The organism is Pontibacter chinhatensis (assembly GCF_900113285.1).
Classification (GTDB): domain Bacteria; phylum Bacteroidota; class Bacteroidia; order Cytophagales; family Hymenobacteraceae; genus Pontibacter; species Pontibacter chinhatensis.
The window spans coordinates 172,886-403,571 of the sequence record NZ_FOOT01000003.1; the positions used below are offsets into that span (position 1 = coordinate 172,886).

At 52.7% G+C, this 230,686-nt stretch carries 209 protein-coding genes, 2 tRNA genes and 1 riboswitch (2 of these 212 cut by a window edge); of the genes, 89 read left to right on the forward strand and 122 right to left on the reverse strand.

The features are described 5' to 3' along the window. Window positions 1–167 carry the 5' end (the start) of a Glu/Leu/Phe/Val family dehydrogenase gene (locus tag BM040_RS09900; protein ID WP_092100673.1) on the reverse strand. 934 nt of this gene lie to the left of the window's left edge, so the window shows 167 of its 1,101 coding nt (coding positions 1–167); it begins with the start codon at window positions 165–167; its stop codon lies off the left edge, out of view. Window positions 168–320: 153 nt separating this feature from the next. Here BM040_RS09900 and BM040_RS09905 point away from each other — a divergent pair, with 153 nt between their 5' ends. Further along, window positions 321–2,102 carry an ABC transporter ATP-binding protein gene (locus tag BM040_RS09905; protein ID WP_092100675.1) on the forward strand — a complete coding sequence of 594 codons (1,782 nt, stop codon included), beginning with the start codon at window positions 321–323 and terminating at the stop codon, window positions 2,100–2,102. Between the two features lie 153 nt (window positions 2,103–2,255). Beyond that, on the forward strand, window positions 2,256–2,672 hold the full coding sequence (locus BM040_RS09910; RefSeq protein WP_092100677.1) for a hypothetical protein: 417 nt from the start codon (window positions 2,256–2,258) through the stop codon (window positions 2,670–2,672). A gap of 18 nt (window positions 2,673–2,690) precedes the next feature. Here the strand turns inward: BM040_RS09910 and BM040_RS09915 are convergent, their stop codons facing one another. The 6 genes from BM040_RS09915 to BM040_RS09945 form a co-directional block, all read right to left on the reverse strand. Further along, window positions 2,691–3,299, reverse strand: coding sequence for a TetR/AcrR family transcriptional regulator (locus tag BM040_RS09915; protein WP_092100679.1), 609 nt, complete (start codon window positions 3,297–3,299; stop codon window positions 2,691–2,693). Window positions 3,300–3,389: 90 nt separating this feature from the next. Beyond that, window positions 3,390–3,911, reverse strand: coding sequence for a GyrI-like domain-containing protein (locus tag BM040_RS09920; protein ID WP_092100681.1), 522 nt, complete (start codon window positions 3,909–3,911; stop codon window positions 3,390–3,392). Next, the gene (locus BM040_RS09925; protein WP_092100683.1) at window positions 3,911–5,680 is read right to left on the reverse strand and encodes an ABC transporter ATP-binding protein; all 1,770 of its coding nucleotides are present in this window, start codon (window positions 5,678–5,680) and stop codon (window positions 3,911–3,913) included. The genes BM040_RS09920 and BM040_RS09925 overlap by 1 nt, the downstream gene beginning before the upstream one ends. A 691-nt stretch (window positions 5,681–6,371) precedes the next feature. Next, window positions 6,372–7,679, reverse strand: coding sequence for a cystathionine gamma-synthase family protein (locus BM040_RS09935; protein WP_092100687.1), 1,308 nt, complete (start codon window positions 7,677–7,679; stop codon window positions 6,372–6,374). A 34-nt stretch (window positions 7,680–7,713) separates the two neighbouring features. Beyond that, entirely contained in the window at window positions 7,714–8,460 is a 747-nt protein-coding gene (gene truA / locus BM040_RS09940) for a tRNA pseudouridine(38-40) synthase TruA (RefSeq protein WP_092100689.1), read from the reverse strand. 139 nt (window positions 8,461–8,599) lie between these two features. After that, window positions 8,600–9,799 carry a thiolase family protein gene (locus BM040_RS09945; protein ID WP_092100691.1) on the reverse strand — a complete coding sequence of 400 codons (1,200 nt, stop codon included), beginning with the start codon at window positions 9,797–9,799 and terminating at the stop codon, window positions 8,600–8,602. Between the two features lie 66 nt (window positions 9,800–9,865). Between BM040_RS09945 and BM040_RS09950 the strand changes: the two genes are divergently transcribed. Beyond that, window positions 9,866–10,366, forward strand: a complete 501-nt coding sequence (locus tag BM040_RS09950; RefSeq protein WP_092100693.1) for a DUF4293 domain-containing protein — start codon at window positions 9,866–9,868, stop codon at window positions 10,364–10,366. Window positions 10,367–10,465: 99 nt separating this feature from the next. After that, a complete protein-coding gene (locus BM040_RS09955; protein ID WP_139217790.1) occupies window positions 10,466–10,705 on the forward strand; it encodes a hypothetical protein in 240 nt (79 codons plus the stop codon). Window positions 10,706–11,391: 686 nt separating this feature from the next. On the opposite strand, the gene BM040_RS09965 is transcribed toward BM040_RS09955, so the two are convergent. From BM040_RS09965 to BM040_RS10000, 8 genes are all read right to left on the reverse strand, one after another. Continuing rightward, complete coding sequence (locus BM040_RS09965; RefSeq protein WP_092100698.1) at window positions 11,392–12,171, reverse strand: proline and serine-rich protein 1 family protein; 780 nt, start codon at window positions 12,169–12,171, stop codon at window positions 11,392–11,394. 73 nt (window positions 12,172–12,244) lie between these two features. Further along, entirely contained in the window at window positions 12,245–12,922 is a 678-nt protein-coding gene (locus tag BM040_RS09970) for an outer membrane beta-barrel protein (RefSeq protein WP_092100700.1), read from the reverse strand. A gap of 7 nt (window positions 12,923–12,929) precedes the next feature. After that, on the reverse strand, window positions 12,930–13,625 hold the full coding sequence (locus BM040_RS09975; protein ID WP_092100702.1) for an outer membrane beta-barrel protein: 696 nt from the start codon (window positions 13,623–13,625) through the stop codon (window positions 12,930–12,932). A 263-nt stretch (window positions 13,626–13,888) separates the two neighbouring features. Further along, on the reverse strand, window positions 13,889–15,058 hold the full coding sequence (locus BM040_RS09980; protein ID WP_092101455.1) for an AIR synthase related protein: 1,170 nt from the start codon (window positions 15,056–15,058) through the stop codon (window positions 13,889–13,891). Window positions 15,059–15,258: 200 nt separating this feature from the next. Then, complete coding sequence (locus BM040_RS09985) at window positions 15,259–17,199, reverse strand: CHU_0125 family OmpA-like outer membrane integrity protein (RefSeq protein ID WP_245756178.1); 1,941 nt, start codon at window positions 17,197–17,199, stop codon at window positions 15,259–15,261. A gap of 36 nt (window positions 17,200–17,235) precedes the next feature. Further along, window positions 17,236–17,718 (reverse strand): hypothetical protein, encoded by a 483-nt coding sequence (locus tag BM040_RS09990; RefSeq protein ID WP_092100706.1) that lies wholly within the window; start codon window positions 17,716–17,718, stop codon window positions 17,236–17,238. A 162-nt stretch (window positions 17,719–17,880) separates the two neighbouring features. Continuing rightward, window positions 17,881–18,699, reverse strand: coding sequence for a (Fe-S)-binding protein (locus tag BM040_RS09995; protein ID WP_245756179.1), 819 nt, complete (start codon window positions 18,697–18,699; stop codon window positions 17,881–17,883). A gap of 106 nt (window positions 18,700–18,805) precedes the next feature. Then, window positions 18,806–20,179 (reverse strand): (Fe-S)-binding protein, encoded by a 1,374-nt coding sequence (locus BM040_RS10000; protein ID WP_092100707.1) that lies wholly within the window; start codon window positions 20,177–20,179, stop codon window positions 18,806–18,808. A gap of 170 nt (window positions 20,180–20,349) precedes the next feature. Here BM040_RS10000 and BM040_RS10005 point away from each other — a divergent pair. Beyond that, window positions 20,350–20,422 (forward strand) — tRNA-Phe (locus tag BM040_RS10005). A 360-nt stretch (window positions 20,423–20,782) separates the two neighbouring features. Here the strand turns inward: BM040_RS10005 and BM040_RS10010 are convergent. Beyond that, on the reverse strand, window positions 20,783–21,886 hold the full coding sequence (locus BM040_RS10010) for a tetratricopeptide repeat protein (protein WP_092100708.1): 1,104 nt from the start codon (window positions 21,884–21,886) through the stop codon (window positions 20,783–20,785). A 161-nt stretch (window positions 21,887–22,047) separates the two neighbouring features. Between BM040_RS10010 and BM040_RS10015 the strand changes: the two genes are divergently transcribed. From BM040_RS10015 to BM040_RS10025, 3 genes are read left to right on the forward strand one after another with little or no spacing between them, the layout of a single operon-like run. Continuing rightward, complete coding sequence (locus tag BM040_RS10015) at window positions 22,048–22,428, forward strand: phage holin family protein (RefSeq protein WP_092100709.1); 381 nt, start codon at window positions 22,048–22,050, stop codon at window positions 22,426–22,428. Further along, window positions 22,425–23,066 (forward strand): hypothetical protein, encoded by a 642-nt coding sequence (locus BM040_RS10020; protein ID WP_092100711.1) that lies wholly within the window; start codon window positions 22,425–22,427, stop codon window positions 23,064–23,066. Before BM040_RS10015 ends, BM040_RS10020 begins: the two co-directional genes overlap by 4 nt. Further along, the gene (locus BM040_RS10025; protein WP_092100713.1) at window positions 23,056–23,820 is read left to right on the forward strand and encodes a phosphoglycerol geranylgeranyltransferase; all 765 of its coding nucleotides are present in this window, start codon (window positions 23,056–23,058) and stop codon (window positions 23,818–23,820) included. The genes BM040_RS10020 and BM040_RS10025 overlap by 11 nt, the downstream gene beginning before the upstream one ends. Here the strand turns inward: BM040_RS10025 and BM040_RS10030 are convergent. The 7 genes from BM040_RS10030 to panC form a co-directional block, all read right to left on the reverse strand. After that, the gene (locus BM040_RS10030; RefSeq protein ID WP_092100715.1) at window positions 23,803–24,729 is read right to left on the reverse strand and encodes an AraC family transcriptional regulator; all 927 of its coding nucleotides are present in this window, start codon (window positions 24,727–24,729) and stop codon (window positions 23,803–23,805) included. The two genes, BM040_RS10025 and BM040_RS10030, sit on opposite strands and share 18 nt — an antisense overlap. Window positions 24,730–24,888: 159 nt before the next feature. Further along, window positions 24,889–26,028 (reverse strand): acyl-CoA dehydrogenase, encoded by a 1,140-nt coding sequence (locus BM040_RS10035; RefSeq protein ID WP_092100716.1) that lies wholly within the window; start codon window positions 26,026–26,028, stop codon window positions 24,889–24,891. Between the two features lie 223 nt (window positions 26,029–26,251). Then, window positions 26,252–26,926 carry a zinc metallopeptidase gene (locus BM040_RS10040; protein ID WP_245756180.1) on the reverse strand — a complete coding sequence of 225 codons (675 nt, stop codon included), beginning with the start codon at window positions 26,924–26,926 and terminating at the stop codon, window positions 26,252–26,254. A 6-nt stretch (window positions 26,927–26,932) separates the two neighbouring features. Continuing rightward, window positions 26,933–27,427: a D-glycero-beta-D-manno-heptose 1-phosphate adenylyltransferase gene (gene rfaE2, locus BM040_RS10045; RefSeq protein WP_092100718.1), complete on the reverse strand. Its 495-nt coding sequence runs from the start codon at window positions 27,425–27,427 to the stop codon at window positions 26,933–26,935. A 4-nt stretch (window positions 27,428–27,431) separates the two neighbouring features. Continuing rightward, window positions 27,432–28,454, reverse strand: coding sequence for a lysylphosphatidylglycerol synthase transmembrane domain-containing protein (locus BM040_RS10050; RefSeq protein ID WP_092100719.1), 1,023 nt, complete (start codon window positions 28,452–28,454; stop codon window positions 27,432–27,434). A gap of 9 nt (window positions 28,455–28,463) precedes the next feature. Beyond that, window positions 28,464–28,811, reverse strand: coding sequence for an aspartate 1-decarboxylase (gene panD, locus BM040_RS10055; protein ID WP_092100720.1), 348 nt, complete (start codon window positions 28,809–28,811; stop codon window positions 28,464–28,466). A gap of 96 nt (window positions 28,812–28,907) precedes the next feature. Beyond that, on the reverse strand, window positions 28,908–29,762 hold the full coding sequence (gene panC / locus BM040_RS10060) for a pantoate--beta-alanine ligase (protein ID WP_092100722.1): 855 nt from the start codon (window positions 29,760–29,762) through the stop codon (window positions 28,908–28,910). 138 nt (window positions 29,763–29,900) lie between these two features. On the opposite strand from panC, the gene BM040_RS10065 reads away from it, so the two are divergent. Then, window positions 29,901–30,713 carry a glycogen/starch synthase gene (locus tag BM040_RS10065; protein ID WP_092100734.1) on the forward strand — a complete coding sequence of 271 codons (813 nt, stop codon included), beginning with the start codon at window positions 29,901–29,903 and terminating at the stop codon, window positions 30,711–30,713. 293 nt (window positions 30,714–31,006) lie between these two features. Then, window positions 31,007–32,842 carry a glutamine--fructose-6-phosphate transaminase (isomerizing) gene (glmS, locus tag BM040_RS10070; RefSeq protein WP_092100735.1) on the forward strand — a complete coding sequence of 612 codons (1,836 nt, stop codon included), beginning with the start codon at window positions 31,007–31,009 and terminating at the stop codon, window positions 32,840–32,842. Between the two features lie 63 nt (window positions 32,843–32,905). Here the strand turns inward: glmS and BM040_RS10075 are convergent, their stop codons facing one another. Continuing rightward, window positions 32,906–33,529 (reverse strand): hypothetical protein, encoded by a 624-nt coding sequence (locus BM040_RS10075; RefSeq protein ID WP_139217791.1) that lies wholly within the window; start codon window positions 33,527–33,529, stop codon window positions 32,906–32,908. Between the two features lie 172 nt (window positions 33,530–33,701). Here BM040_RS10075 and BM040_RS22070 point away from each other — a divergent pair, with 172 nt between their 5' ends. Next, the gene (locus BM040_RS22070) at window positions 33,702–33,824 is read left to right on the forward strand and encodes a hypothetical protein (protein WP_262502451.1); all 123 of its coding nucleotides are present in this window, start codon (window positions 33,702–33,704) and stop codon (window positions 33,822–33,824) included. A gap of 453 nt (window positions 33,825–34,277) precedes the next feature. Here the strand turns inward: BM040_RS22070 and BM040_RS10080 are convergent, their stop codons facing one another. Beyond that, window positions 34,278–34,955, reverse strand: coding sequence for a 3-hydroxyacyl-CoA dehydrogenase family protein (locus BM040_RS10080; protein WP_092100737.1), 678 nt, complete (start codon window positions 34,953–34,955; stop codon window positions 34,278–34,280). 48 nt (window positions 34,956–35,003) lie between these two features. Here BM040_RS10080 and BM040_RS10085 point away from each other — a divergent pair, with 48 nt between their 5' ends. Continuing rightward, window positions 35,004–35,384, forward strand: a complete 381-nt coding sequence (locus BM040_RS10085; protein ID WP_092100738.1) for a RidA family protein — start codon at window positions 35,004–35,006, stop codon at window positions 35,382–35,384. Between the two features lie 625 nt (window positions 35,385–36,009). On the opposite strand, the gene BM040_RS10090 is transcribed toward BM040_RS10085, so the two are convergent. Beyond that, the gene (locus BM040_RS10090) at window positions 36,010–37,029 is read right to left on the reverse strand and encodes a YihY/virulence factor BrkB family protein (RefSeq protein WP_092100739.1); all 1,020 of its coding nucleotides are present in this window, start codon (window positions 37,027–37,029) and stop codon (window positions 36,010–36,012) included. A 180-nt stretch (window positions 37,030–37,209) separates the two neighbouring features. Here BM040_RS10090 and gltX point away from each other — a divergent pair, with 180 nt between their 5' ends. The 4 genes from gltX (at window position 37,210) to BM040_RS10110 (ending at window position 40,503) form a co-directional block, all read left to right on the forward strand. After that, window positions 37,210–38,751 carry a glutamate--tRNA ligase gene (gltX, locus tag BM040_RS10095; RefSeq protein WP_092100749.1) on the forward strand — a complete coding sequence of 514 codons (1,542 nt, stop codon included), beginning with the start codon at window positions 37,210–37,212 and terminating at the stop codon, window positions 38,749–38,751. Window positions 38,752–38,882: 131 nt separating this feature from the next. Continuing rightward, entirely contained in the window at window positions 38,883–39,254 is a 372-nt protein-coding gene (locus BM040_RS10100) for a hypothetical protein (protein WP_092100750.1), read from the forward strand. Between the two features lie 132 nt (window positions 39,255–39,386). Continuing rightward, entirely contained in the window at window positions 39,387–40,154 is a 768-nt protein-coding gene (locus BM040_RS10105) for a TIGR00266 family protein (RefSeq protein WP_092100752.1), read from the forward strand. Between the two features lie 58 nt (window positions 40,155–40,212). Beyond that, window positions 40,213–40,503, forward strand: coding sequence for a hypothetical protein (locus BM040_RS10110; protein WP_092100754.1), 291 nt, complete (start codon window positions 40,213–40,215; stop codon window positions 40,501–40,503). Window positions 40,504–40,553: 50 nt separating this feature from the next. Here the strand turns inward: BM040_RS10110 and BM040_RS10115 are convergent, their stop codons facing one another. The 4 genes from BM040_RS10115 to lptB all read right to left on the reverse strand — a co-directional run bounded on the left by BM040_RS10115 (window position 40,554) and on the right by lptB (window position 44,677). After that, window positions 40,554–41,540, reverse strand: a complete 987-nt coding sequence (locus tag BM040_RS10115) for an IS481 family transposase (RefSeq protein WP_092100757.1) — start codon at window positions 41,538–41,540, stop codon at window positions 40,554–40,556. Window positions 41,541–41,959: 419 nt separating this feature from the next. Beyond that, window positions 41,960–43,444, reverse strand: a complete 1,485-nt coding sequence (locus tag BM040_RS10120) for a GH3 auxin-responsive promoter family protein (protein WP_092100760.1) — start codon at window positions 43,442–43,444, stop codon at window positions 41,960–41,962. 75 nt (window positions 43,445–43,519) lie between these two features. Further along, complete coding sequence (locus BM040_RS10125; RefSeq protein WP_092100761.1) at window positions 43,520–43,900, reverse strand: four helix bundle protein; 381 nt, start codon at window positions 43,898–43,900, stop codon at window positions 43,520–43,522. A gap of 45 nt (window positions 43,901–43,945) precedes the next feature. Next, window positions 43,946–44,677 carry an LPS export ABC transporter ATP-binding protein gene (lptB, locus tag BM040_RS10130; RefSeq protein WP_092100762.1) on the reverse strand — a complete coding sequence of 244 codons (732 nt, stop codon included), beginning with the start codon at window positions 44,675–44,677 and terminating at the stop codon, window positions 43,946–43,948. A gap of 199 nt (window positions 44,678–44,876) precedes the next feature. On the opposite strand from lptB, the gene BM040_RS10135 reads away from it, so the two are divergent. Further along, on the forward strand, window positions 44,877–45,698 hold the full coding sequence (locus BM040_RS10135; RefSeq protein WP_092100763.1) for a glycoside hydrolase family 25 protein: 822 nt from the start codon (window positions 44,877–44,879) through the stop codon (window positions 45,696–45,698). A gap of 61 nt (window positions 45,699–45,759) precedes the next feature. On the opposite strand, the gene recJ is transcribed toward BM040_RS10135, so the two are convergent. The 11 genes from recJ to BM040_RS10185 form a co-directional block, all read right to left on the reverse strand. Then, entirely contained in the window at window positions 45,760–47,466 is a 1,707-nt protein-coding gene (recJ, locus tag BM040_RS10140; RefSeq protein ID WP_092101459.1) for a single-stranded-DNA-specific exonuclease RecJ, read from the reverse strand. Window positions 47,467–47,703: 237 nt separating this feature from the next. Next, complete coding sequence (locus BM040_RS10145) at window positions 47,704–49,524, reverse strand: tetratricopeptide repeat protein (RefSeq protein WP_092100764.1); 1,821 nt, start codon at window positions 49,522–49,524, stop codon at window positions 47,704–47,706. A 175-nt stretch (window positions 49,525–49,699) separates the two neighbouring features. Continuing rightward, window positions 49,700–51,805 (reverse strand): peptidylprolyl isomerase, encoded by a 2,106-nt coding sequence (locus BM040_RS10150; RefSeq protein WP_092100765.1) that lies wholly within the window; start codon window positions 51,803–51,805, stop codon window positions 49,700–49,702. 75 nt (window positions 51,806–51,880) lie between these two features. Further along, window positions 51,881–53,182 carry a hemolysin family protein gene (locus tag BM040_RS10155; RefSeq protein ID WP_092100767.1) on the reverse strand — a complete coding sequence of 434 codons (1,302 nt, stop codon included), beginning with the start codon at window positions 53,180–53,182 and terminating at the stop codon, window positions 51,881–51,883. Between the two features lie 22 nt (window positions 53,183–53,204). Continuing rightward, window positions 53,205–53,381 (reverse strand): hypothetical protein, encoded by a 177-nt coding sequence (locus BM040_RS21710; protein ID WP_175491033.1) that lies wholly within the window; start codon window positions 53,379–53,381, stop codon window positions 53,205–53,207. Continuing rightward, complete coding sequence (lptC, locus tag BM040_RS10160; RefSeq protein ID WP_092100769.1) at window positions 53,378–53,917, reverse strand: LPS export ABC transporter periplasmic protein LptC; 540 nt, start codon at window positions 53,915–53,917, stop codon at window positions 53,378–53,380. The genes BM040_RS21710 and lptC overlap by 4 nt, the downstream gene beginning before the upstream one ends. Before the next feature lie 126 nt (window positions 53,918–54,043). Continuing rightward, window positions 54,044–55,357: a BamG family beta-barrel-assembly machinery protein gene (locus tag BM040_RS10165; RefSeq protein ID WP_092100770.1), complete on the reverse strand. Its 1,314-nt coding sequence runs from the start codon at window positions 55,355–55,357 to the stop codon at window positions 54,044–54,046. Continuing rightward, on the reverse strand, window positions 55,350–56,069 hold the full coding sequence (locus tag BM040_RS10170; RefSeq protein WP_092100771.1) for a type III pantothenate kinase: 720 nt from the start codon (window positions 56,067–56,069) through the stop codon (window positions 55,350–55,352). The genes BM040_RS10165 and BM040_RS10170 overlap by 8 nt, the downstream gene beginning before the upstream one ends. 5 nt (window positions 56,070–56,074) lie before the next feature. Next, entirely contained in the window at window positions 56,075–57,694 is a 1,620-nt protein-coding gene (locus tag BM040_RS10175) for a pseudouridine synthase (RefSeq protein ID WP_092100772.1), read from the reverse strand. 104 nt (window positions 57,695–57,798) lie between these two features. Next, window positions 57,799–58,362, reverse strand: a complete 564-nt coding sequence (scpB, locus tag BM040_RS10180) for an SMC-Scp complex subunit ScpB (RefSeq protein WP_092100773.1) — start codon at window positions 58,360–58,362, stop codon at window positions 57,799–57,801. 13 nt (window positions 58,363–58,375) lie between these two features. After that, a complete protein-coding gene (locus BM040_RS10185) occupies window positions 58,376–58,765 on the reverse strand; it encodes a TraR/DksA family transcriptional regulator (protein WP_092100775.1) in 390 nt (129 codons plus the stop codon). A gap of 332 nt (window positions 58,766–59,097) precedes the next feature. Between BM040_RS10185 and BM040_RS10190 the strand changes: the two genes are divergently transcribed. After that, complete coding sequence (locus BM040_RS10190; RefSeq protein WP_092100776.1) at window positions 59,098–59,694, forward strand: DUF3575 domain-containing protein; 597 nt, start codon at window positions 59,098–59,100, stop codon at window positions 59,692–59,694. 666 nt (window positions 59,695–60,360) lie between these two features. Here the strand turns inward: BM040_RS10190 and ribH are convergent. From ribH to pdhA, 3 genes are all read right to left on the reverse strand, one after another. Continuing rightward, window positions 60,361–60,837 carry a 6,7-dimethyl-8-ribityllumazine synthase gene (gene ribH, locus BM040_RS10195; RefSeq protein WP_092100777.1) on the reverse strand — a complete coding sequence of 159 codons (477 nt, stop codon included), beginning with the start codon at window positions 60,835–60,837 and terminating at the stop codon, window positions 60,361–60,363. Window positions 60,838–61,034: 197 nt separating this feature from the next. Continuing rightward, entirely contained in the window at window positions 61,035–61,754 is a 720-nt protein-coding gene (locus BM040_RS10200; RefSeq protein WP_092100778.1) for a tetratricopeptide repeat protein, read from the reverse strand. A 119-nt stretch (window positions 61,755–61,873) separates the two neighbouring features. Next, window positions 61,874–62,920 (reverse strand): pyruvate dehydrogenase (acetyl-transferring) E1 component subunit alpha, encoded by a 1,047-nt coding sequence (gene pdhA / locus BM040_RS10205; RefSeq protein ID WP_092100780.1) that lies wholly within the window; start codon window positions 62,918–62,920, stop codon window positions 61,874–61,876. Window positions 62,921–63,050: 130 nt separating this feature from the next. On the opposite strand from pdhA, the gene recF reads away from it, so the two are divergent. The 8 genes from recF (at window position 63,051) to bla (ending at window position 70,867) form a co-directional block, all read left to right on the forward strand. Beyond that, window positions 63,051–64,157: a DNA replication/repair protein RecF gene (recF, locus tag BM040_RS10210; protein ID WP_092100782.1), complete on the forward strand. Its 1,107-nt coding sequence runs from the start codon at window positions 63,051–63,053 to the stop codon at window positions 64,155–64,157. A gap of 23 nt (window positions 64,158–64,180) precedes the next feature. Continuing rightward, a complete protein-coding gene (locus BM040_RS10215) occupies window positions 64,181–64,546 on the forward strand; it encodes a hypothetical protein (protein WP_092100784.1) in 366 nt (121 codons plus the stop codon). A gap of 63 nt (window positions 64,547–64,609) precedes the next feature. Continuing rightward, a complete protein-coding gene (locus BM040_RS10220; RefSeq protein WP_092100787.1) occupies window positions 64,610–64,933 on the forward strand; it encodes a DciA family protein in 324 nt (107 codons plus the stop codon). Window positions 64,934–65,217: 284 nt separating this feature from the next. Beyond that, a complete protein-coding gene (locus BM040_RS10225) occupies window positions 65,218–66,681 on the forward strand; it encodes a formylglycine-generating enzyme family protein (protein ID WP_092100790.1) in 1,464 nt (487 codons plus the stop codon). 53 nt (window positions 66,682–66,734) lie between these two features. Continuing rightward, entirely contained in the window at window positions 66,735–68,036 is a 1,302-nt protein-coding gene (locus BM040_RS10230) for a T9SS type A sorting domain-containing protein (protein WP_092100793.1), read from the forward strand. 62 nt (window positions 68,037–68,098) lie between these two features. Continuing rightward, window positions 68,099–68,656 (forward strand): acyl-CoA thioesterase, encoded by a 558-nt coding sequence (locus tag BM040_RS10235; protein WP_092100795.1) that lies wholly within the window; start codon window positions 68,099–68,101, stop codon window positions 68,654–68,656. A 93-nt stretch (window positions 68,657–68,749) separates the two neighbouring features. Continuing rightward, on the forward strand, window positions 68,750–70,132 hold the full coding sequence (locus tag BM040_RS10240; protein ID WP_092100797.1) for a M28 family metallopeptidase: 1,383 nt from the start codon (window positions 68,750–68,752) through the stop codon (window positions 70,130–70,132). A gap of 12 nt (window positions 70,133–70,144) precedes the next feature. Continuing rightward, the gene (bla, locus tag BM040_RS10245) at window positions 70,145–70,867 is read left to right on the forward strand and encodes a subclass B1 metallo-beta-lactamase (protein WP_092100799.1); all 723 of its coding nucleotides are present in this window, start codon (window positions 70,145–70,147) and stop codon (window positions 70,865–70,867) included. A 79-nt stretch (window positions 70,868–70,946) separates the two neighbouring features. Here the strand turns inward: bla and BM040_RS10250 are convergent, their stop codons facing one another. The 3 genes from BM040_RS10250 to BM040_RS21715 all read right to left on the reverse strand — a co-directional run bounded on the left by BM040_RS10250 (window position 70,947) and on the right by BM040_RS21715 (window position 72,585). Further along, the gene (locus BM040_RS10250; RefSeq protein WP_092100801.1) at window positions 70,947–71,213 is read right to left on the reverse strand and encodes a hypothetical protein; all 267 of its coding nucleotides are present in this window, start codon (window positions 71,211–71,213) and stop codon (window positions 70,947–70,949) included. A gap of 116 nt (window positions 71,214–71,329) precedes the next feature. Then, a complete protein-coding gene (locus BM040_RS10255) occupies window positions 71,330–72,052 on the reverse strand; it encodes a head GIN domain-containing protein (RefSeq protein WP_092100802.1) in 723 nt (240 codons plus the stop codon). 356 nt (window positions 72,053–72,408) lie between these two features. Then, a complete protein-coding gene (locus tag BM040_RS21715) occupies window positions 72,409–72,585 on the reverse strand; it encodes a hypothetical protein (protein WP_175491034.1) in 177 nt (58 codons plus the stop codon). Between the two features lie 239 nt (window positions 72,586–72,824). Here BM040_RS21715 and BM040_RS10265 point away from each other — a divergent pair, with 239 nt between their 5' ends. From BM040_RS10265 to BM040_RS10275, 3 genes are all read left to right on the forward strand, one after another. Further along, window positions 72,825–73,631 (forward strand): N-formylglutamate amidohydrolase, encoded by an 807-nt coding sequence (locus tag BM040_RS10265; protein WP_092100807.1) that lies wholly within the window; start codon window positions 72,825–72,827, stop codon window positions 73,629–73,631. A 94-nt stretch (window positions 73,632–73,725) separates the two neighbouring features. Then, window positions 73,726–75,564, forward strand: coding sequence for a peptidase MATCAP family protein (locus BM040_RS10270; protein ID WP_092100808.1), 1,839 nt, complete (start codon window positions 73,726–73,728; stop codon window positions 75,562–75,564). 38 nt (window positions 75,565–75,602) lie between these two features. Next, window positions 75,603–76,652, forward strand: coding sequence for a glutathione synthetase (locus BM040_RS10275; protein WP_092100810.1), 1,050 nt, complete (start codon window positions 75,603–75,605; stop codon window positions 76,650–76,652). A 544-nt stretch (window positions 76,653–77,196) separates the two neighbouring features. Here the strand turns inward: BM040_RS10275 and BM040_RS10280 are convergent. After that, window positions 77,197–77,655 (reverse strand): hypothetical protein, encoded by a 459-nt coding sequence (locus BM040_RS10280; protein ID WP_092100813.1) that lies wholly within the window; start codon window positions 77,653–77,655, stop codon window positions 77,197–77,199. 64 nt (window positions 77,656–77,719) lie between these two features. Further along, window positions 77,720–80,353, reverse strand: a complete 2,634-nt coding sequence (locus BM040_RS10285) for a DUF3857 domain-containing protein (protein WP_092100815.1) — start codon at window positions 80,351–80,353, stop codon at window positions 77,720–77,722. A 156-nt stretch (window positions 80,354–80,509) separates the two neighbouring features. On the opposite strand from BM040_RS10285, the gene BM040_RS10290 reads away from it, so the two are divergent. Beyond that, entirely contained in the window at window positions 80,510–82,360 is a 1,851-nt protein-coding gene (locus tag BM040_RS10290; RefSeq protein ID WP_092100817.1) for an ABC transporter ATP-binding protein, read from the forward strand. A 60-nt stretch (window positions 82,361–82,420) separates the two neighbouring features. Here BM040_RS10290 and BM040_RS10295 read toward each other — a convergent pair whose 3' ends face one another. Next, a complete protein-coding gene (locus BM040_RS10295) occupies window positions 82,421–83,260 on the reverse strand; it encodes a 3-keto-disaccharide hydrolase (protein WP_245756181.1) in 840 nt (279 codons plus the stop codon). A 209-nt stretch (window positions 83,261–83,469) separates the two neighbouring features. Between BM040_RS10295 and BM040_RS22075 the strand changes: the two genes are divergently transcribed. Further along, on the forward strand, window positions 83,470–83,595 hold the full coding sequence (locus BM040_RS22075; protein ID WP_262502452.1) for a hypothetical protein: 126 nt from the start codon (window positions 83,470–83,472) through the stop codon (window positions 83,593–83,595). A 4-nt stretch (window positions 83,596–83,599) separates the two neighbouring features. Here the strand turns inward: BM040_RS22075 and BM040_RS10305 are convergent, their stop codons facing one another. From BM040_RS10305 to BM040_RS10325, 5 genes are all read right to left on the reverse strand, one after another. Continuing rightward, entirely contained in the window at window positions 83,600–84,286 is a 687-nt protein-coding gene (locus BM040_RS10305) for a DUF2490 domain-containing protein (protein ID WP_175491035.1), read from the reverse strand. A gap of 137 nt (window positions 84,287–84,423) precedes the next feature. Beyond that, window positions 84,424–85,842 (reverse strand): FAD/NAD(P)-binding protein, encoded by a 1,419-nt coding sequence (locus tag BM040_RS10310; RefSeq protein WP_092100819.1) that lies wholly within the window; start codon window positions 85,840–85,842, stop codon window positions 84,424–84,426. A gap of 305 nt (window positions 85,843–86,147) precedes the next feature. Further along, window positions 86,148–86,579 carry a hypothetical protein gene (locus tag BM040_RS10315; RefSeq protein WP_092100821.1) on the reverse strand — a complete coding sequence of 144 codons (432 nt, stop codon included), beginning with the start codon at window positions 86,577–86,579 and terminating at the stop codon, window positions 86,148–86,150. 142 nt (window positions 86,580–86,721) lie between these two features. Then, window positions 86,722–87,186, reverse strand: a complete 465-nt coding sequence (locus BM040_RS10320; RefSeq protein WP_092100823.1) for a fasciclin domain-containing protein — start codon at window positions 87,184–87,186, stop codon at window positions 86,722–86,724. A 93-nt stretch (window positions 87,187–87,279) separates the two neighbouring features. Further along, the gene (locus BM040_RS10325; RefSeq protein WP_092100825.1) at window positions 87,280–87,909 is read right to left on the reverse strand and encodes a rhomboid family intramembrane serine protease; all 630 of its coding nucleotides are present in this window, start codon (window positions 87,907–87,909) and stop codon (window positions 87,280–87,282) included. Window positions 87,910–88,120: 211 nt separating this feature from the next. Here BM040_RS10325 and BM040_RS10330 point away from each other — a divergent pair, with 211 nt between their 5' ends. Further along, the gene (locus tag BM040_RS10330; protein WP_092100827.1) at window positions 88,121–88,792 is read left to right on the forward strand and encodes an HAD family hydrolase; all 672 of its coding nucleotides are present in this window, start codon (window positions 88,121–88,123) and stop codon (window positions 88,790–88,792) included. Between the two features lie 684 nt (window positions 88,793–89,476). Here the strand turns inward: BM040_RS10330 and BM040_RS10340 are convergent. From BM040_RS10340 to BM040_RS10355, 4 genes are all read right to left on the reverse strand, one after another. Then, window positions 89,477–90,451 carry a polyprenyl synthetase family protein gene (locus BM040_RS10340; RefSeq protein WP_092100831.1) on the reverse strand — a complete coding sequence of 325 codons (975 nt, stop codon included), beginning with the start codon at window positions 90,449–90,451 and terminating at the stop codon, window positions 89,477–89,479. A 7-nt stretch (window positions 90,452–90,458) separates the two neighbouring features. After that, the gene (gene rnr / locus BM040_RS10345) at window positions 90,459–92,708 is read right to left on the reverse strand and encodes a ribonuclease R (RefSeq protein WP_092100833.1); all 2,250 of its coding nucleotides are present in this window, start codon (window positions 92,706–92,708) and stop codon (window positions 90,459–90,461) included. Window positions 92,709–92,901: 193 nt separating this feature from the next. Beyond that, the gene (locus BM040_RS10350) at window positions 92,902–93,666 is read right to left on the reverse strand and encodes a DUF695 domain-containing protein (protein ID WP_092100835.1); all 765 of its coding nucleotides are present in this window, start codon (window positions 93,664–93,666) and stop codon (window positions 92,902–92,904) included. A 57-nt stretch (window positions 93,667–93,723) separates the two neighbouring features. Further along, window positions 93,724–95,523 (reverse strand): ABC transporter ATP-binding protein, encoded by a 1,800-nt coding sequence (locus BM040_RS10355; RefSeq protein ID WP_092100837.1) that lies wholly within the window; start codon window positions 95,521–95,523, stop codon window positions 93,724–93,726. Between the two features lie 135 nt (window positions 95,524–95,658). On the opposite strand from BM040_RS10355, the gene BM040_RS10360 reads away from it, so the two are divergent. Next, window positions 95,659–96,264 (forward strand): HAD family hydrolase, encoded by a 606-nt coding sequence (locus tag BM040_RS10360; protein ID WP_092100839.1) that lies wholly within the window; start codon window positions 95,659–95,661, stop codon window positions 96,262–96,264. Between the two features lie 39 nt (window positions 96,265–96,303). On the opposite strand, the gene BM040_RS10365 is transcribed toward BM040_RS10360, so the two are convergent. The 5 genes from BM040_RS10365 to BM040_RS10385 all read right to left on the reverse strand — a co-directional run bounded on the left by BM040_RS10365 (window position 96,304) and on the right by BM040_RS10385 (window position 103,493). After that, window positions 96,304–96,699: a hypothetical protein gene (locus tag BM040_RS10365; protein ID WP_092100841.1), complete on the reverse strand. Its 396-nt coding sequence runs from the start codon at window positions 96,697–96,699 to the stop codon at window positions 96,304–96,306. 85 nt (window positions 96,700–96,784) lie between these two features. Beyond that, window positions 96,785–97,405: a lipoprotein signal peptidase gene (locus BM040_RS10370; RefSeq protein WP_092100843.1), complete on the reverse strand. Its 621-nt coding sequence runs from the start codon at window positions 97,403–97,405 to the stop codon at window positions 96,785–96,787. Window positions 97,406–97,528: 123 nt separating this feature from the next. After that, on the reverse strand, window positions 97,529–100,882 hold the full coding sequence (gene ileS, locus BM040_RS10375) for an isoleucine--tRNA ligase (RefSeq protein ID WP_092100845.1): 3,354 nt from the start codon (window positions 100,880–100,882) through the stop codon (window positions 97,529–97,531). Window positions 100,883–101,645: 763 nt separating this feature from the next. Beyond that, complete coding sequence (locus BM040_RS10380) at window positions 101,646–101,837, reverse strand: CsbD family protein (protein ID WP_092100847.1); 192 nt, start codon at window positions 101,835–101,837, stop codon at window positions 101,646–101,648. Window positions 101,838–101,990: 153 nt separating this feature from the next. Continuing rightward, window positions 101,991–103,493: a glycine--tRNA ligase gene (locus BM040_RS10385; protein WP_092100849.1), complete on the reverse strand. Its 1,503-nt coding sequence runs from the start codon at window positions 103,491–103,493 to the stop codon at window positions 101,991–101,993. Window positions 103,494–103,723: 230 nt separating this feature from the next. On the opposite strand from BM040_RS10385, the gene BM040_RS10390 reads away from it, so the two are divergent. Next, window positions 103,724–104,860 carry a hypothetical protein gene (locus BM040_RS10390; protein ID WP_175491036.1) on the forward strand — a complete coding sequence of 379 codons (1,137 nt, stop codon included), beginning with the start codon at window positions 103,724–103,726 and terminating at the stop codon, window positions 104,858–104,860. A 223-nt stretch (window positions 104,861–105,083) separates the two neighbouring features. Here BM040_RS10390 and BM040_RS10395 read toward each other — a convergent pair whose 3' ends face one another. From BM040_RS10395 to BM040_RS10460, 13 genes are all read right to left on the reverse strand, one after another. Further along, entirely contained in the window at window positions 105,084–105,542 is a 459-nt protein-coding gene (locus BM040_RS10395) for a hypothetical protein (protein ID WP_092100851.1), read from the reverse strand. Window positions 105,543–105,604: 62 nt separating this feature from the next. Further along, on the reverse strand, window positions 105,605–105,979 hold the full coding sequence (locus BM040_RS10400) for a hypothetical protein (protein WP_092100853.1): 375 nt from the start codon (window positions 105,977–105,979) through the stop codon (window positions 105,605–105,607). Continuing rightward, on the reverse strand, window positions 105,976–106,485 hold the full coding sequence (locus BM040_RS10405) for a DUF4385 domain-containing protein (protein WP_092100855.1): 510 nt from the start codon (window positions 106,483–106,485) through the stop codon (window positions 105,976–105,978). The genes BM040_RS10400 and BM040_RS10405 overlap by 4 nt, the downstream gene beginning before the upstream one ends. After that, on the reverse strand, window positions 106,454–108,532 hold the full coding sequence (locus tag BM040_RS10410) for a cation:proton antiporter (protein ID WP_092100857.1): 2,079 nt from the start codon (window positions 108,530–108,532) through the stop codon (window positions 106,454–106,456). Before BM040_RS10410 ends, BM040_RS10405 begins: the two co-directional genes overlap by 32 nt. 916 nt (window positions 108,533–109,448) lie before the next feature. Beyond that, on the reverse strand, window positions 109,449–111,122 hold the full coding sequence (locus BM040_RS10420; protein ID WP_245756182.1) for an Ig-like domain-containing domain: 1,674 nt from the start codon (window positions 111,120–111,122) through the stop codon (window positions 109,449–109,451). Window positions 111,123–111,137: 15 nt separating this feature from the next. Further along, window positions 111,138–112,025, reverse strand: coding sequence for a class I SAM-dependent methyltransferase (locus BM040_RS10425; protein WP_092100861.1), 888 nt, complete (start codon window positions 112,023–112,025; stop codon window positions 111,138–111,140). After that, window positions 112,026–113,888 carry a tRNA uridine-5-carboxymethylaminomethyl(34) synthesis enzyme MnmG gene (mnmG, locus tag BM040_RS10430; protein ID WP_092100863.1) on the reverse strand — a complete coding sequence of 621 codons (1,863 nt, stop codon included), beginning with the start codon at window positions 113,886–113,888 and terminating at the stop codon, window positions 112,026–112,028. Window positions 113,889–113,952: 64 nt separating this feature from the next. Further along, window positions 113,953–114,381: an rRNA maturation RNase YbeY gene (gene ybeY, locus BM040_RS10435; protein WP_092100865.1), complete on the reverse strand. Its 429-nt coding sequence runs from the start codon at window positions 114,379–114,381 to the stop codon at window positions 113,953–113,955. Next, window positions 114,365–114,790, reverse strand: a complete 426-nt coding sequence (locus tag BM040_RS10440; protein ID WP_092100867.1) for an ATP-binding protein — start codon at window positions 114,788–114,790, stop codon at window positions 114,365–114,367. The genes ybeY and BM040_RS10440 overlap by 17 nt, the downstream gene beginning before the upstream one ends. 30 nt (window positions 114,791–114,820) lie before the next feature. Then, entirely contained in the window at window positions 114,821–118,135 is a 3,315-nt protein-coding gene (locus tag BM040_RS10445) for a DUF4175 family protein (protein WP_092100869.1), read from the reverse strand. Window positions 118,136–118,277: 142 nt separating this feature from the next. Then, window positions 118,278–119,039 (reverse strand): exodeoxyribonuclease III, encoded by a 762-nt coding sequence (locus BM040_RS10450; RefSeq protein WP_092100871.1) that lies wholly within the window; start codon window positions 119,037–119,039, stop codon window positions 118,278–118,280. Window positions 119,040–119,218: 179 nt separating this feature from the next. Then, on the reverse strand, window positions 119,219–119,584 hold the full coding sequence (locus tag BM040_RS10455) for a hypothetical protein (protein ID WP_092100873.1): 366 nt from the start codon (window positions 119,582–119,584) through the stop codon (window positions 119,219–119,221). A gap of 69 nt (window positions 119,585–119,653) precedes the next feature. After that, a complete protein-coding gene (locus BM040_RS10460) occupies window positions 119,654–120,007 on the reverse strand; it encodes a carboxymuconolactone decarboxylase family protein (protein ID WP_092100875.1) in 354 nt (117 codons plus the stop codon). 96 nt (window positions 120,008–120,103) lie between these two features. On the opposite strand from BM040_RS10460, the gene BM040_RS10465 reads away from it, so the two are divergent. Then, window positions 120,104–120,790, forward strand: a complete 687-nt coding sequence (locus BM040_RS10465) for a ComF family protein (protein WP_245756183.1) — start codon at window positions 120,104–120,106, stop codon at window positions 120,788–120,790. 133 nt (window positions 120,791–120,923) lie between these two features. Next, on the forward strand, window positions 120,924–122,438 hold the full coding sequence (locus BM040_RS10470) for a malate:quinone oxidoreductase (protein ID WP_217646770.1): 1,515 nt from the start codon (window positions 120,924–120,926) through the stop codon (window positions 122,436–122,438). 222 nt (window positions 122,439–122,660) lie between these two features. On the opposite strand, the gene BM040_RS10475 is transcribed toward BM040_RS10470, so the two are convergent. The 3 genes from BM040_RS10475 to BM040_RS10485 form a co-directional block, all read right to left on the reverse strand. Further along, window positions 122,661–123,137, reverse strand: a complete 477-nt coding sequence (locus BM040_RS10475) for a DUF4265 domain-containing protein (RefSeq protein ID WP_092100878.1) — start codon at window positions 123,135–123,137, stop codon at window positions 122,661–122,663. Between the two features lie 80 nt (window positions 123,138–123,217). Beyond that, window positions 123,218–124,444 carry a gliding motility lipoprotein GldJ gene (gene gldJ / locus BM040_RS10480; RefSeq protein ID WP_092100880.1) on the reverse strand — a complete coding sequence of 409 codons (1,227 nt, stop codon included), beginning with the start codon at window positions 124,442–124,444 and terminating at the stop codon, window positions 123,218–123,220. A gap of 63 nt (window positions 124,445–124,507) precedes the next feature. Beyond that, the gene (locus tag BM040_RS10485; RefSeq protein WP_092100882.1) at window positions 124,508–125,527 is read right to left on the reverse strand and encodes a PorP/SprF family type IX secretion system membrane protein; all 1,020 of its coding nucleotides are present in this window, start codon (window positions 125,525–125,527) and stop codon (window positions 124,508–124,510) included. Between the two features lie 143 nt (window positions 125,528–125,670). Between BM040_RS10485 and BM040_RS10490 the strand changes: the two genes are divergently transcribed. Then, window positions 125,671–128,679 (forward strand): AsmA family protein, encoded by a 3,009-nt coding sequence (locus tag BM040_RS10490; RefSeq protein ID WP_092100884.1) that lies wholly within the window; start codon window positions 125,671–125,673, stop codon window positions 128,677–128,679. 175 nt (window positions 128,680–128,854) lie between these two features. Then, entirely contained in the window at window positions 128,855–129,652 is a 798-nt protein-coding gene (locus tag BM040_RS10495; RefSeq protein ID WP_245756184.1) for a DUF4382 domain-containing protein, read from the forward strand. Between the two features lie 187 nt (window positions 129,653–129,839). On the opposite strand, the gene BM040_RS10500 is transcribed toward BM040_RS10495, so the two are convergent. The 7 genes from BM040_RS10500 to BM040_RS10530 all read right to left on the reverse strand — a co-directional run bounded on the left by BM040_RS10500 (window position 129,840) and on the right by BM040_RS10530 (window position 133,912). After that, window positions 129,840–130,316 (reverse strand): DinB family protein, encoded by a 477-nt coding sequence (locus BM040_RS10500; protein ID WP_092100886.1) that lies wholly within the window; start codon window positions 130,314–130,316, stop codon window positions 129,840–129,842. A gap of 242 nt (window positions 130,317–130,558) precedes the next feature. Further along, complete coding sequence (locus BM040_RS10505) at window positions 130,559–130,939, reverse strand: diacylglycerol kinase (protein WP_092100888.1); 381 nt, start codon at window positions 130,937–130,939, stop codon at window positions 130,559–130,561. 192 nt (window positions 130,940–131,131) lie between these two features. Further along, window positions 131,132–131,449, reverse strand: a complete 318-nt coding sequence (locus BM040_RS10510) for a peptide-methionine (R)-S-oxide reductase (protein ID WP_092100890.1) — start codon at window positions 131,447–131,449, stop codon at window positions 131,132–131,134. Window positions 131,450–131,456: 7 nt separating this feature from the next. Beyond that, window positions 131,457–131,858 carry a methionine-R-sulfoxide reductase gene (locus BM040_RS10515; RefSeq protein WP_092100892.1) on the reverse strand — a complete coding sequence of 134 codons (402 nt, stop codon included), beginning with the start codon at window positions 131,856–131,858 and terminating at the stop codon, window positions 131,457–131,459. Between the two features lie 95 nt (window positions 131,859–131,953). Next, on the reverse strand, window positions 131,954–132,730 hold the full coding sequence (locus tag BM040_RS10520; RefSeq protein ID WP_092100894.1) for an SDR family NAD(P)-dependent oxidoreductase: 777 nt from the start codon (window positions 132,728–132,730) through the stop codon (window positions 131,954–131,956). Between the two features lie 111 nt (window positions 132,731–132,841). Further along, window positions 132,842–133,387 (reverse strand): GNAT family N-acetyltransferase, encoded by a 546-nt coding sequence (locus tag BM040_RS10525; RefSeq protein ID WP_092100896.1) that lies wholly within the window; start codon window positions 133,385–133,387, stop codon window positions 132,842–132,844. A 51-nt stretch (window positions 133,388–133,438) separates the two neighbouring features. After that, window positions 133,439–133,912 carry a YdeI/OmpD-associated family protein gene (locus tag BM040_RS10530; RefSeq protein ID WP_092100898.1) on the reverse strand — a complete coding sequence of 158 codons (474 nt, stop codon included), beginning with the start codon at window positions 133,910–133,912 and terminating at the stop codon, window positions 133,439–133,441. 415 nt (window positions 133,913–134,327) lie between these two features. On the opposite strand from BM040_RS10530, the gene BM040_RS10535 reads away from it, so the two are divergent. After that, entirely contained in the window at window positions 134,328–134,768 is a 441-nt protein-coding gene (locus tag BM040_RS10535; protein WP_092100900.1) for a hypothetical protein, read from the forward strand. 136 nt (window positions 134,769–134,904) lie between these two features. Here BM040_RS10535 and BM040_RS10540 read toward each other — a convergent pair whose 3' ends face one another. Continuing rightward, window positions 134,905–135,927 (reverse strand): hypothetical protein, encoded by a 1,023-nt coding sequence (locus tag BM040_RS10540; protein ID WP_092100902.1) that lies wholly within the window; start codon window positions 135,925–135,927, stop codon window positions 134,905–134,907. 425 nt (window positions 135,928–136,352) lie between these two features. Continuing rightward, window positions 136,353–137,144, reverse strand: a complete 792-nt coding sequence (locus BM040_RS10545; RefSeq protein ID WP_092100904.1) for a glucose 1-dehydrogenase — start codon at window positions 137,142–137,144, stop codon at window positions 136,353–136,355. A 316-nt stretch (window positions 137,145–137,460) separates the two neighbouring features. Here BM040_RS10545 and BM040_RS10550 point away from each other — a divergent pair, with 316 nt between their 5' ends. Next, window positions 137,461–138,324 (forward strand): SDR family oxidoreductase, encoded by an 864-nt coding sequence (locus BM040_RS10550; protein WP_092100906.1) that lies wholly within the window; start codon window positions 137,461–137,463, stop codon window positions 138,322–138,324. 336 nt (window positions 138,325–138,660) lie between these two features. Here BM040_RS10550 and BM040_RS10555 read toward each other — a convergent pair whose 3' ends face one another. The 3 genes from BM040_RS10555 to BM040_RS10565 form a co-directional block, all read right to left on the reverse strand. Continuing rightward, window positions 138,661–139,263 (reverse strand): hypothetical protein, encoded by a 603-nt coding sequence (locus BM040_RS10555; protein WP_092100908.1) that lies wholly within the window; start codon window positions 139,261–139,263, stop codon window positions 138,661–138,663. 182 nt (window positions 139,264–139,445) lie between these two features. Further along, the gene (fumC, locus tag BM040_RS10560) at window positions 139,446–140,843 is read right to left on the reverse strand and encodes a class II fumarate hydratase (protein ID WP_092100910.1); all 1,398 of its coding nucleotides are present in this window, start codon (window positions 140,841–140,843) and stop codon (window positions 139,446–139,448) included. A 1,025-nt stretch (window positions 140,844–141,868) separates the two neighbouring features. Continuing rightward, a complete protein-coding gene (locus BM040_RS10565; RefSeq protein ID WP_092100912.1) occupies window positions 141,869–142,585 on the reverse strand; it encodes a hypothetical protein in 717 nt (238 codons plus the stop codon). Window positions 142,586–143,005: 420 nt separating this feature from the next. Here BM040_RS10565 and BM040_RS10570 point away from each other — a divergent pair, with 420 nt between their 5' ends. The 6 genes from BM040_RS10570 (at window position 143,006) to BM040_RS10595 (ending at window position 153,479) form a co-directional block, all read left to right on the forward strand. Further along, complete coding sequence (locus BM040_RS10570; RefSeq protein WP_092100914.1) at window positions 143,006–145,924, forward strand: CHASE domain-containing protein; 2,919 nt, start codon at window positions 143,006–143,008, stop codon at window positions 145,922–145,924. A 91-nt stretch (window positions 145,925–146,015) separates the two neighbouring features. Then, on the forward strand, window positions 146,016–147,395 hold the full coding sequence (radA, locus tag BM040_RS10575) for a DNA repair protein RadA (protein ID WP_092100916.1): 1,380 nt from the start codon (window positions 146,016–146,018) through the stop codon (window positions 147,393–147,395). Between the two features lie 416 nt (window positions 147,396–147,811). Continuing rightward, entirely contained in the window at window positions 147,812–149,227 is a 1,416-nt protein-coding gene (locus BM040_RS10580) for a TlpA family protein disulfide reductase (protein WP_092100919.1), read from the forward strand. A gap of 958 nt (window positions 149,228–150,185) precedes the next feature. Next, window positions 150,186–151,376, forward strand: coding sequence for a baeRF3 domain-containing protein (locus BM040_RS10585; protein WP_092100921.1), 1,191 nt, complete (start codon window positions 150,186–150,188; stop codon window positions 151,374–151,376). 120 nt (window positions 151,377–151,496) lie between these two features. Then, the gene (locus tag BM040_RS10590) at window positions 151,497–152,519 is read left to right on the forward strand and encodes an SPASM domain-containing protein (RefSeq protein ID WP_092100923.1); all 1,023 of its coding nucleotides are present in this window, start codon (window positions 151,497–151,499) and stop codon (window positions 152,517–152,519) included. 33 nt (window positions 152,520–152,552) lie between these two features. Next, entirely contained in the window at window positions 152,553–153,479 is a 927-nt protein-coding gene (locus tag BM040_RS10595) for a mechanosensitive ion channel family protein (protein WP_092100925.1), read from the forward strand. Window positions 153,480–153,530: 51 nt separating this feature from the next. Here the strand turns inward: BM040_RS10595 and BM040_RS10600 are convergent, their stop codons facing one another. The 6 genes from BM040_RS10600 to BM040_RS10620 all read right to left on the reverse strand — a co-directional run bounded on the left by BM040_RS10600 (window position 153,531) and on the right by BM040_RS10620 (window position 157,341). Beyond that, entirely contained in the window at window positions 153,531–153,872 is a 342-nt protein-coding gene (locus BM040_RS10600; RefSeq protein ID WP_092100927.1) for a hypothetical protein, read from the reverse strand. 124 nt (window positions 153,873–153,996) lie between these two features. After that, a complete protein-coding gene (locus BM040_RS21720; protein WP_175491037.1) occupies window positions 153,997–154,173 on the reverse strand; it encodes a FeoB-associated Cys-rich membrane protein in 177 nt (58 codons plus the stop codon). Between the two features lie 31 nt (window positions 154,174–154,204). Then, window positions 154,205–155,008, reverse strand: coding sequence for an inositol monophosphatase family protein (locus BM040_RS10605; protein ID WP_092100929.1), 804 nt, complete (start codon window positions 155,006–155,008; stop codon window positions 154,205–154,207). Continuing rightward, complete coding sequence (locus BM040_RS10610) at window positions 155,005–156,240, reverse strand: Lnb N-terminal periplasmic domain-containing protein (RefSeq protein WP_092100931.1); 1,236 nt, start codon at window positions 156,238–156,240, stop codon at window positions 155,005–155,007. The genes BM040_RS10605 and BM040_RS10610 overlap by 4 nt, the downstream gene beginning before the upstream one ends. Window position 156,241: 1 nt before the next feature. Further along, window positions 156,242–156,952: a 16S rRNA (cytidine(1402)-2'-O)-methyltransferase gene (gene rsmI / locus BM040_RS10615; protein WP_092100933.1), complete on the reverse strand. Its 711-nt coding sequence runs from the start codon at window positions 156,950–156,952 to the stop codon at window positions 156,242–156,244. A 137-nt stretch (window positions 156,953–157,089) separates the two neighbouring features. After that, window positions 157,090–157,341 carry a 4a-hydroxytetrahydrobiopterin dehydratase gene (locus BM040_RS10620; RefSeq protein ID WP_092100935.1) on the reverse strand — a complete coding sequence of 84 codons (252 nt, stop codon included), beginning with the start codon at window positions 157,339–157,341 and terminating at the stop codon, window positions 157,090–157,092. A 120-nt stretch (window positions 157,342–157,461) separates the two neighbouring features. On the opposite strand from BM040_RS10620, the gene BM040_RS10625 reads away from it, so the two are divergent. The 8 genes from BM040_RS10625 to rpiB all read left to right on the forward strand — a co-directional run bounded on the left by BM040_RS10625 (window position 157,462) and on the right by rpiB (window position 169,156). Beyond that, entirely contained in the window at window positions 157,462–158,331 is an 870-nt protein-coding gene (locus BM040_RS10625; protein WP_092100937.1) for an SDR family oxidoreductase, read from the forward strand. Between the two features lie 80 nt (window positions 158,332–158,411). After that, a complete protein-coding gene (locus tag BM040_RS10630) occupies window positions 158,412–158,714 on the forward strand; it encodes a hypothetical protein (protein WP_092100939.1) in 303 nt (100 codons plus the stop codon). 83 nt (window positions 158,715–158,797) lie between these two features. Further along, window positions 158,798–159,034, forward strand: a complete 237-nt coding sequence (locus BM040_RS10635; protein ID WP_092100941.1) for a hypothetical protein — start codon at window positions 158,798–158,800, stop codon at window positions 159,032–159,034. A gap of 99 nt (window positions 159,035–159,133) precedes the next feature. Beyond that, window positions 159,134–159,829, forward strand: a complete 696-nt coding sequence (locus BM040_RS10640; protein WP_092100943.1) for a metallophosphoesterase family protein — start codon at window positions 159,134–159,136, stop codon at window positions 159,827–159,829. Window positions 159,830–160,274: 445 nt separating this feature from the next. Further along, window positions 160,275–166,385, forward strand: coding sequence for an IPT/TIG domain-containing protein (locus BM040_RS10645; RefSeq protein WP_092100944.1), 6,111 nt, complete (start codon window positions 160,275–160,277; stop codon window positions 166,383–166,385). Between the two features lie 180 nt (window positions 166,386–166,565). Beyond that, window positions 166,566–167,840, forward strand: a complete 1,275-nt coding sequence (gene glyA, locus BM040_RS10650; protein WP_092100947.1) for a serine hydroxymethyltransferase — start codon at window positions 166,566–166,568, stop codon at window positions 167,838–167,840. 70 nt (window positions 167,841–167,910) lie between these two features. Further along, on the forward strand, window positions 167,911–168,714 hold the full coding sequence (tatC, locus tag BM040_RS10655; RefSeq protein ID WP_092101472.1) for a twin-arginine translocase subunit TatC: 804 nt from the start codon (window positions 167,911–167,913) through the stop codon (window positions 168,712–168,714). A gap of 4 nt (window positions 168,715–168,718) precedes the next feature. Continuing rightward, window positions 168,719–169,156 carry a ribose 5-phosphate isomerase B gene (gene rpiB, locus BM040_RS10660; RefSeq protein ID WP_092100949.1) on the forward strand — a complete coding sequence of 146 codons (438 nt, stop codon included), beginning with the start codon at window positions 168,719–168,721 and terminating at the stop codon, window positions 169,154–169,156. 57 nt (window positions 169,157–169,213) lie between these two features. On the opposite strand, the gene BM040_RS10665 is transcribed toward rpiB, so the two are convergent. Beyond that, window positions 169,214–170,614 carry a hypothetical protein gene (locus BM040_RS10665; protein WP_139217792.1) on the reverse strand — a complete coding sequence of 467 codons (1,401 nt, stop codon included), beginning with the start codon at window positions 170,612–170,614 and terminating at the stop codon, window positions 169,214–169,216. A gap of 194 nt (window positions 170,615–170,808) precedes the next feature. On the opposite strand from BM040_RS10665, the gene rbfA reads away from it, so the two are divergent. The 5 genes from rbfA (at window position 170,809) to BM040_RS10690 (ending at window position 177,104) form a co-directional block, all read left to right on the forward strand. Then, window positions 170,809–171,204 (forward strand): 30S ribosome-binding factor RbfA, encoded by a 396-nt coding sequence (rbfA, locus tag BM040_RS10670; protein WP_092100953.1) that lies wholly within the window; start codon window positions 170,809–170,811, stop codon window positions 171,202–171,204. A gap of 22 nt (window positions 171,205–171,226) precedes the next feature. Continuing rightward, on the forward strand, window positions 171,227–172,036 hold the full coding sequence (locus BM040_RS10675) for a class I SAM-dependent methyltransferase (protein ID WP_092100955.1): 810 nt from the start codon (window positions 171,227–171,229) through the stop codon (window positions 172,034–172,036). Between the two features lie 75 nt (window positions 172,037–172,111). Beyond that, on the forward strand, window positions 172,112–173,335 hold the full coding sequence (locus tag BM040_RS10680; protein ID WP_092100957.1) for an ABC transporter permease: 1,224 nt from the start codon (window positions 172,112–172,114) through the stop codon (window positions 173,333–173,335). Window positions 173,336–173,506: 171 nt separating this feature from the next. Continuing rightward, the gene (locus BM040_RS10685; protein WP_092100959.1) at window positions 173,507–176,431 is read left to right on the forward strand and encodes a DEAD/DEAH box helicase; all 2,925 of its coding nucleotides are present in this window, start codon (window positions 173,507–173,509) and stop codon (window positions 176,429–176,431) included. Between the two features lie 232 nt (window positions 176,432–176,663). After that, window positions 176,664–177,104 (forward strand): SRPBCC family protein, encoded by a 441-nt coding sequence (locus BM040_RS10690; protein ID WP_092100961.1) that lies wholly within the window; start codon window positions 176,664–176,666, stop codon window positions 177,102–177,104. Window positions 177,105–177,107: 3 nt separating this feature from the next. Here BM040_RS10690 and BM040_RS10695 read toward each other — a convergent pair whose 3' ends face one another. After that, window positions 177,108–178,202 (reverse strand): tetratricopeptide repeat protein, encoded by a 1,095-nt coding sequence (locus BM040_RS10695; protein ID WP_092100963.1) that lies wholly within the window; start codon window positions 178,200–178,202, stop codon window positions 177,108–177,110. Between the two features lie 145 nt (window positions 178,203–178,347). Between BM040_RS10695 and crtD the strand changes: the two genes are divergently transcribed. The 3 genes from crtD (at window position 178,348) to BM040_RS10710 (ending at window position 181,253) form a co-directional block, all read left to right on the forward strand. Further along, window positions 178,348–179,841, forward strand: coding sequence for a 1-hydroxycarotenoid 3,4-desaturase CrtD (crtD, locus tag BM040_RS10700; RefSeq protein ID WP_092100964.1), 1,494 nt, complete (start codon window positions 178,348–178,350; stop codon window positions 179,839–179,841). Further along, window positions 179,834–180,511: a carotenoid biosynthesis protein gene (locus tag BM040_RS10705; RefSeq protein ID WP_092100966.1), complete on the forward strand. Its 678-nt coding sequence runs from the start codon at window positions 179,834–179,836 to the stop codon at window positions 180,509–180,511. Before crtD ends, BM040_RS10705 begins: the two co-directional genes overlap by 8 nt. A gap of 130 nt (window positions 180,512–180,641) precedes the next feature. After that, window positions 180,642–181,253: a hypothetical protein gene (locus BM040_RS10710; RefSeq protein ID WP_092100968.1), complete on the forward strand. Its 612-nt coding sequence runs from the start codon at window positions 180,642–180,644 to the stop codon at window positions 181,251–181,253. 80 nt (window positions 181,254–181,333) lie between these two features. Here the strand turns inward: BM040_RS10710 and BM040_RS10715 are convergent, their stop codons facing one another. Next, window positions 181,334–181,576, reverse strand: a complete 243-nt coding sequence (locus BM040_RS10715; protein ID WP_092100970.1) for a DUF6952 family protein — start codon at window positions 181,574–181,576, stop codon at window positions 181,334–181,336. 9 nt (window positions 181,577–181,585) lie between these two features. After that, window positions 181,586–181,906: a thioredoxin family protein gene (locus BM040_RS10720; RefSeq protein ID WP_092100972.1), complete on the reverse strand. Its 321-nt coding sequence runs from the start codon at window positions 181,904–181,906 to the stop codon at window positions 181,586–181,588. A gap of 300 nt (window positions 181,907–182,206) precedes the next feature. On the opposite strand from BM040_RS10720, the gene prfA reads away from it, so the two are divergent. Both prfA and BM040_RS10730 read left to right on the forward strand, forming a co-directional pair. Beyond that, window positions 182,207–183,283 carry a peptide chain release factor 1 gene (prfA, locus tag BM040_RS10725; RefSeq protein WP_092100974.1) on the forward strand — a complete coding sequence of 359 codons (1,077 nt, stop codon included), beginning with the start codon at window positions 182,207–182,209 and terminating at the stop codon, window positions 183,281–183,283. A gap of 138 nt (window positions 183,284–183,421) precedes the next feature. Beyond that, the gene (locus BM040_RS10730; RefSeq protein WP_092100976.1) at window positions 183,422–184,051 is read left to right on the forward strand and encodes a hypothetical protein; all 630 of its coding nucleotides are present in this window, start codon (window positions 183,422–183,424) and stop codon (window positions 184,049–184,051) included. On the opposite strand, the gene BM040_RS22185 is transcribed toward BM040_RS10730, so the two are convergent. Further along, complete coding sequence (locus tag BM040_RS22185) at window positions 184,048–184,257, reverse strand: hypothetical protein (protein WP_449421140.1); 210 nt, start codon at window positions 184,255–184,257, stop codon at window positions 184,048–184,050. The genes BM040_RS10730 and BM040_RS22185 overlap by 4 nt on opposite strands. A 202-nt stretch (window positions 184,258–184,459) precedes the next feature. Here BM040_RS22185 and BM040_RS10735 point away from each other — a divergent pair, with 202 nt between their 5' ends. After that, window positions 184,460–185,467: a hypothetical protein gene (locus BM040_RS10735; protein ID WP_449421141.1), complete on the forward strand. Its 1,008-nt coding sequence runs from the start codon at window positions 184,460–184,462 to the stop codon at window positions 185,465–185,467. 171 nt (window positions 185,468–185,638) lie between these two features. Next, window positions 185,639–186,070, forward strand: a complete 432-nt coding sequence (locus BM040_RS10740; protein ID WP_092100979.1) for a secondary thiamine-phosphate synthase enzyme YjbQ — start codon at window positions 185,639–185,641, stop codon at window positions 186,068–186,070. A gap of 143 nt (window positions 186,071–186,213) precedes the next feature. On the opposite strand, the gene BM040_RS10745 is transcribed toward BM040_RS10740, so the two are convergent. The 3 genes from BM040_RS10745 to gpmI form a co-directional block, all read right to left on the reverse strand. Then, window positions 186,214–187,722 carry a M43 family zinc metalloprotease gene (locus BM040_RS10745; protein WP_092100981.1) on the reverse strand — a complete coding sequence of 503 codons (1,509 nt, stop codon included), beginning with the start codon at window positions 187,720–187,722 and terminating at the stop codon, window positions 186,214–186,216. Between the two features lie 101 nt (window positions 187,723–187,823). Continuing rightward, window positions 187,824–188,408 (reverse strand): hypothetical protein, encoded by a 585-nt coding sequence (locus BM040_RS10750; RefSeq protein WP_092100984.1) that lies wholly within the window; start codon window positions 188,406–188,408, stop codon window positions 187,824–187,826. A gap of 6 nt (window positions 188,409–188,414) precedes the next feature. Further along, a complete protein-coding gene (gene gpmI / locus BM040_RS10755) occupies window positions 188,415–189,941 on the reverse strand; it encodes a 2,3-bisphosphoglycerate-independent phosphoglycerate mutase (RefSeq protein ID WP_092100986.1) in 1,527 nt (508 codons plus the stop codon). Window positions 189,942–190,154: 213 nt separating this feature from the next. Between gpmI and BM040_RS10760 the strand changes: the two genes are divergently transcribed. The 6 genes from BM040_RS10760 to BM040_RS10785 all read left to right on the forward strand — a co-directional run bounded on the left by BM040_RS10760 (window position 190,155) and on the right by BM040_RS10785 (window position 194,230). Continuing rightward, complete coding sequence (locus BM040_RS10760) at window positions 190,155–190,568, forward strand: DUF4783 domain-containing protein (RefSeq protein ID WP_092100988.1); 414 nt, start codon at window positions 190,155–190,157, stop codon at window positions 190,566–190,568. Window positions 190,569–190,633: 65 nt separating this feature from the next. Beyond that, complete coding sequence (gene nadC / locus BM040_RS10765; protein WP_092100990.1) at window positions 190,634–191,491, forward strand: carboxylating nicotinate-nucleotide diphosphorylase; 858 nt, start codon at window positions 190,634–190,636, stop codon at window positions 191,489–191,491. Window positions 191,492–191,570: 79 nt separating this feature from the next. Beyond that, window positions 191,571–192,158 (forward strand): hypothetical protein, encoded by a 588-nt coding sequence (locus BM040_RS10770; protein WP_245756185.1) that lies wholly within the window; start codon window positions 191,571–191,573, stop codon window positions 192,156–192,158. 110 nt (window positions 192,159–192,268) lie between these two features. Further along, entirely contained in the window at window positions 192,269–192,568 is a 300-nt protein-coding gene (locus BM040_RS10775) for a hypothetical protein (RefSeq protein ID WP_092100994.1), read from the forward strand. 152 nt (window positions 192,569–192,720) lie between these two features. Next, entirely contained in the window at window positions 192,721–193,464 is a 744-nt protein-coding gene (locus tag BM040_RS10780; protein WP_092100996.1) for an SAM-dependent methyltransferase, read from the forward strand. A 10-nt stretch (window positions 193,465–193,474) separates the two neighbouring features. Then, window positions 193,475–194,230 carry a ZIP family metal transporter gene (locus tag BM040_RS10785; protein ID WP_092100998.1) on the forward strand — a complete coding sequence of 252 codons (756 nt, stop codon included), beginning with the start codon at window positions 193,475–193,477 and terminating at the stop codon, window positions 194,228–194,230. 310 nt (window positions 194,231–194,540) lie between these two features. On the opposite strand, the gene BM040_RS10790 is transcribed toward BM040_RS10785, so the two are convergent. The 3 genes from BM040_RS10790 to BM040_RS10800 all read right to left on the reverse strand — a co-directional run bounded on the left by BM040_RS10790 (window position 194,541) and on the right by BM040_RS10800 (window position 196,221). Beyond that, window positions 194,541–194,930 (reverse strand): hypothetical protein, encoded by a 390-nt coding sequence (locus BM040_RS10790; protein WP_092101000.1) that lies wholly within the window; start codon window positions 194,928–194,930, stop codon window positions 194,541–194,543. 130 nt (window positions 194,931–195,060) lie between these two features. Continuing rightward, on the reverse strand, window positions 195,061–195,498 hold the full coding sequence (locus tag BM040_RS10795) for a septal ring lytic transglycosylase RlpA family protein (RefSeq protein WP_092101001.1): 438 nt from the start codon (window positions 195,496–195,498) through the stop codon (window positions 195,061–195,063). A 24-nt stretch (window positions 195,499–195,522) separates the two neighbouring features. After that, entirely contained in the window at window positions 195,523–196,221 is a 699-nt protein-coding gene (locus tag BM040_RS10800) for an alpha/beta fold hydrolase (RefSeq protein ID WP_092101003.1), read from the reverse strand. A gap of 111 nt (window positions 196,222–196,332) precedes the next feature. On the opposite strand from BM040_RS10800, the gene BM040_RS10805 reads away from it, so the two are divergent. Continuing rightward, window positions 196,333–196,686 (forward strand): MmcQ/YjbR family DNA-binding protein, encoded by a 354-nt coding sequence (locus tag BM040_RS10805; RefSeq protein WP_092101005.1) that lies wholly within the window; start codon window positions 196,333–196,335, stop codon window positions 196,684–196,686. A gap of 40 nt (window positions 196,687–196,726) precedes the next feature. Here BM040_RS10805 and BM040_RS10810 read toward each other — a convergent pair whose 3' ends face one another. Continuing rightward, window positions 196,727–197,491: a hypothetical protein gene (locus tag BM040_RS10810; RefSeq protein WP_092101007.1), complete on the reverse strand. Its 765-nt coding sequence runs from the start codon at window positions 197,489–197,491 to the stop codon at window positions 196,727–196,729. Between the two features lie 20 nt (window positions 197,492–197,511). Then, window positions 197,512–197,817 carry a hypothetical protein gene (locus BM040_RS10815; protein ID WP_092101009.1) on the reverse strand — a complete coding sequence of 102 codons (306 nt, stop codon included), beginning with the start codon at window positions 197,815–197,817 and terminating at the stop codon, window positions 197,512–197,514. Between the two features lie 770 nt (window positions 197,818–198,587). Between BM040_RS10815 and BM040_RS10825 the strand changes: the two genes are divergently transcribed. Then, the gene (locus BM040_RS10825; RefSeq protein ID WP_092101013.1) at window positions 198,588–198,767 is read left to right on the forward strand and encodes a hypothetical protein; all 180 of its coding nucleotides are present in this window, start codon (window positions 198,588–198,590) and stop codon (window positions 198,765–198,767) included. A 140-nt stretch (window positions 198,768–198,907) separates the two neighbouring features. Continuing rightward, window positions 198,908–199,174 (forward strand): hypothetical protein, encoded by a 267-nt coding sequence (locus BM040_RS10830; RefSeq protein WP_092101015.1) that lies wholly within the window; start codon window positions 198,908–198,910, stop codon window positions 199,172–199,174. Between the two features lie 55 nt (window positions 199,175–199,229). Here BM040_RS10830 and BM040_RS10835 read toward each other — a convergent pair whose 3' ends face one another. Next, on the reverse strand, window positions 199,230–199,631 hold the full coding sequence (locus BM040_RS10835; protein WP_245756186.1) for an Hsp20/alpha crystallin family protein: 402 nt from the start codon (window positions 199,629–199,631) through the stop codon (window positions 199,230–199,232). 484 nt (window positions 199,632–200,115) lie between these two features. Between BM040_RS10835 and BM040_RS10840 the strand changes: the two genes are divergently transcribed. The 5 genes from BM040_RS10840 to BM040_RS10860 all read left to right on the forward strand — a co-directional run bounded on the left by BM040_RS10840 (window position 200,116) and on the right by BM040_RS10860 (window position 204,267). Further along, window positions 200,116–201,756: a T9SS type A sorting domain-containing protein gene (locus BM040_RS10840; protein ID WP_092101018.1), complete on the forward strand. Its 1,641-nt coding sequence runs from the start codon at window positions 200,116–200,118 to the stop codon at window positions 201,754–201,756. A 316-nt stretch (window positions 201,757–202,072) separates the two neighbouring features. Beyond that, window positions 202,073–202,477, forward strand: coding sequence for a hypothetical protein (locus BM040_RS10845; RefSeq protein ID WP_092101020.1), 405 nt, complete (start codon window positions 202,073–202,075; stop codon window positions 202,475–202,477). Between the two features lie 85 nt (window positions 202,478–202,562). Beyond that, the gene (locus BM040_RS10850; protein ID WP_092101022.1) at window positions 202,563–202,985 is read left to right on the forward strand and encodes a SpoIIAA family protein; all 423 of its coding nucleotides are present in this window, start codon (window positions 202,563–202,565) and stop codon (window positions 202,983–202,985) included. A 112-nt stretch (window positions 202,986–203,097) separates the two neighbouring features. Then, complete coding sequence (locus BM040_RS10855; RefSeq protein ID WP_092101024.1) at window positions 203,098–203,508, forward strand: hypothetical protein; 411 nt, start codon at window positions 203,098–203,100, stop codon at window positions 203,506–203,508. 180 nt (window positions 203,509–203,688) lie between these two features. Then, entirely contained in the window at window positions 203,689–204,267 is a 579-nt protein-coding gene (locus BM040_RS10860; protein ID WP_092101026.1) for an OmpA family protein, read from the forward strand. Window positions 204,268–204,586: 319 nt separating this feature from the next. Here the strand turns inward: BM040_RS10860 and BM040_RS10865 are convergent, their stop codons facing one another. The 3 genes from BM040_RS10865 to BM040_RS10875 form a co-directional block, all read right to left on the reverse strand. After that, window positions 204,587–205,345 (reverse strand): abortive infection family protein, encoded by a 759-nt coding sequence (locus BM040_RS10865; RefSeq protein ID WP_217646771.1) that lies wholly within the window; start codon window positions 205,343–205,345, stop codon window positions 204,587–204,589. A 137-nt stretch (window positions 205,346–205,482) separates the two neighbouring features. After that, window positions 205,483–207,867, reverse strand: coding sequence for a ribonucleoside-diphosphate reductase subunit alpha (locus tag BM040_RS10870; protein ID WP_092101028.1), 2,385 nt, complete (start codon window positions 207,865–207,867; stop codon window positions 205,483–205,485). A gap of 367 nt (window positions 207,868–208,234) precedes the next feature. Then, window positions 208,235–209,194, reverse strand: coding sequence for a ribonucleoside-diphosphate reductase small subunit (locus BM040_RS10875; protein ID WP_092101030.1), 960 nt, complete (start codon window positions 209,192–209,194; stop codon window positions 208,235–208,237). 648 nt (window positions 209,195–209,842) lie between these two features. On the opposite strand from BM040_RS10875, the gene rplU reads away from it, so the two are divergent. The 4 genes from rplU to metF all read left to right on the forward strand — a co-directional run bounded on the left by rplU (window position 209,843) and on the right by metF (window position 215,636). Then, window positions 209,843–210,151: a 50S ribosomal protein L21 gene (rplU, locus tag BM040_RS10880; RefSeq protein WP_092101475.1), complete on the forward strand. Its 309-nt coding sequence runs from the start codon at window positions 209,843–209,845 to the stop codon at window positions 210,149–210,151. A 69-nt stretch (window positions 210,152–210,220) separates the two neighbouring features. Beyond that, on the forward strand, window positions 210,221–210,490 hold the full coding sequence (gene rpmA / locus BM040_RS10885) for a 50S ribosomal protein L27 (RefSeq protein WP_092101032.1): 270 nt from the start codon (window positions 210,221–210,223) through the stop codon (window positions 210,488–210,490). A gap of 256 nt (window positions 210,491–210,746) precedes the next feature. Further along, window positions 210,747–210,851, forward strand: a riboswitch (SAM riboswitch). Between the two features lie 70 nt (window positions 210,852–210,921). After that, on the forward strand, window positions 210,922–214,635 hold the full coding sequence (gene metH, locus BM040_RS10890) for a methionine synthase (RefSeq protein WP_092101034.1): 3,714 nt from the start codon (window positions 210,922–210,924) through the stop codon (window positions 214,633–214,635). Window positions 214,636–214,679: 44 nt separating this feature from the next. Further along, window positions 214,680–215,636: a methylenetetrahydrofolate reductase [NAD(P)H] gene (gene metF / locus BM040_RS10895; RefSeq protein ID WP_092101036.1), complete on the forward strand. Its 957-nt coding sequence runs from the start codon at window positions 214,680–214,682 to the stop codon at window positions 215,634–215,636. Between the two features lie 28 nt (window positions 215,637–215,664). On the opposite strand, the gene BM040_RS10900 is transcribed toward metF, so the two are convergent. From BM040_RS10900 to hemW, 4 genes are all read right to left on the reverse strand, one after another. After that, window positions 215,665–216,126: a GNAT family N-acetyltransferase gene (locus BM040_RS10900; RefSeq protein ID WP_092101038.1), complete on the reverse strand. Its 462-nt coding sequence runs from the start codon at window positions 216,124–216,126 to the stop codon at window positions 215,665–215,667. Window positions 216,127–216,154: 28 nt separating this feature from the next. Then, window positions 216,155–216,925: a cyclase family protein gene (locus BM040_RS10905; RefSeq protein WP_092101040.1), complete on the reverse strand. Its 771-nt coding sequence runs from the start codon at window positions 216,923–216,925 to the stop codon at window positions 216,155–216,157. Window positions 216,926–217,000: 75 nt separating this feature from the next. Continuing rightward, window positions 217,001–217,414, reverse strand: coding sequence for a hypothetical protein (locus BM040_RS10910; protein WP_092101042.1), 414 nt, complete (start codon window positions 217,412–217,414; stop codon window positions 217,001–217,003). Window positions 217,415–217,491: 77 nt separating this feature from the next. Then, entirely contained in the window at window positions 217,492–218,619 is a 1,128-nt protein-coding gene (gene hemW, locus BM040_RS10915; RefSeq protein WP_092101044.1) for a radical SAM family heme chaperone HemW, read from the reverse strand. A 172-nt stretch (window positions 218,620–218,791) separates the two neighbouring features. Here hemW and BM040_RS10920 point away from each other — a divergent pair, with 172 nt between their 5' ends. Together BM040_RS10920 and BM040_RS10925 are read left to right on the forward strand one after the other, a co-directional pair. Beyond that, on the forward strand, window positions 218,792–220,609 hold the full coding sequence (locus tag BM040_RS10920) for a BamA/OMP85 family outer membrane protein (RefSeq protein ID WP_217646772.1): 1,818 nt from the start codon (window positions 218,792–218,794) through the stop codon (window positions 220,607–220,609). An 84-nt stretch (window positions 220,610–220,693) separates the two neighbouring features. After that, a tRNA-Met gene (locus tag BM040_RS10925) sits at window positions 220,694–220,766 on the forward strand. Between the two features lie 119 nt (window positions 220,767–220,885). Here BM040_RS10925 and BM040_RS10930 read toward each other — a convergent pair. The 3 genes from BM040_RS10930 to BM040_RS21730 are packed head-to-tail and all read right to left on the reverse strand — an operon-like array spanning window position 220,886 to window position 224,849. Next, entirely contained in the window at window positions 220,886–222,409 is a 1,524-nt protein-coding gene (locus tag BM040_RS10930) for a glycoside hydrolase 5 family protein (protein WP_245756187.1), read from the reverse strand. After that, on the reverse strand, window positions 222,396–223,586 hold the full coding sequence (glf, locus tag BM040_RS21725; protein WP_175491038.1) for a UDP-galactopyranose mutase: 1,191 nt from the start codon (window positions 223,584–223,586) through the stop codon (window positions 222,396–222,398). Before glf ends, BM040_RS10930 begins: the two co-directional genes overlap by 14 nt. A gap of 15 nt (window positions 223,587–223,601) precedes the next feature. After that, the gene (locus BM040_RS21730) at window positions 223,602–224,849 is read right to left on the reverse strand and encodes a glycosyltransferase family 1 protein (protein WP_175491039.1); all 1,248 of its coding nucleotides are present in this window, start codon (window positions 224,847–224,849) and stop codon (window positions 223,602–223,604) included. 229 nt (window positions 224,850–225,078) lie between these two features. On the opposite strand from BM040_RS21730, the gene BM040_RS10940 reads away from it, so the two are divergent. The 3 genes from BM040_RS10940 to BM040_RS10950 form a co-directional block, all read left to right on the forward strand. Beyond that, window positions 225,079–225,819 carry a DUF8091 domain-containing protein gene (locus tag BM040_RS10940; RefSeq protein ID WP_092101046.1) on the forward strand — a complete coding sequence of 247 codons (741 nt, stop codon included), beginning with the start codon at window positions 225,079–225,081 and terminating at the stop codon, window positions 225,817–225,819. Between the two features lie 512 nt (window positions 225,820–226,331). Beyond that, the gene (locus BM040_RS10945) at window positions 226,332–229,874 is read left to right on the forward strand and encodes an Ig-like domain-containing protein (RefSeq protein WP_245756188.1); all 3,543 of its coding nucleotides are present in this window, start codon (window positions 226,332–226,334) and stop codon (window positions 229,872–229,874) included. A 3-nt stretch (window positions 229,875–229,877) separates the two neighbouring features. After that, window positions 229,878–230,686, forward strand: the 5' portion of a protein-coding gene (locus tag BM040_RS10950; protein WP_092101051.1) for a PorP/SprF family type IX secretion system membrane protein. Its footprint extends 151 nt past the window's final position; only the first 809 of its 960 coding nucleotides appear in the window; it begins with the start codon at window positions 229,878–229,880; its stop codon lies off the right edge, out of view.

The following is a 230,686-nucleotide window of genomic DNA, read 5'->3' on the forward strand; positions in this document are numbered from 1 at the left end:
CGGGTACCGCCCAGCGCCGGGCCAAGCACGGTGTTGTGGATGCCGATGATGGCTTTTAAGCCAGTTTCCTTGTCGTGGCAGAAAACAACTTTCTCGTGGTCGTGTTCTGATATTTGATCAAAGACAGATTTGTCTTTTTTCACTTCAACTTCTTTTAATTCCACCATTGATAGTTTTGATTAGGGGTTTTCTATCTTTGTGAATGGGGGAGGCAAACATCAGCCCTCTCCGTTCGCGCAGCAAAATTAAATCTTTTTTTGGTTATTTCAATTTGCGCCGGCTAACTCTGCGTAAAAGCGCTAGGGCATCAAGTTCTGACTGTGAAATCGTTACGATATCTAAATAAATACCTTCTCAAGTATAAATACAGGCTCCTGCTAGGGCTTGTGTTTACCATTATCTCCAACTTTTTCCAGATTTTGCCGGCGCAGGTGGTGCGCCACGCATTTAACCTGATAAAGGAGGGAATAAGCCTTTACGGCCTGTTTAGCGGCATGGAGCAGCAGGAGGTGGTCTACAGCATTTTCTCTAAAAGCATACTGGTGTATGGCGTTATCATACTTTTGATGGCCCTGCTGCGCGGCGTGTTTCTGTTCTTTGTGCGGCAAACCATCATTGTGATGAGCCGCCTGGTGGAGAACGACCTGAAGAACGAGATCTACGCCCATTACCAGACGCTGCCGCTTAGTTTCTACCGCAAAAACAACACCGGCGACCTGATGGCCCGCATTTCGGAGGACGTGAGCCGCGTGCGCATGTACCTGGGGCCGGCCATCATGTATGGCATTAACCTGGTCATTCTCTTCCTGATGGTGATCCCCTACATGCTGTCGGTAAACGTGAAACTGACGCTGTATACTTTGATCCCGCTGCCCATACTTGCCATCAGCATCTACTACGTCAATAACATCATCGAGCGCAAATCCGACGAGATACAGCGCAGCCTGTCGGGCATCACCACCTTTGTGCAAGAGGCGTTCTCGGGCATCCGGGTTCTGAAATCCTTTGTGCGGGAGGACGACTCGCACAACAACTTCACCACCGCCAGCAACACCTACAAGGATAAGTCGCTGGAGCTGAACTTTGTAAACTCGCTCTTCTTTCCACTGGTGCTGTTTCTGGTGGGCCTGAGCACGATAATCACCGTCTACATTGGTGGCCAGGAGGTCATCAACGGCAGCATCACCACGGGTAACATCGCCGAGTTCATCATCTACGTGAACATGCTCACCTGGCCGGTGACCTCACTGGGCTGGACAGCCAGCCTGGTGCAGCGCGCGGCCGCCTCGCAGGCCCGCATCAACGAGTTCCTGCACACCGAAAACGACATCGTTTCCCGCCAAAACATCAGCCGGGAGATTGTCGGCGACATCCGGTTCGAGAACGTGGACTTTGTGTACCCCGACACCGGCATCCATGCGCTAAAGGGCGTTTCGTTCGACATCAGGCACGGCGAAACGCTGGCTGTGATCGGCAACACCGGCTCGGGCAAGAGCACCATCGCCAACCTCTTACCGCGCATGTACGACGTGACGAGGGGCCGCATCCTGATAGACGGCATTGACGTGCGCGACTATAACATCGAAAACCTGCGCAAGCAGATAGGCTACGTGCCGCAGGACGTGTTCCTTTTCTCCGACTCCATCCGCAACAACATCGGGTTTGGCCTGCCAAGTATAACCGAGGAGCAGATGGTGCAGGCAGCCAAGGATGCCGACGTGTATGAGAACATCATCCGCTTCCCGGAGCAGTTTGACACCAAGCTCGGCGAGCGGGGCATCACGCTGTCGGGTGGGCAAAAGCAGCGCGTGTCCATTGCACGGGCGCTGGTGCGGGAGCCCAGCATCCTCATCCTCGACGATTCGCTCTCGGCCGTGGACACCAAGACGGAGAACGCCATCCTCAACAGCCTGCGCCGCATCATGCAGAACCGCACGAGCATCATCATCTCGCACCGGGTATCGTCGGTGAAACTGGCCGACCGCATCCTGGTGCTGGACGACGGGGAGATTGTGCAACACGGCACGCACGAAGAACTCATCAACCAGCGCGGGCTGTACAAGCAGCTGTATGAGCGCCAGCTGCAGCAGGAGGACGCTTAGTCAAATTCGCTGACTCTTATACTTCGTTAGCCATTTCTGAGAGGGCTTAAGCTCGCCAAAATTAAGGCTCGGGATTTTTTTTGCGCGAAATCTGTTATGCTTACGTATAGCAAATTTACTATCGCATTTACACCCTCTAAACGAACTCTTTATATGGCAATCGACTTACAGCAAATCGGCAAAAGATTCAGATTCTACACCAACCTGAAGGAACTGGAAATGGAGGACCTCAAAGCCATCACCGGCAGCACCGAGGAAACCCTCAACAACATTATCAACGGCTGCAATATTTTGCTGGATGAGCTGGTGGCGATTGTAAAGCACTTCGACGACCTGAACCCGCAGTGGCTCATTTACGGAGAGGGAAGTATGTTTAAGCCGATGGACGCAGATGGAAACTGCCACGAGCCCAGCAAGAAAGGTTGCCTGAAGAAAGATAAGGCCGCTTACCTGCGGCAGATGAAAAACATGCTGATAGAGCTGGAAGCGGCCGAGATAGCCAAGGGCCACAAGCCTGATGTGGATGCCCTGCGGGCGAAATTAGACGAACTTCGGGCGGCACAGCAATAGTGCCGCTTTTTTTATGCGTTATACTTTAGCCACCCCGTTAAGTATAAGGTTTACCGTGTAGAGCACATCCCGCTCAATTTTCTCAAAGTCGATGGAGGGGAGCTGGTGGAAATCGGCGCGCTGGAACTCCTCGAATTGAATCAAGTCTTTTACCGTCATGATGGAGTAGCCGACGCGCTCAGCCTCGCAGGGGATGAAAACCTCCTTGGCGATTCCTTCTTTTATCACAGTGGCGTAGTAGTTGGCCTCCTTGCCCCTCGACTCCCGGAACAACTCCTGGAACATGGCGCGCGTCTCAATTAAAACCTTGATGGAGATGGTATGCTCCGACACGATTTCCTGGTAGTAGCGCAGCGAGGACTGGATGTAGAGCAGCAGGCGCTTATGCGGGTTGGGCTCGTGTTCGGCCAGTTGCTTGATGTGCGAGAGGCGGGCCTTCCACTCCTGCGAGAAGGCCTCCATGTAGAGCAGCTCCTTGCTTTTGTAGTAGTAGTAGAGCGAGGGCTTTTTCATGCCGATGGCCGCGGCAATGTCGTCGAGGGTGGCTTTGCTGTAGCCCAACCTGCCGAACACGCTTTTGGCTGCCTCTAAGATCAGCTCTTTTTTAGCCTCTGCTTTCTTGCCCAAAGTATAATTGCTGTGGTGATGGGGAGTGCGTGAAATATAAACCCGCTGCTCCCAAAGTTAAAGTATAAATCTATACTTGCAAGTATAGCGCTATTCCTTTACAGGCACCTCCAGCACACCTTTGTCATCTTCCGGGAACCACTCCACGTAAAACTCCTCCAGCTTCAGTTTCTCCTCCTTGGCATAGTCGAACACGGCGCCGTAGAGCTTCTTGGGAAGCAGGGCAATGTTGGCTGTTGCCTCTGCACGCACCACTTTGCGGCCACCCGGCACAGTGCGCAACGTATAGCCTTCGGGTAGTTTAACTGTAGAGTCTGGGATGATGATGCCGATGAAGGCGCGGAGGCTGTCGCCGCTCCTGTCGGGGTCGTTGTAGTAGATGTTGCCTGGGTGACCCTCCAGCTTTTTCTCCTGCAGCACCTGCGACACCCGCTGAAAGGCTTGCCCGAGCGCCTTGTCCTCTACTGCCCCTTCAAACGACTGGCCGGCCACGTACATGGTTTGGGAGGTTGCAAGGGAGGTGTCCGCCGCCGTAAACCCGCCCAGGTAAGTATAAAAAACCAACACGACAGTGGCAATGCCCGCCACTATGTAGAAAACCTTTTTGTTCATTATTGATCGATCATGTTCTTGTACTGCATCTGGTACAGCTGCGCATAGTAGCCGTTGTGCTCCAGCAGTTCTTCGTGGTTGCCCATCTCCTTCAGCTCGCCGCGGTCCAGCACAATAATTTTGTCGGCTTTCTGGATGGTGCTGAGGCGGTGCGCGATCACAATGGAGGTGCGGCCATGCATGAGCTGGTCGATGGCGTACTGTATCAGTTCTTCGGTTTCGGAGTCTACGCTGGAGGTGGCCTCGTCGAGGATGATGATCTCGGGGTTGTAGACCATGGCGCGCACAAAGGAGATAAGCTGGCGCTGGCCTACGGATAAGGTGGCCCCGCGCTCCATCACCTGGTAGTGCAGTCCGCCCGGCAACCTTTCAATGAATTTGCGGGCTCCCACCAAGTCGGCTGCGTGCCACATCTGCTCCTCGGTTATACTTTTGTTGCCCAGGCTGATGTTGTCGGCAATGGTGCCGGAGAAAAGGAACACATCCTGCAGCACCACGCCGATGTGGTGGCGCAGCACGCTCAGGTCATACTCCTGCAGGTCGTGGCCATCCACAATGATGTGGCCTTTGTTTATCTCGTAGAAGCGGTTGAGCAGGTTGATCACCGAGGTTTTACCAGCCCCCGTCGCGCCCACAAAAGCCACGGTCTCGCCTGCCTTCACGTTAAACGAAAGGTCGCGCAGCACCCAGTCCTCATCTTTGTAGGCAAACCACACGTTCTCGAAACGCACGTTGCCTTTTATCTTCTTGGGGGCGTAGGTGCCGCTGTCCGGGATCATCTCTTTGTTGTCGAGCAGGCGCATGAGGCGCTCGGTGCTCACCACGCCCAACTGCAGCGTGTTAAAGCGGTCGGCAATCATACGGATCGGGCGGAAGAACATCTGGATGTACATGATGAAGGCCATCAGGGTGCCCAGCGTGATCTCATCCTCAATTACGCCGTAGGCACCGTACCACACCAGCAGGCCCAGGCCCGCCGCGCCGATAATCTCAGCGATAGGGAAGTAAACCGAGTAGTAGAGCACCGAGCGGATGTTGGCACGAGTATGCTCCTTGTTGATCTCCTGGAACTTCTCCATCTCGCGCTTCTCGTTGTTGAAGATCTGCACGATGCTCATGCCCGTGATATGCTCCTGCACAAACGAGTTAAGCCGCGCCACCGCCGTGCGCACCTCCTGGAAGGTGGTTTTTATCTTCTCTTTGAAGATGTAGGTACTGATGAGCATGAGCGGGAACGTGGACAAGCTCACCAGGGCCAGCTCCCAATCGATGTAGAACATGAAGCCGAGGATAAACACCAGCTGCAGGATGTCGCCAATCATGGCGGCCAGCCCTTCGCTGAACACATCCGACAGCGTTTCCACGTCCGACACGTTGCGGGTAACCAAGGTACCGATAGGCGTACGGTCGAAGAACTTGAGGCGCAGGTTAAGGATGTGGCGGTAGAGTTTCACGCGGATGTCGCGCACCACGTGCTGGCCCAGCCAGCCGGCAAAGTAAGTATGGAGGTACTGCACAATGGCATGCACCACCAGCAGCACGCCCAGTATCACGAACATGCGGTTGAGGCCCTCCCAATCGTTGTTCAGGATCTCGTTGTCCACCGTCCACTGAATCAGGAAGGGGCGCACCGCAGCCAGGATGGCCGAGGCAAAGGTCAGGAAAACGATAAAGAAGAAGGTCCGGATATAAGGCTTCACAAAGGCAAAAAGCCGCTTCAGCACGTCCGAATCGAATACTTTACCGGTTGGCTTCGATGTATCTTCCAAAAGTATGCTCCTGCTTAAGTATGGTTACTGTTGCTGCACTGTCTCCTCTGTACGAGCGCTTCTGTTTAACCGATTGTAAAGTTAATGGTTTTGGCTCAGGATTTTCAGGATTTGTAGAGGAAGGGTTTTAGACTTTCATAGCCGCTGCTTCCCGCATCTTGACACAAGCTATCCTCTTTAGCTACCGTTCATCCTCCAGTCTTACCTACCTATTGTTTCATTTCTAGCTTTGGCTCCCTCAAGGCCGGGAGGCCTCGCCTTCGGGCATCGCGCGGTGTACATTTCCTTTGCTACCCTTCGGTCGCAATGCCGCCACAGCGGCACCGGAAATCTACAAGGCGCTCAACCCAAAGGATGGGAAAGAATCGATAGCCGCTGCCCTTGCTGTCATCTCGACCATCGGGAGAGAACTAACTAGAATTCTGGATAGTTCTCTCGCGTTGCTCGAGATGACAACAGAAGCAAGTATAAATTCCCCTCTTGGGAGGGGCTGGGGTGGGTTTATACTTTGCGAAAGGACTGAAACTATAGAACTTATACTTCAGCTAAAGCAGTTACAGACTCCCCGCCTTAGACAAGGAGGGGCCAGGGGTGGTTGGACCCGGAAATGCTTTAGACGCCCGCGCCAGTAAATAAAAAAGGCCAAAGCTATACTTAAGCCCCGGCCTTTCTATACTTCAGAGCTTATACTTTATACTTCCGCCTCTACAGCCACTTCTACTTTAGCAAAAGCCTGTTCCATGTCGGAGATAATATCCTCCGGGTGCTCCACGCCTACCGAGATGCGGACCATACCCTCGCCGATGCCCATTTTGGCGCGGTCGGCCGGCGAGATATCGGAGTGGGTCATGGAGGCGGGGTGCTCGGCCAGCGACTCGGTGCCACCCAGGCTCACGGCCAGCTTAATCAGACGCAGGCTGTTGAGGAACCTGAAGGCTTCTTTCTCGCCGCCCCTGATATCGAAGGAAATCATGGAGCCGGCGGCGGTGCATTGCTTCTGGTAAATGGCCTGCTGGCGCGGGTTGTCCTGCAGGTCACCGAGGTAGTAGATTTTCTCCACTTTCGGGTGCTGCTTCAGGTAATGGGCCACCACCTCTGCGCCGCGGGCCTGCGCCTCCATGCGTATTTTCAGGGTCTCCAGGCTACGCATCAGCATCCAGCCGGTCCAGGGACTGGCCATAGAGCCAGCAAAAGTGCGCATGCCTTTCACCTGCTTCATCAGGGCTGCAGAACCGGCACAGGCACCGGCAATCAGGTCGGAGTGGCCGCCAATATACTTGGTGGCAGAGTAAAGCACCAGGTCAGCGCCGTGCTTAAGCGGATGCGAGAACACCGGCCCCAGGAAGGTATTGTCCACGGCCACGACTACTTTTTTATCGGCAGTAGAGTGTTTCCGGGCCAGCGCCACGCATTCCTCAATGTCCACGAGGTGGTTGGTGGGGTTGGCAGGCGTTTCCAGATAAATCATCGCCAATTTATCGGCTACGCCGGACGCCTCCAACTGCTGCGCGATTTCCTCTCCGGTGGCACAAGCCTGAAAGCCTATACTTTGGATGCCGAACTTGGGAAGGATGTTTTTGATGTAATAATCGGAGCCGCCGTAAATGGGCTCGCTGTGCAGAATCACGTCGCCGGGCTTGAGCAGGGCCAGCAGCGTGGTGCTGATGGCGGCCATCCCACTGGCGAACACGGCCGCTTCCTCGGCACCGTCCCAGAAGCGAAGGCGGTTTTCGAGTATCTCCAGGTCGGGGTTGTTGAGGCGGCTGTAGATGAGGCCCAGCTGCTCTTCGGAATTCTTCTCGCGCAGGCCATAGGCCAGCTCAAAAAAGGCCTTGCCCTCCTCGGCACTTTTAAAAACAAAGGTAGATGTTTGGTAAATCGGGGCTTTCACAGCCATTTCCGACCACTCGGGATTGTACCCGTAGCTCATCATTAAGCTTTCCGGCCGCACGTGTTTTCCGTTTAGGTGCGGGCCCAGATGGTCCTCTTCCAGTTGCATAGTAGGTTAGTTATGGGTTAAGGGTTGATTAGTTTTAAGGTATAAATAGTTCGGATGGATACTCTACTTTGGCCAGGTACAAGCCCTCCGACGGCGCGGCCCCGCTGGACCGGCTTCTGTCCTGGCTGGCTACAATCTGCTCAAACTCCTCTACCGTTAGCTTGCCGCGGCCCACGTCTACCAAAGTGCCTACTACCAGGCGCACCATACCGCGCAGAAAACGGTTGGCTCGGATGGTAAAGCCCAACTCCTCTCCTGCCTGCTCCCACACGGCCTCATACATATTGCAACGGTAATGCTTGGTATCGCCCTTCACTTTGCTGAAGGTAGTAAAATCCTCGTAATTAAGCAGTATGGCGGCGGCCTCGTTCATCTTTTCCACATCCAGCGGGCGGCTGTGATACCAGGCATGCAACCGTTTGAAGGGATTTTTACGGAGGGTGATGTGATAGTGATAAGTGCGCGCAAAGGCATCGTAACGGGCGTGCGCATCGGGCTGCACCAGGTATAAATTGAGGGCCGAGATATCGTCTGGCAGGATGCGGTTGAGGCGGTAAACGACCTGCTGCGGGTCCAGAGGCAGCTGGGCGTTAAAGTGCACAAACTGCTGAATGGCGTGCACGCCCGTATCGGTGCGGCCGCTGCCGGTGGTGCTGATGGGCTCGCGCAGCACCTTCGAAAGGCAATCCTCTAATATTTCCTGTACCGAGAGGGCGTTTGGCTGCACCTGCCACCCATGAAACCGTGTTCCGTCGTAAGCTATCTCTAAAAAATACCGCATAAAGCAAAGGTATGGTTTTGAGACAAAAGACATAAGACAAAAGACGCAAGGCTGCCTGTTTTACTACTAGAAGGGGCAGCCCCCTTTTTATACTTTGTACCAAACTCCCGCAGGACCTCCGAGCACTGCAAGCGTTTGGTTATACTTTCTCGTAGATAACGGCCACGCCCTGGCCTACGCCTACGCACATCGTAGCCAAGCCATACCTGGCATTGTCGCGACGCTTCATCTCGTGCAGCAGGGTGGCGGAGATGCGGGTACCGCTGGCGCCAAGCGGGTGACCAATGGCGATGGAACCACCGTTCACGTTTACCTTCGCCGGGTCCAGACCGAGCTCGTTCAGGCAGGCAATGGCCTGTGCGGCAAAGGCCTCGTTCAGCTCTACCAGGTCTATGTCCTTTATACTTAAGCCGGCGCGCTTAAGGGCTTTTTGCGTGGCCGGTACCGGACCGATGCCCATGTGCGCCGGGTCAACGCCCGCCACAGCGACCGATACCACGCGTGCCATTGGCTTGAGGTCATAACGCTTGAGCACCTCCTCGCTCACGATAATCGACACGGCCGCCCCATCGTTAATGCCCGAAGAATTACCGGCCGTTACCGAGCCGCCTTTTTTGAAAGCAGGCGCTAAAGTGGCCAGTTTCTCCACGGAAGACAGCCGCGGGTGCTCATCGGTGTCGAACACAATCTCCTCGCCTTTGCGCTGCGCGATGTGCACCGGCACGATTTCATCATTGAACTTACCGGCCTCAGCCGCCGCTTTATACTTTACCTGCGAGCTGTGGGCAAACTCGTCCTGGGTTTCACGTGAAATGCCGTAGCGCTCCGCCACGTTCTCGGCTGTCTCGCCCATGGCAAACGGATAGTGCAGCTTAGACAAGGCCGGATTGGTAAAGCGCCACCCTATGGTCGTATCGTAAATTTCCGGGGTGCGGGAGAAGGCTGTTTCGGCTTTAGCCATCACGAACGGGGCGCGCGTCATATTTTCCACGCCGCCGGCCAGGTATACGTCACCGTCGCCACTGGCAATGGCACGGCTGGCATCTATCATCGCCTGCAAACCGGAGGCGCAGAGGCGGTTTACGGTAACGCCGCCAATTTCCTGCGGCAGCCCTGCCAGCAGCAGCGCCATGCGGGCCACGTTGCGGTTGTCCTCGCCGGCCTGGTTAGCTGCTCCCATCACCACGTCCTCTATCAAAGCGGGGTCCAGCCCAGGGTTCCGGGCCGCGATTTCCTTCATCACCAGCGCTGCCATGTCATCGGGGCGTACCGTGCTGAGGGTGCCGCCAAACTTGCCGACAGGGGTCCTAAGTATATCAACTATGTAGGCAGTGCGCATCTTAATTTTAGTTTTACAGGTCTTTGTCTAATTTTGCATCTCTTTGCAAGATAATTTAACCATCACATGATACAAAGAATTCAAACCGTATTTCTGGCCCTGCTGGCTATCGCAATGATTTGTGTGCTTTTCCTGCCGCTGTGGTCTAAAACTGACCCAACCACGGGCGAGGAAGTAGTGCTGACCGCCTGGAACATGAAGTCCTACTTCCTGACGGAGCAAGGCGAGCCGGGTGAGGCAGGCAGTGTGCCGCAGCGAGGGACTATCGCCATTGGTATGCTGGCGATTGCCGCTATTGTTATTGCCGTGTATGAAATTTTCCAGTATAAAAGCCGCCTGAACCAGATGAAGCTGGGCTTACTGAACACGCTGATTCTGATGGCCACGCTTATTACCATGCTCTACTATGCCTACTTTGTGGGCGGCGACCTGGTGCTGCCTGGCGAGAAGGGCACGTTTGAAGCGGGCTTCTTTATGCCGCTGCTGGCACTGGTGCTCAACTCCCTGGCCAACCGCTTCATCAAGCGCGATGAGGATTTGGTAAGGTCAGTGGATAGGCTGAGGTAGTTTTTAAGGAAAGTATAAATGAAAGGCGGGTGTTGTTTCGGCAGCACCCGCCTTTTTTGTTTTCAAGGGCTTTAGTGTTGGTGAAGATGATTTTTATACTTGCTTCGGCTGTTCTTTTATACTTGTCCTAACCAGGATTTGCAGGAGGAGTGGATGAACAGGGTTTTATACTTGTGCAATACTTCCATTCTCCGCTGCTGGCGCGAGTTTGTAACTCGTGTCTACTATGGTGTTGAGTTTGTGACTCAACTGGCTCACGGAGCCATACTTATACTTGAGCTGTACTTTATACTCTGGCTATACTTCCTGCTTTATACTTTCGCTGGCGGGAGCTTGTAGCTTGTGCCTTTTTATACTCGGTGATTTATACTTCTGGTGATTTATACTTCTCTAGGTACTGCTTCCCGCAACCTGAACCAGGCTATCCTTGCTAGCTGCCGTTCCCCCTCTAGTTCCCATGAACGTCTCGTTTCATCTCTAGCTTTGGTGCCCTCCCAGGCCGGGAGGCCTCGTTTTCCCGCTCGGCGCTGGGAGCTTTTCCTTTGCTCCTGACGTCGCAATGCCCTCCGGGCACCGGAAAAACTCGCATAGGCGCCTCCCAGAAAAACTGGGAATCAACCTCAATAGCCATGGTATCTGATGCAACAAGTATAAACTGTCCCCTTGAGGACAATCGAGCACGCGAGTTCGAAGCTTGCGAGCGCAGCTTAATAGGGGTGTAATCGTGTGCAGACAATTCCCCTCATGGGAGGGGCTGGGGTGGGTTTATACTTTGTAGGGACAGGTCGCGACCTGTCCGCGCGAGGACTGAGGCTATAGAACTTTTACCTTAGCCCAGGTAACTACAGAACTCCCCTCCTTGGCCAAGGAGGGGCAGGGATGGTTGGGCCCGGTATTACAGAACTTTCTCAAAGGAAAAGGAAATAAAAAAAGAGCGGCGCAAGTATAACCTGCGCCGCGCCAACTTATCTCACGCTAAACTTTAAACTCATTAACTCCCAAACTCCTCAACTCTCTAACTCCCCTCACCTTCTCCTTCTGGCGTACTCCTCCAGCTCGCGTACGCTGCTGTCGTGGCGGAAAGCGTCAAAGACGTAGTAGAAGCGGTCGCGGTCGCAGAGGTAGTCGTAGGCATATTTGGCGAACTCTATGCGGGTGCTCTCATGGTCAAACTGCAGCAGCAGGCGCTTAAGGTCGTCGGCCATGATGCTGTTGCCGCGCAGCCCGTCACGCGCTATACTTAGCTTGGTACTCTCGTAGTCGCGGTGGCGGATGGCGTCTACCAGGCGGTCCAGCTCGCGACCGGAAAGCAGGTTGCGGCAGTTGCCATCACGGTAGTCATCTCGGTAGCGGTCGTCTTTATACCTATCGTCGTACCGATCATCGTAGCGGTCGTGGCCGCAGTACGCGTCGTGGCGGTGGTGGTCCGGGTAGCGGGGCAAAGGCGGGGCGGGCACCACGACCACCGGCCTCAGCGGCACCTCGCTCAGGAGCTTGAGGTGCGCCTTCCCGCTCCGGCCCAGGGTACGCACGCCGTAGGTAGCCTCTACCCCATGCGGCACCAACACCTTTTGCCCCATTTTATACATGCCATGCCGGGTACGCACGCGCAGTTCCACATAATGCTCGCCCGGGCGCACGGCATTCATGCGCACATAGTTGGTGGCGGTATGGTTGAGGGTACGCCCGTTCACTTTCACCTGAAAAGACTCGCCGCGCTCGGCAGTAAAAACAAGTATGGAGGCCTGCGCCCATACCGGCAGCGCCAGCAGCACAAGCAGGATCGGTAGTAGAAGCTTTCTCATGGCAAGTATAGGTTTTTACTTATACTTGCGCTATCCCAATTTCTGTGCCAGTTTAGCTTAAAGAAGCTAAGCTTTAATTCTCCCGCTTCAGCTTAAGGTTGTAGTTCAGGCCAATGCCCGCTGATTTCCCTCTAAAGTAGTTGCCTGAAGCCGGCAAATAGTATAAGTTCCTGTAAAGCAGGATACCATCAGCATAAATATATAGTCGCTTGTTGAGCCTGTAGTTGAGCGTTAAGCCTGCCGTGGCAACCAAATCAAACGTGTAAAATTTATCATCATACAGTGTAATCACCTCCTCATCATAAGTTTCTGTTGCTCTTGCCTTCATGTGGCCAAAAACAGGAGCAAGCGATGCATTCACATATAGCTGCAGCCTTTTATATGGGTTAAAAGGCGTCCATTTTACGGTCAAGGGAGTAACGATTCCTCGAATACGTTCATATCTATGGAAGTCCCCGTAGTTGCCTCCTGATACAGCTATTCTGTACCCGTTTATCTCATTGGCACCATAACCGACTCCTAATTGTACCATTGTTCTTTTGTTTAGTTTATACCCCAAATGAACATTTGCAATCGGAACTATTGTATTAATGACTTCATGTTTGGCCTCCCCCATTATCGGGTAGTTTGTGTTACTTACCCCCATCCCTACAAAGAATTTGGTTTCTGCAGAATCTTTGGCCGGAGTTTGTTGCGCCACAGCAGCGAAGGCGGAAAGCAGCAGCAGAAGAGATAGCTGGAATGTTTTCATATCGAGGTTAATCTAAAAAGCCGCCTTGCTTCTCCCGCTTCAGGTTGAGATTGTAATTGAGGCCAATGGACACCGACCTGGCTTGCTTGGCATACTCAGTAAATTGGTTGACGTTCTTATAATACAGATTGGCTTTCCCGTAGCCTTCAAAACGATTATTGATTTTATAATTGAGCTGTAGGCCTGCCGTTACAATGGCATATAATCCAGCGTCATCACTTTCAAACGTCACGACTCTATTTCCTTCATACTCCTCAGAATTTTGGTGCCAAGTAGAACCGAGTATGGGAATAAAGGAAGCAGTAGCATAAAGTTGAACCTTACGGGCGGGGTTAAATGGGGTGAAGTGCACCGTAAGCGGCATAGCCACGCCATAACTGTCCTTACTCCTGTAGTGGTTAATAATCGTATCGTTATAACCGTAGTATATTCCGGAAAGAACATCTTCTTTATCCCTTCCGTAGGTTAGCCCCACCTGTACGTTCATCCTTTTGGTTAGCCTATAACCTATATGCGCGTGCGCAATAGGCGTAAACCCTCCTCCTACTTTCTTGGTGTTATCCCACATACTGTAGGAAATGCTGCTCAGCTCAATGCCCACGTAAAACCGTTTGGGTGGCACCGAGGCTGAATCAGGGTGAGTTTGCGCCACTGCAGCCAACGAGAAAAGCAGAAGCAGAAGGGATAATTGTAGTGTTTTCATATCTGGTTATGAGGCAGCAAACAGCACAAATCATATAAACATACCTATATTAAGCTATATCAACAAGGCAATTTGAGGTGCTTTTGTTACATCGGCTTTTAGGGGTATTTCACCTAGCCTATACTTTAAAATCATCGCTGCTGCGTTTGCGGCTGTTTTTACCATCCCACTTTTCTATTCCTTTGTCACATCAGCCCCGGAAAAAAAGCAAGCGCCACAGGTGCTGTACCTGTGGCGCTTGTAAAGTATAGGTAAAGTATAACTTAGCCTTCGTAGTAAAACTCGCCATAAGGGCTGCGAATCGTGAGCTCGTTCCGTTTGCTCTTCTCCACGCGGCCAATGATCTGGGCCTCCACGTTAAAGCTTTTCGAGATGGCAATCAGGTCCTGGGCATACTCCTCGGGCAGGTAAATCTCCAGGCGGTGGCCCATGTTGAAGACCTTGTACATCTCCATCCAGTCGGTGTGGCTCTGCTCCTGAATGATGCGGAACAGCGGCGGCACCGGCAGCAGGTTGTCCTTGATGATGTGCACCTTCTCGGTGAAGTGCAGCACCTTGGTCTGGGCGCCGCCCGAGCAGTGCACCATGCCGTGGATATTTTTGCGGTGCTGCTTCAGAATCTCCATCACAATAGGCGCATAGGTGCGCGTAGGCGAGAGCACCAGTTTGCCTACCTCCATGCCTGTTTCAGGGTCGATGTCGGTCACGCGCATATTGCCCGAGTATACCAGGTCGGCTGGCAGCTCTGGGTCGTAGCTTTCGGGGTAAGAGGCGGCCAGGTACTTGTGGAACACATCGTGGCGGGCCGAGGTAAGGCCGTTGCTGCCCATGCCGCCGTTATACTCTGTTTCGTAGGTGGCCTGGCCGTAAGAGGCAAAGCCCACGATTACGTCGCCGGGTTGGATGGTGTGGTTCGAGATCACCTCGTCGCGGCGCATGCGGGCGGTGACGGTACTGTCCACGATGATGGTGCGCACCAAATCGCCCACATCGGCTGTCTCGCCGCCGGTGCTGTAAATGCCCACACCGTTGTCGCGCAGCATCTGCAGCACCTCCTCGGTACCGTTGATGATGGCAGCAATTACCTCGCCCGGCACCAGGTTCTTGTTGCGGCCAATAGTAGACGAGAGCAATATTCTATCGGTAGCGCCCACGCACAGCAGGTCGTCGGTGTTCATTACCACGGCATCCTGAGCAATGCCTTTCCATACGCTCAGGTCACCGGTTTCTTTCCAGTACATGTAGGCCAGCGAGGACTTGGTGCCGGCTCCGTCGGCATGCATGATGGCGCAGTACTCCTCGTCGCCGGTAAGTATATCAGGGATGATCTTACAGAAAGCTCTCGGGAAAAGCCCTTTGTCGATGTTCTTGATGGCGTTGTGCACATCCTCCTTAGAGGCGGATACGCCGCGACGCAAATATCTATTTTCCATAGTTTCAGATGACTTGCCTACAAATTTAGCAAAGGGAATGGCATTCCCGAAAGTATAGGCCATTTATTATACTTCAAGGGAGCAGCCCCTGATACTATACTTTATACTTCAGCAAAGTATAGACCGCCCAAAGTATACTACGGAAAGAGCCGCACAAGTATAAAACCCATGCGGCTCCATCTATAGTAGCGCTACACTGATTACTCCTGTATACGTACCACTTTAAATTCGGTGCGGCGGTTGCGCTGGTGTTGCTCCTCGGTTTTGGCGTTTTTCACCACCGGGCGGCTCTCGCCGTAGCCCTTGGCCGTGATGCGCGCTCGGTCGATGCCTTTCGAGATGATGTACTCCACGGCAGACTCGGCACGGCGCTGCGACAGGTCCACGTTGTAGATATCGGAGCCACGGGAGTCGGTGTGGGAGCTCAGTTCGATGGAGATGGCCGGGTTGTCGATGAGTATCTGCACCAGCTTGTCCAGCTCCACGGCTGCGTCCGGACGAATGTTGGCCTTGTCGAAGTCGTAGAAGATGTTCTCCAGCACAATTGGTTTCTCTTTCACAATCTCGTTCAGCACCAGCGTCGTCGTCAGGCGCACCTCGTTCATCGGGTCTTTCAGCTCGCTCTGGGCCGGCATCTTGCCCTCGGTGGTTACGCGCTGGCGGGCGGTAAAGTAGTTCGGTTTCTCGGCCACCACAGAGTAGGTAGAGGCAGAATCGAGCGGAAAGGAGAACTTGCCCTCAGCATCGGTGCTGGCCATGGCGATTTGCTTGCCGGTCGCATCCTGAAGTATAACGGTGTTGTTCGGCACCAACGTGCGTTGGCGGGCTCCCTCGCGCAGCTGGTACAGCGTGCCGTCCACGAAGAACTTCACCAGCTTGCGGTCGCTGCGCACGAAGCGGTACAGGTCGTCGCCGCCTTTGCCGCCCTCGCGGTTAGACGAGAAAAAGCCGAACTGCTCGTTCACAAAGTACATTCCGAAATCATCGCCCGGCGAGTTTACCGGCTTGCCTAGGTTCACGGGCCTGCCATTCTCGATGCGGAACAGGTCGAGGTTACCCAAACCAGGCAATCCGTCGGAGGCAATGTATACCGTCCCGTCCGGCCCCACCGACACAAAGCTCTCGTTACCGGACGTGTTGATTTCCGGCCCCAGGTTTTCGGGCTTGGAGAAACGACCGTTATCGTCTAAGGTTGATTTGTAGATATCCGTACCGCCCAAGCCGCCCTTGCGGCTGGAGGAGAAGTATAAGGTTTTGCCATCAGGCGTGAAAGCGGGGGAAGAGTCCCAAGCCTCCGGGTCGTTTATACTTAGCTCTTTGGGCTCGGTCCAGCCATTGGCGCGGCGGTAGGTCACAAACAGGTCCACATTCTCGCGGCCCTTCTTGGTGCCCTCGTTGCCACGGGCAAATACCATCACCGAGCCGTCGTTGGTGAAGGTAGCGAACGCCTCGTGCAGGTCCTCGCTATTTATACTTTCATACTTGTGCACGGCCCCGCCCATCTCAGCAGCGGAGTCGGTCAGGGTGGTGGTGTAGATGTCCAGGAAGCCCTCGCCGTTGCCCAAGTACTCCTTGCCCGGGCCGCGTGTGGAGGCAAAAATCAGCTCGTTGCCTTGCACGTAAGGGCCAAACTCAGAGGCATCGGTATTGAGCGCCTCCAGGCTCTGTACTTTAAAGCGCTCGCCCTGCCCCAGGATCTCGTTCAGCTGTTGCATGTTCTCCAGCTCGCGCAGGGCCATGGAGCGTAGTTGCGGGCTGTTGGCCACCTTCACATACTCGCCCATGCGGCGCAGCGCCTCCTCATACTTGCCGTTCGCCTTCAGGGCCAGCGGGTAGTAGAAGTAAGCGTCCTCTTTGCGGTAGCTGGCATCTATGGCGGCTTTGTAGTAGGGCTCGGCGGCAGCCAGGCGGTTGGAGCGGCGGTAGGCCTCTGCAATCTTATAGTTCACCTCTCCGGCGTTGTTTGCCTTGCCCAATGCCTGCATGTAGAATTGAATGGCCCGCTCATACTCCTCCTGCCCAAAACGCTTGTCGCCTTTGCTCAGGTACTGGCTGGCGCCGCAGCTGCTGAGCAGCAGCACGAGCAGCGCGATAAAACCGGTTTGTTGCAGTTGCCTTGCCAGTGGCTTTTGTCGAAGCATGTTGTGCATGAACAAGTAGTATTAAGTTTAGCCGGATCAGAAATAGCGGGAAAGCCAGCTGTTGCCGGCCGGCCGTGGCCATGCCTGCTGCAGCTCCCCGTAATTGGTTATAAGCGTATCAAAGTATAACGTATTCTCTTTAATTTCGCCGGCGGCCACTTTGCTTTTCAGCTCTGGCATAGGCACCAACTCCACTTTCTCCCCGTCCAGGAAGGCCAACTGCGTGCGGTCCATAAACGAGAGGCTGTAGCGCTGCTCCAGCTCCCGCACAAACCTTACCGAGGCATCGATAGAGCAACCGCTGGCGGCGGTGGCATCCTCGTTGTTAGCCAGCACCAGGAAACGCCCGTGCAGCAGCGTCGCCGATGCCTGAAGCCCTTTGCCGTGGCTGCTCCACTCAGTAGCAAAACGCTCCAGAAGCGGCTTTATTTCAACCTGTTCTGCCTCCGTCAAAGGCCTGCTGGCTTGGTAAATCCAGATACGTGCCTGCGGGGGCAATTGGTCAAACGGAATATACATAGTTAATGGTTGTATTGTTGATGGTTAAATTGTTAACCCGGCTACGATTTAAATGTTAGCCAGGCGAGCATGCTGTACCTTATACTTGTCAAACGGAAAGTATACTTCTATACTTCTCGTTTCTTCGGATACAACGATGAATCTATTTAACAAAGTCATCAATTATTTAGAAAGCCCTTCGGCCTGGGCAATGAGCTCGGCGATATCGAACACTTTTACGCTTTCCTCCTGCTCCTTGTTCTTCACCCCGTCGTTCATCATCACCATGCAGAACGGGCAGGCGGTGGCTATCACGCCATTACCGGCTCCCAAGGTGGCCAGGGCCTCCTCAGTTCTTTCAATGTTGATGTCTTTCTTGCCTGGTTCCGGCTCCTTGAACATCTGGGCACCACCGGCGCCGCAGCACAAACCGTTGGCGCGGCTGCGCTTCATCTCCACCAGGTCGGCATCCAGGGCAGCCAGCACGTCGCGCGGCGCCTCGTAAATATCGTTCGCTCGGCCCAGGTAGCAGGAGTCGTGGAAGGTGATGCGCTTGCCTTTGAAAGCCTCGCCTCCCTGTACTTTTACCTTGCCCTCGTTGATGAGCTGCTGCAGGAACGTGGAGTGGTGGATCACCTCGTAGTTGCCGCCCAGGTCCGGGTACTCGTTTTTGATGGTGTTAAAGCAGTGCGGGCATGCCGTCACAATCTTCTTCACGTTGTAAGCGTTCAGCACCTCAATGTTGGTCAGCGCCTGCATCTGGAACAGGAACTCGTTGCCGGCACGCTTGGCCGGGTCGCCGGTGCAGCTCTCCTCGGTGCCCAATACGGCATACTTTACGCCCACATGCTCCAGGATCTGCACAAAGGCACGGGTTACGCGTTTATAGCGGTCGTCGAAAGCGCCGGCACAACCTACCCAGAACAACACTTCCGGCTCCTCGCCGTTGGCAGCCATCTCGGCCATGGTCGGCACTTTTACTAATCTTCTATTCTCTTCCATCTGATTTTATACTTAGGACAAAGGACTATTTGACAAAAGACAAAGGATTCAATCTGAAGGCCCTATGTCACGAAGTCTTTTATCCTTTGTCTCAAAATTCTTTTGTCTAGTTTTTACTCGGTACATACAGATCCTCGGCCCAGTTAAAGCGGTCGGAGGCCGGGAAGGCCCATGGGGCGCCGTTGTTCTCGATGTTGGTGAACATGGCGTTCAGGGAGGCCGGCGCAGCCGACTCTTCCAGCACCAGGAAACGGCGCAGGTCCATGATGGTGGAGAGCTGGTCAATGTTTACCGGGCAGGACTCCACGCAGGCGTTACAGGTGGTGCAGGCCCAAAGCTCCTCCGGGGTAATGTAGCCACGCAGCAGCTCCTTCTGCTCGGTGGTCTGCACACGCTCCACGCCCATCTCCTTGTAGTGGTTAGGGGCGAAAATGGCCGGATGCTCGCCCTTCTCCTCCATCCTATCGCGGGTATCCATGATGATTTTGCGCGGCGAGAGCAGCTTGCCCGTGATGTTGGCCGGGCACACAGAAGTACAGCGGCCGCACTCGGTACAAGTATAGGCATCCATCAGCTGCTTCCAGGTCAGGTCTTCCACGTCTTTAGCACCGAAGCGCTGCACCACGGGGTTGCCTTCCGCATCCACTTCCGGAGCAGGCGGCTGGTAACTGGGGTCCAGCATGGCTTTGATCTCATGCGTAATGGCCGGGTTGGTCGTGAACTTGCCCTTTGGCAGCAGCTTGGAGTAGTACACGTTCGGGAAAGCCATGATGATGTGGAAGTGCTTGGAGCTCGGCAGGTAGTTCATGAAGGCCAAAATGCCCAGGATGTGGAACCACCAGCCTACCTTGGCAATCACATACAGTTGGTCCGGGTCGTTGCCAAAAGCATCCACAAAGAACTGGCTGATGGGGTATGCGCCCACTACTTCCTCTCCGGCCAGCAGCACGCGCTTCAGGTCGGCGATGTTGAACACGAACAGCGCCAGCATCAGCACAATCTCTGTAATTAGGATGACGTTGGCGTCCATCTTAGGCCAGGCGCGCATCTCTACACCCGTAGCCAGGCGCGGCACTTTGGTTACGTTGCGGCGCCACAGGAACATAACGCAGGCAATGATCACCAGCGCGGCCAGTATTTCGTTTATCGCCATCAGGCCACTGTAGAGCGGACCCACAAAGCCCAGCACGCGGTGCGTGCCGAAGATGCCGTCGATCAGAATCTCGAGCACCTCGATGTTTATCACGATAAAGCCCACGTACACGAACAGGTGCAGCACGGCTGGCAGCATGCGCTTAAACATCTTCTGCTGGCCAAAGGCCACCAGCAAGGTTTTATTGATGCGCTCCGAAGGGTTGTCAGCCAGATCGGTGTCGCGGCCCAACAGGATGTTTTTGCGGATCTTGCGGATTTGCCACACAAAAAGCCCGATGCCAACGGCAGCCACAATTAAAAAGATGATGTTCTCTATTCCTATCACGGCAAATTATTCGTTATACATACTATTTGGTAGATAAAGATAGCGGAATATTAAGAAAGGTGTACGCTGGCATACTTTTTTTAAAATATTTTTCCGCCGAATGTTTGCTACTTCAAAATTGGTTACTACTTTTGCATACCCTTTCGGAACAAAGGGGCACAACAAGAGCTGGTGATGTAGCTCAGTTGGTAGAGCAAAGGACTGAAAATCCTTGTGTCGGTGGTTCGATTCCACTCATCACCACGAAACCCTCACTCTAACCGGTGAGGGTTTTTTGTTTTTGCACCCTTTGCAAAAGGCCTTCAACAGCGTCAGAGACGGGTTTTGATAATCACTTCCGCCCTCCATCTGAAAGCGGCGAACAGACCTTCTGCCAATTCCATAACGCAGCCGGTAACCGTTCAGTTACCCTTCCTCAGTTAGTTAAGTGGCCCTATTTATCACTAAAACGAGGATTTCCGGCCCCTGTTTATACTTTAGCATCAACACTAATCTGGGTTCTGCCATGAAGGGCGACTCTGCCTACCTGCGGTGCGGCAACGGCAGTATAGCGGCCATTTAAATTGAAGCCTGGGAACGGGAAGTAACATCTGGAGAACTGCATTAGGGCTGGCACCTGGCCCGCAGCTCCAGCAGGGCGGCACTATAGCCCAGCTCATAGGCTTTGGAAAAGCGCACGCAGGCCGAATCCGGCAGCTGCTGCTCCATTTGGGTGCGCCCCAGCAGGTAGTGCAGGCGGCCGTTTGCCTTGTCCACCACAAGGCCGGCCTGGTAGTCCTGCGCCGACTGCTCCCACTGCCCCTGTTTGTAGTAAGCAAAGCCCCTGAAGGTTAGCGCCTCTACCTGCTCCGGGCCAGTGCTGCTGTTCCTAAGAAAGGTGTTTAGGTCGGCAATAGCGTCGTCATACTTGTGCAGGTAGAAAAGGCGTATCTCTCCCCGTTTCAGGTGGGCATGCCAGAGCCTGTCGTTCAACTCCAGCGCCTTTGTAAGGTCCTCCTCTGCCTGCCGGTATTGCTCCAGCTGCTGCAGGCTGCGGCCGCGCATGTAGTATACTTGCGCCGAGGGCTGTTCCTGCAGCGATATAGTTTTGTTCAGGTCCTGTAGCGCCGAGTTATAGTTTTCATACACATCCAACTCAATCATAGCGCGGGCTTCGTAAGCGGCGGCCTTATCGGGTATAAAGTGGATGGCATCCGTGAGCAGGCGGTGCGCGCTCGTATACTTTCCGTCTGCTATGTAGGTAAGCGCTGTTTTATACTTATCTTCCCCGGCGATGTGATCCATAACGGTTTTGAGCAGCAGGCTGAAAAGTATAAGTCCGCTGACAAAAGCCACCGTAATGTACCAGTCTTTGCGCGAGAAGCCACTGCTCTTGGGCTGGCGTTTCTTGTAATGCCGCTCGTGCACCCCGGCGGGCTCGCGGGTGGTGTAGTGACGAGGCTCGTAGCGGCGGGGCTGGTGCTGCATAACGGCACGGTGCTGCTGCTCGCGCTGGTATTGCAGCCGAAGGTCGTAGAGCGCACGCTTGCGAGGGTCTGACAGCACTTGGTAGGCGGCGTTCACCTGCTTAAACATCTCCTCGGAAAACTGGTTGCCGGGGTTTTTGTCGGGGTGGTATTTTATTGCGAGCCGCTTATATGCCGTCTTTATCTCCTGCGCCGAGGCCGTCTGGCCTACTCCTAATACTTGGTAGTGGTTATGGCTCAAGCAGGTATCAGAATTTTATCTTGGATCAGCCTTAAATTTAACTAAACCTATACACTTAACCTCATTATCCGTACTACAGTTTTAACGAGTTATACTTTACGTAAATTTTTTAATCCACCCTCGTATACAAAAAACAAGTATTTGAAAAGCAGATAGGAAACATGGCGCTACAAGATAACGGAACCCGCGAACGAAACCCCAACCTCCTGGAAAACCTGATGGGGTACATTGATACCCGCATAGACATTATACGGCTTGAAATACAGGAAAAGCTGAAGGCTTCCTTCGTAAGCACCATACATGCTGTCCTGCTTGGGGTTGTAGCGTTCCTGGTGCTTATCTTCCTGAGCCTTTTTCTGGGCCTGCTGCTCAACCACCTCCTCGACAGCTCCTTCTGGGGCTTTGGCATCGTTGCCCTCTTCTATATCATACTTTTAGTTATACTTGCGGTGGGACTGGATAAAAAGGTATTTCAAGGCATGGCCGATAAGGCTTTCGACAACACCATCTACAAATCAGACAAACGAGAAAAACAACTATGAGCGAACTGAACAACCCATTGTTTGATAACGAGCGCGAGTTTCTGGAGAGGCAGAAGGAGGAGTACAGAAGGGCGCTGGCAGGCGACATGGACCAGATAAAGGCGCAGGGCCAGGAGATTGGCAAAAAGGTGGCCATAGCCGGTGGCGTGCTGTTGGCCGGCTTGCTGTTAAAGCGCATGCTCTTTGGCAGCAGCAAGAAAAAGGAGAAGAAACTCTCGAAAGGGAAAGCCGGCAAAAAAGGCAAAGGCGAGCCACACGGCACTTTTGTAGCAGCCGCCTACCCTACCTACCCCATTCATACGTCCACACCCATGATTGATTACGAGGCGCACACGCATGCCCCGAGCAGCGACTATACATTGCCCTCGGAGCAGCAGCACTATACTTACCCTGAAGCGCAGCCCGTAAAAAAAAAGCCTGATTCGTTCCTGAATTCCAGGATGAGCAAGGCTTTGCAACAGCAGGCCATGGCGCTGCTGGTGATGTATGCCACCAAAAAGCTGGAGGAATACTTAAATAGTGTCTCTGAAAATAAAAATAACGATATTGCAGCTAAGCCTGCCGTAGTCGAACCTACAGTGATGGCTTCTGTAACAGAGACACCAGCGTATACCGTTCCAGAGAAGGATGCCATTTAAAAACGACCAATCCAGAATACCATTTACTCCAGGCAGGAAGCACTTTGCCTTGCTGCTCGACCCGGACAACCTGACAGAGGTTTCCTGCCTGAGCCTTCTTACCCTGAGCGATGCGCACCCCGTGGATTTCTTCTTCGTCGGTGGCAGCCTGATTACCTCCCAGAACCAAGCCGGCATTATTCGCCTCCTGAAGCAGCACAGCAACGTGCCGGTTATACTTTTCCCGAGCAGCCACCAACACATCGACCCGCAAGCTGATGGCATTCTCCTGCTCTCGCTCATCTCGGGCCGCAACCCAGAGTTTCTTATCGGCCAGCACGTTCTGGCTGCTCCTATACTTAAGGCAAGCGCCCTGAAAGTATACCCTACCGGCTACATGCTCATAGACACAGGCCGCCAGACCACGGCCTCCTACATGAGCGGCACCATGCCCATACCCCACGACAAGCCTGCTATTGCCGCCTGCACCGCCATGGCCGGCGAGCTGCTGGGGCTGCAGTACATTTACCTGGATGGTGGCAGCGGAGCCATGCGGCCGGTCTCTGCAGAGATGATACGAGCTGTGCGTGAGGCAGTGGACCTTCCCATGATTGTGGGAGGAGGGATTGACACGGTTGAAAAGGCAAGCGCAGCACTGGAGGCCGGCGCCGACGTGATTGTGATTGGCAACCACATAGAAAAAAACCCCGGCTTTTTGGCCGAGGTTTCTTCTCTTGTTGCTTCGTATAACGTTGCCTTAGATGTTCATCGCTGATTCGCGGCGGCGCATCTTACCGGCAGGTATACCAAACATCATCTTAAAGCGGCGGCAGAAGTAAGCCGTGTCTTTGTAACCCACTTCTTTTCCGATTTCGCGGATGCTCTTCTTAGTTGTGCGCAGCAGGAACACAGCACGCTCCATACGCTGGTACTCAATGTAGTCCTGCGGGTTAATGCCAGTCAGCATCTTGAAGTACTGACCTACATAGTCCTCCGACACGTTGGCTACGTTAGAAAGCACCTTGTTCGACAGGTCGCCGCCCAGGTTCTCCTTGATGTAGTTGAACAGGTCGATGAGGCGCGGATCTTTAAAGTAGGTGCTGTTTGTTGCCAGCTGCTCCACAAACATTCTGTTTCTCAGGATATGGCGAACAATTTCCACCACAATCTGCTCGGTGTACAGGTTGATCAGGCGCTCTTTGCCTGGCAGTTCCTGCATGTTCTCCTCCACTACTTTGATCACCAGGTTGGCGAGCTTCGTGTTGTTGGAGATAAGGAATGCAGGCAGATCCAGCGATGCAAAGAAGTTCACTGAGTCAAACACCTTAGCTTCGAAGCTCACATAGCTGTGGCTTTCCTCCGCGTCACCGATCAGGTCCAGGTCGTTGTTGCTTCTGAAGAACTTCTCTCTGTTCGTGATCAGGTCGTCATTTGTGATGGACTTTCCTTCACCAGACGGGCCATAGGTAACCTTGGTGCTGCGGCCGCCAGGAATGAATAGAAGTTCCCCTTCTTCTACCACCTGCTCCTCTTCACCAAAAAAGATACTGCCCTTGTGCAGCAGGATCAAATTGTTGCCTACATCGTAGTAGTTGCGCACCGTAAATGGCTGCTGCAACACCAGATTCTTAGCCTTAATGAACCGCACCCCAAGCGATTCAATAATCTTATTGTAATCTTCCATGTGTGTTACCAACTAACTTTTATACTATAAACCCTTTAATTTTGGCCTAAAGCTAAGAGTAATCTTTATAAAATTCAAATCTAATTTTAAAATTTATTTTAATTCAATAAAGACTATCTATAGCTCAAATCACATGGAAACAGACTTTTAAGCGCTTTATTACTTCAGTAGTTCTCTCGAAATTACTATTTTCTGAATCTCAGAGGTTCCTTCATAAATTTGTGTGATCTTGGCGTCACGCATCAAACGCTCCACATGGTACTCTTTCACGAAACCGTAACCACCGTGAATTTGTACTGCTTCTACGGTCGTTTCCATTGCTACTTTAGAGGCAAACAGCTTAGCCATTGCACCAGACTGACCATAGTCGCGGTGAGAATCTTTGTCGTAAGCTGCCTGGAGACATAACAAGCGCGCAGCTTCAATGTTCGTTGCCATATCAGCCAATTTAAACTGTATTGCCTGGTGTTTAGCTATCTCCACACCGAATGCTTTGCGCTCCTTAGAATACTTGAGGGCCAGTTCCAAAGCCCCGGAGGCGATGCCCAGTGCCTGGGAAGCAATACCAATGCGTCCTCCAGCCAGTGTTTGCATCGCAAACTTAAATCCGAACCCATCTTCTCCTATCCTATTCTCTTTTGGTACTTTTACGTCAGAAAACATTAAAGAGTGGGTATCAGAGCCACGAATTCCTAATTTATTTTCCTTAGGTCCAACTACGAATCCTTCCATTCCACGCTCCACAATCAGGGCGTTTATGCCGCGGTGCCCTTTTTCAGGGTAAGTTTGTGCAATTACAAGGTAGACGGAAGCTGTGCTGCCATTAGTAATCCAATTTTTAGTACCATTCAGCAAGTAGTAATCCCCCTTGTCTTCGGCGGTGGTGCGCTGCGAGGTGGCGTCAGAGCCGGCCTCTGGCTCCGAAAGACAGAAAGCGCCTATGATCTCACCGGTAGCCAGCCTTGGCAGGTACTTCTGCTTCTGCTCCTCCGTACCGAATTTCTCTATGCCCCAGCACACAAGCGAGTTGTTTACAGACATCACCACCGACGCAGAGGCGTCTACCTTGGAAATTTCCTCCATGGCCAGCACGTAGGAAATAGTGTCCATGCCGCCGCCGCCATACTTAGGGTCTACCATCATGCCCAGGAAGCCAAGCTCGCCCATCTTCTTGATTTGCTCCGTCGGGAACTTCTGCTGCTCATCGCGCTCGATTACCCCGGGTAGCAACTCCGTCTGTGCAAATTCGCGGGCAGCCGCCTGAACTGCCAAGTGTTCCTCTGTTAGTTCAAAATTCATATCAGTTATCTAAAGGATGATATTTGATTATTTTTTTAATTCCGGTACAAAACTAGAAAATTCAGTTGCATTAATTCAACCTGTTATTCTAATAATTGTTGCGGTGCAAGTATGGCTTTCTAGTGAAAAATCAGAAATAGGTGCAAATTCCGGGAAAAGCAGAGCGCCGCCAATGCAATAAGCAAAGGCGGCGCTCTTATTATAAGGGCAGATTAAACGTTTCCTAGTCGCGGCGACCCATCAGCAGCGAAGCGTAATACAGCAGGGTGGCCAGTGAGCCAAGTGCAGCAACCACATAGGTCATGGCAGCCCATTTAAGCGCATCTTTCGCCATGCCGTGCTCCTGTGTGGTTACAATGCCTCTGCGGTCTATCCAAGCCAAGGCGCGTCGGCTGGCATCAAACTCCACAGGCAGCGTTACAAAGCTGAACAGGGTAGTAAGGGCAAACAGGGCCACCCCAATGGCCAGCGGTATTGGCGTGCTTTGCAGCATCAGGATACCGATCAGCAGGATCCACTGCATGTAGCGGGAGGCTATACTTAGCGCAGGCACCATGGCAGAGCGGAACTTAAGGAAGTTGTAGGCTGTGGCGTGCTGTACGGCGTGACCGCATTCGTGGGCGGCTACAGCGGCGGCAGCGGCACTACGCGCCTCGTACACATACTCACTCAGGTTCACGGTTTTGTCAGCCGGGTTATAGTGGTCTGTCAGTTTACCGGCTACGGAAATCACACGCACATCGGTAATGCCGTTGTCGCGCAGCATCATTTCAGCCACCTCGCGGCCGGTAAGGCCAGAGCTAAGCGGAATTTGGGAATATTGTTGAAACTTACTTTTTAATCGCCAACTCACAAGCCAGCTTGCAAGCATCATGGCAATCATTATTATCCAGATCATGATTCGTTAGTTATGTTTGTTTAATTGGTTTTCTATTTTCCTTACGATGTTTGTGGTCGAATAGCCTTTCACCAGAGGCACCGTCATCACGGAACCGCCCCGGGCCTGCACCACCTCGTGCCCCACAATCTGCTCTACGGCGTAGTCATCTCCCTTTACCAGGATGTCTGGCTGCACCGCCTCAATCAGTTTAAGGGGCGTGTCCTCATCGAAGTGCACTACTGCATCTATAAACAAAAGCGATGCCATAACGCGCGCACGTGACATTTCGTCCTGCAACGGGCGGCTAGGGCCTTTGATACGACTGATGGAGGCATCGGTATTCAGCCCCAAAACAAGCTTATCGCCGAGTTGTTTGGCTTTTTCCAGATAATCTACGTGCCCCAAGTGCAGCAAATCGAAGCAGCCGTTGGTGAAAACGATTTTCTGGCCCTGTTCGCGCCAGGCCTGCACCTGCTTTAGCAGTTGCGGCAAAGTATAAATCTTGTCTTGCGAGCTCATGTAATCAGGCTGAAGTATGGCTTTGCTGTGTTACCGGCCTTGTGCGGCGCAGCATGCTTGCCATAAAACTAATCACTCCCATTACAACTACCAAAAGTGTTTGCGAAGTATGCGCCAGCAGTGCGTAGGCCATACCGGCCTCCTTGGGCACCCCGTACAGCAGCAGCGTGGCCTGCACCATCAGGTGGTACACCCCGATGCCGCCCTGCACCGGCGCCGCCATGCCCAGCGTGCCCGCCAGCAGCACCGAGAGCGCCGCACCCCAGCCCAGGTGGGCAGTGGCAGGCAGGGCATAGAAAACGGTAAGGCTCATGCCGTAGTACATCAGCCACACAAAGATGGTATGGCCCCAGAAAGTATACTGGTTCTCGAGTTTGGTGATGCTGAAAATACCTCGGAGCAGCCCCTTGGCAAAGTGCACCGCCTTGTGGAAGTATACGTTCTTGCGCAGCAGGCTCAGGTAGCGCAGCATGACAAAAAGTATAGCCACGGCCAGGATAAGCAGCACCCAGAATGCCCAGTAGAACGAGCTCATACTTTGCTCCAGGCTATTATACTTGTCGGTGAGAAGGCTCAGGAAGAAATCGCGGATGCGGCCGAACTCCACCAGGAAGGTCAGCGCCACCACCAGTATCAGCATCAGCATGTCAATGATGCGCTCCGCTATCACGGTGCCGAAGCCGGTGTTGATGGGCAGGTTATCGGAGCGACGCAGCATGGTGCAGCGCACCACCTCCCCCATGCGGGGCAGCACCAGGTTGGCAATGTAGCCCACCATCATGGCATTATAGGTATGGCGGAGCGGCGGATTGTAGCCTGTCGGCTTTATCTGCATCTGCCAGCGCAGGGCCCGGCTTACGTAGGCCAGCGCCCCCATCACCAGGGAGACCAGCACCCAGCCATAATCTGCGCTCTGCAGTTCTGCCCACATTTTCTGAAAATCGAGCTCCTTAAGCGCATACCACATTAGAAATGCGGAAACGCCCAGCAGCAGCACATATTTCAGAAACGAGAGCAGTTTATTCATGCAGTGGGGTTATACCAGGCGGTTGTGCTGGTCCGGGAAAACCAGCGTGGGTGTATGGGTCTTGGCATCCTCAAACTTGATGCTGCAATAAGAGATAATGATCACCACATCGCCCACCTGCACCTTTCGGGCTGCCGGACCATTAAGGCAAATGGTGCCGGTGCCGCGCTCGCCTTTGATCACGTAGGTCTCAAAGCGCTCCCCGTTGTTGATGTTGACGATCTGTACTTTCTCATTCTCCACGATGTTAGCGGCGTCCATCAGGTCTTCATCAACTGTGATGCTGCCTACATAGTGCAGCTCGGCCTGCGTTACCTTACAACGGTGGATTTTGGATTTTAAAACCTCAATATACATGGTGTAATTTGTATTGGAGCGCAAAGTTAGAGAATTGACTGCATAATAACTACCAACTCTAACAGCCGCCTGCCCTATCTGTCTCTTCTAAACAATCTATACTTCGTTTAGATTCACGAGCATGTTATCTATCAGGCGCACAGGGCCCACGAAGGCGGCAATGCACAGCGCTACCTCCTGCCCGGGCTGCACATTTGTTAACGGCCGCAGCGTGTCCGGGTCAGTTATCTCGAAATACTCTAGTTGCACCTCATCCATACTTGACAGGTAGGCCTCCACAGCCGCCTTTATACTATAGACAGGCTTGTTGCCCAGTTGCTGCTTTGCCAGCTGCAGGGCACCGTAGAGCGAGGGGGCTGTCTGGCGCTGCTTCGCATCCAAACGCTTGTTGCGCGACGACATGGCCAGGCCGTCTTCCTCCCGGACGATGGGGTAACGCACCACCTCCACATCGAAGCTCAGGCCCTGCACCAGCTGCTTTACAATGGCCACCTGCTGCAGGTCCTTCTGCCCGAAATAGGCGCGGTGCGGCTGCACAAAGTGGAAGAGCTTGCTCACCACTGTAGCCACGCCGTTAAAGTGACCCGGGCGGTGCTCGCCCTCCATCACGGCCTCCAGCGGCCCGAAACTAAACTGCAGCAGTGATTGTTGTACATATACATCCTCAGCTTTAGGGGCAAACAGAATATCGCAGCCAACTGTCTTCAGCAGCTCGGTGTCCTGTGCTATGGTGCGAGGATATAATTTATAATCATCGGGGTTGTTAAACTGCGTGGGGTTAACGAAGATGCTGCAAACAGTAATGTCGTTTTCCTGCACAGACGCGCGCAGCAATTGCAGGTGCCCCTCGTGCAGGGCGCCCATGGTTGGCACAAAACCTATGCGTTTGCCGCTGCAGCGCAGGGTTTGCATACGCTCCCGGATGGTATCAACCCGCTCTATAACTTCCATTGTCGGTAGTATGTGTTGTAATGCTCTCGTAAAGCCGGCAAAAGTAAGTCACAGCGTTTTAAATTGAAAATCAGAATAAAAAATACTAATTTTGCACGACCCTATACTGTTGCTTATTAAAATCTTAAATACATACCCATGTCTAAATTGCGAATCCTTTACGCCGCCACCGAGATCAATCCCTTCTTACAAACCACGAAAGTAGCAGAGTTCTTACAGACGCTGCCACAGGGTATGCAGGAAAGAGGGATGGAGATCCGGATCTTTGTTCCGCGGTTCGGCCTCATTAACGAGCGCAAGAACCGTCTGCACGAAGTGGTGCGTCTGTCGGGCATCAACATCGCCGTGGGTGACGATGAAAAGCCGCTGGTTATTAAAGTGGCCTCCATTCCGAACGCGAAGCTACAGGTTTATTTTATTGATAACGAAGACTATTTCCACAGGAAGTCAGTTTTCGTTGATAAAAACAACAAATTCCACCAGGATAACGATGAGCGCGCCATTTTCTTCTGCAAGGGCGTGCTGGAAACCGTGAAAAAACTGGGCTGGGCCCCGGATATTGTACATTGCAACGACTGGATGACAGGCCTGATCCCGATGTACCTGAAAACCACCTACAAAAAAGACCCTATCTTTAAGGATTCTAAGTCGGTGTTTACGGTGTACAACAACAGTTATACGCAAAAATTCAGCGATGACCTGGCCGAGAAGGTTAAAATGCTGGATATTGACGACAGCATGCTTTCTTTCCTGGAGTCTGCGGACACGAACGCGTTTGTGCGCTGCGGCATGGAGTACGCCGATGCCATTAACAAAACAAACGAGGACTTCAGCGATAACCTGAATGCCCTGTTTGCTGACTTCGTGAAGAAGAAAGAGATCAGCACGGTGTACGCCGACGATACCCTGCTGGATAATTGCTATAATTTATACAACGAGTTAAGCAAATAATTCACGACCCGCTCCTTACTCCTTTATTGTACTTTACGTAAAACCTGAACAGGTGTAAGGGCATCCGGGAAAAGGAATATTACCACAAACTACAAAAGGCTGCCGCTTATATTACATTTTCGTAATAAAGCAGCAGCCTTTTTGTTTTACCACATCCCTCTGTAAATTAATAATTTACATTTATGCAGTACATAAAAGCACAAAGCAAAAAAGCAGAAGTTATACAGATATGCCGGAAATGGGTACATTTGCAGTTCCTATGTGTTTATTTGAGAGAATAATTAAAAAATCCTATGTGTGGAATTGTAGCTTACGTTGGGCACCGCGAAGCGAGCCCAATTATTATCAAAGGCCTGAAAAGGCTTGAGTACCGCGGGTACGACAGTGCAGGCATCGCCCTGATGAACGGCGACCTGAACGTTTATAAGAAAAAAGGGAAGGTGGCGGACCTAGAGGCCTACCTGGCCGACTTCGACACGCACGGCAACATTGGCATGGGCCACACCCGCTGGGCCACCCACGGCGAGCCGAACGATGTGAATGCCCACCCCCACTACTCTACCTCCCGCAACATTGCCATCATCCACAACGGCATTATTGAGAACTACGCTTCGCTGAAGACGCTGCTGCTGGAGAAAGGCCATACCTTCCAGTCAGAGACGGACTCGGAGGTGTTCATCAACCTGATTGAGGACATCCGCACCAACAACAACTGCACGCTGCCGGAGGCTGTGAGGCTTGCCATGCACGAGGTGGTGGGCGCCTATGCCATTGTGGTACTATCCAAAGACAGCCCAAACCAACTCATCGCGGCCCGCAAGGGAAGCCCGTTGGTGGTGGGCATCGGCGAGGGCGAGTATTTCCTGGCCTCCGACGCCACGCCTATCATTGAGTACACCAACGAAGTGGTGTACCTGAACGACTACGAGCTGGCTATCATCAACAACGGGGAGCTGGACATCCGCACCAAGGAGGACGTGAAGCAGACACCATACGTGCAGCGCCTGGAGATGGAACTGGAGTCGATTGAGAAGGGTGGCTACGAGCACTTTATGCTCAAGGAGATTTTTGAGCAGCCCCGCTCTATCCTGGACAGCATGCGCGGCCGCATGATTGCCGAGAGCAACCACCTGATGATGTCGGGTATCCGCGAGTTTGAGAACAAGTTCGTGAATGCGGAGCGTATCATCATCGTGGCCTGCGGCACCTCGTGGCACGCTGGCCTGGTGGCCGAGTACCTGATCGAGGACCTGGCGCGCATACCGGTGGAGGTGGAGTATGCCTCTGAGTTCCGTTACCGCAACCCGATCATCACCGAGAAAGACATTGTGATTGCTATTTCGCAGTCAGGCGAGACGGCTGACACGCTGGCGGCCATTGAGCTGGCTAAGTCCAAGGGTGCTACCATATTTGGTATCTGTAACGTGGTGGGCTCCTCTATTGCCCGTGCCACCGATGCAGGCGCCTATACCCACGCCGGCCCGGAGATTGGCGTGGCCAGTACCAAGGCCTTCACGGCCCAGGTAACAGTGCTGACGCTGATTGCCATGATCATCGGCAGCAAGCGCGGCACCCTGGAAACCACTAAGCTGCACGAGCTGATGGTGGAGCTGGAGACCATTCCATCGAAAGTAGAAAGGGCGCTGCAGCTGAACGACCAGATTGTGGAGATTTCAGAAAAGTATAAGGACGCTCCTAACTGCATTTACCTGGGCCGCGGCTACAACTTCCCGGTGGCACTGGAGGGTGCTCTGAAGCTGAAAGAGATTTCTTACATCCACGCGGAAGGCTACCCGGCTGCGGAGATGAAACACGGCCCGATTGCGCTGATTGATGAGCATATGCCGGTGATAGTAATTGCCACCAAGGACAGCTCTTATGAGAAAATCGTGTCGAATGTGCAGGAGGTGAAGGCCCGCAAGGGCAAGGTGATCGCTATCGTAACCGAAGGCGACACAACCATACCAGCCATGGCCGACCACGTGATCGAGATTCCGGAGACAAGCGAGCACCTGACGCCGCTGCTGTCCGTTATTCCGCTGCAGTTGCTGTCTTACCACATCGCCGTGATGCGAGGCTGCAACGTAGACCAGCCGCGCAACCTGGCTAAGTCTGTTACGGTGGAGTAACCGACCGCAAGTATAAAAACAGAAAAGGGAGCTATAATAGCTCCCTTTTTTATTACGACTCGTTTAGTCCCGGTGGTAGGTTAACGACTCCAGGAACAGCTGTATCACCTTGTTGTCTTCGTTGCCGTTCTCTGTGTTGAGCATGGTGATGAACATGATCCCCTCACTTTCGTCACCCAGCGCTGCCACCGTGTAATGTTGCACATCGTTGCCATACTTCAGCTCCACCGACTTGCCCTTCGCCTGCTGCCCCGATTTCAGCTTTTGCTCAAATGGCCGTTCCGTCATACTATAGCCGAAGCTCGCCTCCTCGTTCGTCACCTCCTTCAGCATCAGGTCTATCAAGCTGGCGGGATTGATGGTTTTATACTTCTGCACCAACACGCCGTTGCCACTGGCTGTCACCAGCGTAATTTGCTCCAGGTCCGGATCGGGCGAGGCAATGGCAGGTTGCAGTCCCTTGGGGTACTGCAGCGAAATCCAGTCGTCCTGATAGGTTAGGATATCCTTCTGCTGCACGGCAACTGTTACCTCTTTGCCGTTAATCTTGATTTTATACTCTTTGCCCAGGGCTACATCCTGGGTTTTGCCGTTGATGGTGATTTGGTAGTTAGCCGCCTCATTGGCCTGGGCCATGGCGCCAACACCTGCCATACTTAGGAGGAGTGTGAGTAAAGTTGTTTTCATAAGCTAAAGTACAAGTAGTGGCTTAAGATAGGGAAAAGCAGCTTAAGTATAGAAGCATAGGGATTTTAAAGTATGGGGAGAGAGGTATTGAGTTTTTATACTTTGGTTATACTTTAGTCGCTGCTTTGCTGGCGCGGGTTTGTAACTCGTGCCTAACTATGATGTTGGATTTGTGACCCAACTGTCATTGAAAGCCATACTTCTAAACTTTACTATACTTTGCTTATACTTTATACTTTGGCTCTACTTGCTTAGCCGCCGCTTTCTGCAACTGGACACAGGCTATCCTTACTAGCTGCCGTTCATCCTCCAGCCTTGCATACCTACCGTTGCATCTCCAACTTGGCTCCCTCCTAGGCCGGGAGGCCTCGCCTTCGGGCATCGCGCTGCTTTCGCTTCCTGCCCTCGTGCCTCGGGCTGCCTCACTTCGTTCGTCACCGGAACCTCTCGAGGCGCTCAACCCAAAGGCTGGGAAAGAATTCGATAGCCACGGCTTTTGTCATCTCGACCTTTGGGAGAGATCTGATTAGAATTCCCCGATAGATCTCTCGCGCTGCTCGAGATGACAGGGAAAGTAGTAAGTACAAACTGTCCCCTTGAGGGGACTACAGGGGTGTTTGTACTTTGACTATAGAACTTATACTTCAGCATCAGTTACTACAGGCTCCCCTCCTTAGCCAAGGAGGGGTAGGGGTGGTTGGACCCGGTACTGTAAGTATGAAACAGCAAAAGACAGAGGAGCTATACTTTAAAACCGCTCGCTCCGCAGGTACTTTGTCTTCAGGAGGGGGCAGATTTTGTAGCGCTCTTCTTTGGTGTCTTCATATACCGCCTGCAGCACCTCGTACACATTTTTCACACCTATCTGGTTTGCCCACTCAAAAGGTCCTTTGGGGTAGTTGGTGCCAAGCTTCATGCCCAAGTCTATGTCGTGGATGCCAGCTGTTTTCTCCTGCAACGTATAACAAGCCTCATTGATGATCATGCAGATGATGCGGGATGTCACCATGCCTACCCGGTCGTCCACCAGCAGGTAGTCCGTGCCCAGCGCCTGGCATACTTCGTGTAGTTTTGCTGTACAGCCGTCATGCAGCACGCTCACCTCGAGCACCGGGCGGTTAAACAGCGTCGGGAGGCCGTTGAAGCCAATCAAAGTACAGGGTCGCTCCAGGGCTGCCTCTTTTACCAAAGCGGCCAGTTGTACCGTGGCGGCGTTGCAGAACACCACCTGCTCCGGCGCATACAGGCTCAGACGCTCCGGCTGTTCATGCAGCAGAAAGTCAAATACCACATCGGCCGGCTTCAGTTGCTCATCCAGCAGGTTATGACTTTGCAGAAAAGTATAACTTACACCTTCCCGCTCCTCCTGAAACTTTTGCTTGAACTCGGCGGCCATTTCCGGGCCAGACAAAACAACGATGTGCATATTTTCTGTACTTTTGATGGTAAAGATACAAACTAAAAGCAAACGTCTATGGCACATATTATTATCAACTCGCCCAAGGCTCCGGCCCCTATTGGCCCTTACAGCCAGGCCACACTGGCCAACGGCACTTTATATGTTTCAGGCCAGATCCCGTTGAACCAGGAAACCGGCGAACTGGTTAACAGCAGCATCGAAGAAGAAACACACATGGTGATGAAAAACCTGCAGTTTATACTTGCCGAGGCCGGCATGGACTTCAGCAACGTGGTAAAGTGCTCCATCTTCGTAAAAGACCTGAACAACTTTGGCCGCATCAACGAGACTTACGGCAGCTACTTCACCAGCAACCCGCCCGCCCGCGAAACCGTGGAGGTAAGCCGCCTGCCCAAAGACGTAAACGTAGAGATTTCCTGCATCGCCACGAAGTAGATTTATCGACGAAAGATTTTTTGGCAAAAGCTAGAGGCGGCAAGTATAGCTTCTCTGGCTTTTGCTGTTTTATACTTGCAGTAGCCGGGCCCAACCACCCCTGGCCCCTCCTTGGCTAAGGCGGGGAGTCTGTAACTACTTTGGCTGAAGTATAAATTTCATAGCCTCAGCTCTCGCGGACAGGTCGCTACATTTCCTACAAGTATAAACCCACCCCTTGCCCCTCCTAGGAGGGGAATCATACTTGCTCCTGTCGTTCCGACAGAAAGAGATATCTGGAATTCTATAGAGATCTCTCGCGCTACTCGAGATGACAGCAAAAGCTGTGGCTATCGAATGATCCCCAGCCTTTGGGTTGAGCGCCTTGTGAATGTTGCGGTGCCGCAGATGCGGCAGCCCGCAGCGGAGCGAGGAGCAGCTTCAGGCACACCGCGCGATGCCCGAAGGCGAGGCCTCCCGGCCTAGGAGGGAGCCAAGCTGGCTATGGAAAAGTGGGTTTGTGGGAACTAGAGGAACAGTGGTATTTGGAAGGATAGCTTCTTTCCAGTTGCAGGAAGCAGCAGCTAGGATAGTATAGCCGGCACTTTTTAACCCTCTAACTCCTAAACTCTCTAACTCCTCAACTCTAAATATTTGCTCCTTTATCCGCCTCTCCTTCCTCTGTCGGTTCCTGGCTTTCCTCCGGCTCGCCGTATGCTTCACGCTCGTGCTTTCCGGGTTCTGCGTTCACTGCTGAGTTGCCTACCTCCACCTCCTGCCGGATCACCCGCACGGCGTAGGTTGCCGGATAAATGTTGTGGCCATACTTGCGCGAGTACACAAACGTGAACACGGCCCCGAAGAAAATGATCTGGGAGGTAAAGAACACCCAGGTAAGTATCACCACCACCGAGCCGGCTGCCCCGTATACCGACGCTACGTCGCTGGTGCCCAGGTAGAATCCGATCAAGCCGCGGAACACCACGAATAGCAGCGACGTAACCAACGCCCCCACTCCCACATCGCGCCACTTTATCTTGGCATCTGGCAAAAACTTGTAAATGCAGGCAAACAGAAACGACATCAGCAGAAAAGCCGACACAAAATTGACCCCATGCAGCACATACACAATCCAGCCCGAGAAGCGCGCCGTCAGGAAATCGCCAATGGCCACCAGAATGGCATTTGCCATTAAGGAGAGTAGCAGCACTACGGCCAGCGTCAGAATCATCCCGAAGGAAAGCAAACGGTCCAGCAGCAGCTTTACGTAGCCGCGCTTGGGCACCGGCTTTACGTGCCATATCTCGTTCAGGGAGTCCTGAAGGGAGATGAAAACACCCGTGGCGGCTATAAAAAGGGTGATAACGCCAATAACCGCCGCCAGGTTAAAAGCGCCGAACTCATTCACGCTCTCCACCATTTTCTGCACGGCAGAGGCCCCCTCCGCCCCTATCAACTCATTGATGCGGAAGTATACTTCGCCCGACACGGCCTTCTCCCCAAAAAAGTACCCAGCGGCACTGATGATGATAATGAGCATGGGCGGCAGCGCAAAGATGGTATAGTACGCCAGGGCCGCTCCCTTCTGGAAGGAGTTGTTGTCGATAAACTCCAGGCCTGTTTCCTTTAGCAGGCCCCAAATCAACCATGCGCGCTTCTTTACCATGTTGCAGTGTATTGTTTAAGCAGATACGCAAGGCATTAGTAGCGAGTATATTGCAACTTATTATTAGTATTGGAGCAGAGACCGGCCTTATACAACTCCAGCGGCATTTTACCGTTACGAAACCATACTTTATTCGTACCTTTGCAGCGAATTTTACAGTGCTGAATAAGACAACCATACATGGAAAGAGAAGTTAGAGTACGCTTTGCCCCAAGTCCGACAGGGCCTCTCCATATCGGTGGTGTGCGCACCGCCCTTTACAATTACCTGCTGGCCCGCAAAACGGGCGGCAAGATGATCCTGCGCATCGAGGATACAGACCAGAACCGCTTTGTGCCGGGTGCCGAGGATTACATCCGCGAGTCGCTGGAGTGGTGCGGCATTGAGCTGGACGAGAGCCCCTGGAAAGGCGGCCCACACGCCCCTTACCGCCAGTCGGAGCGCAAGCCGATGTACATGCAGTATGCCCTGCAACTGGTGGAGGCAGGCCATGCCTACTACGCCTTCGACACAGCCGAAGAGCTGGAGGCGATGCGCGAGCGCCTGAAGGCCGCCAAAGTGGCCACGCCGCAGTACAACGCCATCACCCGCATGACGATGAAGAACTCCCTCACCCTGCCTGAGGATGAGGTGAAGCAGAAGCTGGAGAGCGGGGAGCCCTACGTAATCCGCCTGAAAGTGCCGCGCAAGGAGGAAATTCGCCTGAAAGACATGATCCGCGGTTGGGTAATGGTGCACTCTTCTTCCATAGACGATAAAGTATTGATGAAGTCGGATGGCATGCCGACCTACCACCTGGCCAACATCGTGGACGACCACCTGATGGAGATCACCCATGTGATCCGTGGCGAGGAGTGGTTGCCATCAGCGCCGCTGCACGTGCTGCTGTACCGCTACCTGGGCTGGGAAGACACCATGCCGGAGTTTGCCCACCTACCGCTGCTGCTCAAACCCGACGGCAACGGCAAGCTGAGCAAGCGCGACGGCGACAAGTTGGGTTTCCCCGTGTTCCCGCTGCGCTGGCAGGATCCGTTTACCAGCGAAATCTCTTCTGGTTACCGCGAGTCAGGCTATCTGCCGGAGGCCTTTATAAACTTCCTGGCCTTCTTGGGCTGGAACCCGGGCACCAGCCAGGAGATCTTCTCGATGGAGGAGCTGGCAAACGAGTTCTCCGTGGAGCGCATCGGCAAGTCCGGCACCCGTTTCGATATACAGAAGGCCCGTTGGTTTAACGAGCAGTACCTGCGCGCCAAGCCAGACAGCGAACTAGCCGGTTACCTGATCAAGGCCCTGGAGGAGCACAACCTGACCACCACGCCCGAGAAAGCTGAGAAAATCGCTGGCCTGATGAAGGAGCGCGTGTCGTTCCCGCAGGATTTCTGGCAGGAGGCCAAGTATTTCTTTGTGGCACCGGAAGAGTATAGCGAGAAAGTGGCCTCTAAGAAATGGAACAGCCAGTCGGTTGCCGTTTTCGAGGACTTCAAGAATGAGCTGCCCTCGCTGCAGGACTTGAATGCCGACACTGTGAAGGACCTGCTGATAAGCATCCTGGAGCGCCACGGCATGAAGATCGGGCAGGTAATGCAGGCCCTGCGCCTGGCTGTAACCGGTGCCGAGGCTGGTCCGGACCTGATGCAGATTATTGAGGTAATCGGCCGCGAGGAGACTGTTCAGCGCATTGAGACAGCTATTGCCAAGCTGAGCAGCTACGTATCCGCATAAAGTATAAAATCATACTTACAAGTATAAAAGGCTGGCCCTGTGGCTGGCCTTTTTTAATGCCCTTTGCTCCCCACTGCAACAAATTCCTCCTCCCTAGCTTATATACCTAAGTATAAAACAGGAGAAACACCATGGCTAAAAATAAAAAAGAGAGTAAAAGCGAGAAGAAGAAGTCGCGGGTGCACAAGGATTTAGAGGGATTCGAGATCAAGGTGAATGAGCACGGCGAAATCATCTCCAACTACAGCATCGACAGGATAAACGAGTTCCTGAACCAAAACGTGGATGATAAAAAGCTGATGAAGCGCGACGCCGCCGAAAAGGCGAAGCGGGAGGAGGAAGAGGCATTTCATGTGGAGGAAAGCGAGGAGGTAGAGGAAACCGACGAGGACTTTGTGCGCAACACCAACGCCGTGTCTGACGAGGAGGACGACAAAAACCTGCCCAAAGCCCGCCGCAGGAAAGGAAAGAATGATGACGAAGAGGAAGACGAAGAAGATTAAACCACTTCCTCAGTAGAGACGATTAAACTGCATAAATAAAGCCGGTGCCTATACGTTACGCACCGGCTTTATTCGTTCTTTTTCTAAAAATTCAACTAACTTTCTACCCATTCAAAACCTCAAACTATAACTATGAGAAACTCACACGAGATTGACTACAAAATTTTCGGTAACGATATCCAGGTGCTGGAGATTGAGCTGGACCCGAACGAGACGGTGATAGCCGAGGCCGGCGCCATGGTGTACATGGAGCAGGGCATCGACTTTGAGACGAAGATGGGCGACGGATCTAATCCCAGCCAAGGCTTCCTCGGCAAACTGGTTTCTGCCGGTAGCCGCCTGATTACGGGCGAGTCGCTGTTTATGACGCACTTTACGCACCGTGGCTACGGCAAGAGCCGCGTGGCTTTCTCGGCCCCCTACCCTGGCACCATCCTGCCTATAGACCTTAGTGCGACGCGTAACAACACACTCATCGCACAGAAGGACGCGTTTCTGGCAGCGGCTTTGGGCACCAAGCTCAGCATTCACTTCAACCAGAAGCTTGGCTCTGGCTTCTTTGGCGGCGAGGGATTTATACTTCAGAAGATGCAGGGCGATGGCTTGGCTTTCGTGCACGCTGGCGGCACGATTGTAGAAAAGCAGCTAAACAACGAAACCCTGCGCGTGGACACTGGCTGCGTGGTAGCCTTTGAGGAAGGCATCGATTTCAGTGTGCAGCGTGCCGGTGGCCTTAAGTCGATGATCTTTGGCGGAGAGGGCTTGTTCCTGGCTACCCTGCGCGGTACGGGCCGCGTATGGCTGCAGTCGATGCCGGTGAAGAAACTGATTGAAGCGCTGATGCCCCGCGGTGAGAACGCCAACAAGGAGGGCGGCTTTATGAGCAGTTTCCTGGAGTAGGAAAGTATAGAGTTATACTTTGTTAACTTTGCTTTAACTTCCGAGCTATAACGCTACAATGAGCAGATTAACAAAGATTATAATTAGTGCTTTTGCCATACTTTTCGTCATCGCCTTACTTATTAATGTTATGATCTCCATAAAGATCAAAGAAACAGATGCGTTTATCGCCGCCCAAGAATACATAAAGGAAAATCCAGCGGTAATAGATGCGATAGGTGAGGTTGAAGGTTACTCTGAAGGAGGCAAAGCCTTCTTTAGCTATACAGTGAAGGGAAGCAGAGAGAATGCTCCTGTTCACGTTGTTTTAGAAAAAGACTCTTCTAAAGTATGGAGAGTTAAAGTGTAGTGGTTCTATAGATCCGCTACACTAGAAGGCTTGCCAAAAGTTAGATATTTCTAATTTTCTGCAGGCCTTCGTTTTGTTTTGTACTTGCTAAGTTTTCTCTCCCAGCCGTAGTTCTGTTCACGTACCGGTTCTCTGGCCGCATCATACTTTGCCTCGATGTCTTCCCACAGCGGGGTGAGGGCTGACTTCTCAGTTACCACATCCATGGGCGTTTTTCCTTTCAGCGAGCTGTGGGCGCGGTGCCAGTTGTAGTGAAACTGCCACTCCTCCAGCCGGTCGTTTAGCTGGGGATCTTTTAGATTAGCCGCCACGTAGAACTCCTGCAAGTCAGTCTGCTGGCTTCGCTCCACTTTGCCGTTCAGATGGGGAGAGCGTGGTTTGACAGGCCGAAACTTAATGCCGTATTCACGGAGCTTCTCCTGGAAGGCAAGACCGAAAAACTCCCGCCCCCTGTCCGTTTGGACCCGCTGTACCGGGAAAGGCATCTGCTCGACCACCCGCTCCAGAAAGAGGGCAGAGTTTTTAGCAGTCCTCTTGGAGTAGGTGTATAGCACCCTAAAACGGCTACAGTCATCGATGGCTGTGTACTGGTAGATGCCGGTATCTATCTTGCAGACATCCATCTGAACCCTCTCCCCAGGAATATCTTTGGCGTAGCGCTTAAAATCCTTCTTCTTTCGATAGCGCTTGATCAGCTTCATGTTGTACTTCTCCAGCACCCGGGCTACGGTTGAAGGGGAGATCTTAATCTGATGGTGCAGAAGCAGGTGAGAGCAGATCCTGATCTTGCCGTAGCGATGGGTGTCTCGGGTGTCCAGGATTAGGTTGATCACCTCGTCGTCCCACTTCTGCCTGGCCATCCGGTGAGGCCTTCTGGAGCGGTCCCCCAATCCCTCCTCAGCCTGGCGTCTGATCCACCGCTGCAGGGTGGAGCGGGCGATGCCGCAGCGGCGGGCAGCCTTGCTGATGGACCCCAGTTGTTGATAGACCTTGATCCAGTCTTCTCTGGCTTTCTTCTTCTGTTCCTGCTTATTCATAGCGATACAGATAAAAAATAGCTGTGGATTTATGGATAACTCTCTCGAGTTACCCACAAGTCCACAGCTTCAATAGTAGTAATATTACAAGATTAAATCAACACCCGTAACTGTAGCGCATCTTTTGAACCTTCACAGTTAAAGGTTTCAGGATAAACTAGATGCCTCTGCAGCCCCGGCAGGTTTATACTTGCCGGGGCTGCTATTTTATACTTTTATACTATGTAGTGCCGGGTCCAACCACCCCTTACCCCTCCTTAGTCAAGGAGGGGAGCCTGTGCTATCAATACAGCAGCCTGTTTGCCTTGTAGCTGTTGCTTAACCTCCCTTCTACCAAGATCCTTACAGGATGACAGGAGAAGATGAGCAGGAATGGTTAAAGCTCCTTTAACTCTCTAACTCCTAAACTCTCTAACTCCTTATAGTCCGTTCACTTCCATTATTTCCTCCAAGTACTCGCGGGTGTTGCTGAGGCGGGGAACTTTGTTTTGGCCACCCAGCTTGCCTTTGTGGCTGAGCCAGTTGAGGAAAGTGCCTACTGGGGCGGCATGCACCAACGGTTCCTGCAGGGCGATGTCGTTCTGGCGTTTGGCGTCGTAGTCGGAGTTTACCTCGCGCAGCTTCTCATCCAGCACCTGCGTAAACCGCTTCAGGTCACTTGGCTCCTTCTCAAATTCTATTAGCCACTCGTGGCCGCCACGCTTGTCGTTCTCCAGGTAAATCGGCGCAGCTGTGAAGTTAGAAATCACGGCCCCGGTGGCATCACAGGCAGCGGTGATGGCTACCTCTGCATTCTCTACAATCACCTCCTCGCCAAAGGCATTGATAAAGTGCTTGGTACGGCCCGATATCTTGATGCGGTATGGGCTCAGGCTGGTAAAACGGATCGTGTCGCCGATTTTATAGCGCCACAATCCGGCGTTGGTCGAAATCACAAGGGCGTAATTTTTCCCAAGTTCCACCTGGTCCAGCGTCAGCGTTTTAGGATGCTCTTCTTCGAATTGGTCCATCGGAATGAACTCATAGTAAACGCCGTAGTCCAGCATCAGCAGCATTTCGTCTTCTGTGCCGGCCTGGTCCTGTATCCCGAAGAAGCCCTCGGAGGCGTTGTATACTTCCAGGTAATTCATTTGGCTGGATGGGATCAGCTCTCTAAAAAGCTGGCGGTACGGGCCAAAGGCCACAGCCCCGTGCGTGAACAGCTCCAGGTTGGGCCATACTTCCAGGATGTTACTTTTGCCGGTTACCTCCAGGATGCGCTTCAGCAACACAAAAGTCCAGGTGGGCACGCCACTGAGGCTAGTCACGTTCTCTTTTACGGTTACCTCCACCATCTTCTCTATCTTCTCCTCCCACTTGTCCATCAGAGCCACTTTAAGTGGAGGCGTGCGCATGGCCTCGGCCCAGATGGGCAGGTTCTGCATGATCACTGCCGACACGTCGCCGCAATTTACTTTGGCGTTAAACTCGCTGGGGCGGTGACTGCCGCCAATAGAGAGGCCCTTGCCGGTAAAGAGCTTGGTATCGGGGTAGAGGTTAACGTAGATGGAGAGCATGTCCTTGCCGCCCTTGTAGTGGCAGTCTTCCAAGGACTCCGGGCTAACGGGAATATACTTGCTGCGGGCGTTGGTCGTGCCCGAGGATTTGGCGAACCACTCAATTTTGGAAGGCCACAGCACGTTCTGTTCACCCTTCATCATGCGCTCAATGTAAGGATACATGTCCTCGTAAGCACTGATGGGCACCCGCTCCTGAAACTCCTGCACGCTCAGGCTATCGCCGTAGCCATACTTTTTGCCCCACTCTGTACTTTTAGCCGTGCTGATCAGGTCCTGAAACAGCTCCAACTGTACCTCATGCGGGTATTTCCGAAACAGATCAATGTCATGGATCCGCTTCTTCATCACCCACGTCAGTATCGAATTTAGTATTTCCAAAGGTTAGTAATTGCTAGTTGTTGATTGCTGATTGTTCATAGGTTAATCTTTCAGATTCTCGTTCGTCAGCTTTATCAAACCATTTATTAATTTGGGCAATTTTTGTAGTTCCGCAAACACTTGTTCATACTCTTCCTGGCTCAACAGTTTTCTGATCCGGCTCTTTTCATTCCAGTCGTAGCATTCAAACACAGAACCTCTCGCGTACCTATAAAACTTAATTTTATCCTTCTTGTTATATCTCCCAAACCCTTCTGCAATGTTAGCAGAAATACTGTCAACGGCGCTAGTAAACTGTATGCCAACTGTGTTCTTAGGAAAGTAATCCCAAACATCTACTCTTGCCCAGACATAGTTGCTCAGATTGAAAGCTACCTTGTATGACTCTAAGTCATTTAGTTGATGATGTTTTTTCCCGTTCATGGTTTCACTCTACGAGAAAAGCAATCAACAATTCACAATCAGCAATTAAATCTTCCGCTTCAGCTCGAAGTGCTTGCCCAGGTATACGCGGCGCACCTGCTCGTCGGCTGCCAACTCTTCGGCGGTGCCGGCTTTCAGGATCTTTCCCTCAAACAGCAGGTAAGCCCTGTCGGTAATGGACAGGGTCTCGTTTACGTTGTGGTCGGTGATGAGGATGCCGATGTTTTTGTTCTTCAGCTTGGCCACGATGCTCTGGATTTCCTCCACGGCAATAGGGTCTACGCCGGCAAAAGGCTCATCGAGTAATACGAACTTAGGGTCTACGGCCAGGGCGCGGGCAATCTCGGTGCGGCGGCGCTCGCCACCGCTCAGCACAATACCTTTGTTCTTGCGCACGTGCGTCAGTGAAAACTCCTCCAGCAGCTCCTCCACCTTTTCATACTGCGCCTTTTTGGGCAGGTCGGTCATTTCTAATACCGATAAGATGTTTTCCTCCACCGTCAGTTGCCTGAACACGGATGCCTCCTGCGCCAGGTACCCTACCCCGCGCTTGGCCCGCTTATACATGGGTAGATCCGTTATGTCTTCCTTATCCAGATAAATCCGACCGGAGTTTGGCTTCACCAAGCCCACAATCATGTAGAAAGATGTGGTTTTTCCGGCACCGTTAGGCCCCAGCAACCCCACAATTTCGCCCTGGTTTACCTCCACACTTACGTCGTTTACAACGGTGCGGGATTTATATTTCTTTATCAGGTGTTCAGCTCTCAATATCATCGTGGCTAAATTACGCATAATGCCGACTTCCTGCAATGAGAATGCCAGGTAGTGACCGCTTTACATTACCTATTATATATTAAAAGAATACTATTAAAACAAATCCAACAATCTATATAATCCTATTAACCAACTATTGCCTCATCTTAATTTAATATTTAATTTGATACACGCTTACAATCTTCAACCTTACTTACTTATGACCTTACGTTTATTGTTCCCGGCCTGCCGGAGGCTTATCCTCTCGGCTTTGCTGGTCTGCAGCGCTACAGCTGTAGCCACAGCTTCTGGTGGTACCTCTGCCAACGAGCCTAAAGCCGCTTCTTCAGAGAGTAACAGCACCACTACAGTGGTAAGGGGCATAGACGTATCGAGGTGGCAGAAAGAGATTGACTGGACGCTGGTGAGCCAGTCGGACATGGCCTTTTCTTTTATAAAGGCAACTGAAGGCAGCTACTGGCAAGACCCGTTCTTTAACCGCAACTGGGAAGAAACCAAACGCCATGGCATTAAGCGCGGTGCCTATCACTTCTACAGGCCAACTGCGCCGGTTGAGGAGCAAATACAGGTTTTTACAAGCACCGTGAACCTGGAGCCCGGCGACCTTCCGCCTGTGCTGGACCTGGAGGTGATGGATAAAAACGTATCTCCGGAGCAGCTGCGCAAGGATGTGCGGACATGGCTGGAGGCCGTTACGGCACACTACGGCGTGCGGCCCATCATTTACACAGGCCAGAACTATTACCGGCGCTATCTGAAGGGCCATTTCCCGGAGTATAAATTCTGGATTGCGCGCTACAGCGATGTAAAACCCGAAACATACCACACCGACAACTGGATGTTCTGGCAGTTTACCGACCGCGGCTCCGTGGCGGGTATAGATGCTGCCGTGGATATCAACTTTTTTGCCGGCGACTTTGAGCAGCTGCGCCAGCTATGCGTGCCCGAGTTTATCGTCTACAGCCGCTACGACCAGGAAAGCCCGCTCTCGCAGCTAAAGCACCTGCAGCCGCTGCCGTAGGTTTATACTTTAGTATACTTTATACTTCAAACAAAAAGGCTCCCTTACCGGGAGCCTTTACTTATTTTATGCGGATGTCTTTGATGCGGAGCTGCAGCGTGATGACGCCCCGGAACTCATTTTCCTCAATCGTATAACACACATCAAACGGAATACCCTTGCTGATTCTCTCGTAGTAATCACTCAGCCCAAAGCCGATGGCATCGATGTTAAAGTAGCCGTCCTGGGTTAGGCGCAGCTTCAGGTGCGAATCGCCGACTACGCGTACGCTGCCGGTATCATAGACGCACTCTGACACGAACACCGGGCGCATGTTGCCGGGGCCAAAGGGCTCCATCTGCCGCACGATGTTGTAGAAGTTGCGGGTAATCTGGTTTAGCTTGAGCGGCGCATCAATCTCAATTTGTGGTATTTTCTGCTCTTCGGTAATGGTATTGGCTACTACCTCTTCAAAGCGCTTCCTGAAGGCAGGGATATTCTCTACTGGCAGCGTAAGCCCTGCCGCGTACATATGGCCGCCAAACTGGTCCAGCAGGTCAGAGCAGCTCTCGATGGCATCGTGCACGTTAAATCCATGCACCGACCTGGCCGAGCCAGAGGCCTTGCCGTTGGACTGGGTAAGTATAATGGTGGGGCGGTAGTAATGCTCAATGCAGCGCGAGGCCACAATCCCGATTACGCCTTTGTGCCAGGAGTCTTTGTACAGCACAGTGGAGCTTGCGTTACGCAGGAAATCATCCTGCTCTATCATCTGCAAGGCCTCTTTGGTGATATTACTGTCCTTGTCGCGGCGCTCCTTGTTCGACTCATTGATGATATCGGCCATTTTAAAGGCCTCTTCCTTTGTCTGGGCCAGCAGCATGCGTACCGAGTTCTTGGCATCGCCCATGCGCCCGGCGGCGTTAATGCGCGGTGCAAACCCAAACACAATGCTGGTAATGTCCATCTCGCTGCGTATGTCGGCCAGCTCTTTCAGGGCGGCTAAGCCTGGCCGCATGGGTTGCGGGCCGTTCAGATACTTCAGACCAAAGTATGCAAGGATGCGGTTTTCCCCGGTAATGGGTACGATATCGGCGGCTATACTTACCACCAACAGATCCAGCAGCCGGTAAGCCTCCCGTTGGTCTATATCATTCTGCATACAGAACGCCTGCAGCAGCTTAAAGCCTACCCCGCAGCCGGAGAGCTCTTTGTAGGGATAAGGGCAATCCACCTGCTTGGGGTCCAGCACGGCCACTGCCTGTGGGATGTCCTCGTCGGGCAGGTGGTGGTCGCAGATGATGAAGTCGATGCCTTTGGTAGAGGCATAAGCCACCTTGTCTGCGGACTTTATACCACAGTCGAGGCTGATGATGAGCGTGAAGCCATGCTCGGCCGCCCAGTCAATGCCCTGGCTCGATACGCCGTAGCCTTCTTTATACCTGTCGGGAATGTAAAAATCGATGCTGGAAGTATAGTTGCGCAGGAAGCCATACATGAGGGCTACGGAGGTGGTGCCATCCACGTCGTAATCGCCATAGACCAGGATGCGCTCGTTGCGGTGCAGGGCTTCGTTCAGGCGGTTCACGGCGCGGTCCATGTCCTTCATCAGGAAAGGGTCGTGGAGGTCCTGCAGGGAGGGGCGGAAAAAGTGCCTGGCCTCGTCGAAGGTGCAGATGCCGCGCTGGCAAAGTACAGAAGCCAATGTGGCACTTATTTTTAGCTCCTCTGCAAGCCGCTGCACTACCTCTGCCGGTGCCTCCGGGCTAATTACCCACCTTTTCTCCATAAACTCTTGCTGCACTATACTTGTTCTGTCGCAAAGGTAGTTAATTTAACCTGCACCTGCCTGGTCTGATTTCCCTTCACGCTTTATTTTGCTACTTTTGCAACCTTAACAGGAATAGTGGTGAAACGATTCAGAGAAACTTACGAAAAGTATAAAAACTACTCTTTGGACCTGATTATGTATGGGTTCTTCCTGGTCTTTATACTTATCCTCTTTATTTTCTTCTCTTAACGGAGATCAGTTCAGCTTATCGCCGCGCAGGTTGCGGAAGCGCTTGCGGGCCTCTGCCGCGTACACGCTGCCCTGGTGCTTCACCAGCAGTTCGTTGTAGAGCTGCTGCGCCTTCTCCTTGTCGTTCAGGTTCTCCTCGTAGATATAGGCCATGCGGTACAGGGCGTCGTCGCTCAGGATATCGTACTGAGGGTTGCCTACGATCTTCTGCAGGCTCTCCACCGCTTGGTTAAACTGGCCCATCCGCTCAAATATAGTCGCTTTCTGAAAGTATATTTCATCAGTCAGGCTATGGCCGGGGTACTTCTGCAGCATGCCATCCAAGGCGGTTAAGGCCTCCTGCAGCTTGTTCTGGAAGATGAGCAGGTCAATAGCGGCATACTCCTTCATTGCCACCGTAGAAGTGTCCAGGCCGGTGTTGTCGGTGATGAGCAGGCTCAGGTCCATGGCGTCGTTGGCAATCTCGCGGCTGGTGGCCATTTTCAGGATGTCGAGGTGCGCCTGCGCCAGCTCAAAATCGCCCCTATAGTAGCTCAGGCGGGCATTCCGAAGTTTGGCCTCATGGCCTACAGGTGTCTCCTTGTGCGATTTCTCCACCTGCGAGTACAGCAGCGTGCTTTCCCAAGGCTCTCCCTTCAGCAGGTAAATATCCCCCAGCGTCAGCTTGCTGTCTGCTACCAGAGCCGGGTTGGCGCGGGGCATACTAATGGCTTCCTGCAGCAGCGCGATGGCTTTCTCTTTCTCATCCAGGTGGAAGGCATAGAGGCCGGCCATGTGCTGCAGCACTTCCACTGTCTCGGGGCGGCGGCCCACCTCGTTCAGCAGCGCATCGTAATCGGTAATCAAAGCCAGTATCTTTTCCTTGTCTACCGGAAAGGTGTTCTCCACCTGCTCCTCGCGGGCATTTATCAGCCGCTGCCGCGCCATCAGGTAGTATGGCCCATCGGGATACTCCTCTACCATGTACTGGAATGCCTCAATCGCCCCCTCGTAGTCCTGGTTTCTTAAGCTGATGGTGCCCAGCTCCATGACGCGGGTACCGCCGCTTCGTGTGCGCTTGTCCACGGCGCGGGCCTGCATCAGCGCGCTATAAAAATCTTTTCGCTGGATGTAGAGCCAGATCAGCATCTCGCTGTAGGCAAGTTTGTCTGGGTTCTGCTGCACCCGCATGATGAGCTCTTTCTCCAGCACGTCGAAGTTCTTTTCCTCCTGCAGGCTACCCTGAAGCCGGCTCTGCACATATCCCAGCTCGCTCTCGTTCTCCTGCAGCAGGTTCAGCACCTCAGGTATCAGCTTTTCTGTTTGCTGGCGATAGGCGTACAGCGCGATGAGCGGACGTGTAAAAGCAGTCTGGTCGTTGCTGATCTGGCGCCCGCGCAGATAGGCTTTTTCGGCGTAGTCGAACATCTCGTGCTGCATAAAGGCATTGGCCACCACCACCGCTGCCTCGGGTTTCATGCTTGCCAGCAGCTTGTCGAACTGCTTTTCTGCCGCGGACTTGTCTCCTGCCGCCTGGTACACCCGCCCCAGGTCCACCTCATAGCCCGGGTTATCAGGAAAGCGCTTCGCGGTTCGCTTCACCAGTTTCTCGGCCTCCTTATAGTTGCGCTGAGCCAGCAAGGTCTTCAGGTAGTCGGGGTACACGGCATGGAACAGCCGATCGTTGTCGAGCAGCTTGCCATACAGTTCCTCCGCCTTGGCGTAGTCGCCCTGGCTGAAGTACTGCCGCGCTAGCTCCAGGTCCTGTTGCTGCTGGGCTACCGCCAACGGAGCCGCTAGCACTACCGCCAATGCGAGCAGCAAAGTATAAAGTATGTTCTTGTGCATAGTTATCTTAAAACGAAAAGCCTGCCCCTACCTATACGTCTCTTTTCTCTTAACTATGAAGATACACAATCGGTTTGGTTTTGGCCTGCCTAAAGTATAGCCATACTTTAAAGTATAAAAAAAGAGCCACTCCTTTAGGGGGAGTGGCTCTCTGTATGAAGTATAACCGGTTGGCTTAGAAGAAGCGTACGCGGTTGTCTTTTATGTCGGCTTTCTCTCTCAGGGCCTCAAACGCACGCGTCTCGGCACGGCCTGCGCGGGTTGTCAGGATTTGCTGCTTCACGTTAGAGAAATCGTCAATCTCCGGAGCAGGGTTCAGGCTTGTCAGCTCTACCACCAGCACGCCGGCCTCGCCCTCAAACGGCGTCGTGCGGCTACCTGGCTTCAGGCCGAAGGCCTTGCCTACCGCTACTGGCTCCACGCCAATGCCTGGGATAGAGTTAGAAGCAAGCGTTACGTTGTCGGCAGTACGCACGATGGCATCCGGACCATAGGCAGCGGCCATCTGATCCACAGAGCCTTGCTGGCCCTTCAGCTTGTCCAGTATTTGCTTCGCCTTCAACTCCTCACGAACGGCTGCGGTCAGCTCCTCGCGCACATCCGCAACAGAGGCGTACCCTTTGTCGCGCTTGCCTGTTAAGGTAGCCACTACGAACTGATCATTGATTTCATAAACAGGGGATACGTCACCGATGTCGGTATCTTTGGCATAAGCCCAACGAACAAGCTCGCGTGCACTGGTGAGGTTATTCACCAGTACCTGGTTCTTGCCGATGTTGGCGGCCTCTTCTTTTACCAGCGACTTGTTAGCTTCTACATTTTTTCTGAACTCCTCGGTATTACCGCTTGTGCCGGCCAGCTCGTCAGCAACAGCGTAGGCTGCGTCGCGGGTTGTCTCGCTTGGCTCAAGGCTGCGTGTAATGGCAGCTATCTTATAAGATTGCTTTGTCTTAGGCTCTGTCACCTTCACGATGTGGTAGCCATATTCTGTCTCCACCAGGTTTGGCAGCAGCCCTGTGCCGCTAAAGCCAAATACGGCCTTCTCGAACGCCGGCACCATTTGCCCCTCCGGGAACCAGCCCAGGTCACCACCGCGGGAGGCAGTACCGTCTGAGCCATGCTGCGCGGCCATCTGTGCAAAGTCAGCGCCGTTCTTAAGTTGTGTCAGTACGTCCTGCGCTTTCACCTTGGCAGCAGCCTTGTCCTCCGGTGTATCGCTTTCCGGACGGATCAGGATATGGCTGGCTCTTACAGCGTCCTTATCTGCCGTTTTGATGTCGCTCACTTTGTAGAGCGTTACGTTGCTGCTGGTAGTATAAGGGCCGTATACTTTGCCCTTCTCCAGCGGCAGTTGCTTCAGCAGCTCCTCCGGCAGCTCGCCTGGGTTCACGTAAGCTCCGCTGAAAGGCACGTCAGAGTTAGCGTTAACGAAGGCAGAGTCGTTGGTGGTGCTCGCAAATTGCTTGGAGATTTCGGCAATCTCCTGGTTGTAGTACGTGCTATCCTCTGCAGAAACGGCAACAGGTATCGTTACAAACTCAATCGTGCGGCCTTCTTCTACCTTATAAAGCTCTTTGTTGCGCTCGTAGTAATCCTTTAGTTGGGCATCTGTAACCGAAACGGCAGAGTCAGAGATTGAGCCGTAAGGCACAAACAACACTTTTAGGGTAGCGGCGGAGTTTTGCGCCTGGTAGAAGCTTTTTGCCTCTGCGCCCGTTACATAGGCTGTTTTGCTGAACAGGTTGGCATACTTGCTCTGCAGGCGGTCTTCGGCGATGCTATGCTCAAAGTTAACCCACATGGAGCGTGTACCGGTCTGGTCCAGGTTCTGCAGGTACTGTAGCACCTGGTTACGGTCAAACTCGCCTGTCTGCGGGTTGGCGAAAGCCTGCATTACGGCAGGGTGTATGTTGTTGCCCTGTACCATGTCGGCCAGTTCTTCGTCTGTCACCTCCAGGCCCAGTCGGTCATATTCCTTTTCCAGCACAATCTTAAAGATTAGCTGATTCCAGGCTTGCTCGCGCAGCATGGCCATTTCGCCTTCTGTGGCAGTACGGCCCACGCGGCCTTCGTAGTCAGCCTTTACCTGCTGTAGTACGTTGTCAAACTCCTGGTAGTCAATCTCCTCACCGGCTATCTCACCTACTATGTTTGCGTTGCCGCCCAGCAGTCTCGAGTTTGGCCCCAGCAGGTCGCCGCCTACCACGAACACACCAAGCCCGATGGCAATGGCGCCTACAGCCCAACCAGACTTCTCTCTAATCTTGTTAATTAATGCCATTCTTTATGTTACTTATAAAAGGATTGTGCAAAATAAGGTTAATCAGCCTAAAATTCAAAATTTTTATCCTGCTGTTTAACTTCTGGCATCTGCCTGAAAATCTGTGTTTTTTACCAGCTTCACGGCATCGATGCGGTTCTCGTCCATCGTCAGCACGGTGATGGAGAAAGGCGGCACTGTAACTTTGTCGCCCGGCATGGGTATCTCCCCGAAAGCGGAGAAAAACAGCCCGCCAAGCGTCTCGTAATCTCCCTCCGGCAGGTCCAGCTCATACTTCTCGTTCAGGTAGTCTATCTCATGGCGCGCGCTCAGGATGTACATGCCCTTATCCGGTATAACCTGTTCCAGCAGCCCTTCGTTCCTGTCAAACTCATCTTCAATCTCGCCGAAGATCTCCTCTATCACGTCCTCCACGGTTACAATGCCCGAGGTGCCGCCAAACTCATCCACCACCACGGCCACGCTCCGGTGCTCGGCCACAAACTTCACAAACAGCTCACTGGCCAGCATGCTTTCCGGCACCATACTTACCGGCGCCAGCACCTCCCGTATACTTTGCGGCTGGCGGAACATGTCCAGTTGGTGGCAGTACCCGACGATGTTGTCGATGCTGTCTTCATAAACCAGAATCTTGGAGTGACCGGTCTCAATAAAAGTCTCGCGCAGTGCCTGCAGCGAGTCGGTTACCTCCACGGCCTCAATCTCGGTGCGGGGCACCATGCATTCGCGCACCTTCACGGTCTTAAACTCCAGAGCGTTATGGAAAATCTCCTGGTCTATATCCGGGGCGTGCTCCTGCTCGGGGTGGTAGAGGCGATTCTTGATAAAGGCATTGAGGTCGGTAAAGCCAAACACCGGCTTCTCCTCCGAGAGCTCGATCTTAAACACTTTCTCGGCCACCCACTTGCTCAGCCCCACAATCAGCACCACCACCGGCGACAGCAGGTAGTACAACAACACAAAGGGTATGGCCAGCACCTGCAGCAGCTTGTTGGGGTTGACGGCCGCCAGGCTACGGGGTAAAAACTCCGCAGTGAGCAGCACCACAACCGAGGCAATAAATATCTGAAGTATAAGTATGAGCAGGCTGTTTTGCAGCGGATCAGGCAGGTAGGCGTAGAGCAGCTGGTACAGCACGCTGGCAATGCTGAAGCCATAGAGCACCAGAGCCAAAGTATTGCCGATCAGGGTGGTGCCCATCAGGCGGGTGGGGCGCTGCAACAGGTGCCACAGGATGCGGCCTGAGAATACGCCGTTTTTTTCGCTCAGCTCTATCTGTATCCTGTTGGCCGCCATAAATGCCATCTCCATGCCGGAGAAAAAGGCCGAAAACAGCAACGCCACGCATAGCAGTATGATCTGATTGGGGTCTATCATGGGGTATCGAAGTCAAACATACTTAGGCGCCGCTGTCCTTCTTCTTCGTGTAGTTGTAGAGGATAAACAGCACCAGGCCGATCATGAAGATCCAGTAGTTGCCTGCAAAGTCGTCTTCGACGATGCTGCGGTGCGCGCCAATCACCATCACCACAAAAGACAGCGATAGCAAAATCACGTAAAGGAGCCTTCGGTTCATTGTTCACTAAAATTAAATTTACCTGTCACCTGCTTGATGGAGTAGCGCGACATGTCCTGCTTTGCCGTCAGGCCTTTGCCGGTCAGGATCTCTTCTGGCGTGGTGATTTTCACGAACTTGTCGGTGTAGATCTGCGCCTTGTTGCGGTCCCAGTACAGTTCCTCTGTCTCCAGCTTCTCCTGTTTCTTCAGGTTGTCCACCACCACGTTTCCCCGGGCGTAGTACAGGCTTTTGCGGGGATCCTGCTTGCCGTAGTTGCCCCGCAGCGTCGACTCCAGGGTGCCGTCTTCGTCGTAGAACTCCACATAGAAGCCGTCCGGAAAAACGCCGTCGCCGTTCTCAAACTCCTGCTGCACGGGCGCCTGCAGCTTGATGAGCAGCTTGGCCGAGTCGCTGTAGAGCGTGGTCACATCATGGTTCTCGATGGTCGGGCCGGTGTAGCGCTCTTCCTCGTCGGGGTTTTTAGTCTCCCTCTTGCAGCCAAAGCCTGCCACGGTGAGCACAACAGCCAGCATCACTAAAAATGCTTTTCGCATTGAATGTTTTATACTTCGGTTTCTGTGAAGGTAGTAATTTTTATACTTTATCTGATGGGGTAACGGCCTGCCATAAAAAAAGCCGCTCCAAGAACGGCCTTTATACTTTATAGCTATGCTTGATGCCTACTCGATGCGGCGCTTCAGGAACCAGCGGCTGTTTACAGTAAAGCCGAGGCCGAACTGCAGGTAATCCTCTTTAATAAGGCCGCTGTCGGTGGTGCCGCGCTGGCCGTACCCCAACGATAGGTTTAACAGATACAGGTCGTAAATAGTGCCACGGCCCAGCGGGAATGTGAAGCCAGCCGTTACGCCCATGTCCTTGATGTCCTCTCCGTTCAGGCGGTACTGCGTGTCGTTAAAGTATAAGCCTCCGCGGTAGGTGATGCGCTTAAAGTAGCTGTCGATGGCGTTGGCGTTAGGCGTATACTCTGCTCCCAGAGCCATTCTGTAGCTATCCTTCAGGTTATCGTTGCCGCCCTCAAAGGATTTATACTTTGACCACTCGTAGGTGCTGAAGTCTGCCGCCACCGTCAGGTTGCTGCCGTTGTCGATGCTGATGCCGGCGCGCCAGTTGGCCGGCAGGTGAATAGAGCTGCTAAGCGTATCCTCATACGTAATAAGGCCTGCCCCCGATTGGTCGGGCAACAGGTTGCCGTCCGGTCCGCGGCGCTCCAGCGACACATCGCGCTCTGCCTCCAGGTCTGCTGCAAAAGTATAGACACCGCCCACACTCATGTTCAGTTTGTCTTTAAGCTTCTGCCTGTAGTTGATGCCTGCCCGGAAGATGAAGTCGCTGTAGGTGGTGCGGTCCACGCGCGTGATGTTCACGATGCTCGCGCTTGCCTGCTCCGGGTCCTGCACGTTGGTTCCGGTTTCGGCGATGGTATTGCCGAACAGGTAAGAGGCACTACCGCCAATGGTCAGGCCTCCGAAAAGCCTGATGCCGTGGGCAAAGTATGCCTCCGAAAGACCTCCCTCGCCAGAGTACTTGCGCAGGATGCTGGCTTGCGGGTTGCCCTCCACCTCAGAGGAAGAGTTTATCTCGTAATTAATTGTTGTAAAAGGACGCAGCCCGACAGCCGTGCTCCAGCGCCTGGAGATAGGGATGGCAAGCGAAAGGTTATACAGGTTGGCGTTACCGTCGCGCTGCGAGGCGTACTGGCTCTTTACAGTTTTAAACTGCCCTGCCCCACTGAAATCGAAGTTGGTGATGCTGTTATAGTATAGCAAAGCCGGGTTCGCCGTATTCGGCTGAAAGCTGTTTCCCGCACTAATGCCTGCCCCGGCCATACCAGCCCCGCGAATGCTGCCGTAAATCTCGTTGACCTCGCCCATGCCGTAGCGGGAGTAGGGCGTATTGCCGATAAGCTGCGCCTGGGCCACCTGCGTCAGGCATAGTGCCGCGAAGCCTATCAGTACTCGGAGTGTCTTATGCATTATATGTCAATATTCTGTGAAGCCCGATCAAGACCAGTTCAGGAATTACAAAGATGCGTCCTTTTAACTTTTTTTCAAAAAATCCTGCATCGCCCCCGCAAAGTATAACCACTAAATCGGCAGCTCTTTCGGTGTAGGCCTGGATAAAACCATTGAGCTCGGCCACGCTGCCGGCCAAAACACCGCTCAGAATGGACTCCTGGGTACTTTGCCCCGTCAGCGGAAATTTTTCGTCGATTTGCTGTACTAACGGCAGCCGCTCTGTAAAAGTATGCAGGGCCCTGAATTTCATCCGCAGCCCGGGCGCTATGCCCCCACCCTGGTACTGCCCCTGCGCGTCCACAAAATCATGCGTGATGCAGGTGCCTGCATCAAATACAAGGCAGTTGCGCCCCGGGAACAGGTAATTGGCCCCCACAGCTGCGGCAATCCTGTCGGCGCCCAGCGTTTGCGGGGTTTTGTAGCGGTTTATAACAGGCAAGGCTGCCTGTGGGGTTAGCTCTAATAGCTTACCCGTAACAGACAGCCCTGCTTTTATACTTTCTGCGCCTGCGCCCACCGAGGCAACAATGGCCCTGTCAAAGGTTTGGCCTTGCAGCGCGGGCGGCAGTGGGTCCTGTCCTTCAAAATAGCCCTGCTCCACCAGAGCACCCTCCTCGAAGATGCCATACTTGGTGCCGGTGTTCCCTATATCAATGGCCAGGTCGCGCATGCAGCTTACATGAAATACTTTAGCTGGATCACTTCTTTCTCGGTAAGGTAGCGCCAGTCGCCGCGCGGCAGGTCTTTTTTGGTCAGGCCAGCATACTGCACGCGGTCCAGCGACACTACTTCGTAGCCCAGGTGCTCGAAAATACGGCGCACAATGCGGTTACGGCCGATGTGTATCTCCAGCCCCAGGAACTTGTTAGACTCTCCCAGCAGCGCCACGTCATCCACTTCGGCTTTGCCGTCCTCCAACTCCACGCCTTCGGCTACTTTCACAAAGTCAGCCTTGGTGATGGGCTTGTCCAGCTCTACCTGGTAGATCTTCTTGATGTTGTTGGATGGGTGCGTCAGTTTCTGCGCCACCTCTCCGTCGTTGGTGAACAGCAGGAGGCCGGTGGTGTTGCGGTCCAGGCGGCCAACCGGGAAGATGCGCTCCTTGGAGGCATTGCCCACCAGGCTCATCACCGTCTTGCGGCCTTCCGGATCGTCTGTAGTTGTCAGGAAATCCTTTGGCTTGTTAAGCAGCACGTACACCATCTTCTCGCGGCTCAGCAGCTTTTTGCCATAGTATACATTATCGGTGGGCTGTACTTTGTAGCCCATCTCAGTAATCACCTCACCGTTCACCCGGATTTCCCCTGACTCGATAAGCACATCCGCTTCGCGGCGGGAACAAACCCCTGCATTGGCGATGTAGCGGTTCAGGCGGATAGTACCGTCGTTCTCCTCTTCCTCACGGTTGCTTTTCTTAATGCGCGGGTTGTTCTTGTAGCGGCTCAGGTTATAGTCTGGCGCCTGCTGCGGCTCCTCGTTCCTGTTGAAACGGTCGCTAGAACGGCCTCTGGAAGAGCTAAAGCTGCGTACCTCGCGCCCGCCCCTGTCTTCGCGGAAGCTGCGTTTCTCGCCAAAGGAAAGCTTGCCATCGCGGTTAAAGCGACGCTCACCACGCTCTTCTCCGCCTCTGCGATCATCGCGGCGATCGGAGTTGAAGCTGCGGCGTTCGCCATCCTCGCGTCTTGGACGATCAGAGTTGAAAGAACGGTGTTCACCACCCTCTCTTCTGTCAGAATTAAAGGAACGGCGCTCACCGCCACGGCGGTCATCGCGTCTGTCCGAGTTAAAGCTTCTTCTGTCGTTGTCGCGTCTTTCCGGCCTGTCTGAGTTGAACGAGCGGCGTTCTCCGCGCTCTCCTCCCTCTCTTCTGTCGCCGTACGGTCTGCGCTCGCCGCCTTCCCGGTTTGGCCGGTCGCTGCCGAAACTGCGTCTCTCACCGCCCTCACGCCTGTCGGAGTTGTAACTGCGGCGCTCGCCTCCTTCTCTTCTGTCAGCGTTAAAGGAACGGCGTTCCCCGCCTTCTCTCCTGTCGCCGTAAGAGCGTCTTTCGCCCCCTTCGCGTCGCTCAGCGTTGAACGGCTTGCGGTCGTTATCTCTTCTTTCTTGTCTGTCTCCGAACGAGCGGCGCTCTCCGCGTCCTTCTCCTTCGTCGCCAGATCTTTCGTATTTGTCTCTTCTGTTAAAGATTTTCTTGCCTTCGCGGTCGTTATTTGGTCTGTCAGAACGGTTTCTGTCAGTTCCTCTTCTGCCTTCGCCGGCGTTGTCGCGGCCAGGTCTTTCGTTGAATTTTGCCATTGCTATTTATTTAGTGATGCAGTATCGCTACTGTACCTTTGGTTGTGCAGTAATAATGGAATTGGGTAAGCTATAGTTCAATACAGATGCTTGTACTTTCAGGACTAATCGGCTGACTCGCCAATGGAGTTTTCTTCGGTGGCGAAATCTTTTAGCTGCGGAAGGTCTTTGATGTGGTTGATTCCGAAATAGTCCATGAACTTCTGCGAGGTGCCGTAAAGCACGGGGCGCCCGATGGTGTCGGCTTTGCCCTTTATCTCGATCAGTTCTTTCTCCAGCAGCCTTTGCACAGCATAGTCGCAGCCTACGCCGCGTATCTGCTCCATCTGGCTTCTGGTGATGGGTTGTTTATAGGCAATAATAGCCAGCGTCTCCAATGCAGACGCTGACAATTTTTTCTTCGACTTGTGTTTTAGATAAGTGCTGACCGTATCCTGGTACTCGGGCTTGGTCAGGAACTGGTAGCCGCCCCCGATCGCATAGATCTGAAAGGCAAAGCCCTGCTCCTTTAGCCGCTCGTTTATGGCTTCCACGGCTTCCAGCACGTCGCTTACCAGCACCTCTTCCATCCCCAGCGCCTCCTGCAGGCAGCGTTGAATTTCCTCAATGCTGATGGGCGACTGGGCACAGAAAACAAGTGCCTGAATATGGTGTTGCAGTATATCCAAAGGAATTTAGCTACTAATCGTTACGCTGAAGCTTGGCCTCGATAGAATGCTGGGTATGCGGTACCGCACGCAGCCTTTCCTTAGGGATCAGCTTGCCCGTTACGATGCAAACGCCGTACGTGCCGTTCTTAATCCTGATCAGCGCGTTCTCCAGCTGCTGGATAAACTTCATCTGGCGGGAAGCCAACTGGTTCAGGCTTTCCTTCTCCGCTGTATCCGCACCATCCTCGAGCATCTTAGACGGAGAGGCTGTGTTATCAGTTCCTGAGTCATTACGGCGGCTCAGGGTCTCCTTGATAAAGGCTACCTCTTTGCGAGCGTTGGCTAGCTTCTCCAGGATGATCTCTTCAAACTCAGCAAGCTCTTCTCTTGAATAGCGCTGTCTTTCTTCGTTTGTATTCATTGCGTTAACTGTGAAATAGTTTTACCCCCTTAGACTACTAACCCCTGTTAGTAATTATAAACTAAATTTGGCGTATGCGTCCATAACACCAGACGCACAGTTATAGTTTAACTTGCTAAACTCTTACAAAATCTTAGCCAAGATCCATTTTTGAGACCTAGGGTGTGCTAAAATTGCTGCAAAAATAAGAGTATTCTTAATACTTTACTATCGACGTCAACTATTTAACCTTTTTTTATTATTGATAATCACTTTAATTTCAGCCGCTCACCTCTGGAACGATAGTTGCAGAGGCGCTGCTACGGCCCTCGGGCTGCTAAAATGACTACTGTATGAAGAAATTTACTTTCCTGCTCGCTGCCATTCTTTTTGTGTCAGCTTTGTCTTCTGCCTCTGCACAGGTGCGCCGCACACAGGCAGAGCCCTCCCGCACGGTTGTGCTGAAGGCTAACGTGCTCAGCCCCTTCGTGCTGACGGCCTCTGGTTTTGTGGAAGTGGCCTTTGCCCCGCACATGAGTGCCCAACTAGGCGCGTTCACTACCGGAGCTTCTTACAAGGATGTGAAGTTTAGCGGACACGGCTTTACCCCGGAGGTACGCTACTACCTCTCCGAAACAAAAGAGGCCCCGAAAGGTGCCTATGTAGCCGGCTACGGCCGCATCCTGGACTATAAGCTAACGGTAGATGATGAGGAAGAAGGCAAAACCTACGAGGCTTCTTATAAACCCATAGGAGCTGGTGTAGCTATCGGTAACCAGTGGATCTTTAACAGCGGCATTGCGGTTGATCTGTTTATGGGCTTAGGCGTGAACGGCGGTAGCCTGAAGGTGAAGTCCGGAACGAAGGATGACTTTGACCTTGGCTTCCTGAACCTGGTGGGCAGCGGTGTCCGCTTCAGGCCGGGGCTAACGGTCGGTTATAGTTTCTAGCCCATACTATTTATATGAAAGGCCCGCTTTAGTTGCTAAAGCGGGCCTTTTGCTCTACGCTCTTTCTGATGGCGCAAGTTATACTTGAGCCTTGGGATAGCGTTGAGTTTGTACCTCGACTGGCTCGCAGAGCCATACTTATACTTTGGCTATACTTTTATGCTTGTCGGTTTATACTTCAGTTTATACTTTTATAGCCACCGCTTCCTTCTATTTGAAACAAGCTATCCTTATTAGCTACCGTTTATCCTCTAGTTCCCACAAGCGGCTCGTTTCATCTCCTGCTTTGGAGCTCTCAAGCCCGAGAGAGCTCGTCCTCGGGCATCGCGCGGTGTACATTTCTTTTGCTACCCTTCGGTCGCAATGCCCTTTCAGGGCACCAGAAATCTACAAGGCGCTCAACCCAAGGACTGGGAACAGATTCGATAGCTCCTGCTAATGCAACTAGAACCCAAGTCCCCCTTTGAAGGGGGCAGGGGGATGGTTCTACAACACCACCGGCTATGCAACTTATACTTCAGCAACAGTAATAACAGACTCCCCGCCTTAGCCAAGGAGGGGCCAGGGGTGGTTGGAGCTGACACTGCAAAAACTCCCTCTCCTGTTCTTAGGGGAGGGCTGGGGTGGGGTTTGCCTTCCGCCTAGCAAAAAGCCCCGGATACATACCTAAAAGCTCAGCATGCCAATGGCAGCCGCTGCGGCTTCTACTCCTTTGTTGCCGTGCTTGCCTCCGGCTCTTTCCAGGGCCTGCTCCAGGGTATTGGTGGTGACAAGGCCAAACGAAACTGGCTTGTTGAACTTCAGGGCGACGTTGGTGAGCCCGTTTGCTACGGCATTGTTGATGTAATCGTCGTGCTTGGTATCTCCCTTTATAACCACACCGATACAAATCACGGCGTCTATCTCCTCCTGCAAGGCCAGAAACTGTGCCCCCAAGGTCAGCTCAAAGCTGCCTGGCACCGTGTTGATGTAGATATTCTCTTTTTTCGCCCCGTGCTTCAGCAGGGTATCCACGGCGCCTTGGCATAACACGCTTGTGATATCGTCGTGCCACTCTGCCACTACAATGCCAAAGGTTTTCTGGGAGATGTCGGTAAATTTATTCTGGTTGTAATCGCTCAGGTTCTTTAATGCTGTAGCCATACTTCTTTTGGTTATTCGTTGCTCGATGTTAGTTATTCGTGATTCGCAGTCTAAAGGTCATCACCAGCGCATCCGCGATTTTATACTTTTTATGCTTGCTGCCGGCGCACTTTATACTTTGCAGCTGCCAAAATACCAATAAAAAAGCGCTTCTGCCTAAACAGAAGCGCTTCTTGTGTTATTCAAGTATAAGTTTACTACTCTGCTTGCTTACCACCTGCCAGTTCCTCGGCACGTGCCTTAAACTTTTTAGCATCCGTAACTTCCGCAGAAGCTACATAGTCTTTGATGATTTGATCATACACCCCTACAGCAGCGCTGTAGTTGTTGCCAGCCTCATACGCAAAGCCTGCTTTTAGCAGATACTGCGGCGAGAAGAACTCGTTAGCGTTGTGGCTCGCAGCTTTCTTGTACATGTCAGCCGCTTCGCCGTGCTTGCCTTGCTCCAGCAGCGCATCGCCGGTCAGGTTATAAGCGCGGGACTGCAGCAGGTAATCATCAGACTTGAACTTTTTAAGACGCGCCTCTGCTTCTGCAAACTGGCCTTCCTTCAGAAGTGCCACACCAGCATAGAAATTCGCCAGGTTACCGGCGTCTGTGCTGCTATACTCGTCTGCAATCTCCAGCAGGCCCGGGTTCTGGCCATCTCCGTTCAGCGCCTTGCTCAACGAGTCAGCTTCGAAGTAGTAAACGGCCTGGAACATGGAGTTTTGCGCCTCCACATTCTGGGTGCTACGGTAGTTAAAGTACAGGAAACCGCCTACAATAACAGCAGCGATAGCGATGAATACTCCCAGCAGCTTCGATTTGTTTTTCTTCACAAAGTCCTCTGAGCCGTATAGGCGTTGCGCCAGTGCATCAGGGTTCTCAACCAGCTCCTCAAATTCGCTGTGGTTCTTAACTGTTTCTTTTGCCATCCGTGTGTTAATGTATTATAACTTCAAAAGTATGAATTAAAAGTAATTAGAATCAATACTTTCAGTTTCTAAACACCAAATTTATACTTTTTAATTCCTGCTTTGGTCTATAATATGCCTTAGTCCATGATGAATGGATAGTTCGGCTCGATGTAGATGTCGGTGTACAGTTCTTCCGGCTCTGGATAAGGAGACTCCTCGGCAAACTTCACAGACTCTGCTACCTGCTGCTTCACCTTGTCGTCAATGGCTTCCAGTTCCTCTTCTGTTGCCCAGCCGTTTTTCAGGATAGTAGCCTTCACAGACTCTATCGAGTCGCGGCCTTTGTAGTCTTCCAGCTCCTCTTTGGTTCTATACTTGGCAGGGTCAGACATGGAGTGGCCTTTGTAGCGGTAAGTTCTGAACTCGAGCAGGGTTGGTCCTTCGCCAGCGCGGGCGCGCTCAGCAGCTCTGGCCACTGCTTCGTGCACAGCCTCTACCGACATCGCGTCTACTGGCTCAGAAGGCATGTCGTAGCTCTCGCCCAAAGTATAAAGCTCCGTTACGTTAGACGTACGCTGCACGGAAGTACCCATGGCGTAACCGTTGTTCTCGATAACAAAGATCACTGGCAACTTCCAGGTCATGGCCATGTTCAGGGCCTCGTGGAAGGCACCCTGGCGTACGGCGCCATCGCCCATGTACGTGATACACACGTTGCCAGTATTATTATACTTCTCGGCGAAGGCAATACCAGCGCCAAGTGGCACCTGGCCACCCACAATACCGTGGCCGCCCATAAAGTTCACCTCTTTGTCGAAGATGTGCATCGAACCGCCTTTGCCCTTAGAGCAACCAGTAATCTTGGCAAACATCTCGGCCATGATCACGTTCGGGCTAGTGCCCAACGCCAGTGGGTGTGCGTGGTCGCGGTAGGCTGTAATCCACTTGTCATCTTTACGCAGGGCACTGGCGGCACCGGCCGCACAAGCCTCCTGACCGATGTAGAGGTGGCAGAAGCCTTTGATTTTCTGCTGGCCATACAGCTGGCCGGATTTCTCCTCAAAGCGGCGCATGAGCTTCATCTTCTCAAACCACCACATGTATGTTTCCTTTGAAAACTTTGGCTCAGCCTGTACCTTTGCTTTTGCCGACTTCGCTTTTGCCTTTTCTTTCGTATCAGCCATGAGTAATAGTCTATAGTACGTTAAAGATGTCCGTTTATACTTTGCTTAAAAGCCTAAAACTGGGGCAAATATAAGCCTTAAACGGTTTGTCACGCGAAATTAAGGATAAAAGATATCAATTGGAAATTTAATGCTCCTCGAAAACCTCAGTTTGCTGTTTTTCAAAAACTACGACGAAGCTGCCCTCAGTTTTTCGGAGCATATTAACTGCTTTATCGGCGACAACGGCAGCGGCAAAACCAACCTGCTCGACGCCATCCACTACCTCTCCATGACCAAGAGCGCCTTCCCCGGCACCGACGTGCAAAGTATAAAGCAGGGCGAGGACTTCTTTATGGTGAAGGGCCGCTTCGATATTGCAGGCGAGAAGCAAACGGTGCAGGTGAGCCTGAAGCAGGGGCAGAAGAAGACCGTGACGCGCAACAAGGCCATCTACGAGAAGATCAGCGACCACATCGGGCGTTTTCCGGTGGTGCTTATCTCGCCTTACGACACCGACCTGATCCGGGAGGGCAGCGAGGAGCGCCGCAAGTACTTCGACAGCCTCATGTCGCAGTTCGACCACGTGTACCTGGAGCAGCTCATTCAGTATAACTACATCCTCAAGCAGCGCAACTCGCTTTTAAAGCAGTTTGCCGAGCGCAACTACTACGACCGCGACTACCTGCAGATCCTGAACGAGCAACTGGTGCCCCTGGGCGAGGAGCTGGCGCAGGCGCGGCAGCGCTTTGTGCAGGACTTCGTGCCGACTTTCCAGAAGCACTACCGCCACATTTCCGACAGCCACGAGGAGGTAACGCTCACCTACAAAAGCCAGCTGGAGGGCAGTGATTTTGCCTACCGGCTGCAGCAGGCCGAGCGCAAGGACCTGGCCCTGCAGCGCACCACCGTCGGCCCGCACAAGGACGACTTCGTGTTTCTGATGGACGGCAACCCGGTGAAGAGCTTCGGTTCGCAGGGGCAGCAGAAAAGCTACGTGATTGCCCTGAAGCTGGCGCACTTCGAGGTGATGGACCAGCGGCAGCACCACAAGCCCCTGCTCCTGCTCGACGACATTTTCGACCGCCTCGATGAGAAGCGCATCACCAAGCTCATGCAAATGGTGGCCGCCCATACTTTCGGCCAGATCTTCCTGACCGACACCCACCTGGAGCGCACCGACAGAATTCTCGAAGGCCTCTCGGAAAGTATCCGTAGATTTGAGGTAAGGGAGGGGAAAGTAAGTTTAATTGCTTAATTGTTGGTTGTTAAATTGTTGAAATGATGATTCAGCACAAGTCAAAGCTTTTCGAGTACGACAAACAACTTACTGAAAAAGGATATGCAAGCTATAGTACAACAGGAATCAATCCCTCAGGCCGAAGCAAGTATATCAAACTAATCAAAACCGCTTTTAAACAGGAAGATTTTGATTTAGGAATAGATGTAGATAAACCGTGGGAAGAAATTGAGATGCAAGACTATTTTCAAATTGAGTATCTTTTTGTGGGAAAACTTTTGGAGAACCCTCCAAATCCAATATCTAATGACAAAGTTGGTTTTAACATCTATCAAGAAGATAAGTTTGGCAAACAAGAATTTCAGTCACAGAATATCCTTAACCTAACAGTTATCATAGATAAATAGAAACTCTTACTCCCCTTTCAGTTATTCACTCATTCACTCACCCACTCATTCAAAATTAAAAACATGCGCTACTACAAGAAGAAAGAGGCGATTGACAAACGCAAGGCTGACATCCAACCGATTGGAGAGAGCCTGAAGGCACTGATGCAGGCGTACCGGCTGGACGGCAAACTGAGCGAGGTGCAGTTGGTGCAGAACTGGGAAAAGATCATGGGCAAGCCCATCGCCCTGAAAACGCAGCAGTTATACTTTAAAGACGGCAAACTGTTCGTAAAGCTTACCTCCGCCCCGCTCAAGCACGAGCTCAACATGTCGAAGAGCAAGGTGGTGGAAATTCTGAACACGGAGGCAGGCAGCAACGTGGTGAAGGACATTGTGTTCCTGTAAAAATTGTACTCCTTTACTTACTTTATGCATAGGCGATGTTATCGCTTTCAGGTTAGCGCAATTATACTCTCCTCCAGACATTTCAAAATCATCTTTCACTAAACAGCTGACGGCTAAACACATATACAAAGGCACTAATCTTTCAAGGCTTGCACTATTAGTATTTATAATATATAGTGAAAACAATATAGTATAATTATTTAATTGTACTACAATATTTTACCTGTGTTATGTGAGCTGATTGCTATACTTTTGCACCGATTTCAGCAATAAGCTTTTAGCTCATGTACCGGTTTTTACTTTTATTTTTCAGCTTTTCTGTTTGTTTTTCAGCTTCTGCAAACAACATCCGGGTAAGCAATGTTGCACTGAGCAACCAGAACCCCACCGAAAAAACCACCACCATTAACTTCAACATCAGCTGGGACAACTCCTGGCGCCTGTCTGTAGGGCAGCAGAACTGGGATGCGGCCTGGGTATTTGTAAAGTATCAGCCCAGCGGCAGCCAGCAGTGGTACCACGCCAAACTAAAGCCGAGCGGCCACACCGCCCCCACCGGCTCCACGGTAGACGCACCTGCCGATGGCATGGGCGCCTTCATCTATCGCGCCGGCCCTGGCTCGGGTACCTTCTCGCTTACGGATGTAGGCCTGAAATGGGACTACGCCGCCAGCGGCCTCACAGACGGCGCCCTGGTAACCGTGAAAGTGTTTGCCATCGAAATGGTGTACGTGCCGCAGGGGGCTTTTTATGCCGGGGATTTCGGAACTTCCCGCGGTGCTTTCAAGAAGGGCTCGGGGGACACCCGCCCGTGGGATATAACTAGCGAGGCAGCTATCTCAGTCACGAACACCGCCTCTAACGGATATTACTACACGGCTACCTCTTATACTACCCTGGCTAATGGCGCCACTTTTTCTGTTCCGGCTTCATTTCCAAAGGGCTTCCAGGCCTTTTACTGTATGAAGTATGAAATCTCAGAGGAGCAGTGGGTGGATTTCTTTAACACCCTGACCACCCCGCAGAAAATTACCCGCAGTATCAAAACTACTGGCGCAGTGGCAAACCGCAATACTGTTAGCTGGACAGCTGGCGGCGGGGATGCCACTACACAGGCCCCAAACCGCGCCTGTAGTTTTTTGAGCTGGATGGATGGTGCCGCCTATGCCGACTGGGCCGGCCTACGCCCCATGACGGAACTGGAGTTTGAAAAGGCCGCCCGCGGCAACATGGATGCCGTTGGCGGAGAGTATGCCTGGGGCAATGGCGACTACATCACAAACGTGACAGCCGTAGCAAACGATGGCACTCCCGCTGAAGGCAGCAACACAGAAGGCGCTAACGCCAACTACGGCAATACCGGACTTTTAGGCCCAGTGCGCGTGGGTATGTTTGCCACCGCCACCTCCGACCGCGAGAAAGCCGGAGCCTCCTACTGGGGCATCATGGACCTGAGCGGCAACGTGTGGGAGCGCGTTGTAAGTGTAGGTTTTACAGCAGTGCACCCCTTTGACGGCAGGCACGGCGACGGAGAGTTGAGCGGCGATGGCAATGCCACGGTAGCCAACTGGCCGGGCGCCTTAGGCGCTATCAACGAAGTGACAGCCGCAACAGGCGCCGGATTCCGGGGAGGATCCTGGTTTACGCCAGCCGCCGAGCTTCGTACCTCCGACCGGTTCTGGGCGACATACAACTACAATATCCGCCGCCACGATTTCGGCTTCCGGGCCGTGCGTACGGCTCCCTAAGTAAAAAAGGCTGCGTTTATACTTGCCTGTCATCCTTAAACCTCCTGCCAAAGGTGCGTTTCCTGTCTTTATTTATAGTGACCCTACTTTCCTGTTCTATACTTTGTGTTGCAACATCGGCACAAAGTATAGCGCAGGGTGGGCCGGTATTTACAGGCGGCGAAGGCGGAGGTTCCGCGTCTGCACAAACAACTGCTCCGCTTACCTTAGCCGGATCTCCCTTTTCGCTGCCTATTTACCAGGGGGGCAACGGCCACGGGAGCAGCGCCGCACAACAACAAACGCCTGCCACCCTTTCCGGCCAAGCAGTACCCCAAACGCTTTACCATGGAGGGTTATCTGATGGTTATACTTCTGCGGCCAAAGACAAGGCCGTAACCTTATCCGGCGAGACAAGCAGCATCCCGATCTTCCAGGGAGGAATAGCCGACGGCGCAGCCGCTGACGAGGCCAGGGTTTTAACGCTAGACGGAAGCACCCTGGACCTGACGCTGTACAAAGGCGGAACTGGTGATGGGTGGGGGCAGGCTACATTGGCCGCGGAAAAAGCACTGGATGGCAACGCCTATACCCCCACCCTGTTTTTAGGGGGAGCTTCCGATGGCTGGGCAATGGCATCCTCCAAGGACCAGACCTTGCAGGGCGAAGTGCTACCACTATCGTTGTACCAGGGCGGGCAGGGCGATGGATGGGCGATTTATACTTCCAGGAGCCAGTCGCTGGACGGGGTGCAGGAAGACCTGGTGCTGTTTAAGGGAGGCATGGGGGGTGGCCATTATGCGAGCGTATTTATCCCTGAAGCTACTCCCCTACCCGTGGAACTTGCCTTCTTCAGCGCTCACCGCCTCAACAACGAGCAGGTGGAGCTGCGCTGGACGACCGCCTCGGAACAGGAAAACGCCGGCTTCGAAGTGTGGCGCAGCGACAACACAATCAAGGCATGGCAGCGGCTAGCGTTTGTGGAAGGGGCCGGCAACTCGGTGGTTACCCGCCGCTATACTTTTCTCGATAACAACACCCACACCGGCACCTCCTACTACAGGCTCAGGCAGGTGGATACTGACAGCACAGCCACTTTCTCCAAAACAGTGGCTACAGCTGGTGCGGACTTTAGCCGGAGAACTGCCGCGGCATGGCCCATCCCGGCTGATGACTACCTGACCGTGCAGGCACCCGACGTAGCACAACCGGCTTCGTTGCAGCTCTACAGCGCCGATGCCCGCCTGCTGCTGCAAAAGCAGTTCACCAACAGAACTGAGCTGGACCTGCGCCATCTTCCCTCTGGTTTATACTTCCTGCACGTTTTTCAGGCAGGTCAGCCTCCGTCTATTATCAAGGTAATGAAGGCGCCTTAAGGATTTTTGTATCTCAGGGCGGTAGCCTCTCCGTATATTCTTGTTAGACTATACTTTGTTCTATGACCGATACCCTGCACTTCCGCCCTGTTTCCTACTCCCGCACCACCCTTACCGAGCTCATGATCCCGAGCTACGCCAATTTTGGCGGCAAAATACACGGTGGTATACTTCTCTCCCTGATGGACAAGGCGGCTTACGCCTGCGCTGCCAAGCATGCAGGCAACTACTGCGTAACTGTTACAGTGGAGGGGGTACATTTTCTGCAGCCCGTGGAAGTAGGTGAGTTGGTATCGCTGAAGGCCTCGGTAAACTATGTGGGCAACACTTCGCTGATGGTGGGCATACGGGTGATAGCGGAGAACGTGAAAACAGGCAAAATAAAACATACAAACACCTCATACTTCACCATGGTAGCCAAAGGCGAGGACGACAAACCCACTCCGGTCCCCGGCCTGATCCTGGAGACTCGCGAAGACGGCCGCCGTTTTCTGGAAGCTATCAAGCGGCGTGAACTCTCACAACGTTACCAGGCAGAACTTGCCACCTCCAAGACTATACTCCAGGTAGAGAAAGAGCTGCACCTGCTGCAGAAAGAACGCTGCAAAGTGGCGTTTTAGCCCGGTGTGTCCGGTGACGAGCAGTAGCCATGCTTCCCATTATTCCCATATCCTTTGTACCTTGTATCTTTGATTATACTTTACAACAGATACATGCTTACAAAATCTACCCTTAAATCCCTGCTGGCCGTGGTGCTGATGGTTGGCTTATACTTCGCCAACTTACCAACCGGCAAAGCCCAGACCATTGTTCGCCAGGATGCGGAAATCAAAAAAATGGTGGAGGAAATCTCTGCCGCTAACCTGGAGGCACTGGTACGCAAACTGGCCTCGTTTGACACCCGCCACTCGCTGAGCACCCTGAAAGACAAGAAAAAAGGCGTTGGCGCTGCCCGTGAATGGGTGAAAGCTGAATTCGAGAAGTATGCCCAAGCCTCGGGCGGGCGCATGACCGTGGAGTTGGATAAGTATAACGTGAAGGCAAACGGACAGCGCATTCCGCAGGATGTGGAGCTGGCCAACGTAATGGCGACCCTGAAAGGCACTGACCCCAACGACGACCGCGTGCTCATCATCAGCGGGCACCTCGACTCGCGCAATACCGACATCATGGATGCCAAAGGCAAAGCCCCTGGCGCAAACGACGATGGCTCCGGGGTAGCCGCCGTGATGGAGCTGGCCCGCATCATGGCCTCGCGCCAATTTCCGGCTACGATCATTTTTGTGGCCGTCACCGGCGAGGAACAAGGGTTACTGGGTGCCCGCCACCTAGCTGAGAAGGCCAAGGCTCAGAACTGGAACCTGATTGCCATGCTCAACAACGACATGATCGGCAACTCCTCTTCCGACGAGACAGAACTGCGCAACAACATGCAGGTACGTATTTTCAGCGAAGGTATCCCGGCTGTCGAGACCGAAGAGCAGGCCCGCATGCGCCGCGCCACCAACCGTGAAAACGACAGCGAGAGCCGCCAGCTGGCCCGCTACATGAAGGAGATCGGTGAACGCTACGTAGACCAACTCGAAGTGAAACTGGTATACCGCAACGACCGCTTCCTGCGTGGCGGCGACCACACCCCGTTCAGCCAGAATGGTTTTCCGGCCATACGTGTGTGCGAGATGAACGAGAACTACCGCCACCAGCACCAGGATGTGCGCGTGGAGAACGGCATCCAGTACGGCGATTTGCCCGAGTTTATCGACTATGAGTACATGCGCAAGAATACCGCCCTCAACCTGGCCTCGTTGGCCAACCTGGCCTGGGCACCGTATGCGCCAGCTAACGTGGGCGTCAACATCAAAAACCTGACAAACAAAACCGACCTGCAGTGGGAAGCACCAGCCAAAGGAGAGCGCCCAGCGGGCTACTATGTGCTGATGCGCGAAACCAGCAGCCCGGTGTGGGAGAAGAAATTTTTTGTGAAGGATACGAACGTAACGCTGCCCTACTCCAAGGACAACTACTTTTTTGCCGTGCAAGCCGTAGACGCCGAAGGCCACGAAAGCCTGCCTGTGTTTCCGGTGCCGGTACGCTAAGTATACCTCAACATGAAGCGATTACTGCACTTTATACTTTGCCTGCTCTTCCTGGTTCCTGTTTATACTTTACAGGCGCAACAGCAGGAGATAAAGGTCACCAAGCTAGCACCTAACGTATGGGTGCATACTTCCTACAGCACGTATCAGGGCGCGCTGGTCCCCTCGCATGGGCTGGTGGTTGCTACCAAAGAGGGTGCGGTGCTGGTGGATACCGGCTGGGGCAACGAGCCCACCGAGCAGCTGCTGGCCTGGGTAAAAACCAACCTGAAGCAGCCGGTAAAAGTATGCCTGCCCACCCACTGGCACGACGATAAGATAGGCGGCATGAAAGCGGTGCAGCAGCAGGGCATCCCGGTGGTTACTTCTGCGCTTACAGCCATACTTGCCACTGAGAATGGCAAAGGCACTCCGGACGTTACTTTCGCCACAGACACGACGTTTACCATCGGTGGACAGCAGTTTGAAGTATACTTCCCCGGCGGCGGACACACAGCAGATAACGTGGTGGTATACTTGCCGCAGCAGAAAATCCTGTTCGGCGGCTGCCTGGTAAAAGACCTGCAGACAACTACGCTGGGCAACATCGCCGACGCAGACCTGAAAAGCTGGCCCTTTGCCATCCGAAACCTGCAGCAGCGCTACCCCAAAGCAAAAACGGTAGTACCCAGCCACGGTCCCTGGGGCGACAAGGCCTTGCTGAGCCATACACTGGAGCTACTGCAAAAACAGTAGCCATGTAAAGTATAAAAGCGAGAGGCCGGGGCAAATAGCTCCGGCCTCTCGCTTTTATACTTTATCTGTTCGGTTATACTTAATCCCTGTTCACCAGCTTGTTAAAGTTGCCGTTAGGATCGTGGAGCAGGGCAAGTTTGTTATCGTCAAACTCCTTAAAGAAGTCCTCCCAGCTGATCTCCTCAAAGCTTGAGTTGTCGTCGCTTTTCTTCGGGAAGTGAATGCGCAGCACGCCTTCGCCGCTGCCATCGTTCTCGGTGCCCTTGATGATGCTGGGCACACCGCCGTGTTTCTCAGCCCACTTCTTTATCTCTTCGTGATTCGTTGTTTTCTTAGCTTCACTCATGGCTTGTCAGGTTTATGGTTGTGGTTAAACTATACGGCACCGGCAAGTATGGGTATAAAAAAATCAACCCCGAGGCAGGGCTGATTTTTTTATATAAGCAGTTGTATTCTCTGCGCTTATAGTTTGCCTACCCGGGCTGCGGATGTTACGTCAGAAGTTATAGACGGCGAGCCTTTATAGTACACCGACGATGCCCCCGAGGCATTGATGTCCAGCCCTTCTTTGGCAAACACCTTTACGTTGCTGGCGCCGCTGGCATTTACCTGCACCTGCTGCGCCTCCAACTCCGAGGCCTCCAGCTTAGAGGCTCCCGACAGCTGCATGTTCACATCGCCGGCTTTGCCCAGCAACTCCACCTTGCTGGCGCCGCTTAGGTTGCCCTTAATCTGGTCGGTGGCAATGGTTAGCTTCAGGTTAGAGCCGCCGCTCATTTCCAGCTTCAGCCCCGGCGATTTAAAGCTGGAATTGCCCACCACTTTCACCCCGCCGCTAATACTTATACTTTCCAGGCTCTTCAGCGTAACATAGGCCTTCATACTCTTGCTCGTGCTGACGCCTTTGTCGTTGTAGATGTGCAGGACGCCGTTACGCACCTCGGTTTTGATGTTGTCGAGCAGGTTTTTCTGTGCCTCCAGGCGTACGCCCTCGTTGTTGCCCTGCGTGAGTTCCACCACAAAGCCGCCACTCACCTGTATGCCTTTTATGTTAGAAACATTTCTGTTCTGAGACTTTATCTCTCCGCTGCCCCGCAGGCTTTGCGCGTTTACGTTGGCGCCCAGCAGCAGTAGCGAGAAGCACATCAGCCCCAAAACCACTTTTTTCAGATTAAAATTTTCCATAGTACCGACTTTAAGCGTTAGTAGATTAAGATGATGAAGTATGTTACGTTTACCTAAAGATGTGATTTTTCGAAGAAGGTTGCTTGCAGGAAAAACTTTTTTCAAACATACGCTCTACCAACGTCTTTTCCAGCTCCTTACTTACCCAAAGCAGAAAGTTGGTTGCCAAATGTATGGGTTGGAAGTACAAGGCTTGGGCAGCAAAGGCAGCTCTTGAAACGATAGTAGCTGCCAAGGCGGGAGTGACAGCAAGTATGGGGTCACTACCAGGTAGTAGCACTGCAGGGTTTAGCAATGGGGCGCTCTGAGAGACACATGCCCAAAATAAGGGACAGCCGCCCGCAAAGGTACGGTGCTTATTCTATAGCAGGTTTCAGCAGCAGGCCGGCAAGCAGTCCGATAAGGTACAGGAGCACCAGGGGCAGCAGGCGCCCTGCTTCTATAGCTGCCGTATCGTGCCGCAGACAGTACATCAACAGGCCCAGCAAGAAAGTGCCGCAAGCAAACAGGATGGATTTGTAAAGCTTCGTCATAGGCAAAAGATAGAATATTATACAATACCTATACTTTATTATCTTTCAATAAGTTACCAAAAATTTAACCCGAAAAGCAAATAATGTTTGCACATACTTGCAGTGCTTTTAAAAAGATACAAAACAGCTAAAAGCAGGTGTTAATGTGCCTTACATGGACACAAAAAAATGCTATCAAGTTAAATCGTGCTACCGGCTCACCGCATAACCTTCAACCAACGGAAAGGGTAAAATACGCCATGACACAGACCAAAGTAGACACGGTATATTATAGCATTACCCGCGGCGACAGCCCCCTGGTAGCCACCGCCATCCACAACGGGCACGAGGTGCGCCACAACCTGCGGCCCCTGTTCAACCTTACCCCTGCAGAACGGCTGCGCGAGGAGGACCCTTTTACAGGCGAGTGGGTGGATATTACGGATAACCAGATTGTGGGCCATTACTCCCGCTTTGAGCTGGACCTGAACCGCTCGCCCGAGAAGGCCATTTACCGCAAGCCCGAAGATGCCTGGGGCCTGCAGGTCTGGAAGGAGGCGCTGCCCGAGGAGTTGGCGCAGGAGTCGATGATGCGCTACGATAAATTTTATGAGGATGTAAAGCAGATGCTGGGCGAACTGCTGAGCGAGCACGGCTGCCTCGTCATCTACGATCTCCATACGTACAACCACCGCCGCGAAGGCCCCTCCGGCCCCGCCGCCGACCCTGAAAGCAACCCGGAGGTGAACATCGGCACCGGCAACATGAACCGGGAGAAGTGGGCACCGGTGGTGGAGGCGCTCATGCACAGCCTGGGCAACTACAATTACCGCGGCCGCATGCTGGATGTGCGCGAAAACGTCAAGTTTGAGGGGGGCCACTTTATGCGCTGGATACATGACACCTTCGGCGACAGGGTGTGCGTGATGAGCATCGAGTTCAAGAAGTTCTTTATGGACGAGTGGACTGGCGAGCCCGACCAGGCGCAGGTGCAGGAGATACGGCAGGCGCTGCAGCAAAGCACCCGCCCCGTGCTGGAGGCACTGGCGCAGGTATGCCAGGTGTAGTTTTTTGACAAAGGACCAGTTGACAAAAGACATGTAAGGCATCAGGATAGGCTGTAAAAGTCTTTTGTCGAACTGTCTATCCACCTAGAAAAGAATGATTGAAAGTATAACTGGAGATTTCATTAAGAAAACAACCCGTAGCCTGAAGCGGGGCAAGCAGGTGCACCGCCGCCTGCCCGAGGGTGGGCTGCTGTACATCGACCGGCCCCTGCCCTTCCTTATACTTTTCCGCCACCCTGCCGGCCAGCCCGACCACGCCACGGCCAACTTTCTCAAAGCCTTTGCCTCCTACATTATCTCCCACGAGGAACGCACCGAGGAGCTACGGCCGCTGGTGCAAAGTATAGCGCAGGCCATGGCTGGCAAGTTCGGTGCTTTTATGGTCATAGAGTTGATGGCTGCTCCTACCCCGGATGCGCCGCTCTTTAAGGTACTGGGGCCGGAGGAGCAGCTGCCTACCACCACCCAAACCCTGGAGCAAGAGCTGCAAAGTATAAAGCTGACCGGCATACCCACTTCTGTGGAGGTTGCCAGTAACGCGCCGCTACTGCAGGAGCCGCACTGCCTGCTGCCCGAGGAACAGCTGAAGAAATACAGTATCCTGATGTTGGGGCTGCAGCTGAAGCCCATCTACAAAAACGCCGACGGAACCGTATACCCACTGCTGCTGCGCGCGCTGCGCCAGAAACTGACCAACGCCCTCATGAAAACCGTGTTCAACTTCGTGAGCGTGCAAACTACCCACAAGCCGGTGCATTTTCAGGCGCTGGGGCGGCAGGCAGTTAACCGGGTAGCGTGGCGCATCGACCGGCAGCTGGCAAGTATAAGCGACCAGTTCCGGTTCCTGCTGCTGGTGACGCCGGTTAACAACAACGAGGCCTGGGAAGAGTTCAGGAAAGCAAAGTATAGCAAGGCGCCCACCTTCCATTACCGCCTCATGCCCATCGATGCCGACCAGCTCAAGCGCAAGCTCTACAACATCCCCATCGAGAAGGTGGATGACCCTACCCTGGGCTACCTCTTCCGCGACAAGCGCCACGAGCTCGACAAGATGATCACCATGCTCTCGGACCGCAATACGCCTGACTTCCTCTACAGCAGCATGCAGCTCTACGGCACCGTGGACGACCAACTACTGAAAGTAGCCGAAGGGATTCTGGCCGCCGTGCCCGCGCCCGAACAAAGTATAAAAACTGAGTTTATGCCTGTACCGGAGTTTGTGGCGCAGGCCGAGCAGGAGATCGCTTTTCTGCGGGAGCAGTACCCGGCACTGGACTCCGGCGTGGATGTGCGGGACGACGTGGTGGGGCTTATTGTATCCAAGGGCAGGCTTAACGTGGGCACCGACGCCAAAATTCCGCGCCACCGCGCCCAGGCCCTGATCCAGCACGAAATAGGTACTCACGTCCTGACCTACTTTAACGGCAAAGCGCAGCCGCTGCAGCAGCTCTACGTGGGTAGTCCCGGCTATGAGGAGCTGCAGGAGGGGCTGGCCGTGCTAAGCGAGTGGCTGGTAGGTGGCCTGGACCAAGCCCGGATGCGCACCCTTGCAGCGCGCGTGGTGGCTGTGTACCACCTGACCAAAGGCTGCAGCTTTACCGACAACTTCCGGCGGCTGAAGGAGGAGTACCATTTTGACGACGAAGCGGCCTGGAACGTGGCCATGCGCGTGCACCGCGGCGGCGGCCTCACCAAGGATGCAGTCTACCTGCGCGGCCTGGTGCACCTGCTCGCGTACCTGAAGGCTGGAAACGAGCTGGAGCCACTGCTTATCGGCAAAATCCGGCAGGACTACATCCCCATCGTGCAGGAGCTCATCTACCGCCGGGTGCTGCGCCCCATGCCCCTGCGGCCGCGCTACCTCCTCGACCCGCAGCTCCAACCCAAGCTCGAACAACTAAAAGCCGGCATTTCAGTATTTAACCTACTGTAATCTTCCGACCAGTTCAATCAACATTCATTATCACCCACATGACAATAGGATTTGTAGTAAACAACATAGAGACGGAGAAGCCGCAGTACTCCACCATTTTCCTGGCGCAGCGCATGCACAACAAAGGACACCAGGTATACCTGATGGGCGTAGGCGACCTGGCCTACTACCCCGACGGCTACATGGGCGCCGAGGCCGTGCACGCCGACCCAAACCACAAGTATAAATCGCCGGCCACGTACCTGGAGGCCATCCAGGGCGAGAAAGCCCGGAAAGTACGCGTCACGGCTCCGGAGCTGGATGTGCTCATGCTCCGCAACGACCCCTCTTCGGAAGGAGAAGGGCGCGCCTGGGCCCAGAGCGCCGGCATCATTTTCGGGCAGCTGGCCCTGCGCCACGGCGTCATCGTGCTCAACGACCCGACCAAACTCTCCGACGCGGTGAACAAGATGTACTTTCAGCACTTTCCGGAGGAGGTGCGGCCGCACACGCTCATCACCCGCGACAAGAACGAGATACGGGAGTTTTTTGAGGCGCAGAAGAACAACATCATCCTCAAGCCGCTGCAGGGCTCCGGCGGCTCGGGCGTGTTCCTCGTGAAGAAGAACGACACCACCAACCTGAACCAGATTGTGGAAGCCATCAGCCGCGACGGCTACGTGATTGCCCAGGAGTACCTGCCCCAGGCCGTGGAAGGCGATGTGCGCCTGATTGTAGTGAACGGGGAGGCGCTGCAGTACAAAGGAAAGTACTGCGCCATTCACCGCGTTACGGGCAAGGACGATATCCGCAGCAACATACACGCCGGTGGTTCCTCGCGGGCAGCCAAGATCACCCAACCCATGCTGGACCTGGTGGAGCTCGTAAGGCCCAAGCTGATACAGGACGGGATGTTTCTGGTGGGGCTCGACATAGTGGGCGACAAGCTGATGGAGATAAACGTGTTTAGCCCCGGCGGCCTGGTGAATGCCAGCGAACTGGAAGGGGTGGACTTCTCAGAGCCGATTATAGCGGCCCTGGAGCGAAAGGTGCACTACAAGAAAACCTACGATACCCAGATAAGCAACAAGACCGTGGCGATGATCTAGCGCACCTACAGGTGCTATACTTTAAAAGCAGGAGGCAACTCCTGCTTTTTTATTTTCCGGACACAGGCATGCATACTTCAGCCCATGTTATAACGTTATTTAACCAGAGCATCCTTTAGCTTGTGCCGCTTCTTATTTTATTGGAAGCGCCTCCAAACTATAAATAACTGTGCTTTAGACACTTATTGGGATTAAGAGGAGAGAATAGCGAATTTGGAAAAATCTTTTCTGATTTTCCTTTTGAAAGAAGAAATTAAGGGGTAATTTTGCACCCGAATTGAGAGGGGTACTTTACCGGAGGGCTAATATAGTATAACATATACTTACCATACAAGCCTTGTTGCGATTTTTTTTCTAAAAATTTTTGATGCCGCAACATCAATTCAAGAGGCAGCAAACATTAATAGCAGAGCCTCCACTTAAAGAGACGTTTGTACACAAAAGATAAGGTTAGATAAAGTTTAGATTAGTTTAGTTTGTTTTAAGGTGAGAGAAAGCCCCGTCATTAAATGGCGGGGCTTTTCTCATTTTATACTTTATACTGCTATACTTCGCCCTGCACCAGCAGCCAGCCTGCCAGCACAGCCAGCGGCAGAACGGCCAGCACCAGCTTCAGCACCACGCCCGGCGCCGCCGTGCCCGAGCGCCAGGAGCCCTTGCTGAAAGTATAGCGGCTGCTCACCACTAGCGAGAAGAGCACCAGCACCGCCAACAGGATATGCAGGATCTGCAGCACCTGGGGCACCTCAGCGCCGGCGGCCCACACCCGCATACCCACGCGCACCAGCCACGGCACCATGGCCAGCGAGCACAGCAGGGCCAACAGCGTGCCCACCTTAATCCGGAACAACGTAATCCAGGAGGCCACCCCAAATAGCGTCACCCCCGCCAGCAGAGCCGTATCGGAGTAAACATTGTGCTGAGCCGATACATAGCCCCTGAAAAAAAGTATAACCGTTGCCATGGCAACGCCCGTGAGAAAGTATAGCAGATACCGCGTCATATTAGGGTATCATACTTTAAAAAGGCCTTTTCGGATACCGGAAGTTCTGCTACGCTATACTTTCTTATATCTGTACTTCCTCTTCTGCCGCGGGCTGCTCCTCTGCCAGATCGTGTTCAGGCGCATGGAGGCGCTCCACAAACGTGCATTTCACCCGAGAAGACATCAGGAAGTATGGAATCCAGATACAAGCGCCCACCAGGGACCGGAACAAAGCAGAGCCGATGTTGCCGCCCGGCAGGCTGATAGAAAACGCATAGACAACCAATAGCTCGAACAGCACAAAACCCAAGGCACTTCCATAGAACACAACCATCAGCCTTGGCACGCTGGTGCGGCGTTTGAGGTAGAGCGTTAGCAGGAGCACGTTAAACACCAGGAAGGCGATGTTCATCACAAACTCCAGGAAAAGCAGGCCTGCCAGCGCAGGCGAGTAGGCCCCGGATCCGGTATCCAACAGGCCCTGCCACAGGTTGCCGTTCAGGAATCCGCTCGTCAGGAAAGTGGATAAGATGCCTAGCGGGGAGAGAATCAACCCGATCAATGGTGCGATAACCCAGCCCCCTATCCTCTCGGCATCGTAGTCCGACACATCGGCCAGCGGCTCCGGATCCCAGAAGTATAGCTTGTAGGCGGCAAATCCAAAAATACCCAGCAGCAGCACCATGGCCAAAACCATCCCCCAGCTCACTTTAAAGTTGCTCACGCTCTCCACGAAGCCTTTGTTATAGGTAAGGCCGTAGGTGATGTTGTCGAGCATGGCCTTTTGGTTGCGCAGGTAAGTGGGCGTAGCCTCGGCGGTGACATGGTCTACCTTGGTCTGGTACATCATGTCGATATCCAGCTCGGTGCCGTTGGGGCTATAGGTAATCTTCTTCGTGAACAGGAAAGCGTCATCGTCTATCCGCTGCGTGGCGTTATCCACCGGCCAGGCCTGTGGCAGCAGCACCCGTATACTTAGCTCCACGTGCACGGGGTGCCCCAGCGCCATCGGCATGGTGCGCTTGCTGCTCTGCAGCTGGTTGATGTAACCCGTGATGGCCAGGGGCGAGAACCAGCCTTCCAGCACCTGGTCGTTTTTATGCTGCGGCTGCCAGAAACCCGGAATTTTATATTTCTCTACTACGATAAACTTGTTGGCGTACTCGTAGTCTTCTACAACCGGGTCTGCGGCTGTCTCAATTTCGGGGTAGATGTTGGCGTAGAAGTCGAGGTAATTCTTCTTGATGTCCTGGATGCTGGTAGTGGCAAAGCTGCTTCGCTGGCGGTCGGCATCGGCTCCGGTGTACTCGGTGCGCACCTCCAGCACCACATCCTCCTCTATACTTTGGATATAGTAAATCTCACGCACTTTTACAGTAGGCGCCTTCGCTACAGGCTGCTCCACAGGAGTAAGCGCCTTTGCCCCCGGCTCCAGCACCAGCGCCTGGCCGTAGGGCGGCAGGTAGGTGCTGGCAAAATCGCCGCGCTGCTTGCTTAGGGTGGCATCGTACCAGAAGTGCGCCCCGCCCAGCATCTCTACCCGCACAATGCAGTGGTTGAAGGCAAACGGAGAGGCAGGCAAATCCTGAATGTGGCCCTGCAGCGTGGTGTTCACCAGCGCCGGATTTGCCTTAATGTTCATCTGGCCCAGCATGTACACCAGCAGCAGCGCCTTGTCTTTGCAGTCGCCGAAGCGGCTTTGGAACACCTCGTTTGGTTGGCGTGGCTTAAAGCCTCCTATGCCCGCTTCAAAGCCCAAGTAACGCACCTCGTCCTGCACCACCCGCAGCGCAGCTATTACGCGCCCCTCGTCGCTGCCAGCCACTGCCTTGATGCTGTCTATCTTCGCCTGAAGCCCCTTGCCTGGCTTTTCCTTCACCTCATAGAGCGGGAGCGCCCACGTGGCCACCTCCTGCCAGTTTTCGTACTCCGACACATACACGCCAGGATAAGGGTCGTACCAAGCAGGGATGTTGTTGTCTACGTGGGTGGCGGGCAGGTCTTTCAGGTGCCAGGTATAGGTTTTGGCTCCGTTAGCAGAGGTAACGGAGGGCTTGGGCGCGTCGCGGTGGTACTTAAAGTGCAGCTTTCGGGCCTGGGGTACGATGATGTTCACCAGCATTTCATCCACCGGGTCGTACTGCTGCAGGTTAAAAGAGGTAAAAAACTTGCCGTCGAACACGGGATTGCGCCCTTTCAACGTATAGGCATAGTCTACCACGTCCCCCACCCTAATGTCGTCCAGCACCAGGATAGCTGTCAGGCTCTCATCGTAGATGCCCGCATCCATACCTGCCTCGCGCTGGATAACCTTTACTTTGCTCAGGTCGAGCTTGTCAATCGCCTTGCCGTTGCGCCAGACCTGCACCCGATGCAGCTGCAGCTGCTCGAAACTCGGGTCAAAGCTCAGCCTGATTTCGGAGGAGTACTGCACACCCTCTTCAGTCAGGAGTTTATAGGTGTTCTGGCGGTATACTTCCTCCCGCTCCACCTCGTGCTGCAGGCTCAGAAGCAGGTAGTGAAAGCCACCGTTCACATCGTTAGAAGTGATGCTGGTAGCGTTGCGCAAGGGTAGTTTCATCACCCAGCCTGGCTCGGGAGTAACAGACACGCCTTTGGGAGCGGCCACGGCAGCGCTTTGCCACAGGCAGCATACAAGCAGCAGCAGCAGTGTAAGGGCTCTGTTAAGTTTGTTTTCTTTGTAGAAGTGCGTCATATAGTGCTAAGGTTTAATAATTTGCGCGTTAAATATAGTACAATTTATGTTATAGGATAAAGCTGCTAAGTGAAAAACGATGTCCCAAGGTGAGGCCCGCTTAAACAATTCCCGCTGCTGCCTGTATAGTTATATGGCCCAGCCCAAAGTATGCCTATGGATAAAGAGCGAAAAGGAACGAGAGACACGACAAACCAACAAGATAAAAAAAGCCTGCGCGAGCAGGTGGGTGCGCTGAAGAACCTGCCCAAGTTCTTCCGGCTAATCTGGGAGACGAGCCCTGGCCTGACGATTGCCAACCTGCTGCTACGCCTGGTGAAGTCCGCCCTGCCGCTGGCCATGCTGTACGTGGGCAAGCTTATTATTGACGAGGTCATCCACCTGATTGACGTGACAGGAGAGCGGAACCTGACCTACCTCTGGACGCTGGTGGCGCTGGAACTGGGCCTGGCCGTGGTTTCAGATTTGATTAACCGGGGCATTACGCTGGTGGATAGCCTGCTGGGCGACTTGTTCTCGAACCGCACCTCAGTGGTGTTGATTGAACACGCCGCCAAGCTGGACCTGGCACAGTTTGAGGACGCCACCTTTTACGACAAGTTGGAGCGGGCGCGGCGGCAGACGGTCACGCGGGTGGTGCTCATGTCGCAGGTGCTCTCGCAGCTGCAGGATATCGTGACGATTGGCTTTCTGGCGGTGGGTTTGATTGCGTTTAACCCCTGGCTCATCCTTATACTTCTGATAGCGGTAATCCCTTCGTTCCTGGGCGAGACGCACTTTAACGAGCGCAGCTACTCCCTTTCCCGCTCCTGGACACCCGAGCGCCGCGAGCTGGACTACCTGCGCTACATCGGCGCTTCCGACGAAACGGCCAAGGAGATAAAGACCTTCAACCTCTCGGGCTTTCTGGCAAAGCGCTTCAAGGAGTTGTCAGACAAGTATTACCTGCTCAACAAGAACCTCACTATCCGGCGGGCGGTTTGGGGCAGTGCCCTCTCCGCGCTGGGTACTCTGGCATACTACGGAGCCTACATTTTTATACTTTCCGCCACCGTAGCGGGTACCATTACGGTGGGTAGCCTCACCTTTCTGGCCGGCTCGTTCAGCAACATGCGGGGCCTGCTGCAGGGCATCATGACCCGTTTCTCCCAGATAGCTGAGAGCGCTTTATACTTGCAGGATTTGTTCGATTTCCTGGAGCTGCAGCCGCAGATAATGCCGCCTGCCAACCCGCTGCCCGTACCCCGGCCCATCCAGCAGGGTTTTACGTTTGAGGGCGTCGGCTTCAAGTACCACAACTCCGAGAAATGGGCGGTACGGCACCTGTCGTTCCATTTAAGGGCTGGCGAGAAACTGGCTTTGGTGGGCGAGAACGGGGCCGGTAAAACGACGCTGGTCAAGTTGCTGGCCCGCCTGTACGAGCCCACCGAGGGGCGTATACTTTTAGATGGAATAGACCTGCGCGAGTATGACCTGAACGACTTGCGCCACCAGGTGGGCATCATTTTCCAGGATTACGTGCGCTTCCAGATGACGGCCTCCGACAACATCGCTATTGGCCAGATCAGCAACATAGGAGACAAGGAGCGTATCCAGGGATCTGCCCAAAAGAGCCTGGCCGATTTGGTGATCCAGCGCCTGCCGGACAAGTATGACCAAGTGTTGGGCAAGCGCTTTAACAAAGGCGTGGAGCTGTCGGGAGGCGAGTGGCAGAAGGTGGCCCTGGCCCGCGCCTACATGCGCGACGCGCAGCTGCTTATCCTCGACGAACCCACTTCCGCCCTGGATGCCCGCGCCGAGCACGAGGTGTTCCTGCGCTTCTCGGAGCTCATAGAGGGACGCACTGCCGTGCTCATCTCCCACCGCTTCTCCACCGTGCGCATGGCCGACCGGATTCTGTTTCTGGAGCAGGGGCAGCTAAAAGAACTGGGCTCGCATGAGGAACTGCTGGCGCAGAACGGCAAGTATGCCGAGCTGTTCCACCTGCAGGCGAAGGGGTATTTGTAAGCTGGCTATACTTTGAGCTAAACGTAATTTGCTGTCTGGTTAGAACTTTGCCCCACCCGGCTAATCCAGCTCCCTGATTTCCACCTTGCGGAAGTCGATGGCCTGGCCTTCGCTCTGCAAGGCAATAAACCCTTCGCTAAGTAACTTACCGTCCTGCTTTATGGCCGGGTCGAAGTTATTGACCACACCGCCGCCAATCTGGGGCTGGGTGTACTGCAGCACCGTATCGCCGTTGATGATGTGTTTTACCAGCGAATCCCCCAGTACGATAAGCTCTGCCCGCACCCACTCGTTTATGCCATAGGTTTTGGAACTGGAGTTGATGCAATGCACGGGGGCTATCTCTCCTTCAAACACCACTTCGGTGCCTGGCGAGCACATATTGCCCGTGGGGCGCGGCTTGCCATCTTCGAGTGCCGCTAGAAACTGCATCTCCACCGAAATGGGCCAGTCCTGCTCTCGCGGCATGGTTCTCGGGTCCTGGGAGTGGAACATGACGCCGCTGTTTCTTTTCGTGTACCCAGGAGCATCTTCCTGCCATTCATCCACAAAGCGGTACTCTACCACCAGGTGGTAACGGGAAAACGGTTGCTTGTAATACAGGTGCCCGAACTGGTCGTTAAAGTCCCCATACTGGTCGTAGCGCACTTTCAGTATCCCATCCTCTACCCTGAAGGTATTGCCGAAGTTCTCTCCCACCTCGTGGTGATGGATCTTCACAATCCAGTCGTCCATGTCCTTCCCGTTGAAAAGAGACACCCATTCCGCTTTCTTTTCTCTCTCTATGGTGTCAGTATTTGCCTGTTCTGGTGCTGAAGGTGTACAGGCCAGCAGCATGAAAGGGAAAACCCACATAATCCGGATTGCCGTGCGTTTCCAAAGGGTGATTTCTTTTGACATGGTAATAAGGGTGGAAGAAAGTATGACGTAAACAATGGCTTGCTGATTACTCGCAGCAAAGGCCCTGAATCTGCTAATATAGGTAGCTTCTGTTAAATCAGCCCTATTACCTACCTAACACCTTCTCTAAGTGGAATCTTCTCTTCCAGGAAGATAAGAAGTATGGAAAGGCCGCGATGCCGTGCTCATCTCCCACCACTCTTCTGTGCATGGCCTACCGGATTCTGTCTCTGGAGCAGGAACAGCTAAAGGAACTAGGCTCGCATGAGGAGTTGCTGGGGCAAAACGGCAAGTATAACGGGTTGTGCCAACTGCAGGCGAAGGGGCAGCTGTAAGATGTTACTCTACCGCGTCCGTCTCCTTTCTTCTCAGGTTGATTTTGTGGTTGACGATCAGGCGAATGATGTCCCGGCTATAGAACTGGCTTCCGGAAGCCCGCTGCTGAAACCACTTTAGATACCCTGCTTCCAGGTTTATACTTTTATGAATGGGGTAGCTCAGGCCTAGGTAAATACGGTTCTGGTCAAACCTGTTATTGGCCACTCGCTTTCCGGCGTTAATCATAATCTCATCGTTTACCCGAACCCTTAAAGCCTGCTGCCGGATGAGGAAGAGCGGGTACTCCAGCGATAAACGGTACCGGAAGCGGTAATTGGCCTGGTAGCCCTCGGCCAGATCCTCATTGGCAGTGTTTCTAAAGTAGCGCCTTTCTGCGCGGTACCGGTGGGCAATGGTCAGTTTGTTTAGCGCCTGCCTGTAATCGAGCTGGAGGTGTGGCCGGAGCTCCGGCACAACCAGGTTTTCAGTAGATTTGGGTTCTTGCGGACTCTGCAGAGAGTACATAAAGCCAACGGAGGCATCCCAGTTATTTCCCAGTTGACGCCGCAACTGGCTCCGGACAAGAAAATGGTGCTGCGCATCGGGATTCATGAACCGCCGTTCCTCCACTTCGGTATTTACCAGCCACTTGGGATGCAGTTCCAGCGTGTTGTGATATCCATACCATATCAATTGCTGATGCGTCACCTGCTTGGCAGTACCCTGAGAAAAAGCACAGGAAACAGCCAGCAAATACGCCAAAACGAAGCAAAGGCCATATGCTAAGTATGAACACACCATCCTCTTTTCCGCTGTCCTAAAATTTACTTGCTACATGGCAGGCATCAGATTGCCTGCTGCGCCTTCACCCAGGCGCTATTACGGCGTGTGAGCTCTTGCGCCAGATCGTGTGCCTGCTGCCGTATCTCGCGCAGCGCGGTGGACTCGTACAGCATTCCTTTCCGGGAGGGGCCCAAAGTATACAAGCCGGCAATAGGGTGTCCCGCTTTGCCCTGCAGCGCGCCGCCAGGGGTCGTTACCAGGCCCAACTTCAGCTCGTCGGGCATCATCATACCATCGGCCAGCAATTGCCGGACCAGCGGTGCTTTTATTTTGGCAAAGTCGGATTGGGGGCCGGTGCAGTTAATGACCCGGGTTACTGTTAGCTGTTCCTGGTGCGCACGCTTTCTTGGCTTCAGCGTAACGCAGGCCCTTTCCCCTATTTGTTGTATATCCACTATACTTGCTGCGATTACTTCCAGCTGCCCCTCTATCCGGAGCTGCTGCAGGAGCGCCGCTGAACTGGCGGGCATGCGGTGGCGGTGTGTTTCCCAATAAGGGCGGAGGTGGCGCAGAAAGGCCTTTTTTTCTGACGCAGAGAAAGCCTGCCAGACAGCGGGTATGTCATCGCGAAGGGCATCCAGCACGTCCCTCCAGGTATAGCCGTTTGCCTCAGCCCGGTTTATCTCCCTTCTGATGAAGCGGAAGGCTTCCAGGGCCGACAGCCCATCGCGCAGCGGCAAGTTGATTTTAAGAGGGTATGGCGTATCTGGGTCGCACGGCTGGGGCAGCAAGCCATGCCGCGACACGACGTATACCTTCCCCTTATGCCCCTGCGCCTGCAGGCTTCCCACCAGGTCTACCATCGTCAGGCTGGAGCCAATGAGCAGCACCGGGGCCTCTGCAGGCAGGTTCGCCAGCGCCTTCGCTGACCAGGGCGAGGCAACGTATAAATCGCTTTGGTAAAACTCCTGGTGCGGGATGGGCAGGTTAGCCGGCGGGAAGTTGCCGAATGCCAGCACCACCTTATCAGCCTGTATTGCCTCGCCGTTTCCGAGCTCAATTCGAAAAGCAGCTTCTTCTCTTTTTACCGCCACAGCCTCGTCGTACACCCGGCTAAACGTTACCCCTTGGCCCTTACGCGCCTCTGCCTCCAGCAAGCGCGCCTTCAGGTAATCGCCAAAAATATGCCGGGGTATAAAGTCTGTCTCCCGGACAGGCAAGCGGAGGTGCCGGCCATACTTGTGCTGGTGTTCTGCCAGCCAAGTATAGAAGTCATCAGGTTTATCAGGAAAGAGGCTCATGGAGGCTGCAGGAACGTTTAAGGGCTGAAAGGGCAACTGGCTGCCGTAGGCTACGCCCCGGTGCATCCTGTACCTGTCCTGCTCTACAAGACAGATTGTGGTGCCGCTGGGGGCATTTTGTAGCAAATGGATGGCTGTCAGCGTACCGCTCAGCCCCCCTCCTATAATCCCAATCACCATGGTTGCTGTTGTTAGTTGCCTGAAAATATTCTGAGTTCCAGATGACCTGTTACTGGCTGGCCTTCTGCTCCGGGGAGTCTGATGGGTAGCGCGGGCTTGCACCACCCGCCCTAGCTAAAAAGTACCTTCGTTTTACGGGAGCCGTCTTTCAGGGTTAGTGCGCAGCCTTGTTCAGGAGCAGGCTATGCTGCTATACTTGCGCTGCATAAGCGCCAGCGTTCTTTGCCTTATCCACGTGGAACATCCTTAGGTACAGGGGAGAAGCAATTATAAGGAAGATGAGAGTAAGCCGAACAGCTATACTTTTACTCCTGATCTAACCAGGCTACGGCCTCCTCGTAAGTATCGAACCGTTTCGACAGCAGGTGGCTCTGCGACAGCGTTTCCTCTACCTGCAGCCTGGCGATGCGGTCGGTGGGGCACACAAAGGCGCTTTTGCTTAGCCCTGCTCCTTGCAGCAACTCAAAAGCCTCTATGTGCAGGCTCATAATCGCCTGCGGATGTGTGATCAGGGTGCTTAGATCGAGCAGTAGCTTAAAGCCTGGTTTCACGGCAGCCTTTGCCTTTTTGAGGTCTGGGAGGTAATCGGGCACCAGCGCCAGGTTCTTCCAATAGCCTTTGATGATAAAGTGCAGGCTGTTTTTATGCGGAATGTACAGCAGCGTGTAGCACTGGTTTTCAGCAATCAGTGTGTGGGAGTTATCCTGTACGGTGTTTTTATCGTCGGTGCTATACATGCTTTGATAACATACGCATAACACGCAGGCGATACTTTGTACTTTCTAAGGTAAAGTATAAACTTTGGTGCTTTCTGATTGCACGGGTAGCACAGCACGAAATTCTGTATCAGGTTGATAGGGAAAGGATACTTACAAGTAGCTAGCTGCGCATCAGGCCGCCCAGCCCATGCACCACACCGTTTTTGAGCCGGAGGTTAGGCTGCTCTACGCGAATGCCGTTAGCAAGTATGCCATCTCTTTGGCGGAAAAACCTGATGCTTGCCGTACCACACACCGATTTAAAGGGCTTGCCATCTTTCAGGTCCTGCTCTAGGTAAGCACCCCGCACAATGTGGCTGGAGAGTATGGCGCGCAGGCGCTCCGGCGACTCGTTGCTTATACTTTGCAGGGCGCTTTCCGGGGGCGCGAAAAAGGTAATCTGCTCCTCGCCTGACAGCAGCGGCGAAAAACCGGCCTTGGTCACCAGACCGGCCAGCACCGGCCGCTCCCGCACCAGGTACTCCATTATCGTCTGGCTTTCCTGCGCCTGTGCAGCCGGAAACCAGGCCATATACAGTACAATTAGCAGGACGCCAATATATCGGTTCTTCAGTTTCAGCCTCATGGCGAATAGGGTTTTATCTGCTATGTTATACGTAGCACGTTCCCTAAACGCCGGCTTTAACTTATACTTGGCTGCGGTTTATAGTGCAATTTCCTAGAAGATGCTCCACTGCCAGCCCGCTATCTGCCTGAAAAAGTTTGGCAAGGCAGCCGGCACCAGCGCCAGGCTCAGCACAAAGCCGTATACCGCTCCATAGAAGTGGGCGTCGTGGTTGATGTTGTCGCCCATGCGCTTGCCGGAGTAGTACGAGTAAATCATGTACAGAATACCGAAGATAAAGCCTGGCAGGCACAGAAAAGCGAAAAGGCAGATATCCAGCGTCGGGAAGAAAAGGATGCTGGAGAACACGATACTGGCCACACCGCCCGAGGCACCCAGCGCGCGGTAAGACGGGTCGTTGCGGTGCTTTAAGTAAGTCGGGATATCCGATATGATGATGCCGCCCAGGTACACGAGCAAGTATAACAGCAGGCCAGTCGTAGAGCCGTAGGCTGACTTAAACACATACTCCACCACATCGCCGAAGAAAAACAGCGTGAACATGTTGAACAGCAGGTGCATGAAATCGGCATGCAGGAAGCCGGAAGTAATGAAGCGGTACCAGGAGTTGTCGCGCTGTATGGCATAGGGATGAAAGATCCATTTGTGCGTCAGGCCCTGGTTTTGCCAGGCGTACAGCGAAATGCCAACAGTGATGATGATCAGGATAATGGTAACGCTCATGCTTTTCTTCTGAAGAGGTGGAGGAATGAATCAGAACAAAGATAAAAGACAAAGCCGAATGCCGCCTACTAAATATTGCCGCTTTCGCTGCGTTTATACTTTACTGGCTGGTAAAACCGGCTCCGGAAGTATAAAACCCGGTTGACGAAAATATTGCTTATCTTACCACAAACCCCTATTCATGCCTGTTGAAAGGCACTAAAATCACTCTATGGAAAAATTTGTAATCTTTGACATGGATGGCGTACTCGTAGACAGCGAACCCATCCACATGGAACTAGAGAAACTGCTTTTTAAGCAACTGAACATAGATGTATCTACCACCTTGCACCACAGTTTCGTGGGCATGGCGCCCAAAAGAGTATGGGAAAAGCTGATCCAGGAGTTCAACCTGACTCATACCGTTGAGGAGCTTTTCCAGCTCGAAAAGGAGGTGAAGCACGCCGAGCTGCAGGCCCGGCAAATACAGTGCATCCCGGCCGTAGACACTTTGCTTGCCACCTTAAAAGAGAACGGCTACCGCCTCTCCGTGGCGTCTTCCTCCCCCCACCTCATCATCGACCTGGTTCTCGAGAAGCTGGACTTCAGGCATTACTTCGACTATGTGGTGAGCAGCGAGGACGTGCGCGACGGGAAGCCTTCGCCGGATATCTTTCTGGAAGTGGCGCAGCGTTACCAGGTAGCACCGAGCCAGTTTATTGTGATAGAGGACAGCAGCAACGGCGTGAAAGCCGCCAAGGCCGCCGGCATGAAGTGCATCGGCTATAAATCCGCCAACTCCGGCAATCAGGACCTTTCCCTGGCCGATTTGGTAACCGAGGATTTTAGCCAGCTGCACCTGGAGGACTTCGAAAAGCTGCGCAAGGACGCTTCCAACGTATAAGCCGCTTAAACTAGCTGGTCCTTTTCATTCTCTTTATTTTGTCATCCTGAAAGGATCTTGGTAGCGTATAGTAGATGCTTAACCTCCCTTCTACCAAGTTTCTAAACAGAATGACAGATGGTTTGAAGGCAAGTATAAATTCCACAGCCTGTAAGCGGTGAAGTTTATACTTTCGTTGCTTGTGCTTTTATACTTGCGTTACCTGCATTTTTAAGTGTGAAATCCAAATTCTTACTAAACTTTGGAATTTGCTTGTTCTATTTCTGGGTAACTATATACCTAACTTGGAACAAGCCAGGTGGTAATATAGCTGCCATTTTCTTATTTACAGGTTTGTTTCTTCTACACCTTATTGTAGTGTTGATTTTTGTAGTAAGGAATAGAGGACCCGTGAAGTACAGTTATCTCTATGGGTTGCTATGTGGCTTAGCTCTGAATGTCGTTTCATTTTATCTTCTTTCAGAGTACAGAATTTATAGACACGATATGGAAGGCGGAAACAGAGTAGAAGTTATCAGTATAGACAAAAAGGAAGGGTAACTTTTGGTTACCTTGCACATAACCCAAGCTGCGGCTATGCCTTGTAGTTTTTGTATCAACCGATGTAACACAGCAAAACAACATACGCCCAAGTATAGCAGCCACAAAGAAAAAGCCCTCTTCAGCAGAGGGCTTTTTTGATAATTAGCTGTCGCGTTCCATCAGCTGCAGGGCCAGGTTGCGCACCATACTTTTGCGCTCATCTGGCAGTTGCACCGCATCCAGGTGGTGCAGGGCCTTCTGGAAGTATAAATCTATCTGCTGCTCGGTCTGCTGACGGATGTGGAGCTGGTCGTACACCTGGGTCACGGCCTGCACTTTTTCCTCGGCTATACTTTCGTCGGTTTTGTCGCGCCAGCCGATGATGGTTTGCCGCTGCTGCGCGTTTGCCTGCTCCAGTGCCGTCAGCATCAGAAACGTTTTCTTGTCCGAGAGGATATCGCCGCCCACCTGCTTGCCAAACTTGGCCTTGTCGCCGTACACGTCCAGCAGGTCGTCGCGCAGCTGGAAGGCAATGCCCACGTTGTCGCCAAAGGCTTTCAGGTGCTCAGCATCTGCCTGGGGCGCCCCTTGCAGGATAGCACCCAGCTCCAGGCTAAAGCCTACCAACACAGCCGTCTTCAGTGTGATCATGTGGATGTACTCAGGGATGCTCACCTGCTCACGGCGTTCAAAGGTCATGTCTAGCTGCTGGCCCTCGCATACTTCCGAGGCGGTGCGGCTGAACAGGCGCAGCACCAGCGGCAGCTTCTCGGGCTCCACGTTCAGCAGCAGCTCGTAGGCGCGCACCAGCATCACATCACCGCTAAGTATAGCCGTGTTGGCATCCCATTTCTCGTGCACGGTTTGCTGGCCACGGCGCAGTGGGGCCTTGTCCATAATGTCGTCGTGCATGAGCGTGAAGTTGTGGAAAACCTCCACTGCCGCAGCCGGCAAAAGTGCCTTCTCCACATCGTCATCGAACATTTTGGCGCCCAGCAGCACCAGCAACGGGCGAATGCGCTTGCCGCCCAGCGCCATGATGTAGCGGATCGGCTCGTAAAGCTCCTTCGGATTTTCGCCGTATCGGAGCGTGGACAACGTATGGTTTAACTTCTCGGAAAGGATGCTGATATCCACAGGATATTTAATGTTGTTTTAGTGTCTCGACTAGTTCCAGATCGATGGTACGGTCGGCCAGGTTGGCGCTTTTCACCTCTACCAGCACTTCATCCCCGAACGAGATAATACGCTTGGTCTGCCGGCCGATGATGCGGTAGTTGTCGGCGTCCAGCTCGTAATAATCGTCGTTGATGTCGGCCAGGCGCACCATGCCTTCGCACTTGTTCTCCTCGATCTCTACAAAGATACCCCATTCTGTGACACCGGACACAATTCCCTTGTATTGATTTCCGATGGTATCCTTCATAAACTCCACCTGCTTATACTTAATGGAGGCACGCTCGGCGTCGGCGGCGCGCTTCTCCATTTCGGAGGAGTGGCGGCAACGCTCCTCAAAGGCCTCCTTGTCTTCCGACTTGCCCCCATCGAGGTAGTGCTGCAGCAGGCGGTGCGCCATCATGTCGGGGTAGCGGCGGATAGGCGAGGTAAAGTGCGAGTAGTGCGCAAAGGCCAGGCCGAAGTGTCCCTCCGGCTCGGTGCTATACTTGGCCTTGGCCATGGTACGGATGGCCAGGTTCTGCAGCACGCTCTGCTCCGGCTTGCCCTCTATCTCAGCGGTCAGGTGGTTCAGCTCTTCGGAGATATCGCCTTCCACATCCACCTTGTAACCAAACTTGCGGGCAAATATGGAGAAGGTGCTGAGCTTGTCGGGATCAGGGGAGCCGTGGGTGCGGTAAACCATGGTCGGGCGCTTTTTGCCTTTGCCCAAGCCATGCACGAACTCGGCCACGCGCTTGTTGGCTAGCAGCATAAACTCTTCGATCAGCTTGTGGGCATCCTTGCGCTCCTTCACGTAAACCGACAGCGGCTTGCCGTTCTCGTCGAGCTTAAACTTCACCTCGACCGTCTCAAAGGAGATAGCGCCGTTCTTAAAGCGTTTGGCCTGCAGTTTTTTGGCGATGTTGTTGAGGGTATTGATCTCCTCGGCAAAGTCGCCCTCACCGGTTTCGATGCGCTCCTGGGCCTCCTCGTAGCTGAAGCGGCGGTCGGAGTAAATGATGGTGCGGCCGTACCAGGTATCGTATAGCTTACCGTTGTCGTCGATCTCAAATACTACCGAGAAGGTTAGCTTTTCCTCCTGCGGGCGCAGCGAGCAAAGCCCATTGGAAAGGCGCTCAGGCAGCATCGGGATGGTTCTATCCACAAGATACACCGAAGTGGCCCTGTGGAAAGCCTCCTTCTCCAGCATGCTTCGCGGGTGCACGTAATGCGTTACGTCAGCAATATGCACACCGATTTCCCAGTTGCCATTCTCCAGTTTTTGGATAGAAAGGGCGTCGTCGAAGTCTTTGGCGTCGGCGGGGTCAATGGTAAAAGTGGTAACGTCGCGGAAGTCGCGGCGCTTGGCAATCTCACCGGCCGGAATATTTTCGGACATACTTTCCGCCTCTTCCTCCACCGCCTCCGGAAACTCGAAGGGCAGGCCAAACTCCGCCATGATGGAGTGGATCTCAGCCTCGTGCTCGCCGGCTGGGCCAAACACGCGGACTACCTCCCCGGTCGGGTTCTTGCCCGGTCTGTCGGGCCACTCCAGGATGCGCACCAGCACCTTATCGCCCGTTTCGGCGCCATTCAGGTGGCGCTCGCCCACAAACACATCAAAGTATAAACGCTTAAAATCGGGCACGACAAAGCCGAAGTTCTTCGACAGTTCCATCAGCCCCACCAACTCGGTGCGGGAACGTTCGAGCACTTCCACTACCACGCCCTCCTGACGGCCACCTCTTACCGATGGCAGCACCTCTACCTTAACGAGGTCGCCGTCCATGGCATACTGCAGGTGCTCGACGTGTACGCGGATGTCCTCCTCACGCTCCTGAGACACAATGTAGGCATACTTGCTGTTGGCCAAGTCCACGCGCCCGGTTATGATCTCCACTTTCAGGTTCATCATGTACTTGTCTTCATCCACAGCCAGTAGCTTGTTTTCCTGCACCAAGGCCTTTACCAGCTTCTGTACCTGTTCACGGCCGTGCTGATCTACCACGCCCAAACGGCGGGTAACCTGGCGCATGGTAAAAACGGTGTCGGGGCTGTTGGAGAACACCTCCAGCACTATGGCCTTGGCCGATTTTGGGGCTCCTTTGGGGCTGGATGGTTCTCTGCGTGCGTAGGCCTCTCTGGCTGATTCTTTCCGGCTTCTCGGTGAGTCGCCGCCTCTTTTGCGGGAGCGGCTTTCGTCTCTGCCGCCTTTCTTGTCTCTCTTATTTTTCATGTATTCTTTGTAGGTATGGGGCGACCAGTGCAGCCGCCGCAGCCACTTGTATATCTTTAGCTCACTAGATGTAGATGTACTATACGCCGCAAGCGGCTCTTTGGCTAAAGCAGGCTGTAATTCGGAGTCAATTTATAGAGAATTTTCTATATAAGCGGGTTTGGCAGGCAATTAAGAAAGGAAGGAGACGGGTTTATACTTCGATGGATGTCTCCCAGCCGTCGTAATCGCCGTTGTGCCGCTGAGCCAGGCGCCGCAGGTACATCACGGCTTTGTCTATACTTTGGTGATCTACTTTATCGGTGCGGCTGATGTGCAATCGGTGCGGGTAATCCTCTGAGGAGGCCAGGTAATCGCTGGTCACCAGGCTGTAGTTCTCCTTGGCTATACTTTGCAGGAAAGCGGCGCGGTCAGCCTCGGTCTTAAAGTAGATCCAGTGGTCTACCTGGCGCGCCTTGCTCAGGTCATCGCCATTGCTCTCCAGTTCCTCCACCACCTTGCGGTTCTGTATACTTTGCAGCTGCTCCGGCTCGGGGTACAGAAAATTGAAGTAGCGGTTCCAGTCTTTGTCCGGTATCAGCTTAAGGGTGTAGGCGTGGCTGTTGTATTGCTGCATTACTTCCTGCACATGCTCGGCGTAGCCATTGGGCTCACCCAGGTAGAAGTATACTTTGCGGTGCCCGCCACAGGTGAGGCGGCCGGCGTAGGTTGCCCCGCATTTTTGTCCCAAGGCGTCCTCCAGGTCGTCTTCTATGTTTTGCAGCAAGATAGTTTCCTGTAGGGATGAGAGCCCGTCCGGCCGGGGGTTCGTCATCTGGATAGACACCTTCAAGAGGTTAGGCTGGTGGGCGAGCGGCGCGACTTTGGCCAGACCCAGGTCCACGGCTATAGACCCTGGCTTACTGTCGACGCTCCTGAAATGAAACTCCCAATCCGGTTCATGCGCTGTTTGTTCCATATTCCTTATCCTACGTTTTTTGATTGCACAAGTCGGGCCATGGTGCTGCGGAAGCCGCTACAACATGTCTGCCTTTAGGGCCGCACGTTGCCGCTGTGCGGCCCTGATGTCTTCCGGCTCACCTTTCGGAATGGCATCAATCAGCATACGTGTATATGCATGATGGGGCTGCTCAAACAGCATGTCGGGCGTACCGCTTTCCACAATCCTGCCCTTGTTCATCACTAGTATACGGTCAGCCATATGTTTTGCTACGGCCAAGTCGTGAGTAATAAAAATGCAGGCGATTTGCAGCTCCCGCTTCAGGCTGTTGAGCAGGTTCAGTACCTGTGCCTGTACCGACACGTCGAGTGATGAGACGGGCTCGTCGCAGATGAGGCACTTGGGCTGCAGGGCCAGGGCCCGGGCGATACTTATCCGCTGCCGCTGCCCGCCCGAAAACTCATGTGGATAACGCTGAAAGCTATCCTCCGGAAGCCCCACCTTATCAAGCAGTTCCATGGCTTTTCCACGGCGTTCTCTGTCGTTTTTGTAGAAGTTATGCACCTGCATGGGTTCCATGATCGCCTCCCCCACAGTGTGCATGGGGTTGAGCGAGGCATAGGGATCCTGGAAAACCATCTGGAAATGGCGACGGCTCTTGCGCAGTTCCTCCGGACTCAAGCGAGTAAGGTCTTGCCCATTGAAAAGGATGCGTCCCGCCGTTGGCTCCACCAGTCGTAGCAGCGCCCGCCCCAGGGTTGTCTTCCCGCTCCCTGACTCGCCTACCAGCGCAAGCGTTTCCCCGTGCTTTACCTCGAAGCTCACGCCGTCTACTGCCTTCACGTACTCCGCAGTACGACTAAGAAAGCCTTTTTGTATTGGGAAGTATACTTTCAGGTCCTGCGCCTGCAGCAGCACCGGTTTCTGGTATTGCGCGGCCTTGGCAGTGCTAGTGGCTGCTGCGCCTGCGGTGCGTGTTTGCTTTTTAGGTTCGCTGGGGGTATCGTTATACTTACTTTCCGACAGGAAATCCGAAATGGTGGGAAGTATGGCCTGCGGAGGAGTAGCGAGCTGAGGCCGGCAAGCCAGCAGGCCTTTGGTGTAGGGATGCTGCGGATTGGTAAAAATGTCCAACACCTTGCCCTGCTCCACCACCTTGCCCTGGTACATCACCAGCACCCGGTCAGCGATGCCGGCCACCACACCCAAGTCGTGCGAGATGAACAGCACAGCCGTGTTCTCCTGTACCCGTAGCTCGTCTATCAGCTGTAGCACGCGCGCCTGCACCGTTACATCCAAGGCCGTGGTGGGTTCATCGACAATGAGCAGCGCCGGCTTGCAGGCCATGGCCATGGCAATCATCACACGCTGCTTCTGCCCCCCCGAAAGCTCATGTGGATAAGCCTTATAAATCCTCTCAGGATCGGGCAGCTTTACCTGCTCAAAAAGCTGTAGTACGCGTTCTTTGGCCTCTTTTTTGGAAAGCTTGGTATGTAGCAGCAGCACCTCCGCCACCTGTTTTCCACAAGTATAAACCGGGTTCAGCGACGACATTGGCTCCTGAAAAACCATGCTGATCTCACTTCCTCTTACCCGTTGCAACTGCTGCTCCCGTAGCTGCAGCAAATCTACCTCGCCATACTTTGGAGAGTTGAAAATAGCACTCCCCTCAGTTGTAACGCCAGCAGCATGCAACAGCCGCATCAGCGACAGGGCCGTCACCGATTTACCGGAGCCCGACTCCCCGACAATGGCCACGACCTCACCCGGGTATACGTCAAACGATATCTTGTCCACCGCTTTGGTATTGCCGCTGCGTGTGGAGAAAACAGTCTCTAAATCTCTGACCTGAAGTATGGGTGTGGGGGTTGGCAAGGGTGAGGAAGGTTTGGCTTCAGGTAAAAATAAGGTTTTTCAGGCACAAGCCATCATGGCCAACTGTGTTTATAACCTGATACCTTTCAATGAAGCTAATTACCGGCTACCTTTGCCCGCTTACCCTTATAAGCCATGATTAAAACGATCATTTTCGACCTTGGTGCTGTGTTGATTGACTGGAACCCGCACTACCTGTACCGTAAGCTGTTTGAGAAAGAAGAAGAGATGCTCTACTTTCTGGAGAACATCTGCACCCCGGCATGGAATGAAGAGCAGGACGCCGGACGCTCCCTGCAAGAGGCCACTAACCTGCTGCTAGCCCAGTTTCCGGAGCACCGGGAAAACATTGAAGCCTTTTATGGCCGCTGGGAAGAAATGTTGGGCGGAGCGATAGAAGGCACGGTGCAAATTCTGCGCGAGCTAAAGGAGGGTGGCAAGTATAACCTCTACGCCTTGACCAACTGGTCGGGCGAAACGTTTCCGGTTGCGCAGGAGCGCTTTGACTTCCTGGGCTGGTTCGACGGCATTGTGGTGTCTGGTACGGAGAAGGATCGTAAGCCTTCCAGTTCCTTCTACCACACGCTGCTTAACCGGTACGAGATCCTTCCCTCCCAGGCCCTCTTCATTGATGATAATCTGAATAATATCAACGCAGCGCAGCAACTGGGCATCGCGTCTATACATTTCACTTCTCCGGAAGCGTTGAGAAAGGCTTTGGAAGAGCGAAAGGTTTTATAATAGACATCTTCTTGTAGACATCCCCTTGCTTTGGGCGCCTTACTGTTTATCCAGCCACATAAGTGAAGCAGGAACTATCACTATTGTTATTATCGTGAGATAAAAAGCTAGTTTGTTGCCCCTAATATAATCTTCCGGATAGAGATCTATAGTTGACAAATCCTCAAAGGACAAAGTGAATATGTGAATGATAAAGCCGCTTAAGATCCAATGCCCATATACTATACCTATTAAGTATGGTTCATGAATGAATTCAGGGCGAGGTAACCCGATTAAGTATAAGCTCCACTCGAATAAGCACCAACTCCATACCATCCCAAGAAAACCAAAAAATAGCTTTGTCCAGAATGCGCTCAGCCAGTGGTCGTCCCTGCGCCTGTAACGCAGGTACAGGGCAGCAATCATCAGGTCGAGCTTGTTCAGGTCTCTTATCATCCTGTTAAAGATAACCAGCCCTAGCTAAAAACAAAAAGGCTGCCCCAACCGGAGCAGCCTTCTCTTTTTATACTTTATACTTTTCTTACAGCCCCTGCTGCTCTACTGGTCTTTGCTTTTGCTCTTCGTGGTGCTCGCCGAAGAAACGCTTCTGGTTGAACAGGATCAGCAGCACGCCAATGAAGATAGCCGAATCCGCTACGTTGAAGATGGGCCACAGCGACATGGGCTTACCGCCAAGTATAGGCACCCAGTTGGGCACAATGCCTTCCCAGATATCGATGTAGAACATGTCGATTACCTGGCCATGAAACCACGGTGTAGAGGAGCCATAGGGGGCGTTGTCGAACCACACCCCGTAGAACGTGCTGTCGATGAGGTTGCCGATGGCACCACCAAGTATAAGGGCAATGCACCAGATAAGACCGGTGGGCGCTTTGTGCTTTACCAGGTAGTACAGGTAGTAACTTATGCCAAACATGGCTACCAGGCGGAACAGGGTCAGCATCAGTTTACCGTACTCCGAGCCCAGCTCCACGCCGAATGCCATCCCCGGGTTGAGCGTATAATGCAGCTTCAGCCAGTCCCCGATCAAATGAATCTCTCCCGGCATGCCCATCTCCATGTTGTAATGCACGATCAGTTTCACCACCTGATCGATAATGATCACGACAAGGGCAAGCAGGTAGTATTTTCCGTATTTCATTATGTGTTCTTTAAGCAGCTTCTGCAAAGCCCGACTGCTATGCTTTCCTCAATTTCGCTGCAATATACTTCTTGAAAGTATGAAAAGCACCAGGATACGCTTGGCCCCTGGTGCTTTCCCTATTTAGATAGTCGCCCGCTCTTCCGTCTGGATTTGGATAGGCACCTGATACTCGTCTATGTCGAGGATGGTGGCGCTTGCCAGCTGCGGTACCAACTCCAGCGACAGGGCCTGCGTTTCGGTGCGGATGTAGGCACCGTAGTTGGCCACGGCCGCGTTCACCTCGGGCGCCGACTCCTGCAGGGCGATGTGGATCTTGTCCTGCACCTCCAGGTTGGCGTCTTTGCGCAGGTTCTGGATACGATTCACCAGGTCGCGGGCGATGCCTTCCTGCTTCAATTCCTCGGTGATGGTGATGTCCAGGGCCACGGTCAGTTTGCCTTCGCTGGCTACGAGCCAACCCGGAATGTCTTCTGAGGAAATCTCCACGTCCTCCGGTGTCAGCACTGCCGACTCGTCTTCTGAGAGCATCACCTTGAAGCCGCCTTCGCGCTCCAGTTCGGCGATGTCCTTTTGGTCCATCTGCTGCACAGCGGCGGCCACCAGCTTCATCTTCGGCCCGAATACCTGGCCCAGCTTCTTAAAGTTTGGCTTTATCTTCTTCACCAGGATGCCTGACGTATCATCGATGTACTCGATGGCCTTCACGTTCACCTCGCTCATGATTAGGTCGGCCACGGCCTCTACCTGTTGCTTCATCTTCGGGTTAAGCACCGGAATCAGGATACGCTGCAGCGGCTGGCGAACCTTTATCATCTCCTTCTTGCGCAGCGAGTGCACCAGAGACGAAATCGTCTGGGCCAGTTGCATGCGCTCCTCCAGGTCCTTGTCGATATCCTCGTGGTTTACCTCCGGATAGTACGCCAGGTGCACCGACTCCTCCTGATGCCTGTTGCTCACAGCGTTCAGGTCACGGTAGAGTTGCTCGGTGTAGAACGGCGCAATCGGGGCAGCCAGTATGGCAATCGTCTCCAGGCAAGTATAAAGTGTCTGGTAGGCAGCAATCTTATCGGTGTTGTACTCGCCCTTCCAGAAGCGCTTGCGGTTCAGGCGCACGTACCAGTTGCTCAGGTCGTCCACCACAAAATCCTGGATGGCACGGGCGGCACGGGTTGGATCATAGTCGGCGTAGTAAGCGTCTACGTCCTGCACCAGCGTGTTCAGCTTGGAGATAACCCAGCGGTCCGACTCCGTACGCTGCGCCATCGGCACATCCGCCTCGGCATAGGTAAAGTTGTCGAGGTTGGCGTAAAGCGCAAAGAACGAGTAGGTGTTCTGCAAGGTGCCGAAGAAGCGGCGCTGCGTCTCCACCACCCCATCGGGGTTGAACTTCAGGTTGTCCCAAGGCGGTGCATTGGAAATCATGTACCAGCGCACGGCATCAGGGCCATAAGTGCCGATCATCTCAAACGGATCGATGGCGTTGCCGAGGCGCTTGCTCATCTTGTTGCCGTTCTTATCGAGCACCAGACCGTTGGCGATTACGTTCTTGTAAGCCACGCTGTCCTCCAGCATCACGGCCAGCGCATGCAGCGTAAAGAACCAACCTCGTGTCTGGTCCACTCCTTCGGCAATGAAGTCAGCCGGGAAGTTCTTCTCGAAGATTTCCTTGTTCTCAATTGGGTAATGCCACTGTGCATAAGGCATCGCGCCAGAGTCGAACCACACGTCGATAAGGTCTGGCTCTCTGTACATTGGCTTACCAGAGTCGCTTACCAGCACGATGTTATCCACATACGGGCGGTGCAGCTCTTTCACCTCCACGGAGGCATCCATCACACCGGCACGCACGGCTTTTTCGATCTCCTCGTTCAGCTGCGCAATAGAGCCAATGCAGATTTCCTCCTCGCCGCCCTCGGTGCGCCAGATTGGCAGCGGAGTGCCCCAGTAGCGGGAGCGCGACAGGTTCCAGTCCACCAGGTTCTCGAGCCAGTTGCCGAAGCGGCCCGTGCCCGTAGACTCCGGTTTCCAGTTAATGGTTTTGTTTAGCTCGATCAGGCGGTCCTTTACGGCTGTGGTTTTGATGAACCAGCTATCCAGCGGGTAGTAGAGCACCGGCATGTCGGTGCGCCAGCAGTGCGGATAGGTGTGCTCATACTTCTCTACTTTAAAGGCCTTGCCTTCTTCTTTCAGTTTGATAGCGATCTTCACGTCGGTCGGCCTGTACTCCGGAGAAGATTCGTCTTCCTTGGCGTAGTTCTTCACGTACATGCCGGCAAAGTCGGTGATCTCCTTCACGAAGCGGCCCTGCCTGTCCACAATCGGAGACGGCTTGCCATTCTCGTCGAGCACCAGCAGCGCCGGGATGTCGTTCTGGGCGGCAACACGGGCGTCATCTGCACCAAAGGTTGGCGAGATGTGCACAATGCCGGTACCATCCTCTGTGGTCACGTAGTCGCCGATGATCACACGGAAGGCGGGCTTGTCCGGCTGCACGTACGGCATCAGCTGGTGAAACTCTATTCCGGCCAGATCAGCGCCATCGAACTCCTCCACTACTCTGTAAGGGATTAGTTTGTCGCCGGAGCTATACTCTGTCAGCGGAATGTCAGCCGCTTTCGGGTTGAAGTAGCGGCTCACCAAGTCCTTGGCCAGGATCACTGAGATTGGCTCGTACGTGTACTGGTTGTAGGTTTTAACTTTTACATACTTGATGTTCTTGCCCACGGCTAGCGCCGTGTTGGCAGGCAGCGTCCAGGGCGTGGTGGTCCAGGCCAAGAAGTATACCTTCTCCTCCTCACCCTCGAAAAGGAACATGTTGCGGGTGATCTTCTTCACCTCGAACTGCGCCACAACGGTCGTATCCTTCACCATCTTGTAGCAGCCCGGCTGGTTAAGCTCGTGCGAGCTCAGGCCAGTTCCGGCGGCCGGGGAGAACGGCTGGATCGTATAGCCCTTGTAAAGGTAGCCTTTGTCGTAGAGCCGTTTCAGCAGCGCCCAGCAAGACTCGATGTACTCATCCTCGAACGTGATGTAGGGGTTGTTCAGGTCCACCCAGTAGCCCATCTGCTCAGTCAGGGTGTCCCACTGGTTTTTAAAGCGCATCACCGTTTCGCGGCAGCGCTGGTTATACTCTTCTACCGAAATGGTTTTGCCGATATCCTCTTTCGTGATGCCCAGCTCTTTTTCTACCTGCAGCTCTACGGGCAGGCCGTGGGTATCCCATCCGCCCTTGCGGTTTACCTGAAAGCCTTTGATGGTTTTGTAGCGGCAGAAAATATCCTTTACGGCGCGGGCCATTACGTGGTGAATACCCGGGGTACCGTTGGCTGATGGTGGGCCCTCGTAGAACACGTAAGGCGCATTGCCCTCACGTGTGGCCACCGATTTCTCAAAGATGTTGTGCTGCTTCCAAAAGGACAGCACCTCCTCGCCTACTTTGGCGTAATTAAGGTTCTTATACTCGTTGTACTTCACCGTCTATAGGTTTTATATCTTCCTCAAGCGTTATTATCTGTTTCTTGCTCTGCTGCCTTCATGGTTTGTAAAGCTCGTTTGAGCCTGTAAAACCACAGGTAGCAAGATGGCAATTTAATCAGGATTGGTCAGATTTCAATCAGGAAAACCAGCTTCCACTGCTATCCAACACGCTGATTCTGCTTTGGTTTGGTAAAGGTACAGATTTTTTGCGGCTCCCGGAGTCTGCAAACGCATAAAGCTGCCGGATTTAGAGCAACCTAAGTCCCTATGGCTCTGTGAGCTCTGTTAGAAGTGCACTGTATATGCCTCCCCTTTCCTGCGTTTCTTACTGTTGATAAAAGAAGCTAAATCATCCTTTTTTATACTTGCAGGCCAGATTCCATACTTGTTTTTCACAGTCTACCCCCTTCGAAAGTATAAACGCGAGGCTTGAGCCGGGCACTGTGTATTTCTCACGGGTGATTACATTCCACAGATGTGTATAACTCTACCCCCTTCCGTTTTTACACATGTTAATTGCTGTTTTCGCTCATCTTAATTCACATGTAAAAGCATTGAAATCTCGAATTTATACTTTACATAACTTTTACACTTCAAGACATTTCTAAACTCGCTTCTGACCTCACTCTATACTTTAGTACAGGAAAAGTGTAGGAAGCGGAGCCGGATATCTTAAAATAAATCGCCCCATACAAGCTGTGTATGGGGCGATAAATCATTGTCCCTTTTGAGGGAGTTTATAGCTGAGTTATCTCGAGCCTTAGAGACGGTCTATCCATTCTTTAAGCTCATGCTTTCCTTTCCCAATCTTTTGCTGAAGCCTGCCCAACCATTCGTCCTGTTTTCCTTCTTCGTAAGTCAGGTCGTCATCGGTCAGGTCGCCATACTCTTTTTTGATCTTGCCCTTCAGCTCATTCCAGTTGCCGCGGGCTCTATATTCTTCTTCTCTCATTTTTCTATACTTGTTTATAGTTGATTATACTTTAATAAACGGTCTAGCAAATAAAAGAGTTAGGTATGGGTGGCTTTTCCTTGTGCTGGCAGGGCATGAAAAAAGCCGGTAGCGCTGCTGCACCCCGGCTTTTTCTATACTTATACTTTACACTTAAGCTAACTTCTGCAGAATAGTCTTGAAACTAACGGCTTTGTCGATGTAGCTCTTCAGTTCGCTGATTGGCATGCGTACCTGCTCGCGCGTGTCGCGGTCGCGTACGGTCACGGTGTTATCCTCCAGTGTCTGGTGGTCTACGGCGATACAGAAAGGCGTACCTATCAGGTCCTGGCGGGTATAGCGCTTGCCGATGCTGTCGCGGTCTTCGTAGATCAGGCTGAAATCAAACTTTAAGTCATTGTAGATCTCAGTAGCTTTTTCAGGCAGACCGTCTTTCTTGGTCAGCGGAAGGATAGCGGCTTTTACTGGGGCCAGCGCCGGGTGCAGCTTCAGGAAAGTACGGCTCTTGGTGCTATCGCCCTCCGTGATTTCTTCTTCGGTGTAGGCGCTGCAGAGCACCATCAGGAACAGTCGGTCGGCGCCTACGGATGTCTCCACTACGTAAGGCACGTAATTGCCGTAAGGCTTGCCTTCTTCGTTCAGGTCGTTATCGAAGTACTGTAGCTTTTTGCGGCTCAGCTCCTGGTGCTGTGTCAGGTCGAAGTCGGTGCGGGAGTGGATACCCTCTACCTCCTTGAAGCCAAACGGGAATTCGAACTCAATGTCCAAAGCGGCGTTGGCGTAGTGGGCCAGCTTCTCGTGGTTGTGGAAGCGCAGCTTGTCTGTTGGCACACCGATGGCCTCATGCCACTGGCGGCGCGTGTCTCTCCACTTCTCATACCACTCCATCTCCGTGCCAGGTCGCACAAAGAACTGCATCTCCATCTGCTCAAACTCGCGCATACGGAAGATGAACTGGCGCGCCACAATCTCGTTACGGAAGGCCTTACCAATCTGCGCAATACCGAATGGCACTTTCATGCGGCCGGTCTTCTGCACGTTCAGGAAGTTTACAAAGATACCCTGTGCCGTTTCGGGGCGCAGGTAAATAGTGCTCGCATCTTCGGCCACGGAGCCCACCTGGGTAGAGAACATCAGGTTAAACTGACGCACTTCCGTCCAGTTGGTGGTGCCGGAAATAGGGCATTTGATATTTTCTCTGATGATAAGTTCACGCACGCCATCCAGGTCCTCGGCGCCGAGCAGCTTGCCCATTTCCACCAGAAGCTCGCTGGCTTTCTCGTAGTGGCCGTCTTTCTCATACTGGGCGGCTTTCTCCTCTATCAGCACATCGGCGCGGTAGCGTTTCTTCGAGTCCTTGTTATCGATCATCGGGTCGTTGAAACTGTCCACGTGGCCGGAGGCTTTCCAAACCAGCGGGTGCATGAAGATGGACGCGTCCAGGCCAACCACATTCTGGTTGAGCTGCGTCATACTCTTCCACCACAATTGCTTGATGTTGTTTTTCAGCTCCACGCCCATTTGGCCGTAGTCGTACACGGCTTGCAGGCCATCATAGATCTCGCTGGAGGGGAATATAAAACCATACTCCTTAGCGTGCGAGATAATATCTTTCAGCTGAGCGTTTTCTACAGGTGTTTTTTCTTGTGTCGCCATAGCGCAAATATAGCTTTTAGTGTCTGATTATACTATTTGCCCTCTTATACTTTTAAATTGTCGCTATTCCCCTCGTGCAGCTGCCTTCTTTCCCTACATGTGCCTTCTTTTCGGCCGTGCTGGCTTCGTACTACGTACGTGTTAACAATTTCTTAACATTGCACGATAAAACTTAACAATGGTATAACCTACCTTTGCACCGTTTTTATTTCTCACTCATACTTAGAAAGATGGCTAAGACTAAGAAAAAGCCAGGTCCTGTAATGCTCGCCAAGCCGCACAAGTTCACAAAGCGGTATAGTCTGGCGGATGTTCTACTGCGTAAAGAAAAGAAGTTCCTCTATTTTATTGCCTTCTCTCTGATTGCCGCAGGCGTTCTCTACCCATACCCTTCCATTGCCATGTGGGTAGGCTTTGCCTTTGCCGGGTACTCTGCCATTGCTAACGACAGTATCCAGACAATAGGTACATTCATCGGCTCAAACGAGGATAAGAAATGGTACTGGCAATGGCTGTTCATGGGCCTGATCTTCGTGTTCACGGTAACGTACAGTTGGATTGTTTTTGAGGGGGATGTTTCCTACCAGCGCCTTGCCACCCCAGGGCTGGATAAAACGCCTACCAACTTCGTCTACCTGCAGTTGGCCTCTCCTATCATCCTGCTGCTCCTGACAAGGTTCCGTATCCCGGTTTCCACCACGTTCATGCTGCTTAGCGTCTTCACGGCCACATCGGGTACCATCCTGAGCATGATCAACAAAAGTATAGCCGGTTATTTTGTTGCCTTTTTCTCGGCTTTGGTTATCTACCTGATACTTACAAAGGTTATCAAACGGTTTATCAAAGGGGAGGCACACGTATCCTGGACGGTTGCCCAGTGGGTGATCAGCGGTTTTCTTTGGTACACGTGGCTGGCGCAGGACCTGGCGAACATTGCCGTATACCTGCCACGCCAGCTAAACATCTATGAATTCCTTGTATTTACAGGGTTTATCTTCTTTGGCCTTGGCTTCCTTTTCTATAAGAAAGGCGACAAGATTCAGAACATCATCAACGAGAAGTCGGAGGTGCGTGATGTGCGCAGTGCCACCATTATAGACCTTGTGTACGCCATCATCCTTTACTTCTTTAAGGAGGTGAACAACATCCCGATGAGCACGACCTGGGTTTTCGTAGGTCTTCTGGCCGGCCGCGAGCTGGGTATGCGCCTGCGCGCCCACGATTCTTCAGTTAAGTTTGCCAAGACGTTTAACCTGATTGGTAAGGATATCCTTTCTGTTGCGATTGGCCTTATCATCTCGATTATACTTGCTGTTGCCATTAACCCAGTCATACAGCAAGAGCTAATTAACTTTTTCTTTGAGTAAGCCTCGGCTTACTGCATTAAAAGCCCGGTTTAGGCCGGGCTTTTTTTATGTGCGGGGTCTGTGGATTTCATCAATTCATTTAACCTTAAAAATCACCTTACTTGCTGTAAAGCCGCATTTGGTTATACTTATCCACGTGGGAATATATACTTGAGAGGGCATAAAAAAGCCCCGGCTATACTTTATAGCCGGGGCTTTTTATGAATTTATACTTTTGTATGGCTTATTTCTCTGGCCAAATCACCTCCAGGTCATCGCTGATGAAGACACCGAAGTTAATGGCGATTAGCTGATCCTCGTCAAAGTATAAATCGATCATCTCTTTCTCGAAGGAAAGGCGGTTCTCACCCGTTTCGGTTTCATCCTCCTCGTAGTTGGTGATGTCGTGGTCGGCAAAGAGGCGGATGATCTGGTCGCGGCTCATTTCAAACACGCGCTCCCCGAAAATCTGCACTTCGCGGTTGGCGGTTTCAATGCAGCTGAGGCGGTAGTCGTCCTCTTTGTCGAAGTATAAGGAGTAGCCCTCTTCCCAGTAGTTCCAGGCCTGATGCTCAAACTCATCCTCCTCATCAGACTCTTCAACCTCCTCCGGTTCGCCTATCAATTCCTCAACTTCGTCCATTGTCAGGCCAAACTTGATCTTACCAAGTCCCTTGCCTAACCTGATGTCTTTATTGATCATGTTCAATTAAGTGATTTTATATTTGCAAAGATACGGTTTTTACCTTCAGTAAGGTTTTCTTTTTATTTTGATAATGTGGTGTCTTCGTGCAGTTTACTGAAGCTGAAAGTATAAACTTTACCGCCTTTATAAAGCTTCAGGTACGTAGCGTATGCCGGTTTGCTGATGCTGTCGCCCTTGGTAGCAAATGCTGAAAACCGCTTTTTTTGGTTACCAGTTACAGGTGTTGGGATAAACATATACTTTTCCTCGCTATTCTCCACCTTAAAGTATACTGCTCCTGCGCTTGCTGATACATTAGTTATCTTCCCATTGATAGCAGAAGTATAGAATAGCTCAGATTCCCGCTTCCCTTTTTCTTTTACCCTGACGTGATTCCAGAAATTAAACGAAATAAATACCAACAGTGCGGCGGCTACCAGGTAGGGCTTCTTCATACTTTGTACGTTGCCTCAAAAGCGGCCTTCATACTTTTATACTTCTCATGCTGCTTGGCCTGCTCCCATTTCTCCTTAAATATGGCTGCGGACGCTGCTTTTTCAGGATCGGGGTCCAGGGGTAGCTGCGGACGACCATGCGCGCCGCTCTGGCCTTTCTTGTCGTCGGGCACGGCCCCTTTATACTTTTGGCCGCTGCGGTGGTTGGCATAGCGCCTGCTGCGGGTGTAGCCCATCTGCAGAAACTTCCGGGCCATGTCCGCTCCCACAAAGTCGTTTTGCTGCAGGTACTCCAGAAACAACGCATAAATTCTCTCGCTCGACTCGCGCGCCACCTCGGGGGTTTTAAACCGCCAGTAAGGTAGTATCTCCGATTTGTAAGGTTCTACCAGCAGCACGCCCTGCTCGCCCTTGCCCACACGGTACAGTTCCGGCTGCTGCCTGAAGTCTATACTTTTAAAGTCGAGGTTGTAGTTAAACGATTCCTTCTTCCCTGTCTGAGCCATAAAGTGCAGGCATGCCTGTAATCGGATTCTCTTCGATAAATGGATACTGCTCCGGATAAATAATGATAAAGCTGTTATCCTTATAATTTCTGGCAAGTATACGCGGCACGTTATCCATGTTGCTGCTGTAAGAGATCGTTTCCCTGCGCGCCGCAATCACAATCACTATGTCATCCGGGCTCAGTTCTCTGTGCATTCCGTCAAACTCCCTGAAATTTTTATACGGCAGATACTCTGCATCAATAGCTGGCTTGGTTTGCTGCACCGCCTGCTTTATCGCGTTCAAAGCACTTTCATGGTTTCGAAATACGACCTTTGCCCCCAGTTGCTGTGCCAGAATCTTAATAGACCTGATCCATCTCAGGAATCCCCTCTCCAGTTCCGCGTTGCTGGGCACTACTACCACCAGGCGGCTTGTGGTGTTAAGGGGCTTGATGATCTTACACACCAGGATCATCTGCTCGGTGTTCTCCAGCAGGTTATCCAGCACTGTTCCGAAAATACGGCCGCTGGTCGTGATCTTGGCGTTCCAGCCTATAATCACTTCCGTGATCATCAGTTCTTTGATAGCGCGTAGTATACCACTGGCGATGTTGATGTCAATTTTTGAAACCAGCTGTACGTCATTATCGGTGGCGGAAGCGTGCTTAATAGCCTCCTGCAGCATTTTGTTCTTCTTATAGATCTCCTCCTCGGCTCGCTCATCGTCTATCACCACAGCCAGCGGGTAGATGGGCTCGTTGTAGTCCGGGTTCTTCATCATGATGGCCAAATCCACCAGGCTTTCGATGTTCTTCGGGTTGGCGATTGGCACCAGTATTCTGTCCGGCTTTTGGCTTAAGTCCGGTTTCTTCTGGCTCTCCACTATCGCCAGCGCCCTGCCCGATTTCTCCGTTACAAAGGAGCTCACCAAACAGGACACCAATATGAGTACGATTGTGCCGTTTAGTGCTTCTTCGTTTATCATGCCCAGGTTAAAGCCCACCAGAATCACCGCCAGGGTAGCGGCAGCGTGCGCGCTGCTCAGGCCAAAGATGAGGTTCCGTTGGGTGCTGGTGTAGCCGTAAATCTTCTGCGTTGCCCAGGCTGCCAGATACTTTGTTGTCAGGGCCACCACGACGATGGTGCCTGCAATAATCAGTGCCTCCGGCCCCCTTAGCAGTACCCTCACGTCTACCAGCATGCCCACACTTATCAGGAAGAAGGGGATGAACAGGTTGTTGCCCACAAACTCGATGCGGTTCATTAAGGGCGAAGTATGCGGGATAAGTTGATTTAGCGCCAGGCCAGCCAGGAACGCTCCAATAATTGCCTCAACGCCTGCCAGCTCTGCCAGAAAGGCCGCCGCAAATACCATCGTCAGCACAAAGATGTAATGTGCTCCTTTCTCACTCTCCAGTTGCTTAAAAAACCATTTGGCAATGATGGGGAATATGTATGTTACGATGCCGCTGAATATGGCCAGCGAGATGCTTAGCTTAATCCAGTAAGACATACCGACATTTCCTTCTGCAGAACCTGCCACCACCGCCAGCACCAGCAGTACCGCCGTATCTGTGATAATGGTGCCGCCTATGGTTACCGTCACTGCCTCGTTTTTGCTAATCCCCAATTTACTGGCTATGGGATAGGCGATAAGGGTATGGGACGAAAACATACTTGACAGAAGTATGGCCGGGGCTATATCGTATTGAAATACATAATGGAATATGGCCGTGCCTATCGTGATGGGGATTAAAAAGGTGAGCGCACCAAAGCCCAAGCTTTTGTTCTTGTTCTTCTTGAACTCGATCATATCGACCTCCAGCCCCGCCAGGAACATGATGTAGAGCAATCCCACCGTTCCGAACAGTTCTATGCTGGCATCCCTTTCCAGTATACCAAACCCATAGGGCCCGATTAGCACGCCTGCCAGAATCATCCCCACTATGCCTGGTATCTTGAACTTGTTCAGAACAATGGGCGCGATCAGGATGATGAGTAGTACGAGCGTGAAGATGAGTACCGGTGCCTCGAACGGGAGTGTCAGGTCAATTTTTAAAAGCATTTCTTATTCTCTTGTGTAGCTTTCCGTTTTTTGGAGTTTCAATATACACATTTTCTTCTGTGTCTCCTGCTTGTGTAAGTCCCCTGCCCTGCTTTACATGCCCCTCTTTTCAAGCTTTCCACACTTTACGACATCTAATAACTTTTATAAAATGATTTTTTAAAAAGAATCTTCTTTTGTCTTTAGGGCTGTTTATAAGTGGACAACTCTACTCAAGTTTGTGTACTGGCCATAACTTGTGAACTGCAGCTTTACTTATCACCATATTCCGGGTTACACTGTGAATTTTATTTCTCTATGCTAGAACGGTTTAAATGTGTTTTCCACTTTTTGCCCGTTTGTGTGTATTTCTTTATAAACACGAAACAGAAACGTGGAAAAGGGCAGAAAGGGTGGGAGATTATACACCGGTATCCACTTTTTACCCTCTGTGTAAGCCCTTGTTTGGGTGTGTAAGATATGTGCGTGTAAGTTGTTCCTACTCTTACCCACCTTTATCCACACATTTAAACACATCTTTGTGGATTAGTAAAAAATTATTTCCCGCCGCTCTTTTCCCTTCGTTTCTTTCGCTGTTGAGCTCCTCACATTAGCGATTCTTATACATCCGATGTGGCCTGTCATGTAACCATCTTCAGTAGAATTACACTTGTGTATCTATATGAATTAAGTACGCATGAGTTTCCGGGTTGGGCATTTACACATCCCTTTATTTATGCAGCAAGTACGATTGTGATTTGGGGAAGGGTTGGCTTACCAGTTCGTGTCTGTAGGCTGGCTATACTTTTTAGGTTCGTTTCACTGCTAATTGGCAGCAGCTATGGGTGGGATGGTGTGGAGAGTGTGGGCACAAAAAAAGGAGAGGCGTTTACCTCTCCTTTATATGTTATACTTTACCCTTTAAACTTCGGGCTACTTAGAATTCGATGTCTAGATCCTCCAGCTCCCAGTTGGCCCTTACTTCAATCATGTTGGGATACATTAATACCGGCTCAGGCTCCCGCTCCAGCTTTGGATCGGCGCCATCCCATTTGCCGTTGTTATTTTCATCTACCAGTATGCGTAGGTAGTAGGTGCCTGGGGCTACGTTTCTAAAACGATACGTTTTGCCTGGGCCTCGTTCTTCTACCACTTTATAGTCGCTTGTCAGCAGCTGCAAAGTATAGGATTTATACTCCGTTGTAATAGAACCGCTGAAACTTCCTGTTGACCCTTTTCCTTCTGCTATACTTAGCTGCAGTGGCGGGAACGAGATCGGCTCGCCTTGTAACGGAAGTATGGCGGTGCTGTCAAGCATCAGGGTCAGTTGCCGGATGTTGTTGCTGAGGCTGGGCAGCGTAAAGCTGATTTCGGTGTTGGTGCGGTCGAGCCTTACTGCCTCCGGGTACTGTAGTTCTTCTACCACTATACTGTCGGCCATTAGTGTAACTGGCGTTTTACCAGCAATGCGTACGGGCGCCTGAAGTTCTACGGTTACCTCCTGCCCTGCCCGGTACCCTTCGTTCTTTCCGGTGTTCATAACCTTAAGTGTTGCCCCTCTCACACGTGTGGATGGTTTTCCTTCAAACGCGATTTGCAGTGAGTCTGAGGTGATATTTCCCGCAGAATCCACAGCCGCAAGTATGGCTCTGCCGCCGCTGAAGGCGTCTGTTTTAAACAGCTCTATTGTCTTTCCATCCGGCAGCGGCTTAGAAACTAGCGTGTCTTTCTTATCTGCCGACACCGCCGTGAATTGCTGAATCCCTTCGTTGTACCCAGCCACAAACCGATCGGTAAACCTGCCCCTGTTCATAAGAATAGGCTTCTTGGTATCGATTCTTACTGTCTGCAACTGCACGCTGTCCGTGGTGGAGGTAATGGTGATGGGTTTGGCCAGGTAGGCGATGCGCTCTTCCTCGGAGTCGTAGAAGCTGTTGTTGTTTTTATCGAGCAGGGCGTAGATGCGGTAGCTGCCTTCCTTGACATTGCGAAGGCTAAAGTTACCCTGGTCATCGGCATTAGTCAGGTAATAGGGGCGGTTCTTTCTTACGCTCATGGTGTCTCCCGCCTGGTATAATAGCACCATGGCTCCCTTCTCAGGAGTTTGCTTCATCAAGTTGATCACATTGCCTGCTATGCGTGCCGAGTCTATATAAGATCCAGAGCTGAAGGAGAGGATGAGGTCCTGCGCTTTGTTCTTTTCCGTAATATCGGTTACCCCTTCTCTAAAGTTGAACGTGAAGGTGGTGCTATCCTGCAGAGGCTTTTCGAACTCCAGTACAAGCTGGGTTTTGTTTATCACTACCTTATAGGGGTTGTTGATATTTGGGGTGATGAGGAGCTCACGGTTTAACGTATTTTGCTGAATCTCTTCATCAAACTCCAACGTGACGGTGCGGGTATCCACATTCAGTTGCTGGTCTGTTGGGTTACTTCTCAACAGCTTTGGTGGTTCCTCATCCCGTGGTCCGCCCTGCGGGGCGCTTTGTGTGGCGCAGGCTACCACCCCGGTTGTTATGCCTGCCGCTAATAGTGCTCTAAGAAGCTTCATCGGCTGTGTTGTCTTTAAATCAAAATAGGCAAACTTCCGCTTGCCTATCTTATCTTTCACGCAAATTTGGCGCTATTATTTTCTTTTTGCTACAAAAATCAGACTTGAGTAATCGTTGCCGTTCTTTTCGGCGTAGCTGTTGGACCGGTAGCCGTTCATTACACTGCTGATCATGCTTGTTTTACCCTGCTTGTGCTTCTCGCTTAGCATGCTGACGTAGTAGGCGTCAAACTTCATGGGCAGCACCTCCTCCAGCTGCATTTTATGCTTTTTCAGGAAGCGCTTCATCGTTGGCTGCGTGAAATGGTACAGGTGGCGCGGTACATCATAGGCAGCCCAGTTTTCCTTGTACTCCTGTGCGTCATGTGAGTCAGCGTTGGGCACGGCTATCACCATAGTCCCATCCTCCTGCAGGTGGTCCAGCAATTGCTCCATCGTCTCGTTCAGCGTATGGATATGCTCCAGCACATGCCAAAGCGTTATGACCTCGAACTTTTCGCCCTCTATATCCTCCAGATTGGCAGCTACTATCTCCCCTGTTTCTTCGGCTGCTTTCTGACGTGCTTTGGCGTTTGGCTCAATGCCTCTTATCTCCCAACCATCTTTTTTACAGGCCGCCAGGAATACGCCGGTGCCGCATCCATAGTCCAGTATGCTTCCTTTTACGGGGGCATACCTGTTGATAAGCTCCACTTTCTGCTTAGTGGTAATGGACCGCACTACATGATAGGCCCTGTTGATAATTCCACTTTTCGTGTCCGAATGCGAGACGTATTCATCTGAATCATAGTACTGGCCAATGCTTGCGGCATCTGGTCTTGGATTGGTGAATTTGAACGAGCAGTTCTCGCATTCCACAATCACAAAACTCTCTTTTGATACGGCGTTGTCTTTAACGACTAAAAAGTTCTTAAAGGCTTCTTTGCCACAGATTGGGCATTGTTCCAGTCTTTCGTAGCTCATTTATTTTCCGAGGTATACCATTAACACCGATATGTCTGCCGGAGACACACCACTGATTCTGGAGGCCTGGCCTATTGTTTCAGGCTGTACCTTCAGCAGCTTTTCCTTTGCCTCTTTTGATAAGGCAGGTATGTCGCGGTAATTGATTTTACCTTTGATATTGTAGTTCTCAAGCTCGCTTACTTTAGCGGCCATCGCATGCTCCTTCTCAATGTAGGTTTCATACTTTACTTGTATGCCTGCCTGCTCCACGCTTTCTTTCCCGAACTTGCTCAGGAATTCCGCTACTGCCGGCACTGCTTTAGCGATATGTTCTATCTCTACATTCGGCCGCTTAATGAGCTGCCCTGCACGCTGCTTTTCTGCTATCGGAGCAGAGCCCAATTCTTCTAAAAGCCTGTTGATATCTCCAGGCTCAATAGGCTTGCTGTTCAAGTAGGAGATGATTTCTGCCGTTTCCGCTATCTTCTTATCCACAGCCTTCAGGCGATTTTCATCAGCCAGCCCCAGCTCATAACCCATCCTGGTCAGGCGTATGTCGGCGTTATCCTGGCGTAGTAGAATACGGTGTTCTGCACGCGAGGTGAACATGCGGTAAGGCTCGTCGGTGCCTTTGTTTACCAGGTCATCAATCAATACACCGATGTACGCTTCTGATCGTTTTAGTATAAACGGTTCTTTGTCGTTTATCTTGTTGTGTGCATTAATCGCTGCCATCAATCCCTGGCAGGCGGCTTCTTCATATCCGGTAGTTCCGTTAATCTGGCCGGCGAAGTATAGGTTCTGCACCAGCTTTGTTTCCAGCGTCAGGTTAAGCTGCGTTGGCGGGAAGAAGTCATACTCTATCGCGTAGCCAGGGCGGAACATCTTGGCATTCTCAAACCCTTCGATCCTGCGCAGAGCCTCGTACTGCACGTTTTCCGGCAAAGAGCTCGAGAACCCGTTCACGTATACTTCCACGGTGTTCCATCCTTCCGGTTCTACGAAAATCTGGTGGCGATCGCGCTCCGAGAAGCGGTTAATTTTATCTTCTATACTTGGGCAGTAGCGTGGACCTAATCCTTGAATCCTGCCCTGGAACATCGGTGACTTCTCGAAACCTGTTTTCAAAATCTCATGTACCTCCGGGTTGGTATATGTGATGTAGCAGCTGCGCTGTTGCTGGAGTGGCTCGGTGTCGGTGTAGGAGAATTTGCTTGGGTTCTCGTCACCAAACTGCTCCTCCATGCGGCTGTAGTCCAGGGAGCGTCCGTCCACGCGTGGAGGTGTTCCAGTCTTCATGCGGCCTGCTTCGAAGCCCAGTTCTTTCAGCTGCTCGGTAATACCTTTCGCTGATTTTTCTGCGGCGCGGCCACCGCCCACTTGCTTCTCGCCGATGTGGATAATCCCATTCAAAAACGTGCCATTGGTTAAGATAACGGCCTTTCCACGGATAGTTATCCCCAGGCTGGTGCGTACGCCTACAGCCCTACCCTGCTCTACTTCGATGCCTGTTACCATCTCCTGCCAGAAGTCCACGTTCTCCGTTTGCTCTAGGCTCAAGCGCCAGGCTTCAGCAAACCGCATGCGATCGCTTTGCGCGCGCGGGCTCCACATGGCTGGCCCTTTCGACTTGTTGAGCATACGGAACTGTATCATGGTTTGGTCTGTGATGATACCGCTCATGCCGCCCAAGGCATCCACCTCACGAACTATCTGCCCTTTTGCCACGCCACCCATAGCCGGGTTGCACGACATCTGCGCGATAGTGTTCATGTTCATAGTGGCCAGCAAAACCTTCGAGCCCATCTTTGCTGCAGCCGCCGCGGCTTCGCAGCCTGCGTGCCCAGCACCAACAACTATAATATCGTATTCTGGAAACATGTATTCTGAATTTTGAGATGTTTCACGTGAAACATCAGCAGCGGATAGGTAATTCCTTTTGAGACTAAAATTTGCGCAAAGATAAGGAAGAATCTTCTTCTTTACGCATAAGGGCCTCCTGCTCTTCTGTCTTATCTCTGAAGCCGAGCAGGTGAAGCACGCCGTGAATCAAAACACGGTGCAGTTCATCTTCAAAAGGAAGGCCTAAGTCTTTGGCATTATCCCGGACGCGGTCTATGCTAATAAAGACATCACCTTCAATAATGCCTTCCTCGTCGGCATTGTTGAAGGTGATAACATCAGTGAGTGTGTCGTGGTCGAGGTACTCTACGTTAATCTCGTGCAGGTAATCATCGGAGCAAAAGATGTAGGTAAGGCCGCTCAGCTCTTGACCATGGTGCTGTATGACGTCTGAAATCCACTCCGATACCTGAGCTGGGTTGCTCAGTTCAAAATCAATGTCCTCGCTAAAGAACTCAATTGGGTGATCCATTCTCCAGGTTAGGGATGTTAAAAATCAACTGTACTTTTTTGCCCTCATCAAGGAAGTTCACCTCATCGCACAGGTTGCGCATCAGAAAGATGCCCCTGCCGCCGGGGTTCTCCAGGTTTTCAGGCGCGGTGGGGTCTGGCAGGTTTTCGTAGTCGAAACCGGGGCCCTCATCGGCCACCTCAAAGAGCAGCTTGTTTTCCTCTACCTGGAGTGTGAGGTAGACGTTCTTGTCCTTGTCAAATTTGTTGCCGTGGCGAATGGCGTTGTTTACAGATTCCGTAACAGCAACCATAATGTTGCCATAGATGTCGTCTTCAAACTCAAATTCGTCTTTAGAGTTATCAATGAAGCTCTCAATAACTCTAATGTTTTCAATTAGGGAAGGAATCTGAATTTTAACCTGATTCATATTAATCGCTAAGTGTAAATAGGTGCTTTATTACTTGCTTATGTTGTTGAAGTACTCGTTTACCTTCTGCTTGTAGTATGGTGTAAGCGCAGGAGGTATGGTCTTGAGCAGTTCGGTTTGCTTCTCTTTTGCCTTAATATACTTTTCAAACGAAGGGGGAACTTTGCGTGCAATATCCTGTGCGGTCTTTGCCTCCCGTTTATTGTCCAATTCCCGTTCCCTTGCGGATTTCTCTGCCTCTAGTAAACGTGTCAGGATTTCGCGCTGCCGCTGAATGGTCTGCTCGGTCAAACGTTTATTAACGAGATCAGTTTCGGATTGTTCCATCATCTTGTTAATATTTCCGAGATCGCCATTCTGCCCTTTCTCGCCCGGTTTGGCACCCTGTTTCTCCAATTCTTTCAGTGCATTACGAAGAGCCTCCTGCTCCGCAGCCAATTTAGCTAATTCTTCAGAAAGTGCCTTGCCCGACTTGCCTCCTTTTTTCAAATCGTCTATTTTTTTGTTCAATTGCTGCTGCAATTCTCCCAAATTCCCAGGCATGGGCTTGTTGCCTTTCTGTTTGCCGGCCATACCGCCCTGCATTTGCTGCATGGCCTGCTGCATTTGCTTCAGGGCATCGTTTAGCATCAGGGCCAGGTTGTTCATACTGGTCATGGCGAGTTGCTGCTGTGCGGTGGCCCTACCCACATTGCGGTCGCGGAGCTGCTGCATGCTATTATCCATACTTTGGTTCATGGCGGCCACCTCGCGCGTCACAAACGACTCTATCTGAAACACCTTTTTTGCCAGGGCAAAGAGGCTGTCCTCTATCACCTGGGCATTGTCGCGCAGGCTGAGCTGGCGCTGCGAAAGATCCACGAAGCGCGGGTCGCTCTGGTGTACGCTCCGGAACTGCTTCATCAGGTCCTCCTGGTCAAAAGAGAGCGTGATGAGGTTCTCCAGGATGTCGCGCAGGTTGTCCAAGTTCTGCTGCATACCCGCCATACTCATGCTGCTTTTCATTTCCTCCATCTGCTGGGCCATCTGCTGCATCTTCTGCCCTGCCTTCTGCTGCGACTCGCTGGCTTTCTTGTTCTGGTTCTTCTGCAGCTGCTCCTGACTCTGCTGCATGTCCTGCTCTATACTTTGCTGGTCCTGCTGTTGTTGCTCCTCATTCAGCTGGTTGGGGTTGCTCAGCTTTTTGTTCAGGTCATTGAGCTCCTCTAGCTGCTGCTTCACATCCTCAAACTCCTGCTGCAGCTGCTTTTGCCGCTCCTGCAGCTGTTCGTTGCTTTCCTGTTTCTGCTCGGTTTTCTGGGCCAGTTCCTGCTCCTTCTCCCCCATCTCCTGTAGCTTGCTGGCAACGTTCTCCAGCTTCTGCTCAAACTGTAGCTGCTTAAACAGCTCCAGCGCCCGCTCCAGCTCGCGCTCCAGGTTCTTCTCCCGGTTATCAAGTTTGCTCAGTAGTTGGCGCAGCTCAGCATCGTTTGGCTGCTGTTCCTGCAGGAGTTTCTCCAGTTCTTCGTAAAGCTTCTTAGTTTCCGGGTCGAGAAGGTCGTTCATGAGCTTCTGCAGCTCCTGCGCCTTTTCAGCCAGCTGCTGGCTCGGCTCGTTGAGCATGTTCTGCTTCTTGTTGAGCTCCTCAAAAAGCTCCTTCATCGAGCTGATGTCCTGCTCCAGCTGCCGCTTCTTTGCAGCCAGGTCCTCGAGCTGCTTGCGGTCCTGCCAGTTCATGTCGCGCCTGGTTTTCATTTTCTCCTCAGAGCGAGAAATTTCCTGCTCCAGCTGGGTAGCACGCTCCAGGGTCTTGCTCATCTGGCTGGCTATTGACTGGGAGTTGCTGTCCAGCTCTTTCTGCAGTTCGCGCTTGTCCGGCACCCTAAACTCGAAGCTGCGGGTGCGGGCGCTCTTAGGGCCGCGCAGACCGTCGTTGTCCCATACCTGCACGAAGTACTCCAGCTTGTCGCCGGGCTGCAGGTTCAGGGCAGCCGTGTTCCACTGGTAATAGTACGTTTGGCTAAGCTGCTGCTTGTTCAGGGGCAGGCTTATACTTTTATACTTTGCCTGCGGGTTTTGGTCGTTGCTGATGCGGTAGAGAAGCGCCAGCCGAGTCAGGCCGTAGTCGTCCGAAACGTCGCCGCCAAGCACCATATACGAGAACAGGGCCGTATCCTGAAATTGCTCCAGGCTGATCTGCGGGTTGCGGTCCGGAATAGCGGTAATCTGATAGCTGATTTGCTCTTTGTTGGCGCTGTGCTCGTTGCGCAGGCTTATACTATAGTTCTGGCTCTGCTTAATGTCCTTGCTGGCAGTGAAGCTGTTGCCGTCCTTCTGTGCAGTTATACTTTCAGATGGCTCCTCAAAGGCCAGTTTTATACTATCCGTTTCGGAAGTAGCGAAGTTCCAGGTAATGGTGCTGCCCTCTGGCACGGAGGCGTTACCAGTGTTCTGCACCTCCTCCGGTTTGCGGTTAAGGTATTTGGGAAACTGCACCAGCATCCGGAAATCCTTCAGGTTAGGGCGCGAGAGCAGGTTCAACGTATAGCTGTCGGAGAAAAAGCCAGAACCTTCGAGCTGGAAATTTACGGGGCGCTGCAGCTGCTTGAATGTATAGGTATAGCCTCCGCCCTTGGCGTTTGGCGTCAGCCGCTGCCGCCGGCCATTGTAATTAATATATACTTCGCTGGGGATGGATTTTCCCTCCACCGCCACGTCCAGTGTAAAGTCCTCGCCCCGGTAGGTCTGCAGCGCCTTGTTCTGCACCACAAAATCAAAGGGTGCCTGTGGCGTGTAGTGCGTTTTATAGTTGATGATGCGCTCGGTGCCCTGCACAAAAATGGTGGGGTACACCAGCAGGATGAGCAGCGCCACAAGCGTGGGCAGGGCGATGTACTTGAGCAGCGGCCTGTTCTCGCGGTACGATACGGCCTCCTTAAACTTAAAGGAAAGCAGTTGCTGGCTTCGCTGGGCTATACTTGCCCGGATAAGCTCGTTGCTACGGTCCTGCTGCTGCAGCTGAATCGCGTTTAACAGCTTGTCGCGTATTTCGGGGAAGTGCATTCCCACCTGCTGGGCCGCCTGCTCGTCGGAGAGAATGCGCCGTAGCCGCACCAGCGCCGAGGCTGGCAGGGCAATCCATCTCACAAACACATAGATAACCGCCGCCACAAACGAAAACAACAGGAACGCCCGCACATACTGCGGGAAATAGAACATGTACTCCAACAGGCTGTAGACGATGTAAACGGAAAGCAGGAGCCCAACCGCGAAAATCCCGCCCCGCAACAGCATGTTGAGGTAGAATTTCTGCTTGAACTCCTGCAATTGATGCAGCAACTGATCGAGTGCATCGGTATGTTTCATGTCTCTCTGTTACTAAACTAAGGCATGGCGGCTATAGTTGTAAGTTAAGCAAATCCATCTAACGCATTATACTTCAGGTAATAAAAAAGTATAAATACCTATAGTATAACTGTGGTCCGGCGCATTTTAGTATACTCCTACCCTACTCCAGTTCCAGCAGCACCGGGCAATGGTCTGAGTGCTTTGCCTCGGTAAGTATAGCAGAGCGCTTCAGGCGGTCGCGCAGGTTTTCGGTGGCCATGTTATAATCAATACGCCAGCCCAGATTTTTGTTGCGTGCCCCGGCGCGGTAACTCCACCAGGTATAGTTGTGCGGCTCCTGGTTAAAGTGGCGGAACGTGTCAATAAAGCCGCTACCCACCAGTTTACCCATCCACTCGCGCTCCTCCGGCAAAAAGCCCGAGCTCTTAGCGTTCGATTTCGGGTTGTGGATGTCAATGGGTTTGTGGCAGATGTTATAGTCGCCGCTCACCACCAGACCCGGCAATGTTTGTTTCAGGTCACCGATGTAGCCGTGGAAGTCGTCCATCCACTGGAACTTGAACTTCTGCCGCTCCTCGCCGCTGGAGCCCGAAGGCATGTATACGCTCATCACGGAAACATCGCCGTAATCGGCGCGCAAAACACGGCCCTCGAAGTCATAACATTCTATGCCGCAGCCTACTTCCACGTGCTGCGGCTTCTCTTTGGAAAGGATGGCCACGCCGCTATAGCCCTTCTTTACCGCCGGGTGCAGGTACACATGGTAGCCCAGGTCCTCGAAGCGGGTCCTGTCGAATTTGGATTCGTCGGCCTTTATCTCCTGCAGGCACAGCACGTCCGGGTTGGCGGCCTTCAGCCAGGTATCAAAGCCTTTGGTAATAGCGGCACGGATGCCGTTTACGTTATAGGTAATAATCTTCATGGGTGAATATGGTAGCGTATCAGGTATCAGGTAGCACGGTTTTTCTTCTTTCCACTATCACTGGGAAGCAGAATAAGAGAGGCTACAAGTATAAGTTTAAGGATTTTATACTTCTTCATGGGCTTATACTTTAAGTTTATACTTTACCGAAAGTCGTGCTACCTGATACAAAATGCGTGCTACGGATTAGGTTTACGGATATCGTCGGCTCGGTTAAAATACTCAATCACGTGCCATTTAAGCATCTGCTCCTGCTCTTTCAGGTTGGCAAAGGGAATAGGTTTGGCAGCCTTAAAGTGCGGCCAGCCCTCTTCGTCGCGGCCGGTAAACTCGTAGTAGCCCGATTCAGCGAAGACGCGGCAGGTGGCGATGTGCATCAAATCCTGCTTTTCTTCTTTGGTAAACTCCCGGATGCCCATGCCCAGCTCCTGAATCCCGATCAGGAAAAGGATGGCGTTCAGGTCCGGCTTTTTACCGAAGCGCCTCATCAGGTCGGCCCGCAGCTGTGTCCAGTTATGGTCTAAGTTTTCGCTGTCGTACATCATTTGATTGTTAGTAGTTAATTGCTGATTGTTATACTTAACAACAATCAGCAATTAACAATTAGCCATAATTTATTCCGCAGATCCGCGCTCTTTCAGTTCCTCCCAGTACTCCACGGCGCGGCGGAAGTGCGGGATGACGATGGAGCCGCCCACCAGGTTAGCAATGGAGAACACCTCCATGATTTCCTCGTCTGTCAGGCCCTCCTCGTAGCACTTGCCCACGTGGTACTTGATGCAGTCGTCGCAGCGCAGCACCATCGAGGCCACCAGGCCCAGCATCTCCTTTGTTTTTACGTCCAGGGCGCCGGCCGCGTAGGTGTTGGTGTCGAGGTTAAAGAAACGCTTAATTACTTTATTGTCGTAAGACATGATGCGCTCGTTCATGCGCGTACGGTAGTCGTTGAATTCTTCTACTAAGCTCATTGTTAGGTTATTCTTATTAAGGATGACTGTGTAAGGAGTCCAAATATAAAGTTACGGCAAAATCATCAGAATACCTTAAACCATACTTGCCAGCCAATGTTCGAAGACCTGCTGAGTCTGCTCTTCCCGGAAACCTGCTATGCCTGCAGCGGCAGCCTGGCGCGCGGCGAGAAGTATATCTGCACCAACTGCAGCGTAAAACTGCCCTACACCGATTTTCATGTGCACGGGGCCACCGAGCTAAACCCGCTGCAGCGCAGGTTCTGGGGCAAGGTGCCGGTACGCTTTGCCTTCTCCTATCTATACTTCAGGCCAAAGGGCCGGGTGCAGCGGCTGTTGCACCAGCTAAAGTATAAAGGCGCCAAAGAACTGAGCGAGCACCTGGGGCAACGTTATGGCTCCCTCCTCTCCGATTTCCAGTACAACAACCAGTTTGATGTGATCGTGCCAGTGCCGCTGCACAAGTATAAATTGCGCCGCAGGGGCTACAACCAGGCGGAGTGGTTTGCCAAAGGCCTTTCTAAAAGTATGCGCCTGCCCTTCCACGGCAAGGTTATACTGCGCACCACCCACACGGGCACCCAAACCCGTAAAAGCCGCCTCGACCGCTGGCACAACGTGGAGCAGGTGTTTGAGGTGGCCAAGCCAGAGCAGGTACAGGACAAGCACGTATTGCTGGTGGACGATGTGCTGACAACCGGCGCTACTCTGGAGGCCTGTGCCCGTGCCCTGCTGGCCGCGGGCGCTACAGAGGTAAGCATAGCCACCATTGCAGCGGCATAGCGGCCAGGTTATACTTTGCAGCTACAAAGACGGACCGGATGCGGTTAGTTTTCGCCTTGTGCGGTTATTTTTTCGTAGTCAGAGGAGCTGCTTCAGAGGCAGTTTTTAAGATAACGGATGAATGACTATGGTGATGAATAACAACACTGCTGAAAATAATGGTACAGATGTGGTACTGATTGGGGCTGGCATTATGAGTGCCACTCTGGGCATGATGCTGAAAGAGCTGAACCCAGACCTAAAAATTGAAGTGCTGGAACGGCTGGATGGAGCCGCCGCCGAAAGCTCCGATGCCTGGAACAATGCCGGAACGGGCCATTCCGCCTTCTGCGAGCTCAACTACACGCCCGAAAAACCCGACGGCTCCATCGACATCACCAAGGCGGTGCGCATTGCCGAATCGTTCGAAATCTCCAAGCAGTTCTGGGCCTACCTCATCAAGAACAATATCATCGAGCTGCCCACCTCCTTTATCCGGAACATTCCGCACATCAGCTTTGTGTGGGGCAACGACAACGTGGATTTCCTGCGCAAGCGCTACGAGGCCATGGTGCAGTGCCACTTGTTTGATGAGATGGTGTACACGGAGGACCGTGAGCAACTGAAGGAGTGGATTCCGTTGGTGATGGAGGGCAGGGACAGCGCGGATCCCGTAGCTGCCACCCGCATGGATCTGGGCACAGACGTGAACTTTGGCGCCCTGACGCGCAGCATGTTCGACTATTTACAGAATAAATGCGGCATGGAAACGCACTTCGGCCATGAGGTGCGGAAGTTAAAACAGATGGAGGACGGCCGCTGGCGCATCACCGTGAAGGACCTGCAGACGGGAGAGAAACGCAAAATGTATACCCGCTACGTGTTTATTGGGGCCGGAGGCGGTGCACTGCCACTACTGGAAAAATCGAAAATACCGGAGGGAAAAGGCTACGGAGGCTTCCCGGTGAGTGGGCAATGGTTGCGGTGCATTAACCGATCGGTTATAGAAAAACACGAAGCCAAAGTATACGGAAAGGCAGCCGTGGGCTCGCCACCTATGTCGGTGCCGCACCTGGACACGCGGTACATCAACGGGAAGCGCGAGCTGCTGTTCGGACCTTATGCGGGTTTCTCCACCAAATTCCTGAAGCGCGGCTCGTTCATGGACCTTCCCAAGTCAATTAAACCTACCAACCTGCGGCCCATGATTTCGGCCGGTTTGCAGAACATGTCCCTCACCAAATACCTCATAGACCAGGTACGCCAATCGCCGCTGGACCGGATTGAGGCGCTTAAGGATTTTTACCCGGATGCCCGCCCGGAGGACTGGAAACTGGAGGTGGCCGGCCAGCGGGTGCAGATCATCAAAAAGGATGCTGACAAGGGCGGTGTGCTGGAGTTCGGAACAGAGGTGGTAAGCGGTGCTAACTGTACCCTGGCGGCGCTTTTGGGGGCTTCTCCGGGGGCCTCTACGGCCGTTTCCATTATGCTGAGCTTGTTGGAGCGCTGTTTCATGCACCGCATCAACACCGAGGAGTGGCAGGTAAAGCTAAAAGAGATGATCCCGTCTTATGGCCAGTCGCTTGCCGGAAACCCTGCCCTGCTGGACCAGGTGCGCTCTTACACCAGCGAGGTGCTGGGGCTGGTGCCGGCTACAGCGAAGAGATAGAGCCTATAATGCCTATAATAAAATATACCCCATAGCAGGATATGAAGTATAAGCATCCACTGCTATGGGGTATAAAATATGGCCTGTGCTTAAGGGAGGCTACAAAAGTGTAAGTACAACGTCAGGTAAAAGTATAAAACAGGAGCAACAAGAAGCTGCTTCTTAAACTTGACGACGGCTTCACAGCCGGAGAGTCGTTCGTCTAAAGTCCCTTTGTCCTTCTTAGCTGCTTGTTTGCTCCCGGTGCACATCCGATAAGGAAGGCTCTGCATACTCTATTTCCTCTGCCGTTTCCAGGTCGTCCAGCAGTTCCTTTACCACGGCGTAGTTAATGTTTAGCGGCACCTCCAGCACAAAGAAATCCTCGTTCACCTCCACCGACACGCAACCCAACTCGGCAAACTTCCGGCGAATATCCAGCAAAGGTGTTTCCTCATTCTGGCGGATAACCTGTATGGTGGAGTTGCCCGATGGCTGCACCGTTTCCTTGTACAGCAGCCCCTCCTCCATGGCGTCATAGGTGGCGCGCACCACATCCTCCGTGGCAATTAGCGGCACATAGTATGGGATGCTGTCTACCCGATAGAGGTCCTGCGCATCCTCCACCTTTTGTGCCCATAGGGTTTCTGTCATCTCGCGCTCAAAAACATCGCTGTAGAAACGGAAGATGATCTTATAGCCTTGCTCCTTCTCGTTCATCTGAAGTATAAAGTATAAAAAAGTAAAAGCCCGAACCTTAGCCCGGGCTTTTACTTTTACTATGTGTAACTGATATTGTTCTATCTGTTTGAGCCAGCGTTGATCATGGCGCAACGGAAACCGATGGTAGCTGTAGAAGAATCCTGAGCCATGAAGCGGCGTGTACCAGGAGACAACCAGTAAGCTACGTCTTTCCAAGAACCTCCTTTGTAAACGCGAACCTCATCGCTTACCAGGGAGTGGTATCCTTCGCTGGAGTCATAGTTAGTAGACTCGTCCAGGAAGCCGTCACGACGGAACGGGTTCAGGTCTTCCACATCCTGGAAAGAAAGCGGACGGTACACGTCCTGCACCCACTCGTTTACGTTACCAGCCATGTTGTACAGGCCGAAGTCATTTGGCGGATAGGCGTAGATGTAGTCAGTGATCATGGCACCATCGTTCAGGGAGCCTGCAATACCGGCATAGTCACCGCGGCCGCGCTTGAAGTTAGCCATGAACTTACCCATTTGCTTGCCATACGGATTACGCACCTGATGGCCATCCCATGGGTAAATACGGCGGTTATTCTGGTTTTCGTCTTCTGTGTACTGGGTGCCGATCATAGCCTGCGCTGCATACTCCCACTCAGCCTCTGTGGGCAGGCGGTAGTTCGGCAGCACGTAGCCAGACTCGATAGATGGCTTCTCGCCTTCAGTGGTCTCGCCACCTCTGTTACGACCAAACAGACCTCTTCTGCCACCACCAGTTGCCTGCTGTGCCAGAATCTGGTTTACCTTGTTGGTACGCCAGATAGCGAAGTCGTTTGCCTGCAGCCAGCTCACGCCTACTACCGGGAAGAAGCGGAAGCCTGGGTAGCGCAGGTAATACGTTACATACGGGTCGTTGAAGGAAAGCTGCTGAGACCAAACAGTAGTATCCGGCAGGGCAGCCTGGTATACTTCCGGCAGCGAGTCACGCTTCAGGTCGTGCAGGTACTCCAGCCAGTGTATGTTCGCTACTTCGGTTTCATCCATATAGAAAGAAGCCACAGTCACGGTGCGCTCCACGTTGTCGCGCGTCATGGCGATGTCCTCCTCCATTGAGCCAAGTACGGTGCGACCACCCTCAATAAAGACCAATCCTGGACCTTGCGGGAACTCGGCGTAATCAGCTACGTCGAAAGCATTCTCGTCTTCGCCATACTCAGCGCCGGTGGCAGAACTGTAAGCGCCAGGGTTTGTGCTGGTTGGCTGGCCACCCTTACCACAAGCAGTGAGCAGCATGCCTCCTACAACCGCAGCCGATAAATACTTGATTAACTTCATAAAATAGTACCTAATTTAGATAAGGTTCTTGTAACGTAAATTAATGTGCAATTATAAATAATATTAGAATGCCGGACAAACAATGCCTCTGTTAATTTTGCGGTTTAAACGGCTCCTAAACAAATTGTTAAAATCAGCCCCTTCAAAAACCAGCGAAACCTCGTTTGTGCCGCCCATTTCCCTGCTAATTCCCTTCAGCCCCACATCGTGGCTGAAGCCTGCCCTTAGCTGCTCTAGCTGCAGGCCCGCCATAAGGGACAAGGATTGGTCCTGGTTAGTTCCACCTACAGCGGGTACTCCTTTGTATATTATCCCTAACGTCAGGGGTGTGTATTTAGTATAGAGCCCTAAATCTAATCTTTTAGAACTTTGCTGATGTATAAACGTGGCTGCCGGCGTAAAGCTCAGCTCGAATAACTGACCGCGCTCTTCATACGATCTGGCGTAAAATTTATACCCGGCGACGGCCGTGAAGCGCAGGGGCAGCTTGGTTGTTTGGCTCAGATCATACGTGGGCTGGTTGAGGTGCGCGGCGGTAAGCCCCACCCAGGCTTGGCCCGAGTATAGCAGACCGCCCACGGTAAAATCTGTATAGGTATTGGGATTAAACTCAAGCACTTCCGCCGATCTCACGGCCACCATGCCGTTGTCCGACAACTGGTCGCCGAAGACCAGGTTGTCGTAGTCGAGGTTGAGGCGATTTATACTTGCCTGCAGCCCCGCCGACATGGCCCAACTGTCGCTCAGGTTGGTGTGGTAGGCATAACCCAGCCCGGCCTGTAGTTTTTTGAGCCCCCCTACCCCGGCACGGTCCTGCTGAAGGGTCAAGCTAATTGCACTTTTCGAATCGGGTATACGGAAGGCAGCGGCCAGGGAGTTGGTAACAAAGGAGCCGTTGAGCGTAGGCCACTGCTTGCGGTGCGACACCCCGACGCTCCAGCTGTGGTCGAGGCCGGCAAAGGCGGGGTTGAGGAACAGGCGGTTGGCGTACTGCTGCGTGTGCTGCACATCCTGGGCCGCGGAAGTATACATCCACAGGCAGGCCATGCCTAGCAGCCATATCTTTTTTAAACCAGCACCCATACCTTACAATTTTCGCCCAATGCGGCAGTTAAGTTATTCATTAGGTTACCTGTGCCCCAACCAAAGTATAAAGTAGCACGATTTTAGCTATAATTGCTATAGTTTAGCTTTTACATTCCGTACATACTCCAAAACTACTACTCATGAAAAAAATTGCCATTGGCTTTGGTATCTTTCTGGTCCTGTTGCTGATAGCGGCGGCGCTGGTGCCCGTGCTGTTTAAAGATAAAATCAAACTCGCCCTCGACCAGCAGATAGCAGAGAACATAAACGCGCAGGTAATCTACAAAACCGACGACGTGAGCCTCTCGCTTTTCCGCGACTTCCCTAACCTGTCGCTGGGCGTGGAGAACCTCTCCGTGGTAGGCGTGGACTCCTTTGCCACCGATACCCTGGCCCGTGTTCCCTCCTTCCGGTTGGGCATGAACCTGCTGAGCGTTTTCGGGGACGAGCTGAAAGTGAACTCTATCACACTGGATGAGCCGGTGATCCGCTTGCTGGTGCTCAAGAGCGGCAAGGCCAACTGGGACATCATGAAGGAGGACACCACCGTGACCGAACCGACCGATACCACCGCCTCCGACTTTAACATGGCCATAAAGGGCTGGAAAGTGAACAACGGCACCATCTACTACGACGACCTGAGCATTCCGTTTGGCTTTGCGGCCTACAACGTGCAGCACAGCGGCAGCGGCGACTTTGAGAAAGACGTGTTCGATATGGACTCGAAAACCACGGCCGACCGCTTCGTCATGACCTATGACGGCGTAAATTACCTGGAAAACGCCCGCCTGGACGCTGACGTGACCATGGCCATGGACCTGAACCAGTCGCTGTATACTTTCAAAGACAACAACATCCGCATCAACGAGTTTCCGTTTAAGTTTGCTGGTACCATCCTGATGCCCGAGGAGGCGATTGACTTCGACCTGACCTTCAGTGCCACCGAAACTGACTTCCGAAACGTGCTGTCGGTGGTGCCGGGCATGTACAGCGAGGAGTTCGAGAACATTAAGACAGAGGGCAAGCTGAGCTTCGATGGTTACTTCAAGGGCCGCATGATCGATACCCTGATGCCGGGCTATGGTGTGGACCTGAAGGTAATGGAAGGCTTTTTCAAGTACCCGGACCTGCCGGAGGCTGCGCGCAACATCAACGTGGACATGAGCGTGGCCAGCAAGGACGGTACCCTGCAGAACACTAACATTAACATCCGCCAGTTCCACATGGATTTGGGCAAAAACCCGATTGATGCCAAGGTGGTTGTCAACGGCCTGGAGACGATGCAGGTGGATGGCAACGTGAAGGCAAACGTAGACCTGGCCGAGCTAACCAAAGTATACCCGGTGGAGGGAATGACCCTGCGCGGCCTGCTGAAAGTGGACGCCGATGCCAAGGGCACCTACTCCGAAACCAGCATGCCGGTAATAGACGCCGACCTGAACCTGACCAACGGTTACATCAAGTCCAAAGACTTCCCGGCGCCGATCCAGAACCTGAACATGGTGACGAATGTGCGCAACACCACCGGCAACACCGACGACACCCGCATCAACATTGAGCGCTTTAACATGACCCTGGATGGCGAGCCGCTGGAAGGCCGCATGCTGATCACAGGAATTGACAAGCCCGCTTTCGACGGCCGCATCAAAGGTATCCTGGACCTGGAGAAGCTGACGAAGATCTTCCCGCAGGAAGGTATGACGGTGGCCGGCCGCATCAATGCGGACGTAACAGCCAAGGGCAAGCTCAGCGACATTGAGGCTGAGAAGTATAACAACGTGGTGGCAAACGGCACCATGGCCATCAGCAACCTCAACTTTGTGAGCACTGACCTGCCGCAGGGCTTTAAAATCGCCAAGGCCAACGCCACGTTCAACAACGAGCGCGTGAACCTGCAGAACATGAGCGGGCACCTGGGTAAGAGCGATTTCCAGGCGAATGGTTCGGTATCTAACTACATTGGTTATGCGCTGGCCGACGACCAACCGCTGCGCGGCAGCTTCAACCTGACCTCCAACGTGTTCGATGTGAACGAATGGATGGTGGATGAGACTTCGGGGCAGCCGGTGGAAGGAGCAGAAGAAGGCGTGGTGGAAGTGCCTGCCAACCTCGACCTGGCCCTGAACATCGATGCCAAACAGGTACTTTACTCAAACCTAAAGCTCAGCAACATGAGCGGCCAGGTGCAGGTAAAGGACCAGGTGGCCAGGCTGAACAAGGTAACCTTCAACACCCTGGGCGGCACTTTTGCCGCCAGTGGTAGCTATAATACCAAGAGCTTGCAGAAACCTCTTTTTGATATGAAGCTCGATATTCAAGATCTGGGTTTCAAAGAGGCTTTCAACGCATTTAATACTGTGCAGGCCTTTGCCCCTATCGCCAAGTTGCTGGAGGGCAAGTTTAACACCAGCTTTGCCTTTGCCGGGGAGTTGGGCCAGGACATGGTGCCGGTTTTCCAGACGCTGGATGGCAAAGGCGTGATCAACGTGCTGCACGCTGCTGTGCGCGATGTGCCGATAGTGGAAAAAATCAGCAGCCTGACCCATTTTGAGGAGTTGCGCAGCTTTGTAATTGAGAACAAGAAGATAGACGCCCAGATCATTGACGGCAAACTCGTCGTGAAGCCATTCCACCTTAAAGTCGGCGATATCGATATGTCGGTGGGAGGTAGCACGGCTGCAACCGGCAACATGGATTTCACCACAGCCCTGAACGTGCCGACCGGCAAAGTGGGCCAGCAGCTTGGCTCCAGATTGACCAATTTACTTGGCGCAAACCAAAACCTGGTGAACACCGAGCGCGTGACTCTGAACCTGAGCGTGGGCGGCACCTTCAGCGACCCGAAAGTAGCGCTGGCGGGAGGCTCTGTAAAAGAGAAGGCCGCCGACATTGTAGAGAACGTGGTGCAGGAGAAACTGAATGTGGTGAAACAGCAGGCCGATGCCCGCAAGCAGCAACTGCAGGACAGCGTAAACGCGGAGGTAGACCGCCGCAAGCAGGAACTGGAGCGAAAGGCCCAGGAGGAGCTGGCGAAGAAACGGCAGGAGGCTGAGCAGCAGATCAAGAAGCAGGCAACCGATAAGGTAGGAGGCTTCCTGAAAGGGCTTACCAAACCGGCACAGCAGGACACCACGAAGAACCAGCAATAAGCTTTAAAGTATAAGCGCTGCGTAATCAGCGAAATAGCATAATTCCAGCAAGGGTAGCCATCCCTGCTGGAATTTATTTTTTTAGCGCTATATATAAGAGTGCAACTTTTCCCCGTTATAGAATGTAAAAGGGGGCTTCCCCAAAGCATAGTGTTATTAACCAATGCAATTTTACATGATGAAAAAGAAGTTTTTTCTCCCTCTGATGCTGAGCGGCCTGGTATGGTTTAGCTCATGCGACAGCAACGATGACAACGGCACGGGCACCGCCCGCATGGAGGTGCGCATGACCGACGCACCCGGCGACTACGAGGAGGTGAACGTGGAGATCAAGTCGGTGCAGATACACAGGGAGGATGGAGACACGGAAAGTGGCTGGATTACGCTGGATGAGATCCACCCGGGCATTTACAACCTGCTGGACTTTGCCAATGGCCGCGATACCCTGCTGGCTAGTGCCGAGCTGCCTGTGGGGCACATCTCGCAGATCAGGCTTATACTTGGCGACAACAACTCCGTGAAGTTGAAGAACGGAGACGAAATAGCCCTGAAAACCCCAAGTGGCCAGACATCCGGCGTAAAGCTGAAAATTGATGCCCACCTGGAGGATGACGTGACTTACATGGTGCTGCTCGACTTCGACGCGGCCCGGTCGGTGGTGCCGAAGGGGAACGGTGGCTATAACCTGAAACCGGTCATCCGCACCATCACGCAGGCCATTGCCGGCGGCATAAAAGGAAAGGTGACACCGGCAGAGTATAAACCAGGCATCTACGTTATCTCCGCTGCCAACGATACCATTGGCGGTTTTGCCAACGAGAGCGGCGACTTCCTGATCAAAGGCGTACCGGCCGGAACCTACCGAGTAGAATTCATCACAGAGGACGATGCTCATAACCTAACCGTGGAGAACGTAAGCGTGTCGCAGAACCAGATCAAAGACCTGGGGGTAGTAGAGCTGCCGCAGGAGTAATCTCTGACAAGTGACAGCTTGACAAAAGACTGTTAGACGATAGACAAAAAAGGAGCCTCTCTATTCGGGAGGCTCCTTTTTTATACTTACCGCTGGCGCGAGTTTACAGTTCGTGCCTACCGATAATGCTGAGCTTGTAACTATACTTGCTCTTTCGTCCTTTGTCTAAAAATCCTTTGTCAAGGATTTAGTATACCTGCCCCATCAGCTCGCGCACGTAGGTCACGTAGTCGGTATTGGGTGGGGTGTGGCCGTTTTTGCGCAGGTCGGTGGCTACCTGGGCACGGTGGTAAGTGGCGTGGTTGAAGGCGTGCGTCAGGATGTCGAGCACGCGCGTGCTATACTTGTGGCCCTGGCTGTTGGTGTAGTCAATCAGGCGGTTGAACTCGGCCTCATCCGCGTTCTCCACCAGCTCCTTAATCTTATAGGAAGCATACTCGTGCAGGTTCTTCAACTCCTCCAGCGTGTGCTCCTGCCATACTTTAACAGGGCTTTCGGTGCCGGTGATGCGGGCAATCCAGATAGCTTGTGCGTTCAGGGCGTGGCTGAGCAGGCGGGCTGCGTTGGCAGGCACCTCTGGCAGGTCGCTGAACACGTCCAGCATGGTTTTGTTGGCCCAGATATTATAATCTGCGAGGTTTTTCAGTACGTCGTTTCCGGTCATGGTTAGTCTAAACTTGCTCTAATGTTTTCTGATAACAAGAGGTGCTGACACCTCCCCTGCTATACTTAACGCTTTACCTTTAACTATGGCTACAGCAACTAAGTAGTTGTGCCGGTTGCCTCTGGTACAGCTATACTTCTATAGCAGCCGCAAGTTAAGGATTTTAGCTGTAGCAAGCATGTTACGACATTGTTTTTGAGTGCAAGCGTTTTACAGGAGGTTTTTATACTTTCCGTGAGCCTTCAAAGGTCCGCACCAAAAAGCTCTAGCAGGTAGGGCAGAAAGATGATAGTGCCCACCACCGCGGCCGTGGCGGCAGCGATAAGTACAGCGCCCGCAGCCAGGTCCTTCGCTTTGCCAGCCAAAGGGTTATACTCCGGCGACACCAGGTTCACCACCGTTTCGATGGCCGTGTTCATGATCTCGGCCGTTACCACCAGCCCTATACTTGCCGCCAGCAGGCACCACTCCGTTTTGGTCACGTCAAAGGCAAAGCCCAGCACCACCACTGCTATACCCGACAGCACGTGCAGGCGCATGTGCGGCTCTGATCTGACGGCCGCGTTGATGCCCTTGAAGGCAAAGCGGAAGCTGTTGTAGCGTTTTTTAAAGTAGGCGCGCAAGTATAAAACTGTTTTATAGGCTGAAGTATAAATTCAGGAGCAAGGTACGGTTTATACTTTAAAACCCTAAGTTGCGATTAACCCACCCCTAACCCCTCCAGGGAGGGGAATCTTGTTACACCCACAGGCGGGGGTGGATTTTCACCTTCACACCAAAGTCCTAAACCGCAACTTAAGCTATATAATTGGCGGCTACGTTGGCTGCTCTAGATCTAAGGTAATAGAAGTGGCATTAATGCAGTAGCGCACGCCGGTGGGGGTGCGGCTATCGTCAAACAAATGCCCCAGGTGCTGGCGGCAGCGGCTGCATAACAGCTGCACCCGTTGCCGACCGTATGTGTCCAGCGGGCAATGTGCCACGTTTTCTCCTACCTGCTGCCAGAAGCTCGGAAAGCCGGAACCCACCTCGAATTTATACTTTGCCCGAAACAGCACTTGCCCACAGCCGGAGCAAGTATAAACATCTTGTTCCTGCTGCGCCTCCCTTACCTTGCCCCTGTGCCTGAACATCAGGCGGCTATCCCTCCTTCTCCAGTTCCTCTACCGGCACAAACTTCATGGAAAGGGAGTTCACGCAGTGGCGGATGTTTTTAGGCGTCAGGTACTCGCCCTCGAACACGTGGCCCAGGTGGGCGCCGCAGTTGGCGCAGACAATCTCGGTGCGGTGGCCGTCGGGGTCAGGCAGGCGCTTCACAGCGCCGGTTATCTCGTCATCAAAACTAGGCCAGCCGCAGTGCGACTCGAACTTGTACTCCGAAGTATACAGCGGCGCATTGCAGCGGCGGCACAGGTACACGCCCTCGGCTTTAAAGTTGTTATACTTGCCGGTGCCCGGGTACTCGGTGCCTTTGTGCACGATAATGCGCTCCTCCTCCGGGGTAAGCTTGTTATACTCTGATGGGTCTTTCGCTATTTTCATGGGTTATACTTGGCTTAATGGTGATGTATACTTGGCTTAACAAATAACGCACCGCAAGGGTTTTAGCTGACAGTCTGGCCGGCTTTATACGTTGCCTAAGCCCCCTGCCCCACGTGCTGCGACAGGCCACCATCCATAAAGTAGCTGGAGCCGGTAACGTAGTCGGAGTCTGATGAGGCCAGGAACAAGGCTACCTTAGCGATCTCCTCGGGCTTTCCGGCGCGTTTCATCGGGATGTTCTGCTCACTCTCCTCACGGGCTTCTTTATCATCAATGGCTTTCTGGTTCATGGGCGTCAGGATCATGCCGGGGCAGATGTTGTTTACGTTGATGCCGTCCTCAGCCAGCTCCAGCGCCAGCGTGCGGGTCAGGTTGCGCACAGCGGCCTTGGAGGCGCAGTAATCTGCCGTGCCCGCCGACACAATCTCCTCGTGCACCGACGATACATTAATAATCTTGCCCTTGCCGCCTTTTTGCTTACGGTGCCGGATAAAGGCGCGGGAGCAGAAGAAGGTACCGTAGAGGTTGGTGCGGATGGTGCGGTCAAACACCTCGGTGTCCATGTCGGCCACGTTGATGCCCGAGCCGTTTACCGCCGCGTTGTTTACGAGTATATCCAAGGTGCCAAATTCTTTCAGGGCCTGCTCAAAGAGCTGCTCCACTTTCTGCTCATCGGTGATATCCACCTGCAGCACGATGCCTTTCCGGTTATGTTTTTGTACCTCCTGCAGCGTTTCCTCAGCGCCTTCTTTATCCGAACGATAACAGATAACCACGTCTGCCCCTTCTTTTGCGAATTCAATGGCCGTGGCCCGCCCAATGCCGGAATCGGAGCCCGTAATCAAGGCGATTTTCCCTTTCAGTTTGTCCATAGTAGTATGTTTAGGTTTTTAGTGCCTTACCCTGAAGGCGCTTGTACTCATACTTATGGTTTAGGCGGATGGTTATGGTTGCCTCGGAAAGTAGTTCTAGAATAGTAGGAATCAGGTTGTTGCGGGGCTGGTGCGCAGCCGGTAAATGAGCGGGTGCCGCGTGTTTACAAAGTACGCCACAGCCTCAGGTGTGAGGGACTCAGGGTAAGACATGAGCAGCAACGTAAGCGGCTGCAGGCCGGAGTGGTAAGGTGGCTGCTGGTAAAAGTGGTGGTTTAAGGCAAAGCCGCTCTGCTCATAAAACCGGATGCGGCGCTGCTGGATTTCCTCACGGGGAGGCTCCACCTCTAAAAGTATGGGACGGGCATCACGGTTGGTAAAGCTTTCCAGGATGCGCTTGCCATAGCCCCTGCCCCGCAGTGCCGGAGTTGTAACGAAGTGCTCCAGGTAACGCACCTCCTCAAAGCCCCACCACAAAAGTATACCTACCAGAGTTTCCTCCTGAAGTATAAGCTCGAAGTGGTAATGGGCATACGGCATAATAGCGCGCTGCCACGCTAGCGGGCGGCGTTCCTCCAGCGGAAAAGCCTGCTCATACAAGGCCCAGGCTTGCTTAAAATGGCTATGTGAAGTATCAGTGAGTCTTAAGAAATTCATCTCGGGATGCGGTTGCAAAGAGATGCAAAGGTAAGGCTTATGGCTATACTTTTAAGGCAGCTTCTGGTTAGTAAGCAGCTTGTTTATTGTCTGCACGATGCGCTCCACCTTGGTTTCGTCGGTTTTGGCAGCGTAAATCCAGTCTACAAAGGCCTTTTGCTCGCGGTCAGAGTACTTCCGGAATTCCGCGTAGGCATTCGGTTCGTCCTGCAGGCACAGCAGCAGTTCTTCGGGCACTTCCTGCGGGGTGTTGTCGGCATAAAGTATAACCTGCACCCAATCGCCGGCCTGCTTCTTTAGCTTCTTGCGTATCTCTGCCTTTACCGGCAAAAAAAGCTGCCCGTTGCCCATCGGCATCAGGTGAATGCCTTTTAGCTCGTAGCCGTCTATACTTCCCTTCACCCGCACCCACCCGAAATAGGCATGCTTGTCGGGCAGAATCTCAGGTATGGCCGCGTAGGTCCAGCCGCCTTTGCCGGGGAATTTCTCCAGGAGGTAGGTTTTGTTGGTGAGGGGATGAGCCATGTAGTTTGAATTAATGATTCCTAAAAGTATAAGACGCCGCTCCTAAACCAACTGCAAAGTATGGCCTGATGTGTTGCGGCCAGGCCGATGCAGGCGCCATTCCCTGTGGCCATCTTACCCCTAAGTATAGCTTGGCCCGGGTTTAAAAGCAACAGAAAACCGTGGCTACAACACCTTCCACCCGGGCCACTGTACATTTTCGACCCAAAGAATAAGCAGAGGCGAACAGGTTTGTATTTATATCAAACGTATAATTTTTATGCATAATTCGAGAACAAGAGCAGCGGCAGACTCGTTTTCTACAGTAGAAGCAATAAATCAATATAGATGAGTTGGTGAATGAAATGGGCATTCTGTGGACTGCCTGAGAGGGATGATCCTTTTATATTATTTATTCATATCTAATTTTAATATTATGAGCTCTTTCACTTCTTTTTTCAACAATTTATTTGGCCTTAAGGATCAACCTTCAGGATCCAGAGACCCACGGCGGGTAGTGGTAACTTCCTCCTCTCAGCCAGAGGTGCTGCAGAAAGTGATGCGGGAAGAAAAGCTATCTCACGGAGAGACAGTGATGGCAAACTTATCCCCGGTGCGCTTAGAGAAAAGCCGCGGCAAAATGGTGCTGTACTTTTGCCCCATGAAGTCGATGGAAGTACTCGAAACGCTTTCTGCCGGTGACGGAGGAAGCATTCCTAACCAGGTGATAGTAGAGGATTTAGCCATACCCAGAGAGCTGAAAGAGGGACTCTATATGTTGAAAAACGTTAAAGTGACCTCTAACGGTACCATGCAGGTAAGGGCCACAGAGCAGACCGAATGGAAAGTCGTTCACTCCGATCTCTACAGCTGGTAAGCGGCATTTAATCAGGTTCAGAAACAGAAGTATAAAACACAGGCATGCCCTGGGCATAACTATATCTAACACAACATAAAAAAGGAAAGCAGCCCGAAACCGGGCTGCTTTCCTTTTTTATGACAATAGGTACGTACTACTCCAAATGTAAAGGGTAGCTTGTGCCTCTGGCCTCTACTACCCTGAAGCTGCCGTACTGTTTTTTCAGAGAGGATGTGTTGTCCGGGTTAACGGGGATGATTTGCTTCTCTTTTCGGTTCGTCTCGATTTCAAGTGTCTCGCCCAGCGGCTTCATTACCTCTTCGGAGGCAAGCTTAAACATGGTGCCCGGTTTCATGCCTTTTGCCGAGAAAATCTGTTTGCCGGACTCGCCTTCTTTGGCGGTAACGGTAACATTGGCCGGGTTGCTGCCTGTGTACTCCAGCCACAAGCTTTGAACGCCACTGTAGCGCGTTTTGTCGTAGCGTCCCTGGCCATCCACACAAAGCTGCAGACGCGCAATGGCACCAGAACCCACGTTTTTGCGCTCGGCACCAAATGTTACTACCGCTTTCACGACGCCGGGAGTGTTGTCAAACGAGACAAAGATGCCTTGGTTCTTACCCATTACCGGGATCTCCTTCTGCTCCAGCAATTGCCCGGAAGCGCTGTACAGCTCCACCTTAGAGCCCCTGTCTTCTTCGGCAATGTCGGTGAAGAGCATTTGTTTCATCGTAACGGAGCCTACTGGTGAGAAATCCAGCGTTACGCGTCCGCCTGCGCGGTTAGCCTTCGTGCCCGTCTCGTCCGGCACGGTCAGGATTCCGCCGAACATGCCCAGCATTTGCCTGTCGAATGGGTTTGTGAGGTCTGTAGCCGGGTCGGTTGGATCGAGCAGCAAACCCTCGGTCTCTTCGAGGTACTTGCCGTTGTGTCCTCTTCGCTGGGCCGTCACGGTCATCACCGCCCGGTCCTCTTCTATCATGCTTACATGGCGCGGAAGCTCCCCTGTGCCAAACGTCTGCACCAGGTTACAGGTGGTGGGGTCGTAGCCCACGAGCTTCTCCTCCTGCGATACTTTCATGGGTTCTACTGGCTCCTGCTCGTTGATTTGCTCACAGGAAAATAGGAAAACAGATGCGATGGCAGCTGCGAACGTTTTTGTACTTGTTGTTTTCATTTGAACGTAATTAGGGTATGTAAAAAAGGAAATGGTATCGTGCGGTGATTAGTATATTCCCGATGCGGTGACGGAGTTATACTTGCAGGATAGACTGGTAAATGATTATAAAATATGTTGAAAGCTCAGGTTTGAGCCTTTCTTGAGCGAGCGAAGTAACAGGGTGTTCATTGGTAAAAGTATAAAATTAGATAGATGACTCTGCTGATGTGTAGATACGGCGGATGCTTAGGATTAGTTGAAAAATTTGTACTTAAAATGAGTACTATTTTAAAAACAGGTGAAATTGCCTTATAAAAGTACGTCCTGGGTACAGTAAAAGTGTGCAAAAGAAAAAGCAGCCCCTGCCGGAGCTGCTTTTAAAGTATAAGTTACCACCGCGAAGGTGCTATGATAAATTATAAGTATACTTGCTGAACTCTTGGTTAAGGGTTTCCATACATGTTGGACTCTCCCCCGTCGATGGCGATGGTCTGGCCGTTTACGTAGGAAGCCGCTTCGCTCAGTAGGAAGGCTACTACCTTGGCCACCTCCTCCGGCAGGCCCAGGCGCCGGGTGGGGTTTCGCTGGGCATAGGCAGCTTCTGCGGCTTTGGGGTCATCTGGGTTCACTTCCCTGAAGGCCTCGGCCACCATAGGCGTAAGGATGGCTCCCGGCGCAATGGCATTGGTTATAATGCCGTCCTTGCCGTACTCCAGCGCCGCATTCTTCGTCATGCCCGACACGGCGTGCTTGCTGGCTACGTAGGCTACCTGGTTCAGCACGCCCCGGATGCCTCCCACGGAGGCCACGTTTACAATGCGCCCATACTTTTGCCTCTGCATTACCGGAATCACATAGCGCATGCCGTAGTACACCCCCATCAGGTTGATGTCGATTACCTTCTTAAAAACGTTGATGTCATATTCAATCATAGGCGCCTGGCGACCTTCTATGCCGGCGTTGTTGTACAAGCCGTCTATGCGGCCAAATGATTTTTCGGCTTCGGAGACATACTTTTTAACGTCCTCCTCGTTCGAGGCGTCGCCCACAACAGTGATGATTTTCGCAGACGCAAATTCTTTGGTTAGGTTATCGGCGGCATCAGATAGCTGGGCCTCATTGAAATCCATCAATGTAAGGTTTGCTCCCTGACTTGCCAACTCCTTCGCAGCCGCCAGCCCCAGGCCCATGGCAGCCCCCGTGATAATGATGGATTTCTGATCGAATGCTTTCATAATGGCTATTGTAAAGTATAAAACTCAGGATGACAGCAGGCTCACGATAGCTTTGATCTGCCTTTCAGCGTCCGGTGTCGGAGCCGAGGCAAGTGCTTGGAGGGTGATGGGGTGAGGGTGAGCCAGAAAGTATAAAACTACTTGGTTATACGATGGGGGCCGGATTTCCGGCACAGCCGAGCTAAACCCGACTATGAAGTATGGGTGCAAGATAGGTTGCCGCTAAAAAGGCAAGGCGCCTGTAGCCCGATAACTTTCCCCTCCCTCCCCGGTTGTATAGGTACCGTTCAATCGAGAAATTAAATTAGTAAGTGATATGAAAATTGGAATTACCGGAGCCACAGGGCAGCTTGGCCGTCTTGTAGTTGGCAAACTCAAAAGTAAAGTATCTCCCGACAGCCTGGTGGCGCTTGTTCGTTCGCCGGAGAAAGGCGCTGATTTGGGCGTGGAAACCCGCGAAGCTGATTACACCAAACCAGAGACGCTGGAAACCGCCCTCAAAGGAATTGATACGCTGTTGCTGATCTCCTCAAGTGAGGTTGGACAACGTGCCACGCAGCACCATAACATTATTGAGGCAGCGAAGAAAGGCGGCGTAAAATGGATTGTGTACACCAGCCTGCTGCACGCTGACACCTCCACGTTGAGCCTGGCAGACGAACACCGCGCTACAGAGGCAGAACTGAAGCAATCCGGTATTCCGCACACCATCCTGCGAAACGGTTGGTACACCGAAAACTATACAGGCTCTATCCAGGGGGCGCTTGCCGGTGGTGCGTTTATAGGTAGTGCAGGCGAGGGCAAAATCTCCTCGGCCTCCCGTGTCGACTTTGCCGATGCGGCGGTGGCTGTTCTGACCACCAATGGCCACGAAGGCAAAGTATACGAACTGGCCGGAGACGAAGCTTACACGCTCAGCGACTTGGCTGCAGAGATTTCCCGCCAAACAGGAAAAGACATTCCCTACAAAAACCTGCCTGAGGCGGATTATGCTGCCGCACTTGCCAGCTTCGGTTTGCCAGAGGGCCTGGCCCAGGCCATTGCCAGCTGGGATACGGCCGCATCAAAGGGCGATCTGTATGACGACAGCCGCCAGCTTTCCGCCCTTATCGGCCACCCAACCACTCCTCTGAAAGAGACAGTGGCCGAGGCACTGAAAGAGCCATCCCAAACAGCGTAGTTTATACTTTGCTGCCACACCATGTTCACAAAAGCTACTTCGGTAGCTTTTGTTGTTTTATAGCTGATGGGAAAGTATAGATTTTGAGAACTGCCGGTTACTGAGAAGTATGGCTGTAGGTCGTGGTGAGGTTCAGTTACTACTGCTTGCCGGCGTGAGCGACTTATTTATCCCGCAAGTTTGAGCGAAGCGGTAACTTGTGGGAAAGTATGGCAGCAAGTTTTCAACTTGCGAAAGTATAGATATCAAAATAAGCCAGTTACAAACTGGCCTCAAAGTATAACCACAAGTTGCGCGGTCGTTAAACTTGCGGGATGGGGGTTGTGGTATAGAGAATTATTTCCTGTTTGTAATCAGATAAAAGTTTAGCCCTGCGCTTACTAGTAATAGAGTGATTAAGGCAATGGTAAGGGTTCTGGACGAAGCACTAGCTTCTTCAAGCTGATTCATTTTGTTAACCATATCGTGATATTGGGGAGTAAGCATTCTAATTATTCCAATATCACGCAAGTTATCTTTATTGCTATCCGGCAAAGCCTTAAGCCTTTGCAAATCAGCTTCGTCAAATCTCTCTAAAAGTCTAGTTCTGGTGCACTGGTCAGTTACATGAACTCCAGCGTAATCACTATAAGCAAAAACAACGTAAGTTTTATCCTTTTCAAAATTGAAGCTACAGGAGGAACTAACCATATCCATGACAGCTATAGGCCCTTTCCCAACTTTTGAACTTTTAAAGCCCTGTATGACATCAAATATCACGACTTGGGCTCCTTCTCCCTGTTCAAAATAAAACTTATCATTAACTATTTCCTTCGCTTTGCCAATGAAGATGGTAGAAGCGCGTTTGTATGCAGAATCTATTGGCTCCGGACTCAAGCAAATACAAGCCATTGCTTGTGTAACGCTTAATGCAAAAGCCAGGGCTAATAGTATCTTCATAGCTTCTAGTCAGGGACATAGTTAGGTCATAGGGTAATTGTTGCTATACCCACGTGCGTACAAGATACCGGAAAATACACTATGTTCTATATAAGCAAAAAAGCAGCCCCAACCGGAGCTGCTTTTCCTTTATCGATAACACAAGTATAAGGTCTTGTGTCTAACGTCTAAAATTTGACACCTTACTTCTTCAAGCTGCCGATCATGTCTTCCGGACGCACCCACTCGTCGAACTGCTCGTTGGTGAGCAGGCCAAGATCGATGGCTGCCTGACGAAGCGTGGTACCTTCCTTGTGCGCTTTCTTCGCGATTTTGGCGGCGTTGTCGTAACCGATGTGTGGGTTCAGGGCCGTTACCAGCATCAGCGAGTTCTCCAGGTTGTGCTTGATGCGCTCTGTATTCGGCTCAATGCCTACGGCGCAGTGCTTGTCGAACGAGTCGCAGGCGTCGCCGATCAGCTGGGCGCTCATCAGCAGGTTGTAGATCATCACCGGCTTGAACACGTTCAGCTCGAAATGGCCGTTCATGCCGCCCACCGAGATGGCCACGTCGTTACCGATTACCTGGGCGCAAACCATAGTCATGGCCTCGGCCTGTGTTGGGTTAACCTTACCTGGCATGATAGAAGAACCCGGCTCGTTTTCCGGGATCAGAATTTCTGCGATACCGGAACGCGGACCGGAAGCCAGCAGACGGATGTCGTTGGCAATTTTCATCAGCGCCACCGCCAGTTGCTTCAGGGCTCCAGAGGTCTCCACGATAGCATCGTGTGCGGCAAGGGCCTCAAACTTGTTAGGAGCCGTGATGAACTCATGGCCGGCATACTTAGAAATCTTCTCGGCTACCAGCACGTCGTAGCCAGCCGGTGTGTTCAGGCCGGTACCTACTGCAGAACCACCTAGCGCCAGTGTGCTCAGGTGCGGAAGCGTGTTGCGAAGTGCCTTCATGCCATAGTCCAGCTGGGCTACGTAGCCGGAAAGCTCCTGGCCCAGTGTCAGCGGCGTGGCGTCCATCAGGTGCGTGCGGCCGATCTTCACCACATCCATAAACTGCTCTGCCTTGCTGTTGAGCGTGTCGCGCAGCTTCTGCACGAGCGGCAGCGTGTGCTCCACCACCTTCTTGTAGGCAGCAATGTGCATAGCCGTCGGGAAGGTGTCATTAGAGGACTGCGACTTGTTCACGTCGTCGTTCGGGTGGATCTTCTTTTTCTCGTCCAACAGGTTGCCGCCCAGCAGTACGTGCGCACGGTTAGCCACCACCTCGTTCACGTTCATGTTCGACTGCGTGCCTGAGCCCGTCTGCCATACTACCAGCGGGAACTCATCGGCCAGTTTGCCTTCCAGGATCTCGTCGCACACCTGCGAGATGATGTCAGCCTTGTCCTGCGCCAGCACACCCAGCTGTGCGTTGGCCTGTGCCGCCGACTTCTTAAGGATAGCAAAAGCCTCGATTACTTCCTTCGGCATCTGCTGGCCACCGATGGTGAAGTTTTCCTTGGAGCGCTGTGTCTGAGCACCCCAGTACTTGTCTGCAGGCACCTCGATTGGGCCCATCGTGTCTTTCTCTACGCGAACTTGCATATCGATTTATGTTTTATTTAAAGGATCTAACTAACTGCGGTAAAACTACTAAAAAATATACTCCTGCGCTGCGCATACTTTTGGGCTGGCAAGCGCATATACGTTGCTTTTAATGAACAGCAAACAGGGCGTAAGGTTACGGTGTGCGGGAAGTATGGATTTTGGGGAGGACTGTGCTAATGTGTAGGCTGCGCTGCCTCCTTTCGAAAACAGGTTGAGTATACTTGGCTACCCCTGGCCCTAAGAACAAAGATTTTTACTTTCGAGCTCGGGTGCCAGCCTTAACCCAAAGGCCTCGCGCTGTCAGTGGTCCCACGAGCGTCTGGCTGCAGAGCCGGGTCCAACCACCCCTAACCCCTCCTTAGCCAAGGCGGGGAAGTCTGTAGTTACTCTAGCCAAAGTATAAATTCCATAGCCTCAGTTCTCGCGCGGACAGGTCGCGACCTGTCCCTACAAAGTATAAACCCACCCCAGCCCCTCCGAGGAGGGGAATTATACTTGCTACTTTCCTGTCATCTCGAGCAGCGCGAGAGATCTATCCAGAATCCTAAAGAGATCTCTCCCAAAGGTCGAGATGACAGCAGGGGCAGCGGCTATTGAATTGATTCCCAGCCTTTGGGTTGAGCGCCTTGTAGATTTCTGGTGCCGCCTTAGCGGCATTGCGACCGAAGGGTAGCAAAAGAAATGTACACAGCGCGATGCCCGAAGGCGAGGCCTCCCGGCCTTGAGGGCACCAAAGCCAGAGATGAAACAATAGGCTTGTAAGGCTGAAGGATGAACGGTGGCTAAAGAGGATAGCTTGTGACCAGTTGCGGTAAGCGGTGGCTATGAAAGTATAGACCGGCAAGTATAAAAGTATAGCCAAAGTATAAAATATGGCTCTGCGAGCCAGTTGGGTTACAAACCCAACGCCATAGTAGGCACGTGTTACAAACCCGCGGCAGCGGGGTCCGGAACAGCTATTTGGTATAGCAGCAAGTATAAAGTATGGCTTTACGAGCCCAAGACAAATATAAACCCCTTCCCTACCGTACAACCCGGTGCCCCGACCGCTCCGACAGCAGCGCAATCAGCTCGAACTGAACCTGTTTCAGGTATGAGGTATTCAACTGGCTACCGTCGCGAAACGCTATCAGGTACTCCCCTTCCGCTCCCAGGTAATGGATACTTGAGATCTCCTTCATGTTATAGGTGCGGTTCTCCTGCAGCAGGTTCGTGATTTCTATCCTGTCTGTATCGATGTTTACGTGCCAGCGCATCGCGTACCAGTTTACCACCACGGAAACAACTAGCATCATAGCAAACAGGAGCTTGTAGGTCTGGAAAGATTTTTGGCCCTCTACCTGTGTTATGTACTTCCTGTACAGCTCATAGTCCTGCCCAAGCAGCGAACTCTGGATAAGGTACAGCGGTATAAGGGCCAACGTGAGGCCTAGCAGCAGCCCGGGCGCAAAAAAGGCCCTAAAGTTTGGCGTAAGCACATGCAGGTGCTCGCCGGAGGCATGGATGATGCTGGAGACTAAAGCGAGCGCGCCGGAAAAGAAAACAGAGAACACGCAGGCAAAGAAGAAGTACGCAATCATGAGCTTCAGCTCCTGTTTCTGCATATACTTTTCCTCGTCGGCAGTTAAACGCTCCAGGTTTACGGCAGGCGAAAGGCGGCGCAGCGCGTAACGTATTACCGGAAACAGTACGGCTACGGCCAGTAAAGCAATCAGCAGGCTCTCAAGAATCTCAAACATAGCTAAAAAGGGTAATGCTGCAGCAAAGGTAACACCCTATTCCTCATTTTCCGACAGTATAACAGGATAACCAGACTGCCAGGTAACTTGTTGGATACACAATACAACAAAATTGCCGCAAAACAACGTTTCACCGGCGGGGGCCGTTCACCTAACACTGCGGCGTTCTGGCAGGTGTGCAGGCCAAAAGCTTGTTCGGGTTGGCTGAGGTATTAAAAAAATAACATAAAGCTATACTGCCGCCACAGGCACAAAAATGAAGCCATTTGCACTGTTTTCAGAAGTTTTCAGGCATGGCGTTGAACTTTTTAAGTTGGCTGAAGACTTAGAATTTTATACATTTGAAAAGGAATACCATAGCCGGAGCAGCTGTTTAACAGGAGGCTTTGCCCGCCTTCTGCCGGCCTTAACCTAAAACTCATGAAACTCGCCAAGTTGGCTTCTTTTATAAGGGATTACTTCATCGCGATCTTCTCTTTCCTGCTCATTTTCCTGCTTACCCTTTTTACTTACTCAGAAACCAGGAAGAAAACAGAAGAGCGGAACGCGAAGCTATTTTCTATGCGTACCGAGCAGGTAACCGAGGCCATAGACAAGCGCATGAAGGATTATATCCAGATTCTGATCGGGGGAAAGGCTATGTTCACCTCCTCGGATTCGGTAACCCGCCAGGACTGGACCCGCTACTACGAAGCCCTGAAGCTGGAGAAGAACTACCCTGGCATGCAGGGCTTTGGCTATACCCATGTAGTAAGGCCGCATGAAAAAGAGGCGCACGAGCAACAGATCCGTAGCGAGGGCTTTGAGAACTACCGCATCACCCCCGAAACCCCGCGCGACCTCTATACTGCCATCATTTTCCTGGAGCCTTTTACCGACCGCAACCTGCGTGCCTTTGGCTACGACATGTACAGCGAGCCGGTGCGGCAGTCGGCCATGCGCATAGCCCGCGATACCAGGCAGCCTACCATGTCGGGCAAGGTGCGGCTGGTGCAGGAAACAGGCCAGGACGAGCAATTGGGCTTTCTGATTTACCTGCCCGTGTACAAGAATAACGTTGAGCCGGAGTCTATACAGGAGCGGCAGCGCCTGATAAAGGGCTTCGTGTACAGCCCCTTCCGGGTGAAGGACCTGATGACGGCCGTGCTGGCAGATGAGTTTGACGATATTGACGTAGAGATATACGATGGAGCCGAGCCCTCGAAAGAGAACCTGCTCTTTAGCACCAGCCCTCAGCTATACTATGGCAGCAAGGCCCGAGAGTACGGCAGCCTGAGCACCATCACTATTGGCAACCATACCTGGCGGCTCTATGCTACAGCCAAAGAGGGCTTCGGGCGCACCACCGAGTCCGAGTTGCCCTACTATATACTTTTGGGCGGCAGCATCATCAGCCTGCTCATGTTCTTCATCATCTGGTCGCTGTCCAACACGCGGCGCTCCAACACCCTCAAGCAAACCATCACCGATAACGCCACGGCGGCCCTCTTTATACTTGACTCAAAGGGGTACTGCACGTTTATGAACCCTGCCGCAGAGGAAATGACGGGCTATACGCTGGAGGAGATGCGCAAAAAGCCGCTGCACGACATGGTGCACTACAAGCACCTGGACGGCTCGCCTTTCCCGGCAGCAGAGTGCCCGATGCACAATGCCCTGACCAACATAAAGCCCCTGAGAGGCTTCGAGGATACCTTCATCCGCAAAGACGGCACCTTCTTTAACGTGTCGTGCTCGGTGCAGCCGATGGTGGAGAGCGGCAGCGACAACTATACCATTATAGAGGTGCGCGACATTACCGACGAGAAGCAGGCGCGGCAGGCGATTATCGAAAGCGAGGCCCGCTTCCGCACCATGGCCGACAATGCCCCGGTGATGATCAAGATCATGGACGACGCCACCAACTTCATGTACGTGAACAAGCAGTGGCTCGACTTCACGGGCCATACCTTCGAGCAGACCATCAACATGAGTTGGAAAGAGGTAGTGCACCCCGACGATATAGACCGCAAGGAGCAGGTAACCCTGCAGGCCATCAAAGACCACAGCCCCTTCCGCCTGGAATACAGAATGCGCCGCTTCGACGGGGAGTACCGCTGGGTGGTGGCATCCAACACGCCCCGCTTCGGGGCCAACGACGAGTTCCAGGGGTACATTGGCTCCATTATCGATATCACGGAGATAAAAGAGGCGGAGCGAAAGATAAAGCAGAACGCCGAGTTGTTGCAGAAGCTGTTCCTGGAGGTGCCGGCGGTAGTAGGTCTGGTGCGCGCCCAGGATTACCAGTATGTGTTGGCCAACCCGGGTTACCGCAAGCTCTACGGCAACCGTCCGTTGGTAGGCAGAACTGTTTTCGAGGCTCATTCCGAGGAGGAAGGCCAAGGGCTCTTCGAGCGGCTGGAGGAGGTGTTCCAAACAGGGAAACCATTTGTGGGCAACGAAGTCCCTACAGCTATCGAACGCGGCGGCGATGGCGAGCTTGTGCATGGCTATTTTAACCTGGTGTACCAGCCGCTGGTAGATGCCAACGGAACGGTAGAGGCCGTGCTTATCTTTGCCGTAGAAGTAACCGAGCTGGTAAACGCCAGAAAGGCCCTGCTGCATACCAACGAGGAGCTGAGCGGCAAAAACGACGAGCTGCAGCGCATCAACAACGACCTGGATAACTTCGTGTACACGGCCTCCCACGACCTCAAGTCGCCGATAGCCAACATGGAGGGCCTGGTAACACTGCTGCGCGACATCCTGCAGGGCAAGCTGGAGGCCGAGGACATGCAGGTGCTGGACATGGTGCAGAGCTCCATCAACAAGCTTAAAGGCACCATCGCCGACCTGGCCGAGATTACTAAGGTGCAGAAGGAGCTGCAGTCGGCCGCTGAGCCGCTGTCGTTTGAAAGTATGCTGCAGGACATCGGCGCCGACCTGGAAGAGCCCATGAAGGAGACCGGAGCCGTGCTGAAGACAGACCTGCAGGTAGGAAGCATCGTATACGCCCGCAAAAACCTGCGCAGCATCATCTACAACCTGGTCAGCAACGCCATCAAGTATAAATCCCCGGACCGCCCGCCGGTTATCAACCTGAAAACTTATGAGCAGGGAGAGTATGTGGTACTAGAGGTGCAGGACAACGGCCTTGGCATTAAAAAAGAGCAGCAGCACAAGCTGTTCACCATGTTCAAGCGCCTGCACACGCACGTGGAGGGCACCGGTATCGGGCTCTACATTGTCAAGCGGATTATAGAGAACAACGGCGGCAGGATAGAAGTAGACAGCGTGCATGGCAAAGGCACTACCTTTAAAGTGTACTTCAAGCAAGTGCCCGTAGAGCAGGAAGTATAGGTTGATTATTTGAAGATTGGGAGATGAGGGAATTTGAAGATTCCCTTTACGATGCACTCAATCACACATTCACTCATTCAAAATTATTCAAGTGGCTAAGATAAAGACATCCTACTTCTGCCAGAATTGCGGGGCTCAGTCGGCCAAGTGGATTGGCAAGTGCCCCGCCTGCGGCGAGTGGAACACCTACGTGGAGGAGGTGGTGCAGCGCGAGGAGGTGACCCCCACCAGCGTCTGGAAGGTAGGTAGCAGTTCGGCCCAGGTGGCCAACAAGCCCAAGCCCATCGCCGACATCAGCTACCAGGAGCAGCAGCGCATCATCACCCAGGACCAGGAGCTGAACCGGGTGCTGGGCGGCGGCATTGTGCCCGGCTCTATGGTATTGATAGGCGGCGAGCCCGGCATCGGGAAAAGTACGCTGATGCTGCAGATTGCCCTGAGCCTGAGCGGGCTGCGGGTACTGTACGTGAGTGGCGAGGAAAGCGAGCAGCAGATAAAGATGCGCGCCGAGCGCCTCATGGCCCAGACTGCCGATGCCTTTATACTTACCGAGACCGGCACGCAGAACATCTTTAAGCAAATAGAGCTGGTGCGGCCGCAGGTGCTCATCATCGACTCCATCCAGACCCTGCATTCATCGTTTATAGAGGCTGGGGCGGGCAGCGTGAGCCAGGTGCGCGAGTGTACTGCCGAGTTGCTCAAGTTCGCTAAAGAGAGCGGCACGCCCGTTTTTCTGATAGGCCACATCACCAAAGAGGGCAACCTGGCAGGGCCCAAGATACTCGAGCACATGGTAGACACCGTGCTGCAGTTTGAGGGCGACCGCCACATGACCTACCGTATCTTGCGCACGACTAAAAATCGCTTTGGCTCCACCTCCGAGCTAGGCATTTACGAGATGATGGGCTCCGGCCTGCGCGAGGTAAGCAACCCGTCGGAAATCCTGATTTCGCAGCGAGAGGATGCGTTTAGCGGAATAAGTATAGGCGCTACCTTGGAGGGTAACCGCCCTTTGCTGATAGAGGTGCAGAGCCTGGTGAGTCCGGCTACGTACGGCACGCCCCAGCGTACCAGCACCGGCTTCGATGGCAAGCGTCTGAACATGCTGCTGGCTGTGCTCGAAAAGCGCGGCGGCTACCGCCTCGGCACCCAGGACGTGTTCCTCAACATTGCCGGTGGCCTGAAGGTAGAAGACCCGGCCCTGGACCTGGCCGTGTGCGCCTCCATCCTCTCCTCCTTCGAGGACATGCCGATTCCGAGCACCACTTGTTTTGCGGCTGAGGTAGGCTTGGGCGGTGAGGTGCGTGCCGTGAACCGTGTAGAGAACCGTATCACCGAGGCCGAGAAACTTGGCTTTACCGATATTTACATCTCCAAGTACAACAAAAAAGGCGTAGACCTGAGTAAGTTCTCCATCAATATACACGCTTATGGCCGCCTGGAGGAAGTGTTCGCTAGCCTGTTTGGGTAAGCTTAAAGTATAACATTACAAAGTATAAAGTATAGCAAAGCACAGGCAGTCAGCCTGTGCTTTTTTTGTGCTGTTTCGTGTAAGCTTTCTGTGGGTTTGTAAAGTATAAGTCAGGCAAAGTGCAAGTATAAAGTAGGGGTTTCGCGATTAGGGTTTATACTTTGTTTGATGCATAACTTGCCTATTTGGTCTGAAATGTAGTGTTAAGTATAAGTTAAATCAGGCAGTGCAGGTGTGTTAAATATGGCTATACTTCAGAAATTACGATAAAATGATAAAAAGTGAGTCTGTCCAGGAATTTAGCTATAGGACATTATTGTTCAAAGTTGTATAATTACTCCTGCCGATGCTCTTGATGTATTAAGGGCGGAAGAATAGTACGATTCCTTTTTTAGCCAAAGAACCCCACCCGCCAGATGAGAAAAGTTTACCTGTTGCTGTCCGCCCTGCTGCTGCCCCTTTGCCAGCTCCTCGCCCAAGGCAAGGCCGTTATCGTTGGCAGCATCGCTGCCCCCCTCTCCGACCACATTGAGCTGATCACTTACCCCAACCCCCTCCTTTCGGAGGAAGTAAAGACAGAGGTGCCCCTGACCGGCAAAACTTTCCGGATTGAGGTGCCGGTGCAGCACGCTATGGTGGCCGAGCTGCAGCATGGCGAGGAAGTGGCACAAGTATACCTGGAGCCCGGCTTTGAGCTGGAACTGAAAACGAGTGGCAAGAGCTTTCTCAAGTCGCTGAAGTATAAAGGCAAAGGCGCCAACGAGAACAACTGCCTGGCAAAGTATACTTTGCGTTTTGAGGAGGAGGAAGAGTACCAGGCCTTGCCCGACAACGTGAAGCTGCCCGAAAAAGGGTTTATCGAGTTTCTGGACTACCGCCGCGCCGATCAGCTGAGTAACTTTGAAAAGTATGCCTCCAAGTATGAACTGTCGCCTTCCTTCCAGTCATTATTGCAGGCAGAGATAGATTTCAGTTACGCGCTGGATATTCTCAACTACCATCCCATGCGGCAGCAGATGCTGCAGGTACTGCTCTCCAAGCCCTCCGCAGACTTCTACAGCTACCTTTTCAACCTTGACCTCGACAACCCCGATAACCTGATAAGCCCTTCGTTTCTGAGCTTCCTGCGCAGTTATACAACCTCTTTCGCCAGGGAGAGCGGCTATACTGAGAAAAGCCCCGCCTACTTTAAGGTGCGTTACGATGTAGCCGAGCAGGAGCTGCAGGGACAGGTAAAGCTGGTGGCGCAGGCCCAGGTGCTAAAGCAATCCATACAGCAGGGCCACCTGAAGTATACCACGCAGATGCTGCAGAATTTTAAGCAGAAGAGTACAGACCAAGTCGCCAATGCCTACCTGGAAAAGCTCTACAGCGAGAACAGCACCTTGGTAGCCGGTGGCCTGGCCCCCGACCTTAAGCTGACTACGCTCTCTGGCGAGGACGTTTCGATCAGTGATTTTAGAGGAAATTTGATTTACGTGAACTTTTGGCGGAGCGATTGTGGTTTATGCCACGTGGAACTCCCGCACCTGCAGCGGCTCACCAGCAAACTAGGCAACCACAGGGTTGTTTTCCTGAATGTGGCCGTGGGAGATAACGAGGAGCAGTGGCGGCAACTGGTGCAGAAAAAAGAGCTGCAGGGCGAGCAAACCCTGGCCAAGGCCACACCTGCAGAGGTCGCCACGCAGTTTGGGCTGAAGGAGGTGCCGGCATACTTATTGCTGGATGAAGAGGGGCGTTTCATTTCCCTGAAAGCCCGCCGCCCCAGCGACCACGAGGCAGCCAACGACATTCTGCAACACCTGCAGGTGCGGCAGGTCTCCCTGAAATAGTTTATATCGTTCACAGCTTATACCCCCAGCCCGGCTCCCTATGACAGGAGCCGGGCTTTTTTTGTAGGCATTCGCAAGCTTGTCATCGGAAGTATAGAAGATGCCTAGTCCAACCACCCCTAACCCCTCCTTGTCTAAGGCGGGGAATTCCTACTAACGATCACACCCCTATAGTCCCCTCAAGGGGACAGTCTATACTTGCTTCTTTCCCTGTCATCTCGAGCTGCGCGAGAGATCTATCGGGAATTCTCTTCAGATCTCTCCCAAAGGTCGAGATGACAGTAAGGGCTGAGGCTATCGATTCTGTTCCCAGCCTTTGGGTTGAGCGCCTTGTAGATTTCTGGTGCCGCCTTAGCGGCATTGCGACCGAAGGGTAGCAAAGGAAATGTACACCGCGCGATGCCCGAAGGCGAGGCCTCCCCGCCTTGAGGGAGCCAAGTTAGAGGTGAAACGAGACATTGGTGGGAACTAGAGGATAAGCGGCAGCTAGTAAGGATAGCTTGGTTCAAATGGAAGGAAGCGGCGGCTATGAAAGTATAAACTGACAAGTATATAAGTATAAATCAGAGTTATTAAAGTATATCAGGAGCTATAAAGTATAGCCAAAGTATAAGTATGGCTCTGCGAGCCAGTTGAGTTACAAACCCAACATCATAAGTAGGCACGGGTTGCAAACCCGCGGCAGCGACGGAATAGGAGTATAGCCAAAGTATAAAATCCTGTTCATCCCTTCATCCTGAAAATCCTGATTCAGACAAGTATAAAAGTATAGCCAAAGTATAAAGTATAGCCGCTGCCGCCAGCAAGTATAAACAGCAGGAAACAGGCTGCCCTGCCCACTCAAAATAACCGTTAAATGTATTGCTGCGTACTTTAATCCTACACCCCTTTAAGTAGTAGAGGTGCTATGAAAGCATACTTGAATTTTTAAATACCATACTTTTAATCCCCAAACAATATGGCATTAATCAATAAGAATGACATTGAGAAACTGCTGAATGTGCAGAGCAACACACAAAACGCATTGTTTATTTCTCTCTACATACCTACGCACCGTGCGGGCCACGAGACGCTGAATGGCCAGGATCAGACACTGTTCAAAAACAAACTGAAAGAAGCACGCAGCCTGCTGGCAAGACACGATGTGCCGGAGGCAGAGATTACAGAGTACCTAAGACCAGCCGAAGAACTCCTGAACGACGGCGGCTTCTGGCGCCACCAGGCCGAGGGACTTGCCCTGTTCATCACCAAAGGGTTCTCTGCCCATTACACGCTGCCCATCACGATGCCCGAGGTAGTGTACGTGCTCGATCAGTTCTACCTCACCCCTGTGCTGCCTATCCTGAGCCAGAACGGACGCTTCTTTATCCTGAGCCTGTACCGTGAGAAAGTGGCCTTCTATGAGGCGACCATAGACAAGATCAGGCCGATTGACATCAGCTCCTTTGTGCCGGAAACCATGACCCAGGCGCTCAAGTTTGATATCAAGGGCAACGACCAGGACTTCACGCACTCCACCACTACTGTAAACGGTTCTAACATTGTGCACGGCCCCGGCAGCACCAAAGGCGATGAGGAGCATGAGCGGGTGCGCGAGTTTGTGCTCGAGATAGACAACAGCATGCAGCAGATACTACACAACGCGCACGAGCCATTAGTGCTGGCCGGTGTAGACCATTACTGCAGCCTCTACAAGCAGCACAGCAAGTATAAAAATATCGTGCCGCAGAACATCAACATCAACGAGAACGCGGATGTGGTAAACATGAGCGCCCTGCATGAGAAGGCGCTGACTGTTGTGAAGCCGCTGATGCAGCAGGCGCATGCCGATTCGCTGACGCGCTACCAGAACGTGGCCGGCACAGGCGTGACCTCCGAGGATGTTGCCACCGTGGCGGCAGAGGCCGTGCATGGACGCGTAGATACCCTGTTCATTACGCCAAGCCAGCCGGTTTGGGGCAAGTACGACGCCAAGAGCGCTACAGCCGAGATACACAACGAGTACAAACGCGGCGACGACGACCTGATTAACCTAGCAGCCATCAAAACGCTGTCGCAGGGAGGCAAAGTGTTTGTGAGCAGCTACAACGGCCTGAGCGAGGTGAGCCCGGATGGCCAGGGCACTGTCAAGGCGCTGTTCAGGTACTAGCCTGACTTGTTTGGCCGTTAGTGGCAGAAAGTATAATTTAGGGGGTGGCCAGCGTGGCTGCCCCCTTTTTTCTGGCAGTTGGCTGTGTGTGGCTGCTGTCGTAGCTCCCTTAAACCTGGTATGGCACTTCAAATAGCCGATGGGCTCAACTTTATATCCAAACTGACGCCGTTGCGTGCCCTGAACGCACTGCAGGTGGTAAGCAGTTACCTCTACTCCAAGTTTACCGGCCGGGCTACGCACTGGGGGTATCCGCTCAGTGTCTCACTAGAGCCCACCACCTCCTGCAACCTGCGCTGCCCCGAGTGCCCCAGCGGCCTGCGATCCTTTACCCGCCCCACGGGCATGCTGCAAGGCGAGCTCTTTAAAGACACCATTGACCAGCTGCACCGCCGGCTGCTGTACCTGATCTTTTACTTTCAGGGGGAGCCTTATCTGCACAAGAGCTTCCTGGAGCTGGTAAAGTACGCTTCTGATCGAGGTATTTATACTGCCACCTCCACCAACGCCCACTTCCTGGACAACGCCACCGCCCGCAAAACCGTGGAGTCGGGGCTGGACAGGCTGATTGTGTCCATAGACGGGACGACGCAGGAAACGTATGCGGCTTACCGCGTGGGAGGCAAGCTGGAGAAGGTATTGGAGGGCACGCGCAACGTGGTGAAGTGGAAGAAGGAGCTCAAGTCGCGCACGCCGCACATCATGTTCCAGTTTCTGGTGGTGCGGCCTAACGAGCACCAGCTCGAGGACGTACAAAAGCTGGCCAAAGAGCTGGGCGTGGATGAGGTGGTGTTTAAAACGGCCCAGATCTACGACTACGAGCGCGGTTCGCCTCTGATTCCGACCATAGACTATTACTCCAGGTACCAATACAACGGAAACGGCAGCTACAGCCTTAAAAACAAGCTGCTCAACCACTGCTGGCGGATGTGGCACTCCTGCGTGATTACCTGGGATGGGCTGGTGGTGCCCTGCTGCTTTGACAAGGATGCCGAATACCGCCAGGGCGATTTGCAGCAGCAGTCTTTTGTTCAGGTCTGGCGCGGCGAAAAGTATAACACGTTCAGGCAGCAGGTGCTGCGCTCCCGCAGTGAGGTGGAGATGTGCCGCAACTGCACCGAGGGCACCAAGGTATGGGCCTAAGGAATTGACAAAGTATCATACACCCTGTACTTTATGGAAGACATCAACAACGCCCTCGACCTGCTGCTGAATAAGCTGGAGTCGTGGGGGAACCACATTGTGCTCTTGCTGCCCAACCTGTTTGTGGCGCTCATCCTGCTGATCCTGACCTTCTATACGGCCCGGATAATACGCAGAGGCCTCGACAACGTGATCAGTCGCTTCTCAAACAGCGTGGCGCTCAACAATCTGATTTCCACGCTGCTGTACATCACGCTGCTGCTCATAGGTCTCTTTTTTGTGCTGAGCGTGCTGCGCCTCGACAAGGTGGTGATCTCGCTGCTGGCTGGTGTGGGTATTCTGGGGCTGGCCCTAGGTTTTGCCTTTCAGGATATTGCGGCCAACTTTATTGCAGGGGTGATTATTGCTGTGCAGCGACCCATCGGCGTGGGCGACATGATCGAGACAAACGACTATTTCGGCGTGATTGAGCGCATCTCGCTACGCACAGTGGATATCCGCAAACCGACGGGAGAGCTGGTCCGGTTGCCCAACAAGATGGTGTATGAGAACCCGGTCACCAACCTCTCTTACCACGGCACCCGGCGCGTGGACCTGGAAGTGCGCGTGGCTTTCTCGGAAGACCTGGAGCGGATACAGAAGCTGGTGATAGAGGCCTTGGAAGATGTGAAGAACCGGGTAAAAGCCCGTCAGATTGAAGTGATGTTCGATGCCTTTGAGGAGAGCTCTATCCGGTTTAAGGCCAGGTTCTGGATCACCTACAACCGGCAGGTCGACTACGTGGGGGCCAAGAGCGACGCGATCATCCGCATCAAAAAAGCCTTCGACGCCAACAACATCATCATCCCCTACCCTATACACAGCCTCAACTTCAGCGAGAAAGGCAACCGGCGGCTGGGCGATGAGCTGCAAAGTATGCGTGGCGAGAGCACCGGAACAAGCTGGCGCGACAACAGCTGATTTTATACTTTTCAAACAGAAAGGGCCGATGCAGTATCGGCCCTTTCTGTTTTACTTGTCTTTTTTGTCCAGGTTCTTGCCCAGGTCCTCCACCTGCTTCAGGAAGGTGTCCACGTTTTCATCGGCGTAAGGGCCGTAAGAGTTGGAGATGGTGCCCTTCAGGCCGCTTTTTGTCTCCAGCGCGTAGAGTATAGACATGTCATCCGGGTCGCTCTCGCCCTCAAAGCGGTAGTGGTCCACGATGCGAACCTGGTCCGGGGTGAAATAAGTTTCTCTTTCCTCCATGGTGCAGAGTCTTCCGTCCTGCCCCACTTTAAAGTCGTACTTGTAGCCGTCCTTGCGCAGGCGGTTGAGCACGTTCACTAAAGATCTTTCTTCAACTTTGTCTTGCATAGTATGTCGTGTTAAGTGGTTCTATCTTTAAGTATAGACCTATACGCAAAATCAAAGTAGAGGGACGTTCCAAGTGCCCAGAATACCCTTGGAACCCGGTTTCGGGGCTGTTCGGAAGGATAAACTACGCTTTCGCCTGCTGCTTCTCCAGGTCCTTCTGTATCTTCTTAAAGTCGATGGTGGAGCAGGCGCCGCAGCTTTTGGCGCAGCCGTCCTTGGCCGAGAAGGTTTGGTAGACCATGCGCACCATGTAGGCGATGGCTACCAGAAAAATAAGCAGAATGAGGGCTTGCTGTATCATACTTTAGAAACCTTGTGGAAGTATAAAAAGTTTAGGCGGATGGCTTTTTCCAGAACTCGCCGATGGTTTGCTGCATCTCCGGGTGGATGTTGCCGTTGCTGGCCACGATCTCCCGCCCAAAAACATAGTCGCCCTCCTCGGTAAACCTGCTGAGCTTGCCGCCCGCCTCCTGCACGATGACAATGCCGGCAGCCACATCCCAAGCGTTCAGGTTATACTCAAAAAAGCCCTCGAAGCGGCCGCAGGCTACGTAGGCCAGGTCGAGGGCCGCAGAGCCAATGCGCCGCACCCCATGCGAGCGCGACATAAAGGCGCCAAGCACCTGCAGGTACTGTGGTGTCAGTCCAAAATTATGGTAAGGGAAGCCGGTGGCGATAAGGCTGTCTTTCAGGGCCGGGGCGTCGGATACTTCTATGGGGGAGCTGTTGCAGAAAGCGCCTCCGCCTTTGTAGGCCCAGAAGCACTCGTCGCGGTTCGGGTCGAAGATGGTGCCCGCCACTACCTCGTCGCCGTCCAGCAGCCCCACGCTCACGCAATAGGCGGGCAGACCATGTATAAAGTTGGTAGTGCCGTCCAGTGGATCAATTATCCAGTTTAGGCGCTCGCCGCGGGTGGTATCGGTGCCTTCTTCGGTAATGAAGCCGGCCTCGGGCAGCAGCTGGCGCAGGCCTTCCACCAGTTTCTTCTCCGCTTCCTTATCTACATAAGACACCAGGTCGTTGAAGCCCTTTTGCTCGATGCTGGAGCGCTCAAAAGTCTCTCCCTCTTTGCGTATAAAAGCGCCGACGCTGCGGCAAAGTATGTTCAGGTTGTTAGCCAGTTGGTTCAGGTTCATATCTTATGTGCTATACTTTGTGGATGTGCCAGGGCTTGTGCCTTTTTAGAGAACCATACGGCATAAGCGCCTCTAAGTATGGCCGCCACCATAATGGGCAAGAACGCAGCATGGTACATTTGCGGCCACAGCGGCCAGCCGATTAAAGCCACTAAGGTGATGATGGTAGTATACAGCATATACTTGCGGACCCACTCCGGAAGGATGGTGCGGCCCAGGAAGAAGGCAGCCACGGCGTGCGTAGGAATGGCCCAAAGCAGGTTAAAGTTATAGGCGGTAGCCTGGTGATCGGTGGCAAACCAGAGCAGCAGCACCACAATGCCCAGTACGCCCAGCATAAAGAAAAACGCCATGTCGAACACGCGGCTTCGGCGGCGCTTGATGAAATCCATCACCGTAAGGGCTACCACTACTACCAAGAAAGTCCAGAAGACGAGCTGTGGCGTCAGCCAGCCAGCCTCCAGCGGCTGGGAAGGGTCGCGCTCAAAAATCACCTTTGTCTCCTGCATCAGCGGTGAGGTTGTGCCGTTCTGGGCGATGGTGGCGCTGGCCAAGCCTTTGGCCAGGTAGTCCGGCAGGAACATGTACTCGTACGGCGTAGCTTTCTGGTCGATGCGCGCGCCCAGGGCGATGTCGATGCCAAAGTCCCCCCAGGGCTGCGGCCCTAAGTATAAATCGATGAGGTTGCGGAAACTATAGCCTTTGTCGAAGTGGCTGATGTTGAAAGCCAGCTGGTTGGGGAACGTGGCCTCCACGCCGTCGCGAATGCGGGTGGCGCAGTTATCGAAGAAAAAGTCGTAGAGGTAGAAGCGGTTCTCGGGCAGGTAGTTGTGCGTCAGGAAACCCCAGTACTGCTGCTTTTGCTCTTCTGTAAAATTGAACTCCTGCTCATACACCGAACGGTTCTCCAGGGTATAGCTGTAGACAAAGTCGCGGAAGTGCGCCGCTGACAGCTTGTACCGCAGTTTGCCCTGCGCGAACTTGAGGTAGAAGTTGGGCTCGTCGAAATCGAAAGTGCCGTAGTTAAATACCACGTCCATACCGGTGACGGGGTCGTTTACGCGCACGGCGCTGTGCCCGAAAATGGCGTACAGATCCGGCCCCGGTGAGCAGGTGATCAGGCTTATTCTGGCCTCCGGCGAGAGCTGCACATCCTCGAACTGCGCCCAGGCCGGCAGGGTGAACACGCTAAGCAGCAGCGCCAGCGAGAGTTTCTTTATAAATGCTTTCATCTTATTCTTTATCGGCTTTGCCTGCTTTGGCGGCTCCGGAAACCACTACTACAAACTCCCCTTTTATACTTTTGTTGTTGAAAATCTCCAGCAACTCCTCTAACGTGCCGTTGATAGTTTCCTCAAACATCTTCGAGATTTCACGTGAAACAGAGGCCTCGCGCTCGACCCCAAACACCTCCTTAAACTGCGCAAGCGTCTTGAGCAGGCGGTGCGGCGACTCGTAGAAAATCATGGTGCGTTCTTCGCCGGCCAAGCTCTGCAGGCGCGTCTGGCGACCTTTCTTAATGGGCAGGAATCCCTCAAAAGTAAAGCGGTCGGTGCTGAAGCCCGATTTTACCAGCGCCGGCACGAAGGCCGTGGCTCCCGGAAGGCACTCTACTTTAATATCATGCTTGAGGCACTCGCGCACCAGGAAAAAACCGGGGTCCGAGATGCCGGGCGTGCCTGCGTCGGAGATGAGCGCCATCACCTCCCCTGCCTTCAGGCGGTCGATGAGGTGGGCGGTGGCCTTGTGCTCGTTGTGCAGGTGGTGGCTGTGCATGCGCTTCTCAATGCCCAAGTGTTGCAGCAGCTTGCCGCTCGTGCGCGTGTCCTCGGCCAGTATCACGTCCACCTCCTTTAAAATGCGAATGGCCCGCAGCGTAATATCCTCTAAGTTGCCGATGGGCGTCGGCACCAGGTATAAACTTGTTTTTTCCTGTTCCTGCATGGCGTAAAGATACTACTTAATTGTTGGTTGATAATTGCTGGTTGTTTGGTTTATAGGCTAAAGTATAGGAGCCGTATGCAACACAGCAAGAGCTATTGTGCCGGCAGGCAACAACAATTAACAATCATCAATAGCAATTAATTACCAGCCATCATCTTGTCATAAATCTCGTCGATACGCCGGGCCAGTTCCAGGTCTTTTTCCGTGACGGTGTTGCCGGCGTCGTGGGTGGTGAGCTCTATTTCTACCTTGTTGTACACGTTACTCCACCACGGATGATGGTCCATCTCCTCGGCCACCTCGCCTACCGTGTTCATAAAGGTCAGCGCCTGCTTAAAGTCCTTAAAGGTAAGGCTGCGCTTTAGTTTGTCTTCTTCCTCTCTCCACATAAAGTATAAGTATAAAGTATAAACGGCTGCGGCAGGTATAAGATAGCTTTCTTAGATAACCACCCCAAAACGCAGGCGTATAGTAGGGAACTGCCCAAAGCGGCAATCCTACTTAAAACTATGAAAACTATGGCAAACAAACCAACCAAGTTGCCTGCGCAGGAGCAGGAGCAGCAGCCGGGTAAAGAGCATGAAATGACCCCGCAGCCTGAGTACATCCGGAAAGGCTACAAAGGCAGCGACAAACTGAAAGGCAAAAAAGCCCTGATAACCGGCGGCGACAGCGGCATCGGCCGGGCCGTGGCTGTACATTTTGCACGTGAGGGGGCCGATGTGGCTATCGTATACTTAAACGAGGACAAAGACGCCAAAGACACCCTGAAGCTGATTGAAGCGGAAGGCCGCAAAGGCCTGATTCTCTCCGGCGACATCGGCGATGAAAAGTTTTGCAGGGACGCCGTGCAGCGGGCCGTAAAGGAATTGGGCGGGCTGGACATACTGGTGAACAATGCCGCTGAGCAGCATGAGCAAAGCGATCTGAAAGATATCTCGAAGGATCAGCTGCAGCGCACCTTCCAGACCAACATTTTCTCGATGTTCTACATGACCAAAGCCGCCCTGGAGCACATGAAGGGAGGCAGCGCCGTCGTCAATTCCACCTCCGTTACCTCCTACCGCGGCAGCGACCACCTGATGGATTACGCCTCTACCAAAGGGGCTATCACCGCCTTTACACGGTCGCTTTCGGCCAACCTGGCGGAGAAAAAAATACGTGTAAATGCCGTGGCCCCCGGGCCTATCTGGACACCCCTTATTCCGGCCTCTTTTGATGCGGAGAAAGTAAAGGAATTTGGGCAGAATGTGCCGCTGAAACGCCCCGGGCAGCCCTCTGAGGTGGCCCCGGCCTATGTGTTTCTGGCCTCCGAGGATGGCTCTTATATAACCGGGCAGGTGATACACGTAAACGGTGGTGAGCAGGTAGGCAGTTAAACCTAAGCGGCCTGAAAAGAGTAAAACAAAGTATAAGCGCTCTGGCAACAGGGCGCAGTGTTAATTAAAAGAATGCAATTATGGCTGAAGATAAAGAAAACAAGGATGCGCTGAGAAACCAGCCGCCCAACAAGCGCGGTTTCCGTGAGATAGAGGAAGATACCGGTGACCTGGAGATGCGCGCGGGCCACATTATACCGGGCGCTGACCCGCCTAAGAACGAGCACCAGCGTGGTGGCTTCGGCAACCGCGATGGCAAAGAAGGCTATGGCAGCGACACAGCCTCTGAAGGACCAAGCGCCACGGGCGTAAACGACTTTGCAGACGACGGCGTGCCACCGCCAGACAACATGCGCACTGAGGACGAAGGTCGCGGTACCTAAGTATAAAAAGTATAAGCAAGAAGAGAAGGCCACAAAGTATAAACTGGCCGTGAAGTTGAACAATTATTAAAAAGGAGGATATTATGCCATCATATAAGCACACCCAGCCCGGCGGCGAAAACAAAGGAAGGCCAACTGGGGAAGGACAGAGCAAAGCTGCAGGCAAGCCTGTAGACCCAAATCAGACCCGTGCGGAGCACGAGGAGCTGAAGAAAAAACATACCGACGGGCCTGACAAAGCGGCGGGTAAAAACACCATGACCAACAATCCGAACCGCAATACGAATAAGCCCGACCTGGACAACAACAAGTATAACTAGAATACCTAACATTGCTTAAACAGAAATAGCACCTGTAGCGCGGGTGCTATTTCTGTATTACCTTTACGGTGTCGCCTTGTCCGCGCAAAAAAAGACCCTATGCCCCGTTACGCCCTCACAGACATACACGGCTGCGCCCGCACCCTCAAAGCCATGGTGCACGATCAGCTCCGGCTTACACGTAATGACGAACTCTACCTGCTCGGCGATTTTGTAAATAAAGGTCCTGACTCCAAGGGTGTTATTGATTTTATACTTCATCTGCAGAAGCAGCGCTACCAGGTACACTGCCTGCGCGGCAACCACGACCAAATGCTGCTAAAAGCGGTGGAGAAGGGCGAAAAAGCCCTGAACCTTACCTCAACAGAACGGGGGCTGGTGCTGCAGAGCTTCGGCATCACGCGATTTGAGCACCTCCCCGACAAGTATACGGCCTTCCTTAGCGGCCTCCCCTACTATTTAGAGCTTCCCGATTACTTCCTAGTGCACGCCGGCTTCGATTTTAAGCAGGATGACATCTTCTCCGACAAAGAAGCCATGCTCAACATCCGCGACTACAAACCTGACTGGATCCGCCTCGGAAACAAAAAACTGCTGCACGGCCATACACCCACCCCCCTTCACGGCATTAAAAAAGCAGCCTCGCACAAAGAGCCAAAGCTAAACCTCGACGCCGGCTGTGTATACTACCGGAATGCAGCTTTCGGTAACCTGGTTGCCTTAGACCTTGATACTCTGGAACTTCACATCCAGCCCAACATCGATCGCCCATATCCTGTTGCCCGCAAAGGCTAAAATCTTCCTCCTCACTGGCCTAGGTGCAAAATCAGTTAACACACCTGTTCGATGCTAAGTTGAACTGTTTGTTCTTAGTTATCGAACTAATATACCGCTTTTAATATATATTAATTTGCACTTTATTAATGAAAACTTATAGGCATAGAAGTGCGGGAAATTGTATTGCCTTTCGGTGTTTCCAAGCGATTGACTTTTAATGTCTTAACATCCTGTTGGTAGCAGGGGTACTGCTTAGGCTGTCAGAGAAGCTGTAATGCAACTTGCGGGAGGTTTTTGCCTCGGAAAAACCTTAGTAATGGCATATAATACTATATTCTTAAAATTAGATAAAAAAACATATAGACATATTGCTAAAATGATAGATAAATTATCTTATTTTGTGGCAATTAGGCTTAACATAAATTAGCACAGAAATCTTTTATTACATACTTAAGTTCGAGCTATGGTGCAACTCTACAATCCCCCTATTACACAACTCCTCAGGTCACTGCTCTTGCAGTGTGTTTTCTTGCTCGGAATAGTCTCCATGGCTGTGGCGCAGACCTATCCGGCCCCAGCTGAGTACCATGGTCCTTGGAGAACACCAACGTCTTCGAATGTAAAGACCAATGGCTTGGTAGCGGATGGCGCTAATATTGAGCCAAGTGGCGCTGGTGGTTCAGCCCAATTCAGGACCACTTCTGCTAATGTTGACGTCAAGCTGAATGGGAATGGACTTACGGGCTATAAACTAAGCTATAGCATAGTAGCTACTACCACCAGGTCTGGTTCAGCCAGCATGACAGTAAGTTACAGCACTGATGGCGGCCAAACTTTTGGGAATGGTGCTGTTACCAGCGATGTGCCGAAAGAAGCCACCACCATAGATTTATACCTACCTGCCGCTGCAACAGATGTAAGGTTTCAGTTGGCATCGGTTACAGATGCCTATGTGTTCCTGGATGCGGTAAAGGTATCGCAGCAGCCTGAGGTGGATGGCTTCACTCCGGCAGGGGGAGTGCCGGGTACACCTGTAACGATTACAGGTACACACCTGAACGAGACTTCTGCAGTGTTCTTTGGTACAGTACCAGCTGAGAGTATAACAGTAAACCCAGAAGGCACATCTGTTTCAACAGTGGTGCCAACAGGTGCCAAGAGCGCCCCTATTAGAGTAGTAACCTCTTATGGTGAGGCAAGTACTGCAGAGTTTAAAGTGCCTGCTCCTGTGTTTGCTACCAGTGGCTCTCAGTTTGCTCCAACAGGTGCCGGTGCTGGAGAGACAATAACACTTTTCGGCCAGTATTTTACAGGTGTTAATGAAGTGCTGTTTAACGGAGCGGCGGCAGATGCTTCTACTATTAGGTTTGTAAGCGACGGAGAAATTACAGTAGTAGTACCGAAAGGTGCTAGTGCAGGACCTATAACGGCAACGAGCCCGGCGGGTAGTGGAGTAAGTTCAGCTTTTACGGTTTACGGTCCGCAGATCATAGCTCAGGCAGAAGGTTCAGAGTTTACTCCAACAGAAGGCCCTGCACTTACTACAGAGGTGACCATCTACGGGGATTATTTTACAGCTGTAAATGAGGTGCTTTTCAATGGAGTGAAAGCAACCAGCTTTGCAGTGGTTAGTGATGAAGAGATAACAGCCACAGTTCCGCTAGGTGCGGGTACAGGTCCTATCACGGTGAAAAGCCCAGCGGGCGAGGCTGTAAGCACGGCGGTTTACAATGTGCCGGCCCCTCAGTTTGTCACGTATGATAACGTTGACTCTCAATTTAAGCCTACCTCAGCTGGTCCAAATATGCAGATAACGCTGTATGGCGTGAACCTGGCCAGCGTAAGCAGCGTGGTGTTCCTGGGAGCAGAAGGCGACGACAGTGATAATGTAGTGGCTACTTTTGCTGCCCCTACCAACGATACTGAACTGGTGGTAACAGTGCCAGCTGATGCGAAGACAGGAAAAATCCAGCTTATCGCTCCAGGTGATAAAACAGCCACCAGCGAGCAAATCTTTAATTTTGTTCCGGCTCCAATTATTACTGAGGTGGCAAATACAACGGCAACGGATGGAGGAACCTATGGATTGGTGGGAGAACAAATCACCATTACCGGCCAGGATTTCGGAACAGCGTACGAAGTGATTCTCGGAAACACAACACTAAATCCTACCACCGAAACCAACACAGCTGGCTTTACCGTGAATGTAGAAGGTACCGCTATTACGTTCAACATTCCAGACGGAGCAGCATCAGGTAGTGTAACCGTAAAAACACAGGGTGGAGAAGCCACCTGGGAAGGTCCGTTTGACGTTATCTATGCTCCGACTATTGCGAGCTTCAGCCCGGTTAAAGGACCAATCGGTCAGGAGGTAACCATTACAGGGCAGTACCTGAAGTATGTTTCAGAGGTGGTATTCCTGGGCAGTAGCGCATCAGAGGATGATAATAAAACAATTACCTTCTCTGCTCCTCATGCAAGCGACACAGAAATAAAAGTAACGGTGCCAACTGGCGCCATAACTGGTTTTATTAGCATTACTAACCCTGCTAACACCACCACTTCTGCTGATGAGTATGAGGTGATCGTTATACCTGTTATTAATGCTTTCACTCCTACACGGGGCGTCGCTGGTAATGAAGTAACAATCACAGGTTACAATTTCTTAGGGACAACGAGTGTAACGTTTGGAGAGAGCGGCCTTGTTGCTCCTTATGATGCAGACACAAATCCAGGCGGCTTTACAGTTGTGTCAGATACTGAGTTAACTGTACAAGTACCGGTCGATGCAACCACAGGCCTTATATCGATTACAAACGCTATGGGTACAGGAAGCAGCGAGAGTAACTTCACTATCACTCAGAAGCCAACCATTACGGGCGTGTCTCCTCTTAAAGGAGTGGTAGGCTCGAAAGTGGTAATTGAGGGTACTGAATTTGTGGGTGATAACATTGTAGTAACTTTCCTGGGAGCAGGCACAGGCGTAGTCGCTACAAGTATAACTGTTGAATCTTCGACTAAAATCACTGCCACAGTACCGGAAGGCGCTTTGACAGGCAAGCTGATGGTGACAAACGCTGCTGGAAACAGTGAGCCAAGTATAGACACTTACCTAGTTGTAACAGCTCCTGAAATAATCAGCTTTACTCCAACAGAAGGTAAGGCCGGTGATGACGTAATTATTAAAGGATGGTTATTGGAGTCAGTAACAGCAGTAGGCTTTAACGGGGGCGTACAGGCTACGCCTAAGTACAATGCAGCTGATAGCACCATCACCGTAGTGGTGCCAACAAACGCTACAACTGGTACCTTAACCTTGATAGTGGGCGAGGATGTGGTATTTACAAGTGCAGATGTCTTCACGGTAATCCCTGCTCCAACCATCGTTTCCTTCACGCCTGCACAAGGCATAGCAGGAACTGAAGTGACAATTAATGGTACAAACTTTATTAAGGTATCAGGTGTGGCATTTGATGGAAAGCTTGCTGCCATAGAGACAGTACAAGTAAATGAGACATTTGATGCACTTACTGTAACTGTACCTTATGACGCAACAACTGGTAAAATCACGATAACTGCAGATGCAGGTGAGGCAGTAAGCGAAGACGACTTTACAGTACCGGTTCCAGCAAATATTACTTTCACGAACAACTCTCAGACACCAACCACGAGTTATGCTAATCAATTGGTAACAATCAGAGGGCAGTACTTTACTAATGCTACGGAGGTTGATTTTAATGGTAAAAAGGTAAACTCCGGAATAACGGTAGTGGATGAGGTAGAAGGAAATACAGAGCCTGACCGTTATCAGATGATTACCGTAAAGGCCCCGTTTGATGCAGGTATTGGCAAAATTACAGTTACGACCCCAGCAGGTTCAGGAGTTAGTGCTGCTGACTATACTGTGATTGAACCGAAGATTTCATCTATCAGTGCAGCCGAAGGCTATGTGGGCAAAACAGTGGTGACAATTAAAGGTGAACTCTTTACACAATATTGGGATGAAGCTAGCGGTGCTGTAGCGACTCAGGCTCCAAAGGTAAGATTTGGAAGTGCAGTGATTACAGCTGAGGACTATGAAGTAGATGGTACAGAAGTTACGGTGACGGTGCCAAACGGCGCAACAAGTGGAAGCTTGGTAGTAATATCAGGCAGTGGTGAAAGTGAGCCGATGCAATTCAACATACTTGCTCCTATCCTATCATCAGTAGAGCCTCAGGCAGTATATGCGGGGCAGTCTGTTACTGTTACTGGTACAAACTTTATTAATGTGACTGGTATGTCTTATGGTGGAAACATAAGCATAACAGGATATAATATTGTATTGACTGATCAGGAACAAGGTACAGGCACCATTACCTTCACGGCTCCTGTGGTTCAGCATAATAGTACTAACACGTTAAGTGTAACATCTACTAGCGGAACAGGAACTACAGAGGCCTTAACTATTTATAAGCCGATTATAACTAACGTAACCCAAACAGGAAAAACTGGAGACAGAAGAGTTTACGCGGGTGTTAATACAATTACCATCACTGGTACGCGCTTCGATGAGTATTGGAATGGCTCAGTAGTAAGAGGGACGCCAATAGTTACCTTCGCTGGCGCAGATGGTGCTCGTGTGAATGCATCTATAGAGTCCTTTACGCCGAGTGGCTCTGAAGATGGACAAGATGTCTTAGTAGTGAATGTTCCTGCAAATGCTATAACTGGCTCTGTACAAGTGCAGAGTGGTAGCGGTACAGGAGAATCTGTCGATGAGCTTACTATAATAGGAGCACCAACCATCACAAACTTCAGTACTAATGCAGGCTTAGAAGGAGCTACCTTTACCATCAACGGTACAAACTTTGACGACGCTACTAAGGTTACTTTCCTAGGTATTGAGGGAGAGGCGGATGAAGTAGATGCTGTTGAATACACCGTTAATGCTTCTTCAAATGCTATATCTGTGAAAGTGCCAGTAGGTGCTACAATAGGTAAGATTGCGGTAACGACACCTTATGGTGATGGAACAACCATTACAAGCTCTCAAATCTTCAGAGTAGTAAAAGCCCCTATTGTACATGACTTTAACTTGAAAGAAGGTCCAACTGGCTCAACGGTGACAATAACTGGGGAGAACCTGATAGCAGTAAGTGGCAGAATCAAGGTGTCTTTTAAAGGTCATGGTGGCGATGTTATACCTGCAACAGATGTTAATCTTATGACGAATCTTCCTGCTACTGTTAATACACAGGATTTAACAACTGCACGTCAGATAACAGTAACAGTGCCAGCAGACGCAATTAAAGGCGTAATTACGCTAACAAATGAAGCTGGAACAACGACAACAGCTGAGGCAACAGCTACAGAAGTAGACGTCTATACTGTAACCAGCCCAGTACTTGTGAGATTTGAACGTGAGAATGGTAGCATTATCACAGAACAAAATCCAGCCCGAAGAAAGGAAAGAGTTCTGCTGAGGGGTTATAATCTCGAAGGAATTGGCACGATACGCATTGGTACTGTTTATGCGACAAGTTTCTTTGAGCCTGATGACAAAACAAGAGTAGAAGTTGTGGTGCCACTTACTGCTACTTCAAGTACGGTTACGATTACAGCAGCAGGTGGCGAAGACATCAGTTCAGATCAGCTTTACATTGCCGTTCCGACTATCAAAGTTGATCCAGGAAGCCTGAGCTTTAATGTAGAGGCCGGACAGATTTCGGAAGCCAAGTATTATACCGTAAGTGCAATGAACCTGGCCGTAGGAGAAAACCTGGCAATAAGAGTGACCGGAGCGAATGACTTCTACATAGCGGTGAGCAAGGATGCAGCAGATGATGCCTGGAGCAAGGGGATGCCTGCTTTAACTCCTGATGCAGCTGGTAATATTGCGGAGACTACCTTCTGGGTAAGAAGCCAGCCAGGTATAGATGCAAGTACAAACCAGTCAGGAGCTATTGCGCATACTTCTAACGGCGCAGCTACTGCGAATTTGAGCCTCAGCACTACCGTGCTTCCACTTCCAGTAGAGCTCATGTCCTTCAACGCGGCGCTGCAGAACAACAACGTGCTGCTGACGTGGGCAACGGCTTCGGAGCAAAACAATTCTCACTTCGAGGTGGAGATGTCGAGAAATCCGAAGAGCGGCTTTGAGAAGATTGGCCGTGTGGAAAGCAAGGGCTCTAATAGCATGACGCGACTGGACTACGAGTTCATGCATAGGTTAGGCAACCTGACCGGCACAATCTACTACCGTCTGAAGCAGGTGGACACCGACGGAACGACGGACTACAGCAAAGTAGTAGCGGTAAATGTGAAGGCTCGCGAAGTACTGCAGCAAGTGCTGGTAGCTCCGAACCCAATCAACTACAACTCCAAGCTGTATGTGTCTGCCGAAGTTAGCGGAAAAGCCAACCTGGTGGTGTACAGCATGACCGGCAAGAAAGTATACGCCAAAGTGGTAGAGCTGCAGGAAGGACCGAACGAGGTACAACTGCCAGTATACGAAAAGCTGAACAAGGGCATGTATATCCTGAGCGTTGAGCTGAACGGACAAGTAAGCCAGGTGAAGCTGGTGAAAGAATAGCAATAAAGTATAAGCTATAGCCACAAAGGCCCGGTGCAGAAAGCGCCGGGCCTTTGTTTTTTGGCCCGAAACAAGTTTATAGAGAAGGTAGGGCAAGTGGCGAAACGGAGATAAACTTCTGAAACATTGGTTTATTCGGGCGCATACTTTAATTTTGGGATCATATTAAATTTTAGACCGATGCAAAGAGATACCGCTATATTTGACCTGATTGCGAAAGAAAAAGCGCGCCAGACGCATGGCATTGAACTGATTGCCTCCGAGAACTTTGTTTCAGAGCAGGTGATGCAGGCCATGGGCAGCGTGATGACGAACAAGTATGCCGAGGGCCTGCCGGGCAAGCGCTATTACGGCGGCTGCGAAATCGTGGATCAGTCAGAGCAGTTGGCGATAGACCGCGCAAAGGAACTTTTCGGAGCAGAGTGGGTAAACGTGCAGCCGCACTCCGGCGCTCAGGCAAACTCAGCGGTGATGCTGGCAGTGCTGCAGCCAGGCGATAAAATTTTAGGATTTGACCTTTCGCATGGCGGGCACCTGACACACGGTTCGCCTGTGAACTTCTCAGGAAAACTATACAACCCTTCTTTCTATGGCGTAGAGCAGGAAACAGGGCTGATCGATTTTGACAAAGTGGTGGAGACAGCCCGTCGTGAGAAGCCGAAGCTGATCATCTGTGGTGCCTCTGCCTACAGCCGCGACTGGGACTACAAGAAGCTGCGCCAGGCTGCCGATGAGGTAGGTGCCCTGTTAATGGCAGATATCTCCCACCCTTCCGGACTTATTGCTCGTGGCCTGCTGAACGACCCGTTTGAGCACTGCCATATCGTAACCACCACTACCCATAAGACGCTGCGCGGCCCTAGAGGCGGCATGATCATGATGGGCAAGGACTTTGAGAACCCATTTGGCATTAAGACACCAAAAGGCGAGACGCGCATGATGTCCTCTTTGCTGGACGGTGCCGTATTCCCGGGCACGCAAGGTGGCCCGCTGGAGCACGTGATTGCTGCCAAAGCCGTGGCATACTATGAGGCGCTGTCTGATGACTACCTGAGCTACGTGAAGCAAGTGCAGCAGAATGCACAGGCGATGGCCAAGGCCTTCGTGGAGCGTGGCTACGACCTTATCTCCGGTGGCACAGTTAACCACATGATGCTGATCGACCTGCGCTCTAAAGGCTTAACCGGTAAGCTGGCCGAAAACACGTTGGTGAAAGCCGACATCACGATCAACAAGAACATGGTGCCTTTCGATGATAAGTCTCCGTTTGTAACCTCTGGTATGCGTGTGGGCACAGCCGCCATTACAACACGCGGCCTGAAGGAGCAGGACATGGATCGCATCGTAGAGTATATCGACCATGTGCTGATGAACAACGATAACGAGGCGAAGATCAGCAGCGTGCGCAGCGAGATCAACAAATGGATGCAAGAGTATCCGCTGTTCGCTTATTAATTATTTCTGAAATATAGGAGGAGCCACTTTGTTGGATCAGCAATATCTGGAGGAGGAAGAGCCGAAGGAGATGTCCTTTGTGGACCATCTGGAGGAGTTAAGATGGCACATTATCAGAGCATTAGGCTCTATATTTGTGTTCGCTATTATCGCTTTCCTGGCGAAGGGCTTTGTATTTCATGACATTATACTAGCCCCATCGCGAACTGACTTTTTAAGCTACAGGGTTATGTGCCAGGTGGGCCAGTATTTTGGCTCGGACACCCTGTGTTTCGATGATTTAGGCTTTACCATACAGAGCCGGCAGATGAGCGGGCAGTTTACCATGCACTTAATGGTATCGGCTGTGCTGGGTTTGGCTTGTGCTTTCCCGTACGCGTTCTGGGAGATATGGCGTTTCGTAAGGCCTGGCCTCTACCCCCAGGAACGTAAGAACTCGCAGGGAGCCGTTTTCTTTGTGTCGATTCTGTTTCTGATGGGCCTGCTGTTTGGGTACTACGTAGTATCGCCCATTTCCATCAACTTCCTGGCAGGCTACCAGGTGGATCCGAGCATTCTGAATGAGTTCGATTTATCGTCTTATATCTCCACGCTGACAACGCTTTGCCTGGCCTGTGCCATCATGTTTGAGCTGCCGGTGATCGTGTTCTTCCTCACCAAGGCGGGCTTGATCACGCCGGAGACCCTGAAGCTTTACCGCCGCCATTCCATCGTAGTGATACTTGTGGTGGCGGCTATCATCACCCCACCGGATGTGGTAAGCCAAACATTGATTGCTTTGCCCCTGATGCTGCTCTACGAGGTAAGTATCCACATTTCGAAGTCTATACGTAAAAAAGACCTGAAGCGACTCAACGAACAAAACGAGCTGTAAAGTAATGGCACTAAAAATTGCAATCGGCGGAGACCACGCCGGTTATACTTATAAAAGCATGCTGAAGGAGCTGCTGGAAGAACTGGGCCACCAGGTGCAGGACTTCGGCCCTGACTCAGAAGCATCTGTAGACTACCCGGACCATGTGCACCCGCTGTCGAAAGCCGTGGTGAACAAGGAAGCCGATTTTGGTATCCTAATCTGCGGGAGCGGGAATGGGGTGGCTATAACGGCCAATAAGTACCAGGACATACGTGCGGCGCTATGCTGGCTGCCAGAGCTTGCCAAGCTAGCTCGCGAGCACAACAATGCCAATATTCTGTGCATCCCGGCAAGGTTTGTATCGGAGGAGGTGGCCAGGGAAATGGTACGTGTTTTCCTGAGCACAGACTTTGAAGGAGGCCGCCACCTGAACAGGGTCAACAAGATAGCCGCCTGTTAAGGGAAAGTATAAAGTATAAACAAAAGAGCCGCTCCTTCCGGGGCGGCTCTTTTGCTTTTATTTCAGGCGATAGATACCTGCGTCAGCAGTCGCCTCATACCTGCCAAAAATATCCGGCAACTTATAGGTCAGCTCCGGCATCAGCCCCACCTTGTCCACCAAAAACTGCGGCATCTCATCCCTGAAGTTTTCGTGAAGCTCGAACACCGCCTGATAGTCGCTCAAATTGCCAAAATGACGTTGAGCCAGGCTCCAGTTTAAGTATGGGGTAAGGGGCTTGTTATGCATGTAATAGCTGATGTCGTTGCCTAGCACCAGCACAGTGCTGTTTTGGATAGTTGGCTGAAGTGGCTCAGCCAGCAGCAGCGGCGATTCGTCCATCTGCAAATACTCGTTTATGCCCAGGGCCAACCGGTAGCGCATAACCAGCACGGTAGCCAGCATCGCCAGGAAAACACTGTTTATAATCCAACCCTTGCGGCCCGAGGTAAAGAAAAACTCACCGAAATAAGCTACGGGCGGCAGGATGATGATGAAGGTGGCAATCGTAATCTCGTCGCGGGTGAAGATAACCAGCATGCTGACGGCCAGCCATACCCACATGAGCTGCTGAAACTTAACCTGAAAAACCAGGCGCTGCGGTTGCGATGCGGCACTCAGGAGCGAGAGCAGAAGTATAAACCCGGGAATAGCCATGAGCTTAGCCACATCGGAAGGCGGTCGCAGAAAGGAGACGTTCAGCTGCCAGGGCCGCAGCAAGTGCAGCTCCAGGAATTCCTGGCTGGTATTGGTGTACATATAGTACGTTATCAGCACCGCATACGGAAAAAGAAAGCCGCAGAGCATAAGCATGGTGCTGCGGAACGTGTTGGAGGCGAAAAAAATAACAGCGAAGATGCCCACCAGCAGGAACAAAGCCAGCGGCAAGTAGCTCATGGCGGCCAGCCCCAGCATAAACCCACCTACAAACAAGCGGTTATTCTCATACCCCTCGCGGTTAAGGGTAATGATGTAGGGCAGCGAAAGTATAAGAAAGGTGTTGCCGATAAGCAGCGGCGTGAGCATGTTGAACTCAAAGGAGAGGCTGCCGACAACCAGGTACAGCAGCGCCGGCAGATAATCCTTGGTGGCATACACGCTGTGGCGGTTAAGGATGCTGTTGAGCAGCAATGCCTGCAGCAGGAGAAGCGCCATAGACACAAGCCGGTAGGCCAGAAAAGAGCGCCCCGCCACCAGGTCGATCAGCCAGAAAACCAGCGCCGAGATGGGTGCCGTGTTATCGTAGATATCGCGGTACATGGCATGCCCGTCGGCCAGCCGCTCCCCTACCAGCATGTGCAGCAGCTCGGGCGCGGTTGGCCGTACGCCCAGCAGCACCAGGGGCAGCTGAATAGCTACAAACAGCAAAACCAGCATGAAGAGACGGGAGGGTAGTATGCTACGGAAGTAACTTATCAAGGAAAGACATAGTTAAGAAGAAACGGTACTATAGTATAAAAACACGCCTGGCAAAGTATAAGCAAAGACCCGGTACCGCATACAGGTACACAAAAGCGCTTGCCTGAGAGGCATCTGCCAAATTGCCCAAGCCGAAATGAGTAAGGCAGTTTTGGGGTAAAAATGCGAAATTAATATGATATTTGCATCTTCATATGGAAAGTAAAAGACAACAGAAATTCTCGCGCCTGATTCAGAAAGAGCTGGCCGACATCTTCCAGCGGGAGGTGCCGCACCTGTTTGGGGGCGCTTACATATCGGTGAGCGTGGTGCGCGTGTCGCCAGACCTTGGGGTGGCCAAAATATACCTGAGCATCATGATGGCCAAGAACAACGAGGAGGTGCTGCAGGAGGTGCGTATTAACGCCAAAACCATCCGCCACCAGCTGGCCCAGCGCATCAAAAACCAGGTGCGCATTATCCCGGAGCTTATCTTCTACCTGGATGATACCGCTGAGTATGCCGCCAAAATCGACAAGCTTTTCGAGAACATCGACATTCCGCCGGCCCGCGAGGATGACGAGGACGACGAAACATACCCTAACAAGTAGGCCTTAGCCACACATCACCCTTATGCAGTACGACCCTATAAAGCGGGTGCTGGGCAACGTGTTTAACAAAACACCGTTCCTGCGCCGCGTATTCTATAACCTGCTGGACCTGCTGTTGCTGCGTGCCTGGCATGTGCACAAAGAGTTGAACGAGTGGGCTGAGAACCGCCGCGGCGGGGAGCAGCACATATTGGATGCCGGCTCCGGCTTTGGGCAGTATACGTATAAGCTTTCCGGCATGAGCAGCAAGTGGCGTATACTTGCCGTGGACGTGAAGGAAGAGCAGGTGTCGGACTGCAACCGGTTTATGCGTGCCATTGGCCGCCACAACGTGCTGTTCAAAATCGCTGACCTGGTAAAGTACAGGGAGCCGGAGAGCTACGACCTTATACTTTCGGTGGATGTGATGGAGCACATTCTGGAGGATGTGGAGGTGTTCCGCAACTTTCACGCATCGCTGCGCCCGGGCGGTATGCTGCTTATCTCCACCCCTTCCGACCAAGGAGGCTCTGATGTGCACGGGGAGGACGAAGCCTCGTTTATTGAGGAGCACGTGCGCGATGGCTATAACATCAAAGAGATTGAGGATAAACTGAGGGCTGCTGGCTTCAGCAAGGTCCAGGCGCGTTACTCGTATGGCAAGCCGGGGCAGGTGTCGTGGCGCCTATCGATGAAGTACCCGCTGCTGATGCTCAATGCCTCTAAAATTTTCTTTGTAGTGCTGCCGTTTTACTACCTGGTTACCTTCCCGGTGAGCCTGTTGCTCAACTGGCTCGATGTAAACGCAAAGCACCCTTCGGGCACCGGCCTGATTGTGAAAGCGTGGAAGTAGTTTAATTGTTAACTTGCTACATTGATTAATTGTTGATTTCGGGTAACTCCAAACGGCCAACGAATAACGAACTAAATGAACGTCCCTTTTCTGATAGCGAAGCGGTATTTTTTCTCTAGGAAGAAGAGGAACATCATCAGCATTATCTCCAATATTGCCATGATTGGGGTGGCTGTGGGCTCGGCGGCGCTCATCATCGTGCTATCGGTGTTTAACGGCCTGGAGGACCTGATCCGGGAGATATACTCCAGCTTTGACCCCGACCTGAAGATATCGGCTGCAGAGGGCAAGTCGTTTGAGACGGACACCGAGTTTATGAACCGCATCCGGCGCACGCCGGGCGTGGCCGTGGTGTCGGAGGTGATAGAGGACAATGCCCTGCTCCGCTACAACGAGCGCCAGATGGTGGTGAAGGTAAAAGGCGTGAGCGAGAACTTCTTCGAGCAGAACGAGATTGGTGCGTCGGTGGTGGAGGGCTCCAGTGATTTATACTTTAAAAACACCTACCGGGCGCTGGTGGGGCGCGGGGTGCAGTACCAACTCTCTATCCGGCCAAACAACCAGTTTGTGGCCTTGCAGTTCCTCTACCCGCGCAACGTCAAGTTCAACCCGCTCAACCCTGAGGCCTCTTTCAACAGCCTGAACATCTTGCCTAGCGGTATTTTTGCCATCGAGCGCCAGTACGACGACGCCTATGTGTTTGTGCCCCTCAACTTCGCCGAAGAGTTGCTGGAGTACGGCCGCCGCCGCACGGCCCTGGAGATAAAGGTAGAGCAAGGCTTTAAGATTGAGCAGGTAAAGCGGGAACTGCAGCAGATTTTGGGTGAAGGTTTTAAAGTGCAGAACTCTGACGAGCAGCACACCAGCCTGCTGCGTGCCGTGAAGGTAGAGAAGCTGTTCGTGTTCATCACCTTTGCCTTTATCCTGGGCATTGCCTCCCTCAACATCTTCTTCTCACTCTCCATGCTGGTCATCGACAAGAAAAAAGACATTGCCATACTTGCCTCGATGGGAGCCACGGCTAAGACTATCCGCAACATCTTCTTACTCGAGGGCGCGTTGGTGGCCCTTATCGGCGCTGCTTACGGGCTCACGCTGGGCATGCTGGTCTGTAACCTGCAGCAAACCTTCGGCATCATCAGTATGGGCATGGCTACCTCGGTGGTGGAGGCCTACCCGGTTAAAATGCAGGTGGAGGACTTCGTTTTCACGGGGCTTGCCATTATCGTCATCACGCTCCTTGTCTCCATCAGGCCTGCCAACAGAGCCGCTGCCATGTCGGTGACGGAGAATATCTAGCCTCTCCCCTTCAAATACAATTTCTATATAGCGCAAACATTCGCGGGATGTGCCTGTTTCGCTAGAAAACGACACAAATGGCTCCCTAAAGTACAAGCCAAACCCGCTCATAAATAGTAGGAAATGAGCGCTTTTATGGTTAAATTTGGAGTCTGCTAATTGCACCCCGGCATGAAAGTTTCCACCACACAGCCTTTTCAGGCAGTTTATTCTCTCTTCGAACACGAGTATCTGGGATACCTGTTTGAGTCTTTTGTGGTGCAGGTAAACACAAAAGGTCAGCTTACCCTCCAGCACCAGAATGTTTCAGCCAAGAATGCCGACGAGTTTGCCGCCCGCCTGGACGCGGATGACTTTAAGCTCATTCAGCTCATGGACCAGATTCAGCAGGACGCTGTGGTGAAGAAATTCTCGGCCAAGAAAATGTCGGCGACTGATTTCTTCCTGAAGGTGTACGACGCGGAGAAAGGAGACAAGGCGCTGCAGGAGCGGATAAACCGCCACATGCAGGTGCGCATGAGCAAGATACTCGACCTGCTGAGCCAGGGTAAAAACACCTTTATCATGGGCAAGGACGGCGAGCCAACTTGGCGCCGCATCACGCTGGCTCCGGAGAAGGCCTCGGTGCTGTTCCACCTCATGCGCAACCAGGACAATACCCATTACTTCCCGAGAATAAGGTATGCCGGCGAGAAGCTGGACTTCCAGTATAAAGGTGCGGCCCTGATTTGCCACGAGCCAGCCTGGCTGCTGCTCAACGATGTGGTCTATAGCTTTGAAAAATCGATAGACGGCAAAAAGCTGCAGCCCTTCCTGAACAAGAAATTCATCGCCATACCGCGTGCCATAGAAGAAAACTACTACAGCAAGTTTATGGTGCCGCTCATGGAGTCGTTTGACGTGCGGGTAAGGGGCTTCGAGGTGCGGGAGGAGAAGTATGAGCCACGCGCTTTCCTGACGTTCGCGGAGATAGCGGCAGAGGCTCCCGTGGCCAGAACCGCTGTGAACGGAGAGCCGCACGCGGAGCGCAGCAGCCATAGCATTCTGTTTGAGCTGGCCTTTATGTATGGCGGGCACATGGTGCAAACGCAGGAGCCCAAGCGCATCAGCGTAAGTATGGCCAAAACGGAAGACTCCTATACTTTCTACAAACTAACCCGCGACCTTACTCGCGAGAAAGAGGTGGCCCGGAAACTGGGCAAGCGCGGCTTGGATCTAAAGAACGGCAAAGCACTGGTAGAGAAGAACGAGGCTTTTGCCTGGCTCAACGCCAACCTGCAGGAGCTCGAGCAATTGGGCGTGACGGTAAAGCAGTCGGAGAACGGCGGCAAGCACTACTTTATAGGCGAGATAGTCCTGGAGGTAGGCATTACCGAGAAGAACGACTGGTTCGATATCTATGGCTCTGTTCGGTTCGGCGAGTTTGAGATTCCGTTTATCAAGCTTAAGAACCACATCCTTACAAAAAACAACGAGTTTATACTTCCAAATGGGCAGGTGGCTATCATTCCTGAGGAGTGGTTTACGCAGTACATCGAACTGTTTGCCTTTGCCGAGGGCGATGAGGAGCTGACCCTGCGCAAGCACCACATGGCCCTGGTAAACGATTTGCAGAACGGCAACCTGGCCACCGTGACCATGAGCCGCAAGCTGGAGCAGCTGCGCGAGTTTGAGGAGATAGAGGATCAGCCGATGCCGGCGGGCTTTGTGGGCGAGCTGCGCCCTTACCAGAAGGCAGGCTATAACTGGCTGCACTTTGTGCAGAACTATAAATTCGGGGGGTGCTTGGCCGATGACATGGGCCTGGGTAAAACCGTGCAGACGCTGGCCATGCTGCAGCACCGCAAAGAAAACGGCGCCGAGAGCGCCACGCTGCTGGTGATGCCGACCTCATTGGTGTACAACTGGCTGAACGAGGCCCAGAAGTTTACCCCCAACCTGCGCATCCTCAACTATACCGGCACTTACCGCGAGAAGAACGTAGAGCTGTTCTCGAACTACGACGTGGTGTTGACCTCCTACGGCATTGTGCGCCTGGACGCCGAGCTGCTCAAAACCTACTACTTCGACTACATCATCCTCGACGAGTCGCAGGCCATCAAGAACCCGGATTCGAACACCTCGCGCTCGATAAGGGAGCTGAAGTCGCGGCACCGGCTTATACTTACGGGTACGCCTGTGGAAAACAGCACGATGGATTTGTGGTCGCAGATGTCGTTCATCAATCCAGGGCTGCTAGGCAACCAGCATTTCTTCCGCAACGAGTTCCTCAAGCCAATAGAGAAGGACAAGGACGAGCAAAAGACGCGCCGGTTGCACGCGCTCATCAAGCCGTTTATACTTCGCAGGCACAAATCGCAGGTGGCCACGGAGTTGCCCGAAAAGGTGGAGCATACCACGTACTGCAAAATGACCGAGGAGCAGGAGCATGCCTACGAGGAAACCAAGTCTTACTACCGTAACAGGATCCTGACGAGCCTGGAGGAGAACGGGGCTGGCAACACCCAGTTTATACTTTTGCAGGGCCTTACCAAGCTGCGCCAGATCGCTAACCACCCGCTCATGACTGACTCTGGCTACGAGGGTAGTTCAGGCAAGCTGAAGGAGGTAATCCACAAAACACGGGATGTGGTGAGCAAGGGGCACAAGGTGTTGATTTTTAGTCAGTTTGTAAAGCACCTGGAGATCATCAAGCGCTCGCTGGACAAGCGGGAAATAAAGTATACCTACCTGGACGGCAATACCAAAAACCGCCACGAGCAGGTAGAGCGATTTCAAAAAGACGAAAGCATACAGGTGTTCCTTATCTCGCTGAAGGCCGGCGGTGTGGGCCTGAACCTGACCGCCGCGGACTATGTGTTTATACTTGACCCGTGGTGGAACCCGGCTGTGGAAGCGCAGGCCGTGGACAGGGCGCACCGCATCGGGCAGCAGAACACGGTGTTCACCTACAAGTTCATCACCAAGGACACGGTGGAAGAGAAAATCCTGGCCCTGCAGAGCCGTAAGCTGCAGCTTGTAACCGACCTGATCAGCATCGATGAGACCATCATCAAAAGCCTGACCCGGGACGATATCGACAGCCTATTGAGTTAGGGCAAATTGTTAATTGTTGGATTGTTAAATAGTTGCTCAATATTGGCTTGGGTAAAGTATAAAAGAGCCGCTGCAAGTATAAATGCAGCGGCTTTTGTTTTGGCAGAAGTATAACTTATAGTTCTGACAGAGGTTATGCCGTAAGCAATAAATAATTCACTCCCTTGGTTAAGGAGGGGTAAAGGAGGTTGGCCCCAACCATGTAACAATCCAACAATCAACAATTAAACCCATGCAGCTCCATTTGAAAACAGCCGTTGCCCAGGATTACCTGCAGGTGTTCCATGCCTTCGATGAGCGGCTGTTCCGGCAGCTGGCTCCCTCCTACCCGCGTCTAAAGCTGCTGCGCTTCGACGGCTCTGAGCCGGGCGATGTGGTGGAGGTAGAGCTGCAGACGGGCCTGAAGTCCTTCCGCTGGACCAGCCTGATTACCGACAGAAGTATAACCGGTGCCGAAGCATACTTTATCGACCAGGGGCAGGAGCTGCCGCCGCCGCTCAAAGTATGGCACCACAAGCATTTGGTCTCCCGGCATGGCAGCGGCGCCATCATCCACGACATCATCACCTACAGCACCGGTTTTATACTTTTAGACTGGTTCCTCTACCCGCTCATGCTGGCAGCCTTCGGCATGCGCGGGCCGGTGTACAGGAAGGTGTTTGGCAAAGTATAAAACCTACTCTTCTGTCGATAAAGTCACGTTGCTGAGTTGGCTTCGGTGGAAGTATGACTGCGGACTAACCGGGAAACGATCCTGCGTGTACCAGTCTGCGAAGGCCTGGAATTGCTGCTCGTGCTGCTCCACCCATGCGTTGAATGCCTCTTCGTCGCCGGCGCTGAGCAGCCAGTAGTTATAGGCCTCGAAATGGCCTGCATCCTGAAGGGTGCGGTGCCACTGAAACAGCAGGTTGTCGAAGCGCTTGTTTATGTCGTTGCCGTAGAAGTTCTCGACGAAGCTTGTGCGGATCTGGTGCAATGAGGGAAGGTCGATCTGCTTTTTGCCTGCCACCGATACAGCCATTGTCATTTCGTAGGACATGGTGCCAAAAGGCAAGTTAAAGGAGCTCGTTTTGCTGTTGAAGCCCATCACGTTGCTCTTGCTAAAGCTCACGGAAGCAGTCGTGTCGGAAATAAACTTAATCTCGCTTTTGTAGGTGTCGTAAAGCAGTTTGCTGATTTCTGAGCTTCGGGCAGAGTTTGGCTCCAGGTTCCGGAAGATCTCTCCGTACAGCATCCCCCATACTTCCTCGTCTGAGTCCAGGAAGAGTTTGGCAGCCCAGTAGTAGTTGGAGGGATGCCGGGGAGCCATTTCTATCCCTTTCTCGAAATAGGTGAGGGCCTTATCAGGGGTGTTGGTTTTGAGCAGTACCACGCCTGCCTCTAAGTATAAGGGGCCCGAGTTAGGGAATTTCTTCAGCCCTTCCTCGTATGTTTTTATAGCTTTGGTAGGGTCTCCGAGCATGTCGTAGCTGTTGCCGCGCAGCTGAAAGGCTTGATCGAAAGCCTTTTTACCTTTCACCAAGGGAGCGGTTATCTCCAGCGCCTTCTGGTAATCCGCCTTCAGGTAATGGGCGAGGCCGATTTCGTATAAAACCAGGTTGTTTTTAGAGTCCAGTTTGCGCGCCTCTTGCAGCTTGGCGATGGAAGCATCCAGCTCACCGTTGTCCATCAGTGTTATACCTTCCTGGATAAGCTCCTGTACCCGATCTGTCTGGGCAAAGGCAGGGAAGGCAAACAGCAGGGCAAGTAGAAGTATAAGTTTGTGTTTCATAGCGGGTTAGTTTATATCCTAAAGCATAAATATATAAAAATAAGCATATTCTGCAAAAGGTCATCCGGCAAAGTATAAATGATCAAAACCTTTCCCTGGCCCCGTCAGTTTACAGCACATAAAGCAAAACGCCGTATAGCAGAGCATGACAAAAGCAGCCATCATCGGGGCCGGAATCGGAGGCATCGCAACCAGCATACGCCTGGCCCTGAAAGGCTATGAGGTGACTGTTTTTGAAGCGAGCCATACGTTTGGGGGGAAGATGCAGGAGTTCTGGCTGGGCAAGTACAGGTTTGACGCCGGGCCCTCGCTGTTCACGCTGCCGCACCTGGTAGACGAGCTCTTTGCCCTGGCCGGCCGCACTCCTTCCGACTACTTCCGCTATACCCGCTTAGATCCGATTACGCACTACTTCTGGCCCGACGGCAGCCAGGTAAAAGCCTATGCCGATCCCGCCAGGTTTGCGGCCGAGGCAAGCCGGCAACTGGGGGTGCCGGAAAAGGCGGTATTGGAGGCGTTGGCCCGAAGCGAGCGGCTCTACAAAGGCACGGCCGATACGTTTCTGCACAAGTCACTGCACCGGCTCGATACCTACCTAAGCGCGGACGTGCTGAAGGCGATGGGTTGCCTCCCCGACCTGGGCCTGACCACCACTATGCACCAGGCCAATGCCAGCCAGTTCAACGATGCCCGCTTTGTGCAGCTGCTCGACAGGTTTGCCACCTACAACGGCTCCGACCCTTACCAGGCGCCGGGCACGCTCAACATCATTCCGCACCTGGAGCACGGCATCGGTGCCTTTTACCCGGAGGGCGGTATTTATAGCATTGCCGCCAGCCTGGTGAAGCTGGCCGAAGAGTTGGGGGTAGTGTTCCGTTACAACGAGCCGGTAGATCAGATCCTGACTGCTGGCACAAGTATAACGGGCATAGCAACAAGCCTGGGCAAGTATAACGCTGACGTGGTGGTGAGTAACATGGACATCGTGCCGACGTACCGCCGGCTGCTGCCGCAGCACAAGGCGCCGGAGCAGACGCTGCAGCAGCCGCGCTCCAGCTCGGCCCTCATTTTTTACTGGGGCATCCGGCGCGAGTTCCCGCAGCTGCACGTGCACAACATCTTCTTCAGTGGGGATTACAAGGCCGAGTTTGAGCACATTTTCAAGTATAAAAGCATCAGCCCGGACCCCACCGTGTACATCAACATCACCTCCAAAGCAGACTCTGCAGATGCCCCGGCCGGAAGCGAGAACTGGTTTGTGATGGTGAACGTGCCGCACAACCAGGGCCAGGACTGGCAGCAGCTTACCCTAGAAACACGGCAGGCCGTGCTCCGAAAGCTCGAGAAAATGCTCGGCACCGACATCGAAGAACTGATAGAAGAAGAGCAGGTGCTGGACCCACTGCTGCTAGAAGCCCGCACATCGTCGTATGCGGGGGCACTGTACGGCAGCAGCTCCAACAACCGGATGGCGGCTTTTTTAAGGCACCCCAATTTCAGCAACAAGCTAAAAGGCTTATACTTTTGCGGCGGCAGCGTGCACCCGGGCGGCGGCATTCCGCTGTGCCTGCTCTCAGCCAAAATTGTGGGCGAACTGGCTCCGGCAGCTAATCGCGTAAAAACACCAAAACATGCTTAAAACGATTACAACGGAAGTATATAACGGCAAAACGAAGTATAAAAAGTATGGCCTGCCCTTGGCGGTGGCCGTGCTGGTTATCTTCCATGCGGTGGGTTTTTGGGGACTGCTTTTCAGCGGGGAGCCGGAGCGTTTCCAAAACCTGACGCCCATGAACCTGCTGCTCACCAACACGCTGCTGTTTGCCTTCCACCGCAGCTGGAACGGCGGCTTTATACTTTTTACCCTGCTTGCCTTTGCCGTTGGCTTTTTCTCTGAGGTCATCGGTATTCACACGGGCCTGTTGTTTGGCGACTATACTTACGGGCAGGCGCTGGGTACCAAAGTATGGGAGGTGCCGCTGCTCATCGGCCTCAACTGGGTGATGCTGGTTTACAGCACCGGCCACATCAGCAACTATACTCCTTGGCCCTGGTGGGCGAAAGCTATACTGGGCACGCTGCTCATGCTGCTGCTCGACTTTTTCCTGGAGCCCGTGGCCATGCAGTTCGATTTCTGGAGCTGGCACACCGGCGAGATTCCCCTGTCCAATTTTATAGGCTGGTTTGCGGTGGCATTTATACTTCAATTATACTTTCAAAAGGCTCGTTTTGAGAAGTTTAACCCCCTGGCCCCCTATGTTTATCTCGTGCAATTGACCTTTTTTGTAAGCATTTATGTTCTGCTATAGTTTGTGTCGTGTGCGCAGGCTTTTATGAATTTAACTATCTTTAGCGGGCGTAAAGTTGGGCCTGAAGTATGCTTGTAATAAGCTGCTCAGACTGAAGCATTGCGGCGGAGAGATACGCAGTATACACTAGATGATTTTACAAGAAACAGTATTAGGCCAGCTTCTTGATGTTTTTAGGAACGAAGGGATTGAAAGGCACACAGACGCCAACCTGATGGAGCGTTTGGGCATGCCGGAAGAGGAGTACAGAGTTACTTTCAGTGACCGGCAGGAAATGGTGCAGCAGGTGGTGCAGTATGACCTCGACCAGCAGGAGGACCGCGATCAGGAGCGGCTGCAACAAGCCCGCAACCCCGTGGAGAAGATCTTCATGCTGCTGCGGTACGGCATTCAGGATCTAAAGACCATCCACCCGGATTATATCACCGACCTGCGGACACATTACCCCAAGGTTTGGCAAACGTGCCTCGACCACCTCAACAACTATAACTATGACCTTAATTACCAGGTCATAAATGAGGGGGTAGTGCAGGGCTATTTCCGCAAGGACATCAACCTGCAGCTGGTTGCCAAAATTATCATAGAGCAGTTTCACATGCTCATCAACCCGCAGGTTTTCCCGCCCAACCGGTTCGATTTGGGCGAGGTGTTCCGGAGCATGTATTTATACTATGTGCGCGGCCTCTGCACCGAGAAGGGCGGCAAGCTGGCCGAAGAGTATTTTTCCAGAAACAACATCTAGCAGCCAGGTATAGAAAGTATAAAGCGCCGCGGCCGAAGTATAAGCTTTGGCCGCGGCGCTTTGTTATGTATAGGGTGGTACTAGCTGATGGAAACGCGCACCTTCTGCGTGTACTGGCGCAGTGCGGTTTTAAAGTCGGTGCCGTTGTCGTTCATCTCGTTCAGGATCCAGATGGCGGCCAGCACGTGCGTCAGCTGCTCGCCTTCGTCGTCGCCCCCTACTTCAATGGCCAACGGCTGCTCGTCCACGATAGCCGCCTCGGCGGCCATCAGCTCCTCCATCGTGTTGTTTTCTACCAGTTTCTTAATGGCGGGTATCTTCATGGCTATACTTTACGCGTTTAGTTTATGGATCAGTTCACGAACGGCTTCCTCCTTGCTGGCAGCCACAGCGTCTACCAGTTTGCCGTCTTTGAAGATGGCGAAGTAAGGCAGGTTGGTTACATTGGCCAACTTGCGGGCCTCCGGGCTGGTTTCGGCGTTCACATCCACAAAAGCCACGCCGGCAAAAGCCTCGTCGTCAGACAGGCGCTTGAACTTAGGCGAGAACAGGCGGCAGCTGCCACACCAATCGGCATAGTATTTCACCACCACTTTCTGGTTAGAGTTCAGTACTTCGTTAAAATCGTTGTCAGTTGCTACAATAACAGCCATATTTTTTCTTTTTATGGTTTGCTTGATCTAATGCTATCTTTAGTTAAACTACTGTCAAAAGTAAATGTTTCAGCCGAGACTAGGGCAATAGTTCCGATAGATTTAATTGATTCGATTATAGTTTGTGTCTATAAGTATGCGCTGCAAGTTCTGTTGCGCGCCCTGAAACTATAGCCGCGCCTTTAAAGTTATAAGCATAGGAAAAAGCACGGGCGGCAGAATTATACTTATATGGCAATAGGGATAATTAAATCTATAGGTCAATTTCGTATCTTTGCAGCCTAAAACCAGAATAACACGATGTTAGATAAGTTAGAAGCCATCAACCAGCGTTTTGAGGAAGTAAGTCAGCTGCTCATCCAGCCGGATGTGGCCAGCGACATGAAGAAATTTAAGGCGCTGAATAAAGAGTATAAAGATCTGGACAAGATCGTAACCGAGTATAAAAAGTATAAAAACATCCTCAGCAACATCGACAACGCCAAGCAGGTGATTGCCACAGAGAAGGATGAGGACTTCCGGGAGATGGCCAAGGAAGAGCTGGACGAGTTGCTTCCGCAGCGCGACGCGATGGAAGAGACGCTGAAAGAGCTCCTGATCCCGAAAGACCCGAACGACAGCAAGGACATCATCATGGAGATCCGTGCTGGTGCCGGTGGCGACGAGGCCTCTATCTTTGCCGGTGACCTGTTCCGCATGTACAGCCGTTTTGCCGAGAAGCACGGCTGGAAAATGGAGCTGATGGACGCGACCGAAGGTACCTCGGGAGGTTACAAAGAAATCATCGTGGGTGTGTCTGGCGAGGACGTGTACGGCAAGCTGAAGTTCGAATCCGGCGTGCACCGCGTACAGCGCGTGCCGGCCACCGAAACGCAGGGCCGTATCCATACTTCCGTGGCCTCGGTGGTGGTGCTGCCGGAGGCGGAGGAGTTCGACGTGGAGATCGACATGAACGACGTGCGCAAGGACCTTTTCTGTTCCTCAGGCCCGGGTGGTCAGTCGGTAAACACGACCTATTCTGCCGTTCGTTTAACGCACATCCCGACGGGTATCGTGGCGCAGTGCCAGGACCAGAAGTCGCAGCTTAAAAACTTTGACAAGGCGTTGGCGGTACTTCGTTCACGTATTTACGAGGTGGAACTGGCTAAGAAAAACGAAGCCGAAGGTGCCCAGCGCAAGAGCATGGTGGGCGGCGGCGACCGTTCCGATAAAATCCGCACCTACAACTACCCGCAGGGCCGCGTAACTGACCACCGCATCGGCTACACCGTATACAACCTGCCTGCCGTAATGGACGGCGGTATCGACGACTTTGTAGAAGAGCTGCGTATTGCCGAAAACGCCGAGCGACTGAAAGAAGGCGCCACAGCCGAATAAGTAAGTATAAAAGCATAAATTAAGGGATGTAGTGAAGCAAGTATGGCGGCGCTGCATCCTTTTTTTGTGCTATATAGGTTTTGCCTCTCAGGATTGCTAAATTCAGCAGTCAATCTTTAACCAACTATTCCGTACTTCATGAACAAACTTTTACTCCTTTGCTTTACCGCCTGCCTTTTTATCATTTCTCCCAAAGCACAGGGTCAGGCCTACATGGATGCCATCGCCGATGAGACCTGCAGCTGCATCAACGAGCTTATGAACAGCGGAGAAAAACAAAATCTGGAGATGCGCCTTGGCTTTTGCATGCTAAAGGCTGCGGGCCCTTACGAGAAGCAACTTAAAAAAGACTATAACATCGATCTTTCAAAGATAGGAAGCCAGGGAGAAGAAATGGGGGAAGCCATCGGTGAGGCGCTTGGTGTTAAAATAGCAACACGGTGCCCCGACACGTTTATGGCGCTGGCAAGCATGTTGGAGCAGGGTAACGCAACTACTCCTGCCATAGAGGAAAAGCGCTTTGAGGGAACAGTAACAAGTATAAGCGACCAGCAGTTTATAGTGTTTACGGTGAAGGATGCCAGCGGCAAGGCTGCCAGCTTTTACTGGCTTTCATTTTTTGCCTCTGACATGAACCTGAGCAGTAACTACAAGGGCGTAAAAGACAAAAAAGTGCAGGTGGGATACCGGGAGGAAGAATTTTTTGACCCGCGCATCAACGAGTATAAAAAATTTAACGTGATAACCTCTCTCAAATCGCTTAACTAAGCGGCTTTTATACTTTCAACAAAGAACAACGAATAGCTATACTTGAGATACCTGCTTGCCATACTGCCCCTGTTGCTGCTGCTGTCGGTGTTCGGCTGCGAGCCGAAGGATGAGGTAATTACCACCGACCCGAACGCGGTCCTGCGGTTTTCGGCAGACACGCTGCTGTTTGACACCGTGTTCGTGAGCAGAGGCAGCATTACCAAGCGCCTGAAAGTATACAACCGCAACGAGAAAGCTGTGCGCATCAGCCAGGTGACCCTGGCGGGAGCAGGAAACTCGCCTTACCAGCTGACCATCAACGGGGTGCAGGCGCCGCTGGCCAACAACCTGGAGCTGCGGGGCGGCGACAGCCTGTACGTGCTCGTGAAAGCCAACATCAACCCCACCGACGAGAACCAGCCATTTTTGGTAGCCGATTCCATCCTTTTCACCACTAACGGGCAGCAGCAGAACGTGAAGCTGGTGGCTTATGGGCAGAACGCCTACTTCCACCGAAAAGGCCGCATCGGCACCACCACCTGGGCCAGCGATAAACCCCACGTGCTGCTCGACTCAGTTTTGGTAGAAGAGGGCGCGGTCCTAACGATAGACCCTGGCGCGCGCATTTACGGCGCTAACAAGTCGGTGCTGCTGGTGGCAGGGCAGCTGCAGGTGCAGGGCACGCCACAGGAGCGGGTGTACTTTAGCGGGTACCGCCGCGAGGAAGGCTACCGCACCCTGCCGGGCCAGTGGGAAGGTATCCGTATTCTGGCAACCAGCGCGGGCAACCAAATAAAGTATGCCGACATCAAAAATACGGTGTATGGCCTGCGTATCGGTAATCCGGGCAAGACGGGCACACTGATAGAAGGAAGCATCGTGGCGCACGCGCTGCTGGGCGGCGTGGTGGCCTTTACCTCGGAGGTGCAGTTGGTGAACACGCTGATCTATAACTGCGGGCAGTACGGCTTCGGCGGGCTGGGCGGCGGCAAGTATGAGCTGCTCTATACCACCATCGCCAGTTACCAGAACCCGCTGCAGCGCGAAACGCCTTTGCTGGCCGTGACCGATTTTATACCTGAAACCGATATTAAAGACCAGCCTGCCTCGCTGCGCCTGGTGAACTCCATCGTGTACTCGGATGGGTACAGCACCGTAAACGAGGTACTGGTGGAGCCTGCCACCGCTGCTACCGAGGTAAGCCACAGCTTGCTGCGCACGCAGATGTATAGGGAACTTTTGGAGGGTAAAGGCAACCTGCTGAACACCGAGCCAAAGTTTAAAGCCCCCACTAAGTATGACTTCAGCCTCGACACCCTCTCCCCTGCCAGCGGTGCTGCCAAAGTGCTCTCAACCATTCGTCATGATATAAAAGGAACCCCTCGCAGCACCACCCGTCCCGACATAGGCGCGTATGAGCGAACAGTTGATTAATTTTGAATGAGTGGATGAGTGATTGAGTGAATAGAATTTGCTGTAAGTTTTAGCGTATACTTATACTTGCACATACAGAACAGCCATTCAGAAAGAATGAAAGGCTAAGGTCATCACACCAAAAAAACACTCACTCATTCAAGCATCCACTCATTCACTCATTGTAAAAATATGTGGTTTCAGAAAGAGATAAGATTGCCCGCCGTTAAACGCGGGTTTCATTTGATAACAGACCTGTTGGTGGCGCAGCTGCCGGAGTTAGAGGAAATAGAAGTAGGTCTGGCGCATGTCTTCATCAAGCATACCTCCGCCAGCCTTACCATAAACGAAGACGCGGACCCCACCGTGCGGCAGGACTTTGAGAGCCACTTTAACCACCTAGTGCCTGAAAACCAGCCTTACTACCGCCATACTTTAGAAGGCCCCGACGACATGCCCGCGCACCTGAAAGCTGCCCTGTTGGGCACTTCCGTAACCATTCCTATAAAAAACGGGGAGCTGAACATGGGCACCTGGCAAGGCATTTACCTCTGCGAGCACCGCGACCATGCCTCCAAAAGAACCGTGGTGGTAACGCTGCAGGGAAAAGGCAGGGGTGTTTAGTTATTGGTTGTTAGTTATTCGTTATTAGGGGGAATTGGGGAAGTATAGAGAAGAGGCTCGTCCAGTTAGAGGAGTATACAGCAAGTATGCTTCTTTTATACTTTAGGATATTTCCCTAACAGCTACTAACCAATAACTAACAACTACCTTACTATACCTACTCTCCTAACCTCAGTCCCATTGGAGCTGAGGATGCGCAGGAAGTATACTCCGGGGGGCAGGTAGCGCACATCGAACTGCAGGGTACGCTTACTTGTTTCAGCGGAGAGCACGGTTTTGCCCACGCTGTTTACCAGTTCCACCTGCCGCACAAGTATGCGCGCGGGTTGCTCGATGTATAAAAAGTCAGCAGCTGGGTTCGGGTAAACGGTCAGATCGCTGACGGTCACGTGCACAAAGTCTTCTTTCACTTCCGTGTCGCTGGTGCTGCCGTTGCTTACCGTTAGTTTCACGTTATACTTGCCGGGCCGAGGGTAGGTAACCGTGGGGTTCTCCAGCGTGGATGTTGCCGGTACGCCGCCCTCAAACTCCCAACGCCACGCTGTTGCCCGCACTCCTTCGGGGGCTGCGGCAAAGGCTATACTTTCTCCGGCCACCACCAGCGTGTCGGCCTGCTCAGAAAAACCAAAATCAGAGCGGATGGAAGCGGTGCAAGCCAACGACTGAAGCAACCCGCTGCGGCTGGTGCTAATCACAGCCTCCATGTAGGCGGCTTGCCCGTGGGTGAAGAGGTTCATGCAGGCATCGTGGCTGTAATCCATGTAGTTCTGGTACATGTTGCCGTAAGGACCATTGTCGCAGGAAAGCTCGATGCCGCCGCTGCAGGCCGTAGTATAGGTTTGCTGGTTGGGCGTGTCGCTGATGCCGTCGGAGTCTGAGCAGCTATCCTCCTCCTCGCCCCAGATGTGGCTAAGGCCTAGCCAGTGGCCTACCTCGTGCGTGGCCGTGCGGCCCAGGTTATAAGGCGAGTCGAATTTGTTGACAGGCGCGGCACCCACGGCCGTATAGTGCAGCACTACCCCGTCGAGGTGCGGCAGTGTAGTTCCGGGCGGGCTGGCATACCCCAGCACCTTGTCCTTGATATTTCCCACCCAGATGTTCAGGTAGCGGTTGGTATCCCAGGCATCCACGCCGCCGTTGTCGGCCTTCTTGATGTAATCAAACGCGTAATCGAACTCACTGCGGTAGGTTTGGGTGCGGGTGATGCCGGTGGTGGGGTCGCCGTTGGGATCCAGGGTGGCCAGGCAGAATTCGATGCGCGTATCGGCGGCATAGGGTGCAAAGTGGGCGGGGGTGTTCACGGCATCTGCGTTGCGCCTTCTGAAGTCGGCATTCAGTACCTCTAGTTGTGAGAGGACCTGCTCATCGGAGATGTTCTCTGCCTCGCCGTTATACACCACATGAAACACTACCGGAATGGGGATGGTGGTCACGGCACGGAGGTTTTGCCATCCGCTTTGCTGCTGCTGTAGCCTTTCCTGCACGGCCTGCTGCATCTGCTGTTGCTGCTGCTCCAGTGCCGGATTCAGCTTTTTCTGATGCTCCAGGTATGCCGTGGTGGCGCAGTTGCGCGTGCCGGGCTGCGCCTGCTGGGCTAGGCCGGAAAGAGCAATACAAAGCCAAAGTGCAGCCGTGAGAGCAACGGTACGCATATGTAGAGGGTAAGGGGTTATAGTCCAGACTTGGCGTGCCTGAAGTATAGCAAGATAAGGAAAATCAGGAGAGTGTGGTACGGGAAAAGGCGCTTATACTTCTAAAGGTTGGCTTTCACCTCATAGCGAAGCGAGTCCCCGAAAATCATCTTCTGCACCCCCAGCACACTATACCCGGAAAGATCGCCGGTTTGAGGGTCGGCGTGTAGCTCGATGGTGCGGCGCGAGAAAAAGATAATATTCTGATCCTGCAGGCTGGCGTTGAGTTGCCTTAGTTTTCCATCGGGGCCGAGGACGAGGCGCAGAAAGTGCACCTGAGGCTCAGCGTCCTCTCGTTTGGTATAGGCTACGGCCACAGAGCCGTCTTCCAGTTGCTGTTCCTGCCGGGTATAGTACTCCTGCATGGACGGACGGCTCAGGTCAGCCTCCTCAAACACGGCCAGTTCGTCCTCCCAGTCCACATCCATGGTTTCTACTACCTCCGGCTCCCTGCCCTGCGTCGCCACCGACTTCAGGACCATCGGCTTGTCGGCCTCCAGCTTCTGGCGCTGCCCCTGCAGGTAAGAGGTAAGGTTAAAAGTAGCCTTCCCCGCCTCAATGGCAGCAGGCGGGGAAGGCCGCTCACAGGATGCCAGGGCCAGTAAAAGGCCTATCAGAAAGAGAGGTTTATACTTGGCCACAGGCATGTGATGTTAATGGTTGATCAGGGATTCGCCGGTCATTTCCTCCGGTTTTTGCAGGTGCATCAGCTCCAGTATGGTTGGGGCGATGTCTCCGAGCTTGCCCGGGTGCAGCGTGCCCTTAAAGTCGTTGCTTACCAGCACACACGGTACCAGGTTGGTGGTATGGGCTGTGTTGGGCGTGCCGTCCGGGTTAATCATCATGTCGGCGTTTCCGTGGTCGGCAATTACAATGGTGTCGTAGCCGTTTTCCAGCGCGGTAGAGATAACCTTGGCCGCGCACTCGTCCACTACCTCGCAAGCCTTTACGGCAGCCTCAAACACGCCCGTGTGTCCTACCATGTCCGGGTTGGCAAAGTTAAGGCAAACGAAGTCAGCGCTACGCTGCTCCAGTTCCGGCACAATGGCGTCGCGTATGTCGTAGGCGCTCATTTCCGGCATCAGGTCGTAAGTGGCTACCTTGGGCGAAGGGCGCATGATGCGGCTCTCGCCCTCAAACTGCACCTCGCGCCCACCTGAGAAGAAGAAGGTAACGTGCGGGTACTTCTCTGTTTCGGCAATGCGGATCTGCTTCTTACCGGCTTTGGCGAGTACCTCCCCTAGCGTGTTGTTGAGGTTATCCTTCTCAAAGATGGCCTCTGTTTTCAGAAAGGTGTCGTCATAGTTGGTCATCATCACGTAGTGCAGGTCCAGCTTGTGCATGTCGTGCTCCGGAAAGTCGCGCTGCGTGAGGGCCTGCGTGATTTCGCGGCCACGGTCGGTACGGAAGTTAAAGCAAATCACCACGTCGCCGTCCTTGATGGTGGCAATAGGCTCCTGGCGGTCATTCACCTTCACAATCGGCTTGATGAACTCATCGGTGACGCCGGCATTGTAAGAGTCGAGCATCGATTTGATGAGGTTTTGCGACGGTTCACCTTTGCCCTTCACCATCAGGTCGTAAGCCAGCTTGATGCGCTCCCAGCGGTTGTCGCGGTCCATGGCGTAGTAGCGGCCCACGATAGAGGCGATGGTACCGGAGGCATGCTCCAGGTGTTCCTCCAGCTCGTTAATGAACTTCACACCGCTTTTAGGGTCGGTGTCGCGACCGTCTGTAAAGGCATGAATGTATACTTCGTGCAGCTCATAGTCGTAGGCCACCGTGCACAGCGCCTTCAGGTGGTTGATGTGCGAGTGCACCCCGCCGTCGGATACAAGACCAATCAGGTGTACCGCCTTTTTGTTTTCCTTGGCATAGGCAAATGCGCGGGCAACGGCCGGCATGGAAGCTAGCTTGCGCTCCGCAATGGCCTTGTTGATGCGCACCAGGTCCTGGTACACCACGCGCCCGGCGCCGATGTTCATGTGTCCCACCTCTGAGTTGCCCATTTGCCCATCCGGCAACCCAACAGCCTCGCCGGAGGCTTGCAGGGTGGTATGGGGGTATTTCTCAAAAATAGAGTCGATGAAAGGCGTTTTGGCTTTATCTATGGCCGAGGCCGCCAGATCGGTGGCAATGCCCCACCCATCTAAAATCACTAAGAGTACCTTCTTGTCCATGGTGCAAATATAGCTAATATCTTTAAAGCTACAGGCTCGATTTAAGTGGCTTTGCCCTTTGCCTTAACTGTGTGTACCCTCTTAAAAGTATACGCAAGGCCAGGCAACAATGCTTTCTTTATCAGGATAATCCTTTTATATTAGAGTCTCTGAAATTCTTTGTTACTTGGCATAGTTTTGGCTCATGCAAGGGCAAGTATGACAACAGCATTTATGAAAAACTTTAGACACCTCACAGTTGCCTTCTCGGTTTTGTTAGTAACAATTTTTATGATGACGGGGCAGGCCGTGGCGCAGGGCGATGCGATGGGCAGCGTGAAGCAGGCGATGAAGGCGGGATCAGCCAAAGACCTCTCCAGAAACTTTGGCAGCATGGTGGAGATTACCCTCGACGGGGCTGAGGCCACCAGCTACAGCAGTACACAGGCAGAGTTTGTGATGAAGAACTTCTTTGCCAAGAACGCTCCCGTGGACTTCAGCGTGAACCATAACGGCACATCTGACAAGGGGCAGTTGTACGCCATCGGCACCTATTCCTCCAAGGGCGGCTCCTATACGGTGCTGATACGGATGAAGGCCTCCGGCGGTAAATACCTCATCCACTCGATGAACTTTATCAAAGATTAACGCCATATTACACAGATTTTTACAAAGGCACGGGTTTATACCGCGCCTTTTTTTATTTTTGCACCGTGAAACCGACATACCTCACCGAAAAAAGTATAAACGAGTTCATTGCCAGGGCGCTGGCTGAGGACGTAGGCGATGGAGACCACTCCTCGCTGGCGGCCATACCTGCCGATGCGCAGAACCAGGCGCGCCTGCTCGTGAAGGGCGATGGCATCCTGGCTGGCGTAGAATTGGCCGGCTACATCTTCCGGGCCGTGGACCCAGGCCTGCAGCTGGACGTGCTGATGCACGACGGTGACCGGATGAAGTATGGCGATGTGGCGTTTACCGTGAAAGGCAAGGCGCAAAGTATACTTACCGCCGAGCGCCTGGTGCTCAACTGCATGCAGCGCATGAGCGGGATTGCCACTTACACCAACTATATGGCCAGCTTGATAGAAGGTACCGGGGCTAGGCTGCTGGATACCCGCAAGACCACCCCTAACTTCCGGATAATGGAGAAGTGGGCCGTGGTGATTGGGGGCGGCCATAACCACCGCTTCGGCCTCTACGACATGATCATGCTGAAGGACAACCACGTGGACTATGCCGGCGGCGTGCGCGAGGCCATCACAGCCACCCAAAAGTACCTGCAGGAGAAAGGCAAAGACCTGAGGATTGAGGTAGAGACACGCAATTTGCAGGAGGTGCAGGAGGCGCTGGACACAGGCGGCATCCACCGCATTATGCTGGACAACATGACGCCCGACACCATGCGCCAGGCCGTGGCCATGATTGGCGGAAAGTATGAAGTGGAGGCTTCCGGCGGCATTACGGAGGAAACCATACGTGCCGTGGCCGAGTGCGGCGTAGACTATATTTCGGTGGGCGCCCTCACGCACTCCAACAGAAGTATAGATTTGAGCCTGAAGGCGTTTTAGCTCCGGCACTAAGTATACTACAAAGTTTCGCGCTGCAGGCGCAGGGAAAGAAGAAGACGATTTTACATTTATAGTATTTATGCAGCAACCAAATCAAAGAGGCCGCCGGATGGCGCAGGGCCCGAACCCTCTCGCTATCCGAACGAAGAAGTACCAGCAGGATAAAAATGATTACACCCGAATGGCGCTGGTGCAGGCCTGGGGCAAAACATGGTGGCACGCGCTCATTCCGCTGGTGCTGTTCCTGTTGCCGGCCGTATTCAGTTTCTCGTGGTGGTGGGTAGCTGGGGCTATCATCATAACGCTGCTGTTTGTGCTGCTGCGGTCTGCGCAGGTCATGAGCGTGACGCAGGTGGAGCAGGGCAGTCCGCTGTTCGAGAAGCTAACCTATGAGGTAGACCAACGCCAGATCCTGCTGCGCCGCAACGAGCGCGAGGGCATGGCCTTAACCTGGGATATGATCGAGCGGGCCCAGAAAAAGAACGAAGGCTACATGCTGTGGCTGCAGCCGCCAAACGATGCCCAGTTGCCGAGCGGCTGGAAAGGCTGGGTGGCGCGTACGTTTCAGGTGCCGGTGTTTATTCACATGCCATTCCGTATCTTTAACAGCCCCAACGACCTGAAGCTGATGGATAGCTACCTGCGCCGCAAAAACCTGATATCCTAGCAGTGCTATAACCCGGGTTAAGCCCTTTACCGTAAAGTGTTCAAAAATAACGTCTTATCTGCAAGGTGGCAGGTGAAGGCTTTTGTAGAAAGTATAAAAACGTACAAGAAATGAATAAGAACGTAACAGCAGTATTTGCCGCCGTATGCGGTTTGTTTATGGCTTCCTGCGGTACTCCGTCTGACCTGAGACCGGGCGAGAAAGTTTCTACAGACATTGTAGAGCCAGGAACACGTAAAACATTCAACGTGTCTGATGCCGGTACTATCGAGGGGGATGCCGTTGTAGACCAGGCAAAGAAAGATGAGGTAATGCCAAACCACGATCAGGGTGCCAATACCCTCCAGGCTGGCGACAGCGTGCGTGAAGAAGCAGAGACCAACACAGAGGCAGGTGCTGTAAAACGATAAGCAAGCAAACTTCAAAAGCCTGCCGCTGCATCAGCAGCGGCAGGCTTTTTTTTTGCCCTTATGGCAGCCATAGGGCTGTATACTTAGATGTCTATACTTCAACTTTAAATATTTCACCTATATTTGCAACATAATTGCTTTTAGCCCCCGACATGGCAGCACAACAGGAACCTGAAGCCTGGTTTAGCACCTGGTTCGACTCACCATACTATCACATCCTCTACCAGCACCGCGATATGCAGGAGGCGCAGCTGTTTATGGACAGGCTACTGGCTTACCTGCACCCGAAACCACACGAGCGGATATTGGACTTAGCCTGCGGCAAGGGGCGCTACTCGCGTTACCTGAGCCAACAGGGCTACGATGTAACAGGCATCGACCTGTCGGAGCAAAGTATAAACTACGCGAAGCAGTACGAGAACGAGCGGCTGCACTTTGCCCGCCACGACATGCGGGAGGTGTTCAGGCCCAATGGCTTTGACTTTATCCTGAACCTGTTTACCAGCTTCGGTTACTTTGAAACGGACACGGAGAACGTGGTGGCGCTACATGCCACGGCAGAAAGCCTTCAACCCGGCGGCAAGCTGGTAATCGACTTCATGAACACAGAAAAAGTAATCAATGAACTGGTGGCCGAAGAGGAGAAGCAGGTAGGGGGAATAAACTTTAAGATAACGCGCGGCGTAGAGAATGGCTTTATTGTAAAGCATATTCGCTTCAGCGATAAGGGACAGGATTATACTTATGTAGAGCGGGTGAGGGCGCTGCGGGAGAAGGACTTTCTGGAGTACTTCGGCATGGTGCAGCTCCGTTTGGTGGATACCTTTGGTGACTATGAACTGCGCCCATACAATCAGGAAAAAAGCGACAGAATGATATTTGTGCTCAAAAAATAGCGCGCCCTGTATGATCATTGCTATACTTGTGCTCTTCTTTACGGTGGTATTATCCGGGTTTCTGGTAAAGATCTTCCCCCCTACCAATATCCGGTGGCTTAAAATGGCGCTGGCCTTCAGCGGAGCCTACCTTTTCACCATCACCATCATCCACCTGCTGCCTGATGCGCTGCTTAACAGCCACGACAGCCCTTACCGTGTCGGCTATTGGGTGCTGGCGGGTTTTTTCCTGCAGCTGGTGCTGGAGCTGTTCTCGCACGGTGTGGAGCACGGACACATTCACCACCACCATGGCCGCACCGACTCCATGCCGATCCTGCTGCTGGGCTCTTTGTTTGTGCACTCTTTTCTGGAGGGAAGTATACTGGTAAGCAATGGTGGGCACGGGCACAGCCACGGGCATGCGCACGAGGCAGATAGCTTTTACATGGTGCTGGTGGGGATTACGCTGCACCACATACCGGCCGCCTTTGCCCTGATGTCGGTGCTGATGTCGCGGTTGGAGAACTTCAGGAAGGCGTTTCTGTGGTTGCTTATCTTTGCGATTGGCTCGCCGCTGGGGATTATTGTCAGCAACACGCTGCTGTCGCAGGAGGCCACGGATGGCCTGGTGTTTACAGCGCTAACGGGCCTGGTGGCAGGTAACTTCCTGCATATTTCCACCACCATCCTTTTCGAAACCAGTCCCGACCACCACTTTAACCGCAACAAGCTTATCGCTACCCTGCTGGGGCTTGTGCTGGCCCTGCTGAGCGACTTTATATAGGCAGCGGAAGTATAGGGAAGTATAAAAAAGAAGGCCGGAGATCTCCCCCGGCCCCAACTCACCTTAATACATGCAGCATTTCTGCTGCACAAACCGTAATAGTCTTCTTTTTTGAGTTTAGACAGAGGGCCTGGGCAAAGGTTTAATGCCGGTGCTAATTTTTTGTTAGAGCTGATTTTGGTTGCAGGAAGTTATGGCTGTACAGGTGCAGCGGTATAAGTACACCGAGGCTTCTATCAAATCAACCAGGAAAATTGGTAAGAGAATGGTGCTCTTGCAAAACAGGCGAAAACGCTGCTGCTAAAGCAAATTACATAACGGTGGAGAGCAGCGTGGCAATAAGCGCTTTGATAGTCACTACCACCGCACTCGTGCCTGTTGCTGCGTCAGACTCCTCATCCTCAGGCGTGAAGGCATTGCGGAAATAAGCCAAAGGGCTTTCCAGTACTTCTGCGTCCAGTACAGACTTGTCTCGAGGCTTGGAGCTTGCAGGTTTTTTAGGAGTTTCTGCGGTGCTTTTTTTGTCTATTGCGCTTGGCTGCGGCTGGGTTTGCTGCTCTGCCGTAACAACAGGGGTAGTGGCGGCACCATTGTGCGTGTCTTCCGCATAGGCTTGGGTGGCGGGCATGACAAGCATGCACAGCAGCAGGATGGCTGCCATCGGTAAAAACTCGCGCACTTTTTCCCAAGATTTACTCATGCACAAATGTAAGCAGAAATCCTATATGCAACAAGTATAAATGCTATTGTTTTAGAGAAAAATCAATAACACAGGGTGAGTATATATGCTTGATGGTGTGTGCGTTACTGTGGTCGTGCCAGGTGGCTGGTTACCTGGTTTTGCTGCGCTTTATCACCTCCAGCTTTACGGGCACCACGCCGCTGTTCATCATGCCAATGCGCCTGGCGGCCGCCTCTGATAGATCCACAATGCGGCCACGCACAAAGGGACCTCTGTCGGTAATCTCCACGCGCACTGATTTGTTGTTTTGCAGGTTGGTGACCTCTACATGGGTGCCGAAAGGGAGCCTCCTGTGGGCAGCAGTTAGTTTGCTGCGCCTGTAGGTCTCGCCGTTGGCCATTTTGCGGCCCTGGAACTTGCGGGCGTAGTATGAGGCCTTTCCTTTCTCGGTATAGCCTTTCTCGCCAAAGTTGGAGGCGGTGGTGGCACAGGAACTGAGGCAAAGCGCCACAGCAACTGCAGCCAGCGTGCTTTTAGCGGCACGGGAAAGTATGGATAAGGGTGATGCGGGTAAAGATAGAAACATGATAGTGGTACTAAAACTATAGGGTTAACGGCTAACCTGCTCCAGGAATTGCCTGATGTGTTGGCTCAGGTCCGGAATGGATAGTGTCTCGAACGGGTGGCGGGTATTGGGCAGCACCTGCAGCCGTGCATCAGGAAGCAGGCGGTAAGCCCACAGCGTCTCCTCTACCGTTACCATATTGTCGCGGTCGCCTACGGCAACCTGCACCGGCAGCTGCAGTTGCGGCAGCGTGTCGGGTGTCAGGAGGGGGCTTTGGCCCAGCGCGCGCATCATACTAGCCGTCTGGCGCATAACCTGCTTCCAGTCCTGTGGGGCGTGGCGCTGCGCCAGGGTGGCCGCAAAGGCCGGCACCTTCTCCTCCACCCGCTCCGGCTCCAGCACCCTGGTTTCCTTCTCTGCCGCCTCCACCGACCAGGAGAATTTGGTTGCCAAAGTATAAATGCTGCGGATGCGCTCAGGTTGCTCCAGTGCCAGGCTAAGGGCCGCGTAGCCGCCCATGCTATAGCCAAAAATGTGGGTCTGCTCTAGCTGCTGCTCCTCCAGAAACTGCCGTATGTCCTGCACAAAACGCTGCATCGAGAAGGACTCCTGCGGCAGGGGCCTGCCTCCGTGGCCGGAAAAATCGAGCGTATACACGTTGTAGCTGCGCTGCAGCGCTTCTTTCAGCGGAGCCAGCATAGCAGCCGAGCCAAGGGCGCCGTGCAAGAGTAACAGGTTCTCCATAGGGGCAAAATTTGATAAAGTATGGAAGGTGCCTCCCCAAAAATACAAAAATAGCCTTTCCCATCCCCCTTAAAAGTATAAATTGCCGCTAACATACTAGCCATAGCAACGATGATGATAGAAAACCTGCAGGAGTTGTGCAAGCAGCTGCCTGGCGTAACCGAAAGTATAAAATGGGGCCACGACCTTTGCTTTTGCGTGGCCGAGAAGATGTTTCTGGTAGTAGGGCTTGACAAAACACCCACCTCAGCCTCTTTCAAGGTGGACAAGGAGGAGTTTGAGGAGATGTGCAACCGCCCCGGCTTTATCCCGGCGCCCTACATGGCCCGCTACAAATGGGTGATGGTGGACGACCTGAACCGGATGCAGGCGCAGGAATGGGAACAGCGCGTGAGAAAATCGTATGACCTGATTGCCGGAAAGCTGCCGAAGAAAGTGCGGAAGGAAATTGGCCTGGAAGTATAAAGTATAAATCCGGGGCTCCCTCGAGTCCCGGATTTATACTTTACTGCTGTAGCTGGTAGTTGTATACTTCGATGGCCTGCGTCAGCTTGTCTTTCTGGAACAGGTTTACCACCAGTTGCACCCCCAGCACACCCGCGCCGGCGTACACCAGCGGGCTTACTTTCAGGTTGGTGTTGCCGTAGGCGTCCTGCTGCGAGTTGTTTATCGTTTTCACGGCGCCCACAGCCAGCAACCCTGCCCCAAGTATGGACACGCCTGTGTTAACTACCTTATCGCGCTTGTGGCGCTGCAGCAGCACCATGCTCGAGGCATTGTCTGCCAAGGCCGCCTCCAGGTTGTCGTAGTTGAGGTGGTAGAGCGGACCATTGTCCTTGGAGAAGAAGTAGATGCGCTTGCGGCTGGTACGGGGCATGCCGTATCCGTAGCCATACCCATAGCCGAATGGGGAGTAGCCGTAGCCGCCGTCGTAGTAGGTGCGGGTGGTGTAGTACCGGTCGATGCGCGGGCCGTCGGTGAGGCGCTTGGCAAAGGAGTTGAAGCTGTTGCCAGCCTCCACGCGGGCGTAGAAGCCATCCTCGTTCTGAAACACGTTTACCATACTTGGGTTAAACTTCAGCGAGTCGTCGAGCAGGAAGTGGCTTGACTTGAACAGGGGCGATTTATACTGCAGCTTGTTGGCGTGGAAGATGCGCCCGTCCTGCAACTGCACGTAGTAGCGGCCCTGTCCGTACTCTGTCTGGCCGTAGGCGGTGTAGCCCAGCAGCAGGCAAAGTATAAGCGATAAAAGGTTTTGCTTCTTTATCATAGGTGAAAGTATAACTCAGGTTAAAACAGGAAAAAGAGCATGACAAGCATGCCCAGCAGCGCCAGGTAAACCCAGCGCATCAGGTGCTGCCGGTGCTTACTCGGCACCGTGTTGCTTACCACCATAACGGCTCCCAGCAAGCAAAGCAGGTACAGAAGTATAAACGTAACTGCCTTTACCCAGTTAGGCACAATCGTGTTTTCGGGCTGCAACTGGTTGCTCATGCCTAACCCCGACAAAAGCCACTGCAGGCCAAAAAACACCACTGCCTCAAAGATAACAAAGTATAACAGCCAGTTTAGCCAGGCGTGTTTGCCGCTGCTCATGCGTTTTCCATGCTTTAAGTATAATGTTCCCTTTCCGGGAAAGCCACTAAGCGTGGTGAGCGGCACCTCTGCTATACAAACGAAAACAGGCAGCAGCCTGGTATAAAGGCTTTTCCTGCTTTGGCCGCCTCAGGCCTACTGCTCCCGGTTCACAAGTCGCTCATCACCAAGCTAAACCTACGCATTTTTCAGCTTCATCGAAAGTACCAGTCCCGCTAGCAGCTTGGTTTGGACCGGGCGCTTCTCCCGGAAAAATAATAAAAATAAAAAAGTATATAAGTATAGCAGTTTGTCTTTTCTTTGGCCTGTTTTTTGTATCGTTTTAAGTGAGAAACAGTTATGGCCATAGTAGCCAGATAAGCTATTTAACAGGTTGAACGATAGTGGCTGAGGTGTAAATAGTTGTTTATCAGATGTGTACTAAAAGTAGAATTTGCTTGTACTGCAGCAGGATTTTGAAACAAAACTAAGTACAGGTAACGTTTAAAACAGCAAGGAGATTGTAGGGATATGAGATTAATACGGAATGTGAAATTAGATAAGTATAAGTTCTTTACTAGTGAAGACACTAGAAAGATATTTAGCGTAGCTTACGAAGACCTGACTACAGTAATTTATTACCAGGATACGAACAACAATTTTAAACTGGTAGTGGCGAAGGGCGATGACCCTCCGATACTTATTGAGAAAGGTATTACGAGGGCTGAGGCCTTCAGATTAATGAATACCCGTCCCTAACCCGGACGGGTTTTTTTATCTTATTTTATCCAATGCGCCTGAAAAACAAATACTATAAAATCGCCTTCTGGGGCTTTGTGCTGAGCCTGCTGCTGCAGCTGATTTTGTTCATTGCCTTCGACCCCTACCTGGCCGCTGTGGTGTCGCCTTTTTACCCGGTATGGTTTATACTTTTTGTGGTAGGCTGGCGCAAAGAGCACCCGCGCCGGTAAGCCTGGCCTAGTTGCACTGTGCCGGGCGGCAACGGTGGTAAATTAAAGAAGTTGCTCGTTATCAAGTATACTTGCTGCCTTGCCGGGCACCTTTTGCGGCTTTTTATACTTATTAAGGAAGTATAGCCAAAGAGGAAAGCATGGACAAGACGCAACAGAAGATAATGGCCGATGAGAACTATGTGCAGCACATGTTTCTGCGCGTGGTAAACGATGACATGGAATGTGTGCTGAATATAGCCGGCCACCCCTACCGCCTCCGGGAGCTTATCTTTATGATGATAGAGAACGGCTGCAGCGTGGAGAAAACCGACTCCGATGGGTTCAATACGTTTGACTACGACGAGGAGACGGTGGAGGTGCACGACTTTCTAACCTCTATCATCAAAGCCAAGCACAGGCAGTAGCGCCCCGGGCAGGTATAAAGTATAAAGGCTACCGCCAATGGGTAGCCTTTATACTTTACAGTTGTTTAATTTTTATCTCGCGGGGCTTGTTGATGTCCTCAAAGTATGGCAGCCTTACCTGCAGCTGGCCATCTTCGTGCACGGCCTCAATGCGGCTCAGGTCAACCTGCGGCGGCAGTATGAATGTTCTGTTAAACAAGGGAGCCGCCATTTCCGGATTCTCCGGGTTGTGAAGAACTGAGAACACAGTGAGCTGGTTTTGGTGCAGCACCACTTTAAATAACTCCGGGCTCACGCCCGCTGCCCATACGTTAATAACTGCGCCTCTTTTATACTTTTTAATATCCACGTACGTCTCGCTTACGCCTCCGCCAATGGTGTTCAGCAGGTTTATCTGGTGTGCGATATTTCGTAAAAACTCTTTATCCTTTATCAATTTCATCTCTTTCTCCATCATAGTTTTCACTTTGTGTTTTGCAAACGTGATGCCAGTTTCCATTTAAGTCATTTGTGCCCTTTTACCTATTGTTATGGTGTCAAAATGGCTCTAATCAAGTGCTTAGACGCTTAGTGGGGTGCCATGCTGTCACTTTTAGGAGGGAGCTTTTCATGCTGAAAACTCAGGCTGATCAAAGGCAAAATAATGGGTTTGGGATTGTTTCCAATTTTTGGAAGGAAACTCTTTGTTTGGCCTTGGTTTTCCATAAATGGGATTCAGGGTATCTGTTTTGCACTTAATCAAAAAAAATCTTCATCAAGTTTATGGCATACGCATACTTTTCGATTTATCTGTAACACATTGTATAACAGCACACTTATGAAATAGCACATAGGAAAAATACGGCTATTGTTATATTGTATTATCGAGGATAGGTATAAGCATTCTGGTGCTGGCATAATTGTTTCACTGAAGATGGGCAGACGAAACAAAGTATAGTACCATGAAATCACTTTACACCCTTATCATTGCCATCCTGCTGCTGTCTTCTTCTACTCAGGCGCAGCACGTACTGCTTTCAGAGAATTTTAGCAACTCCTCTCAGGCCAATGTAGTGCCGTCCGCGGCCGGAGCCTGGGTTACGAGAGACGGAGCACTTTATACCCGCCAGCATAGCGGAAACGAGACACCGGCCCTGATACGTGCTAACGTGGCAAAACCCGTAAGCGCGCTTGACGCAGACCTGCGCGTGCGCTGGACCGGCTTCCGCGAAGCAAACGGCGGCCTGATGCAGCAATTCGACAGCGAAGTTTTTCTCTGCTATAAGATTGGAAGCAATGGGGTGGTGCGTAAGATAAAGGTGGACGCAGCCAACATGCTCAATACCGCGGTTAACAACGAGGTAACCATCCCTTTGTCTGATAACTACCAAAATGTACACATCTACTTCGAAACGACAACTGCGAAGGGATACTCTTACCGCATAGACAACCTGGAGATTCTGGCATTCCCGAACATGTTTAAGTGGAGCATGCGAACCCTGGGCGAAAACCCGTTTGTAGTCTCTGCCCCTAAAGCGGCTACGGCTTATCTTCTAAACGAGGCCACTATGTCGTGGACGATGACCAAGGAAAGCAGCGTAACGCATGAGACAGTTGCCGTGAGCAACACCCAGCACCCAAGAACAAGCCAGTCGTTCTCCATCGTGCAGGCCGGCGCCTCTAAAACAGAAGGAACCCACATCAAGATACAGTTCAGCGCCATGATGGCCGATGTTTCTTTTAACATCCTGGACATAGACAGAACCATGACCACAAACCAGTTCAAAGACAGCGTGGTGGTAACCGGCGTGAACAATGCGGGCAAGGTAGTGCTGGCCACGAACAGCTTCGTGCGTAACGCCGCCAACACCGCTTTTAACCCTAAAGCCAGCTCTTTTGTGGGCCTCAATGATGTAAACAACAGCACCGATCAGGGTGATGTGACGGTGGTATTCGCGGAGGAGATAAAAGAGATTAACATCAGCTACTACAACCAGGGCCGTGATAAGGGCCGACAGGCTATCTCGATAGGCAACTTTAACGGTTACCAAACGGCAAGCCCGCTGCCAGTGGAGCTGGCCTGGTTTAAAGGTGCCATGCAGGGAAACACCACCCAACTTACCTGGTCAACGGCATCGGAGGTAAACAACGAGAAGTTTGTAGTGGAGCGCAGCCAGGACGGCAGAAGCTTTAGCAGAATCGGTGAAGTAGCGGGCAGGGGCAACAGCAGCGAAACAGTAGCCTACGCCTTCACGGATGCAAACCCCGCTTCGGGCACCAACTACTACCGCCTGCGCCAGGTAGATTTTGACGGAGCCGAGAAGTTCTCTAAAATAGTAGCCGTACAGTTTAAGGGCAAGTATGGCCTCAGCGGTGGCATGGCAAAAGTATACCCTACCCTGGCGGCCAGCGAGGTAAACGTTAGCCTTGACCTGAGCAATGCCCAGGTGGCTGTGCTTGATGCTTCAGGCCGTCAATTGTCGCAGCACAGCGTTGCCGGGCAGAGCCTGGTGCTGCCGGTTACCCATCTGCAGCCAGGTTTATACTTCGTGAAAGTATACAACGGACAGCAGCAGGAGACGCATCGCTTCGTGAAGCAATAGCCGCCCTACCAGATTTTTTACTTTGTTCGTCTGCAGCCCCCTCGCCTTTTTTTTAAGGTGTGGGGGTTTTGCTTTTTTGAAACTTTCTAAGTTAAATAGTGCTATTTTTGATAACTATCTTGGGCGCGCCCCGTATTTTTCACCATTGGTTGCAATTCTAAGGCGGGGAGCCCAATGTTACTGCCTGGTTATCTACGCGGGCTCTACAGACTGCCTCTTCTACTTCAGCTATATCATGTAGGTGGCAGACTGCAATCCTCTGGTACCACAGTTCCCTTTATTTTCTTTCAGTGCTGTAGTTTATACTTTGCATTTTATGTTTAACCTATACTTTAGGAATACCCATGTTAGTCTCTACTATGATAAGGAACTGCGCCTGGGGAAAGCCGTTTGGAGAGGCCATGTGCAGGGGGCTGAGTTTCGGGAGGCAGGGTTGCTTTGCCTGGATTTGGTTGACCGGCATGAGCTGCGGGGATGGCTTGGGGACAACCGCAAGATGAACTCCATTGAGCCGGCAGACTTGCAATGGACCCTGGATGTGTTTGTTCCGCAGGCGGTGGCCAGCCCTTTACTCCGTATGGCCAACCTGCCCTCTGAGTTTGAACAGAACCGCGAGGCTGTGGCCATGATGATTGAGAAGAAGAACCAACTGAATGAGCAGCTGCTCGTCCGTGATTTTGATACTGAGGAAGAGGCTATGGCTTGGCTGATGGAGCTGTAGATCCTCCCTGCTCAGGTTTATTGCACTGTTTTGTTTCGGTTCGTGGCTTTCCTTTGCTACCTTTGTAGCCGAAATAATTAGTAGTATGCCTATTACATACTTCCAGAACCACGTCGTTACCATTACCTACGACGAAAACCTGCAGCTGGGAGCAGCAGTCTGGAATGGGTTTTTAAGTAGTACAGAGTTTAAGGAGGCTTCCGAAACATGCCTTCGTCTGATAGAAGATCACAAGCCCCTGCGATGGCTGGGCGATAACCGCCGGCTGCGGGTTATCCGACAGGCCGATCAAGATTGGTTTGCAGAGCACATCACCCCACGCCTTGCAGCAAGTTCTCTTCGTCGTAACGCTATCCTTCTCTCTGAAGACCTCTTTAACAGAATGGCTGTGGATCAGATCGTAAAGCGCGCCACCAGCCTGGGCAACATGGAGGTGATGGAGTTTGATAAGCGGGAGGAGGCCATGGCCTGGCTTCTCGAGCCAATTCACTCTCTGGAGCAAGGTTAGAACCCCGCCCCATACTTAAGCACAATCACACTGATGGTTTCGATTGGCCCCTCTGTAGACGAGGAGGTCGTTTGATTATACTTTTAAAGGCTCTGTAGGAAGGAGTACGTAAATGCAGTTATACTTTAAAAACAACTTTCTCTCGCTGTCCTACGACAGGCAGTTGCGGCTCGGAGTGGCGCAGTGGAGGGGGCGGTTGCAGGGAGCAGAGTTAAGGGAAGCCTACTTACTTTGCCTGGAGATGATACACCGGTTCTCGCTGGCCCGCTGGCTGGCAGACGACCGGGAGATGGGGGCTGTATGCCCGGAGGACCTGGATTGGAGCCTGCAAGTTTACATACCGCGCATAGCCAATAGCCCTTTGCTGCGTATGGCGCGCCTGCCTTCCAAGTCCGAAGAAAACCTGGAGGCAATTGGCATAATGATAGACAAAGGCCATAGCTATGACCTGCAGATGGCGTTCCGGGACTTCACCAGCAAGGAAGAAGCCATGGCCTGGCTAATGGAGCCATTGTCAAATTAAAAAGCTGCCCCTCGCTTTTTCTCTCCCCTTATCCGCTAGTCTAATACGTCTATTCCCTTCTTTGGTCAGCCTCAGCTTTGTTTATGGCGTACTACTAACCAAACAAACCCATAAACTATGAAAAAAACACTGTTATGCCTGACCTGTGCCTTAGCTTTGGTTTTCAGTGCCTGTGATAATATGAGCACGAAAACCGAAGCAACACATAACGAAGCCTCGGAAGCTACTGCTGATACTGCTGTTGCTTTTGAGAACGAAAATTCCCCTGACTCTGCTGCAGACGGGTCCATAGTTGACGTAGATGCCAGTGGAGATGCTGACTGGAACAACATTGACATGAACCTGCCGAATCTGGACTGGCCTGAGTTTAAAGGCAGCGACGTGGAGGTGCGTGGTAACAATAGATACAGCGTGTATTCAGTTGGAGAGGATGTACTGTTTGATACCGACAAAGCGGAGATTAGAAAAGGTGCGGAGGAAAATCTGAGAAAGATCAGCTCTTCTATTGCACAGCGCTACAAAGATGGGCAGGTACGCGTCTATGGCTATACAGACGCTCAGGGCAGCGCCGGCTATAACAAAGACCTGGCCGAGAAACGCGCTGAGGCGGTAAAGAACTGGTTGCAGAAGAACGGCAACATCGCTGCTTCTCGTATTTCAGTTCACCCTGTTGGAGAAGCCAAGCCCACAGCTTCTAACGAAACCGCAAAAGGCCGCCAGCAAAACCGCCGTGTCGAGATCGTGGTACGGAACAGCTAAGCAAGTATAAAGTATAGCGTAGCAAAAAGGCTCCCGAAGTATACTTCAGGAGCCTTTTTGCTTTGTGTTCTTGCTGATGTTAATTAAAGAGAGTACTCTTTTTACCTCTGTGCAGCTGGTGTTCCTTCTGCCGTTGTTGGTGTGTTCACCAACAATCACTTTAAACTTGCAAAATGTAGCTGCTTATACTCTCCTTGATGCAGAGATAAGGCTATCTGAGGGTGTGAGAGTCGCGGTCTCGTAGCTACTGTTAAGCTGTTGGTAAAATACCAACAACGGCAGATAAAGACCTCGCAAAGCCCAGTAGTCTGTGGGGTTACTAATTGATAGGGCTCTTCAGTAATGTCTCCTGATGTGTCTGGATAAGAAATGAAGCTACCGAGCCAGCAAGGTTTACAGCTAACTCGGAATGTCTCTTCCCTACTTTATATCCACCTTTTGGCTGACCATGAGCATCGCTTAGCTCATTTCGTAAGGATGCAAAGCCATGAATTGTTGTCTGGACTCCACTGAGAATCTGTTTTAAAATACTTTCGTTGTGGAGCTGTGGAGCAAGGTTTAAGCATCGTGCAGTGGTCTTAAAGAGCTTTGGTAAGTCAAAGCTATCATCATATTCAATGTCTCTTTCTCTGAGTATTTGTTTGCAGACCGATTCAATCAGGGATCTTGCCGCAGTGATAGCACCATCAGGATCAGTCTCTCTTCTATCAAGGGCCTTGCTCCATAAGTGATGAACAGTATCACAATCAAACTTTTCTACTGAATTACCTATCACACTGTCATGCAGGTACACTCTGTCGCCTTCCAAATAAGCGAGAAGAGGCTCAAATTCCTCTCTAATATAATCTCGCCTTTCTGCATATGTGCCAAATCGGCGCTTAATGTATGGCCAGAAATCACTTAGGACTCTACAAGAAACTACAAACTCCGGAAGTAAAGCCTTAGTAAAACTGTTAGCTACAAATTCGTTTCGCAGGTTCTTGTAATCCTCCCCATCTTCTTTTTTATCTTCTCCAGTGGCGAACCTAGTTAGAAGCATTCGCAAATTCATTGCTTTATTAAATATGTCGGTTTGCATAAAGCTCTGTTAAACACCTTTACTAAAAGTATAAGCAACAGTATTCCATCCGCTGGCAGGGCGCCAGCAGTAACATGGAGTGTGTAAGAGGTAGGAAAAAGAAGAAGGAGGGCAGTGTGCCCTCCTTCTTTAGTTATTTACGATCCGCAAGCTTCGCAAGCGTCTGGGTTATCTAGCGAGCAAGCCATATCGCTGCGGTTTTGGTCTTGTTGGTTATACACCGGCGAAAGGGTTTCGGCGGCTTGTTTCTCTACCGTAAACTTGATGGCGTCCACGGCAGACTTGGTGCGCAGGTAGTACATACCTGTTTTCAGGCCGCGCTTCCAGGCGTGGAAATGCATCGAGGTCAGCTTGCCGAAGTTCACGTTCTGCACGTGCAGGTTCAGCGACTGGCTCTGGCAGATGTAGGCACCGCGGTCAGCACTCATGTCGATTACGGCACGCTGGCTGATCTCCCATACAGTTTTGTACAGATCCTTGATGTTCTGCGGGATGTTCGGGATTTCCTGGATGGAGCCGTTGGCTGCAATGATATCATTCTTCATCTTATCGTTCCAGATGCCCAGAGCGATCAGGTCGCGCAGCAGGTGCTTGTTCACCACCATAAACTCGCCAGACAGTACGCGGCGCAGGTAGATGTTGGAAGTATAAGGCTCAAACGACTCGTTGTTGCCTAAGATCTGCGCAGTAGAGGCGGTAGGCATTGGTGCTACCAGCAGCGAGTTACGCACGCCGTGCTTCACCACATCCTGGCGCAGGCTATCCCAATCCCAACGGCCGCTCTCTGGTGTTACGCCCCACAGGTCGAACTGGAACTTGCCTTCCGACAGCGGAGAACCTTTGAAGGTCTCGTATGGTCCGTGCTTCTTCGCCAGGTCCTTAGAAGCGGTCATGGCTGCGAAGTAGATCGTCTCGAAGATATCTTTGTTCAGCCCGCGTGCCTCCTCGCTCTCGAACGGCATGCGCAGGTGAATAAAGGTATCGGCCAGGCCCTGCACACCCAGGCCAATCGGGCGGTGGCGCAGGTTAGAGTTCTGAGCCTCTGGTACCGGGTAATAGTTGATGTCGATAACCTTGTTCAGGTTAACCGTGGCATGGTAGGTTACATCAAACAGCTTCTGGTGATCAAAGGTCTTGTTGCCGTGCTCATCCTCTTTTACAAAGCGAGGCAGCGCCAGCGAGGCCAGGTTACACACGGCAATCTCGTCCTTGCTGGTGTACTCCATAATCTCGGTGCACAGGTTCGAGCTCTTGATGGTGCCCAGGTTCTGCTGGTTAGACTTACGGTTGGCGTGGTCTTTATACAGCATGTACGGCGTACCTGTCTCAATCTGAGACTCCAGGATGTGGAACCACAGGTCCTGTGCTTTCACGGTTTTGCGGGCGCGTCCCTCGCGCTCATACTTCTCGTAGAGGCGCTCAAAGTCCTTACCCCAGCACTCGCCCAGGCCCGGTGCTTCGTTCGGGCAGAACAGGCTCCAGTCGCCGTTCTCCTCCACGCGCTTCATAAACAGGTCTGGCGTCCAGAGGGCATAGAACAGGTCGCGGGCGCGGTTTTCCTCTTTACCGTGGTTCTTCTTCAGCTCCAGGAAATCGAAGATATCGGCATGCCATGGCTCCAGGTAAATCGCGAAGGCACCTTTGCGCTTGCCACCGCCCTGGTCCACGTAGCGGGCCGTGTCGTTAAACACCTTCAGCATCGGGATGATGCCGTTGGAAGTGCCGTTGGTGCCTTTGATATAAGAACCTGTGGCACGCACGTTGTGGATGCTCAGGCCAATGCCGCCGGCGCTCTGCGAAATCTGCGCGCACTGCTTCAGGGTGTCATAGATGCCCGGAATGCTGTCGTCCTGCATGGTGAGCAGGAAGCATGAGGAGAGCTGCGGCTTCGGCGTGCCGGCGTTAAATAATGTTGGGGTGGCGTGCGTAAACCACTTCTCGGACATGAGGTTATAAGTCTCAATGGCAGATTCGATGTCCTCCTTGTGGATACCCACGGCCACACGCATCAACATATGCTGCGGGCGCTCCACAATCTTGCCGTCCAGGCGAAGCAGGTAAGAGCGCTCCAGGGTCTTATACCCGAAGTAGTCGTAGTTGTAGTCCCGGTCGTAAATGATGGTGGAATCGAGCAGGGCGGCGTGCTTGCGGATGATCTCATACACATCCTTGGCGATCAGCGAAGCGTTCTCACCGGTTTTAGGGTCTGTGTAAGTATACAGGCGCTTCATGGTGTTGGAGAACGACTTGCTCGTAACCTTGTGCAGGTTAGAGATCGCAATGCGTGCAGCCAGCACAGCATAGTCCGGGTGCTTGGTGGTAAGCGAGGCAGCTGTCTCAGCGGCCAGGTTGTCCAGCTCCACGGTGGTCACGCCATCGTAAATGCCGTCAATCACCTTCTTGGCCACCTCAATCGGCGACACATAGTCCATGTGCAGCCCATAGCATAGCTTCTCGATTCGTGCGGTAATCTTGTCGAATTTGACGGACTCGCGTCTGCCGTCGCGTTTAACTACTAACATAGCGTATACAATTAGCGGGTGTCAAATGCCCGGGTGGTTAAAAAATATACAGGTGTATTAAAAGCCGCTGCTGCTGCAGCAGGTGGTAATTCTTTAAAAAGGGTGCACCTCCGGCTATACGCCTATATAGGTATAAGCCGTTGCAGTACAAACAATTATGCGTAAAGCCAAATGCTTTTGCAATTATAGGGGATTAAGGCTCCCCTTAAGTGGCGGAAACGCCAGCTAAGGTTCCGGCTGCGGTGGTGCGGTCGCCTCTGATGCTTCTACTGCCGCCCGGTACTTTGGTAAATAAGGTAAGTTTAGGTGGGAAAGAAGAATGGCTTTCTCCCTTTGGCCACCTAAACTTACAAAGGTTTATTTAATCTTAAAAGTCTTCGTCCAGGCTGAAAACGTTTTTGTCTTTATCGCTCAGCACACCTGCTTTCTGGTACTCGCCCACGCGCTTTTCGAAGAAGTTGGTCTTGCCCTGCAGCGAGATCATCTCCATAAAATCGAATGGGTTAGTGGCGTTGTAGATCTTGCTGCAGCCCAGCGACACCAGCAGGCGGTCGGCCACAAACTCGATGTACTGGCTCATCAGCTTGGCGTTCATGCCGATCAGGTCCACCGGCAAGGCGTCGGTTACAAACTCCTGCTCAATGCTTACCGCATCGCGGATGATCTCGTGCACGCGCTCCTGTGGCAGCTTGTTCTGCAGCATAGAGTACAGCAGGCAGGCAAAGTCGCAGTGCAGGCCCTCGTCTCTGGAGATTAGCTCATTGGAGAAAGTCAGGCCTGGCATCAAACCACGCTTCTTCATCCAGAAGATAGAGCAGAACGAGCCGGAGAAGAAGATACCCTCCACGGCAGCGAAGGCAACCAAACGCTCGGTAAAGTTTTCGCTCTCGATCCAGCGCAGTGCCCACTCTCCTTTTTTCTTCACGGCAGGTACGTTCTCCAGCGCGTTAAAGAGGAAGTCCTTCTCGCTTTGCTTCTTTATATAGGTATCTATAAGCAGCGAGTATGTTTCGGCGTGGATGTTCTCCATCATGATCTGGAAACCATAGAAGCAGCGTGCCTCCGGTATCTGTACTTCGTTCATGAAGTTGATAGCCAGGTTCTCATTCACAATGCCATCAGAGGCTGCAAAGAACGCCAGTACGTGGCTAATGAAATGGCGCTCGCCATCGTTAAGGCCTTCCCAATCCTTCAGATCTTGGCCCAGATCAATCTCCTCGGCTGTCCAGAAACTGGCCTCCGCCTTCTTATACATCTGCCACACCTCATCATGCTGTATTGGGAACAGTACAAAGCGGTTAGGGTTCTCTTTCAGTATTGGCTCCATAATCTTTTAAATAAGTGTTTTATTGATTGAAGGGGTAAGCTAACTTTTAGCTTAGAAAACACCCCATTAAAATTCTGACTTAGCCGGAAAGCCGGTCGGTTTCCGTGTAATATCCTGACTTCAAATATATAGAAATGAACTTGATTTGTGGGGCTAAAGTTGTTCAATTTATGCACACCCCTCTAGAGCGCTGCAAAGGCCGTTTTTAAGTATAACCAACATGGTTATCCACATTCATGTAAACATATATAGATTACTGTAAATATTGGTATAGGTAAATGCCATGCGGGCAGGATGCAAATACAAGTGTCTTTGGCTAGCACGTGTGTGTAAATACGGTGCAACAGGTGTGAAGGCAGAGGCAAGGTTTTTACATAATAAGGAGTAGGTGCATTCGCGGTGAGTTCGCTGCAAGCGGCATTGTGGAAAAGTATAAAAGTGGGGCTGTGTGGTAAGTGATTGATGTAAAACTGTTTATTCGAATATTGAAGTAACGTTATAAGTCTGTATGTGGATATACACATACTTTTCCACATGGCTGGGTAAGGCAAGTATAACGGGGAACATTTTGTTATACAAGCCATTGCAAATATCAAAATGAAGCCGTACTTTTGCGGACTAAATATTTTTAAACATACATTGAAGCTGATGTACGCAATTGTAGAAATCGCAGGTCAACAGACCAAAGTAGAGAGCGGTAAGTTCATCTACGCTAACAAGCTTTCCGGCAATGAGGGTGACGCCGTAGAGTTCACCAATGTTCTTCTAACTGACGACAACGGCACTATCACTGTTGGCGCTCCTTTCGTGGATGGTATCAAAGTTACTGGTAAAATCTTGGGTGAGGCTAAAGGCGACAAGGTGTTTGTTTTCAAGAAGAAGCGTAGAAAAGGGTATAAGAAGTCTCGCGGTCACCGCCAGCAGTATACCAAAGTTCTTATCGAAAGCATTGGTTAAGCAGTAAGAAGAAATTAATCGTAGAACCTTTTGGGATAGGTAACTAACCCAATTAAATAGTAAAAGAAAATGGCACACAAAAAAGGCGTTGGTAGTTCCAATAACGGCCGCGAGTCGCACTCTAAACGACTGGGTGTTAAGATTTACGGTGGCCAGGAGATTATTGCTGGTAACATCATTGTAAGACAAAGAGGTACTGCCCACCACCCAGGCAAAAACGTGGGTATCGGCAAAGACCATACTTTGTTTGCACTGGTTGACGGCGTTGTAGAATTCAAGAAGAGCGTGAAAAACCGTTCTTATGTTTCTGTAATTCCTAAAGTAGAGGCAGAAGCTTAGTTTTAAGCTTTGCAGATAGATAAAAAAAGGGATGCCATACCGGCGTCCCTTTTTTTATTAAATTGAAAAAGCAGCAACCATCAAAAATCACTGGCGTATAAGAAGACAAAGGGGTTATAGTTAAAAAATTAAACCTCTTCTAGGAAAGGGATGCATTAGCATCCCTTTTCGCATTTTAAGCCTGCCCGTAGACAAAGTATGCCCCTGCCAGCGCAACAAAACTTTATTTTCTGCGGATAACCTGTATATTTGCATTCTCTTATCAAGAAAGACTGAGGGATAGGGCCCGACGACGTCTTAGCAACCATGTATAAAGCTTGGTGCTAACTCCCTCCTGGCGCATTACCAGGGAAGATAAGATTGCTCCTACCTCAGGTGTCCTTCTTGATAAGTTATGTGAGAGACTTATACAGAGAAGGGGAACACCAGCCATGACTAAAACACATCCGATTTATACTTTGCTGCAGGAGCGCGTGCTCGTGCTCGATGGCGCCATGGGCACCATGATTCAGCGCTACCAGCTTACAGAGGCCGATTTCCGTGGCGAGCGCTTTAAAGATCATCCATCCGACCTGAAAGGCAACAACGACCTGCTTTCCATTACCCGTCCGGATATCATTAAAGCCATTCATACCGAGTACCTGGAGGCTGGCGCCGATATCGTCGAAACCAACACCTTCAGTGGCACGAGCATTGCCATGGCTGACTACAAGTTGGAACACCTGGTGTACGAGCTCAACTACGAGTCGGCCAGGATTGCACGGGAAGCGGCAGATGAGGCGGAGGCAAAGGATCCTGCCCACAAGCGCTTCGTAGCCGGTGCTATTGGTCCCACTAACCGTACGGCTTCCCTTTCCCCGGATGTGAACAACCCCGGCTACCGCGCCATCACCTTCGACCAACTGGTGGAGGCCTACCATGAGCAGGTGCGCGGCCTGGTAGAGGGCGGTGCCGATATACTATTGGTAGAAACAGTGTTCGATACGCTTAACTGTAAGGCTGCTCTCTTCGCCATCCAGGAGTTTGTGAACAACGGGGGCAAAGAGCTGCCCATCATGGTATCCGGAACGATTACCGATGCCAGCGGCCGTACGTTATCAGGCCAAACAGTGGAAGCCTTCTGGAACTCCATCTCGCATGCGCCAATCCTTAGCGTAGGCTTTAACTGCGCCCTGGGCGCCCGACAGCTGAAGACGCATATCCAGGAGCTTTCGCGCATTTCCGACTGCTACATCAGCGCCTACCCGAACGCCGGTTTGCCGAACGCCTTTGGTGGCTACGATGAGACGGCCCAGCAAATGGGGGCTATCGTGGAGGAATACCTGAAGGAGGGACTGGTAAACATACTGGGTGGTTGCTGCGGCACCACGCCCGCGCACGTGAAGGTTATTGCAGCGTTAGCGCGCAAGTATAAACCGCATGTTCCCAGCCCGGTTGCCCCTCTCCCACGCTACAGCGGCCTCGAGCCCCTCACCATCACCTCTGATACGCTTTTTGTGAACGTCGGCGAGCGCACCAACGTGACCGGCTCCAAGATGTTTGCCCGCCTGATCGTGAACGGTCAGTTTGAAGAAGCCCTGGCCGTTGCCCGACAGCAGGTAGAAGGCGGCGCGCAGATCATCGACGTGAACATGGACGAAGGCATGCTCGACTCAGAGCAGGCCATGACTAACTTCCTGAACCTGATTGCCTCCGAGCCCGACATCGCCAAGCTGCCCATCATGATCGACTCCTCGAAGTGGAGCGTGATTGAAGCCGGGCTGAAGTGTGTGCAGGGGAAAAGTATCGTTAACTCCATCAGCCTGAAAGAAGGCGAGGAAGCCTTTAAGACGCTTGCCCGGAAAGTGCGCCAGTATGGTGCCGCCGTGGTGGTGATGGCGTTTGACGAAACAGGCCAGGCCGACACGCTGGAGCGTAGAAAAGAGATCTGCGAACGCTCGTACCGCATCCTGGTAGACGAGGTAGGCTTCCCGCCACAGGACATCATCTTCGACCCGAACATCCTGGCCATTGCCACCGGCATAGAGGAACACAACAACTACGCGGTAGATTACATCGAGGTCGTAAAATGGATAAAAGCCAACCTGCCGCACGCGCTGGTCAGTGGCGGGGTGAGTAACCTGTCTTTCTCCTTCCGCGGCAACGATGTGGTGCGCGAGGCGATGCATACCGTGTTTTTATACTATGCCGTGCAGGCAGGCATGGACATGGGCATCGTGAACGCCGGCATGCTGGGCGTGTACAGCGAAATCCCGACAGAGCTGCGCGACCTGATAGAGGATGTGATTTTTAACCGTCACCCGGATGCCACCGAGAAACTGGTAACGTACGCTGAAACGGTAAAAGGCAAAGGCAAAACCGCCACAGCAGCCGATACCGCCTGGCGCGACGCTCCGGTAGAAGCGCGTTTAAAACATGCGCTGGTGAAAGGTATCGTTGATTTCATTGAAGAAGACACCGAAGAGGCCCGCCAGCAGGCAACTAAAACGCTGGATGTAATTGAGGGGCCGCTCATGGCAGGCATGGGCGTGGTGGGCGACTTGTTCGGTGCCGGCAAGATGTTTTTGCCGCAGGTAGTGAAGAGCGCCCGCGTGATGAAGAAGTCAGTAGCTTACCTCTTGCCGTTTATGGAGAAGGAGAAGCTCGCTTCCGACACGTCCAAATCCACAGCGGGCACTATCCTGATGGCTACCGTGAAGGGCGACGTACACGACATCGGAAAAAACATTGTGGGCGTGGTGCTGGCCTGCAACAATTACGAAGTGATAGACCTGGGCGTGATGGTGCCGCTGGATAAGATCCTGTCCGAAGCGGAGGCGCACAATGTGGATATCATCGGCCTGAGTGGCCTGATCACACCTTCGCTGGACGAGATGGTGTACGTGGCGCAGGAAATGGAACGCCGTGGCATGAAGATTCCGCTGCTGATAGGGGGCGCTACCACGTCCAGAGTGCATACGGCTGTAAAGATTGCGCCGCAGTACAGCGGGCCAGTTATACATGTGCACGATGCCTCCAGAAGCGTAACAGTGGTCAGCAGCCTGCTCAGCAGCGAGCGCGACAGCTATATTGCTGAGATCAGGGCAGAGTATGAGAAGCTGCGCGCAGACCACCTGGGCCGTACCAAAGACCGCGCTTTTGCCACGATAGAAGAAGCCCGTGCCAACAAGTATAAAGTGGACTGGAACGCCACAAAGCCAACCAAGCCAAGCTTTATTGGCAAAAAAGTATACCACAACTTCCCGCTTTCCGAGATTGTGCCTTACATCGACTGGACGCCGTTCTTCCATACCTGGGAGCTGAAACGCCAATACCCACGGATTTTGAGTGATCCGGAGTTGGGCACCGAGGCAACAAAGCTGTTTAACGATGCGCAGCAAATGCTGCAGGAAATCGTGGACAACCAGTTGCTGGAAGCGCGTGCGATAGTAGGTTTCTACCCAGCCAACGTGGAAGCCGACGACACGATCGAAGTATACGCCGATGATTCACGTGGAAACGTGCTGACCGAATTCCATACCTTGCGGCAGCAGGGCAAGAAGGGCGCGAATGTGCCGAACCTGGCTTTCTCGGATTTTGTAGCACCCAAGGAAACAGGTGTTCAGGATTATATCGGGGGCTTTGTGGTATCGGCTGGCTTTGGCATTGAGAAGCTGTTGGAGAAGTATGAAGCCGAGCATGACGACTACAAATCCATCATGGTAAAAGCCCTGGCGGATAGGCTGGCTGAAGCCTTTGCGGAACTGATGCACGCCAAAGTTAGGAAAGAGCTGTGGGGCTACGCACCGGAGGAAGACCTGACCAACGAAGACCTGATTAAAGAGCAGTACAAAGGCATTCGGCCGGCGCCAGGCTATCCGGGCTGCCCGGATCATACGGAAAAGATCACACTGTTTAACCTGCTGGATGCGGAAAGGGAGTCGGGGATTATACTTACCGAGAACCTGGCCATGTACCCGGCAGCATCGGTGAGTGGGTTATACTTCTCACATCCGGAGTCGAAGTACTTTGGGCTGGGCAAGATTGGCGAAGACCAAGTTACGGACATCGCGCAGCGCAAAGGTATGGCCAAGGAGGAGCTGGAGCGCTGGCTCTCGCCAAACCTGAACTACGAGCCAAAGCCGGTTGCGCAGCAGGCGGTATAGCCATCCAACAATTTAACAGGTAAGCAATTTAACATCAACATAACTTGAAAGTTACAGACCACTTCAAAAACGCGAACGGCAAAACGCTCTTCACCTTTGAAATACTGCCGCCGCTGAAGGGCGAGAACATGAAAACCCTGTTCAACCACATTGACCCTTTAATGGAGTTTAACCCGCCGTTTATCGACGTGACCTACCACCGCGAGGAGTACGTGTACAAGCAGCGCGAGAATGGTTTGCTGGAGAAGCGTACCACACGCAAGCGCCCCGGCACGGTAGGCATTTGTGCGGCCATACAGAACCACTACCGGGTAGACACCGTGCCGCACCTGATTTGCGGGGGCTTTAACAAGGAAGAAACCGAGAACGCCCTGATAGACCTGCACTTTCTGGGGATAGACAACGTGCTGGCCCTGCGCGGCGACTGCGTGAAAAGTGAGCAGCGCTTTGTGCCGGAGCCCGGCGGTCACAACTACGCCACCGAGCTGATTGAGCAGGTAGCGAACATGAACAACGGCGTTTACCTGGATGACGAGCAGGCCTACCACAACGGCACGGACTTCTGCATCGGGGTGGCCGGCTACCCTGAAAAGCACTTCGAGGCGCCGAACCTGAAGTCGGACCTGCGCTGGCTAAAGAAGAAAGTGGAAATGGGCGCCGACTACATCGTGACGCAGATGTTCTTCGATAACCAGAAGTACTTCGACTTTGTGAACCGCTGCCGCGAAGAAGGCATTACAGTGCCGATCATCCCGGGGCTGAAGCCGATGACCACCAAAACGCAGCTGACCCTGCTGCCGAGCCTGTTCCACATTGAGATTCCCTGCGCCCTGGCCGAAGCCATCGAGGACTGCCCGGATAACAAGGCTGCCGCGCAAGTAGGCGTGGAGTGGGCGATTCAACAGTCAAAAGAGCTGATGGCGTTCGGGGTGCCGTGCCTGCACTATTATTCCATGGGTAAATCAGACTCGGTCAGAAAAGTGGCCGAAGCGCTCTTTTAGCATATCACACCTTAAACAACTAAACTACCTAAGGCTGGGGATGTAGCTCCAGCCTTAACTTTATCCGGTCGGTGCATGGCAGGCCGTTCTCAAAAATGGGTTCTGGATAAGTGCGCAGGAAATAGTCTTTGTCTATACTTTCTACCCTAAAGCCGCAGCGTTGGTAAAGCGCCAGGGCCGGTATGGAGCTGTTGCCGGTGCACACGAGCAGTTGTTTTATACGTTGCTGCCTTGCCTGAGCAATAGCAAATTCCACCAACTTTCTACCAATCCCCTGCCCCTGGTGCTGTGTATCAACGGCTACGTTCCTGATTTCGGCCATTTGGCCCTGTGGCTGTAGTGCCAGCACGCCAACTATCGTTCCCGCCTTTTCCGCCACAAAAGTATGGCTTTGCTGGATGTAGGAAAGTATAAGTTCCTCGCTGGGATCGGCGAGCAGGAGCAACGGCAGCGGCAACGGTTCACCAGACGCCAGGGCTCGTATCTGCATTGCGGTTATTTTTACTTGGGTAGGTTTGTTACAGCTCCGGGAGCACCGGCGACAAAGTATAAAGTATAGGCTTGCTGGGGCTGGCGTCTAGCTGCAGGCTGGCTATCTGCAGGTTGAGCAAGTATAAACCGTCTGCAATATGTTCCGGCACATAGATAAGCTCGGTAATGGTGGCGCCGCAGCGGGTGTTCTCCGGATACTGCCAGAACGCGTGGTGGCACAGAAGCTTTCCCTCGTCCAGTTCCCGGTCTACAGAGGGCAGGTCCAGGAGCAAGTGCTGCACCCCTTCTTCTGCCAGGTACTGGCCGATGGTATGCTCCAGGTAGGGCGGGTTAGAGCCGGAGTAGTGGCGGGTAAGTTTATCTTCGGAGTTCGGCAACGTGCGAAGTATAACGGCCTCAGGTTTTATACGTTGCAGTTGCTTTCGCACATCCTCCAGTAGCACTACCTCATCCCCGTTTTCCTGCTTTTGAGGCTGCACGGTTATCAGCTGGGCCACAAACAGGAAGCGTTTCAGGCAATTATGAATGGTAGCGTTTTCGTCAGCGGAGATGTGCCCATAGCATTCGGTGTGGGTGCCGTTGCCGTGAGGGGTCAGGTGCACGCGTTTGTAGTTGGTGCTGCCGCCCTCTGCCACCGATCCCACAAAATCCCCCACCCGGATAACATCAAAAGCTAACGGCTCGGCCCAAAAGCACTCCGGCTGTGGCTGGCGGTCGTGCAGCGGCATCGAGATATCCAGCGGCTGCAGCGGGTTAAAAGTATAGGTTTGGTCTTGGTAAGTAATGGTGGCTTGCATGGATCCCGGGCTTTTTGGCAAGTATAAGGGAAAATCCGGAAAGCTATACTTGCCTGGGTTAAAAGTATGGTAGGGCTACTCTTCCAGCAGCCAGCGCACGGCCTCCTCTTCCGATGCAAAGTCGCGGATTTCGTAGGTAAGCTCTTCTGCAGCGTCCGCCCTGGTCACTACCGACACCATGGCCAGCCTTTTGAACAGGTCGTCGGGCATCACGCGGGCCATTTTTTTAAGGGAAGTATGGGAGAACAGATCGTAGTAGATATTGGAGAGCCAGTCCTTTGTTATAGGGCTGATGACGGACACGTCTTCCGCGTTCATCAGCATTTTCGCCGCCCTCCTGGAAACGACAGCCTCATGGGACCTCATCGACTCGACCACAAATTGCTCATCTTCTACTGGGCGCAGCCATTCCGTCCGGACTAGCGCAAGCGCATCGTCAGCCTCGATCTTGAAATCATCTGAGAGAAAAACCGTTCGTAACTGCAGCATGAGCGCTTGTGTTTGAGATTAAGGGGTACGGCTACGTAATGATACGAGACCGACAAACGTAAGTGACGGCCAATCTGCTACTCCAGCATCAGGTCCAGCGTGATCTGGTCGGCAAGCAGCTTGCCCTTGTCCGTCAGGTATAAAACGTTATCCGCTATACGTGCCAGGTCCTTTTGCTGCAACTCCTGCAAGTATACTCGGTGGGATGCCTGCACGTCATACGCATACTTATCGCGCAGCAGGGCCAAATCGCAGCCCCAGGTGGTGCGCAGCGTGGTCAGCAGGTAATCGTTGGCCTGGTCGGCGAGCGTAAGTTCCTCTATCTCTGCCGGAATAATACTTTCGCTGATGGCGGCGGTATACTTGCGGTTGTTGGCTACGTTGTACTGCCGGCTGTGGCCATTAAACGAGTGCGCGCTGGGGCCCACGCCCAAGTAATGCACGCCGCGCCAGTAGTTGCTGTTGTGCCTCGACTCAAAGCCCGGCTTACAGAAGTTGGAGATCTCGTACTGCACAAAGCCGTGCTGCGCCATCTGCGCCAGCAGTAGCTCGAATTGCTGTGCCGTATAGTCGTCCTCAGATGGTTTGAACTTGCCTTTCTTGCTCCAGCGGCCCAGCGCCGTGTCAGGCTCTATGGTGAGGGCATAGCAGGAAACGTGCTGTACGTTAAGCGAGAAAAGCGTTTCCAGGTCGTTTAGCCAGATGCCATGGTCCGGGGCCGGTATGCCGTAAATCAGATCCACGGTGATGTTGTCGAAGCCAGCGGCCTGGGCATCTCTTACGCACTGCAGGCTTTCGGTGGCATTGTGGGCGCGGTTCATCAGGCGCAGGTGCGGCTCATGAAACGACTGCAAGCCTATACTTAAACGGTTGATACCGGCGGCCCTCAGCTCCTGCAGCTTCTCCGGCTTCAGGTCGTCGGGGTTGGCCTCCAGGGTTATTTCGGCATCCTCCGAAACTATAAATAAGCCTTTTATGGTTTGTAGCAAAAGCTGCAGCTCTGCCTGCGTCAGCAGCGACGGGGTGCCGCCCCCAAAGTAAATGGTCTTTACCTCCTGGTCCTGCAGGTAGCTCCGGCGCAGCTCCAGCTCGCGGGAAATGGCCTGTATGGTGACTTCCTTGTGGCCCATGGAGGTGCTAAAGTGGAAGTCGCAGTAATGGCAGGCCTGTTTGCAGAACGGGATATGTAAGTAGATGCCGGACACTGATTAGCTAGTTAAGAGATTAAAATGCTGATGGTCTGTAAACTGTGCTTTCACTAAAAGTATAAAGTATACCAGAAGCTTTTACCTTTGCAGGCATGAAGTATAAACCGGGCGCTGTTGTGTCACCCTACATCCTTTAACAATTTAGCCCTCTAACAGTTCAACCGCACAAATGTACAAAATAGCTGCCTTCCTGCTTTGCCTGCTGCTGCCCCTGTTGTGGCCGGAGCAGGCGCGCGCGCAGGGGGCGCAGCCCGATACCGCAGCGCAAAAGCAGGCCAGGAAGCCGGAGGAGAAACAGCCGGAGCGGGCGGCCAGGGTGCAGCTCTCGGTAAAGGCATCAGACAAAGAGGGCGCGCAGGTGCTGCGGCAGTATAACTTCCGGCAGGCCCTGCCCGACTCGGCCGAGGCGGTGAAGGAGGTGCGGGCGCTGGTGTACAGGCTGCAGCAGGACGCCTACCTGCTGGCCTCCGCCGACAGTTTATACTTTGGCCCGGACACGCTCCACGTGAAACTTCATATAGGACAGCCTTTTGCGTGGGCGCAGCTGCGCAACGGCAACCTGGGCGAGGGGATACTGATGGAGGCCGGCTTCAGGGAGAAGTTTTACCACAACGTGCCCTTCCGGCCAGCCGAGTTCGTAAAGCTGCAGCAGCGCCTGCTGAATTATGCCGAGCGCAACGGCTATCCCTTCGCCCAGGTATGGCTCGACTCAGTAAGTATAGAGGGGAACAAAGTATCGGCCACGCTGATGGTAGAGAAGGCCTTTGCCGTAACCTACGACACGCTGGAGATTGTGGGCAAGTCCAGGACGCAGCCTAAGTTTCTGATGCGCTACCTGCAGCTCTTGCCCGGCCAGCTCTACAACCAAGACCAGATAAATGCCTCTGAGCGCATGCTCACGCAGCTGCCCTACATCAAATCGACGCAGCCGGCACAGGTGCGCTTCACCAGCGACAAAGCCAAAGTATACTATTTCCTGGAAGACAGGCAGGCCAACCAGATTGACGGCGTGGTGGGCTTTCTGCCAGACCCGAACCGGGAGGGAAAGCTGCTGATAACCGGCGAGGCAAACCTGAATATTCGTAATATCAGGGGCTCGGGCAAGCAACTGGGGCTGCAGTGGCGACGCGTAAGCGCAGGCTCTGTGGTGCTCAACGGCGAGTACCTGCACCCTAACTTCCTGGGTAGCCCGTTTGAGGTGGGCACCAAGTTCAGCCTGCTCAAACAAGACTCCACGTTCATCACGGTGCAGCCACGCCTGCAGGTGGGCTACTATACATTAAAGTATGGCAAGTTCAGCCTGTTTACCGAGTGGCGGAACTCGCGCCTGCTCTCGGAGGTAAGCCCGCAGCGGCTGCAGCAGCTCGACCTGGCCGACGCCCAGACAACCACCTACGGCCTCAACTACCTTTGGAACAACCTGGACGACTTTTACTTCCCGCGCCGGGGCAGGCTGCTGGAGCTGCAGTTTGCGGCAGGCACCAAGAAGCTGCTGCGGAGCGCCGAACTGGAGAAAAGCTTCTACGACACGCTGGATATGAAAACCTCCCAGCTAAGCCTGAGCCTAAGGCTGGAGAACTTCCTGCGGCTGAGCAAGAACAGCTCCCTGCTGACAAGACTGCGCGGCGAGGCCATCCTGAACGATCAGATTTTTCTAAATGATATGTACCGCCTGGGCGGGCTCTCCTCCATCCGCGGCTTCGACGATTACTTTTTCTATGCCAGCAGCTACGCCGTGGGCACCCTGGAGTACCGCCTCTTCACCGACTCCGATTCCTACGCCCTCCTGTTCTACGACCAAGGCTACTACCGGCGCGATCTGGAGCAAAGTTCTAACGAAGATTATCCCTTCGGTGTAGGCGCGGGTATCAGCTTTAGCACAGGCGCGGGTATCTTTCAGCTGGTTTACTCGCTCGGGCAATCAACGCAACAACCGCTATCATTCAAGTATTCCAAGATACACTTTGGCATAACTAGTAAATTTTAGAAAAAGCCGAACATTTTACGTGTTTTTAGGTACACATACTTGCTTGGCAAATATATTTAATATACTTTTGCATCATCATAACAGTGCGGGGTGGAGCAGTTGGTAGCTCGTTGGGCTCATAACCCAAAGGTCACAGGTTCGAGTCCTGTCCCCGCTACCTCAGAGAAAGGCCTGACTCAGAATTGAGTCAGGCCTTTTGTTTTTTTATACTTTGGGCACCATCTCCCTCACAAAACCCCGAAGTATAAACACTGCCTGAAAAGTATACCGGCGACACTAGCTTCTGCGCACCGCCACTGCCACGTCGGTCTTAACCGGAGGCAGGCGCAGCAGCAACCCGGGGGCGGAAGTATGCTGAACAATCGTTGCTATCTTTTTGCCTTCCCAGGTATCCCAGTACGTGATGCGGTATTTCCCCTGGGCCATACCTGGTAGCTGTACTTGCGCCGTCAGCGGCGCGGCCTCCTGGTTTAGTGTTTCCATGCCATCGGCTCTCTTTTGGCTGCTGTCCGTGCGGAGCAGCCACAGCACGGCCTGTTTCTCATCAGCGCAGGCAAAGACGGCAAAAGCAGAATCGCTCACCAGCACCTCCTTGTTTAAATTTCTCCTTCGGAAGGCCTTCCAATCAATCAGCTTTACGAACTCGGCCATACTTTTCTGGGCGCGGCGCATGCCATGGGTGAGGCAATGCGGATGGCGGTTGGGCCAGCGCATGCCTCCGCCCGCTGCGCCGGAAGCCAGATGCGCCCACTGCATGTGCCGGAAGTACTCATCATCAAAATACTCCGGGAAGGTGATGTGCTTGTCCTTGAAGGAGTGGATAGGACCGTGCTCGCTGTCAAAAAAAGGGCGGTTGCCCTGTAGGTGCTCCAATGCCTGGCGCACGAGTTGCCCAGTGCAGATGGCAGAGGCAACCGTGTCTCTGGGGTCGTTGATGGTGGCGGCGTCGTAAAAGTGCGTGCTGGCAAAGTCGAGCGTTGGGTGCCGGAAAATCACATCTGCCACATCCGGGTGCTCATCCAGCACCGGCCCGTACAGCGACACCGTTTGAGGATGGCTACGGCCGTAAAGCCGTAGTTCCGTATCGCGCAGGTGCTGGCTCAGTTCCTTTACAAAGCCGCCAAACACCTCTGTTCTGCCACCGGCATGGGCAGGATGGATCTCGTTCCACAGGTCCCAGGCAAACAGCACGCCGCTCCCGCCCCAGCGCTCGGTGGCAAAGCTCAACCTGTTCTTGATGGCCTGTAGCGTGTCGGGGCAAAGGAGCCATTCCGAACGGTCTTTGCAGGGGCCTCCGTTTTGGTGGTTGTAGGGGTGATGTCTCCAGTTAAGCCACATCCAGAAAGTGTCCACGGGCGTGAGTAAAATGCGAATTCCATACTTGGCGCACAGGCGGAAAAGGTCATCCCAAAGCTGCACCATGCTTGGGGAGAAGGTGCCTGCAGGCTTCTCGAAGTATCGGTGGCGCCCCTGCGCGTATTCCAGCATCAGGCGCAGGCAGGTAACGCCATGTCCGGCCAGCCATGCCAGGTGCCCCTCTACCTGCTGCAGGTTCTTTCTGCGGAAGAGTCCTTCAAAATCGGGCCAGGTGATGGCGTCGTTTTGCCCGATGGGTGTCCAGGAATCACCAGCCTCAGTTACAAAGTATGGAGCCTCTGAAGCTACCTGGATCCAAGGTAGATCCGGCTCTAGCGCAAAAGCAGGGAACCCATTTTTCTTTTCTAGGCTAGTTTCTCTGGCCCCTTTTGTCTCGCCGGCTTTGCTGCCTGCCCGGGGCATGGGCTGCTCAGTGGACTCCATTTTTACTGACGTTCGTGATGGTGCCGTTCCATACATTACTTTCTATAACCGGCTTCTTTGGCGCATCAGTTAAGGCGCCTCGTTGTTCCCCTTTAGCAAGCTTCTTAAAAAGCGTGAGTGCCTGCGCCACTACCTGATCCATGTTATAGTATTTATAGGTAGCCAGCCGGCCCACAAAGTATACGTTTGGGGTAGCGTCGGCTAGAGCCTTGTACTGGTTGTAGATCTCGGCGTTCTCAGGGCGTGGCACAGGGTAATAGGGATCGCCTTCCGCCTGCGGGTATTCATACACGATGCTGGTCTTTTGGTGCTGCTGCCCTGTCAGGTACTTAAACTCCGTGATGCGGGTAAAGGCGTGCTCGTTGGGGTAGTTGACCACGGCCACCGGGAGGTGCACGGGTTTGTCCAGCGTTTCGTGCCGGAACTCCAGCGAGCGGTACGGTAGTTTGCCGTAGCGGTAACCGAAGTACTCATCCACCGGGCCGGTGTAAATCATCTCCCGGAACGGTATCATGCCTACTATATCCTTGTAGTCGGTGTTAAGCATGATTTTGATATTGGGGTGGCTCAGCAGTTTTTCGAACAGGGCGGTGTAGCCGTGCAGCGGCATGGCCTGGTACGTATCGGTAAAGTAGCGGTCATCGCGGCTGGTGCGCACCGGCACCCGCGCGGTCACGGACTTGTCAAGTTCTGAGGGGTCCATGCCCCATTGCTTGCGGGTATAGTTGCGGAAGAACTTTTCGTACAGCTCCCGCCCCACCCGGCTCACTACCACATCTTCCGAGGTACGGACCGGTGATACTTCCTCCGCCACAGACTTGAAGAAGCCGTCCACATCGAAAGCAGTCAGGCTCAGGCCATAGAGCTTGTTGATGGTGTCGAGGTTGATGGGAATTGGCACGAGTTGCCCATCCACGCTGGCCAGCACCCGGTGCTCGTAAGGCCGCCACGCCGTAAACTGCGATAGGTATTCGAACACCTCCCTGGAGTTGGTGTGGAAGATGTGCGGGCCATACTTGTGCATCAGTATTCCCTCCTCGTTATAGTGGTCGTAAGCGTTGCCGGCAATATGGTTTCGCTTGTCGATGATTAGCACTTTCTTATTAAGCTGCGAGGCCAGCCGCTCAGCCAGCACGCTTCCTGCAAAGCCGGCTCCTACGATCAAGAAATCAAACATACCTCCAGCCCTGCCTTAAACCTGCTTCTTCTCCTGTATCGCCTCTGCCATTAGCTCCACCATGCCGTGCCAGGTTTGGTCCCAGGACATGTCCTGCATGAAAGCCTCCACTTTTTGCTGCCACTCCCGGTTGTCCTGTTGCAACAGGGCTGCTTCTACGGCCTGAATAAAGGTTGGTGCCGTGCCGGCGATGTGTATCAAGCCCTCTTTGCCGTAAGGACGCACGACATCACGAATAGGAGTAGATACCACAGGTTTGCCAGCCGCCAGGTACTCGGGAGTCTTGGTGGGGCTGATGAAAGCCGTGGACTCGTTGAGGGCAAAAGGTAGCAAGGCCACCTGCCATCCGCTAATGTAAGCCGGTAGCTCCCGGTAGGATTTGCTCCCCAGGTAATGGATGTTAGGCCGCTGCGGCAGTGAGGCCGGGTCAATTTTCACTACCGGGCCAATCATAACCAGCTGCCAATCCAGCCGGGCATCGGCTAATGCTGCCAGCAGGTCAATATCCATGCGTTCATCTATCACCCCGAAAAAGCCGAGTCGTGGCGCTGGTATATCTTTCTGGTCAGAAGGTGGCGTTAATGTGTGCTTGGCCTGTGCGAAATGGTCTTTGTCGATGCTGCTCGGGAAAGCCTTCACGGCAGGATGTTGTTTCTGTTTTGCCTCAAATAGGCTTTGTCCCCCGGTAAACACCAAGTCGGCAGTTTTAAACAGCTCCTGCTCCAGTTCTTTCAGGCGCGGCGGTGCAAACTTAAAGGCCGAAAGCTCGTCCATGCAGTCGTATACCGTGAGAACAGGCTCTAAGTGCCTGGTAAAGCCAAGGGCCATAGGCGTGTAATACCAGAGGATGTGTTCCGCTACTTTGTGTTCGGTAAAGAGCTGATTTAACAAGCGGTGCTGTATGGCTTCTATCTCCTCCTCCTGCAGGCCATGCGGCAGGTGCGGTATTGCCAACAACAAATTGCCCTCTCTGTAACAGGTGCTTAGGTAGGGCACCTGTACATGCTCAAATACCGGCTCTTCTACAAAGAACACACGTGCATGGCGGGCAAAACGGGAAAGCAGGTGCTGCGGGCGCTGGTAAACAAAGTCCCAGCGCAGGTGCGAAAGGCAAACTACATCTGGGAATTGCTGCATAAGACCTTCCACCTTGGCTGTATCTTGCTTCTTGTGCTTGCCGGTGGGTGTGTTGTTGCCTGCAGCTACTGAGGGGGCAGTATTCTCTCCACTCTTTACGAGCGGTTCTGGCGTATCTTTGAACATAAGTTTGTTTTCTTAAAGTGTGGGGTGGCTTCAGATGCAGCAACAGAATGTCTAGCGGCAACTGATTCTGTTAGTACGAGATCTATTAGAAAAAGTCAAGCCTAGCGCAGTATGTGTAAATTTGCGAGCTGCGCTCAGATTGGGAAAACCGTCCTATTGCTGTTGCCATAGTGGCAGGGGCAACTGGGTATGGGAAAAGGGAACGTAATAGATTAGCTTTGGGGTAAACATGATACTGGTCGTGGAGGCAGAGGCTGAAGAATCCCTAGAAAAAGAGCAAAAGAAGGTAGCAGGTATAGGTGTACAGAATGAGCGTTCGCTGCACGCGGCCCTAAAGCAGTGGTATGCGCAGCCAGCGGATCAGTTTGAGGTGCCTTTGAATGGGTACTTTATTGATCTGGTGCGGGGCGGGCAGTTAGTAGAGATACAGACGCGAAATTTCTCAGCCATCCGGCAAAAGCTGGAGGTGCTGGTACAAGAGCATCCGGTGCACCTGCTTCATCCTGTCACGCTTGAGAAGTGGGTGCTACAGGTAGATACGACGGGCACAAAAATAAAATCAAGGCGCAAGTCCCCATTTCGCGGCAGCCTGACAGACATATTCGAGGAACTGGTGCGTATTCCGGAGCTCATCAAGCACGAGAACTTTACGATGGAGTTTCCGATGATACGGGAAGAGGAGGTCCGCTGCCGCGATGGCAAGGGCAGCAAACACCGGAAGCGCGAAAGTATAAAAGACAGGAAACTGCTGGAGGTGGTGAGCTCCCACCGCTTTACAAGCGCCGCCGATTTTCTCTGTTTCATCCCTGAGTATTTACCACGTCCCTTTTCGAATAAAACACTGTCGGCGGCCTTGGCCTTACCACTTTACCGCTGCCGGCAAATAACCTATTGTCTGCGCAAGATGGGTGCCCTTGAGGTGGTGGGTAAACAGCGGAACGAGCTTCTGTTCGACACTATCTCAGCTTAATCTTCCTTATTTCTCCTATAGCTATCTCGCCTGTAGCGCCGCCTGATTCAACACCGAGTCAGGCGGCGCTGTTTTTTTGCATGGATGGTGTTTCGGAGGTGCAACACAATTTGCAGGAATACAGCACGTTAAGTATCTGTAGATGATAAAAAGCAAAGAAGTGTTGTAACCTTTTAAAGAGTTTGGCACTAGAGGTAAAGGGCGGCGTGGCCTCTGTTTCCTGCTGCGGTTGTCCCTGTGCCTTTTTTCTCCCTCGCCCAGTGTATAGTTGGGCCGATACCGGGCCACGCTTGTGTATCTTAATATATATGATTTTCGTAATACAAAAACGCTGAGCCTATAGATCACCCTTAACTACTATCTTGATGTACCTTCTGTTGAAAAGGCATTTGTTTCCTGGTTTGCTTTCCTTGCTGCTTCTGCTTACTCATGCTGTTGCGGCACAGGATAGCTGTCCTACTACGATTACCGTAAACGGGCGAACACTGCTTTGTGAGGGAGAAACTACTGAGTTGATTGCACCTGAGGGGTTTAGCTACCAATGGATAAAGGATGGTGCTGAAATGGATGGCCAAACCGGCCGAACGCTACAGGTAACTGAGTCCGGCGCCTATCAGGTACAGGTTTCCGGCGGCACCTGCAACACAAACACTTCCTCTCGGCGCCTTATAACTGTAAACCCCAAGCCTGCTTCCCCCGGTTTTATTGTAACACCCACACCTACCGCTGCCAATTCCATTTGCGCTGACCAGGAACTTACCTTCTCGGTAAACGTGCCAGATCCGAATGTAACATATACTTGGTTGTTCGGGGACGGGGCCACTGCCCGCGGGCCGGAGGTGAAGCACACGTATACTTCAGTGGGTGTGGGAGATGTAGATTATGAGGTGAGCGCCTTTGCCTCCAACGCGCTGGGCTGTAATTCAGACACCGTGCGTCAGACGATCACGATCAACAGCCTCCCGGAAATCAGCTTCTCGGAAGAGACCAATTTTCAGGTGTGCTTGCCGGATACTATAGAAGACAATGACATAGAGGTCTTTGCTAAAATCAACAATGAGGTGGCAGAGCCCTACCTCTCTGATATCCGCACCTACTTTGTTGATTGGGGAAACGGTGAGCCGGAGCAGCAGTACAGCCGTGGCGATTTCCCGATCTCCAACCCGACAGCTTATGACACCATCGGTACTTTCCCGATTACCATCCGGGCTATTGCGGGCAACGGCTGCGAGGCAATCTTTACCCAAGATTTCAATGTGAGCAAGGAGCCCAAGGCCAATTTCTCCATTGCCGAAAAGAAACGGGTGGACGAGGCGCAGCAGCCGCCCTGTGTGCCTATCATCGTCACCTTGGCTGACAGCGCGACAGGAGGAGGCTTGTCTTATAAGTGGTCCATACAGCCTGCGCAGGGCTGGTCTTTCGAAACCGGCGACTCTGCCTCGGCGGAGCCAAGTATACGGTTCACGCAGTCGGGCGTGTATACCATAGAGCAAATCGTGACCAACGGCTGCGACTCTGACACGACCTCGCAGGGCATTGTGGTGGGCTGGCCGCAGGTGCAGCTACCGCCTAGCGTAACCGTGTGCGGCCCCACCGAAATAGACTATAGTAGCAGCGGTCCCGGAGGAGGGGCAGGCGGGGGCTTGTTTGTGGATAAAAATCTGGGCGAGAATATCACCGTCAGGCTGACCATTACTGGCCCTACCAGCACCACACAAACTTTCAACTCCGATGTGTTCCAATTCAAGTATAATTTCTCCCTGCCCGGCAGGTACACCGTGTCGCTGGAGGCGATAAATGAGTGCGGTAGCTCCAACGCTATTTACCAGGGGCAGCCGGCGCCGGTACAGGAGGTGGTTATACTTCAACAGCCCGCAGCACCTATCATACAAACACCCATAACGGCCTGCGAAGGCGATATGGTGGAGCTTACGCCATCCGGACCGGGGCCAATCTTTGCCTGGTTCGATACCAACGATCCCAACGCCACGCCTCTGTCAACAGGCCCTACGTTTACCACGCCTTCTCTGACAGGCGACATCACGTTCTATGTAGCAGCCATAGACACGGCTAACAGCATTATTTGCATCAGCGACTTTACGCCTATTCCCATCACGGTAGTGCCAGCCATTGCGGATAACACCATTGAGCTGCAGGGGGGACAGGTAGGCAGTCTGTGTATTGGGGCGGTGCCGCCAACCATAACCGGCTCCACGCCTACGGGCGGCGCCCCGGGTGCGCCGCCACGTTACCGTTGGGAGATTAGCACCACCAGCCCTACCGCTGGCTTTACGCCGGCTCCCGGCACGAACAACACCAAAGACTATACTCCTACCCAGGCCGTCTCGGGCAATACCTGGTTCCGGCGTGTGGTGTTCTCCGGAAGCTGCGCCGAGAACATCAGTGAGGCAGTGTCCATCATTGCAGTGGAGCCAGTGCCCGCCAGTGCCAATACCATTAGCGCAGAGCCTACCGAAATATGCGAAGGTGATACGCCCGGAGAACTTATCGGATCTGAGCCTACGGGTGGCGGTGGCAGGCCCTATACTTTCCTGTGGGAAGTGAGCACGACAAGCCCTGACGAAGGCTTTGCGGCAGCTCCCGGCGCCAACGACGATGTGAACTACACCATACCGGCAGGTGCTCTGCGGCAGGGCGATACCTGGTTCCGCAGGGCAGTCACCTCGGCAGGCTGTACTTCCTACTCCGAAGCCATCCGGATCAGGGTCTTCCCAAGATTGGAGAACAACGAAATCAGCGCCGAGCAAACACAGGTATGTATTGGTACGGCTCCCTCCATACTAAATGGCACGGAGCCAACGGGTGGCAGCGGCAGTTATACTTTCCTGTGGCAGAGCAGCACCACTGGTCCTGCTACTGGTTTCAGGGCCGCTGCCGGAACCAACAACGGGCAAAATTATTCGGCCGGCAACCTGACGACCACGACCTGGTTCCGTCGCGTGGTGACCTCTGCCTCCTGCGGCGCCGACACTTCTGCGGTGCTGGAAATACGGGTAGCGCCTGCCCTGCGAAACAATACCATCACAGCTACACAACCCAGTGCCTGCCAGTCGCAGGAGCCGCCGCAGATTAACGGTAGCCTGCCCACAGACGGTGCCGGGGGATATACTTACTTGTGGGAGAGCAGCACCACGGGGCCTGATATGGGCTTTGTAGAGGCCTCCGGAACCAACACAGGACAGAACTACCAGCCAGGAGCTTTGCTGCGCGATACTTGGTACCGTAGGATTGTGTTCTCCGGTACTTGTTCCGATACCTCCAATGTAGTAAGTATAAGCGTGCTTCCGCTGCCCGAGGCTCCAACACTGACAGTTAGCAATGCCACCGCCTGCTTCGGTGAGTCGGTTACGCTGGCGGTTAGCAATGCCGATGGCCTGGAGTACAGGTGGTATACTGCTTCCACCGGAGGCAACCCCGTGTTTATCGGAGCAGAGTTTCCGGTGGATAACGTGACGCAATCCGCCACCTACTACGTGGAGGCCGTGAATAACCAGCAATGCGCCAGCGCCGTCCGCACCCCGGCCACAGTAACGGTGGTAACCGCAGAGGCAAGCGCAGGCGAAGATGTGACTATTATTCAGGGGCAGCCGGTGGAGCTGCGTGGCTCTGGTGGGGCAACTTACCTCTGGGAGCCTGCCACTGGCCTGAACGACCCGACGCTGCAGAACCCGATTGCCAAGCCTGAGGAGACCACCACCTATACTGTAACTGTAACCACTGAAGAGGGCTGTACCGACACAGCCAGCGTGACAGTGGAGGTGATTCCGGCAATCGAGGTGCCCAATGCCTTCTCCCCGAATGGCGACAATGTGAACGAGGTATGGGAGATCAAGAACTACGAGAATTACCCGGACATGCGGGTGGAGGTGTTTAACCGCTGGGGCAACAAAATCTTCAGCTCCAAGGGGTATGGCGTGCCGTGGGATGGTACCTACAATGGCAAGGAGCTGCCGGTGGCCACCTACTACTACCTCATCTACCTGCGCAGCACCAACGAGGAGCCGCTCTCCGGGAACGTGACCATTATCCGTTAAGACATGACCAAGCCGTTTATACTTATACTTTCGTTGATGGCTGTGGCAATGCAGGCTGCGGCACAACAGCGCCCGCAGCACAGCCAGTACATGATCAACAACTACCTGCTCAACCCGGCCATTTCCGGTATAGAAGACTATGCCGACATCAGGCTGAGCCACCGCAGGCAGTGGGTAGGGATTGAGGGGGCGCCAACAACCTATTATCTTTCTGCGCACACGCCGCTAAACAAGGGGGCCGCCAGCAACAGGTACCACAAGGCGCTGGCGCACCATGGGGTGGGGGCAATTTTGCACACCGACAAAACCGGGCCGCTGCGCCGCACGGGGCTTAGTGTTTCCTATGCCTACCACCTGCCACTCACCACAAGTATAAATCTGTCCGGGGGTGTGTCCACTGGCCTCATCCGCAATTCCATTAACGCCAGCGACCTGGATTTCTCGAACGATAACGACCCGCTGCTGGCCGGAGGCAACATCAATAACACCGTGTTGGATTTGAACCTGGGGCTTTGGCTTTACTCGCGCAACTTCTCGGTTGGCGTGGCGGGGGCGCAGCTGCTGGAAGATGCCGGCAGCTTTAACGCAGACAGAAGCAACGAGGCCACACTGCCCCTGCAGCGGCACTACTTCATAACAGCCAGCTACCGCCTGGAGCCCACTGAAAGTATAGACGTCATCCCTTCCGTGATGGTGAAAATGGCCGATCCCAGTCCGACCTCTATAGACGCCAGCCTGCGGGTGATGTACGCTGAGCGCTTTTGGGTAGGCGGTGCCTATCGCCACAACGATGCCCTGACTGCTATGGTGGG

Excerpts from the sequence above, each read along its gene's own strand:
- BM040_RS09910 (WP_092100677.1), top strand. The coding sequence starts at position 2,256 with ATGGCAATCGACTTACAGCAAATCGGCAAAAGATTCAGATTCTACACC.
- BM040_RS09920 (WP_092100681.1), bottom strand. The coding sequence starts at position 3,911 with ATGAACAAAAAGGTTTTCTACATAGTGGCGGGCATTGCCACTGTCGTG.
- BM040_RS09935 (WP_092100687.1), bottom strand. The coding sequence starts at position 7,679 with ATGCAACTGGAAGAGGACCATCTGGGCCCGCACCTAAACGGAAAACAC.
- truA (WP_092100689.1), bottom strand. The coding sequence starts at position 8,460 with ATGCGGTATTTTTTAGAGATAGCTTACGACGGAACACGGTTTCATGGG.
- BM040_RS09945 (WP_092100691.1), bottom strand. The coding sequence starts at position 9,799 with ATGCGCACTGCCTACATAGTTGATATACTTAGGACCCCTGTCGGCAAG.
- BM040_RS09950 (WP_092100693.1), top strand. The coding sequence starts at position 9,866 with ATGATACAAAGAATTCAAACCGTATTTCTGGCCCTGCTGGCTATCGCA.
- BM040_RS09965 (WP_092100698.1), bottom strand. The coding sequence starts at position 12,171 with ATGAGAAAGCTTCTACTACCGATCCTGCTTGTGCTGCTGGCGCTGCCG.
- BM040_RS09970 (WP_092100700.1), bottom strand. The coding sequence starts at position 12,922 with ATGAAAACATTCCAGCTATCTCTTCTGCTGCTGCTTTCCGCCTTCGCT.
- BM040_RS09975 (WP_092100702.1), bottom strand. The coding sequence starts at position 13,625 with ATGAAAACACTACAATTATCCCTTCTGCTTCTGCTTTTCTCGTTGGCT.
- BM040_RS09980 (WP_092101455.1), bottom strand. The coding sequence starts at position 15,058 with ATGGAAAATAGATATTTGCGTCGCGGCGTATCCGCCTCTAAGGAGGAT.
- BM040_RS09985 (WP_245756178.1), bottom strand. The coding sequence starts at position 17,199 with ATGCTTCGACAAAAGCCACTGGCAAGGCAACTGCAACAAACCGGTTTT.
- BM040_RS09990 (WP_092100706.1), bottom strand. The coding sequence starts at position 17,718 with ATGTATATTCCGTTTGACCAATTGCCCCCGCAGGCACGTATCTGGATT.
- BM040_RS09995 (WP_245756179.1), bottom strand. The coding sequence starts at position 18,699 with ATGGAAGAGAATAGAAGATTAGTAAAAGTGCCGACCATGGCCGAGATG.
- BM040_RS10015 (WP_092100709.1), top strand. The coding sequence starts at position 22,048 with ATGGCGCTACAAGATAACGGAACCCGCGAACGAAACCCCAACCTCCTG.
- BM040_RS10020 (WP_092100711.1), top strand. The coding sequence starts at position 22,425 with ATGAGCGAACTGAACAACCCATTGTTTGATAACGAGCGCGAGTTTCTG.
- BM040_RS10025 (WP_092100713.1), top strand. The coding sequence starts at position 23,056 with ATGCCATTTAAAAACGACCAATCCAGAATACCATTTACTCCAGGCAGG.
- BM040_RS10030 (WP_092100715.1), bottom strand. The coding sequence starts at position 24,729 with ATGGAAGATTACAATAAGATTATTGAATCGCTTGGGGTGCGGTTCATT.
- BM040_RS10035 (WP_092100716.1), bottom strand. The coding sequence starts at position 26,028 with ATGAATTTTGAACTAACAGAGGAACACTTGGCAGTTCAGGCGGCTGCC.
- BM040_RS10040 (WP_245756180.1), bottom strand. The coding sequence starts at position 26,926 with ATGATCTGGATAATAATGATTGCCATGATGCTTGCAAGCTGGCTTGTG.
- rfaE2 (WP_092100718.1), bottom strand. The coding sequence starts at position 27,427 with ATGAGCTCGCAAGACAAGATTTATACTTTGCCGCAACTGCTAAAGCAG.
- BM040_RS10050 (WP_092100719.1), bottom strand. The coding sequence starts at position 28,454 with ATGAATAAACTGCTCTCGTTTCTGAAATATGTGCTGCTGCTGGGCGTT.
- panD (WP_092100720.1), bottom strand. The coding sequence starts at position 28,811 with ATGTATATTGAGGTTTTAAAATCCAAAATCCACCGTTGTAAGGTAACG.
- panC (WP_092100722.1), bottom strand. The coding sequence starts at position 29,762 with ATGGAAGTTATAGAGCGGGTTGATACCATCCGGGAGCGTATGCAAACC.
- BM040_RS10065 (WP_092100734.1), top strand. The coding sequence starts at position 29,901 with ATGTCTAAATTGCGAATCCTTTACGCCGCCACCGAGATCAATCCCTTC.
- glmS (WP_092100735.1), top strand. The coding sequence starts at position 31,007 with ATGTGTGGAATTGTAGCTTACGTTGGGCACCGCGAAGCGAGCCCAATT.
- BM040_RS10075 (WP_139217791.1), bottom strand. The coding sequence starts at position 33,529 with ATGAAAACAACTTTACTCACACTCCTCCTAAGTATGGCAGGTGTTGGC.
- BM040_RS10080 (WP_092100737.1), bottom strand. The coding sequence starts at position 34,955 with ATGCACATCGTTGTTTTGTCTGGCCCGGAAATGGCCGCCGAGTTCAAG.
- BM040_RS10085 (WP_092100738.1), top strand. The coding sequence starts at position 35,004 with ATGGCACATATTATTATCAACTCGCCCAAGGCTCCGGCCCCTATTGGC.
- BM040_RS10090 (WP_092100739.1), bottom strand. The coding sequence starts at position 37,029 with ATGGTAAAGAAGCGCGCATGGTTGATTTGGGGCCTGCTAAAGGAAACA.
- gltX (WP_092100749.1), top strand. The coding sequence starts at position 37,210 with ATGGAAAGAGAAGTTAGAGTACGCTTTGCCCCAAGTCCGACAGGGCCT.
- BM040_RS10100 (WP_092100750.1), top strand. The coding sequence starts at position 38,883 with ATGGCTAAAAATAAAAAAGAGAGTAAAAGCGAGAAGAAGAAGTCGCGG.
- BM040_RS10105 (WP_092100752.1), top strand. The coding sequence starts at position 39,387 with ATGAGAAACTCACACGAGATTGACTACAAAATTTTCGGTAACGATATC.
- BM040_RS10110 (WP_092100754.1), top strand. The coding sequence starts at position 40,213 with ATGAGCAGATTAACAAAGATTATAATTAGTGCTTTTGCCATACTTTTC.
- BM040_RS10115 (WP_092100757.1), bottom strand. The coding sequence starts at position 41,540 with ATGAATAAGCAGGAACAGAAGAAGAAAGCCAGAGAAGACTGGATCAAG.
- BM040_RS10120 (WP_092100760.1), bottom strand. The coding sequence starts at position 43,444 with ATGAAGAAGCGGATCCATGACATTGATCTGTTTCGGAAATACCCGCAT.
- BM040_RS10125 (WP_092100761.1), bottom strand. The coding sequence starts at position 43,900 with ATGAACGGGAAAAAACATCATCAACTAAATGACTTAGAGTCATACAAG.
- lptB (WP_092100762.1), bottom strand. The coding sequence starts at position 44,677 with ATGATATTGAGAGCTGAACACCTGATAAAGAAATATAAATCCCGCACC.
- BM040_RS10135 (WP_092100763.1), top strand. The coding sequence starts at position 44,877 with ATGACCTTACGTTTATTGTTCCCGGCCTGCCGGAGGCTTATCCTCTCG.
- recJ (WP_092101459.1), bottom strand. The coding sequence starts at position 47,466 with ATGGAGAAAAGGTGGGTAATTAGCCCGGAGGCACCGGCAGAGGTAGTG.
- BM040_RS10145 (WP_092100764.1), bottom strand. The coding sequence starts at position 49,524 with ATGCACAAGAACATACTTTATACTTTGCTGCTCGCATTGGCGGTAGTG.
- BM040_RS10150 (WP_092100765.1), bottom strand. The coding sequence starts at position 51,805 with ATGGCATTAATTAACAAGATTAGAGAGAAGTCTGGTTGGGCTGTAGGC.
- BM040_RS10155 (WP_092100767.1), bottom strand. The coding sequence starts at position 53,182 with ATGATAGACCCCAATCAGATCATACTGCTATGCGTGGCGTTGCTGTTT.
- BM040_RS21710 (WP_175491033.1), bottom strand. The coding sequence starts at position 53,381 with ATGAACCGAAGGCTCCTTTACGTGATTTTGCTATCGCTGTCTTTTGTG.
- lptC (WP_092100769.1), bottom strand. The coding sequence starts at position 53,917 with ATGCGAAAAGCATTTTTAGTGATGCTGGCTGTTGTGCTCACCGTGGCA.
- BM040_RS10165 (WP_092100770.1), bottom strand. The coding sequence starts at position 55,357 with ATGCATAAGACACTCCGAGTACTGATAGGCTTCGCGGCACTATGCCTG.
- BM040_RS10170 (WP_092100771.1), bottom strand. The coding sequence starts at position 56,069 with ATGCGCGACCTGGCCATTGATATAGGGAACACCGGCACCAAGTATGGC.
- BM040_RS10175 (WP_092100772.1), bottom strand. The coding sequence starts at position 57,694 with ATGGCAAAATTCAACGAAAGACCTGGCCGCGACAACGCCGGCGAAGGC.
- BM040_RS10185 (WP_092100775.1), bottom strand. The coding sequence starts at position 58,765 with ATGAATACAAACGAAGAAAGACAGCGCTATTCAAGAGAAGAGCTTGCT.
- BM040_RS10190 (WP_092100776.1), top strand. The coding sequence starts at position 59,098 with ATGAAGAAATTTACTTTCCTGCTCGCTGCCATTCTTTTTGTGTCAGCT.
- ribH (WP_092100777.1), bottom strand. The coding sequence starts at position 60,837 with ATGGCTACAGCATTAAAGAACCTGAGCGATTACAACCAGAATAAATTT.
- BM040_RS10200 (WP_092100778.1), bottom strand. The coding sequence starts at position 61,754 with ATGGCAAAAGAAACAGTTAAGAACCACAGCGAATTTGAGGAGCTGGTT.
- pdhA (WP_092100780.1), bottom strand. The coding sequence starts at position 62,920 with ATGGCTGATACGAAAGAAAAGGCAAAAGCGAAGTCGGCAAAAGCAAAG.
- recF (WP_092100782.1), top strand. The coding sequence starts at position 63,051 with ATGCTCCTCGAAAACCTCAGTTTGCTGTTTTTCAAAAACTACGACGAA.
- BM040_RS10215 (WP_092100784.1), top strand. The coding sequence starts at position 64,181 with ATGATGATTCAGCACAAGTCAAAGCTTTTCGAGTACGACAAACAACTT.
- BM040_RS10220 (WP_092100787.1), top strand. The coding sequence starts at position 64,610 with ATGCGCTACTACAAGAAGAAAGAGGCGATTGACAAACGCAAGGCTGAC.
- BM040_RS10225 (WP_092100790.1), top strand. The coding sequence starts at position 65,218 with ATGTACCGGTTTTTACTTTTATTTTTCAGCTTTTCTGTTTGTTTTTCA.
- BM040_RS10235 (WP_092100795.1), top strand. The coding sequence starts at position 68,099 with ATGACCGATACCCTGCACTTCCGCCCTGTTTCCTACTCCCGCACCACC.
- BM040_RS10240 (WP_092100797.1), top strand. The coding sequence starts at position 68,750 with ATGCTTACAAAATCTACCCTTAAATCCCTGCTGGCCGTGGTGCTGATG.
- bla (WP_092100799.1), top strand. The coding sequence starts at position 70,145 with ATGAAGCGATTACTGCACTTTATACTTTGCCTGCTCTTCCTGGTTCCT.
- BM040_RS10250 (WP_092100801.1), bottom strand. The coding sequence starts at position 71,213 with ATGAGTGAAGCTAAGAAAACAACGAATCACGAAGAGATAAAGAAGTGG.
- BM040_RS10255 (WP_092100802.1), bottom strand. The coding sequence starts at position 72,052 with ATGGAAAATTTTAATCTGAAAAAAGTGGTTTTGGGGCTGATGTGCTTC.
- BM040_RS21715 (WP_175491034.1), bottom strand. The coding sequence starts at position 72,585 with ATGACGAAGCTTTACAAATCCATCCTGTTTGCTTGCGGCACTTTCTTG.
- BM040_RS10265 (WP_092100807.1), top strand. The coding sequence starts at position 72,825 with ATGACACAGACCAAAGTAGACACGGTATATTATAGCATTACCCGCGGC.
- BM040_RS10270 (WP_092100808.1), top strand. The coding sequence starts at position 73,726 with ATGATTGAAAGTATAACTGGAGATTTCATTAAGAAAACAACCCGTAGC.
- BM040_RS10275 (WP_092100810.1), top strand. The coding sequence starts at position 75,603 with ATGACAATAGGATTTGTAGTAAACAACATAGAGACGGAGAAGCCGCAG.
- BM040_RS10280 (WP_092100813.1), bottom strand. The coding sequence starts at position 77,655 with ATGACGCGGTATCTGCTATACTTTCTCACGGGCGTTGCCATGGCAACG.
- BM040_RS10285 (WP_092100815.1), bottom strand. The coding sequence starts at position 80,353 with ATGACGCACTTCTACAAAGAAAACAAACTTAACAGAGCCCTTACACTG.
- BM040_RS10290 (WP_092100817.1), top strand. The coding sequence starts at position 80,510 with ATGGATAAAGAGCGAAAAGGAACGAGAGACACGACAAACCAACAAGAT.
- BM040_RS10295 (WP_245756181.1), bottom strand. The coding sequence starts at position 83,260 with ATGTCAAAAGAAATCACCCTTTGGAAACGCACGGCAATCCGGATTATG.
- BM040_RS22075 (WP_262502452.1), top strand. The coding sequence starts at position 83,470 with ATGGCCTACCGGATTCTGTCTCTGGAGCAGGAACAGCTAAAGGAACTA.
- BM040_RS10310 (WP_092100819.1), bottom strand. The coding sequence starts at position 85,842 with ATGGTGATTGGGATTATAGGAGGGGGGCTGAGCGGTACGCTGACAGCC.
- BM040_RS10315 (WP_092100821.1), bottom strand. The coding sequence starts at position 86,579 with ATGTATAGCACCGACGATAAAAACACCGTACAGGATAACTCCCACACA.
- BM040_RS10320 (WP_092100823.1), bottom strand. The coding sequence starts at position 87,186 with ATGAGGCTGAAACTGAAGAACCGATATATTGGCGTCCTGCTAATTGTA.
- BM040_RS10325 (WP_092100825.1), bottom strand. The coding sequence starts at position 87,909 with ATGAGCGTTACCATTATCCTGATCATCATCACTGTTGGCATTTCGCTG.
- BM040_RS10330 (WP_092100827.1), top strand. The coding sequence starts at position 88,121 with ATGGAAAAATTTGTAATCTTTGACATGGATGGCGTACTCGTAGACAGC.
- rnr (WP_092100833.1), bottom strand. The coding sequence starts at position 92,708 with ATGAAAAATAAGAGAGACAAGAAAGGCGGCAGAGACGAAAGCCGCTCC.
- BM040_RS10350 (WP_092100835.1), bottom strand. The coding sequence starts at position 93,666 with ATGGAACAAACAGCGCATGAACCGGATTGGGAGTTTCATTTCAGGAGC.
- BM040_RS10360 (WP_092100839.1), top strand. The coding sequence starts at position 95,659 with ATGATTAAAACGATCATTTTCGACCTTGGTGCTGTGTTGATTGACTGG.
- BM040_RS10365 (WP_092100841.1), bottom strand. The coding sequence starts at position 96,699 with ATGATAAGAGACCTGAACAAGCTCGACCTGATGATTGCTGCCCTGTAC.
- BM040_RS10370 (WP_092100843.1), bottom strand. The coding sequence starts at position 97,405 with ATGAAATACGGAAAATACTACCTGCTTGCCCTTGTCGTGATCATTATC.
- BM040_RS10380 (WP_092100847.1), bottom strand. The coding sequence starts at position 101,837 with ATGAGAGAAGAAGAATATAGAGCCCGCGGCAACTGGAATGAGCTGAAG.
- BM040_RS10385 (WP_092100849.1), bottom strand. The coding sequence starts at position 103,493 with ATGGCGACACAAGAAAAAACACCTGTAGAAAACGCTCAGCTGAAAGAT.
- BM040_RS10390 (WP_175491036.1), top strand. The coding sequence starts at position 103,724 with ATGGCTAAGACTAAGAAAAAGCCAGGTCCTGTAATGCTCGCCAAGCCG.
- BM040_RS10395 (WP_092100851.1), bottom strand. The coding sequence starts at position 105,542 with ATGATCAATAAAGACATCAGGTTAGGCAAGGGACTTGGTAAGATCAAG.
- BM040_RS10400 (WP_092100853.1), bottom strand. The coding sequence starts at position 105,979 with ATGAAGAAGCCCTACCTGGTAGCCGCCGCACTGTTGGTATTTATTTCG.
- BM040_RS10405 (WP_092100855.1), bottom strand. The coding sequence starts at position 106,485 with ATGGCTCAGACAGGGAAGAAGGAATCGTTTAACTACAACCTCGACTTT.
- BM040_RS10410 (WP_092100857.1), bottom strand. The coding sequence starts at position 108,532 with ATGCTTTTAAAAATTGACCTGACACTCCCGTTCGAGGCACCGGTACTC.
- BM040_RS10425 (WP_092100861.1), bottom strand. The coding sequence starts at position 112,025 with ATGAGCTACGAAAGACTGGAACAATGCCCAATCTGTGGCAAAGAAGCC.
- mnmG (WP_092100863.1), bottom strand. The coding sequence starts at position 113,888 with ATGTTTCCAGAATACGATATTATAGTTGTTGGTGCTGGGCACGCAGGC.
- ybeY (WP_092100865.1), bottom strand. The coding sequence starts at position 114,381 with ATGGATCACCCAATTGAGTTCTTTAGCGAGGACATTGATTTTGAACTG.
- BM040_RS10440 (WP_092100867.1), bottom strand. The coding sequence starts at position 114,790 with ATGAATCAGGTTAAAATTCAGATTCCTTCCCTAATTGAAAACATTAGA.
- BM040_RS10445 (WP_092100869.1), bottom strand. The coding sequence starts at position 118,135 with ATGAAACATACCGATGCACTCGATCAGTTGCTGCATCAATTGCAGGAG.
- BM040_RS10450 (WP_092100871.1), bottom strand. The coding sequence starts at position 119,039 with ATGAAGATTATTACCTATAACGTAAACGGCATCCGTGCCGCTATTACC.
- BM040_RS10455 (WP_092100873.1), bottom strand. The coding sequence starts at position 119,584 with ATGATGTACGACAGCGAAAACTTAGACCATAACTGGACACAGCTGCGG.
- BM040_RS10460 (WP_092100875.1), bottom strand. The coding sequence starts at position 120,007 with ATGAGCTTAGTAGAAGAATTCAACGACTACCGTACGCGCATGAACGAG.
- BM040_RS10465 (WP_245756183.1), top strand. The coding sequence starts at position 120,104 with ATGTTCGAAGACCTGCTGAGTCTGCTCTTCCCGGAAACCTGCTATGCC.
- BM040_RS10470 (WP_217646770.1), top strand. The coding sequence starts at position 120,924 with ATGAATAACAACACTGCTGAAAATAATGGTACAGATGTGGTACTGATT.
- BM040_RS10475 (WP_092100878.1), bottom strand. The coding sequence starts at position 123,137 with ATGAACGAGAAGGAGCAAGGCTATAAGATCATCTTCCGTTTCTACAGC.
- gldJ (WP_092100880.1), bottom strand. The coding sequence starts at position 124,444 with ATGAAGTTAATCAAGTATTTATCGGCTGCGGTTGTAGGAGGCATGCTG.
- BM040_RS10485 (WP_092100882.1), bottom strand. The coding sequence starts at position 125,527 with ATGGGTGCTGGTTTAAAAAAGATATGGCTGCTAGGCATGGCCTGCCTG.
- BM040_RS10490 (WP_092100884.1), top strand. The coding sequence starts at position 125,671 with ATGAAAAAAATTGCCATTGGCTTTGGTATCTTTCTGGTCCTGTTGCTG.
- BM040_RS10495 (WP_245756184.1), top strand. The coding sequence starts at position 128,855 with ATGATGAAAAAGAAGTTTTTTCTCCCTCTGATGCTGAGCGGCCTGGTA.
- BM040_RS10500 (WP_092100886.1), bottom strand. The coding sequence starts at position 130,316 with ATGACCGGAAACGACGTACTGAAAAACCTCGCAGATTATAATATCTGG.
- BM040_RS10510 (WP_092100890.1), bottom strand. The coding sequence starts at position 131,449 with ATGTTCAGGCACAGGGGCAAGGTAAGGGAGGCGCAGCAGGAACAAGAT.
- BM040_RS10515 (WP_092100892.1), bottom strand. The coding sequence starts at position 131,858 with ATGAAAATAGCGAAAGACCCATCAGAGTATAACAAGCTTACCCCGGAG.
- BM040_RS10520 (WP_092100894.1), bottom strand. The coding sequence starts at position 132,730 with ATGGACAAACTGAAAGGGAAAATCGCCTTGATTACGGGCTCCGATTCC.
- BM040_RS10525 (WP_092100896.1), bottom strand. The coding sequence starts at position 133,387 with ATGAATTTCTTAAGACTCACTGATACTTCACATAGCCATTTTAAGCAA.
- BM040_RS10530 (WP_092100898.1), bottom strand. The coding sequence starts at position 133,912 with ATGGCTCATCCCCTCACCAACAAAACCTACCTCCTGGAGAAATTCCCC.
- BM040_RS10535 (WP_092100900.1), top strand. The coding sequence starts at position 134,328 with ATGAGCTCTTTCACTTCTTTTTTCAACAATTTATTTGGCCTTAAGGAT.
- BM040_RS10540 (WP_092100902.1), bottom strand. The coding sequence starts at position 135,927 with ATGAAAACAACAAGTACAAAAACGTTCGCAGCTGCCATCGCATCTGTT.
- BM040_RS10545 (WP_092100904.1), bottom strand. The coding sequence starts at position 137,144 with ATGAAAGCATTCGATCAGAAATCCATCATTATCACGGGGGCTGCCATG.
- BM040_RS10550 (WP_092100906.1), top strand. The coding sequence starts at position 137,461 with ATGAAAATTGGAATTACCGGAGCCACAGGGCAGCTTGGCCGTCTTGTA.
- BM040_RS10555 (WP_092100908.1), bottom strand. The coding sequence starts at position 139,263 with ATGAAGATACTATTAGCCCTGGCTTTTGCATTAAGCGTTACACAAGCA.
- fumC (WP_092100910.1), bottom strand. The coding sequence starts at position 140,843 with ATGCAAGTTCGCGTAGAGAAAGACACGATGGGCCCAATCGAGGTGCCT.
- BM040_RS10565 (WP_092100912.1), bottom strand. The coding sequence starts at position 142,585 with ATGTTTGAGATTCTTGAGAGCCTGCTGATTGCTTTACTGGCCGTAGCC.
- BM040_RS10570 (WP_092100914.1), top strand. The coding sequence starts at position 143,006 with ATGAAACTCGCCAAGTTGGCTTCTTTTATAAGGGATTACTTCATCGCG.
- BM040_RS10580 (WP_092100919.1), top strand. The coding sequence starts at position 147,812 with ATGAGAAAAGTTTACCTGTTGCTGTCCGCCCTGCTGCTGCCCCTTTGC.
- BM040_RS10585 (WP_092100921.1), top strand. The coding sequence starts at position 150,186 with ATGGCATTAATCAATAAGAATGACATTGAGAAACTGCTGAATGTGCAG.
- BM040_RS10590 (WP_092100923.1), top strand. The coding sequence starts at position 151,497 with ATGGCACTTCAAATAGCCGATGGGCTCAACTTTATATCCAAACTGACG.
- BM040_RS10595 (WP_092100925.1), top strand. The coding sequence starts at position 152,553 with ATGGAAGACATCAACAACGCCCTCGACCTGCTGCTGAATAAGCTGGAG.
- BM040_RS10600 (WP_092100927.1), bottom strand. The coding sequence starts at position 153,872 with ATGCAAGACAAAGTTGAAGAAAGATCTTTAGTGAACGTGCTCAACCGC.
- BM040_RS21720 (WP_175491037.1), bottom strand. The coding sequence starts at position 154,173 with ATGATACAGCAAGCCCTCATTCTGCTTATTTTTCTGGTAGCCATCGCC.
- BM040_RS10605 (WP_092100929.1), bottom strand. The coding sequence starts at position 155,008 with ATGAACCTGAACCAACTGGCTAACAACCTGAACATACTTTGCCGCAGC.
- BM040_RS10610 (WP_092100931.1), bottom strand. The coding sequence starts at position 156,240 with ATGAAAGCATTTATAAAGAAACTCTCGCTGGCGCTGCTGCTTAGCGTG.
- rsmI (WP_092100933.1), bottom strand. The coding sequence starts at position 156,952 with ATGCAGGAACAGGAAAAAACAAGTTTATACCTGGTGCCGACGCCCATC.
- BM040_RS10620 (WP_092100935.1), bottom strand. The coding sequence starts at position 157,341 with ATGTGGAGAGAGGAAGAAGACAAACTAAAGCGCAGCCTTACCTTTAAG.
- BM040_RS10625 (WP_092100937.1), top strand. The coding sequence starts at position 157,462 with ATGAAAACTATGGCAAACAAACCAACCAAGTTGCCTGCGCAGGAGCAG.
- BM040_RS10630 (WP_092100939.1), top strand. The coding sequence starts at position 158,412 with ATGGCTGAAGATAAAGAAAACAAGGATGCGCTGAGAAACCAGCCGCCC.
- BM040_RS10635 (WP_092100941.1), top strand. The coding sequence starts at position 158,798 with ATGCCATCATATAAGCACACCCAGCCCGGCGGCGAAAACAAAGGAAGG.
- BM040_RS10640 (WP_092100943.1), top strand. The coding sequence starts at position 159,134 with ATGCCCCGTTACGCCCTCACAGACATACACGGCTGCGCCCGCACCCTC.
- BM040_RS10645 (WP_092100944.1), top strand. The coding sequence starts at position 160,275 with ATGGTGCAACTCTACAATCCCCCTATTACACAACTCCTCAGGTCACTG.
- glyA (WP_092100947.1), top strand. The coding sequence starts at position 166,566 with ATGCAAAGAGATACCGCTATATTTGACCTGATTGCGAAAGAAAAAGCG.
- tatC (WP_092101472.1), top strand. The coding sequence starts at position 167,911 with ATGTCCTTTGTGGACCATCTGGAGGAGTTAAGATGGCACATTATCAGA.
- rpiB (WP_092100949.1), top strand. The coding sequence starts at position 168,719 with ATGGCACTAAAAATTGCAATCGGCGGAGACCACGCCGGTTATACTTAT.
- rbfA (WP_092100953.1), top strand. The coding sequence starts at position 170,809 with ATGGAAAGTAAAAGACAACAGAAATTCTCGCGCCTGATTCAGAAAGAG.
- BM040_RS10675 (WP_092100955.1), top strand. The coding sequence starts at position 171,227 with ATGCAGTACGACCCTATAAAGCGGGTGCTGGGCAACGTGTTTAACAAA.
- BM040_RS10680 (WP_092100957.1), top strand. The coding sequence starts at position 172,112 with ATGAACGTCCCTTTTCTGATAGCGAAGCGGTATTTTTTCTCTAGGAAG.
- BM040_RS10685 (WP_092100959.1), top strand. The coding sequence starts at position 173,507 with ATGAAAGTTTCCACCACACAGCCTTTTCAGGCAGTTTATTCTCTCTTC.
- BM040_RS10690 (WP_092100961.1), top strand. The coding sequence starts at position 176,664 with ATGCAGCTCCATTTGAAAACAGCCGTTGCCCAGGATTACCTGCAGGTG.
- BM040_RS10695 (WP_092100963.1), bottom strand. The coding sequence starts at position 178,202 with ATGAAACACAAACTTATACTTCTACTTGCCCTGCTGTTTGCCTTCCCT.
- crtD (WP_092100964.1), top strand. The coding sequence starts at position 178,348 with ATGACAAAAGCAGCCATCATCGGGGCCGGAATCGGAGGCATCGCAACC.
- BM040_RS10705 (WP_092100966.1), top strand. The coding sequence starts at position 179,834 with ATGCTTAAAACGATTACAACGGAAGTATATAACGGCAAAACGAAGTAT.
- BM040_RS10710 (WP_092100968.1), top strand. The coding sequence starts at position 180,642 with ATGATTTTACAAGAAACAGTATTAGGCCAGCTTCTTGATGTTTTTAGG.
- BM040_RS10715 (WP_092100970.1), bottom strand. The coding sequence starts at position 181,576 with ATGAAGATACCCGCCATTAAGAAACTGGTAGAAAACAACACGATGGAG.
- BM040_RS10720 (WP_092100972.1), bottom strand. The coding sequence starts at position 181,906 with ATGGCTGTTATTGTAGCAACTGACAACGATTTTAACGAAGTACTGAAC.
- prfA (WP_092100974.1), top strand. The coding sequence starts at position 182,207 with ATGTTAGATAAGTTAGAAGCCATCAACCAGCGTTTTGAGGAAGTAAGT.
- BM040_RS10730 (WP_092100976.1), top strand. The coding sequence starts at position 183,422 with ATGAACAAACTTTTACTCCTTTGCTTTACCGCCTGCCTTTTTATCATT.
- BM040_RS10740 (WP_092100979.1), top strand. The coding sequence starts at position 185,639 with ATGTGGTTTCAGAAAGAGATAAGATTGCCCGCCGTTAAACGCGGGTTT.
- BM040_RS10745 (WP_092100981.1), bottom strand. The coding sequence starts at position 187,722 with ATGCGTACCGTTGCTCTCACGGCTGCACTTTGGCTTTGTATTGCTCTT.
- BM040_RS10750 (WP_092100984.1), bottom strand. The coding sequence starts at position 188,408 with ATGCCTGTGGCCAAGTATAAACCTCTCTTTCTGATAGGCCTTTTACTG.
- gpmI (WP_092100986.1), bottom strand. The coding sequence starts at position 189,941 with ATGGACAAGAAGGTACTCTTAGTGATTTTAGATGGGTGGGGCATTGCC.
- BM040_RS10760 (WP_092100988.1), top strand. The coding sequence starts at position 190,155 with ATGAAAAACTTTAGACACCTCACAGTTGCCTTCTCGGTTTTGTTAGTA.
- BM040_RS10770 (WP_245756185.1), top strand. The coding sequence starts at position 191,571 with ATGCAGCAACCAAATCAAAGAGGCCGCCGGATGGCGCAGGGCCCGAAC.
- BM040_RS10775 (WP_092100994.1), top strand. The coding sequence starts at position 192,269 with ATGAATAAGAACGTAACAGCAGTATTTGCCGCCGTATGCGGTTTGTTT.
- BM040_RS10780 (WP_092100996.1), top strand. The coding sequence starts at position 192,721 with ATGGCAGCACAACAGGAACCTGAAGCCTGGTTTAGCACCTGGTTCGAC.
- BM040_RS10785 (WP_092100998.1), top strand. The coding sequence starts at position 193,475 with ATGATCATTGCTATACTTGTGCTCTTCTTTACGGTGGTATTATCCGGG.
- BM040_RS10790 (WP_092101000.1), bottom strand. The coding sequence starts at position 194,930 with ATGAGTAAATCTTGGGAAAAAGTGCGCGAGTTTTTACCGATGGCAGCC.
- BM040_RS10795 (WP_092101001.1), bottom strand. The coding sequence starts at position 195,498 with ATGTTTCTATCTTTACCCGCATCACCCTTATCCATACTTTCCCGTGCC.
- BM040_RS10800 (WP_092101003.1), bottom strand. The coding sequence starts at position 196,221 with ATGGAGAACCTGTTACTCTTGCACGGCGCCCTTGGCTCGGCTGCTATG.
- BM040_RS10805 (WP_092101005.1), top strand. The coding sequence starts at position 196,333 with ATGATGATAGAAAACCTGCAGGAGTTGTGCAAGCAGCTGCCTGGCGTA.
- BM040_RS10810 (WP_092101007.1), bottom strand. The coding sequence starts at position 197,491 with ATGATAAAGAAGCAAAACCTTTTATCGCTTATACTTTGCCTGCTGCTG.
- BM040_RS10815 (WP_092101009.1), bottom strand. The coding sequence starts at position 197,817 with ATGAGCAGCGGCAAACACGCCTGGCTAAACTGGCTGTTATACTTTGTT.
- BM040_RS10825 (WP_092101013.1), top strand. The coding sequence starts at position 198,588 with ATGCGCCTGAAAAACAAATACTATAAAATCGCCTTCTGGGGCTTTGTG.
- BM040_RS10830 (WP_092101015.1), top strand. The coding sequence starts at position 198,908 with ATGGACAAGACGCAACAGAAGATAATGGCCGATGAGAACTATGTGCAG.
- BM040_RS10835 (WP_245756186.1), bottom strand. The coding sequence starts at position 199,631 with ATGATGGAGAAAGAGATGAAATTGATAAAGGATAAAGAGTTTTTACGA.
- BM040_RS10840 (WP_092101018.1), top strand. The coding sequence starts at position 200,116 with ATGAAATCACTTTACACCCTTATCATTGCCATCCTGCTGCTGTCTTCT.
- BM040_RS10845 (WP_092101020.1), top strand. The coding sequence starts at position 202,073 with ATGTTTAACCTATACTTTAGGAATACCCATGTTAGTCTCTACTATGAT.
- BM040_RS10850 (WP_092101022.1), top strand. The coding sequence starts at position 202,563 with ATGCCTATTACATACTTCCAGAACCACGTCGTTACCATTACCTACGAC.
- BM040_RS10855 (WP_092101024.1), top strand. The coding sequence starts at position 203,098 with ATGCAGTTATACTTTAAAAACAACTTTCTCTCGCTGTCCTACGACAGG.
- BM040_RS10860 (WP_092101026.1), top strand. The coding sequence starts at position 203,689 with ATGAGCACGAAAACCGAAGCAACACATAACGAAGCCTCGGAAGCTACT.
- BM040_RS10865 (WP_217646771.1), bottom strand. The coding sequence starts at position 205,345 with ATGCAAACCGACATATTTAATAAAGCAATGAATTTGCGAATGCTTCTA.
- BM040_RS10870 (WP_092101028.1), bottom strand. The coding sequence starts at position 207,867 with ATGTTAGTAGTTAAACGCGACGGCAGACGCGAGTCCGTCAAATTCGAC.
- BM040_RS10875 (WP_092101030.1), bottom strand. The coding sequence starts at position 209,194 with ATGGAGCCAATACTGAAAGAGAACCCTAACCGCTTTGTACTGTTCCCA.
- rplU (WP_092101475.1), top strand. The coding sequence starts at position 209,843 with ATGTACGCAATTGTAGAAATCGCAGGTCAACAGACCAAAGTAGAGAGC.
- rpmA (WP_092101032.1), top strand. The coding sequence starts at position 210,221 with ATGGCACACAAAAAAGGCGTTGGTAGTTCCAATAACGGCCGCGAGTCG.
- metH (WP_092101034.1), top strand. The coding sequence starts at position 210,922 with ATGACTAAAACACATCCGATTTATACTTTGCTGCAGGAGCGCGTGCTC.
- BM040_RS10900 (WP_092101038.1), bottom strand. The coding sequence starts at position 216,126 with ATGCAGATACGAGCCCTGGCGTCTGGTGAACCGTTGCCGCTGCCGTTG.
- BM040_RS10905 (WP_092101040.1), bottom strand. The coding sequence starts at position 216,925 with ATGCAAGCCACCATTACTTACCAAGACCAAACCTATACTTTTAACCCG.
- BM040_RS10910 (WP_092101042.1), bottom strand. The coding sequence starts at position 217,414 with ATGCTGCAGTTACGAACGGTTTTTCTCTCAGATGATTTCAAGATCGAG.
- BM040_RS10920 (WP_217646772.1), top strand. The coding sequence starts at position 218,792 with ATGTACAAAATAGCTGCCTTCCTGCTTTGCCTGCTGCTGCCCCTGTTG.
- BM040_RS10930 (WP_245756187.1), bottom strand. The coding sequence starts at position 222,409 with ATGGAGTCCACTGAGCAGCCCATGCCCCGGGCAGGCAGCAAAGCCGGC.
- glf (WP_175491038.1), bottom strand. The coding sequence starts at position 223,586 with ATGTTTGATTTCTTGATCGTAGGAGCCGGCTTTGCAGGAAGCGTGCTG.
- BM040_RS21730 (WP_175491039.1), bottom strand. The coding sequence starts at position 224,849 with ATGTTCAAAGATACGCCAGAACCGCTCGTAAAGAGTGGAGAGAATACT.
- BM040_RS10940 (WP_092101046.1), top strand. The coding sequence starts at position 225,079 with ATGATACTGGTCGTGGAGGCAGAGGCTGAAGAATCCCTAGAAAAAGAG.